At 70.8% G+C, this 225,058-nt stretch carries 204 protein-coding genes, 3 tRNA genes, 1 other RNA gene and 1 pseudogene (1 of these 209 running past the window's edge); 102 read left to right on the forward strand and 107 right to left on the reverse strand.

Features of this window, described 5'->3' with window-relative positions; all coding sequences use genetic code 11:
* From ACWEQG_RS19690 to ACWEQG_RS19700, 3 genes are all read right to left on the reverse strand, one after another.
* Nucleotides 1-104: the start of an AraC family transcriptional regulator gene (locus ACWEQG_RS19690; RefSeq protein WP_452286495.1), read on the reverse strand. 880 nt of this gene lie to the left of the window's left edge; 104 of the gene's 984 nt are visible here — the first part of the coding sequence; its start codon is at nucleotides 102-104; its stop codon lies beyond the left edge, outside the window.
* Nucleotides 105-231: 127 nt separating this feature from the next.
* A complete protein-coding gene (locus ACWEQG_RS19695) occupies nucleotides 232-1,248 on the reverse strand; it encodes a LacI family DNA-binding transcriptional regulator (RefSeq protein WP_363462401.1) in 1,017 nt (338 codons plus the stop codon).
* Entirely contained in the window at nucleotides 1,232-3,667 is a 2,436-nt protein-coding gene (locus tag ACWEQG_RS19700) for a beta-xylosidase/alpha-l-arabinosidase (protein ID WP_452286497.1), read from the reverse strand. The genes ACWEQG_RS19695 and ACWEQG_RS19700 overlap by 17 nt, the downstream gene beginning before the upstream one ends.
* A 338-nt stretch (nucleotides 3,668-4,005) precedes the next feature.
* Between ACWEQG_RS19700 and ACWEQG_RS19705 the strand changes: the two genes are divergently transcribed.
* From ACWEQG_RS19705 to ACWEQG_RS19725, 5 genes are all read left to right on the forward strand, one after another.
* On the forward strand, nucleotides 4,006-5,370 hold the full coding sequence (locus tag ACWEQG_RS19705) for an extracellular solute-binding protein (protein WP_452286499.1): 1,365 nt from the start codon (nucleotides 4,006-4,008) through the stop codon (nucleotides 5,368-5,370).
* A 2-nt stretch (nucleotides 5,371-5,372) separates the two neighbouring features.
* Nucleotides 5,373-6,287 (forward strand): carbohydrate ABC transporter permease, encoded by a 915-nt coding sequence (locus ACWEQG_RS19710; protein WP_452286501.1) that lies wholly within the window; start codon nucleotides 5,373-5,375, stop codon nucleotides 6,285-6,287.
* Nucleotides 6,288-6,289: 2 nt separating this feature from the next.
* Entirely contained in the window at nucleotides 6,290-7,192 is a 903-nt protein-coding gene (locus ACWEQG_RS19715) for a carbohydrate ABC transporter permease (protein ID WP_452286503.1), read from the forward strand.
* A 276-nt stretch (nucleotides 7,193-7,468) separates the two neighbouring features.
* Nucleotides 7,469-8,911 carry a chitinase gene (locus ACWEQG_RS19720; RefSeq protein ID WP_452286505.1) on the forward strand — a complete coding sequence of 481 codons (1,443 nt, stop codon included), beginning with the start codon at nucleotides 7,469-7,471 and terminating at the stop codon, nucleotides 8,909-8,911.
* A 302-nt stretch (nucleotides 8,912-9,213) separates the two neighbouring features.
* Nucleotides 9,214-10,434 carry an IS701 family transposase gene (locus ACWEQG_RS19725; RefSeq protein WP_452286507.1) on the forward strand — a complete coding sequence of 407 codons (1,221 nt, stop codon included), beginning with the start codon at nucleotides 9,214-9,216 and terminating at the stop codon, nucleotides 10,432-10,434.
* A gap of 17 nt (nucleotides 10,435-10,451) precedes the next feature.
* Here the strand turns inward: ACWEQG_RS19725 and ACWEQG_RS19730 are convergent, their stop codons facing one another.
* The gene (locus ACWEQG_RS19730) at nucleotides 10,452-12,344 is read right to left on the reverse strand and encodes a helix-turn-helix domain-containing protein (protein ID WP_452286509.1); all 1,893 of its coding nucleotides are present in this window, start codon (nucleotides 12,342-12,344) and stop codon (nucleotides 10,452-10,454) included.
* Between the two features lie 308 nt (nucleotides 12,345-12,652).
* Between ACWEQG_RS19730 and ACWEQG_RS19735 the strand changes: the two genes are divergently transcribed.
* The 11 genes from ACWEQG_RS19735 to ACWEQG_RS19785 all read left to right on the forward strand — a co-directional run bounded on the left by ACWEQG_RS19735 (nucleotide 12,653) and on the right by ACWEQG_RS19785 (nucleotide 24,492).
* Nucleotides 12,653-13,327: a methyltransferase gene (locus ACWEQG_RS19735; RefSeq protein WP_452286511.1), complete on the forward strand. Its 675-nt coding sequence runs from the start codon at nucleotides 12,653-12,655 to the stop codon at nucleotides 13,325-13,327.
* A 268-nt stretch (nucleotides 13,328-13,595) separates the two neighbouring features.
* Nucleotides 13,596-14,783, forward strand: coding sequence for a 3-deoxy-7-phosphoheptulonate synthase (locus ACWEQG_RS19740; RefSeq protein WP_452286513.1), 1,188 nt, complete (start codon nucleotides 13,596-13,598; stop codon nucleotides 14,781-14,783).
* A 67-nt stretch (nucleotides 14,784-14,850) separates the two neighbouring features.
* The gene (locus tag ACWEQG_RS19745; protein WP_452286515.1) at nucleotides 14,851-15,621 is read left to right on the forward strand and encodes a 2,3-dihydro-2,3-dihydroxybenzoate dehydrogenase; all 771 of its coding nucleotides are present in this window, start codon (nucleotides 14,851-14,853) and stop codon (nucleotides 15,619-15,621) included.
* Between the two features lie 14 nt (nucleotides 15,622-15,635).
* Entirely contained in the window at nucleotides 15,636-16,271 is a 636-nt protein-coding gene (locus ACWEQG_RS19750) for an isochorismatase family protein (protein ID WP_363462390.1), read from the forward strand.
* Nucleotides 16,271-18,175, forward strand: a complete 1,905-nt coding sequence (locus tag ACWEQG_RS19755) for an anthranilate synthase family protein (protein ID WP_452286517.1) — start codon at nucleotides 16,271-16,273, stop codon at nucleotides 18,173-18,175. The genes ACWEQG_RS19750 and ACWEQG_RS19755 overlap by 1 nt, the downstream gene beginning before the upstream one ends.
* A 4-nt stretch (nucleotides 18,176-18,179) precedes the next feature.
* On the forward strand, nucleotides 18,180-18,521 hold the full coding sequence (locus ACWEQG_RS19760; RefSeq protein WP_452286519.1) for a hypothetical protein: 342 nt from the start codon (nucleotides 18,180-18,182) through the stop codon (nucleotides 18,519-18,521).
* Nucleotides 18,522-18,663: 142 nt separating this feature from the next.
* The gene (locus ACWEQG_RS19765; protein WP_452286521.1) at nucleotides 18,664-19,179 is read left to right on the forward strand and encodes a cupin domain-containing protein; all 516 of its coding nucleotides are present in this window, start codon (nucleotides 18,664-18,666) and stop codon (nucleotides 19,177-19,179) included.
* A gap of 50 nt (nucleotides 19,180-19,229) precedes the next feature.
* Nucleotides 19,230-20,894 (forward strand): FAD-binding oxidoreductase, encoded by a 1,665-nt coding sequence (locus ACWEQG_RS19770; RefSeq protein WP_452286523.1) that lies wholly within the window; start codon nucleotides 19,230-19,232, stop codon nucleotides 20,892-20,894.
* A gap of 39 nt (nucleotides 20,895-20,933) precedes the next feature.
* The gene (locus ACWEQG_RS19775) at nucleotides 20,934-22,382 is read left to right on the forward strand and encodes an MFS transporter (RefSeq protein WP_452286525.1); all 1,449 of its coding nucleotides are present in this window, start codon (nucleotides 20,934-20,936) and stop codon (nucleotides 22,380-22,382) included.
* A gap of 103 nt (nucleotides 22,383-22,485) precedes the next feature.
* The gene (locus ACWEQG_RS19780; RefSeq protein ID WP_452286527.1) at nucleotides 22,486-23,247 is read left to right on the forward strand and encodes an SDR family NAD(P)-dependent oxidoreductase; all 762 of its coding nucleotides are present in this window, start codon (nucleotides 22,486-22,488) and stop codon (nucleotides 23,245-23,247) included.
* A 63-nt stretch (nucleotides 23,248-23,310) separates the two neighbouring features.
* Nucleotides 23,311-24,492, forward strand: coding sequence for a 3-hydroxybenzoate 6-monooxygenase (locus ACWEQG_RS19785; RefSeq protein WP_452286529.1), 1,182 nt, complete (start codon nucleotides 23,311-23,313; stop codon nucleotides 24,490-24,492).
* A 24-nt stretch (nucleotides 24,493-24,516) separates the two neighbouring features.
* On the opposite strand, the gene ACWEQG_RS19790 is transcribed toward ACWEQG_RS19785, so the two are convergent.
* From ACWEQG_RS19790 to ACWEQG_RS19820, 7 genes are read right to left on the reverse strand one after another with little or no spacing between them, the layout of a single operon-like run.
* On the reverse strand, nucleotides 24,517-25,446 hold the full coding sequence (locus ACWEQG_RS19790; protein ID WP_452286531.1) for a formylglycine-generating enzyme family protein: 930 nt from the start codon (nucleotides 25,444-25,446) through the stop codon (nucleotides 24,517-24,519).
* 2 nt (nucleotides 25,447-25,448) lie between these two features.
* Nucleotides 25,449-26,867 (reverse strand): sulfatase family protein, encoded by a 1,419-nt coding sequence (locus ACWEQG_RS19795; protein ID WP_452286534.1) that lies wholly within the window; start codon nucleotides 26,865-26,867, stop codon nucleotides 25,449-25,451.
* Nucleotides 26,864-28,333 (reverse strand): sulfatase-like hydrolase/transferase, encoded by a 1,470-nt coding sequence (locus tag ACWEQG_RS19800; protein ID WP_363470337.1) that lies wholly within the window; start codon nucleotides 28,331-28,333, stop codon nucleotides 26,864-26,866. The genes ACWEQG_RS19795 and ACWEQG_RS19800 overlap by 4 nt, the downstream gene beginning before the upstream one ends.
* An 8-nt stretch (nucleotides 28,334-28,341) precedes the next feature.
* Complete coding sequence (locus tag ACWEQG_RS19805) at nucleotides 28,342-29,340, reverse strand: aliphatic sulfonate ABC transporter substrate-binding protein (protein ID WP_452286536.1); 999 nt, start codon at nucleotides 29,338-29,340, stop codon at nucleotides 28,342-28,344.
* Nucleotides 29,337-30,122 carry an ABC transporter ATP-binding protein gene (locus tag ACWEQG_RS19810; RefSeq protein WP_363470343.1) on the reverse strand — a complete coding sequence of 262 codons (786 nt, stop codon included), beginning with the start codon at nucleotides 30,120-30,122 and terminating at the stop codon, nucleotides 29,337-29,339. The genes ACWEQG_RS19805 and ACWEQG_RS19810 overlap by 4 nt, the downstream gene beginning before the upstream one ends.
* A complete protein-coding gene (locus ACWEQG_RS19815) occupies nucleotides 30,119-30,919 on the reverse strand; it encodes an ABC transporter permease (RefSeq protein ID WP_363470346.1) in 801 nt (266 codons plus the stop codon). The genes ACWEQG_RS19810 and ACWEQG_RS19815 overlap by 4 nt, the downstream gene beginning before the upstream one ends.
* On the reverse strand, nucleotides 30,919-32,094 hold the full coding sequence (locus ACWEQG_RS19820) for an ROK family transcriptional regulator (protein ID WP_452286538.1): 1,176 nt from the start codon (nucleotides 32,092-32,094) through the stop codon (nucleotides 30,919-30,921). The genes ACWEQG_RS19815 and ACWEQG_RS19820 overlap by 1 nt, the downstream gene beginning before the upstream one ends.
* A 220-nt stretch (nucleotides 32,095-32,314) precedes the next feature.
* Between ACWEQG_RS19820 and ACWEQG_RS19825 the strand changes: the two genes are divergently transcribed.
* The 5 genes from ACWEQG_RS19825 (at nucleotide 32,315) to ACWEQG_RS19845 (ending at nucleotide 36,498) form a co-directional block, all read left to right on the forward strand.
* Nucleotides 32,315-34,603, forward strand: coding sequence for a family 43 glycosylhydrolase (locus tag ACWEQG_RS19825; RefSeq protein WP_452286540.1), 2,289 nt, complete (start codon nucleotides 32,315-32,317; stop codon nucleotides 34,601-34,603).
* Nucleotides 34,604-34,719: 116 nt separating this feature from the next.
* Nucleotides 34,720-35,094, forward strand: coding sequence for a hypothetical protein (locus ACWEQG_RS19830; protein WP_452286542.1), 375 nt, complete (start codon nucleotides 34,720-34,722; stop codon nucleotides 35,092-35,094).
* Nucleotides 35,094-35,483, forward strand: coding sequence for a hypothetical protein (locus tag ACWEQG_RS19835; RefSeq protein ID WP_452286544.1), 390 nt, complete (start codon nucleotides 35,094-35,096; stop codon nucleotides 35,481-35,483). The genes ACWEQG_RS19830 and ACWEQG_RS19835 overlap by 1 nt, the downstream gene beginning before the upstream one ends.
* A 181-nt stretch (nucleotides 35,484-35,664) precedes the next feature.
* Nucleotides 35,665-36,012: a hypothetical protein gene (locus ACWEQG_RS19840; protein ID WP_452286546.1), complete on the forward strand. Its 348-nt coding sequence runs from the start codon at nucleotides 35,665-35,667 to the stop codon at nucleotides 36,010-36,012.
* 150 nt (nucleotides 36,013-36,162) lie between these two features.
* Entirely contained in the window at nucleotides 36,163-36,498 is a 336-nt protein-coding gene (locus ACWEQG_RS19845) for a hypothetical protein (RefSeq protein ID WP_452286548.1), read from the forward strand.
* 4 nt (nucleotides 36,499-36,502) lie between these two features.
* Here ACWEQG_RS19845 and ACWEQG_RS19850 read toward each other — a convergent pair whose 3' ends face one another.
* Both ACWEQG_RS19850 and ACWEQG_RS19855 read right to left on the reverse strand, forming a co-directional pair.
* Nucleotides 36,503-36,862: an STAS domain-containing protein gene (locus ACWEQG_RS19850; RefSeq protein WP_363464192.1), complete on the reverse strand. Its 360-nt coding sequence runs from the start codon at nucleotides 36,860-36,862 to the stop codon at nucleotides 36,503-36,505.
* A complete protein-coding gene (locus ACWEQG_RS19855; RefSeq protein WP_452286550.1) occupies nucleotides 36,852-38,156 on the reverse strand; it encodes a PP2C family protein-serine/threonine phosphatase in 1,305 nt (434 codons plus the stop codon). The genes ACWEQG_RS19850 and ACWEQG_RS19855 overlap by 11 nt, the downstream gene beginning before the upstream one ends.
* Nucleotides 38,157-38,383: 227 nt before the next feature.
* Here ACWEQG_RS19855 and ACWEQG_RS19860 point away from each other — a divergent pair, with 227 nt between their 5' ends.
* Nucleotides 38,384-42,559 carry a SpoIIE family protein phosphatase gene (locus ACWEQG_RS19860; RefSeq protein WP_452286552.1) on the forward strand — a complete coding sequence of 1,392 codons (4,176 nt, stop codon included), beginning with the start codon at nucleotides 38,384-38,386 and terminating at the stop codon, nucleotides 42,557-42,559.
* Nucleotides 42,556-42,861, forward strand: coding sequence for an STAS domain-containing protein (locus tag ACWEQG_RS19865; protein WP_452286554.1), 306 nt, complete (start codon nucleotides 42,556-42,558; stop codon nucleotides 42,859-42,861). Before ACWEQG_RS19860 ends, ACWEQG_RS19865 begins: the two co-directional genes overlap by 4 nt.
* Before the next feature lie 158 nt (nucleotides 42,862-43,019).
* Here ACWEQG_RS19865 and ACWEQG_RS19870 read toward each other — a convergent pair whose 3' ends face one another.
* Entirely contained in the window at nucleotides 43,020-44,015 is a 996-nt protein-coding gene (locus tag ACWEQG_RS19870) for a small ribosomal subunit Rsm22 family protein (RefSeq protein WP_452286556.1), read from the reverse strand.
* 31 nt (nucleotides 44,016-44,046) lie between these two features.
* Nucleotides 44,047-46,338, reverse strand: a complete 2,292-nt coding sequence (locus tag ACWEQG_RS19875; RefSeq protein ID WP_452286558.1) for a polysaccharide lyase 8 family protein — start codon at nucleotides 46,336-46,338, stop codon at nucleotides 44,047-44,049.
* Nucleotides 46,339-46,453: 115 nt separating this feature from the next.
* On the opposite strand from ACWEQG_RS19875, the gene ACWEQG_RS19880 reads away from it, so the two are divergent.
* The gene (locus tag ACWEQG_RS19880) at nucleotides 46,454-47,260 is read left to right on the forward strand and encodes a hypothetical protein (RefSeq protein WP_452286560.1); all 807 of its coding nucleotides are present in this window, start codon (nucleotides 46,454-46,456) and stop codon (nucleotides 47,258-47,260) included.
* A gap of 4 nt (nucleotides 47,261-47,264) precedes the next feature.
* On the opposite strand, the gene ACWEQG_RS19885 is transcribed toward ACWEQG_RS19880, so the two are convergent.
* From ACWEQG_RS19885 to ACWEQG_RS19925, 9 genes are all read right to left on the reverse strand, one after another.
* Entirely contained in the window at nucleotides 47,265-48,269 is a 1,005-nt protein-coding gene (locus ACWEQG_RS19885; protein ID WP_452286562.1) for a glycosyltransferase family 2 protein, read from the reverse strand.
* Nucleotides 48,266-49,534 (reverse strand): glycosyltransferase family 4 protein, encoded by a 1,269-nt coding sequence (locus ACWEQG_RS19890; RefSeq protein ID WP_452286564.1) that lies wholly within the window; start codon nucleotides 49,532-49,534, stop codon nucleotides 48,266-48,268. Before ACWEQG_RS19890 ends, ACWEQG_RS19885 begins: the two co-directional genes overlap by 4 nt.
* Nucleotides 49,531-50,814, reverse strand: coding sequence for an oligosaccharide flippase family protein (locus tag ACWEQG_RS19895; protein WP_452286566.1), 1,284 nt, complete (start codon nucleotides 50,812-50,814; stop codon nucleotides 49,531-49,533). The genes ACWEQG_RS19890 and ACWEQG_RS19895 overlap by 4 nt, the downstream gene beginning before the upstream one ends.
* The gene (locus ACWEQG_RS19900; RefSeq protein WP_452286568.1) at nucleotides 50,802-51,557 is read right to left on the reverse strand and encodes an NTP transferase domain-containing protein; all 756 of its coding nucleotides are present in this window, start codon (nucleotides 51,555-51,557) and stop codon (nucleotides 50,802-50,804) included. The genes ACWEQG_RS19895 and ACWEQG_RS19900 overlap by 13 nt, the downstream gene beginning before the upstream one ends.
* Complete coding sequence (locus ACWEQG_RS19905; protein WP_452286571.1) at nucleotides 51,547-52,209, reverse strand: HAD family hydrolase; 663 nt, start codon at nucleotides 52,207-52,209, stop codon at nucleotides 51,547-51,549. The genes ACWEQG_RS19900 and ACWEQG_RS19905 overlap by 11 nt, the downstream gene beginning before the upstream one ends.
* A complete protein-coding gene (locus ACWEQG_RS19910; RefSeq protein WP_452286573.1) occupies nucleotides 52,206-53,414 on the reverse strand; it encodes a 2-phospho-L-lactate transferase CofD family protein in 1,209 nt (402 codons plus the stop codon). Before ACWEQG_RS19910 ends, ACWEQG_RS19905 begins: the two co-directional genes overlap by 4 nt.
* Nucleotides 53,411-54,205, reverse strand: coding sequence for a glycosyltransferase family 2 protein (locus tag ACWEQG_RS19915; protein WP_452286575.1), 795 nt, complete (start codon nucleotides 54,203-54,205; stop codon nucleotides 53,411-53,413). The genes ACWEQG_RS19910 and ACWEQG_RS19915 overlap by 4 nt, the downstream gene beginning before the upstream one ends.
* The gene (locus ACWEQG_RS19920; protein WP_452286577.1) at nucleotides 54,202-54,912 is read right to left on the reverse strand and encodes a hypothetical protein; all 711 of its coding nucleotides are present in this window, start codon (nucleotides 54,910-54,912) and stop codon (nucleotides 54,202-54,204) included. The genes ACWEQG_RS19915 and ACWEQG_RS19920 overlap by 4 nt, the downstream gene beginning before the upstream one ends.
* A gap of 326 nt (nucleotides 54,913-55,238) precedes the next feature.
* The gene (locus ACWEQG_RS19925) at nucleotides 55,239-55,730 is read right to left on the reverse strand and encodes an NUDIX hydrolase (protein ID WP_452286579.1); all 492 of its coding nucleotides are present in this window, start codon (nucleotides 55,728-55,730) and stop codon (nucleotides 55,239-55,241) included.
* Nucleotides 55,731-55,932: 202 nt separating this feature from the next.
* Here ACWEQG_RS19925 and ACWEQG_RS19930 point away from each other — a divergent pair, with 202 nt between their 5' ends.
* From ACWEQG_RS19930 to ACWEQG_RS19940, 3 genes are read left to right on the forward strand one after another with little or no spacing between them, the layout of a single operon-like run.
* Nucleotides 55,933-57,597, forward strand: a complete 1,665-nt coding sequence (locus ACWEQG_RS19930) for an extracellular solute-binding protein (RefSeq protein ID WP_452286580.1) — start codon at nucleotides 55,933-55,935, stop codon at nucleotides 57,595-57,597.
* Nucleotides 57,594-58,586, forward strand: a complete 993-nt coding sequence (locus ACWEQG_RS19935; protein ID WP_452286582.1) for an ABC transporter permease — start codon at nucleotides 57,594-57,596, stop codon at nucleotides 58,584-58,586. The genes ACWEQG_RS19930 and ACWEQG_RS19935 overlap by 4 nt, the downstream gene beginning before the upstream one ends.
* Nucleotides 58,583-59,494 carry a carbohydrate ABC transporter permease gene (locus ACWEQG_RS19940; RefSeq protein WP_452286584.1) on the forward strand — a complete coding sequence of 304 codons (912 nt, stop codon included), beginning with the start codon at nucleotides 58,583-58,585 and terminating at the stop codon, nucleotides 59,492-59,494. The genes ACWEQG_RS19935 and ACWEQG_RS19940 overlap by 4 nt, the downstream gene beginning before the upstream one ends.
* A 62-nt stretch (nucleotides 59,495-59,556) precedes the next feature.
* Here ACWEQG_RS19940 and ACWEQG_RS19945 read toward each other — a convergent pair whose 3' ends face one another.
* The gene (locus tag ACWEQG_RS19945; protein ID WP_452286586.1) at nucleotides 59,557-60,687 is read right to left on the reverse strand and encodes a LacI family DNA-binding transcriptional regulator; all 1,131 of its coding nucleotides are present in this window, start codon (nucleotides 60,685-60,687) and stop codon (nucleotides 59,557-59,559) included.
* A gap of 289 nt (nucleotides 60,688-60,976) precedes the next feature.
* On the opposite strand from ACWEQG_RS19945, the gene ACWEQG_RS19950 reads away from it, so the two are divergent.
* Nucleotides 60,977-63,127, forward strand: a complete 2,151-nt coding sequence (locus tag ACWEQG_RS19950; RefSeq protein WP_452286588.1) for a cellulase family glycosylhydrolase — start codon at nucleotides 60,977-60,979, stop codon at nucleotides 63,125-63,127.
* A gap of 50 nt (nucleotides 63,128-63,177) precedes the next feature.
* Here ACWEQG_RS19950 and ACWEQG_RS19955 read toward each other — a convergent pair whose 3' ends face one another.
* Nucleotides 63,178-65,334, reverse strand: coding sequence for a glycosyl hydrolase family 95 catalytic domain-containing protein (locus tag ACWEQG_RS19955; RefSeq protein ID WP_452286590.1), 2,157 nt, complete (start codon nucleotides 65,332-65,334; stop codon nucleotides 63,178-63,180).
* Between the two features lie 40 nt (nucleotides 65,335-65,374).
* On the opposite strand from ACWEQG_RS19955, the gene ACWEQG_RS19960 reads away from it, so the two are divergent.
* Nucleotides 65,375-67,282 carry a beta-galactosidase gene (locus ACWEQG_RS19960; protein ID WP_452286593.1) on the forward strand — a complete coding sequence of 636 codons (1,908 nt, stop codon included), beginning with the start codon at nucleotides 65,375-65,377 and terminating at the stop codon, nucleotides 67,280-67,282.
* A gap of 9 nt (nucleotides 67,283-67,291) precedes the next feature.
* On the opposite strand, the gene ACWEQG_RS19965 is transcribed toward ACWEQG_RS19960, so the two are convergent.
* The gene (locus ACWEQG_RS19965; protein ID WP_452286595.1) at nucleotides 67,292-67,636 is read right to left on the reverse strand and encodes a hypothetical protein; all 345 of its coding nucleotides are present in this window, start codon (nucleotides 67,634-67,636) and stop codon (nucleotides 67,292-67,294) included.
* A 520-nt stretch (nucleotides 67,637-68,156) separates the two neighbouring features.
* Between ACWEQG_RS19965 and ACWEQG_RS19970 the strand changes: the two genes are divergently transcribed.
* Nucleotides 68,157-68,537, forward strand: coding sequence for an STAS domain-containing protein (locus ACWEQG_RS19970; RefSeq protein ID WP_452286597.1), 381 nt, complete (start codon nucleotides 68,157-68,159; stop codon nucleotides 68,535-68,537).
* A gap of 137 nt (nucleotides 68,538-68,674) precedes the next feature.
* Nucleotides 68,675-70,123, forward strand: a complete 1,449-nt coding sequence (locus ACWEQG_RS19975) for an aminotransferase class I/II-fold pyridoxal phosphate-dependent enzyme (RefSeq protein WP_452286599.1) — start codon at nucleotides 68,675-68,677, stop codon at nucleotides 70,121-70,123.
* A 3-nt stretch (nucleotides 70,124-70,126) separates the two neighbouring features.
* Here ACWEQG_RS19975 and ACWEQG_RS19980 read toward each other — a convergent pair whose 3' ends face one another.
* Nucleotides 70,127-71,308, reverse strand: coding sequence for a carboxylate-amine ligase (locus ACWEQG_RS19980; RefSeq protein WP_452286601.1), 1,182 nt, complete (start codon nucleotides 71,306-71,308; stop codon nucleotides 70,127-70,129).
* Nucleotides 71,309-71,543: 235 nt separating this feature from the next.
* Here ACWEQG_RS19980 and ACWEQG_RS19985 point away from each other — a divergent pair, with 235 nt between their 5' ends.
* Together ACWEQG_RS19985 and ACWEQG_RS19990 are read left to right on the forward strand one after the other, a co-directional pair.
* Nucleotides 71,544-71,891 (forward strand): STAS domain-containing protein, encoded by a 348-nt coding sequence (locus ACWEQG_RS19985; RefSeq protein ID WP_452286603.1) that lies wholly within the window; start codon nucleotides 71,544-71,546, stop codon nucleotides 71,889-71,891.
* Nucleotides 71,892-71,973: 82 nt separating this feature from the next.
* Nucleotides 71,974-72,414 (forward strand): ATP-binding protein, encoded by a 441-nt coding sequence (locus ACWEQG_RS19990; protein ID WP_363464148.1) that lies wholly within the window; start codon nucleotides 71,974-71,976, stop codon nucleotides 72,412-72,414.
* Nucleotides 72,415-73,273: 859 nt separating this feature from the next.
* Here ACWEQG_RS19990 and ACWEQG_RS19995 read toward each other — a convergent pair.
* Both ACWEQG_RS19995 and ACWEQG_RS20000 read right to left on the reverse strand, forming a co-directional pair.
* Nucleotides 73,274-73,522: a hypothetical protein gene (locus tag ACWEQG_RS19995; RefSeq protein ID WP_452286605.1), complete on the reverse strand. Its 249-nt coding sequence runs from the start codon at nucleotides 73,520-73,522 to the stop codon at nucleotides 73,274-73,276.
* 23 nt (nucleotides 73,523-73,545) lie between these two features.
* Nucleotides 73,546-74,592, reverse strand: a complete 1,047-nt coding sequence (locus ACWEQG_RS20000; RefSeq protein WP_452286607.1) for an NAD-dependent epimerase/dehydratase family protein — start codon at nucleotides 74,590-74,592, stop codon at nucleotides 73,546-73,548.
* A gap of 199 nt (nucleotides 74,593-74,791) precedes the next feature.
* Between ACWEQG_RS20000 and mads6 the strand changes: the two genes are divergently transcribed.
* From mads6 to ACWEQG_RS20015, 3 genes are all read left to right on the forward strand, one after another.
* A complete protein-coding gene (gene mads6 / locus ACWEQG_RS20005; RefSeq protein WP_452286609.1) occupies nucleotides 74,792-76,204 on the forward strand; it encodes a methylation-associated defense system protein kinase MAD6 in 1,413 nt (470 codons plus the stop codon).
* Nucleotides 76,205-76,311: 107 nt separating this feature from the next.
* On the forward strand, nucleotides 76,312-76,719 hold the full coding sequence (locus tag ACWEQG_RS20010; RefSeq protein ID WP_452286611.1) for a pyridoxamine 5'-phosphate oxidase family protein: 408 nt from the start codon (nucleotides 76,312-76,314) through the stop codon (nucleotides 76,717-76,719).
* A gap of 55 nt (nucleotides 76,720-76,774) precedes the next feature.
* A complete protein-coding gene (locus ACWEQG_RS20015) occupies nucleotides 76,775-77,401 on the forward strand; it encodes a uridine kinase (protein ID WP_452286613.1) in 627 nt (208 codons plus the stop codon).
* A 13-nt stretch (nucleotides 77,402-77,414) separates the two neighbouring features.
* On the opposite strand, the gene ACWEQG_RS20020 is transcribed toward ACWEQG_RS20015, so the two are convergent.
* Genes ACWEQG_RS20020 through ACWEQG_RS20030 form a run of 3 tightly spaced genes read right to left on the reverse strand, consistent with a single transcriptional unit; the run spans nucleotide 77,415 to nucleotide 80,723 of the window.
* Nucleotides 77,415-78,827 (reverse strand): dihydrolipoyl dehydrogenase family protein, encoded by a 1,413-nt coding sequence (locus ACWEQG_RS20020; protein WP_452286615.1) that lies wholly within the window; start codon nucleotides 78,825-78,827, stop codon nucleotides 77,415-77,417.
* A gap of 13 nt (nucleotides 78,828-78,840) precedes the next feature.
* Nucleotides 78,841-79,521 (reverse strand): response regulator, encoded by a 681-nt coding sequence (locus ACWEQG_RS20025; protein ID WP_452286617.1) that lies wholly within the window; start codon nucleotides 79,519-79,521, stop codon nucleotides 78,841-78,843.
* A complete protein-coding gene (locus ACWEQG_RS20030; protein ID WP_452286619.1) occupies nucleotides 79,518-80,723 on the reverse strand; it encodes a sensor histidine kinase in 1,206 nt (401 codons plus the stop codon). Before ACWEQG_RS20030 ends, ACWEQG_RS20025 begins: the two co-directional genes overlap by 4 nt.
* 131 nt (nucleotides 80,724-80,854) lie before the next feature.
* Between ACWEQG_RS20030 and ACWEQG_RS20035 the strand changes: the two genes are divergently transcribed.
* The gene (locus tag ACWEQG_RS20035; protein ID WP_452286621.1) at nucleotides 80,855-81,751 is read left to right on the forward strand and encodes an ABC transporter ATP-binding protein; all 897 of its coding nucleotides are present in this window, start codon (nucleotides 80,855-80,857) and stop codon (nucleotides 81,749-81,751) included.
* Nucleotides 81,748-82,530: an ABC transporter permease gene (locus tag ACWEQG_RS20040; RefSeq protein ID WP_452286623.1), complete on the forward strand. Its 783-nt coding sequence runs from the start codon at nucleotides 81,748-81,750 to the stop codon at nucleotides 82,528-82,530. The genes ACWEQG_RS20035 and ACWEQG_RS20040 overlap by 4 nt, the downstream gene beginning before the upstream one ends.
* A 4-nt stretch (nucleotides 82,531-82,534) precedes the next feature.
* On the opposite strand, the gene ACWEQG_RS20045 is transcribed toward ACWEQG_RS20040, so the two are convergent.
* On the reverse strand, nucleotides 82,535-83,476 hold the full coding sequence (locus ACWEQG_RS20045) for a hypothetical protein (protein WP_452286625.1): 942 nt from the start codon (nucleotides 83,474-83,476) through the stop codon (nucleotides 82,535-82,537).
* 199 nt (nucleotides 83,477-83,675) lie between these two features.
* Between ACWEQG_RS20045 and ACWEQG_RS20050 the strand changes: the two genes are divergently transcribed.
* On the forward strand, nucleotides 83,676-84,392 hold the full coding sequence (locus ACWEQG_RS20050; RefSeq protein ID WP_452286628.1) for a maleylpyruvate isomerase family mycothiol-dependent enzyme: 717 nt from the start codon (nucleotides 83,676-83,678) through the stop codon (nucleotides 84,390-84,392).
* Between the two features lie 507 nt (nucleotides 84,393-84,899).
* Here ACWEQG_RS20050 and ACWEQG_RS20055 read toward each other — a convergent pair.
* The 9 genes from ACWEQG_RS20055 to ACWEQG_RS20095 all read right to left on the reverse strand — a co-directional run bounded on the left by ACWEQG_RS20055 (nucleotide 84,900) and on the right by ACWEQG_RS20095 (nucleotide 95,998).
* Nucleotides 84,900-85,685, reverse strand: coding sequence for a CPBP family intramembrane glutamic endopeptidase (locus ACWEQG_RS20055; RefSeq protein ID WP_452286630.1), 786 nt, complete (start codon nucleotides 85,683-85,685; stop codon nucleotides 84,900-84,902).
* A gap of 51 nt (nucleotides 85,686-85,736) precedes the next feature.
* Nucleotides 85,737-86,792: a polysaccharide deacetylase family protein gene (locus ACWEQG_RS20060; protein WP_363469570.1), complete on the reverse strand. Its 1,056-nt coding sequence runs from the start codon at nucleotides 86,790-86,792 to the stop codon at nucleotides 85,737-85,739.
* Between the two features lie 97 nt (nucleotides 86,793-86,889).
* The gene (manA, locus tag ACWEQG_RS20065; RefSeq protein ID WP_452286632.1) at nucleotides 86,890-88,011 is read right to left on the reverse strand and encodes a mannose-6-phosphate isomerase, class I; all 1,122 of its coding nucleotides are present in this window, start codon (nucleotides 88,009-88,011) and stop codon (nucleotides 86,890-86,892) included.
* A 35-nt stretch (nucleotides 88,012-88,046) separates the two neighbouring features.
* Complete coding sequence (locus ACWEQG_RS20070) at nucleotides 88,047-90,443, reverse strand: glycosyl hydrolase 2 galactose-binding domain-containing protein (protein WP_452286634.1); 2,397 nt, start codon at nucleotides 90,441-90,443, stop codon at nucleotides 88,047-88,049.
* Nucleotides 90,440-91,372 (reverse strand): ABC transporter ATP-binding protein, encoded by a 933-nt coding sequence (locus ACWEQG_RS20075; RefSeq protein ID WP_452286637.1) that lies wholly within the window; start codon nucleotides 91,370-91,372, stop codon nucleotides 90,440-90,442. The genes ACWEQG_RS20070 and ACWEQG_RS20075 overlap by 4 nt, the downstream gene beginning before the upstream one ends.
* A complete protein-coding gene (locus ACWEQG_RS20080; RefSeq protein WP_452286639.1) occupies nucleotides 91,373-92,317 on the reverse strand; it encodes an ABC transporter ATP-binding protein in 945 nt (314 codons plus the stop codon).
* Between the two features lies 1 nt (nucleotide 92,318).
* Nucleotides 92,319-93,173, reverse strand: coding sequence for an ABC transporter permease (locus ACWEQG_RS20085; protein ID WP_452286641.1), 855 nt, complete (start codon nucleotides 93,171-93,173; stop codon nucleotides 92,319-92,321).
* On the reverse strand, nucleotides 93,170-94,162 hold the full coding sequence (locus ACWEQG_RS20090; protein WP_452286643.1) for an ABC transporter permease: 993 nt from the start codon (nucleotides 94,160-94,162) through the stop codon (nucleotides 93,170-93,172). Before ACWEQG_RS20090 ends, ACWEQG_RS20085 begins: the two co-directional genes overlap by 4 nt.
* Before the next feature lie 69 nt (nucleotides 94,163-94,231).
* Entirely contained in the window at nucleotides 94,232-95,998 is a 1,767-nt protein-coding gene (locus tag ACWEQG_RS20095; RefSeq protein ID WP_452286645.1) for an ABC transporter substrate-binding protein, read from the reverse strand.
* 201 nt (nucleotides 95,999-96,199) lie between these two features.
* Here ACWEQG_RS20095 and ACWEQG_RS20100 point away from each other — a divergent pair, with 201 nt between their 5' ends.
* On the forward strand, nucleotides 96,200-97,213 hold the full coding sequence (locus ACWEQG_RS20100) for a LacI family DNA-binding transcriptional regulator (RefSeq protein WP_452286647.1): 1,014 nt from the start codon (nucleotides 96,200-96,202) through the stop codon (nucleotides 97,211-97,213).
* Between the two features lie 15 nt (nucleotides 97,214-97,228).
* Here ACWEQG_RS20100 and ACWEQG_RS20105 read toward each other — a convergent pair whose 3' ends face one another.
* A complete protein-coding gene (locus ACWEQG_RS20105) occupies nucleotides 97,229-97,729 on the reverse strand; it encodes a hypothetical protein (RefSeq protein ID WP_363469553.1) in 501 nt (166 codons plus the stop codon).
* Nucleotides 97,730-97,938: 209 nt separating this feature from the next.
* Here ACWEQG_RS20105 and ACWEQG_RS20110 point away from each other — a divergent pair, with 209 nt between their 5' ends.
* The gene (locus ACWEQG_RS20110) at nucleotides 97,939-99,363 is read left to right on the forward strand and encodes an LCP family protein (protein ID WP_452286649.1); all 1,425 of its coding nucleotides are present in this window, start codon (nucleotides 97,939-97,941) and stop codon (nucleotides 99,361-99,363) included.
* 7 nt (nucleotides 99,364-99,370) lie between these two features.
* Here ACWEQG_RS20110 and ACWEQG_RS20115 read toward each other — a convergent pair whose 3' ends face one another.
* Nucleotides 99,371-100,306, reverse strand: a complete 936-nt coding sequence (locus tag ACWEQG_RS20115; protein WP_452286651.1) for a hypothetical protein — start codon at nucleotides 100,304-100,306, stop codon at nucleotides 99,371-99,373.
* 226 nt (nucleotides 100,307-100,532) lie between these two features.
* Between ACWEQG_RS20115 and ACWEQG_RS20120 the strand changes: the two genes are divergently transcribed.
* The 8 genes from ACWEQG_RS20120 to ACWEQG_RS20155 all read left to right on the forward strand — a co-directional run bounded on the left by ACWEQG_RS20120 (nucleotide 100,533) and on the right by ACWEQG_RS20155 (nucleotide 107,511).
* On the forward strand, nucleotides 100,533-101,552 hold the full coding sequence (locus ACWEQG_RS20120) for a sulfate ABC transporter substrate-binding protein (RefSeq protein ID WP_452286653.1): 1,020 nt from the start codon (nucleotides 100,533-100,535) through the stop codon (nucleotides 101,550-101,552).
* Nucleotides 101,553-101,562: 10 nt separating this feature from the next.
* Nucleotides 101,563-102,357, forward strand: coding sequence for a sulfate ABC transporter permease subunit CysT (cysT, locus tag ACWEQG_RS20125; protein ID WP_452286655.1), 795 nt, complete (start codon nucleotides 101,563-101,565; stop codon nucleotides 102,355-102,357).
* Nucleotides 102,350-103,147 (forward strand): sulfate ABC transporter permease, encoded by a 798-nt coding sequence (locus ACWEQG_RS20130; protein ID WP_363473818.1) that lies wholly within the window; start codon nucleotides 102,350-102,352, stop codon nucleotides 103,145-103,147. The genes cysT and ACWEQG_RS20130 overlap by 8 nt, the downstream gene beginning before the upstream one ends.
* Entirely contained in the window at nucleotides 103,137-104,099 is a 963-nt protein-coding gene (locus tag ACWEQG_RS20135; protein WP_452286657.1) for a sulfate/molybdate ABC transporter ATP-binding protein, read from the forward strand. Before ACWEQG_RS20130 ends, ACWEQG_RS20135 begins: the two co-directional genes overlap by 11 nt.
* Nucleotides 104,100-104,116: 17 nt before the next feature.
* Nucleotides 104,117-104,509 carry an RrF2 family transcriptional regulator gene (locus tag ACWEQG_RS20140; protein ID WP_363473822.1) on the forward strand — a complete coding sequence of 131 codons (393 nt, stop codon included), beginning with the start codon at nucleotides 104,117-104,119 and terminating at the stop codon, nucleotides 104,507-104,509.
* Between the two features lie 24 nt (nucleotides 104,510-104,533).
* On the forward strand, nucleotides 104,534-106,000 hold the full coding sequence (locus tag ACWEQG_RS20145) for a serine/threonine-protein kinase (protein ID WP_452286659.1): 1,467 nt from the start codon (nucleotides 104,534-104,536) through the stop codon (nucleotides 105,998-106,000).
* 83 nt (nucleotides 106,001-106,083) lie between these two features.
* A complete protein-coding gene (locus tag ACWEQG_RS20150) occupies nucleotides 106,084-107,028 on the forward strand; it encodes an ATP-binding protein (RefSeq protein WP_452286661.1) in 945 nt (314 codons plus the stop codon).
* Nucleotides 107,029-107,124: 96 nt separating this feature from the next.
* Nucleotides 107,125-107,511: an SCO5389 family protein gene (locus tag ACWEQG_RS20155; RefSeq protein ID WP_363473636.1), complete on the forward strand. Its 387-nt coding sequence runs from the start codon at nucleotides 107,125-107,127 to the stop codon at nucleotides 107,509-107,511.
* A 62-nt stretch (nucleotides 107,512-107,573) separates the two neighbouring features.
* Here ACWEQG_RS20155 and ACWEQG_RS20160 read toward each other — a convergent pair whose 3' ends face one another.
* The 5 genes from ACWEQG_RS20160 to ACWEQG_RS20180 all read right to left on the reverse strand — a co-directional run bounded on the left by ACWEQG_RS20160 (nucleotide 107,574) and on the right by ACWEQG_RS20180 (nucleotide 112,813).
* Entirely contained in the window at nucleotides 107,574-108,575 is a 1,002-nt protein-coding gene (locus ACWEQG_RS20160; protein WP_452286663.1) for an LLM class flavin-dependent oxidoreductase, read from the reverse strand.
* A 16-nt stretch (nucleotides 108,576-108,591) separates the two neighbouring features.
* On the reverse strand, nucleotides 108,592-109,350 hold the full coding sequence (locus ACWEQG_RS20165; protein WP_452286789.1) for a glucose 1-dehydrogenase: 759 nt from the start codon (nucleotides 109,348-109,350) through the stop codon (nucleotides 108,592-108,594).
* Nucleotides 109,351-109,649: 299 nt separating this feature from the next.
* Nucleotides 109,650-110,081 (reverse strand): DUF222 domain-containing protein, encoded by a 432-nt coding sequence (locus ACWEQG_RS20170; RefSeq protein WP_452286665.1) that lies wholly within the window; start codon nucleotides 110,079-110,081, stop codon nucleotides 109,650-109,652.
* A gap of 439 nt (nucleotides 110,082-110,520) precedes the next feature.
* On the reverse strand, nucleotides 110,521-111,966 hold the full coding sequence (locus ACWEQG_RS20175; protein ID WP_452286667.1) for a DUF222 domain-containing protein: 1,446 nt from the start codon (nucleotides 111,964-111,966) through the stop codon (nucleotides 110,521-110,523).
* Between the two features lie 217 nt (nucleotides 111,967-112,183).
* Nucleotides 112,184-112,813, reverse strand: a complete 630-nt coding sequence (locus ACWEQG_RS20180; protein ID WP_452286669.1) for a TetR/AcrR family transcriptional regulator — start codon at nucleotides 112,811-112,813, stop codon at nucleotides 112,184-112,186.
* A gap of 72 nt (nucleotides 112,814-112,885) precedes the next feature.
* Here ACWEQG_RS20180 and ACWEQG_RS20185 point away from each other — a divergent pair, with 72 nt between their 5' ends.
* Entirely contained in the window at nucleotides 112,886-114,460 is a 1,575-nt protein-coding gene (locus ACWEQG_RS20185) for an FAD-dependent oxidoreductase (RefSeq protein ID WP_452286671.1), read from the forward strand.
* Nucleotides 114,461-114,596: 136 nt separating this feature from the next.
* The gene (locus tag ACWEQG_RS20190) at nucleotides 114,597-115,253 is read left to right on the forward strand and encodes a GNAT family N-acetyltransferase (protein WP_452286673.1); all 657 of its coding nucleotides are present in this window, start codon (nucleotides 114,597-114,599) and stop codon (nucleotides 115,251-115,253) included.
* Nucleotides 115,254-115,314: 61 nt separating this feature from the next.
* Here ACWEQG_RS20190 and ACWEQG_RS20195 read toward each other — a convergent pair whose 3' ends face one another.
* The gene (locus ACWEQG_RS20195; RefSeq protein ID WP_363460079.1) at nucleotides 115,315-115,857 is read right to left on the reverse strand and encodes a hypothetical protein; all 543 of its coding nucleotides are present in this window, start codon (nucleotides 115,855-115,857) and stop codon (nucleotides 115,315-115,317) included.
* Nucleotides 115,858-116,084: 227 nt separating this feature from the next.
* On the opposite strand from ACWEQG_RS20195, the gene ACWEQG_RS20200 reads away from it, so the two are divergent.
* The gene (locus ACWEQG_RS20200) at nucleotides 116,085-119,102 is read left to right on the forward strand and encodes an AfsR/SARP family transcriptional regulator (RefSeq protein ID WP_452286675.1); all 3,018 of its coding nucleotides are present in this window, start codon (nucleotides 116,085-116,087) and stop codon (nucleotides 119,100-119,102) included.
* A 260-nt stretch (nucleotides 119,103-119,362) separates the two neighbouring features.
* Here ACWEQG_RS20200 and ACWEQG_RS20205 read toward each other — a convergent pair whose 3' ends face one another.
* Genes ACWEQG_RS20205 through ACWEQG_RS20215 form a run of 3 tightly spaced genes read right to left on the reverse strand, consistent with a single transcriptional unit; the run spans nucleotide 119,363 to nucleotide 121,965 of the window.
* Nucleotides 119,363-120,841 carry a DUF7059 domain-containing protein gene (locus ACWEQG_RS20205; protein WP_452286791.1) on the reverse strand — a complete coding sequence of 493 codons (1,479 nt, stop codon included), beginning with the start codon at nucleotides 120,839-120,841 and terminating at the stop codon, nucleotides 119,363-119,365.
* Nucleotides 120,842-121,432 carry a TetR/AcrR family transcriptional regulator gene (locus tag ACWEQG_RS20210; protein ID WP_169983664.1) on the reverse strand — a complete coding sequence of 197 codons (591 nt, stop codon included), beginning with the start codon at nucleotides 121,430-121,432 and terminating at the stop codon, nucleotides 120,842-120,844. It lies immediately after the preceding gene.
* Nucleotides 121,429-121,965, reverse strand: coding sequence for a GNAT family N-acetyltransferase (locus tag ACWEQG_RS20215; RefSeq protein WP_452286677.1), 537 nt, complete (start codon nucleotides 121,963-121,965; stop codon nucleotides 121,429-121,431). The genes ACWEQG_RS20210 and ACWEQG_RS20215 overlap by 4 nt, the downstream gene beginning before the upstream one ends.
* Nucleotides 121,966-122,045: 80 nt before the next feature.
* Between ACWEQG_RS20215 and ACWEQG_RS20220 the strand changes: the two genes are divergently transcribed.
* From ACWEQG_RS20220 to ACWEQG_RS20230, 3 genes are all read left to right on the forward strand, one after another.
* Entirely contained in the window at nucleotides 122,046-122,513 is a 468-nt protein-coding gene (locus ACWEQG_RS20220) for a winged helix-turn-helix transcriptional regulator (RefSeq protein WP_452286679.1), read from the forward strand.
* 37 nt (nucleotides 122,514-122,550) lie between these two features.
* Nucleotides 122,551-123,336, forward strand: a complete 786-nt coding sequence (locus ACWEQG_RS20225) for an SURF1 family cytochrome oxidase biogenesis protein (RefSeq protein WP_452286682.1) — start codon at nucleotides 122,551-122,553, stop codon at nucleotides 123,334-123,336.
* 69 nt (nucleotides 123,337-123,405) lie between these two features.
* A complete protein-coding gene (locus ACWEQG_RS20230) occupies nucleotides 123,406-124,602 on the forward strand; it encodes an amidohydrolase family protein (protein WP_363460091.1) in 1,197 nt (398 codons plus the stop codon).
* Here the strand turns inward: ACWEQG_RS20230 and ACWEQG_RS20235 are convergent.
* The 3 genes from ACWEQG_RS20235 to ACWEQG_RS20245 all read right to left on the reverse strand — a co-directional run bounded on the left by ACWEQG_RS20235 (nucleotide 124,599) and on the right by ACWEQG_RS20245 (nucleotide 126,680).
* Nucleotides 124,599-124,949: a YkvA family protein gene (locus ACWEQG_RS20235; protein ID WP_452286684.1), complete on the reverse strand. Its 351-nt coding sequence runs from the start codon at nucleotides 124,947-124,949 to the stop codon at nucleotides 124,599-124,601. The two genes, ACWEQG_RS20230 and ACWEQG_RS20235, sit on opposite strands and share 4 nt — an antisense overlap.
* A 74-nt stretch (nucleotides 124,950-125,023) precedes the next feature.
* Complete coding sequence (locus ACWEQG_RS20240; RefSeq protein WP_452286686.1) at nucleotides 125,024-125,974, reverse strand: LLM class F420-dependent oxidoreductase; 951 nt, start codon at nucleotides 125,972-125,974, stop codon at nucleotides 125,024-125,026.
* 58 nt (nucleotides 125,975-126,032) lie between these two features.
* Complete coding sequence (locus ACWEQG_RS20245; protein ID WP_452286688.1) at nucleotides 126,033-126,680, reverse strand: TetR family transcriptional regulator; 648 nt, start codon at nucleotides 126,678-126,680, stop codon at nucleotides 126,033-126,035.
* A gap of 154 nt (nucleotides 126,681-126,834) precedes the next feature.
* Between ACWEQG_RS20245 and ACWEQG_RS20250 the strand changes: the two genes are divergently transcribed.
* Nucleotides 126,835-127,470, forward strand: a complete 636-nt coding sequence (locus ACWEQG_RS20250) for a hypothetical protein (protein WP_452286690.1) — start codon at nucleotides 126,835-126,837, stop codon at nucleotides 127,468-127,470.
* A gap of 4 nt (nucleotides 127,471-127,474) precedes the next feature.
* On the opposite strand, the gene ACWEQG_RS20255 is transcribed toward ACWEQG_RS20250, so the two are convergent.
* From ACWEQG_RS20255 to ffs, 7 genes are all read right to left on the reverse strand, one after another.
* Entirely contained in the window at nucleotides 127,475-128,542 is a 1,068-nt protein-coding gene (locus tag ACWEQG_RS20255) for an aspartate-semialdehyde dehydrogenase (protein ID WP_452286691.1), read from the reverse strand.
* Nucleotides 128,539-129,813, reverse strand: a complete 1,275-nt coding sequence (locus ACWEQG_RS20260) for an aspartate kinase (protein WP_363460103.1) — start codon at nucleotides 129,811-129,813, stop codon at nucleotides 128,539-128,541. The genes ACWEQG_RS20255 and ACWEQG_RS20260 overlap by 4 nt, the downstream gene beginning before the upstream one ends.
* A gap of 86 nt (nucleotides 129,814-129,899) precedes the next feature.
* Nucleotides 129,900-130,430 carry a DUF5063 domain-containing protein gene (locus ACWEQG_RS20265; RefSeq protein WP_346223673.1) on the reverse strand — a complete coding sequence of 177 codons (531 nt, stop codon included), beginning with the start codon at nucleotides 130,428-130,430 and terminating at the stop codon, nucleotides 129,900-129,902.
* Nucleotides 130,423-131,022: a recombination mediator RecR gene (gene recR, locus ACWEQG_RS20270; protein ID WP_169983653.1), complete on the reverse strand. Its 600-nt coding sequence runs from the start codon at nucleotides 131,020-131,022 to the stop codon at nucleotides 130,423-130,425. Before recR ends, ACWEQG_RS20265 begins: the two co-directional genes overlap by 8 nt.
* A 3-nt stretch (nucleotides 131,023-131,025) precedes the next feature.
* Nucleotides 131,026-131,376, reverse strand: coding sequence for a YbaB/EbfC family nucleoid-associated protein (locus ACWEQG_RS20275; RefSeq protein ID WP_079320096.1), 351 nt, complete (start codon nucleotides 131,374-131,376; stop codon nucleotides 131,026-131,028).
* 187 nt (nucleotides 131,377-131,563) lie between these two features.
* Nucleotides 131,564-133,744, reverse strand: a complete 2,181-nt coding sequence (locus tag ACWEQG_RS20280) for a DNA polymerase III subunit gamma and tau (protein WP_452286693.1) — start codon at nucleotides 133,742-133,744, stop codon at nucleotides 131,564-131,566.
* A 43-nt stretch (nucleotides 133,745-133,787) separates the two neighbouring features.
* Nucleotides 133,788-133,883, reverse strand: an RNA gene (gene ffs, locus ACWEQG_RS20285) — signal recognition particle sRNA small type.
* A gap of 84 nt (nucleotides 133,884-133,967) precedes the next feature.
* On the opposite strand from ffs, the gene ACWEQG_RS20290 reads away from it, so the two are divergent.
* Nucleotides 133,968-134,053 (forward strand) — tRNA-Ser (locus tag ACWEQG_RS20290).
* A 94-nt stretch (nucleotides 134,054-134,147) separates the two neighbouring features.
* Here ACWEQG_RS20290 and ACWEQG_RS20295 read toward each other — a convergent pair.
* The gene (locus ACWEQG_RS20295; RefSeq protein ID WP_452286695.1) at nucleotides 134,148-134,873 is read right to left on the reverse strand and encodes an SDR family oxidoreductase; all 726 of its coding nucleotides are present in this window, start codon (nucleotides 134,871-134,873) and stop codon (nucleotides 134,148-134,150) included.
* A 105-nt stretch (nucleotides 134,874-134,978) separates the two neighbouring features.
* Between ACWEQG_RS20295 and ACWEQG_RS20300 the strand changes: the two genes are divergently transcribed.
* The 3 genes from ACWEQG_RS20300 (at nucleotide 134,979) to ACWEQG_RS20310 (ending at nucleotide 137,937) form a co-directional block, all read left to right on the forward strand.
* A complete protein-coding gene (locus ACWEQG_RS20300) occupies nucleotides 134,979-135,827 on the forward strand; it encodes a LysR family transcriptional regulator (RefSeq protein ID WP_452286697.1) in 849 nt (282 codons plus the stop codon).
* 10 nt (nucleotides 135,828-135,837) lie between these two features.
* Nucleotides 135,838-136,668: an MBL fold metallo-hydrolase gene (locus ACWEQG_RS20305; protein ID WP_452286699.1), complete on the forward strand. Its 831-nt coding sequence runs from the start codon at nucleotides 135,838-135,840 to the stop codon at nucleotides 136,666-136,668.
* Between the two features lie 144 nt (nucleotides 136,669-136,812).
* Nucleotides 136,813-137,937, forward strand: coding sequence for an alpha/beta hydrolase family protein (locus tag ACWEQG_RS20310; protein WP_452286701.1), 1,125 nt, complete (start codon nucleotides 136,813-136,815; stop codon nucleotides 137,935-137,937).
* Here ACWEQG_RS20310 and ACWEQG_RS20315 read toward each other — a convergent pair.
* Nucleotides 137,934-139,433, reverse strand: coding sequence for a dolichyl-phosphate-mannose--protein mannosyltransferase (locus ACWEQG_RS20315; RefSeq protein ID WP_452286793.1), 1,500 nt, complete (start codon nucleotides 139,431-139,433; stop codon nucleotides 137,934-137,936). The two genes, ACWEQG_RS20310 and ACWEQG_RS20315, sit on opposite strands and share 4 nt — an antisense overlap.
* Before the next feature lie 303 nt (nucleotides 139,434-139,736).
* Here ACWEQG_RS20315 and ypfJ point away from each other — a divergent pair, with 303 nt between their 5' ends.
* The 4 genes from ypfJ (at nucleotide 139,737) to ACWEQG_RS20335 (ending at nucleotide 143,595) form a co-directional block, all read left to right on the forward strand.
* Nucleotides 139,737-140,597 carry a KPN_02809 family neutral zinc metallopeptidase gene (ypfJ, locus tag ACWEQG_RS20320; protein ID WP_452286703.1) on the forward strand — a complete coding sequence of 287 codons (861 nt, stop codon included), beginning with the start codon at nucleotides 139,737-139,739 and terminating at the stop codon, nucleotides 140,595-140,597.
* Between the two features lie 57 nt (nucleotides 140,598-140,654).
* A complete protein-coding gene (locus tag ACWEQG_RS20325; RefSeq protein WP_363460120.1) occupies nucleotides 140,655-140,951 on the forward strand; it encodes a type II toxin-antitoxin system VapB family antitoxin in 297 nt (98 codons plus the stop codon).
* 83 nt (nucleotides 140,952-141,034) lie between these two features.
* Nucleotides 141,035-142,393 carry an AAA family ATPase gene (locus tag ACWEQG_RS20330; protein WP_452286705.1) on the forward strand — a complete coding sequence of 453 codons (1,359 nt, stop codon included), beginning with the start codon at nucleotides 141,035-141,037 and terminating at the stop codon, nucleotides 142,391-142,393.
* Complete coding sequence (locus ACWEQG_RS20335; protein ID WP_452286707.1) at nucleotides 142,390-143,595, forward strand: tetratricopeptide repeat protein; 1,206 nt, start codon at nucleotides 142,390-142,392, stop codon at nucleotides 143,593-143,595. The genes ACWEQG_RS20330 and ACWEQG_RS20335 overlap by 4 nt, the downstream gene beginning before the upstream one ends.
* 53 nt (nucleotides 143,596-143,648) lie before the next feature.
* Here ACWEQG_RS20335 and ACWEQG_RS20340 read toward each other — a convergent pair.
* The 4 genes from ACWEQG_RS20340 to ACWEQG_RS20355 all read right to left on the reverse strand — a co-directional run bounded on the left by ACWEQG_RS20340 (nucleotide 143,649) and on the right by ACWEQG_RS20355 (nucleotide 145,272).
* Nucleotides 143,649-143,733: transfer RNA gene (locus tag ACWEQG_RS20340), tRNA-Ser, on the reverse strand.
* 61 nt (nucleotides 143,734-143,794) lie between these two features.
* The gene (gene tadA / locus ACWEQG_RS20345; protein ID WP_452286709.1) at nucleotides 143,795-144,289 is read right to left on the reverse strand and encodes a tRNA adenosine(34) deaminase TadA; all 495 of its coding nucleotides are present in this window, start codon (nucleotides 144,287-144,289) and stop codon (nucleotides 143,795-143,797) included.
* Nucleotides 144,286-144,768 (reverse strand): tRNA adenosine deaminase-associated protein, encoded by a 483-nt coding sequence (locus ACWEQG_RS20350; protein WP_363460128.1) that lies wholly within the window; start codon nucleotides 144,766-144,768, stop codon nucleotides 144,286-144,288. The genes tadA and ACWEQG_RS20350 overlap by 4 nt, the downstream gene beginning before the upstream one ends.
* A 15-nt stretch (nucleotides 144,769-144,783) precedes the next feature.
* Nucleotides 144,784-145,272, reverse strand: coding sequence for a tRNA adenosine deaminase-associated protein (locus tag ACWEQG_RS20355; protein ID WP_030508646.1), 489 nt, complete (start codon nucleotides 145,270-145,272; stop codon nucleotides 144,784-144,786).
* A 138-nt stretch (nucleotides 145,273-145,410) separates the two neighbouring features.
* Between ACWEQG_RS20355 and upp the strand changes: the two genes are divergently transcribed.
* From upp to ACWEQG_RS20385, 6 genes are all read left to right on the forward strand, one after another.
* Entirely contained in the window at nucleotides 145,411-146,049 is a 639-nt protein-coding gene (upp, locus tag ACWEQG_RS20360) for a uracil phosphoribosyltransferase (RefSeq protein WP_452286711.1), read from the forward strand.
* A 188-nt stretch (nucleotides 146,050-146,237) separates the two neighbouring features.
* Nucleotides 146,238-146,456, forward strand: a complete 219-nt coding sequence (locus ACWEQG_RS20365) for a hypothetical protein (RefSeq protein ID WP_079314255.1) — start codon at nucleotides 146,238-146,240, stop codon at nucleotides 146,454-146,456.
* 71 nt (nucleotides 146,457-146,527) lie between these two features.
* On the forward strand, nucleotides 146,528-146,704 hold the full coding sequence (locus ACWEQG_RS20370; RefSeq protein ID WP_169983590.1) for a hypothetical protein: 177 nt from the start codon (nucleotides 146,528-146,530) through the stop codon (nucleotides 146,702-146,704).
* Nucleotides 146,701-147,231, forward strand: a complete 531-nt coding sequence (locus ACWEQG_RS20375; protein WP_079314254.1) for a PH domain-containing protein — start codon at nucleotides 146,701-146,703, stop codon at nucleotides 147,229-147,231. The genes ACWEQG_RS20370 and ACWEQG_RS20375 overlap by 4 nt, the downstream gene beginning before the upstream one ends.
* A gap of 183 nt (nucleotides 147,232-147,414) precedes the next feature.
* Nucleotides 147,415-148,692, forward strand: a complete 1,278-nt coding sequence (locus tag ACWEQG_RS20380) for a helix-turn-helix domain-containing protein (protein WP_452286713.1) — start codon at nucleotides 147,415-147,417, stop codon at nucleotides 148,690-148,692.
* 259 nt (nucleotides 148,693-148,951) lie between these two features.
* A complete protein-coding gene (locus ACWEQG_RS20385) occupies nucleotides 148,952-149,641 on the forward strand; it encodes a FadR/GntR family transcriptional regulator (protein WP_363460133.1) in 690 nt (229 codons plus the stop codon).
* A 136-nt stretch (nucleotides 149,642-149,777) separates the two neighbouring features.
* On the opposite strand, the gene dnaN (ACWEQG_RS20390) is transcribed toward ACWEQG_RS20385, so the two are convergent.
* The 3 genes from dnaN (ACWEQG_RS20390) to ACWEQG_RS20400 all read right to left on the reverse strand — a co-directional run bounded on the left by dnaN (ACWEQG_RS20390) (nucleotide 149,778) and on the right by ACWEQG_RS20400 (nucleotide 153,072).
* Nucleotides 149,778-150,869, reverse strand: a complete 1,092-nt coding sequence (gene dnaN / locus ACWEQG_RS20390) for a DNA polymerase III subunit beta (RefSeq protein ID WP_452286715.1) — start codon at nucleotides 150,867-150,869, stop codon at nucleotides 149,778-149,780.
* 68 nt (nucleotides 150,870-150,937) lie between these two features.
* The gene (locus ACWEQG_RS20395) at nucleotides 150,938-151,585 is read right to left on the reverse strand and encodes a response regulator transcription factor (protein ID WP_452286717.1); all 648 of its coding nucleotides are present in this window, start codon (nucleotides 151,583-151,585) and stop codon (nucleotides 150,938-150,940) included.
* The gene (locus ACWEQG_RS20400; RefSeq protein WP_452286719.1) at nucleotides 151,576-153,072 is read right to left on the reverse strand and encodes a sensor histidine kinase; all 1,497 of its coding nucleotides are present in this window, start codon (nucleotides 153,070-153,072) and stop codon (nucleotides 151,576-151,578) included. The genes ACWEQG_RS20395 and ACWEQG_RS20400 overlap by 10 nt, the downstream gene beginning before the upstream one ends.
* A 134-nt stretch (nucleotides 153,073-153,206) precedes the next feature.
* Here ACWEQG_RS20400 and ACWEQG_RS20405 point away from each other — a divergent pair, with 134 nt between their 5' ends.
* The 5 genes from ACWEQG_RS20405 (at nucleotide 153,207) to ACWEQG_RS20425 (ending at nucleotide 157,114) form a co-directional block, all read left to right on the forward strand.
* Nucleotides 153,207-154,118, forward strand: coding sequence for an ABC transporter ATP-binding protein (locus tag ACWEQG_RS20405; protein ID WP_452286721.1), 912 nt, complete (start codon nucleotides 153,207-153,209; stop codon nucleotides 154,116-154,118).
* Nucleotides 154,115-154,864, forward strand: a complete 750-nt coding sequence (locus ACWEQG_RS20410; protein WP_363460143.1) for an ABC transporter permease — start codon at nucleotides 154,115-154,117, stop codon at nucleotides 154,862-154,864. Before ACWEQG_RS20405 ends, ACWEQG_RS20410 begins: the two co-directional genes overlap by 4 nt.
* A gap of 70 nt (nucleotides 154,865-154,934) precedes the next feature.
* On the forward strand, nucleotides 154,935-155,717 hold the full coding sequence (locus ACWEQG_RS20415; protein ID WP_363460145.1) for a helix-turn-helix domain-containing protein: 783 nt from the start codon (nucleotides 154,935-154,937) through the stop codon (nucleotides 155,715-155,717).
* Nucleotides 155,718-155,811: 94 nt separating this feature from the next.
* On the forward strand, nucleotides 155,812-156,276 hold the full coding sequence (locus tag ACWEQG_RS20420) for an SRPBCC family protein (RefSeq protein ID WP_452286723.1): 465 nt from the start codon (nucleotides 155,812-155,814) through the stop codon (nucleotides 156,274-156,276).
* Between the two features lie 103 nt (nucleotides 156,277-156,379).
* Complete coding sequence (locus tag ACWEQG_RS20425) at nucleotides 156,380-157,114, forward strand: metallophosphoesterase (RefSeq protein ID WP_452286725.1); 735 nt, start codon at nucleotides 156,380-156,382, stop codon at nucleotides 157,112-157,114.
* A 7-nt stretch (nucleotides 157,115-157,121) separates the two neighbouring features.
* Here the strand turns inward: ACWEQG_RS20425 and ACWEQG_RS20430 are convergent, their stop codons facing one another.
* On the reverse strand, nucleotides 157,122-158,426 hold the full coding sequence (locus tag ACWEQG_RS20430) for a carotenoid oxygenase family protein (protein ID WP_452286727.1): 1,305 nt from the start codon (nucleotides 158,424-158,426) through the stop codon (nucleotides 157,122-157,124).
* 15 nt (nucleotides 158,427-158,441) lie between these two features.
* Nucleotides 158,442-158,999, reverse strand: a complete 558-nt coding sequence (locus ACWEQG_RS20435) for a hypothetical protein (RefSeq protein WP_363460153.1) — start codon at nucleotides 158,997-158,999, stop codon at nucleotides 158,442-158,444.
* Between the two features lie 94 nt (nucleotides 159,000-159,093).
* On the opposite strand from ACWEQG_RS20435, the gene ACWEQG_RS20440 reads away from it, so the two are divergent.
* Complete coding sequence (locus ACWEQG_RS20440; RefSeq protein WP_452286729.1) at nucleotides 159,094-159,648, forward strand: PadR family transcriptional regulator; 555 nt, start codon at nucleotides 159,094-159,096, stop codon at nucleotides 159,646-159,648.
* A 52-nt stretch (nucleotides 159,649-159,700) separates the two neighbouring features.
* On the opposite strand, the gene dnaB is transcribed toward ACWEQG_RS20440, so the two are convergent.
* Nucleotides 159,701-161,023 carry a replicative DNA helicase gene (dnaB, locus tag ACWEQG_RS20445; RefSeq protein WP_169983814.1) on the reverse strand — a complete coding sequence of 441 codons (1,323 nt, stop codon included), beginning with the start codon at nucleotides 161,021-161,023 and terminating at the stop codon, nucleotides 159,701-159,703.
* Nucleotides 161,024-161,357: 334 nt separating this feature from the next.
* Between dnaB and ACWEQG_RS20450 the strand changes: the two genes are divergently transcribed.
* Complete coding sequence (locus ACWEQG_RS20450) at nucleotides 161,358-162,686, forward strand: MATE family efflux transporter (RefSeq protein WP_452286731.1); 1,329 nt, start codon at nucleotides 161,358-161,360, stop codon at nucleotides 162,684-162,686.
* A 2-nt stretch (nucleotides 162,687-162,688) separates the two neighbouring features.
* On the opposite strand, the gene ACWEQG_RS20455 is transcribed toward ACWEQG_RS20450, so the two are convergent.
* The 7 genes from ACWEQG_RS20455 to rpsF form a co-directional block, all read right to left on the reverse strand.
* Complete coding sequence (locus ACWEQG_RS20455; protein WP_363460159.1) at nucleotides 162,689-163,432, reverse strand: amino acid ABC transporter ATP-binding protein; 744 nt, start codon at nucleotides 163,430-163,432, stop codon at nucleotides 162,689-162,691.
* Nucleotides 163,429-164,304, reverse strand: coding sequence for an amino acid ABC transporter permease (locus ACWEQG_RS20460; protein ID WP_452286733.1), 876 nt, complete (start codon nucleotides 164,302-164,304; stop codon nucleotides 163,429-163,431). Before ACWEQG_RS20460 ends, ACWEQG_RS20455 begins: the two co-directional genes overlap by 4 nt.
* The gene (locus tag ACWEQG_RS20465; RefSeq protein ID WP_452286735.1) at nucleotides 164,301-165,182 is read right to left on the reverse strand and encodes an ABC transporter substrate-binding protein; all 882 of its coding nucleotides are present in this window, start codon (nucleotides 165,180-165,182) and stop codon (nucleotides 164,301-164,303) included. Before ACWEQG_RS20465 ends, ACWEQG_RS20460 begins: the two co-directional genes overlap by 4 nt.
* 741 nt (nucleotides 165,183-165,923) lie before the next feature.
* Entirely contained in the window at nucleotides 165,924-166,370 is a 447-nt protein-coding gene (gene rplI, locus ACWEQG_RS20470) for a 50S ribosomal protein L9 (protein WP_030508622.1), read from the reverse strand.
* 18 nt (nucleotides 166,371-166,388) lie between these two features.
* Nucleotides 166,389-166,625, reverse strand: a complete 237-nt coding sequence (rpsR, locus tag ACWEQG_RS20475; RefSeq protein ID WP_030508621.1) for a 30S ribosomal protein S18 — start codon at nucleotides 166,623-166,625, stop codon at nucleotides 166,389-166,391.
* An 84-nt stretch (nucleotides 166,626-166,709) separates the two neighbouring features.
* A complete protein-coding gene (locus tag ACWEQG_RS20480) occupies nucleotides 166,710-167,240 on the reverse strand; it encodes a single-stranded DNA-binding protein (RefSeq protein WP_452286737.1) in 531 nt (176 codons plus the stop codon).
* Nucleotides 167,241-167,342: 102 nt separating this feature from the next.
* The gene (gene rpsF / locus ACWEQG_RS20485; protein ID WP_142620127.1) at nucleotides 167,343-167,633 is read right to left on the reverse strand and encodes a 30S ribosomal protein S6; all 291 of its coding nucleotides are present in this window, start codon (nucleotides 167,631-167,633) and stop codon (nucleotides 167,343-167,345) included.
* 181 nt (nucleotides 167,634-167,814) lie between these two features.
* Between rpsF and ACWEQG_RS20490 the strand changes: the two genes are divergently transcribed.
* The gene (locus tag ACWEQG_RS20490) at nucleotides 167,815-168,147 is read left to right on the forward strand and encodes a hypothetical protein (protein ID WP_346223708.1); all 333 of its coding nucleotides are present in this window, start codon (nucleotides 167,815-167,817) and stop codon (nucleotides 168,145-168,147) included.
* An 11-nt stretch (nucleotides 168,148-168,158) separates the two neighbouring features.
* On the opposite strand, the gene ACWEQG_RS20495 is transcribed toward ACWEQG_RS20490, so the two are convergent.
* Nucleotides 168,159-168,335 carry a hypothetical protein gene (locus ACWEQG_RS20495; protein ID WP_193203926.1) on the reverse strand — a complete coding sequence of 59 codons (177 nt, stop codon included), beginning with the start codon at nucleotides 168,333-168,335 and terminating at the stop codon, nucleotides 168,159-168,161.
* Nucleotides 168,336-168,517: 182 nt separating this feature from the next.
* Here ACWEQG_RS20495 and ACWEQG_RS20500 point away from each other — a divergent pair, with 182 nt between their 5' ends.
* Entirely contained in the window at nucleotides 168,518-169,309 is a 792-nt protein-coding gene (locus ACWEQG_RS20500; RefSeq protein WP_452286739.1) for a deoxyribonuclease IV, read from the forward strand.
* 43 nt (nucleotides 169,310-169,352) lie between these two features.
* Here ACWEQG_RS20500 and ACWEQG_RS20505 read toward each other — a convergent pair whose 3' ends face one another.
* The 4 genes from ACWEQG_RS20505 to ACWEQG_RS20520 all read right to left on the reverse strand — a co-directional run bounded on the left by ACWEQG_RS20505 (nucleotide 169,353) and on the right by ACWEQG_RS20520 (nucleotide 176,508).
* Nucleotides 169,353-170,603, reverse strand: a complete 1,251-nt coding sequence (locus ACWEQG_RS20505; RefSeq protein ID WP_452286741.1) for a glycosyltransferase 87 family protein — start codon at nucleotides 170,601-170,603, stop codon at nucleotides 169,353-169,355.
* Nucleotides 170,604-170,716: 113 nt separating this feature from the next.
* Nucleotides 170,717-172,081, reverse strand: coding sequence for a glycosyltransferase family 87 protein (locus tag ACWEQG_RS20510; RefSeq protein WP_363460174.1), 1,365 nt, complete (start codon nucleotides 172,079-172,081; stop codon nucleotides 170,717-170,719).
* Between the two features lie 1,052 nt (nucleotides 172,082-173,133).
* Entirely contained in the window at nucleotides 173,134-175,602 is a 2,469-nt protein-coding gene (locus ACWEQG_RS20515) for a transglycosylase domain-containing protein (RefSeq protein ID WP_452286743.1), read from the reverse strand.
* 522 nt (nucleotides 175,603-176,124) lie between these two features.
* Entirely contained in the window at nucleotides 176,125-176,508 is a 384-nt protein-coding gene (locus ACWEQG_RS20520) for a DUF5318 family protein (RefSeq protein WP_363460178.1), read from the reverse strand.
* 125 nt (nucleotides 176,509-176,633) lie between these two features.
* Between ACWEQG_RS20520 and ACWEQG_RS20525 the strand changes: the two genes are divergently transcribed.
* Nucleotides 176,634-177,272, forward strand: a complete 639-nt coding sequence (locus tag ACWEQG_RS20525; protein WP_030508612.1) for a PadR family transcriptional regulator — start codon at nucleotides 176,634-176,636, stop codon at nucleotides 177,270-177,272.
* Between the two features lie 13 nt (nucleotides 177,273-177,285).
* Entirely contained in the window at nucleotides 177,286-178,365 is a 1,080-nt protein-coding gene (locus ACWEQG_RS20530) for an inositol-3-phosphate synthase (RefSeq protein WP_363460180.1), read from the forward strand.
* A 72-nt stretch (nucleotides 178,366-178,437) separates the two neighbouring features.
* On the opposite strand, the gene idi is transcribed toward ACWEQG_RS20530, so the two are convergent.
* Nucleotides 178,438-179,037 (reverse strand): isopentenyl-diphosphate Delta-isomerase, encoded by a 600-nt coding sequence (idi, locus tag ACWEQG_RS20535; protein ID WP_452286745.1) that lies wholly within the window; start codon nucleotides 179,035-179,037, stop codon nucleotides 178,438-178,440.
* Between the two features lie 101 nt (nucleotides 179,038-179,138).
* On the opposite strand from idi, the gene ACWEQG_RS20540 reads away from it, so the two are divergent.
* Nucleotides 179,139-180,437, forward strand: a complete 1,299-nt coding sequence (locus ACWEQG_RS20540) for an MFS transporter (RefSeq protein WP_363460184.1) — start codon at nucleotides 179,139-179,141, stop codon at nucleotides 180,435-180,437.
* A 4-nt stretch (nucleotides 180,438-180,441) separates the two neighbouring features.
* Here the strand turns inward: ACWEQG_RS20540 and ACWEQG_RS20545 are convergent, their stop codons facing one another.
* A complete protein-coding gene (locus tag ACWEQG_RS20545) occupies nucleotides 180,442-181,878 on the reverse strand; it encodes a CCA tRNA nucleotidyltransferase (protein WP_363460186.1) in 1,437 nt (478 codons plus the stop codon).
* A 142-nt stretch (nucleotides 181,879-182,020) separates the two neighbouring features.
* Here ACWEQG_RS20545 and ACWEQG_RS20550 point away from each other — a divergent pair, with 142 nt between their 5' ends.
* The 8 genes from ACWEQG_RS20550 (at nucleotide 182,021) to trxA (ending at nucleotide 191,294) form a co-directional block, all read left to right on the forward strand.
* A complete protein-coding gene (locus ACWEQG_RS20550; RefSeq protein ID WP_363460188.1) occupies nucleotides 182,021-182,557 on the forward strand; it encodes an aminoacyl-tRNA deacylase in 537 nt (178 codons plus the stop codon).
* A 46-nt stretch (nucleotides 182,558-182,603) separates the two neighbouring features.
* On the forward strand, nucleotides 182,604-184,838 hold the full coding sequence (locus tag ACWEQG_RS20555) for a hypothetical protein (RefSeq protein WP_452286747.1): 2,235 nt from the start codon (nucleotides 182,604-182,606) through the stop codon (nucleotides 184,836-184,838).
* Between the two features lie 35 nt (nucleotides 184,839-184,873).
* The gene (gene murJ, locus ACWEQG_RS20560) at nucleotides 184,874-186,472 is read left to right on the forward strand and encodes a murein biosynthesis integral membrane protein MurJ (protein WP_452286749.1); all 1,599 of its coding nucleotides are present in this window, start codon (nucleotides 184,874-184,876) and stop codon (nucleotides 186,470-186,472) included.
* 272 nt (nucleotides 186,473-186,744) lie between these two features.
* Nucleotides 186,745-188,247, forward strand: coding sequence for a protein kinase family protein (locus ACWEQG_RS20565; protein ID WP_452286751.1), 1,503 nt, complete (start codon nucleotides 186,745-186,747; stop codon nucleotides 188,245-188,247).
* A 60-nt stretch (nucleotides 188,248-188,307) separates the two neighbouring features.
* Complete coding sequence (gene sigM / locus ACWEQG_RS20570) at nucleotides 188,308-188,898, forward strand: RNA polymerase sigma factor SigM (protein WP_346223722.1); 591 nt, start codon at nucleotides 188,308-188,310, stop codon at nucleotides 188,896-188,898.
* Nucleotides 188,888-189,811 (forward strand): anti-sigma factor family protein, encoded by a 924-nt coding sequence (locus ACWEQG_RS20575; RefSeq protein ID WP_452286753.1) that lies wholly within the window; start codon nucleotides 188,888-188,890, stop codon nucleotides 189,809-189,811. The genes sigM and ACWEQG_RS20575 overlap by 11 nt, the downstream gene beginning before the upstream one ends.
* A gap of 151 nt (nucleotides 189,812-189,962) precedes the next feature.
* Nucleotides 189,963-190,892 (forward strand): thioredoxin-disulfide reductase, encoded by a 930-nt coding sequence (gene trxB, locus ACWEQG_RS20580; protein ID WP_452286755.1) that lies wholly within the window; start codon nucleotides 189,963-189,965, stop codon nucleotides 190,890-190,892.
* A gap of 78 nt (nucleotides 190,893-190,970) precedes the next feature.
* On the forward strand, nucleotides 190,971-191,294 hold the full coding sequence (gene trxA, locus ACWEQG_RS20585; RefSeq protein ID WP_310741774.1) for a thioredoxin: 324 nt from the start codon (nucleotides 190,971-190,973) through the stop codon (nucleotides 191,292-191,294).
* A 99-nt stretch (nucleotides 191,295-191,393) separates the two neighbouring features.
* Here the strand turns inward: trxA and ACWEQG_RS20590 are convergent, their stop codons facing one another.
* Complete coding sequence (locus ACWEQG_RS20590; protein ID WP_142573380.1) at nucleotides 191,394-192,014, reverse strand: GNAT family N-acetyltransferase; 621 nt, start codon at nucleotides 192,012-192,014, stop codon at nucleotides 191,394-191,396.
* A gap of 353 nt (nucleotides 192,015-192,367) precedes the next feature.
* On the opposite strand from ACWEQG_RS20590, the gene ACWEQG_RS20595 reads away from it, so the two are divergent.
* Together ACWEQG_RS20595 and ACWEQG_RS20600 are read left to right on the forward strand one after the other, a co-directional pair.
* Nucleotides 192,368-193,600, forward strand: coding sequence for an aminotransferase-like domain-containing protein (locus tag ACWEQG_RS20595; protein ID WP_452286795.1), 1,233 nt, complete (start codon nucleotides 192,368-192,370; stop codon nucleotides 193,598-193,600).
* A 299-nt stretch (nucleotides 193,601-193,899) separates the two neighbouring features.
* Nucleotides 193,900-194,850 carry a D-alanine--D-alanine ligase family protein gene (locus tag ACWEQG_RS20600; RefSeq protein WP_169983605.1) on the forward strand — a complete coding sequence of 317 codons (951 nt, stop codon included), beginning with the start codon at nucleotides 193,900-193,902 and terminating at the stop codon, nucleotides 194,848-194,850.
* Between the two features lie 536 nt (nucleotides 194,851-195,386).
* Here the strand turns inward: ACWEQG_RS20600 and ACWEQG_RS20605 are convergent.
* The 8 genes from ACWEQG_RS20605 to rpmH form a co-directional block, all read right to left on the reverse strand.
* A complete protein-coding gene (locus ACWEQG_RS20605; protein ID WP_452286757.1) occupies nucleotides 195,387-196,373 on the reverse strand; it encodes a ParB/RepB/Spo0J family partition protein in 987 nt (328 codons plus the stop codon).
* Between the two features lie 456 nt (nucleotides 196,374-196,829).
* Nucleotides 196,830-197,603: a ParA family protein gene (locus ACWEQG_RS20610; protein WP_363460204.1), complete on the reverse strand. Its 774-nt coding sequence runs from the start codon at nucleotides 197,601-197,603 to the stop codon at nucleotides 196,830-196,832.
* A gap of 319 nt (nucleotides 197,604-197,922) precedes the next feature.
* On the reverse strand, nucleotides 197,923-198,603 hold the full coding sequence (gene rsmG / locus ACWEQG_RS20615) for a 16S rRNA (guanine(527)-N(7))-methyltransferase RsmG (protein WP_452286759.1): 681 nt from the start codon (nucleotides 198,601-198,603) through the stop codon (nucleotides 197,923-197,925).
* A gap of 199 nt (nucleotides 198,604-198,802) precedes the next feature.
* Nucleotides 198,803-199,297 carry a Jag family protein gene (locus ACWEQG_RS20620; protein ID WP_346223729.1) on the reverse strand — a complete coding sequence of 165 codons (495 nt, stop codon included), beginning with the start codon at nucleotides 199,295-199,297 and terminating at the stop codon, nucleotides 198,803-198,805.
* A gap of 18 nt (nucleotides 199,298-199,315) precedes the next feature.
* Nucleotides 199,316-200,266, reverse strand: a complete 951-nt coding sequence (gene yidC, locus ACWEQG_RS20625; RefSeq protein WP_363460208.1) for a membrane protein insertase YidC — start codon at nucleotides 200,264-200,266, stop codon at nucleotides 199,316-199,318.
* A 4-nt stretch (nucleotides 200,267-200,270) separates the two neighbouring features.
* Nucleotides 200,271-200,585 (reverse strand): membrane protein insertion efficiency factor YidD, encoded by a 315-nt coding sequence (gene yidD, locus ACWEQG_RS20630; protein ID WP_169983599.1) that lies wholly within the window; start codon nucleotides 200,583-200,585, stop codon nucleotides 200,271-200,273.
* Nucleotides 200,582-200,959, reverse strand: coding sequence for a ribonuclease P protein component (gene rnpA, locus ACWEQG_RS20635; RefSeq protein WP_452286761.1), 378 nt, complete (start codon nucleotides 200,957-200,959; stop codon nucleotides 200,582-200,584). Before rnpA ends, yidD begins: the two co-directional genes overlap by 4 nt.
* A gap of 64 nt (nucleotides 200,960-201,023) precedes the next feature.
* Complete coding sequence (rpmH, locus tag ACWEQG_RS20640) at nucleotides 201,024-201,161, reverse strand: 50S ribosomal protein L34 (RefSeq protein WP_015772801.1); 138 nt, start codon at nucleotides 201,159-201,161, stop codon at nucleotides 201,024-201,026.
* A 434-nt stretch (nucleotides 201,162-201,595) separates the two neighbouring features.
* Between rpmH and dnaA the strand changes: the two genes are divergently transcribed.
* From dnaA to ACWEQG_RS20690, 10 genes are all read left to right on the forward strand, one after another.
* Nucleotides 201,596-203,251 (forward strand): chromosomal replication initiator protein DnaA, encoded by a 1,656-nt coding sequence (dnaA, locus tag ACWEQG_RS20645; protein WP_452286763.1) that lies wholly within the window; start codon nucleotides 201,596-201,598, stop codon nucleotides 203,249-203,251.
* Between the two features lie 524 nt (nucleotides 203,252-203,775).
* The gene (dnaN, locus tag ACWEQG_RS20650; protein WP_363460215.1) at nucleotides 203,776-204,915 is read left to right on the forward strand and encodes a DNA polymerase III subunit beta; all 1,140 of its coding nucleotides are present in this window, start codon (nucleotides 203,776-203,778) and stop codon (nucleotides 204,913-204,915) included.
* A gap of 116 nt (nucleotides 204,916-205,031) precedes the next feature.
* Complete coding sequence (gene gnd / locus ACWEQG_RS20655; protein WP_363460333.1) at nucleotides 205,032-205,976, forward strand: phosphogluconate dehydrogenase (NAD(+)-dependent, decarboxylating); 945 nt, start codon at nucleotides 205,032-205,034, stop codon at nucleotides 205,974-205,976.
* 113 nt (nucleotides 205,977-206,089) lie between these two features.
* Nucleotides 206,090-207,277: a DNA replication/repair protein RecF gene (gene recF, locus ACWEQG_RS20660; RefSeq protein WP_452286765.1), complete on the forward strand. Its 1,188-nt coding sequence runs from the start codon at nucleotides 206,090-206,092 to the stop codon at nucleotides 207,275-207,277.
* Nucleotides 207,267-207,800, forward strand: coding sequence for a DUF721 domain-containing protein (locus ACWEQG_RS20665; protein WP_363460219.1), 534 nt, complete (start codon nucleotides 207,267-207,269; stop codon nucleotides 207,798-207,800). Before recF ends, ACWEQG_RS20665 begins: the two co-directional genes overlap by 11 nt.
* Before the next feature lie 399 nt (nucleotides 207,801-208,199).
* Complete coding sequence (gyrB, locus tag ACWEQG_RS20670) at nucleotides 208,200-210,146, forward strand: DNA topoisomerase (ATP-hydrolyzing) subunit B (protein WP_452286767.1); 1,947 nt, start codon at nucleotides 208,200-208,202, stop codon at nucleotides 210,144-210,146.
* A gap of 28 nt (nucleotides 210,147-210,174) precedes the next feature.
* Nucleotides 210,175-212,676, forward strand: coding sequence for a DNA gyrase subunit A (gene gyrA, locus ACWEQG_RS20675; protein ID WP_452286769.1), 2,502 nt, complete (start codon nucleotides 210,175-210,177; stop codon nucleotides 212,674-212,676).
* Between the two features lie 196 nt (nucleotides 212,677-212,872).
* Nucleotides 212,873-213,595, forward strand: a complete 723-nt coding sequence (locus tag ACWEQG_RS20680; RefSeq protein WP_363460225.1) for a DUF3566 domain-containing protein — start codon at nucleotides 212,873-212,875, stop codon at nucleotides 213,593-213,595.
* Between the two features lie 169 nt (nucleotides 213,596-213,764).
* Nucleotides 213,765-213,841 (forward strand) — tRNA-Ile (locus ACWEQG_RS20685).
* Nucleotides 213,842-214,289: 448 nt separating this feature from the next.
* Nucleotides 214,290-215,225 carry a hypothetical protein gene (locus ACWEQG_RS20690; RefSeq protein ID WP_452286771.1) on the forward strand — a complete coding sequence of 312 codons (936 nt, stop codon included), beginning with the start codon at nucleotides 214,290-214,292 and terminating at the stop codon, nucleotides 215,223-215,225.
* A gap of 102 nt (nucleotides 215,226-215,327) precedes the next feature.
* Here ACWEQG_RS20690 and ACWEQG_RS20695 read toward each other — a convergent pair whose 3' ends face one another.
* The 8 genes and pseudogenes from ACWEQG_RS20695 to ACWEQG_RS20730 all read right to left on the reverse strand — a co-directional run.
* A complete protein-coding gene (locus ACWEQG_RS20695) occupies nucleotides 215,328-215,690 on the reverse strand; it encodes a nuclear transport factor 2 family protein (RefSeq protein WP_452286773.1) in 363 nt (120 codons plus the stop codon).
* 407 nt (nucleotides 215,691-216,097) lie between these two features.
* Complete coding sequence (locus ACWEQG_RS20700; RefSeq protein ID WP_452286775.1) at nucleotides 216,098-218,137, reverse strand: ThuA domain-containing protein; 2,040 nt, start codon at nucleotides 218,135-218,137, stop codon at nucleotides 216,098-216,100.
* A gap of 92 nt (nucleotides 218,138-218,229) precedes the next feature.
* Complete coding sequence (locus ACWEQG_RS20705) at nucleotides 218,230-221,988, reverse strand: ThuA domain-containing protein (RefSeq protein ID WP_452286777.1); 3,759 nt, start codon at nucleotides 221,986-221,988, stop codon at nucleotides 218,230-218,232.
* A gap of 316 nt (nucleotides 221,989-222,304) precedes the next feature.
* The gene (locus tag ACWEQG_RS20710) at nucleotides 222,305-222,613 is read right to left on the reverse strand and encodes an ROK family protein (protein WP_452286780.1); all 309 of its coding nucleotides are present in this window, start codon (nucleotides 222,611-222,613) and stop codon (nucleotides 222,305-222,307) included.
* Nucleotides 222,610-222,768, reverse strand: coding sequence for an alpha/beta fold hydrolase (locus ACWEQG_RS20715; protein ID WP_452286781.1), 159 nt, complete (start codon nucleotides 222,766-222,768; stop codon nucleotides 222,610-222,612). The genes ACWEQG_RS20710 and ACWEQG_RS20715 overlap by 4 nt, the downstream gene beginning before the upstream one ends.
* Before the next feature lie 19 nt (nucleotides 222,769-222,787).
* A complete protein-coding gene (locus ACWEQG_RS20720) occupies nucleotides 222,788-223,357 on the reverse strand; it encodes a DJ-1/PfpI family protein (RefSeq protein ID WP_139572575.1) in 570 nt (189 codons plus the stop codon).
* A gap of 90 nt (nucleotides 223,358-223,447) precedes the next feature.
* Nucleotides 223,448-223,576, reverse strand: a complete 129-nt coding sequence (locus tag ACWEQG_RS20725) for a hypothetical protein (protein ID WP_452286783.1) — start codon at nucleotides 223,574-223,576, stop codon at nucleotides 223,448-223,450.
* A gap of 218 nt (nucleotides 223,577-223,794) precedes the next feature.
* A pseudogene (locus tag ACWEQG_RS20730) lies at nucleotides 223,795-224,127 on the reverse strand (transposase); the annotation flags it as partial.
* Nucleotides 224,128-225,058 lie beyond the last annotated feature (931 nt).

The following is a 225,058-nucleotide window of genomic DNA, read 5'->3' on the forward strand; positions in this document are numbered from 1 at the left end:
AGCCCGTGGTCGCCGAGGTCGTTGCCGACCTTCGTACGGGCCTCGTCGACGTCGTGCGTGCGCACCCGCCGATGCGTGGCGAGTGGTAGCGGCTGTTCGGCCATATCGCCTCCCCGAGTGGGCAGGCCCCCCGTTCCCGCAGGTGGCGGGCGTGATACAAGCCTAAGCGCGCAGGCCACGCGGCGGAACGCGGCCACGGTGAGAACCTGGCCGGGTGATCGCCTCCTCGTCCTACCGCGCGGCAGGGGCGGTCGAGCCGCGCACCACGAGCTCCGTGGCGAGCTCGACGTGGTGGGACTCGATCCGTTCCCCGGCCGCCAGGCGCAGCGCCGTACGCACCGCGACGGCGCCCATCTCCCGCAGCGGCTGCCGCACGGTGGTCAGGGGCGGCGAGGCCATCCGGGCGATCTGGGTGTCGTCGAAACCGACGATGCTCAGGTCCTCCGGCACCCGCAGCCCCCGCTCCCTGGCCGCCTCCAGCACGCCGAGCGCGATGTCGTCACAGCCCGCGAAGACCGCCGTGGGCGCCTCGGGCAGGTCGAGCAGCGCCGCCCCGCCCGCCAGGCCGTCGTGGTAGTGGAAGTGTCCCGTCCGTACGTACCCGGGCAGGACGGGCGTGTCCCCGGCCTCCATGGCGGCCCGGTAGCCGTGCAGCCGGGCCTGGTTGCAGGTCGCGGTGGTCGGACCGCCCAGATAGGCGACACGCCGGTGGCCCAGCGCGAGCAGGTGCTGCGTCGCGGCCAGGCCACCGGCGAAGTTGGTCGAGCCGACGCTGATCACCCGGGTCCGCGGCAGGTTCAGCGGGTCGATCACGACCAGGGGCAGCCGCGCCCGGGCCAGCGCGGCGAGCTGCCCGGAGGTCAGCTCGCCGGTGACGGCGACCAGCGCACGCCGCCCGGCCGCGACCAGGTCGCGCGCCCACCCCGCGGTGCGGTCGGCGTTGCGCCGGATGCTCACCACGACCGCCACGTCGAGATCGGCCCCGGCCTGCACCGCGCCCTGGACGATCTCGGTGGAGTACGCGTTGAGGTCCGCGTCGAACTCCACCTCGATCGTGTCGGGCGCGGGCTCACCCCGGCGCTGCGGCGGCGCGACGTAGTCGTGCTGCTCCAGCAGCGACAGCACCAGGGAACGGGTCTCCGGCGCGACGTCGCTGCGGCCGTTCAGCACCTTCGACACGGTCGCGACCGACACCCCCGCGGAGGCCGCGACCGTGGCGAGAGTGGCCCGCCTACGACTGGGCGGCATCTGTTCCTCCCTGCTCGGGACCCGCCGCCGGGCGAACCTCCGCGGGGGTGACCAGCCGCCGGCCGCGGCCGACGTGGCGCAGCGGGCCGGTCAGCCGTACGCGGCCCCGGCACGGCAGGTCCGACGCGGAGGTGCCGACGAACACCTCGACGTCTCCGGGCTCGACGATCCGGCGCAGGTCGCGGCCGGTGAAGGCGGTCCTGTCCGCGTGCACCGCGAAGGTCGCCCGCGCGCTCTCGCCGGGCTCCAGGCGCACCCGGACGAACCCGGCGAGCTGCCGCACCGGCCGGGTCACCTGGGCGAGCACGTCGTGCAGGTAGAGCTGGACGACCTCCTCGCCCGCCCGGCCGCCGGTGTTGCGCACGCGCACCGACACGGTGAACTCCCCGTCGGTGGGCACCTCGTCGCCGCTGATCTCCAGGTCGTCGACCTCGAACGTCGTGTAGGACGTGCCGTGGCCGAACGGGAACAGCGGCGTCGGGTCGAGGTTGCTGATGCCGTGGCTGTCGGAGCCGAGCGGCGGCTGCAGGTAGGTGCCCGGCTGCCCGCCCGGGGTCCGCGGGATCTGCACCGGCAGCTTCCCGCTGGGCTGCACCCGGCCGGACAGGACGCCGGCGACGGCCGCCCCGCCCTCCTCGCCCGGCATGAACGCCTGGACGAGCGCGGCGGCCCGGTCGCGCACCCGCCCCAGCGCGTACGGCCGGCCCGACACGACGACCACCACGACCGGCGTCCCGGTGGCGGCCAGCTCGATCAGCAGATCCTCCTGCGCTCCGGGCAGCCGCAGGTCCTCGACGTCGCAGCCCTCGCCGGAGGTGCCGTTGCCGAAGAGCCCGGCAAGGTCGCCGACGACGGCCACGCACAGGTCGGCCTCGCGAGCCGCCCGGATCGCGGCGTCGAAGCCGGAGCGGTCCTCGTCACGCCAGTCGCAGCCCCGCTCGTGGACGATCTCGGCGTCCGGCAGCTCGGCCCGCAGCGCGTCGAGCAGGCTGGGGGCCTCCAGGCCGAGGCCGAGCCCGGGGTAGCGGGGCAGCACGTGGTTGGGGAAGGCGTAGCAGCCCATGAACGTGCGGGGGTCGTCGGCGCAGGGCCCGACCACCGCCAGCCGCCGCGGCCCGGTCCGCCCCTCGCCCAGCAGCGGCAGCGCGGTTCCGGCGTCGAGCAGCACGATCGACCGCTCGGCCAGCTCCCGGGCCAGCGCCCGGTTGTCCGGCGAGTCGAGGTCCACGGCGTCCGCCCCGGCCACCGACTTCTCCGGCGTCCAGTCCGGGTCGAGCAGCCCGAGTTCCACCTTCTGGGTGAGCAGCCGGCGCGCGGCCCGGTCGATCAGCGACTCCGGCAGCTCACCCCGCCGCACCCGCTCGGCCAGGTGCTGGCCGAAGCCGAGCGTGTCGGGCAGTTCGACGTCGAGGCCCGCGGTCAGCGCGAGCACCCCTGCATCCTCGTGGTCCGCGGCGACCTGGTGCATCTTCGCGAGGAACGCGATCGCCCAGTAGTCCGAGACGACCGTGCCGGTGAACCCCCACTCGTCGCGCAGCACCTCGGTCAGCAGCCACGGGTCGGCGGCGGCGGGGACGCCGTCCACGTCGGAGTAGGAGTTCATGACCGAACGGGCGCCGCCCTCGGCGATGGCGGTCTCGAACGTCGGCAGGATCATGTCCATCAGCTCGCGCCTGCCCATGGGCACCGGGCCGTGGTTGCGGGCCGCGCGGGAGGCGGAGTAGCCGGCGAAGTGCTTGAGCGTGGCGATGACCCCGGCGCGCTCCAGGCCGCGCACGTAGGCGGCGCCGAGCGTCGCGACGAGGTACGGATCCTCGCCGATCGTCTCCTCGACCCGGCCCCAGCGGTAGTCGCGCACCACGTCCAGCACCGGCGACAGGCCCTGGTGGACGCCCACGGCACGCATGTCCCGCCCGATGGCGGAGGCCATCCGCTCCACCAGCTCAGGGTCGAACGTCGCCCCCCAGGCGATCGCGGCCGGGTAGACGGTCGCTCCGTAGGTGGTGAAACCGGTCAGGCACTCCTCATGCACCAGCGCCGGGATGCCGAGGCGGGAGTGCTTCACCACCTCCTGCTGCAGCCGTACGACCTCCGCCGCGCCCTCCGCCGCGGTCACCGGAACGCTGCCGAAAACCCGCGTCAGGTGGCCGAGACCGTGGCGTGCCGCCTCCTCGATCGGCACCGTCCCGGAGGCGGCGAAAACGTCCTGCATCGGGGCGACGTTGTGCGCGCCGTCAGGCTCCACCTCCTGCTCGGGCTGCATGTCGTTCCCGATCCACCGGCTGCCGAGCTGGCCGATCTTCTCCTCAAGGGTCAGTTCCGAGAGGAGGGCCTCGACCCGGTCGGCCACGGGAAGTGCCGGGTCCTGCCATGCCCGGAGCGTCCCGTCCGCCGTTTGCGTCCGATCTGGGGCCGTCATCTGCTCTCCTCAAGAAGTTTCGAAACATTTCGGTGTCTGCGGCGAATTCGCGCTCAGTGTTTCATTCTGATCAAGATCACCCGGTAGACGCCTGTTCGCCGGTACTTTACACACGCCTCACGCTGAGCTGGAGAGGTCGTGAGAGCGCTCTTGACAGTGAGGTACCGCAAATCTAGATTGGCGTGCCACGCGGCTTGTGTCGAAATGTTTCGAAACGAGCTGAATTCAAGAAGGAGTGGACAGTGGCACCGGGGTGCCGATCCACATCGCCCCCCGCCGCGTCCGAGTCGTTTTCAAGAGCCGCGGCCAGCCTCGGCATTCGACGTACGGAGATCAGCGTGGAGTCCAGGACACCATCCCGCCGCAACTTCCTCAGCCTTTCGATGGGCCTCCCCCTCGGCGCCGCGTTAGCGGCCTGCGGCACGTCCGGCCCGGCTCCGTCCGGCGGAGGTGCCTCGGGCGGCGCCGCCGGCGGCAACGGCGGCGGCGGGGGCAAGGCCAGCTACTGGTTCCTCCAGGGCCCGCCCGGTGAGGCTCCCCGCACCGCGGCCGTCGAGCGGTTCAACAAGGCCAACCCCAACGGCCAGATCGCGATCACCACGATCCAGAACGACGCCTACAAGACGAAGATCAAGACCGCGATCGGCGCGAACCAGGCGCCGACCATCATCTGGGGCTGGGGCGGCGGCGGTCTGCGCAGCTACGTGCAGGCCGGCCAGGTCGAGGACCTCACCTCGTGGTTCGGCGAGAACGCCGCCGTCAAGGACCGGCTGTTCCCCGGCGCCTTCGGCGCCGCCACGATCGACGGCAAGATCTACGCGATGCCGTGCGAGACCGTGCAGCCGATCGTGCTGTTCTACAACAAGAGGGTCTTCGAGAAGGTCGGCGTCCAGCCGCCGCAGTCGTACGGCGACATTCTCGAGCTGGTGAAGAAGTTCAACGCGGCGGGGATCGCGCCGTTCTCGCTGGCCGGCCAGTCGCGCTGGACGAACATGATGTGGCTGGAGTTCCTCTTCGACCGCATCGGCGGTCCCGAGGTGTTCCAGGCCGTCTTCGACGGCGAGAAGGACGCCTGGAACAACCCCGCCTCCATCGAGGCCCTGACCAAGATGCAGGAGCTCATCAAGGCCAACGGCTTCATCAAGGGCTTCTCCTCCGTCACCGCCGACTCCAACGCCGACCAGGCGCTGCTGTACACCGGCAAGGCCGCGATGATGCTGCACGGCAGCTGGTCGTACGGCATCCAGCAGGAGCAGGGCGGCGACATCGTCTCGAGCGGCGGCCTCGGCTGGATGAACTTCCCGGGCGTCGACGGTGGCAAGGGCGACGCGAGCAACACCGTCGGCAACCCCGGTCAGTACCTGTCGATCTCCTCCAAGGCGACGCCCGAGGAGAAGGAGATCGCCAAGAAGTTCTTCGCCACCGGCGTGCTCGACGACGCAGAGCAGAAGCAGTGGGTCGAGACCGGTGGTGTGCCGATCGTCAAGGGCTCCGACAAGCTGTTCACCGGCTCCAAGGACGCCGAGTTCCTGAACTTCGTCTACGGCGTCGCCAGCAACGCCAAGGTCTTCGCCCAGTCGTGGGACCAGGCGCTCAGCCCGACCGCGGCCGAGGTGCTGCTGGACAACATCGCCAAGCTGTTCCAGCTGTCGATCTCGCCCCAGCAGTTCGCCACGAACATGAACGCGGTCATCGGTAAGTAAACATGTCGGCTATCTCCGCTCGAAGGACGTCGTCCGCCGCCGCCACGCGCGGCGGCGGCGTCCTGCCATGGCTGGCCCTGCCGGCCCTGGTGGCCTTCGCCGTTTTCGCGCTGATTCCGCTCATCGGGGTCCTGCTGCTCAGCTTCACGTCCTGGGACACGCTGGGCGAGATCCAGCTGACCGGGCTCGAGAGCTGGAAGTCCGTACTCACCGACCCCGGCCTGCCCCACGCGCTGTGGGTGACGTTCCTGATCATGCTGCTCTCCTGGGCCTTCCAGACCCCGGCCAGCATCCTGATCGGGGTGTTCCTGGCGGGCCGCCAGCGCTACCGCGAGCTGCTCGCGGTGCTGTACTTCATCCCGCTGCTGCTCAGCTCCGCGGCCATCGCGATCACCTTCAAGGCGCTGCTCGACCCGAACTTCGGGCTCGGCGCCGGGCTGGGCCTCGACTTCCTCACCCAGGACTGGCTCGGCGAGCCCGGCCTCGCCTTCGGCGTCGTGATCTTCGTGGTGTCGTGGCAGTACATCCCGTTCCATTCGCTGCTCTACCAGGGCGGCGTTCGGCAGATTCCGCGTTCGCTCTACGAGGCCGCGGAACTGGACGGGGCGGGGCGCGTCCGCATGTTCTTCAGCATCACACTGCCGCAGCTCAAGTACACGATCATCACGTCCTCGACGCTGATGCTCGTCGGCTCCCTGACCTTCTTCGACCTGATCTTCGTGCTGACCGAGGGCGGTCCCGGCGACGCAACCCGCGCGCTCGCCCTGGACATGTACAAGCGCGGCTTCCAGGCCAACCTCATGGGAGCGGCCTGTGTGATCGGTGTCATCCTCGTCCTCGTGGGCCTCGCTCTGGCGCTGCTGCTACGCCGTATCGGCGGCCGCGACCCCTACGCCAGTCAGTTGGAAGGGGCCTGACCGTGACCGCGACCCACACATCGAGGGCAGCCAAGCGCCCCGCCACGTCCGGGGCGCACGGACGCCATCCGGCGAAGAGCCGGCAGCGCCCGAACTGGCTGGGTGGGCTGGTGAGCTGGCTGTGGCTGGCCGTGGTGATCATCCCGATCTACTGGATCGTGGTCACCAGTCTGAAGACGCAGTCCAACTACTACTTGACCAACCCGTTCGCGCCGCCCGCCGATCCGACGCTGGACAACTACCGGCTCGTGATCGAGATGGACTTCCCGCTGTACTTCCTGAACAGCATCGTCGTCGCCATCGGCACGGTGATCCCGTCGGTGCTGTTCTCGTTCATGGCGGCGTACGCGATCGTCCGGAGCAGTGGCGCCAGCCGCTTCCTGCGCGGGGTCAACTCGCTGTTCCTCATGGGCCTGGCCATCCCCCTGCAGGCGACGGTCATCCCCGTCTACCTGCTGATCATCAAGATGCAGCTCTACGACTCGCTGACGGCGCTGATCCTGCCGTCGATCGCCTTCGCGATCCCGCTGTCGGTGCTGGTCCTGTCCAACTTCATCAGGGACGTGCCGAAGGAGCTGTTCGAGTCGATGCGGCTCGACGGCGCGACCGAGTGGAAGACGCTGTGGGGCCTGGCCTTCCCCCTCACGCGGCCCGCCGTGGTGACGGTGTCGATCTACAACGCGCTGCAGGTCTGGAACGGGTTCCTGCTGCCGCTGATCCTCACCCAGAGCCCCGACAAGCGCACGCTGCCGCTGGCGCTGGCGGCGTTCCAGGGGGGACCGTACGGCGTCAACGTGCCCGCCGTGCTCGCCTCCGTCGTGCTGACCATCCTGCCGATGCTGATCCTCTACACGGTCGGCCGCCGTCAGCTGCTCAGCGGTCTGACCGCCGGTTTCGGCAAGTAGGCCGGGACCAAGAAGGAACGGCCTCACGCTCCGCCGTACAGACGGCCCATGTCGACGAGTTCGACATCGGGCCGTCTTTCGGCGTACCGGACCAGTGCGTCCGGAAATCCGGGACGGGCCAGCAGAAGGGTCTTGAACGGGCGTCTTTCCGGGGCTACGCTCACGCCAAAACTATTAGGAAACTTTCCTAAGCGAAGGGAAGGCCACGCGACCGGCCGTCGTGTCACCCGACGCCTCCTCGCGGACGCCGATCGGCACCCCGGAAGGACGGCACTGATGAAGAAACGGCTCCTCGGCGCGTTGTTGCTCGCGCTGGGTCTCTGTCTGGCAGGGGTCGGGACCGGCCCCGTTCCCGCGTCGGCGCAGTCCACCGCGGTCCTCGCGTACGCGGCCTGGGCGCCGAACACCTGGTACGCCGTGGGCACGCGGGTGACCTACGACGGCGTCGACTACGAGTGCGTCCAGGCGCACACCTCTCTGACGGGATGGGAGCCGCCCATCGTCCCCGCGCTGTGGAAGGCGCTCGCGGGCGGGGGCGGCCCGGGCACCGGCACGCCCGGGCAGCCCGGCGCCCCCCGGGTGACCGGCAGCTCCGACACATCGATCTCGCTGTCGTGGACCGCCTCCGGCGGGACCGTGACGGGCTACCGCGTCTACGAGGGCACGACCCAGCGGGCCCAGGTCACCGGCACCACCGCGACGATCGGCTCGCTCGGCGTCTGCACCGCGCACACCTACACCGTCAGGGCGTACAACTCGGCGGGCGAGTCCGCGGCGAGCGCCGCCGTCACCGGCACGACCACCGGGTGCTCCTCGGGCGGGGCGCTGCCCCGGCACATCCTCACCGGCTACTGGCACAACTTCGTCAACCCGGCCGTCGAGCTCAAGCTGTCGCAGGTGCCGCGGGACTACGACGTGGTCGCGATCGCGTTCGGCGAGGCGACCAGCACGCCGGGCCAGGTGAGGTTCGCCCTCGACCCCGGCCTGTCCACCGCCGTCGGCGGCTACACTGAGGCCCAGTTCAAGGCCGACGTGCAGGCGCTCAGGCAGCGCGGCCAGAAGGTCATCCTCAGCGTCGGCGGCGAGGCGGGCCACGTGCAGGTGGCCGGTTCGGCGGCGGCCACGGCGTTCGCGAACTCGGTCTACTCGATCATGCAGACCTACGGGTTCGACGGCGTCGACATCGACCTGGAGAACGGCCTGAACGCCACCTACATGGCCCAGGCCCTGCGCGAACTGCGGGCCAAGGCGGGCTCCGGGCTGATCATCATGATGGCTCCGCAGACCATCGACATGCAGTCGACCGGCATGGAGTACTTCAAGCTCGCGCTGAGCATCAAGGACATCCTCACCGTCGTCAACATGCAGTACTACAACTCCGGCGCGATGCTCGGCTGTGACCAGAAGGTCTACAGCCAGGGGTCGGTGGACTTCATGACCGCGCTGGCCTGCATCCAGCTGGACAACGGCCTGCGCCCCGACCAGGTCGGCCTCGGCCTGCCCGCGGGCCCCGGCGCGGCGGGCGGCGGCGTCGTCTCGCCGGCCGCGGTCACCAACGCGCTGAACTGCCTGGCTCGGCGCACCGACTGCGGCTCGTTCGTCCCGTCGCGGACCTACCCGGACATCCGCGGCGCGATGACCTGGTCGATCAACTGGGACGCCTCGAACAACTGGAACTTCTCGAAGACGGTCAAGCCGTTCCTCGCCACCCTTCCCTGACGCCCTTCCGGAACACGTGGACGCCCCGCACCCGAGTGCGGGGCGTCCTGCACCCCCTACTAGGGCTGACCTCCCCCTACACGTTCTCGCGCGGCACGCGCGCGGCGTCGGTGCCGTGAGCACACCGGAGCCGACGCCGTACCGTGACGCTCGGATCAGCCGAACGTCCCCGATGGTGGACCGGGAACAGCCCGGCGTCACAGACGGGTGTCCCTGCCACCTGGAAACCCGCCGGGGCCAGCCCTCATCTTTACAGCGGCACAGGCGTCCGTAAGCGAGGTTTCGATCAGCAGGGGGTTCTCATGGAAGATCGCCCTAGATCTTCGCGTGCTCTGCCGCATGTCGGCGGGTTCGACGACGTCACCGGCGAGCTCTACGCACAGGTGTTCGCGTCGCTGCACCGCAGCGACCAGCGCCGGAGGGCACAGCAGTACGTCCAGGGACTGCTTTCGGTCCAGGGACGCAAGTCGATGCGCGGCATCGCGGCCGTCGTCGCCGGCGAGAGCGCCGAGCAGAACCTGCACCATTTCATCAGCTCGTCCACGTGGCGGTGGCAACCGGTCCGCCAGGCGCTCGCGCGCTACCTCGACCGGTCCGTCGCTCCCCTGGCCTGGGTCGTGCGATCCGTGGTGATCCCCAAGGCGGGCAGGCACTCGGTGGGGGTCCAGGAGCGGTACGTTCCCCACCTCGGCCGGGTGGTCAACTGCCAGCAGGCGCTGGGCGTGTGGCTCGCCTCCGAGGAGGCGGCCTGCCCGGTGGACTGGCGCCTGGTGCTCTCCGGCGACGGTGGCCGCGACACACCCTGGCCGCGTACGACGTCCGTGCGGGGCCGCACCGGCGTCTGGACGCCGGAGGCGTGCGCCCTCGACTCCGTCACCGGCATGGCGTCCACCTGGGGGATCACCCGCCGTCCCGTCGTCTTCGACGGCCGGGAGGTGGACGCCGCACGGCTCGCGGGACGGCTGGCCGCCGCCGGACTGTCCTTCCTGGCCCGGATCGACGGGACGACGCCGCTGGCCGCGGCGGACGCCGGCCCGGCCGGGGGCGGCGGCACACCTGTCCCGGCCCAGCGGCTCGTTCAGTCCGTCAAGAGGACGGGACGTCCCGTGGGATGGGTCGACCACTCAGGGGATCTCCATCGCGTCAACCTGGTCGCGACGATCCAGGTGACGCTCCCGGTCGCGGATCCGTCGGCCGGCGCGGCGGCGCTGCCGGCACCCCACCCGCGATCGCTCCTGCTGCTCGCCGAGTGGAACGACGCGCGGCGCTGGCCCACCCGTCTCTGGCTCACCGACATGGCCGGAGCCTCCCCCGGCGCGCTGTTGCGCCTGTCCCGGCTGATCCGGCGGGTGGACAAGGACTTCTCCGAGGTGTCCGACCACGTCGGGATGCGCGACTTCGAGGGCAGGTCCTACGAAGGGTGGAACCGCCACACCACCCTGGCGTCGATCGCGCACGCCGCCTCGATGCTCACCGCGGCCGACATCCGCTCCACTCCGTACGCGGAGGAGAAGTCGGCCTGATGACCTTCCCCCACCGATCACCTGGCCCGGCTGAGCACGTTCCTGGCCCGGTGGAGACGCAGGGCGAGCTGGATCTCCAGCGCCCGGGCCGGCTCCTGCCAGTCGGGTCCCAGCAGGTCGCCGATCCGTTCCAGGCGGCGGGAGACCGTGTTCGGGTGGACGTGGAGGACGGCGGCCGCCCGGGTCGGGCTGCCTGCGGCGTCGAAGTGCGCTTCGAGCGTGCGCAGGAGGCTGGTGCCGTTCTGCGTGTCGTACTCCAGCACCCGGCCCACCGCACGGTCGACGAACCCCGAGACGTCGGGGGTGTCGGCGAGGAGCACGCCGAGGAAGCCCAGGTCCTCCACGGACGCCACGGTCCCGCGCCCCCCGACCGCCGCCACCGCGTCGAGGCAGCGCACCGCCTCCTCGTACGCGCGGGAGATCTCGCCGAGGTTCGAGACGGGGCCGGCCGCGCCGATCGTCACCGGGGAGCCGAGGAGGGGCTCCAGCTCGGCGGAGACCGCCCGCGCGACCGCCCCGGCGTCCGACCCGGGAAGGAGCAGCGTGATCATGTCGCCGCGCCGGCTCTTCAGCCCGCCCACCCGGCTGGCGTACGAGGAGGCCCAGATGAACGCCCTGTTCTGCTGGCCGCGTTGCGGGGCTCCCACGACGATCACGTGCGGGCCGTCCAGGGTGAGACCGAGCCTGTGGGCCCGTTCCCCCGCCGCGCGGGAGGGACCGGGGGCGGCGAGCAGGTCGTCGAAGACGTCGTCCCGCACGCGGACCTCGGCGATGGAGGAGTTGCTGTGCATCAGTATCAGGACGGCGAAGGCCCGCGCGGCGAACCGCAGGCTCTGCACGCCGCTCTCGTCGAGCCGCTCGACCCCCAGCAGCACCGTGCCGAGGTTCTCGCTGCCGGCGGTGATCGCGTCCACCCAGACGCCGTCGAGTGCGACCGGCGCCCCCGTGGCGTACGCGTTCATCAGCGCGCCGAGCAGCTCGTCCTCGTCCGGCATCGGCACCTCCCCGGCGGCGGCGAGCGTCGTGCCGTCGGCGCCGAGCACCCGCAGCGAGCCTCCGGAGGTCTCGCTGACCAGGGCCGCCAGGGTCGCGACGTCGCCGCCGGAGAGCAGCACGTCGAGAATACGCAGGTGCGCGTCGTTCGCCTGGGAGACCGAGACGACGTCCGCCTTCAACTGGGACATGTCCCATTCGAGCTCGACGACGGCCGAGCGGGCCTCGGCGAGGAGCTGGACCTTCTCGATGGCCGAGGCGGCGAAGTCCCCGAACGCCCCCATCAGGGCCACCTCGTCCGGCGTGAAGTGGCGCACCTGCCGGTCGGCGGCGTACAGCACGCCGAGCGGGGCGCCGCCGTGCCGCAGCGGCACCGCCATCACGGCGTGCAGGCCCTCGGCGCGGATCACCTCGTCGATCACGTCCACGTGGCGGATGCGGTCGTCGGCCAGGTAGTCGGCGGTCCAGAACGGGGCGACGCTCTCGGCGGCGAGCCGGCCGAGGCCGCCGGAGCGGGGCACCCGGAACCCCACGGTGAAGCCCGTGACGTGCCCGTCGGCGGCGCGGACGTATGCGTCTCCGGCGACGGGGTCGAGGAAGCTGAGGTAGGCCATGTCGAGGTTCAGCAGGGTCCTCGCCCGCCGGACGATCATGGTGAGGAGCGGGTCCAGGTCGTGGATCGCGTGCAGGTCGCGTGCGGCCTCGACGAGCGCGCTGAGCCCCGCTTCGCGCTGCTGCCGCCTGCCGGTGATCGAGTGGACCCGCAGCGCGACGCCCCTGGCGTGGATCAGGGCCTTGAGCTCGGTGGGATCGGCGCCGCCGCGCAGGGCGACGCGGATCAGTTCGTCGAACGCGCTCGGCGGCGCCTCCTGGGCGAGCATCTCCAGTGCTTTGCAGACGTCCGAGGATTGCGGCACCGTCGTCTCGTCCGCCTGCTCGCCTCCGGGCCCCGCGCCTGTGCGCCGGCCGGAATGCGACTCCTGCGGCGGCCGGGGTTCGGTCTCCGAATGGGATGGGGGATATCCGGTGGTCGTCTCCGTACGTGTGATGGCGCCACCATTCACCCATCCACCATGTGTCATGAAATCACCTTATGCGATGAGAAGAAGGGTGGAAGAGTGTCCCGGAAGGACATCCGGCAGTGCCGTAAGACCGCCAGACGAAAGTTCGTCCACATCGCGTGAGGCAGGTAGCAATGTCCGAGGTCCGGGACTACCGACGATCGTTGGAGCGCAGCCACTCGGCGAGAACCCGACAGGATCGGCCGTCCCTATTCCAGATGTACGGTCGCGATTGGGAACTCCTTAATGAGGTATTCGCCCCGATCTATTCCCCTTCTACGGCAATCGCCCTCGATCTGCTCGGTTACACGGGAACGTCGTGGAACTCGCCGCCCGGCTCGATGCTCGAAATCGGCTGCGGAACCGGGCTCATCGCCGTGACGGCCGCGCTGCACGGCTGCGAGCGCGTGGTGGCCGTGGACGTCAATCCCCAGGCGGTGCGCAACGCCGCGCTCAACGCGGCCAGGCACGGCGTCGCCGGCACGGTCAGAGCGGTGGAGAGCGACCTTTTCGACGGGCTGGGCGACGAGCGGTTCGAACTGGTTTTCTGGAGCTCTAACTACGTTCTCGCCCCGGACGGCTACGAGTATCGCAACCTCCACGAACGGGCTTATGTCGATCCCGGGTACGCGGCCCACCGGCGATTTCTGCGGGAAGCGCCGTCGCGGCTGACCGCGGAAGGCCGCGTCTTGCTGCATTTCAGCAGCAGGGGGGACCAGGAGTTGCTGGAACGCATCGCGAAGGAGATCGACCGGGAGTTGCGCGTGGCCGGCCGCCGCGAGGTGCGCGAAGGCGACCACCTGGTCGAACACGTGCTCCTCGACGTCATCCCCATCTGATCCGGAAGTCCGATCCCGACCCCCCGAGGGGCAGGGGCCGTCTCAGAGACGGCCCCTGCCCCTTTTTCGTACATATCCGGCATTTGTGCCTGACAACCTAATCTGACCAAGTTTGGGCTATTTGACAGAGTATGTGATACGGCTTTGTCCCACCGGTCCCCGGCATCCCACCATTGACGAGGTGGAGATCTTCCACGTGCGTCGAGAGACGCTCACCTACAGACATCGGAGGACTCAGGTGACCATGGACCGGGGTGGACCGCAGCTCATGACGCGGCCTTCCCAGTCGGTCGAAGACGTGGCCGACCTCTGCGAAGCGCTCCCCGCTCTGCACCAGCCCGAGTGGGAGGACGTCTCTCACGTCGAACGGGTCAGGGACGAGCTGGAACGGCTGCCGGCCCTGGTGGAGCCCGGGGACGTCATCGCGCTCAAGGACCTCCTGGCGGAGGCCGCCGGGGGGAACGTGCAGGTCGTGCAGGCCGGCGACTGCGCCGAGGACCCCGCCGAGTGCACGCCGGTGTACGTCGCGCGCAAGGCGGCGCTGCTCGACGCGCTGGCCGGCGCGATGAAGATGAACTCACGCAAGCCGGTGGTGAGGGTCGGCCGGATAGCCGGCCAGTTCGCCAAGCCGCGCTCCCAGCCGACCGAACGCCACGGCGACGTCGACCTGCCCGTCTACCGGGGACACATGGTCAACGGCCCGGACCCCGACCCCGAGCTGCGCCGTCCCGACCCCGAGCGCCTGCTGACCTGCTACCGGGCGGCGAGTGACGCGATGGACATCCTGCGGCGCGTCCACGCCGCCGCGCGGGCCGAGGCGCCGGTATGGACGAGCCACGAGGCGCTGCTCCTGGATTACGAGATCCCTCTGCTGCGCTACGACGACGAGGGACGGCCGCTGCTCACGTCCACGCACTGGCCCTGGGTCGGCGAGCGCACCCGCCAGGTGGGCGGGGCGCACGTCGCGCTCCTGGCGGGAATCGTCAACCCCGTGGCCTGCAAGGTCGGGCCGGCCATGACTCCCGGCGAGCTGGTGGCACTGTGCGCACGGCTCGATCCGGAGCGGGAGCCCGGCCGGCTCACGCTCATCTCCCGAATGGGCGCCGACCGGGTCGGGGTCCTGCTTCCGCCTCTCGTGGCAGCCGTACGCGAGGCGGGCCATCCGGTGATCTGGCTGTGCGACCCCATGCACGGGAACACGATCAGGACGCCGGAGGGACTCAAGACCAGGCTGGTGGAGACCGTGATCCGGGAGACCCTGGGGTTCCAGGAGGCCGTCGCCGAAGGGGGAGGCGTCGCCGCGGGGCTCCACCTGGAGACCAGCCCCGAGGCCGTCACCGAGTGCGCGGACGACGAGGACGCGATCGGCGGCGTGGGTGACAAGTACACGAGCCTGTGCGACCCCCGGCTGAACCCGCGGCAGGCGATCACGGTCGCCTCCGCGTGGCGCGGATGAAACCCCGTTCCCCCGCGGATCAACCCGTCCCCCCACCAAGCCCTACAGCGACATGGAGGCCAGGCACATGGAGGGAAAGGTCGCCCTCGTCACCGGAGCGGCGGGAGGCATCGGCACCGCGATCGTCGAGGCGCTGGCGGAGCGCGGCGTCGCCGTGGCCGCGGTCGACCGGGACGACGACCGGCTGGACCTGCTCGTCAAGGACACGGCCGACCTGGACGGACACGTGGCGGCATTCGCCTGCGACGTCACGTCGAGGGCCGACGTGGAGCGCGTCGTGGACGACGCCGAACGAAATCTCGGGCCGGTGGACTACCTGGTCAACGCCGCGGGGATCCTGCGCCTCGCCGAGGCCGGGGCCCTCACCCGCGAGGACTGGGACATGACTCTCGCCGTCAACGCCACGGGCGTCTTCAACGTCTCCGGTGCGGTGGTCAACCGGATGATCCCGCGCCGCCGGGGCGCGATCGTGACGGTGGCGTCGAACGCCGCGGGCACGGCGCGCACCGGCATGGCGGCGTACGCGGCGTCCAAGGCCGCGGCGGCGATGTTCACCAAGTGCCTCGGCCTGGAGGTCGCCAAGCACGGCATCCGGTGCAACGTCGTCGCCCCCGGGTCGACCGACACGCCGATGCTCAGTTCGATGTGGCGGGACGGGAACGGCGCCAGGGCCTCGATCGAGGGGGTGCCCGAGTCGTTCCGCGTAGGCATCCCGCTCGGCCGGCTGGCCGTGCCCGCGGACGTCGCGAACGCCGTGCTGTTCCTGCTCTCCGAGCAGGCCGCGCACGTCACCCTGCACTCCCTCACCGTAGACGGCGGCGCCACACTCGGCGTCTAGAGAAGGGACGTTCGATGCCCGGCATCCCTACGATCTCGCCCTATCCCATGCCGACGGAAGGCGATCTTCCGGAGAACACGGCGCGGTGGACGGTGGACCCCGGCCGCGCCGTCCTGCTGATCCACGACATGCAGCACTACTTCCTGCGGCCGTTCCCGGCCGGCGAGGCCCCCGTCACCGACCTGCTGCGCAACGTCACCCTGCTGCGCGACGGCTGCGCCGAGGCGGGTGTCCCGGTGGCGTACACCGCGCAGCCCGGCGGGATGACCGACGAGCAGCGCGGCCTGCTGAAGGACTTCTGGGGGCCCGGCATGACCGTGTCCCCGGAGGACCGGCGGGTGGTCGACGCGCTCACGCCGGCCCCGGGCGACTGGGTCTTCACCAAGTGGCGCTACAGCGCCTTCTTCAAGACCGACCTGCTGCGGCTGATGCGCGAGTCCGGGCGCGACCAGCTCGTCGTGTGCGGCGTGTACGCGCACGTGGGCGTGCTGATGAGCGCGTGCGACGCGTTCACCTTCGACATCCGGCCGTTCCTGGTGGCCGACGCGGTGGCGGACTTCTCGCCGCGCTATCACCGGCTGGCGCTGGAGTACGCGGCGGAGCGCTGCGCGGTCGTCACCACCACCAAGAGCGTCCTGGCGGGTCTGTGATGAGCGCCATGGCGACCGGCGCCGATCTCCTGGAGCGGGTGCTCGCGCCGGAACCCCCTCCGTTCGCCGTGCTGCACCGCCCCGAGGCGGCCGGTCCCGGACGGGTCGACGTGCTCGTCGGCGAGGTGTCCACGGCGGGCAGGCTCGCCGGGATTCCGCTCCCCGACGCGTCGGCGACGCCGGGGACGGCCCGGCACGACGTGCTGGTGCTCGTCCCCTATCGCCAGATCGCCGAGCGCGGCTACGCCTGCCACGACGACGGCGAGCCCCTCATCATGCTGAACGTCCGCGAGCAGGCCGTGCTGCCGCTCGCCGAGGTGCTGCGCCGCCTGCCGGACGTCCCCACCGACCTGTACGGGGGCCACTTCGAGATCGACGACGAGACGTACGCGGAGACGGTGCGCGAGGTCGTCGCCGACGAGATCGGGCGGGGCGAGGGGGCCAACTTCGTCATCAAGAGGTCGTTCGTCGCCGACATCGGGAACTACACGACCGGCAGCGCGCTGGCGTTCTTCCGGCGGCTGCTGGAGCGCGAGCAGGGCACGTACTGGACGTTCATCGTGCACACCGGGTCGCGCACCTTCGTCGGCGCGACCCCCGAGCGACACGTCAGCCTGGCCGGTGGGACCGCCGTGATGAACCCGATCAGCGGGACCTACCGGTATCCGTCCTCGGGCCCGACCCTGCCGGAGGTCATCGCCTTCCTGTCCGACCGGAAGGAGGCCGACGAGCTCTACATGGTCGTCGACGAGGAGCTGAAGATGATGGCCCGGGTGTGCGACTCGGGCGCGCGGGTCGTCGGCCCCTACCTCAAGGAGATGGCCAGGCTCGCGCACACCGAGTACTTCATCGAGGGCCGTACCTCCCGCGACCCGGTCGAGATCCTCAAGGAGACGATGTTCGCGCCGACGGTGACGGGCAGCCCGCTGGAGAGCGCCTGCCGGGTCATCAGGAAGCACGAGCCGGGGGGCCGCGGATACTACAGCGGCGTCGTGGGCCTCATCGGCCGCGACGGACGGGGCGGGTACACCCTGGACTCGTCCATCCTGATCCGCACGGCGGACATCGACCACACCGGCCGGATGCGGATCGGCGTCGGGGCCACGCTCGTGCGCGAGTCCGACGCGGCCTCCGAGGCCGCCGAGACCAGGGCCAAGGCGGCGGGCCTGCTGACCGCGCTGGAGTCGCGGGCGGCCGGCGGGCTGCGCGGCGACCCGCGGGTCCGCGAGGTGCTGGAGCGGCGCAACGAGACGATCGCCGGCTTCTGGCTCGGCCGGGACGGCGGCCGCGACTACCGGGTGGCGGAGCTGGAGGGGCGCGACGTCCTGATCGTGGACGCCGAGGACACCTTCACCGCCATGATCGAGCAGCAGCTGCGAGCCCTCGGGCTGTCGGTGACGGTGCGCCGTTTCGACGAGCCGTACGACTTCGACGGGCACGACCTGGTGGTGATGGGCCCCGGGCCCGGCGATCCGCGGGACCTCGGCCACCCGAAGATCTCTCATCTGCGCGGCGCCGTACGGCGGCTGCTCGACGAGGAACGGCCCTTCCTCGCGGTCTGCCTGAGCCACCAGGTGCTCAGCATGCTGCTCGGCCTGCGGCTGGCCCGCAGGGAGAAGCCGAACCAGGGGGTGCAGAAGGAGATCGACCTGTTCGGCCGCCGGACGCGGGTGGGCTTCTACAACACCTACGCGGCGTACTGCGAGGACGACAAGCTGGAGCACCCGCATGCGCGTGGGGTGATCGAGGTGTGCCGGGACGCGGCGACCGGCGAGGTCCACGCCCTGCGCGGACCGGGGTTCCGGTCCCTGCAGTTCCACGCGGAGTCGGTGCTCACCGAGCACGGCCCGCGCATCCTGAGCGACATGCTCGCCTCGCTGCTCGGCGACGGACCGAAGGGGTGACGCCGTGCACGTGGTGGTGGTGTGGTGGGACCTGAAGGACTCCACGCAGACCGTCGAGTCGCTGCGGGCGTACCTGCGGGACGAGGCGACGAAGACGTTCTCGGCCATGCCGGGGCTGCGTCTCAAGCTGTGGATCTCCGACGAGGAGACCGGACGCTGGGGCGCGGTGCTGGTGTGGGAGTCGGCGGAGGCCGCGGCGGCGCCGCTGCCGGCCCGTGCCGCCGAGCTGATCGGTTACCCGCCCACGCAGCGTTCGAGTTTCACGGTCGAGGCGACCGTGGAAGGCCTGTACGACATCGCGGCCCTCGCGGGTCGCGGGGTGATTTACGAGAAGTATCACCGTTAAGGGAATTAACTCCTTTCAATCCCCGCATATCCGATTCTGCCGACATGACGAAGTAGTGACGCGCGCATTGCCGCTGTTCGTTTCCTCATGCGAGGGTCCTCGTGGCAGAAACGCGCGCAGTCGAACCGGAATGGAGTGGAGCGTGACGATTCGACCGCACGGCCAGGCCCCCGCTCTCCCCGGCGCCGAAGCCGGGCCGCTGCCGGCGATCCTCCGGGAGCACGACGGCCACGCACGCCTGTGGGGCCGGGGGTCCTTGGTGACCACCAAGCTGACCGCGGAGGACACCCGCGGCACCGTCGGAGTGACCCACTTCAGGGCGGTCCGGGGAGAACGCGCGCCTCGCCACATCCACACCTTCGAAGACGAGCTGTTCGTGATCACCGGCGGGACCCTGACGGTCTCCGCCGGTGACCGCAGCGAGGTCGTCGACGGAAGTGGCGTGCTCTTCCTGCCACGCGGTATTCCGCATTCATACCAGGTGGAAAGCGACAGCGCGCAGTTCTACGTGATCACTCTCCCCGGTGGATTCGAGCGGTTCTTCATGAACGCCGGATACCCCGTCGATGACACGGCGCTCGTCGGCGACCGCTGGTCCGTGGCCCGGACCCGGGAGATGTCGGAAAGCCTCGGGCTCGGTCTCGTCTGGTGCGAGTGACCGCGTAACGAATTCCCTTCTCCACACCCCCGAACCATGAGGGAAGACGCATGAGCGCGATCAATAGACGAAGTGTTCTCGCCGGCGCCGCGGCGCTGGCCGGCGCCGCCGCTCTGGACACGGCGGCCCCGGCCCGCGCCATCGCGGCCGGAGCGGCCGGCCGTGACGACACCTTCGGGCCCGTCACCGTCCTGCCCGGGGACCCCCGGTACGGCGACCTCGTCGTCGGCAACAACGCCCGGTGGGTGGGGCGTCCCGAGTCGGTGCGCATCGTCGGCACGACCGAACAGGTCGTGCGCGCCGTCCAGGAGGCGGTGAGCCGGGGCAAGCGCGTCTCCGTGCGCGGCGGCGGCCACTGCTACGCGGACTTCGTCTTCAACCCCGACGTCCAGGTCGTCATCGACATGAGCGCGATGAACGCCGTGTACTACGACGAGAGCCGCAGGGCCTTCGCGGTGGAGGCCGGCGCCGTCCTCCTCGAGACGTACGAGACCCTGTACAAGGGCTGGGGCGTGACCATCCCCGGCGGCATGTGCTACTCGGTGGGGGTCGGCGGCCACATCAGCGGCGGCGGGTACGGCATGCTCTCTCGCCGGCACGGCCTGACCGTCGACCACCTCTACGCCGTCGAGGTCGTGGTGGTCGACCGCAACGGCAGAGCCAGGAGCGTGGTCGCCACCCGCGAGCCCGGCGACCCGAACCGGGACCTGTGGTGGGCCCACACCGGCGGCGGAGGCGGCAACTTCGGCGTGATCACCCGGTACTGGTTCCGCTCCCCGGGCGCCACCGGCGGCGACCCCTCGGGCCTGCTGATCCGGCCGCCGAAGGAGGTCCTGGTGAGCGCGATCTCCCTGCCGTGGAGCGAGCTCGACCCGCAGGGGTTCACCGGCCTCGTCAAGGCGTTCGGCGGCTGGCACGAGCGCAACGGCGGAGCCGGGTCGCCGTACGCCGCCCTGTGCAGCTTCCTGATGATGAACCACCGGGCGAACGGCAGCGTCGGCCTGCTCACCCAGATCGACGCCACGGTGCCGAACGCGGCGAAGCTGCTGGACGACTACCTCCACGAGATCATTTCGGCCGTGGGCATCGAGGCGCGGCCGGTGACCGGCCCGGTCGGGGAGCACGGGCCCATGCCCGACTTCTTCACCCCCACTCGGCTGCCGTGGCTCACCTCGGTGCGGTTCCTCGGGACCAGCAACCCCACGCTGACCAACCCCACGTTGCGGGGCGCGCACAAGTCCGCCTACCTGCGCAAGAACTTCACCGACACGCAGATCGGCGCGATGTACCGCCACCTCACCCGCACCGACCACCAGAACCCGTCCTCGATGGTCGTGCTGCTCTCCTACGGCGGGAAGATCAACACCGTCGGTGCGGGGGACACCGCGGCCGCGCAGCGGAACTCCATCTTCAAGGGCCTGTTCCAGAGCTTCTGGTCGGACCCGGGCAAGGACGCGGAGAACATCGGCTGGACCCGCGACGTGTACGGCGAGGTCTTCGCGGCCACCGGCGGCTATCCGGTGCCGAACGAGGCGACCGACGGCTGCTACATCAACTACCCGGACGTCGACATCACCGATCCCGGGCAGAACAGGTCCGGCGTGCCGTGGCACACGCTCTACTACAAGGACAACTACCCTCGCCTCCAGCAGGTCAAGGCCGCGTACGACCCGCTGAACGTATTCCGTCACTCGCAGTCGATCAGGCTCCCGTAAACACCCCTCACCGAGGGGATCAGAAAGGGGAATCGACCCGTGCAGCCGGACGTCACGCCCGAGACGGCCGTCACCGAGGTCGCGGCGCGGGACACGCCGCCCTCCCGCCCCGCCGCGGCGTTCACCATCCTCGCCTCCGTCCAGTTCACCCTGATCCTGGCGATGAGCGTGCTGTCCGTCGCACTCCCCCAGCTCCAGCGCGAGTTCGGGCTGAGCCGCGGGGAGCTCGCGCTCGTGACCGCCGCGTACGGCATGTCCTTCAGCGGGCTGCTGCTCCTCGGCGGACGCCTGTCGGACATGTACGGCCGGCGTCGCGCCTTCGTCACCGGCACCGCGGTCTTCGGCGCCGGGTCGGCGGCCGCGGGGCTCGCGACGGGGATGTGGATGCTCCTCGCCGCGCGGTTCGTCCAGGGGGCCGGCGCCGCCCTCGCCGTGCCCGCGGCGATGGCGCTGGTCGGCTCCGTCTTCCCCGACCCCGTCCGGTATTCGCGGGCCCTCGCCCTGTGGGGCGGCCTGGCGGGGTTCGGCGGCACCACCGGCATCCTGCTGTCCGGAGTCGTGGCGTCCTGGGACTCCTGGCGCTGGGCGTTCGCGGCGCCGGTCGTGGTGGCGATCACGGCCGTCGTCGCGGCGCCCCGCGTGGTCCCTCCGGGACCCGCGCCGGAGAGGTCCCGCCTTGACGTCCTCGGCGCGGTCCTCGCGACGGCGGGGATCTCCGTGCTCGGCTACGGGCTCGTCGAGGCCCCGCAGCAGGGGTGGACGTCCCCGGTCACGTCGGCCTGCCTGGCCGCCGGGGTGCTCCTCCTGGTGCTGTTCGTCCGGACCGAGTCCCGTACGGCGCAGCCGCTCCTGCCGCTGTCGTTCGTGACCTCGCCGCGCACGGCGGTGGCGCTGGTGGCGGTGTTCCTCGGGGCCGCGGGGATCACCACCATCTTCTTCATGCTCTCGCTGTACTTCCAGCAGGTGAGCGGGATGTCCGCGATCGGCGCCTCGCTGGCGTTCCTCCCGTTCGGCGTCGTGCTGGTCGCCACGGGCCTGTCGGCGGGCAGGCTGGTGCAGCGCTTCGGGTCCCGGGCGGTGACGGCGGGCGGCCTGCTCGTCGCGGCGGCCGGCCTCGCGCTGCTCGGCCGGATGGGAGAGGACACCGGATACCTGGGCGTCGTGTCCGCCGGGCTGCTGCTGTTCCCCGCCGGGGTCGCCTGCGTCTTCGCCGGCGCGACCGTCTCGGCGACCGCCGGCGTGCCCGCGCGTCAGGCCGGACTGGCCGGGGCGGTGGTGAACACCGCGCTGGAGGCCGGGCCCACGCTGGGCCTCGCCGTGCTGGTCACGCTGGCGTCCGCGCGCACGTCCGCCCTCACGGCCGAGGGAACCGGGCAGACGGCGGCCCTGGCCGGCGGGTTCGGGTTCGGGCTGGCGGTCGCGGCGGCCCTGTTCGCGGTCGCGGCGCCGGTCGCCGCGCTGCTGCTCCGCCCCGGCCGGCCGTCGTGAGGACGTCCCCGCAGGACACCTCCGGAGAAGGTCCCGGGAGGACAGCCCGGGAAACGCAGGAGCATCATCCGCAACAGCACGAAAAGATCAAGGAGTTCGAGAGATGACCGCACGATTCGCCGGCAAGGTCGCCCTGGTGACCGGGGCCGGATCCGGCATCGGCCGGGCCAGCGCCATGGCCTTCGCCCGCGAGGGCGCCGTCGTGGTGGTCGCGGGACGCCGGCAGGAGGCGCTCGACGAGACGGTGCGCCTCATCGCCGACGAGGGCGGCAAGGCCAGCGCCGTGACCGCCGACGTCTCCCAGCCCGAGGACGTCGCCCGGATGGTCGAGACTGCCGTCGAGCGGCACGGCGGCCTGCACGTCGCGCACAACAACGCGGGGGTCTTCCCCAGGCCCGCGCCCGTCGCGGACATCGGCCTCGACGTGTGGAACCAGGCCGTCGCGGTCAACCTGACCGGGATCATGTTGTCGCTGCAGTACGAGATCCGTTACATGCGCGAGCACGGCGGCGGCGTCATCGTCAACACGGCCTCCAACATCGGCTACCACGGACGCCGGCCCGGCATGGCCGCGTACGCCGCCACGAAGGCCGCGGTGAGCACGCTGACCCGGGTCGCCGCGCTGGACCACATCAAGGACGGCGTGCGGATCAACGCCGTCAGCCCCGGCGCCACCGACACCTCGATGTCGCTGCGGCCGGGGGAGACCGAGGCGGACCGCGCCGCGCGGCTGGCCACCACCGTGCCGCTCGGCAGGGTCGGGAAGAAGGACGAGGTCGTCGCGGCCGTGCTGTGGCTGGCTTCGGACGAGTCCGGCTTCGTCGTCGGCCAGGACCTCGTGGCCGACGGCGGCGTCACCTCCTGACCTCGGCCCGCGGAAGGGCCGTACCGACAGGGCCACCAGCGTCGTGTGGGAGAGGGGAACGTCATGGCAACGGTACTTGTCACAGGCGGCGGCATCGGCGGCCTCGCCGCCGCCGTGAGCATCGCCCGCCGGGGACACCACGTCACGGTCCTCGAACGCCGGGACACCTTCACGGAACTGGGAGCAGGCATCCAGCTCGCGCCGAACGCGTTTCACGCTCTCGACCGCCTGGGTGTCGGCGAGGCGGTGCGCGCTCTCGCGGTGTACGTCGACGAGCTCCGCTTCATGGACGGGACTACCGGCGAGCGGGTCGCCGCCATGCCGTTGGGCGAGGCCTACCGCCGCCGCTTCGGCAACCCGTACGCGGTGGTCCACCGGGCCGACCTGTACCAGCCGCTGGTCGACGCCTGCCGCGCGCACGACCGCGTCGAACTGCGTCCCGGCAGCTCGGTGCGGTCGTACGAGCAGGACGCCGCCTCGGTGACCGCGATCCTGGACAGCGGGGAGCGGCTGCGCGGCGACGCGCTGATCGGCGCGGACGGCATCAGGTCGACAGTGCGGGGCAGGCTCGTCGGCGACGGGGAGCCCCGGGTCTCGGGGCACACCATCTACCGGTCGGTCGTCCCGATGGAGCGGGTCCCCGAGAATCTGCGCTGGCACGCGGTGACGCTGTGGGCCGGGCCGAAGTGGCACTTCGTCCACTATCCGATCGGCAGCGGGAGGTACCTCAACCTCGCCGCCACCAGGGACGACGGCGCCGCGGAGGCCGTCGCCGGCGTCCCGGTCGAGACCGGACGGGTGCGGACGGAGTTCTCCGGCCTGGCCCCCACCGCGAGGCGGCTTCTCGAGCTGGGCTCGGACTGGAAGTCGTGGGTCCTGTGCGATCGCGACCCCGTGGACCGCTGGGTCGACGGCAGGGTCGCCCTGCTGGGGGACGCGGCCCATCCGATGCTCCAATACGCCGCGCAGGGGGCGTGCATGGCGCTGGAGGACGCGGTGCTCCTCGGCGATCTGCTCGACTGCCCCGGCGACGACTTCCCGCAACGGCTGGAGAAGTACAACGCGGAGCGGCGCCAGCGTACGGCGAAGACGCAGTTCGTCTCCCGCGAGATGGGCACGCGGCTCTACCACCCCGCCGGCGCGCAGGCGCGGGCCAGGAACGCGATGCTGTCCTCCCTCTCGGTGGACGACCTGTACGACAAGGTGTCCTGGCTGCACGGCGCCACCCGGTTCGGCGCAGCGTGACGCACGCGGGCCTATCGCGCGGGCCTATAGGGCCACGGTGCGGAAGCCGGCGTTGGCCATGGAGGAGTCGGGGGTGTTCGACGAGCGCGCCGAGTTGCGGTAGCGGTTGCAGTAGGAGTCGTGGCACAGGAACGAGCCGCCGCGCAGCACCCGCGTGCTGCCGCGCGACGGGCCGCGCGGGTCTTGCGAGGGCGAGTAGACGTAGTAGTCGGGGGCGTACCAGTCCGCGCACCACTCCCAGACGTTGCCGACCGTCTGCCACAGCCCGTACGCGTTGGGCTCGTACGTCCGCACCGGGGCGGTCGTCAGATGACCGTCGTCCAGGGTGTTCTCCGTGGGGAACACGCCCTGCCAGATGTTGACCCGCCACTCGTCGCCGGAAACGTCACCGTGCAGGTCGTCTCCCCACGGGTAGCGGGCGCCGTCGAGGCCGCCCCGGGAGGCGTACTCCCACTCGGCCTCGGTCGGCAGCCGCCTGCCCGCCCAGGAGCAGTACGCCATCGCGTCGTTCCAGCTCACGTGGACCACCGGGTGGTCGGGCTCGGCCTGCGACAGCCGGCCGGCGGGGTGCCGCCAGTCGGCGCCGCGCACGCCTGCCCACCAGGGTGTGCCGGGCGCGGGGCCCATCACGTCGTCCGGGTGGGCGCGCATCGCCAGGTGGAAGACGGCGGAGAAGCCGTACTCCTCCGCCTCCGTGCGGTAGCCGGTCGCCTCCGCGAAGGCCGCGAAGTCCGCGACCGTCACGGTCGTGGCGTCGATCGAGAACGGCGCCACGGTGACCGCGTGCACGGGCCCCTCGCCGTCGCCGGGGTTGCCGTCGCCGGTCGCGTCCCCCATGCGGAACTCGCCGCCGGGCAGGCGCACCTGCTCGATCCCGTGGAGCCCGTGCGCCGTGAAGCGGACGGGCTCCAGCGGCTGTCCCGGCGTGGCGGGCGTGCAGCAGCTCCCCGACATGATCAGATTCCCTTCGGCACCGGCTGGCCGGGATGCGGCTCGTCGCCGACCGCCGCCTGGGCGTGCCACATGCGGACCTTCATCTCCTCGCGGATCTCGCGGTAGGCCGGGTCGTCGTAGACGTTGCGCAGTTCCTCCGGGTCCGTCTTCAGGTCGTACAGCTCCCATTCGCCGGGATAGGTGAACGCGCCCGTGCCGGGGATGCCCATGCCGTCGTTGTAGAAGTAAATGATCTTGTAGCGATCGGTCCGGTAGCCGTAGTGGGCCGGCGCCTTGTGGAAGACGTCGTCGTGCTCCCAGTAGCGGTAGTACATGCCCTCCGCCGGCGGCGGGCCGGGCTCGCCGGTCAGGTCGGCGAGGAAGCTGCGGCCCTGCATCCGGGGATGGTGCGCCACCCCGGCCGCGTCCAGCACGGTCTGCGCGAAGTCGACGTTGGTGACGATCCCGGTGTGCGCCTGGCCGGCCGGGATGCGCCGCGGGTAGCTCAGCACGAGCGGCATCCGCAGCGACTCCTCGTACATGAAGCGCTTGTCGAACCACCCGTGGTCGCCGAGGAAGAAGCCCTGGTCGGAGCAGTACATCAGCAGCGTGTCGTCGAAGTCTCCGCGCTCGCGCAGCCAGTCGACCACCCGGCCGACGTTGTCGTCGACCGACGCGACGACGGCCAGGTAGTCCTCCATGTAGCGCTGGTACTTCCACAGCGCCAGTTCCTCGTACGACAGCCCCTCGGGCGGGTCCTGCTTGAGGTCCTCGGCGTTCAGGTGCTCGGCGATCCGCATGGCCGCCCGCCGGGCCGACGACGAGCGCGTCGCGTAGTCGTCGCCGAAGGTTGCGGGCACAGGGATGGGGTCGGTGTACATCCCCGCATGCCTGTCGTCCGGCTCCCACGGGCGGTGCGGCGCCTTGTGGTAGATCAGCAGGCAGTACGGATCGTCGCCGTCGAGCGAGTCCGCCCAGCTCAGCGCCATGTCGGTGATGAGGTCGGTGGCGTAGCCGGGGACGGTCCGCAGGCCCTCCTCCGACAGGAACGAGGGGTCGAAGTACTCCCCCTGCTCGATCAGCACGTCCCAGTAGTCGAACCCCTGGGGGTTGTGCCCCGGGCCGTCCCCCATGTGCCACTTGCCGACGATCGCGGTGCGATACCCGGCGGCCTTCAGCTGGCTCACGAACGTCGGCTGGGACGCGTCGATCGGCGTGACCAGCGTCGACACGCCGTTGACGTGCGAATACGTGCCGGTCAGGATGCTGGCCCGGCTCGGGGAGCACAGCGCGTTCGTCGCGAAGCAGTTGTCGAACCGGACGCCGAGGTCCGCGATCTCGTCGATCCGCGGCGTCCGGTTGACGACCGAGCCGTACGCCCCGACCGCGTGCGACGCGTGGTCGTCGGTCAGGATCATGACGATGTTCGGGCGCCGGCTCATCGGTAGGTCGCCTCGTCCAGCCCGCTCAGGGTGGGGTCGTACGACACCTCGCCGACGTCGTACATCGAGGTCATCCAGTGGTAGAAGTTGTCGCCCCGGTCGCGCAGCACCTGGTAGAGCCGCCGCATGAGCCGCCCGCGCACCTCCGCCATCTCGGGATGGTTGTAGACGTTGAGCAGCTCGTCCGGGTCGGTGAACAGGTCGTACAGCTCGTTGGTCGAGTCGGGGTTGACGACCAGCTTGTAGCGGTCGGTCCGGATCATCCGCTGCGGGTACGGGAAGTGGTGCCCGTGGAACTCGCAGACGATGTCCTGCTCCCACGGCACCTCATGGGTGCTGGCGAGCGGCACCAGGCTGCGCGAGTCGACCGCCGGGGCGGACTCGATCCCGGCCAGGTCCAGGATCGTCGCCGTGCAGTCCAGCAGGCTGACGAACTCGGTGCGGACGACCCCGGGCTCCTGGCCCGGGATCCGCAGCAGGCCGGGCGTGCGGTAGATGTCCTCGTACATCGCCGGGCCCTTGTCGTGCAGCCGGTGGGCGCCGGTGAACTCGCCGTGGTCGCAGGTGAAGAACACCGCCGTGTCGTCGTTCAGGCCGAGGCGCCGCATGGCGTCCATGACCCGGCCGATCTCCATGTCGATGAGCGCGACGTAGCCCCAGTAGACCGCGATGAGCTTGCGCGTCACCTCCAGCGGCATGGTGTCGAACGTCCAGTGCGCGCTGTAGTTGGCCTGCACCGGCGGCTTGCCGGCGAAGGTCTCGGCGATCGACTTGGGCAGCTCGACCAGCTCGGGGTCGAACATGTCGAAGTACTCGTCCGGCACGATGTACGGCAGGTGCGGGCCGAAGAAGTTGAGCTGCAGGAAGAACGGCTTCGGGTCGGCGGCGTACCGCTCCAGCATCTCGATCGCCCGGGTGGCGAGGTAGTGCTCGAACGTCGCCTCGACCGGCTGGCGCAGCCGCGCGGCGAGCAGGTTGCCCGGCCCGCCGTTCGGCAGCGTCCCGCGGATGCGGTCGTGGATCTCGTACGGCGGCAGGTCGTTGGCCTTGAGATAGTCCAGGTAGTCGGGGTGGTCCACGGGGTTGTGCCACCCCGGCAGGTCCGGCCCGTCGAACCCGAAGTCGGCCGCCCGCCGGTGGTGGCCGACGTGCCACTTGCCGATGAGCCCGCAGTTGTACCCGGCGCCCCGCAGGGCCTCCGAGAACGACCACTGGCCGTCCGGCAGGTCCTCGATGTAGCCGACGTTCCTCTCGTGGTTGGCGAGCAGCTTGTGCCGGAACGGCGCCTGACCGGTGAGCAGGCTCGCCCGGGCCGGCGTGCAGATCGCGGTGGGGGTGTACCAGCGGTCGAACCTGGTCCCGGTCCGGGCCAGCTCGTCCAGCACCGGGGTGGCCGCGAGGCGGTTGCCGTACGCGCCCAGGGTGTCGGCCCGGTGCTGGTCGGTCATCAGGAACAGAATGTTCACCGGGCTCGTCATTGGGCCGCGCCCGTGAACAGGTCGCCGGTGTAGTACGTCTTCGGGTCGACGGCCGAGGGCAGCTTGCCCGCGCCGACGAAGTAGTCGCCCATCCCGCTCAGCCACTTCTCGATGGTGCCGTCCTTGCTGTAGCCGTCCAGGTCGGCGAGCGACAGCACCTTGGAGTTGGCGGCGTCGGCCTTGACCTGGTCGGCCGGGAGCTTCAGCATCTCGGCGGTCGCGGCCACGGTCTCGTCGAGGTGCTCGCTGCGGTACTGGATGGCGTCGCGCAGCACCCCGATGACCTTCTCGGTCTTGTCCTTCTCGCCTGCGACGACGTCGTTGCCGCCGACGAACGCGGTCGGGAACGACACGGTGTCGGCGAAGTCCTCGTTCTTGGCCAGCTCGACCAGGTCGGGGACGGTCTTCTTGATCGTCGAGATGGCCGGGTACCAGAAGCCGGCCGCGTCGATCTGCTTGGAGGTGAACGCCGACACGATCGTGGACGCGTCCATCGGGACGATCTTCACGTCGTCCTTGGTCAGCCCGGCCTTCTTCAGCGCGAGCGTGAGGATCATGTCGCCGGAGGTGCCCTCGGGCACGCCGATCGTCTTGCCCTTCAGGCCCTCCAGCGAGGTGATGCCGGCCTGGGCGATGACGCGGTCGGCGTTGCCGAGCGTGTTCAGCGCGATGACCTTGGCCTTGCCGGAGGCGGGCAGCCACATGGCGCCGGGGCCGATGTAGCCGAAGTCGAGGTCTCCGGTGCCCAGCGCCTGGATCTGCAGCGGGCCGTTGGTGAACACGCTGACCTTGGCGTCGAGGCCGTGCTTCTTCCACAGGCCCTGCTTGTCGGCGACGGCGAGCAGGCTCGCGCCGTTGAAGTCGGCGATGTAGCCGAAGTCCACGTGCGTCGTGCCGCCGCCCGAGGCGCTCGAGTCGCCGGAGTCGTCCGACCCGCAGGCGGCCGCCGACAGCGCCACGACGACCGCCGCGGCGGCCAGGATTGTCTTCTTCATTGCGCGGGCTCCTTGATCTGCCGCTGGTGGTACACCGCATGCCAGACGCGGTTGCGCAGCGCCCCGAACTCGGGGCTCAGCCGCATGTCCTCGTCCCGCGGATAGGGGAGGTCGACCTCGATGACCTCGGCGATCCGGCCAGGCCGGGCGGCCATGACGACCACCCGGTTGGCGAGGAACACCGCCTCGTCGACGTCATGGGTGATGAACATGACCGTCCGCCGCTCCTTGCTCCAGGTCTCCAGGAGCTGCTCCTGCAGACGCACCCGGGTCAGCGCGTCCAGGGCGCCGAAGGGCTCGTCCATGAGCAGGATCGACGGGTTCACCGCGTACGCCCGGGCGATCGCGCAGCGCTGCTTCATGCCGCCCGACAGCGTCTTGGGCAGCGCGTCGGCGAACTGCTCCAGCCCGACCAGGCGGATGAAGTGCTCGGCGCGCTCCCGCCGCTCCTGCTTGGGGACCTTCGCGGTGCGCATGCCGAACTCGACGTTCTCCCGGACGGTCAGCCACGGGAACAACGCGTACTGCTGGAAGATGACGCCGCGCTCGGGGCCGGGGCCGGTGACCGGCCTGCCGTCCACCAGCGCGGTGCCGCCGGTGGGCTGCTCCAGCCCGGCGAGGATGTTGAGCAGCGTGCTCTTGCCGCAGCCGGAGGGGCCGACGACGGTCACGAACTCGTTGTCGGCGATGTCCAGCGAGACGCCGCCGAGCGCGACGAACGGCTCCTTCCCGACGGGGAAGACCTTCTCGACGTCGCGTACGGAGATCTTGGGAGTGCTCATCGGTTCTCCTGCCAGGCCGTCAGCTTGTTGCCGGCGATCATGAGCAGCCGGTCCATGATCAGGCCGAGGACCCCGATCGCGATGATGCCGACGAAGATCGTCGGAAGGTCGTAGTAGAGCTGCGCGCTCTGCATGCGGTGACCGAGCCCGGCCTGCGCGGCCAGGAGCTCCGCGGCCACCAGCGTGCCCCAGGCCGAGCCGAGCCCGACCCGCATGCCCACGAGGATGAACGGCGTGGAGGCCGGCACCACGACGCGGCCGAAGATGGTCCCGTCGCCCGCGCCGAGCACCCGCGCGGCGTTGATCAGCGTCCTGTCCACGTTCACCACGCCCTGGTAGGTCGAGATGACGCAGGACAGGAACGCCGCCAGGAAGATGACGAAGATCTTCGGGCTCTCCCCGATGCCCATCAGGACGAGCACCAGGGGCAGCATGGCCAGCGGCGGGATCGTGCGGAAGAACTGGATCCACGGCTCGAACAGGCCGCGGGCCACGGTGTACCACCCCATGACGAACCCGACGATCACCGCCGCGATCGAGCCGAGGGCGAACCCGGCCAGCACGCGCCCGAGCGAGGCGCCCACGTCGGTGGCGAGCGTGCCGTCCCCGATCATCTTCCAGGCGGCCGAGACGACCTCGCCCGGAGTGGGGAACTGGAGTCCCGCCAGGGACAGCCCCCACCAGATCGCGATCCCGGCCACGATCGAGATGATGTTGAGGACCAGGAAGGTCCTGTTCTTGCGCGGCCGGGCGGGGGCGTTGCCGTCCCTCGTGGCGCCCGCGGTGGTCACGGCCACTATCGGCCTCCGTCCGTCGTGACGTTCGCTTCGTATCCGGCGAGCAGGGGGGACTCGTGGAACAGGGCCGCGATGGCCCCGCGCGCGCCGCCGTCGTCCGACAGCAGGGCGGGGCGGATCACGGGCGCCGCGTCGGTCCACCACGACAGCTCGTAGGTGACCGTGTCCGCGACCTGCCGCAGCAGGGCCGGAGCGATCTGGATGATCTCGCCGCCTAGCACGATCTCGTCCGGGTTGAGGGTCATGACCGCCGTGCCGAGCACCCGGCCGACCGCCGTGCCGGCCTCGCGGAGCACCTGGTCGACGACCGGGTGGGCGATGTCCACCGCGGCCTTCAGGTCGTCCAGCGTGTCCACGGGCACGCCGAGCTCCCGGCACCGCGCGAGGATCGCCGGCGCCGACGCGACGGTCTCCACGCAGCCGCGCTTGCCGCAGCGGCACTGCGCGCCGCCCGCCACGGCGGTCACGTGGCCGAGCTCGCCCGCGAAGCCCCGCGAGCCGCGCACCAGCTGGCCGCCCACCACCAGCCCGCCGCCGACCCCGTCGGACAGGCGCAGGTAGATGAGATCGCGTACGGAGTCGGACTGGGCGTGCAGCGCCTCGGCCAGCCCGGCGAAGCGCACGTTGTTGTCGACGGTCACCGCGGCGTGGAAGCGCTGGGCGAACACCTCCGCGACGCCGTCGGCCCGGGATCGGTCGCCCCACCCCGGCACGCCGATGCCGATCGCCTGCAGCGCGCCGTAGTGGACGCCGGTCTCCGCGCTCAGCCGGTCGATCAGGGCGAGCCCGGCGTCGAGGCGCTCGGGCCACTGCGCCGACTCCTCGTAACGCGCGGTCCCGGACGCGATGATCTCGTGCGCGGCGTCGGCCACCAGGACGTTCACCCGGCGATGACCGAAGTCGACGCCCATGTACTGCCCGGAGGCCGGGTCCAGCGCGAGCCGCTCGGCCGGCCGGCCGCTGCCCACGCGCTCCACGGCGTCGGTGTCGACGACGCGGATGGCGCCCCGGCCGAGCAGATCACTGGTGATCTCGCTGACCGTGGTGCGTGACAGACCGACCCGGGCCGCGATCTCGTTACGGCTCTGCGCGCCGTTCTGGCGGAGCACGCGCAGCACCCGCTCCTCATGGGAGCGGCGCACGAGTGCGTGCACGCCGTTGGGGGTCGTTGACACGCTGGCAACCTAAGGTTCGTCTGTTTTTTACGTCAACCATCCGGCAAAAAGAATCGGTAGATTCGTCCGGGATCCTGATGAAACCTCTGACCAGCATGGACACCCCCCTGACAAGCTCTCAGGCATCCTGTCGCATCCGCCGGCGCCTTCTGTGACAGCTGTGACACAAGATTTCGACGGCGTCTCGACGGAAGAATTTGGCCTGTCTACGGTGCTCGCCGTGAGACAACTGGTGATCGGAGCCTTACTCCTCGCGTCCACCGTGGTCACGTCGCCGCCCGCACACGCGGCAGCGGTGCCGGCGACCGGCCCCACCTCCTCCAACCCCGCCACCTACTCCAACCCGGTCAGCGGCGACGCCGTGCAGACCTTCCCCGACCCCGCGATGATCCGGGGCAAGGACGGCCTCTGGTACGCGTACGGCACCACGAACCCGATCGACGGGAAGAACGAGCACATCCTGCCGACGCTCAAGTCGGCCGACATGGTCCACTGGACGTATGCCGGGGACGTCTACACCGGGGAGAACCACCCCTCGTGGTGGCCGAACGGCACCCGTCCCTGGGCGCCGGACATCCGGTACGTCAACGGGACCTACCACCTGACGTACTCGCTCTCCACGAGCGGTGTAGGGCTCGCGACCAGCCCGCACCCGACCGGGCCGTGGACCGACCGCGGCCGGATCGTCCCGGCGGGCGGCAGCGGCTGCCCGACCAACAACATCGACCAGGCCGTCTACACCGACGTGACCGGCGACAACTACCTCTACTGGGGCAGCTACGACACGATCTGCGTCGCGACGATGAACGCCGACGCGACCGAGGTCACCGGCGAGGTCAAGCAGATCGCCCGCGGGCGCCGCATGGAGGGCGCCTTCGTCGTCCGCCGCGACGACTGGTACTACCTCTTCTACTCCGACGCCGGATGCTGCGACGGCGCGTTCAGCGGCTACACCGTCAAGGTCGGCCGCTCCGACAACCCGTTCGGGCCGTTCACCACCCCGACCGGCGTCGACCTCATGGAGCTGACCAGCAAGGACGGCATCGTCCTGGCGGCCAACGGCAACGGCTGGGTCGGCCCGGGCCACAACGCCATCCAGACCGACCTGAGCGGCCAGGACTGGCTCGTCTACCACGCGATCCCGTCGTCGGCCCCCGAGTTCGGGCCGGTCACGACGACCTGGGGCACGACGATCGGCAACCTGGCCCGCAGACCGCTGATGATCGACCGGCTCGACTGGATCGACGGCTGGCCGGTCGTACGGGCCGGGGCCGGGCCGTCCACGGGCGAGCAGCCGGCGCCGGTCACCACATGGAGTGTGGGCAGCACGTTCAACTCCGGCACGGACGGGTGGAAGGGGCCATGGAAGCCCGCCTCCGACCCCGACTCGCTCGGCCACCTCACCGGCAAGGGCTCGACCAGCGAGCTCAGCGACGAGGCCGTCCACGGCGACGTGCGGGTGGAGGCCGACCTGCGGCTGGGCGAGGGCGGCACCGCCGCCGGGCTCGTCGTGACCCGCGAGAACGGCGCGAGGAACATCACCGCGTGGCTCGACCGCGAGCAGGGCGCGCTCGTGGTGACGACCAAGGTGAACGGGAAGACGACGACGGCCTCCAGCCCGTTGCCGGCCTCGTTCGACTACGGCTCCTGGCACAACGTGTCCGCCGAGCGGCGCGGGAACGGGCTGGTCGTGACGGTGTCGGCCGACCGGCTCGGAGACCCGCTGGCGACGGTCGCCACGACGCTGCCCGACGGCGCGCCCACCTCCGGCGCCATCGGCGTGACCACGCGCGGTGCCGCCGACGCCGACAACGTGGGCGCGGCTCCGCTGTACACGCCGGTGACCGAGCGGGTGCCCGACCCCGTCCTGGGCAGCCGGCTCACGGCGTACTCCGACGAGTTCGACGGCACGGGCACGCCCACCGGCTGGGCGCGGGTCCGCAATCCGTCGGCCACCCTGTCGAACGGCTCCCTGGTCTGGCCGACCCAGAACGCCGAGCTGTTCCAGGGCAACAACACCGCGTCGATCCTGCTGCGCGACGCGCCGCAGGGTGACTTCGCCGTGGAGACGAAGCTCACCTTCGACGGCACACGCGGCAACCAGCAGGCCGGCCTGCTGCTGTACGAGAACGACGACCGGTGGCTCAAGCTGACGCACACGGTCCTGCCCCTCAACCAGGGCAACGGCGCGGTGCTGCACCAGACCGAGTTCGGCAAGGAGGGCCCGCGCCCGGGCACCACCCCGCCCACCGCGGTCGCCAACGGGCCGATGTTCGGCGGCCCGGCCGCGCGGACCACCTGGCTGCGGCTGCTCTACCACTACGACGAGGAGAACGGCGAGCACGACGTCCGGATGGCGTCGAGCACCGACGGCACCCACTGGATCTGGGGCGGCAGCTGGTCGCTCCCACGCACCGGGCCGGTGCGGATCGGCCTGGTCTCGATGAACACGGCGGGCGCCACGGCCACGTTCGACTACCTGCGGACGTACGAGGTAGCCAGCCGATGACCGGCGACCGGCCGCCCCTTCGCGCGAGGGACGGCCGGTCAAGTCGCGGGCAATGATCCGGCCCGATTTCCGCCGGGGCCGGGACGCGGGCCCGCGAGCGGGGTAGAGGCACGTCGATGCCGATCACGATGCCGATCATCCACGCCCTCACGCAATCCCCTGACCGCCTGCCGCGACGGCCCGCGCCGGTCGTGGTCGCGCTCGCCGCCGTACTGGCCCTCGCACCGGTGAACGCGCAGGCGGCGGTGGCCGGAGACGGCAACGGGAACCGCTCTGCCGTACGCGTGGGCAACGGCTCGGCCAACCGGACCATGGTGGCGATCGGCAGCACCCGGCTGCGCGGCCTCCTCCACCAGCTCTCGACGGGAGTGGGCGGAGTGAGCAGCGTGCAGGGCGGCCTGTGCAGGCAGCGCGCCCGCTCATGCGCGCTGTCGCAGCACATCCGCGCCCGAAGCGCCGACTCCGGGGGCCGCCGGGCGGCGGACCGCTGATGCGCGCCGGTCTCGCCCTGGCAGCGGTCACGATCGCGGCGGCGGGCCTCGTCGCGGTGCGGCCTCCCGCCGCCGGTCTCGCGGCGGGAGGCCGTACGGCCGGCGACCGCAACGGCGACAGCGCCATCGTCCGTATGGGCAACGGGATCCGCAATGTCAGTCAGCTGACGGTGGGCAGCGCGAGGAGCGGGACCGGCACCCAGCAGAGGACGGTCGGCGTCAGCGGCGTCGCGAACGCGCAGAGCATGATCTGCGGGCGGAGGTCCCGCTCCTGCGGTGTGACGCAGCGGATACGGGCGTCCGACCGGCAGATCGAGCTGCTGAGCCCTCCGGACGCGCGAATCCGGCGTGCCGCCAGAAGGGCCGCCATATCCCCACAGGCGGGTTGATCATCGATCACGGACCGTGACGGGCGCGCCTGCCCGGGGTAGATGCCCGGCAGGTCCGTACGGACGGATCCACAAGACGGACAACGGGGGAAGGCGCACGACCATGGCTCGTCACAGGGCTCGTCACAGTGCTCGTCACAGGGCTTCTCACAGGGGGCGGCACGCGCTCACCGGCCCGGCGGTGCGGCTGCTGGCGCTGGCCGCGCTGACCTTCGCGGGCGCCGGCCTCGCGCTCGCCCCCACGACGGCGGACGCGGCGACGGGCCGGGGGCACGGCGGCGGCGGCGACGGAAACGGCGCCAATTCCCGGTATGTGATCAACAACGGCCTGAACAACCTGAACTCGCTGCTCGTCGGCAGTCAGCGGAACACGACGGGCACCCAGCAGGTCATCACCGGGGTGGACGCGTCGGTGAACACACAGGCCGGCAACTGCGTGCACCGGCCCGGCTGCAGGGGCTCGCAGAACCTGCGGGGCCGCAACCAGAGCTCCCCCAGGACGAGCGGCACCGTGATCAACCGGCACTGAGGCGCACACGGACGGCCGGGAGACGTCACGGCAGACGTCACGGCAGACGTCACGGGACACGCGCGCCGATGACCACCGCCGGACCACCGCGGAGGCTACGGTGTGACCACGCGCGCCGACGGGCGGCGCATGGGTGAAAGGCGGTGGCGGATGCTCGTCTCACGCGGCGCGTCCCGGCTCGTCCCGTTGTCCGCCGCCGTTCTCGCCGCCGTTCTCGCCGCCGTCCTGTCCACCGTCCTGTCCACGGCGGCCGCCGCGAGCGCGCGACCCGTGCGGGAGGCGGGGGACGGCCCGGCCGCCATCGGGAACGGCACCCGCAACCGGAACATCGTCCAGTTGCACAGCCCGACGCGGAACCGGGGTCACCAGCACACCGCGGCCAGCACCGCGGGCGGTGCCACCAGCGTGGCGGACGGTTTCTGCCGCCGGGTCGAAAACTGCGACATCAGGCAGAACATCGCGGTCGCCGTCGCCGCGCCGCTGTAGGGGCTCACCCGCTCAGGGCGCGTACGGCCGCTTCCGGGCTGTCGTAGAAGGCCAGCAGCCGGTCCAGTCCCATGATCTGGAAGACGCGGGCGATGTCCGAGTCCAGACCGGCCAGGAGCAGGGCGGCGCCCGCGTCGTGGGCGCGCTGGTGGGCGGCGACCAGCGTGGCGATGCCGGTGGAGTCGCAGAAGGTCAGCCCCGACAGGTCGATCACCAGGCCGGTGCCCGGGCCGAACTCGATCTCCTCCAGAGCCGCCCGAAGGCGCGGAGTGGTGTGATGGTCCAGGTCCCCGGCCACGACCAGCAGGCGCGGACCGGAGGCGTGCGGCTGAAGGGTGACGGTCAGACCGTTGTCATGCGGCACCGAGACTCCCGGAGAACGGCGTTCGAGTGGCGGGCGGAACGGACAGGGCCAGGACCGCGGTGTCGTCCGACACCCCCGTGCCCAAGGCCGTGATCAGGTCGTGCACGGTGGTCAGGAGAGCGTCGGCGCTCGTGGGTCCCGCGGCGGCGAGGTACGCGGTCAGGCCGTCCTCGTCGAGCATCGAGCCGGTCGGCGTCCGCGCCTCGGTGAGACCGTCGGTGTACAGCAGCAGCGCGTCACCGGCGTTCAGTCGCGCGCTCACCTGGGCGAAGTGCGGATTGCGCAGGATGCCGATCAGCTGTCCCCCGGCCGGATGGATCGACTCGACGGTGCCGTCCGCCCGCACCGCCAGCGCCGGGGGATGCCCTCCGGTGGCGAGCGTGACGCCGAACCCGTCGCCGTCGGGCTGCAGGACGCCGAAGACCGCCGTGCAGTACGGCACGGGGGCCTCGCCGCCGGCGTGCTCCTGCTGCAGGACCGTGTCGAGGTTGGCCAGCACGGCGTGCGGGTCGGCGTCGTAGACGGCCGCGGCGCGCAGGGTGTAGCGGACCAGGGACGTCAGCGCGGCGGCGTCGGCGCCCTTGCCGCAGACGTCGCCGAGGAAGAACGCCCACCGGTCGCCGTCGAGCTGGAAGAGGTCGTAGAAGTCACCGCCGACCTCGTCGGCGGAGACCGGGTGGTAGGCGGCGGCCGCGCACAGTCCGGGCACCCGGGGCAGCGCCGGTGGAAGCAGGGTGCGCTGCAGGGTGCGGGCCAGCCGCTCGGCTCCCGCGCGCAGTTCCCTTTCGACCTCGACCGTACGGTGCGTCGTCAGCCGCACCTCCAGCTCGTCCATGACCAGCGCGGCCAGGTCCCGCAGGCAGGCCAGTTCCTCCTCGTCGGCCTGCCGGGGACGGGTGTCCATGACGTTGACGCTGCCCAGGGCCTCGCCGTCGGCCGTCGTGATCAGCGCGGCGGCATAGAAGCGGATGCCGGGCTCGCCGCGCACCGCCGGGTCGCCGGCCGCCCGCGGGTCCAGCAGCACGTCGTCGACGACGTAGGGGCCATCGTGCCGTACGGCCGCGGCGCACAGGCTCTCGATGATCGCCCGGCGCGGTGGCGGCCCGTGCGCGGCGATGACGCGGACCGTGTCGTCGCCGACGATCGTCACGGTGGCGAAAGGAGCGTGGAAGATCCGCGCGGCCAGGGCGGCCACCCGGTCGAAGGCCGCGCCGGAGGCGGTGTCCAGGGCCGCGTAGCGGCGCACGGCCGCGAGGCGGCGCGCCTCCGCGGCGGAGGCGAGCGGCATCGGCATGCCCGGCGCTTCGTCTACGGTGCTGACCTCTGGCTCCTTCCCGGCCCTCGGTCGCGGGCCGGGGCCCGCGTGGCCGGTCGATGATTTGCCCTATCCTACGAAACCGTTGAACTGTTCCTTCCCTGACCTGCCGGAGCCGAGCGGAGGCCCGGCACGCACGAGATCCGGCCCACGACGCACCGGCCGTTGAGGAGAAGGCGAAAGCGATGAGCGGGGCGGCGGAACCGATGTCTGTTCAGCACGGCCGGCCGATGGAGCTGCTGTTTCCGGGGAACAGCGAGATGGCGCGGCGGATGCGCGACCTTCCGTGGTCCGGCACCTCCATGGGAGACCCGGCGACCTGGCCGACGAGCCTGCGCACCGCGTGCCGGATCTGCCTCACCTCCCGGTTCCCCATGATCGTGTGGTGGGGAGAGGAGCTGCGGTTCCTCTACAACGACGCCTACCTGCCGTTGCTGGGGTCCAAGCATCCGGCGCTGGGCAAGCCGGGCGACCAGGTGTGGACGGAGATCTGGCACACCATCGGCCCGATGCTGAGGTCGGTGATGGCCTCCGGCGAGGCGACCTGGTCGGAGGACCTGCTGCTGCCGATGAACCGGCACGGCTACTGGGAGGAGACGTACTGGACGTACTCCTACAGCCCGTTGCACGACGACGACGGCGGCGTGCGGGGTGTGTTCACCGCGGTCAGCGACACCACCGAGCGGGTCATCGGCGAGCGGCGCCTGGCGGTGCTGCAGGACCTCGGCGCCCAGGCGGGCCGTGCCCGCAGCGTGGAGGAGGCGTGCGAGCTGGTCGCCGAGGTGCTGGAGCGGTCGGGCCCCGACGTGCCGTTCGCGGCCGTCTACCTGCGCCGCCCCGGCACGGACGAGCTGGTGCCGACCGCGACGAGCCCGCGCGGCGCGACCGTGTCCCCCCTGCCCGGCGGGCCCGGCGACTGGCCGGTGGAGCAGGTGCTGCGCGGCGAGACCCCCGTCGTGGTGACCGACGTGGCGGAGCGCTTCGGCGCGCTGCCCTCGGGGGGCTGGCAGACGCCGCCGACACAGGCCATGGTGCTGCCGCTGGCCGGTGAGACCGGCGGCCAGACCGTCGGGGTGATGGTGCTGGCGGCCAGCGCGGGCCGTGTGCTCGACGAGGCGTACGAGTCGTTCCTCGCCCTGGTGGCCCGGCAGACCGCGGCGCTGGTCAACGCGGCCGTGGCCTACCAGCTCCAGCAGCGCAGGGCCGAGGAGCTGGCCGAGCTCGACCGGGCCAAGACGGCCTTCTTCTCCAACATCAGCCACGAGTTCCGCACCCCGCTGACGTTGATCATGGGACCGGTGCAGGACCTGCGCACCGCGCTCGCCGACGCCGGCGAGCAGGTACGCGAGGACCTCGACGTGGTCCACCGCAACGGCCTGCGGCTGGGCAAGCTCGTCAACACGCTGCTGGACTTCTCCCGCATCGAGGCCGGCCGCATGCGGGCCACGTACGAACCGGTGGACCTGGCCGCCGTCACCGCCGAGCTGGCCGGCGTCTTCCGCTCCGCGATCGACAGGGCCGGGCTCGCCTTCGAGGTGGACTGCCCTCCCCTGGACGAACCGGTGTACGTCGACCGGGGCATGTGGGAGAAGGTGGTGCTCAACCTGCTGAGCAACGCCCTGAAGTTCACCTTCGACGGCTCCATACGGGTCGCGTCGCGCGCCGAGGACGGGCACGCCGTCGTCACGGTCGCCGACTCCGGCATCGGGATCCCGCGCCACGAGCTGCCGCGGCTGTTCGAGCGGTTCCACCGCATCGAGAGCGCCAGGTCGCGCTCGAACGAGGGCAGCGGCATCGGGCTGGCGCTGGTGAAGGAGCTGGTGGGCCTGCACGGCGGGACGATCACCGCCGAGAGCGCCGAGGGCGCGGGCACCACGTTCACCATCCGGCTGCCCTTCGGCTCGGCGCACCTGCCGTCCGACGGCGTCGCGCCGGCCCGCCCGGGGGACGTGGTGTCGGCCACCGCCGATCCGTTCGTCGAGGAGGCCCTGCGCTGGCTGCCCCCGAAAGAGGCGGCCGGCGTGGAGGAGACGGCGGCGGCGTCGACCGGGCCCCGGGGGGACGGTCCCCCGCCCCGGGTCCTGATCGCCGACGACAACGCCGACATGCGCGACTACCTCACGCGCCTGCTCCGGCCGTCCTACCGGGTCACCGTGGTGAACGACGGGCAGGCGGCCCTGGATGCCGTGCTCACCGACGCTCCCGACCTCGTCGTCAGCGACGTCATGATGCCGCGCCTGGACGGCCTGCAGCTGGTGGCCGCGCTGCGGGCCGACCCCCGCACCGCCGCGGTCCCGGTGCTGCTGTTGTCGGCCCGCGCGGGGCAGGAGGCCTCGATCGAGGGGTTGGAGGCGGGCGCGGACGACTACCTCGTCAAGCCGTTCTCCGCCGCCGAACTGCTGGCGCGGGTGCGGGCCAACGTGCAGCTGGCGCGCATGCGCGGGCGCCACATGCGGTGGCAGACCGCAATGATCGAGTCGCTGCAGGAGGCGTTCTTCGTCTGCGACGAGAACGGCTCGGTCATCGAGATCAACCAGGCGTTCACCGACATCCTCGGGTACGGCCCCGAGGGCCTGCCCTACACCGCCCTGCATCCCTGGTGGCCCCGCGAGGCCGACGACGCCGTGGCGCACCGGATGGTCGGCGAGGCGTTCGAGCAGCTCGTGAGCCAGGGCCGGGGCAGCTGCGTGATCCCCGTCTCCCACCGGGACGGACACCGGATCTGGGTGGCGGCCACCTTCACCGACGTCGCCGATCCCACCACCGGCGAGCGCAGGGTCGTCGGCACCCTGCGCGACGTCACCGCCGAGCACTACCTCGTGCAGCGTGAGACCGCCCTGGCCGCGCTCAGCGTGCGCGTCTCGGAGGCGAGCAGCGTGGAGGACGCGCTCAGCGGAGCGCTGCGGGAGCTGCGCGACGTCTGGCGCGCCCGGCAGGTGACCGCCGCGCTGTGGCATGGTGAGTCCGGGGGGCGCGGTGATCCCGTGAGGCCCGGCGAGGCGGCGGGGCACGGCGAGGCGGAGCCGGTGCTGTTCGGCACGGACTCCGGAGCCTCCTGGCGGACCCTGCCGGACGATCTGCGGGACAGGCTCGCCGAACTGCGCGGATTCCCGCCGCTGCGTCCGGTGGCGAGCGCCGCGGACGGGGCCGGCATCACCCTGGAGCACCCCGAGGGGATCGTGACCCTCTGGATCGACCTCGGCCAGAACCGGCCCTTCACCGCCGAGGACCAGACGCTGCTCGCGCTGCTGTCCGGCCATCTCGGCCAGGGCCTGCACCGGACCCACCAGCTCGACCAGCAGCGCGAGGCCGCGGTGGCGCTGCAGCGGGCCATCCTCGGGCCGTCCCACCTGCCCCAGGGCTTCGCCGTACGGTATGAGCCGGCCACCCGGCCCCTGGAGGTCGGCGGCGACTGGTACGACATCGTGCCGCTGCCCGACGACCGCATCGGCATCGTGGTCGGCGACTGCGTGGGACGCGGCCTGGAAGCCGCGGCCGTCATGGGCCAGCTCCGCAGCGCCTGCCGCGCCCTGCTGCTGCAGGAGGCCGGTCCCGCACAGGTGCTGAGCGCGCTGGACAAGTTCGCCGCACTGGTGCCGGGGGCCAAGTGCACCACCGTGTTCTGCGGCGTCCTCGACACCACGACCGGCCGCCTCGTCTACTCCAGCGCGGGGCACCCGCCCGGCATCCTGGCCCACTCCGACGGCGCCACGGAGCTGCTGGAGGGCGGCCGTTCGACCCCGCTCGCGGTACGGCCCGGCGAGCCCCGGCCCGAGAGCAGCTGCACGATGCCGCCCCGCTCCACGCTGCTGCTCTACACCGACGGGCTCGTCGAGCGCCGCCGCAGCCCGCTGACCGCCGGGATCGACCAGGCGAGCGCCGCCGTGCAGGACGGCCGCTCGGCCCCCATCGAGGACCTGGCGACGCAGGTCATGACGCGGATGGCGCCGGACACCGGCTACAACGACGACGTCGCCCTCCTGCTCTACCGCCAGCCCGCGCCGCTGGATGTGGCCTTCCCCGCCGAGTCGAGCCAGCTCGCCCCCGTCCGTACGGCCCTGCGGGACTGGCTGAATCGTTGTGACATCACCGCGTCGATGGTCCAGAACGTGCTGGTCGCGGCGGGCGAGGCCTGTGCCAACGCGATCGAGCACGGCCACCGCGACAGCCCGGGGCGTACCGTCCGCCTGCGGGCCGTCGCCACCGCGGCCGACCTGTACCTCACCGTCACCGACAGCGGCCGATGGAAACCTCCGCAGCCCGAGGCCAACACGCACCGCGGCCGGGGGGTCGCCCTCATGCGCGCCCTGATGCAGCACGTCACCATCCAGCCCGGCGTCGCCGGCACCACCGTCGACATGCACGCGAGGATCCCCCGATGACGACTCCCCTGACCCTGGCTCCGTCTCGCCGCTCCGACGGCACCCCGGTCCTCACCGTCAGCGGCGAGATCGACATGAGCAACGCCGGCGAGCTGGAGGCCGCCCTGACCGATGCCGCCGGCGGCGACGGCCACGCCCTCCTGGTCGACCTCAGCGCGGTCGAGTATCTCGACAGCGCCGGGCTGACGGTGTTGTTCGCGCATGCCCCGCGCATCGAGCTCGTCGCCAACGAGCTGCTCGCCCCCGTCCTGACCATCTCCGGGCTCGCGGACATGACCACCGTCCACAGCCTGGGCGGCTGACAGCCGGGGGTCATGCCTCACAGCCGCAGCGGCAGCACCCCCGGCCGCGTGGGCGCGTGCCGGTAGGTGCTGAAGTCGTGCACGATCCCCCGATTGCCGCTGCCTTCTCTTGACATACGTTCGCGAGCGGGGGCGTTGCGAGGCCCTGGACGTGACCGTCAGGCGAGCGGCGGCCAGGCGTCGCCCCAGACGACGTCGCGCGCCCCGCGGTAGGTCTCGCCCTGCCGCTTGGAGACCGCACGGTCGGCCAGCCCGTCCTCAGCCGTGCACAGGCGCAGCGTGACGAGTCCCTTGCGCTTGAGGGGATGGCGCAGGATCCGGCCCTCCGCGCGCGGCCACGGCCGGGCCGACACCGCGACGTAGGAGAACTTCTCGTCCTCGAAGCTCAGCGTGCCGTCCTTGACCCGCCGGTGCAGCGCGGTGCGGTTGAGGCGGACCGCGAAGTGACACCAGTCCCGGTCCGGGACGATGGGGCACTCGCCGTCGTGCGGGCAGGGCGCGACCACGTGCAGGCCCAGCCCGGCCAGCAGCCGCCGGGCCGCCGCGATCCGGGCGTACCCGCCGGGCGTGCCGGGCTCGACGATCACCAGCATGCCGGCGGTGCGGGCCGTTCCCGCTGCCAGGGATCCGACCACGTCCTCCTGGACGGCGGGCGACAGCTCGCCGAGCACGTAGGACATCGTGACCAGGTCGGCCGCGGGCGCGGGCACGCTCCGGTCGACGACCGCCTGCTGCCAGCGCGCCTCGCGTACGGCCGCCGCGGGCGCGCGACCGGCCAGCCGCCGGCCGAAGGCGATGGCGGAGGGGGACTGCTCCAGGACGGTCACCGTGCGCAGCGTCGGCCAGACCGCGCTCGCGGCCCACAGCGCGCTGCCCGTGCCGCCGCCCACGTCCACCTGGGTCTCCGGCGCGAACCCGGGAGCCAGCAGGGCGACCTGGCGCAGCGCGGCGCTCACGGCGCTGTAGGTCGCGGGCATGCGATAGCCGGCGTACGCGGCGACCGCGACCTCCGAGCTCAGCGCCGGCACGCTCCGGTCGAAGCCCTCCCGGTACTGCCGGATGAGCGTCTGCACGCTCCGCGTCAGCTCGGCCATCGGGAATCGTCCGAGCGACTCCTCCAGCGCGCCGTCCAGGTCATCAGGCAGGGTGGACACGGCGTTCATGATGACATGCCGCTCACGCCGCTCACGCCGCCGAAGCGGCCGTCCGTACGGTCACCGTGCAGGAGGCGCCCTCGCGAGCGGCCAGTGCGCCGAACGTGAGCGTCAGCCGGGAGCCGGTCTCCGCGTGGTCCAGGAGCGGGTGCCCGCGCGCGACCGCGGCCACCGGGCGGTCCCACGTCACGGTCAGCCCGTCGAGCTCGCGCCGGGGATCGGCCACGGTCACCGTGGCCGTGCCGTCGCCGAGGTCGCGCACGAGGACCGCGCACGGATCGGACGCCGTCAGTCCTCCGGCGCGTCCGCCCGTCCAGAAGTTCACCGCGGTGACGCCCAGCGACGGGACCTCGACCCCCTGCTGCGCGGAGGTGTTGGCGAGCACCCGGGCCCAGCCGGGATCGGCGGCGCGGGCGGCGGTCGCGGCCCGGCTCGCCCCGGGCAGGAGGTGGTAGACGTAACCGGCCGCGTCCGGGTCGGCGCCGTGGTCCAGCCACAACGTGACGTAGGCCCGGGTGGCCCCCGCGCCCGTGCGGTCCTCGCGCAGTGTGCGCAGGGACTGCCCGGCGGGCACGACGTAACCGCCATGGCCCTCAAGGTGCGCCCACCCCGTGCCGGGGGTGAGCCGGGCGCCGGTCCTGCGGTTGTCCACGACGGTCTCGACCGGCACGCCGTCCCGGCAGGTGATGCCCGCGCCGAGGCAGACCACGGCGTCGTCGAGGAAGAACCACGACTTGAACGCCTCCAGCGTGCTCTCCAGGCCGAACAGGTGCTGACCCACGGCGGCGTACACGCCGTCGGTCGCGCCGCCCACCCACGCGGCCGGCGGGCGGGTGTCGCCCCACTCGCCGCCGGCGCCGTCGGGCAGGCGCCGGGTCGAGACCGTCGTGCCCGGCAGCCGGTACGGGTCCACGGTGGGCCAGAAGGCGTCGGAGTAGTGGTCGCCGTGCCCGCGCGCCCACCAGTAGAGCATCCCGGAGCCGGTGTGCCACCCGCGCAGGTTCTCGCCGTTGCCGTACTCGTAGTGCGCGACGCGGGAGGAGGCCATGCTCAGCGCCGCGCACCACCCGGCGGCGCGGTGGACGGCGCGGGCGCTCATGGGGAACAGGCGGTGCCCGGCGGGCTCGGCGGCGGCCGGGACCGTCGCGTCGCGCAGCACCGCCGCGAGCCGCGCGTGGAACGCCAGGTCGCTCGCCTCGGCCGCCCCCTCGGCCGCCCGGAGCATGGGCTTGGCGGTGTCGCGCACGGCCCAGCCCTTGACCATGGCCCGCCAGCGGGCCCGCTCGGCCTCCGGGGCGGTCTCGGCCAGCAGCAGGACCGCCGCGGCGATCTCCCTGCCCCTCCCGTGGTCGCCGAACGGCCGCCTGTCGACGCCGCGCCCGCGGACGAGGTCCATGCACGCGCCGTCGTGGACGAAGGAGGCGAACGCCCGGTCCACGGCGTCGAGGACGGTGCGCGCCGCCGGGTCGGTGATCTCCCACGGCGTGCCGCGCAGCACCGCGAACAGCGTCGCGAGGCCGGTCAGCAGCACCGCGCCGTACCCGCCCTGATAGGGGACGAACCCGTGCTGCACGAACGAGCCGTCCCGATAGAAGCCGTCGCCCTCGGTGACGTAGGGGAACACCGGGGAGAGCGCGGCGGCCGCGAGCGCGGCACGGCCGGGGTCCGCGCCGGCGATCGCCCGCAGCAGCGTCACCGTGCACAGGTCGACCCGGTTCGCCCCGGTGCTGTTGCCCACGTAGTCGTCCAGGCGGCTCTCCGGGACGAATCCGTCCACCGCCTCGCACAGCGCCGCGCCCTGCGTGTCCGTGAGGTGCGGGGCGACGAGCACGGCGGCGTCGAGCAGCGCCCTGGGCGTCCCGATCTGCCAGTCCCACCAGTTGCCGGTCTGCTCGGCGTCCGCGGCGTACACGTGCCGCACGTAGTGCGCGATGCCCGCGCCGACCGCCGTGCCGAGGCCCGGCTCCGCGGTCAGCCCGGTGCCCGGCAGCGCGTACGCGCGGGCCATGAACCGCAGCCGCGCCGGGGTGGCGTCGAGGGAGGGGAAGGGGAGGTCCGGCCAGAGGGATCTCGCGGTGGGCGCCATGGCGTCGCGGTGCCGGCGCGCCTGCGCGCCCAGCCGCGCCAGCCGGGTCCGGTACGGCTCCCGCGCGGGATCGAACGCACCCGGGTGGCCGAGCGTGATCTCCCGCCAGCGGCGGCGCAGCAGGGCGAAGGCTCCGGCGTGGGTCTCCTCGCGGCTCTCCTTGGGGGGAGCGCACGCCGAGAGCAGCGCGGCGAGCCCGCTGAACTGGAGAAATAATCGCCGGGAAGGTCCTTTCACGCGTAGATTATCCGCGCGATCCGGCCCTTTCATCGATCTTCGGCACCCCTCTTATGGGAGCGCTCCCAATTGCCGTACCTTACGAGTGCCTTGTCACCGGGAAAAGGAGCGCGTCGTGCGACGACTGTTACCCGCGGCCTGTCTGGCCCTGCTGCTGCCGCTGACGGCGGCCCCGGCGGCCTCCGCGTCTCCCGGGCCGGATCGCGGGCCGGGTCACGGGCCGGGTCACGGCCCGGGGACCTGCGCGAAGGGCGGCACGCTTTTCTGCGAGGACTTCCAGTCGCTGCCGGTCGGCGGCGCGGCCAGCCTCGGGTGGGGCGTCGACACCAAGCACGGCACGCTCACCGTCGAGCACGCCGAACGCGGACAGAAGGTGCTGCACGTCCACACCGAGGGCAACGGGCGCGCGTTCCTCAAGGTGGACGACTTCGCCCCGCCCGGCAACGGCTTCTACGGCCGCGTCCGGCTGCGCGTCAAGGAGTTCCCCACCGCGCCCGACTGGGCCCACTACACGCTCATCGAGGCGACCGGCGCGGGCCCGGAGATCGTCCGGCCGCTCGGCGGCCAGTACGTCCCCACCCTGCGCAAGGACCTGTGGGGGGTCGGCGCGGACGGCGGCCCCACGGGCGACTGGACAAACTGGCGCGAGTCGGCCCCCTCCCGGGCCGGGGTGTGGCAGTGCGTCGAGTGGCGGATGGACCCCGCGGACAACAAGATCTCGGTCTGGTTCGACGGCGTGGCCCAGCCCGACCTCACCGTCTCCACCCGCAGCCACGGCGGCAACGACGTCGACTTCGTCTTCCCCCGCTTCGACACCGTCAAGATCGGCTGGCAGCTCTACCAGCCGAATCCCTCCCCGGCGGCGTACGACCTGTGGCTCGACGACATCGCCCTGAGCACCGGCCGCGTGGGCTGCGCCTGACGTCTCACGCGGTCTCGGCGCGGCTTCCCCGGGGGCCGGTGAGCAGGCGCAGCGAGCCGGCCACCAGGCCGGTGACGAGCACCACGTGGACGACCAGATGGACGGCCATGAAGTACGCCGCGAAGACCGGCCCCCGCTGCCGCCGTACGAACCCGACCAGCTCCGGATCGGCGAGGACGAACCCGGCGACGAACACGCCGGGGACGGCCGGCAGCAGGGGGTGGAACAGCCCGAACGGCAGGCTCAGCAGCACCAGCCCCAGGCTCGCCAGGGCCAGGGCGCAGGAGAGGATGCCTCCCGGGCTGTTGGCGTGCTCCGGCTTGGCCGCGCCACGCCGGGTGGTGGTCAGCGCGAGCGGGATCAGCGGCAGGGCCCGCCGCCACTGCTCGGTCAGGATCGGCAGCAGGCGGCTGCCGTCGTCGTGGCGGCCGACGACCGTGTCGGTCAGCACGATCCGGCTGCGTACGGCGAGCCTGCTGCTGTATTCGACGTCCTCGCAGTCGCGCAGCCGCTCGTCGAGCCTGCCGGTGGCGAGCACCACGTCGCGGCGGATGGCGGCGAGGGCGAACACGACGCTGTTGACCTCGCCGAGGTGGCGGCGGCGCCAGTGCACGGCGTGCAGGATGCGGTACCACTCGACCGGCCCGTCGTCGATGAGCGGCACGGTGTCGTAGACCCCGTGGACGCAGCCGACCTCGGGGTCGTGCTCCAGCAGCTCCGTCGCGTTCGCGACGGCGTCGGGCCGCAGCGCGACGTCGGAGTCGAGGAAGAAGATCACCTCACCCGAGGTGGCGTCGATCCCGGCGTTCCTGGCGGCCGACACGCCCCGGTTCTCCGGCAGGCGGACGACCCGGCAGCCCAGCCGCTCGGCGATCTCCGCCGAGCCGTCGGTGCTCGCGTCGTCGACCACGACGATCTCGTCGGGCACGCGCGTCTGCGCCAGCACCGACTCCAGGCACAGCCGCAGCGTCCTGGCGGCGTTGTAACAGGGCACGACGAGCGAGATCATCGCCTCGCCCCTTCGTCCGAGAGCACTTCCGCGTAGACGGCGAGCGTCTCCTCGGCGGCCCGGCTCCAGCTCAGCGTCTCCCGCACCAGCCGCTCGCCCCGCTCGGCGAGCGCCCGGCGCAGGTCCGCGTCCGTCATGACCTCGATCACCCCGCCGGCGATGTCGCCGGGGTCGGCCGCCCGCACGAACCGTACGGCGGGCTCCGCGGGGTCGCCGAGGAAGATCCGGGAGAAGCCGTCGCCCAGGATCACCGGCCGCGCCAGGGCCATCGCCTCGGTCGCCACCAGCCCGAACGGCTCGAAGAGCGAGGGGAAGACGCAGGCGTCGGCCATCGCGTAGTACTCCAGCAGCGCCTGTCCCGACACCCAGCCGCCGGAGGTCAGCACCCGGTCGCCGAGCCCCGCCTCGGCGGTGATCCGCGCGACGCCGGCCTCGTCGCCTTCGCCCACGATCACCAGGCGCAGGTCCGGCACCGCCGCGCGGATGCGGGGCATGGCCTCGAGCAGCTGGTAGATCCCCTTCTGCCGTTCGATCCGTCCGACGAACAGCAGCACCCGGTCCCCCTCGGGGATGCCGAGCCGGGCGCGCAGGTCCGCCGCGCCGAGGCGCAGCTTGCCGGGGTCGAACCCGGGGTCGGCGACCACCTGCTCGTACGTGCCGCCCAGGCGGACGACGTCGATCGGCGAGCGGTCCCAGCCCGCCGTCAGCAGTTGCTCGCGCACTTCCGGCGTGGCGACCACGACCCGCCGGGAGATCCGCGCGAGCCACCTCTCCAGCGCGGCGAACAGGTTGAGCGGGTCGGCGATGCTGCGCTGCGGGGCGACGCCGTACTCGGTGGTGTGGACGTGGAACACGACCGGAAGGCGCAGCAGGTAGTGGCAGAGCAGCCCGCACAGGAAGTTCGTCGAGTCGTGCACGGCGACGAGATCGGGCCGCCGGTCGGGGCGCAGCCGCCGAAGGAGCAGGAAGTAGCGCCAGTTGCTCACCACGACGGTCAGCGCGAGCAGGAGGAACTCCACGCCGCGGGTGCGGTTGAGCCGTCTGCGGCGGGCGATCGCCCCGAGCAGCCACCCGAGCAGCCGCCCGCGCGGGCGGTACACCGTGATGCCGCCGGTCCGTTCCCACACCGGCAGGCGGCCGTCGTTCACGGTGAGGACCGCCATCTCGTGGCGCCGGGACAACTGCGGAGCGATCAGCTCGGCGTACCGGCCGAGCCCCGCCGTGATGTTGGGCGGGAACTGGTTGATGACGTGGGCGATCCTCACCCGCGTACCTCCGATACGCCGGCCGGCCGGTAGAGCCGGGTGGAGACGGCCGTCACGACGGCCACCAGGACGAGATTGCTCAGGGCGAAGGCCACCAGTCCGCCGACCAGCCCCTGCCAGGCGATCAGCGCCGCCTGGCAGGCGAGCGCGAGCGGGGTCCCGGCCAGCAGGCAGCCGATGAGCACCCTGGCGCCCCGCACGCCGTCCATGGTCAGCGCCACCTGCTGGAGGTTGAAGACCGTGTGCGCGCCGATCCCGACCGCCGACAACGCCATCAGGCCAAGCGAGTACGGATACTCGCCCCCCACGAGCAGGAAGAACACCGTGCTCGCCGCGAACGCGAACACCGCGGTCGCCGCGAACACGGCCGGGGCGAGCCGGGCGATGCGCCGCATCACGGCCGGTTTGTCGGACGTCGCCAGCGTGGGCAGCAACACCAGGCCGACGCCGTCGGTGAACACCACGCCGAGCAGCCGTTTGGGGAAGCCGTTGTACACGGAGTAGACCCCGACGTCGGCCCGGGGCGCCCAGTGGTTGAGGAAGATGACGTCGACCCCGAACACCACCGCCGTGAGCGCGCCGATGACGGTGACGTAGGCGCCGTGCCGGTAGATCGAGCGGGCCAGCGCCCGCGACCAGGTCCGCGGCGCGACCTCGAACCCGGCGAAGGAGAGCAGGGCGAAGACCAGGTTGGTGCCGATCAGCGCGACCAGGTAGGGCTCGGCCTCCCGCAGGCCGAGGACCAGCAGGAAAAACGCGGCCCCGCCCAGGTAGGCGACCGCCACGGCGAGCTTGAGCCCGGCGACGAGGCGGAACCTCTTCAGCCCGCGCAGGAAGCTCTCGGTGAGCTGGTTGAGCGTCATCGACAACGCCAGCGCCAGCGCGAAGGCCAGCGTGCGGGTGTCCACGCCGAGCACGCCGGTCAGCAGCGGAGCGGCCAGCATCCCGGCGGCGAACACCGCCGCGCCCAGCACGAGCGTGCACAGCAGCGCCGTCGTCACCAGCTCCGTCCTCAGCCGGGCCGGCCGCGCGGCGGACTCGGCCCGCGGCAGCTCCTGGAACATGACGGAGTTGAGGCTCATCAGCATGGCGACCGTGACGATCAGCGCGATCGACAGGACGACGGTGAAGTGGCCGAACGCCGCGGCGCCGACGCCCCTGGCGATGACGAGCGTGGTGGCGGCGGCCGTGCCGCTGGCCACGGTGCTCACCAGCGTGGGCCCCGCGGCCCAGCGATGGGCGGCCAGGAGCCCGGCCGCCCGTTCCGTCAGCGCGCCCACCGCTGGTGTGCCCGCCGGGCGAACGCGAGGTCGTCGGCCGTGTTGACGCCGCGCGCCTCGTCGGGGTCGGTCACCGGCACCACCGTCAGCGGCCGGCCCCGCTCCCGCGACAGATAGGGCAGGAACGGCAGGAAGTTGACCTCACCGGTGCGGGCGCCCGGGGCCGCCTCGTCGAGGTAGCGCGTCCACGCCTCGTGGAGCCCTTCCGTGCTCAGGCAGAACACGCCCACGTCGCTGAGCCCGCCGGGGCGGCACTCGTCGCCCTCCCGCGACTGGCGCACCCGCAGCAGCGTCCCGTCGTCGTCGAGTTCGTACTCCACGTACGGGTCGGGCATCGGCACCAGCGGGATCGTGAGCCCTTTCTCGTGCGCCTCGACGACACGGGCGGCCGTCACCGGGGACAGGCCCGCCTGGTCACCCCACACGACGAGGATCGTGCCGTAGTCCTCCCAGTGCGGCGCCGCGCCGAAGATCGCGCCGCCCATGCCGGTTGGCCTTTCCTGGACGCTCACCGAGACCGAGCCGCTCGCGATCTGCCCGGCCGCCAGCGCGCGGAACGGCCCCTCCCCCTCGGGGGACATCACGACGTGGATGTGCTCGGCGAGCGGCCGCAGCCGCTGGTGGAGCACGTGCCACACGGTGACGCCGTCGGCGATCTCCACCATGATCTTGGGAATGCCGAGGCCCAGGCGGGTCCCCCGCCCGGCCGCCGGGATCACCGCGCACACGCCTTCAGCAGGCACCGCACACCTCCGGGTCCAGGAGAGACACGAGCTGTTCCAGGTCACGCACCGCGACCGCCCCGGGAGCGGGCTCGGCGACGTGGACGTGCAGGGTCGGCAGGCCCGCGCCGACCGCCGACGCCACTCCGTGCGAGGAGTCCTCCAGGACCACCGCCGCGCCGGGGTCGAGGCCCCAGTGGTCGCACGCGTACGCGTAGAACGCGGGGTCGGGCTTGCTCGCCGGCACGTCGTCGCTGGTGAGCACGCCCCGGAAGTACGCGTCCAGCGCGCACGCCGAGAGCACCCGTTCGACCGAGGCCCGGCTGCCGCTGGTGACGAGGTAGGCGTCGCGCCCGCCCGCGGCCAGGCGGCCGAGCAGCCGCCGCGCGCCGGGGAAAACGGCCACCGCGCCGGCCCGCTCGCGGTACAGCCGCTGCTTCAGCCCGGCCAGCCGGGCCGCCTCCCCGCTGTCGCCCAGCAGGCGCACCGCCACCTCGCGGGTGCTCGCGCCCGCGTGGTCGGCGTACCGGAAGGAGGCGAGGAGATCGGGCGCGACCTCGGCGATGGCCTGCCGGAAGGCCGCCTCGTGGGCGGGACAGGAGTCCACGAGCGTGCCGTCGAGGTCGAACAGCCAGACGCGCCGGGCGCACGCGTCCGTCAGGAGAGCCGTCATCGGACCCGCGCCAAGGCCGCCTCGTCCCTGATCGCGAGCAGGGCCTCGGCCGTGCGCTCCGCGTGGTGCACACCGGGACGCCCCGGGTGTTCCATGACGGCGGTCACCCAGCGGGCCCCCGCCCACTCGCCCCGGTCGAGGATCTCCTCCGGCACCGCGGGGGCGTCCGGGCCCGGCGTGCGATGGCTGAGCACATGGGTCACCAGCCGCCGCTCGTTGCGGGGGTCGCCGAGGTGGGCCAGCGTGCGGTCCACGAGGTCGGGCGCGGTCAGCCCCCGGATGTCGTGGTCCTCGCGGGTGTTGACGACGAACACCTTGGCCGCCGCCCGGCTCCGCGCGACGGCGTCCGCCACGCCCGGCGTGAGATAGCTCGGCAGGAGCGAGGAGTGCGGGGTGCCCGGGCCGTAGACGACGAGGTCGGCGTCGCGGATCGCCTCGAGCGCCCGCGGGTTCGGCGTCACCTCGGCGCGCTCGCGGCCCAGGATCCGCCTGGTCCACTCGGGCGGCAGCGCCTCCAGCTCGGCCCGCCGCCGCGCGCCGACCGGCTCGCGCAGCAGGAACAGGTCGGTGATCGTGCCCGGGTCCTGCGGCGCGACGATGTCGGCCTCGTCGGCCAGCAGTCCGCCGTCCTTCCTGAGCGCGGCCAGGAAGGCGTTCTCCCCGTTGGTCACGTTGAGCAGCCGTACGGGTGAGCCGAACGTGCGGACGCACGCGTCGACGGCGGCGTTGAAGTCCCGGCCGAGCCGCAGGTAGGCCCCGGCGAACACGAGGTTGCCGAGTGCGCAGTCGGCGAGGTCGAGCCCGTACGGCTGGGCCGCGAGCCGCCGGGCGAACACGCGCAGGTCCGCCGTGAGGGCCTCGCGGGCCGCCTCGGGCAGCGCGGCGAACGCGCCGCGCCGTCCGGCGATCGCATCCACGACCTCGGTGAGTTCCGCGGGCGTGGTCCCGGCCGGCAGGCGGTGGTCGAGTACGGTCGCCAGCGCGGCCTGCGCCGGGTCGGCGGGATCGAGGTGGAGCAGGAGGTTCTTGCGGAAGTCCGACGGCCCGAGCATCCCCGGCAGGTAGCGGCGCAGCGCGCCGGTGGACAGGCCGTTGTCGTAGCCGTTGACGACCAGTGACAGGCCGACGCCCGGGGTGCCCAGCATGCCCCTCGCGATGCTGGCCGCCCCGCGGCCGCCGCTGAACATCGCCACCGCGACGGTCATCGGGCCTCCTCGGCCACCGCCGCGACCGGCTCCGGCACCTGCGACACCTCGGGCACGGTCCGGCGCAGGACGCCCCGGCGCAGCAGCCAGTGGCGCAGGCCGAGGTAGGCGACGAACAGGGCCCGGTCGCGGGCGCCGCGCCAGTATCGCCAGCCGCGGCTGCCGCCGCCGCGTTCCCGGTGCTCGATGGGCACCTCCACCCATTCGTGCCCGAGCTCGGCGACCCGCGCGGTGATCTCGGTCGAGCAGTTCATCCCGCCGGACTCCAGCGGCAGCGCGCGGAAGAGCGGGCCGTACACCACCTTGAAGATCGAGTTGAAGTCGCGGTAGCGCGTCCCATGCAGCATGTTGCTGACCGCGCCGCTGGCCGCCGATCCCCAGCGGTACGCCAGGCCGTCGGCCTTCCTGATCCGGGCCCCGGAGAACGCGAGCGCCTCCCCGGCCCGGACGCGCGGCAGGACGCGGTCGAGATTGGCGATCGGGAACTGGCCGTCGGAGTCCAGCAGCACGACCCAGTCGAGCCGGGTGTGGGCGATCGCGGCGGCGATGGCCGCGCCCGCGCCCCGGTTGCGTTCGAACGTGACCACGACGAGCCGCGGGCACCGCGCCCGCAGCGCGGCCAGGATCTCTCCGGTCCCGTCACCGCTCCCGTCGTCGCAGACGACGATCTCCCAGTCGCCCACGGCCGGGTTGCCGTCCAGGTAGTCCTGCCACTCGTCCACCACCGCCGCGATGGTTTCCGCCTCGTTGTACGCGGGCGCGGCCACGGAGATGTTCACGGCACCGCTCACGGCTCACCTGCCCCCAGCAGGCGGCCGATCCAGCGGTCCAGGGGGAGCAGGTTGACCCCGACGATGATCGGGACGTGCGCGAGCGCGAACACGATCGTCGCGCCGAACGAGATCGGCCCCCCGGTGAACAGGTTGATGTGCGGCGCGTCGATGACCTCGGGGATCTCGACCGGATTGACGACGAACCACATGAGGTCGAGGAAGCCCGAGAACACGATGAGGATCCCGCTCGCCATGATCTTCAGGGAGCGGCCCGGGGTGCCTCCGCCGATGCGGTAGGCGGCGGCGACCGTGAGCACGATGCCCGGATAGAGCAGCAGGTAGAGGTGCGTGTAGAAGCTGTCGCCCTGGGCTCGCGCGCCGTCGCCGTAGTAGAACCAGCTGATCCGCGGGATGAGATAGCCGGTGAAGAAGACGAACGGGACGTAGAGCAGCCAGTTCAGCCGGGGCGACACCCAGGGAAAGACCGCGATCGCCACGCACAGGCAGGCGAACGCGACCAGCTTGGCCACCAGTTCCCAGGGCGAGCCGATCTCCCTGGCGTGCGGCGTGGCCAGCCACACGAAGGCGAAGCCGGCCGCCCCGACCGCCAGGGCCATCCACCACAGGTGGGGCGCCCAGGGGCGGGAGCCGGCGCGGACCACGTCCGCCGAAACATTTCCGTCGATCTGCGGCCCGGACGGAGGACTTTTGCCGAATGCCGTCATGAAGACGCGGCACCTTCCTTCCAACGTGCCCCTTGGGCAGGCGTGCCGGATGGCGCTGCGGAGATAGCAGCCGATGGCGCGGGAGCGCTCCCACGCATTATGTCATCTGCATCCGGAATTGCGTCCGCAATATCGGATATTGACCACCAGATGCCGATATTTACGCTATATGCGCTGGTCAGCGAGGGTCCGGAGCGGAGAGATGGTACTCATGAGTAATTGAATATCGCGCTATTTCCGGCGTTACGGTCGCTGTCAATCCTGTTTGCGGCCGAGTGTCAATTTTGGACCGGTCCTTTCGGGTTCCACCCGAATCGACCCGGCCATTAACCGGAAATGACCTCCCGGGCCAGCCGGCCCAGGAGGACGTCCAGCTTCTGGACCCGGCCCGTCATCGGGGTCATGCCGTCCCACCACCCGATCGCGGCGATCTCGGCGTTGGGCACGAACCCGCCGTGCGGTCCCGCGACGCGCAGGGCGTACACGGCGGCGTACTCCGCGCGCCGCTCGGGCCCCAGCACGAACCGCGCGTACCCCGCGAACGTGAGGTCCTCGGTCCGCAGCCCGGACTCCTCGCGCAGTTCCCGTACGGCCGCCTGCCGGGGCGTCTCGCCGGGATCGAGCAGGCCGCCCGGCAGCTCCCAGCACTGCCGGTAGCGGTTGAAGACGAGGAGCAGCCGGTCCAGGTGCGCGTGCCGGTGCCAGGCGGCGACCAGCGCGAGCGGCGTCGGGGCGTCGGAGAACATCGCCCGCTCCGCCACCCGGTGGAACGCGGTCAGCTCGTTTCCCGCCTCGTCCGCCGCCATCGCGTCGGTCACGGCCACTCCTCAGGTCCGGGGAGAGAGCGCCCTCAGCCGGAGAAGGCGGCCAGTCCTATTGTCTGCAGCATGGCCGAGACGCCCTCGACGGTCGAGCCCCTGAATGTTTCATGAAATCTTGTCGCCACCCCGTGAACCGGTTAATTTGTTTGGTCACCTGACGAACTAACTGCGTCGGAACTTTCCCGGAAGGATCGCACCAATGAGCCAACCCCCCGGCGGCCCCCTGACCAGCCGCCGCGGATTCCTCGGGATCGTCGGCGCGGGCGCGCTCGCCGCCGCCGGCCTCACCGGCTGCGCGGCCAAGAAGGAGCTGCCCAAGGGCACCGCCGTCGCCGCCGACAAGCTCAAGGGCCTCGTGCCCACCCGTGTGCCGTTCCAGGTGCCGGGCCTGTCGCCCGACCTGCCGGGCGCCGAATTCGTCGAACCCGGCTTCCTGTCCAGGCCGGGCACGATGGTCCAGGCCGTCACCGCCAAGCCGATCACCAGCGGCACGGAGGTGAAGGTGATGACCCCGCTGTGGGGCACCGTTCCCCCCGGCCTCGGCGAGAACTCCTACTTCGACGCCGTCAACGAGCGGCTCGGCGGGGTCGTCCGGTTCAACATCTCGGACGGCAACACCTACGTCGACAAGCTGAACACCCTCCTCGCCAGCGGCGACGTGCCCGACATGATCCAGATTCCGGGCTGGAACCTGATCACCATCGCCCATTTCACCGAGGCGGCCAACAAGCTCTTCGCCGACCTGTCGCCCTATCTGGCGGGCGACAAGGCCAAGGAGTTCCCGCTGCTGGCCAACTACGACACCGCCGCCTGGTCGTACGGCGTGTTCGGCGGCGTCCTGCAGGGCATCCCGTGGCAGAACGCGCCCTACCCGTTCGCCACGGTCGTCCGCCAGGACATCCTCGACGAATTCGGCCTGTCCCACCCCAAGAGCGCCGACGACCTGCTCACGCTGGGCAAGGAGCTGACCGACCCGAAGAAGAAGCGCTGGGCGTTCGGCGGCATGGACCAGGAGATCCAGCGGGCGTTCGGCGCCCCGCGCGAGTGGCGCAAGCAGCCCGACGGCACGCTGATCTACAAGTACGAGACGCCCGAGTGGCTGCAGTCCATCGAGTTCGTGACGAAGCTGTTCGAGGCCGGGTACGTCCACCCGGACGTGGTGGCCAACCAGTTCGCCGACCACAAGGAGCCCTTCGGCAGCGGGCAGCTCGTCATGTACAAGGACGGCATCGGCACGATCCATGAGCTGTTCGGCCGGTTCCTGCCCACCAACCCGAAGTTCGACGTGCGGGCGGTGGACCCCTACCCGGCCCACCCGGGCGGCAAGGTCATCGTGTGGCGCAACGAGCCCGCCAGCATGTTCTGCTTCATCAAGAAGGGCCTCGGCGACGCCCGCACCCGCGAGCTGATCGGCATCGCCGACTGGTGCTCCGCGCCGTACGGCACGCAAGAGTTCGACCTGGTCAACAACGGCGTCGAGGGCAAGCACTTCACCCTGAAGGACGGGCAGGTCCAGCAGACCGCGCTCGGCCGCAAGGAGTTCGCCCCGACGTACATGTTCCTGTCCGGACGACCCGGCGCGATCACCGAGAACCAGTACCCCGGCTACGTCGAGGCGTACCACGGCTGGCAGACCACGGCCTCGAAGTACCTGGAGAACGACCCGTTCGTCGGCATCCGGGTCGAGGTGCCTTCCAAGATGGCGGGTCTGGTCAAGCCGACCGAGGACAAGATGAACGAGATCTTCCGCGGCAAGCGGCCGGTCTCCGAGTGGGCCCAGATCCTCAAGGACTGGCAGGAGCAGGGCGGCAACGAGGCCCGCGAGTTCTACATGAAGGTCGCCAGGGAGAACGGCCGCCTGTGAGCGCCGACGCGGACACGAGGAGTGTGACGGAGGTCCGGCCCGGGGCGGCCCAGGCCGGGCCGGCCGTCGCACGGCGGGGCGCCTTCAGGGACCGGCTGCGCCGGGACTGGCCGCTGCTGGTCATGGCCACGCCGATGCTGGTGCTGGTCACCGGCTTCTGGTGGATCCCGGCGCTGGGGAACGTCATCGCCTTCCAGGACTACAACCCGTTCACCGGCGGCATCCTGGGCAGCCCGATCATCGGTTTCACCAACTTCGCCCAGCTGTTCGGCGACCCGCAGTTCATCCGTGCGGTGGTGAACACGCTGGGCATCACCGCGTTCCAGCTCGTCTTCTACTTCCCGGTGCCGATCGCGCTCGCGCTGCTGCTCAACAGCGTGGTCTCCGGGCGGCTGCGGGCCCTCATCCAGGGCATCGTCTACCTGCCCCACTTCTTCTCGTGGGTGCTGGTGGTCGCGATCTTCCAGCAGATGTTCGGCGGCGCCGGGCTGCTCGCGCAGATCCTGCGCGACCACGGGCACGCCGGGGTCGACTGGATGACGAACTCCGACACGTTCATCCTGCTGGTCACGGCGGAGACGGTCTGGAAGGACGCCGGCTGGGGCACGATCGTGTTCCTCGCCGCGCTCAGCACGATCGACCCCAACCTGTACGAGGCCGCCGCGGTCGACGGGGCCCGCCGGTGGCGCCGGATGTGGCACATCACGCTGCCGGGGCTGCGGCCGGTCATCGTGCTGCTGCTGATCCTGCGGCTCGGCGACGCGCTCAACGTCGGCTTCGAGCAGTTCATGCTGCAGCGCGGCGCGGTCGGCAGCAAGGCGTCGGAGGTCTTCGACACCTTCGTCTACTGGTCCGGCCTGCGCACGGGAGACCTGGGATACGGCGCGGCGGCCGGCCTGTTCAAGGGGCTGGTCGGGCTGGTGCTCATCCTGGCGGCCAACCGGGTGGCGCACGCCCTGGGCGAGCGGGGGGTGTATTCGCGATCATGAGCAGGAAGAAGGTGTCCGGGCTCGCGCCCTGGGAGGAACCGGGCTCGCTCGCGGGCCGGATCGGCAAGGGCGGCGCGCTGGCGCTCATCGTGCTCGCCGTGCTGCTGCCGCTCTACACGATCGTGCTGACCAGCCTGTCGTCGGCCGAGACGGTGAACCGGGTGGGCGGCCTGGTGCTGGTGCCGGACGGCATCACACTCGACGCGTACCGCCAGATCTTCTCCGACAGCGTCGTCAGCCGCGCGGTGCTGGTCAGCACCGGCGTCACCGTCGTGGGCACGGCGGTCAGCCTCGGCGTCAGCGTCCTCGGGGCGTACGCGCTGTCCCGGCCGGGGTCGCTGTTCCACCGGCCGATCCTGTTCTGCGTCCTGCTGATGTTCGTGTTCTTCCCCGGGCTGATCCCGACCTACCTGATGGTCGCCTCGCTCGGGCTGAAGGACACGTACTGGTCGCTGATCCTGCCGTCGGCGGTGTCGGCGTTCAACATCGTCGTGCTGCGCGCGTTCTTCATGAACATCCCGCACGAACTGCTCGACAGCGCCCGCATCGACGGCGCCGGGGAGTTCCGCATCCTGTGGCGGATCGTGCTGCCGCTGTCGAAGGCGGTCACGGCGGTCATCGGCCTGTTCTACGCGGTCGGCTACTGGAACGCGTGGTTCAACGCGACGCTGTTCATCGACGACACCCGCAAGTGGCCGCTCGCGCTGATCCTGCGGCAGTACGTCGTGGACTCCAACCCCCTGCCGACGGCCACCGTGGGCGTCAGCGGCTTCGGGCACGTCGCGCCCCCCACGCTGGCCATCAAGATGGCCATCGTCGCCATCGCCGTGCTGCCCGCCCTCCTCATCTACCCGTTCGTGCAGCGCCACTTCACCAAGGGCGTGATCATCGGCGCCATCAAGGGCTGAGCCCCTTCCTCCGACCGACGCCCCGCCGCGCCTCCCACCGGCGGGGCGTCGCCACGCTCCGGTCAGTGATCGGCCGGCCGGGCGGTGCTCTGCCGGACGGTGAGGGTGGTGGCCAGTTCGAGACCGACCTGCGGCGTCGGCTCGCCGCGCCCCAGGGCGAGCGCCAGTTCGGTGGCGGCCGCCGCCATCTCGGCGAGCGGCTGATGGACCGTGGTCAGCGGCGGATCGACCAGGGCGGCCACGGGCAGGTCGTCGAAGCCGACCACGCTCAGGTCCGCCGGAATCCGCAGTCCCAGCTCCCGCGCGGCCTCGTAGACGCCGAGCGCCTGCAGGTCGTTGCAGGCGAAGACCGCCGTGGGAGGGTCCGCGCGATCCAGCAGGGCGAGCGCGGCCGTCCGGCCGTCCTGCCTGGTGAGGTCGGCACGCACTACGAGGCCCGGGTCCATCGCGAGGCCGGCGGCCTCCAGGGCGGAGCGGTAGCCGTCCAGCCTGGCCCGGCAGCACAGGACCCCGTCCGGGCCGGAGATCATCGCGATGCGGCGGTGGCCCAGCCCGATCAGGTGCCGGGTGGCGGACCGGCCGCCCGCCCAGTTCGTCGCGCCGACGAAAGGGACGCCGTCCGGCAGTTCGGTCGTGGGGTCGAAGACCACGAAGGGGATGTCGTTGGCGCGTAGCCGGTCGCGCTGCTCCTCCGACAACTGGGCCACGGTCACGACGCAGGCGGGGCGACGGGCCAGCGTGTCGTCGATCGGGTGGTCCCCCGTGTCACGTCGCGGACCGAACTCCGTCAGCACGACCCCTACGCGATGATCGCGAGCCACCCGCTCGACCCCACGGATGATCTCGATCCCCCACAGGTCCTCCAGCTCGCCGAAGACGAGTTCCAGCAGGTTCCTGCGGTTGGTCCTGCGGTAGCCGTACTCGTGGATGAGCGCCTCGACGCGGGCGCGAGTGTCCGCCGACACGCCGGAACGGCCGTTGACGACCTTGGACACCGTGGGGATCGACACCCCGGCGGTCTCGGCTATGTAGGAGATGGTCACGGGCCGCGTGGGATCGCCTTTCGGGCGTTCCCGGTCGGCAACGGGTCCGTCCGGCCCGGCATACGACAACTCGGCCCCTCTCTCGTCGCCGGCCCGGCGCCGTGTCCTGCCGTGCCGTCCCGCCCCGTCGAACGTCGCGGGCCCGCTCACGGCGAAAGGATAACCCGTCGGGCCGCGCCGGACGCCCGTGTGTGCGCCCGCCGAGACAGTGAAAGTTTCAGCCTCATTTTCCGCATCTTTTCCACCAGATTATCGCCGTCATCGGGCATCTGCGTGCACGCCCGATCGAGACCGATGCGCGGGATAGTGGCCCTCGGCACATCGCACTGTTATGTTTCCGGCGAATTGCCGGAAAGATTTCTGGCGAATGAGCCGACTTGTTTCGTAGTCGAGATCGGCCGGCGCAGTCCACGGCAGACGCGCACAAGGGAGAGCAACGGTGAAGCTGCACAGGTTACGAAGAGCCCGGCTGCGAGCCGGCGCGGTCGCCGGCGCCGTGGTCGCGCTGCTGGTGGCGGGGATTCTGACGGCCGTGGGCGCCCAGGCGGCGGCCGGCTGCCGCGTGGCGTACACCGTCTCGTCCCAATGGCCGGGCGGATTCACCGCCGACGTCAACGTGACCAACCTCGGCGACCCGGTCAGCGGCTGGCGCCTGACCTGGGCGTTCCCGTCGGGCCAGCGCGTGACCCAGGCGTGGAACAGCACGATCACCTCGTCGGGCGCGCAGGTCACCGCCGTCAACGAAAGCTGGAACGCGGCCATCGCGACCAACGCGTCGGTCTCCTTCGGCTTCAACGGGTCGTGGTCGGGCGCCAACACCGCGCCGGACACGTTCGCGCTCAACGGCGTCACGTGCACCGGGAACGCCGGGCCCTCGCCGTCGGCCAGTCCGTCGCGATCCCCCAGCCCTTCGCCGTCGGCCAGTCCGTCGCGATCCCCCTCGCCGTCTCCCTCGCCCAGCCCGTCGCCGTCCCCCTCGCCGTCGGCGTCTCCGCAGCCGGGCGACGCGATGGCCAGGGTGGCCGCCATGCAGCCCGGCTGGAACCTGGGCAACACGTTCGACGCGATCCCCGACGAGACGGCGTGGGGCAACCCGCTGACGACCCGGGCAATGCTGCACTATGTGCGGTCGCAGGGGTACAACAGCATCCGGATCCCGGTGACCTGGAGCAACCACCACGGCCCGGCGCCGGACTACGCCATCGACTCCGCCTGGCTCGACCGCGTCCGCGAGGTGGTCGATTGGTCCCTGGCCGAGGGCTTCTACGTGATGATCAACCTGCACCACGACTCCTGGCAGTGGATCAACGGGTACCCCGGCGACCGCACGACCGTGATGAACCGATACACCGCGCTGTGGCGGCAGCTCGCCGGCACGTTCCGTGACCACTCCCAGAAGCTGGTATTCGAGAGCATCAACGAGCCGCAGTTCACCGGAACCTCGGATGACGCCGCGAGCGACCAGGTGCTGGGCGAGCTCAACACCGCGTTCGTCCGGCTTGTGCGCGCGTCCGGCGGCGGCAACGCCACCCGGCTGCTCGTGCTGCCCACCCTGCACACCAGCTCCGAGCAGGCCCGGCTGGACGCGCTGACGGGCACCTTCAACCAACTGCACGACCCCAACCTCGCCGCGACGGTGCACTTCTACGGCTGGTGGCCGTTCAGCGCCAACATCGCCGGCGGCACCCGCTACGACAGCAATGTCGAAAGTGACCTGGTCAGCGGCTTCGACCGGGTGTACGACACGTTCGTGTCCCGCGGCATCCCCGTGATCGTCGGAGAGTGGGCGCTGCTCGCTTACGACTACACCCGGCCCGGCATCATCGAACGCGGCGAGTTCCTGAAGTTCATCGAGGCCGTCGGCTACAACGCCCGCATCCGCAAGCTCACCACGATGCTCTGGGACGCGGGTTCGTTCCTGGAACGCAACGAGCTGCGATGGCGGGACCAGGGCATTTACGACGCGATGAAGGCCAGTTGGACCACGCGCTCCGGCACGGCCTCCTCCGATCAGGTGTATCTCCCACGCAGCGGCGCGATCACCGCCAGGACGCTCACGCTCAACCTCAACGGCACCTCGTTCCAGGGCCTGCGACAGGGCAGCACCAATCTCGCCAACGGCGCGGACTACACCGTGTCCGGCAACACGCTGACCCTCACCGCGGCGGCCCTCACCCGGCTGGCCGGCAACCGGGCCTACGGCGTGAACGCCACCATCGAGGCCCGCTTCTCCCAGGGCGCGCCCTGGCAGATCAGCGTCATCACCTCCGACCCGCCCACCCAGGCCGCCGCCACCGGCACGACCTCCTCGTTCTCCATCCCCACCCAGTTCCGCGGTGACCAGCTCGCCACGATGGAGGCCAAGTACGCCGACGGCAGCCCCGCGGGACCGGCCAACTGGACCTCGTACAAGGAGTTCTGGGCGTCCTTCCAGCCCGACTACACCGCGAACACCGTCATCCTGAAACCCGAGTTCTTCGCCGAGGTCAACGACGGCCGCGTCACCCTCACCTTCCACTTCTGGAGCGGAGCGAAGATCAACTACTACATCACCAAGTCCGGCACCACGGTGACCGGCAGCACCATCTGACGGGCGACGTACGGGTGTCGCGGCCGCACCGGCCGCGGCACCCGCCGCCGTCAGCGGCGGGTCTCGGGGGTGGTGACGGTGAGGCGGCGGGCGGCGGCGCCGGCCAGGACGGCTTCGACGCCCTCGGGGGACCAGGTCAGGCGCTCGACGACGACTCCGCGCCGGGCGCGCAGGCCGCGCACCTCGCCGGACGGCCAGGGGCAGGCCGGGAGCAGGTCGAGGCGGTCGCCCTCCGACCGGACGAGCATCGCGGCGACCAGCGCGGGGACCCCGCCGCACACGTCCACGTTGAAGATGGCGTCGCGGTTGTGGGTGGAGACCATGTTGGCCCGCCAGTAACGCGTGACCAGCAGGTCGAGGGCCTGCGAGGCCTCCGCCGCCATGCCGAGGTTCGCGGCGGCCAGGCCCAGCTGGACCAGCCCGAACGCCATCTCGTCCGAGTCCGCCCCGCGCCACCACTCCAGCCGCCGGCGTACGGCCTCGGCCCCCGCGGCGCGCAGGGCCGGGTCGGCGGCCTCGCCGGTGTCGTACCAGAACGGATAGAGGTGCGAGGCGTGCCGGTGGGCGTGGTTGTCCTCCAGCGTGAGACCGGGCGGCGGCGCCCATTCCGACAGCTCGCCCGTGGGCGCGATCCGGTACGCCGGCAGGCGGTCGCGCAGGGCCTGCCACCGGCGCGCGCCTGGCGACGACTCCCCGTGCGCCCGGACGAGGTTGCGCAGCAGGTCGCGTACGGCGGCGAGGTCCATCGTGGCGTTGACGCACGCCTGGGCGTCGCCGCCGGAAGGGGCGTTCTCCGGCGAGTAGGACGGCGCGAAGTTCCCCCGCTCGTCCAGGAAGTCCTCGTAGAACTCGGCCGCCTCTGTCATGAACGGCAGCGCCCGCTCCCGGAGGAAGCCGAGGTCGCCCGTGTGGTCGTAGTAGTCGTAGTAGAGCCGCGACAGCCAGGCCGCGCCCGCCGTCCAGAAGGTCAGGCACCACGTGGGATGGAAGTGGTTGTGCCTGCCGTGGGTCGACACGTGGGCCGGCACGAGGATCCCCCGGCAGCCGTACAGCCTGCGGGCGTTGTCCCGGAAGTCGGGCAGGAGGCCTTCGAGCAGGTCGAAGACCGGGAGCAGGAGCTCGGCCGTGCCGGTGGCGAGCAGCCCGGCGACCGCCGCCTGCAGATTGCCGTCGAGGGTGTAGCCGGACTGCCACGGCGGCCGGAACGTCCCGCTCCACACGCCCTGCAGGGTCGGCGGCAGCTCCCCCACGCTGGAGACGATCGCGTACCTGGCCGCCGCGAAGACGGCCTCGACCAGCTCGGGCCCGCCGCGCGCGAGCAGGACCTCGCTCCCGGGACGCGCGTCGCGACCGCCGAGGCGGAGCCGTACGCGGCCGGACAGGTCGCCGTGGATCGCGGCGTGGTCCCGCAGGAGCCGGGCGGCGTCGGGGACGATCCGGTCCAGCGGGTACGGCTCGGCCGGGGCGGGGTGGACGACGGTCCGGGCGAGGATCGTGACCTCCCGCGCGCCGCGCGCCTCCAGCACGCCGCCGCCCGCCCGCAGGCGGCCGCCCCGCGTGTGGACACGGCACTCGATGGTGTATCCCGTGACGGTTCCCTGTCCCCGAACACCCTGCCGGGAGAACTCGCCGGTCAACTCCAGCCGGTCGGGGGCGACCAGCGTCGCGTACGTGACCGGAGCCGGGGGCTCCCCGGCGACCGGCGCGAGCGCGAGGGTCCCCGAGACGTCGCCCAGGAGGCGGATCACCACGACGTCGCGGGCGCGGGAGACGAACACCTCCTGCCTGAGAACCCCGGGCCATTCCTGGGTCGCCAGGCCGGTCGTGAAGTCACAGCTCCGCGCGTAGCCCTCCGGCGCCGTCCCGTGCGTGTAGGTCAGGGTCCCCGCGCCGATCAGCGGGTCGACCAAGCGCAGGTCCGCGTAGCCGGGGTCCTGCTCGACGGCCACCTCCATCACCCGGCCGGCCGCCCGCCGGAACTCCCCCGCGTGGAGCAGCGCGCGCAGCTCCGGCAGGATCCGGGCGGTCTCCGGCGGGTCGATCGGCGGCAGCGTGGGCAGGAACAGCCGCTCGTGCGACAACGTGACCCGCATCTCGGGTCCCGCCCCGTAGACGAGGGCGCCCTGCCGGCCGTTCCCGCTGATCAGCGCGTGCTCCCAGTCGCCCGTACGGGTGTGCGAGACGAAGCCGTTGACTCCTTGATCCACCCGAATTAGTTTGGCCTCCAGCCTAAAAAAGGACAAATGCATGCCGCTCTGGTACGGCGGGGACTACAACCCGGAGCAGTGGCCCGAGGAGGTCTGGGCCGAGGACGTCGCGCTCATGCGCCGGGCCGGGGTCACCCTCGTGACCGTGGGCGTCTTCTCCTGGGCGCGGCTGGAGCCGTCCGCGGGCCGCTACGACTTCGGCTGGCTCGACCGGGTGCTCGGCCTGCTCGCCGACGGCGGGATCCGGGTGGACCTCGCTGTCCCGACCGCCTCTCCCCCGCCCTGGTTCTCCCTGGCGCACCCCGACGCCCTGACCGTCACCCGGGACGGCGTACGGCTCACGCACGGCAGCCGCGACACCTACTGCGTGAGCGCCCCGGCCTATCGCGAGGCGTCACTGCGGATCACCCGCGCACTCGCCGAGCGCTACCGCGACCACCCCGCTCTGGCACTGTGGCACGTGCACAACGAGTACGGCACGCCCTGCCACTGCGACCACGCCGCGGCGGCGTTCCGCGCCTGGCTGCGGGAGCGGTACGGCGACCTCGACGCGCTCAACGACGCGTGGACGACGCCGTTCTGGGGGCAGCACTACTCGGACTGGGCGCAGATCACCTCACCCCGGGCGACGCAGTATCTCCAGAACCCCGCGCAGGCGCTCGACTTCCGCAGGTTCGTCTCCGACGAGATGCTCGCCCACTTCCGCGAGCAGCGCGACCTGCTGCGCGGCCTGACCCCGGGGGTGCCCGTCACCACCAACTACACGCTGGCCGGCTGGGCCTCGGTCGACCACTGGAAGTGGTCGCGCGAGGTCGACCTCGTCGCCGTCGACCACTATCCCGCGGGCCAGGGCATGGCGGCGGCCGAGCAGAGCGCGTTCGCCGCGGATCTGGCCAGGTCGTGGGCGGGCGGGCGGCCCTGGCTGCTCATGGAGCAGGCCACGGGGTACGTGACGGGCCCCCGCATGGCGGCCAAGGAGCCCGGGGAGATCGCCAGGCACAGCCTGCAGCACGTCGCCCGCGGCTCGAAGGGCGCGCTGTTCTTCCAGTGGCGGGCCTCCCGCGGCGGCGCCGAGCAGTGGCACCCGGGCATGGTCCCGCACGCGGGCCCGGACTCACGCGTCTTCCGTGAGGTCTGCGCCCTGGGCGAGGCGCTGCGGCGGATCCCCGCGCCACCCGGCGGGCCCCTCGTCGAAGCGGAGGCCGCGATCCTGTGGGACGAGGAGGCGTGGTGGGCCGTCCAGGGACCCGGCCTGCCGTCCGCCGAGATCGACTACCTCGCGGCCGTCGAGCAGGCCCACCGGGTGCTGTGGCGGCAGGGCGTGACCGCCTGCTTCGCCCATCCGTCGCATGATCTGTCGGCGTACCGGGCCGTCCTCGTGCCGAGCCTCTACCTCGTCTCCGACGAGGCCGCCGGCAACCTCGCGGCGTACGTCGAGGACGGCGGCACGCTCGTCGTGTCGTACTTCAGCGGGATCGCCGACGAGCACACCCGGGTGCGGACGGGCGGCTACCCGGGGGCGTTGCGCGAAGTCCTGGGCGTCCGCGTGGAGGAGTTCCGCCCGCTCGCCGGGCCGGTGGAGCTGCCGGGACTCGGCCGCGCGACCGCCTGGAGCGAGGTCGTCCATTTGGCCGGGGCCGAGGCGGTCGCCCGCTACCCCGGCGGCGGGCCCGCGGTCACCCGCCACCGCTTCGGCGTCGGCACGGCCTGGTACGTCTCGACGCGGCTCGACGACTCCGGTTACGCCCGGCTGCTGACCGCCGCCGGTCTGGCGGGGAACGGCGTCCCCGGCGTCGAGATCGTGCGGCGGCGCGACCAGGTCTTCGCCCTCAACCACACGGGGGACGAGCAGCCCGTGCCGGTCCACGGCACCGATCTGATCACCGGCGGGCCCGTCGCCGGCGTCCTGCGCCCCGGACAGTGCGTCGTGGTGCGGAGCGCGCGGTAGGCCGGGCCGTCAGCGGGTCACCGGAATCCGGGGCGCCGGCGCCTCGGCAGCCGGGCGGCGGTGCCGGGCGGCCTCCGCCGTCTCCTGCCGCGCCCCCTCCGCCTGCCCGGGCCGCGCTTCGTCCTGCGCCTGTTCCCGCGCCTGCTCCCGAGCCGGGCGGCCCTCGACCTGCCGGATCTCCTTCTCCAGGTCGTCCGCCGTCGGCGCCTCCAGCATGCGCGGCACCATGACCGTCGTCACCCGGGGGACGGCCCAGTAGCTTCCGGTGCGCTCGCCGTACCAGACCATCCAGCCGGGAGTCCTGGCCGCCAGCGCCCGCGCGGCGTTCCTGCCCTCGGTGATCTCGTCCGCCATGCCGATCCTCCCGCTCGCCGTACTTCCGGGAACGCGCCCTCTACCCACACACGGGCGGCCCAAGCACCGGCGGCCCGAGCACCGGGGGACGACGGGATAGGCATGGCCGGTAATGCGTTCACCAAGAGGGGCCAGGAAAGGTAAGCATTTTCGGAGAAATCCTGGATACGTGTCATTTGTCTGGCTGGCTGGTATGTTTGAAGCAGTCCAGTCTCCGCCCCCGGAAGACCGGGCGGCCCACACCGGCGTCGCACCCGGGTGCCCGCCTCCGGCGATCACCCGCAGGCCGGAACCCCTTGAGAGACAGGGGTTTCCCGCGAACCGGGACCGTTCGGGACACCTCTCCAGAGATCGCCACGAAGCCCTACATCTTTACCTATTTGCCACAATCTGGCGTACAAGTGGGATTGCCGGACGGACTCGCATACCATCGACCGTCGCGCATTACCGGGACCTGACACTCCGCCGGGTAGCGTCGTTCAAGACAGTACGCCCGAAAAATATGGATGAAGGCGCGTATATGACAACGCAGCAGCTCGAGATTACTGTGAGCGATCACCAGCCGGCCGTCGTGGTCGCGCTGCGCGGTGAACTCGACATCGCCAGCGGGGACACGTTCCGGAGGGCGATCGGGAATCTTGTCCGCCAGGGTCGCGTGAAGATCGTGGTGGACGCGTCCGGTCTGCGGTTCTGCGACTCCAGTGGCCTGGAGGCGCTGCTGGACGCCCGGGACGACATCCAGAAGGCCGCTGGTTCGATGCGGCTCACCGGAGTTCACGGCATCTTGAAGATCGTCCTCGAGGCGACCCGGCTGCGCGACACGTTCGTCATCGACGGCACGCCCGTCGAGGCGGTCGCCGCCATGGTGGTGACGGCCTCGCGCGACGTGTCCATGGTCTGACCATTTGACCGCCGGCCCCCGCCCCGCATCGGGGCGGGGGCCTCTGACCGCCCCGATGCGGTCGTTTGTGCCGGTCAGGTCCGGGTACCCGCGTCCGGGGGAACGCCCCCACGTCGTTCAGGGGGAGGAACACGGACATGGATCAGTCCCGCGTACCCGTGCTGGAGGCGCTCGCCGCCTATCGCCGGCGAGGAGACCTCAACTTCACGCCTCCCGGCCACAAGCAGGGGCGGGGGGTGGACCCACGGGTCCTGGAAGTCCTGGGCGAGGACCTCTTCCGGGACGACGTCATGGTCATGAACGGCCTGGACGACCGGCTGCAGAGCAACGGCGTGCTCGAAGAGGCGCAGCAGCTCATGGCGGAGGCCGTCGGCGCCGAGAAGGCGTTCTTTTCCACCTGCGGCAGCTCCCTGTCCGTCAAGAGCGCCATGCTCTCCGTGGCCGGACCAGGGGAGAAACTGCTGGTCGCCCGCAACTCCCACAAGTCGGTCATCTCGGCGCTGATCCTGAGCGGGGTCGAGCCCGTCTGGGTGCACGGTGACTGGGACGGCGACCTCCACATGTCGTATCCGCCCACGCCGCAGGCGGTGGAGGAGGCGTTCAAGGCCGCCCCCGACGCCAAGGGCGTCATCGTCGCCAGCCCGGTGGACTACGGCACCTGCGGCGATCTCGCGGGCATCAAGGAGGTGTGCCACAGGTACGACCGGACGTTCATCGTGGACGAGGCGTGGGGCGCCCACCTGCCGTTCCACGAGAACCTGCCCACGTGGGGCATGGACGCCGGGGCGGACCTGTGCGTGACGAGCGTCCACAAGATGGGCAACGGCCTGGAGCAGAGCTCGGTGTTCCACCTCCAGGGCAACCGGGTGGACCCGGCCGTGCTCAAGGCGCGTGAGGACCTGCTCGGCACGACCAGCCCCTCGACGCTGATCTACGCGGCCCTCGACGGCTGGCGCAGGCAGATGGTGGAGCGCGGCAAGGACCTGCTCGACCGTGCGCTGGAGCTCGCGGAGTCGGCCCGCGGGGAGATCGACAAGATGTCCGGCCTGTGGGTGCTGAGCAAGGAGAACACCGGGGCCTTCGACGTCGATCCGCTCAAGATCGTGATCGACGTGTCGGAGCTCGGCGTCGACGGCTACCACGCCTCCGACTGGCTGCGCGAGCGCTGCCACGTCAACTTCTCGCTGAGCGACCACCGCCGGATCAGCGCCGAGATCACCGTCGCCGACAGCGAGCAGACGGTCGGCGTGCTGCTCGACGCGCTGCGCGCCCTGTCGTCGGCCTCCGATCTGCCGCCGGCGGCCAGGATCGACGTGCCCGAGCCGGGCGAGCTGGAGCTGGACGTCGCCATGCTGCCCAGGGACGCGTTCTTCGGGCAGGTCGAGATCGTGCCCACCGGTCAGGCGGTGGGCCGGATCGTGGCCGAGATGGTCACGCCGTACCCGCCCGGCGCGCCCGCCCTGTGCCCGGGCGAGCGCATCACCAAGCCGGTGCTGAGCTACCTGACCAGCGGGCTCGAAGGCGGCATGAGCATCCCGGACGTGAGCGACCCCAGCCTGAAGACGCTGCGCGTCGTCGCGGAGTGAGGGTCAGGCCCAGCAGGAGGCGGTCGTCTGCGTCATGAGCAGCTCGGTCACCTCGCGCAGGCGACCGTGCCGCGCGTACGCCGCCCGCTGACGAGCCGCCCCCGATCCGCTGTGCCGTACGCGGTCGAGCTGGAGGGTCAGCGGCGCCCAGTCGCCGTTCTCCTCCAGCACCGGCCGCACGTGCTCCAGCAGGCGGTCCACCAGGCGCCAGGCCGGCACGCGGGTTCCGGCGAGCAGGTCGAGGGCGTGGCCGTCCACGCCGTCGCGGGCGGCCCGCCAGTAGGCCGCGTGCAGCAGGGTGTCCTCGACGTCGGGGGCTGGCACGCCGGCCCGCACGTCACGCAGCGCCGTCTCGGCCAGCCCCCGTACGAGCCCGGCGAGCAGCACGGCCTCGCCGGCGGTCGGGCACACGTCGGCCGCGCGGATCTCCAGCGTCGGCACGTGGTCGGACAGGCGGACGAGCCAGTAGATCATCCCCCGGTCCATGATCGAGCCCCCGGCCAACATGCCGTCGACGAGGCTCTCGTAGTGGCGGAGCGACCGGAAGAACGGCGGCGGCTGCGCGCTCGGCCATCGGCCCATCATCAGCGCCCGCCAGCTCGCGTAGCCGGTGTCGCGGCCGTCCGCGATCGGCGAGTTGGCCGTGAGCGCCTGCACGACCGGGAGCCAGGGCCGCAGGTGGTTGCTGACCCGTAACGCCTCCTCGCGGTCGCCGATGCCCACGTGGATGTGGCAGCCGCACACCCCCTGGCCCCGCATGACGGCCCCGAACTCGCGGTGCATGGCGTGGTAGCGGGGGCACGACGACAGGGGCGGCACTCCCGCGTTGCCGTCCAGGGGCGTGCCGCAGGCGAGGAGCCCGAGCCCCGCGCTCGCGGCGGCCCCGGCGGCGGCGCGCCGCATCTCGAGCAGGTCGCCGTGCAGGTCCGCCAGGGTGACGTGCACCGCGCTGTTGCTCTCCAGTTGGAACTGTGTCAGTTCGAACACCAGCCGGTCCGCCCCCGCCCCGGCCGCCCGCTCGCGGATCTCCCGCGCCGCCGGGACGACCCGTCCGGTTCGCGGGTCGACGAGCAGGAACTCCTCCTCGACCCCGAGCGTGAGCGTCGCCGAACTCACGGTTGACTGCGCGACGAGGGAGGGTCCGTGCACGGTGTCGAACTGGACCTCCCTTGTCACGTCCGGCATGAGCGATCTTCTTTGGAGGAGGGTCCAGTCGGTCAATCCCCCATTCCCCCGGACCATGAGGCGAAAAACCACAAATGGCGTTTCTTGACCCTCCATCCGTACGCCCCTGCCCCGCGGCGTCCCTGCCCTAGACTGGCACCGTCTCCCCCCGCCCCCGCAGTCCCCGTTCGCAGCGTCCCCCGTTCTCAGCGTCCGCCGAGGTGTGTTCGTGACCGCCGCCGTCCTATTGACCCCCGTGTCCGCCCCTGTCGCCGACCACGTGCTGGTCGTCGCGCTCGACGGCGCCCTGGACTACACGAACGCAGAGCGGCTGCGCCAGGACATCGAGGCGGCCCTGGGCGAGGAGCGGCGCGAGCTGATCCTCGACCTGAGCCCGCTGAACTTCTGCGACTCCACGGGCATCCGCATCCTGCTGTCGGTGCGGAAGCTGCTGCAGGAGCGGAAGGGCACCGTGACGCTGGCGGGCCTGAACCCGCGGCTCGCGAGGATCTTCAGGACCACCGGGCTGATCAACGCCTTCGCCGTCGCGCCGGACCTCGCGGAGGCCGTCGAGATGGTCGGCGCGCGGTCGACCCCCAGGTGAAGGCATCGGACGAGTAACGAGACGGTAGCCTCGGAGATACCGGGCGGCAGACCCAGCCGGAAGGCAGCGGCGAGGAGGACAGGTGGTGGATCACCGCCGGCAGTGGCCGATTACGGATGATCTCGCGACACTGCGCGAGAACATCCAGCGGTACGCCGTGCAGGCGGGCCTCACCGGCCCCCGGCTGGACGACCTCGTCATCGCCGCCAACGAGGCCGCCATCAACGTGCTGGAGCACGGTGGCGGAGCCGGCACGCTGGCTATCTCGTGCGACGGCGGCGTGCTCGCCGTCGACGTCGCCGACCACGTCGGCGTCCTGCCGCCGGGCGCGGTGCCGGGCGAGCGGCCCGGCGGTCGCGCCGACCGCGGCTTCGGCCTGTGGCTCATGGGCGAGCTGTGCGACTCGGTGACCATCGACCAGATCCCCGGTCAGTCGACCGTCCGGCTGTCCATGCGGGTGAACGAGGGCGATCCGGCCACCGGCGGGAGCGCCGCCTCCCTGCGCGGCGCTCACTCCGCCTGAGCGGGCGACGGCCCGTCGCGGACCCAGGAAAGCATCCCGGCCGGCCCTGGTTCGGCTCCGGTTGCGCCCCGGTTGGCCCAGGGCATCGTCCCGATCCCGTAAACCTGGTCTTCAGGGCTCTCCGGCCGCCTTAACCTGGGTCCGCGACCACCTCCTCATGGCTGCTGGACGGCTACCTGAGGAATGCCCATGACGCGGCGGCAACCGCGATCAGGGCGCAGAGGCGGATGGTCCGGGGTGTGCTGTCGACCACGTCCCGGACCGCTCTGGCCACCTCGCCGATCCACGAGCCGAACTCCGGGTCGTGAATCCGCCCTTCGATACGGCGTCCCGCGCTCCCGCGGGGCCTGATAGCAGTCATCGGGGCCCCCTCCCCATATGCGCTGTCCGAGAGCGATGTCCCGGACAATCGATCGGCCCGATCAGGAATCCGTTCCCGGCCGGTCCGAAGCGCGCCATGGGCGGAATCCCCGCCGCAGTCGCGCCGCCGACCCGGTAGGAGGGATTCCGGACCATTTCCCCGATGTTCACAGGTGACCCAGGGTGCACGCAACGAAAACGAGCGGCATTCGAGGATCCGTACGAAGAGTGACGATCAGATCACAGCTTGCGATAGCTTTTGATCCTGATTTGTCCGGCGACACGTAGTTGCGTGTCCGTTTTGTCCGCGGCCCTTTCCGGAATTTTGGGTCAGCGCGCGACACGCCGTCATTTGTCTCTGAGGACGGCATCGGACGGCATATCCGGGCACCCCGCGACGCCCTGGAAAGGGCGCACGGAACCGCATGCGGATGGGGATGCCGGAGACGATGTTACCGAACGTGACGCCTCCGTCACGCACTCTGCGTAGGTGGCGCGGTCAGGCGCCGAGGTCGCGTACGGCGTTCTCCAGGCAGCGGGTGAGCGTCTCGACCCGCTCCTCGGTCACCGGCTCGTCGCTGTGGGCCTCGGGCAGGTCCGCGCGGCGCACCACCACGAGCTTGCGGTGCCTCTCGTCGATCTCGTCGATCGGCAGCACGAGGCACTCGCCCCGCACGAAGACCAGCGCGACGTCCGGGTCGGCCGACTCCAGCAGCCGGCGGACGCAGTCGGGGTCGAGCAGCGCCATCGCGCCTCCCTCTCGGCCGGCGTTCACGGACGCGTGCCCACGCCCGTCGTGACCTCCTTGACCCGCTCCCGGCCCGAGTCGGGCGCGAGCGGCGGGGTCTGCATGCCCGCACCACGCCGCATGCCCTCGATCACCGCGCGCAGGGCGTCCACCGCGCTGTGCCGCGGCTGCCAGCCCAGTTCCTCACGGGCACGAGTGGTGTCCATGATCGGGATCTGCAGGACCATCTCCACCATGCCGGGCGAGGCCGGGATCAGCCGCAGGTGCCAGCCCGCCGACACGGCCGTACGCACCACCGTGGCCGGGAGGGGCACCCGCCGGGCGCCGAGCAGGTCCGCCAGCACGGCGGGGTCGATCAACGGGTCGGCGGCCAGGTTGAACGCCCCCCGCACATCGCGGGTGAGCGCCAGCCGGAACGCCTCGCCGGCGTCCCGCGAGTGCAGCGCCTGGAACCGCAGGCGCGGCATGTCCGGCACGAACGGGATCAACTCCGGCCGCACCAGCCGCTGCGGCAGGAACGGCCCGGCGAACAGCCGTCGCTGCTCGGTCGCGGACTCCTCCTTGAAGATGAACCCCGGCCGCATCCGCACCACGCGGATGTCCGGGTGGTCGCGCTCGAAGATGTCGAGCACGCGCTCGACGTAGGCCTTCTCCCGGCCGTACGCGGCGTTCGGCCAGCCGTGGGTCGGCCAGGACTCGTCGACGGGCGGGTCCTTGGGCCCGGGCGAGTACGCCCCCACGGACGAGGAGTGGACGAGGACCGAGACCCCGGCCCGGGCGGCGGCGTCGAAGACGCGCGTGCTCCCGAGCACGTTGGACCTCCACGTGGTGACCGGGTCGTGGGTGGGCTGGAACAGCCAGGCCAGGTGCACGACCGCGTCGGCGCCGGCGAAGATCGGGTCGAGGTCGTCCCGGAAGACGTCGGCCGTACGCCATTCGGTCTTCGCCGGGCGCCAGTCGGGCATCCGCCGGGCCACCCCGACGATCGAGGTCACGCTGGTCTCGGACTCGAGGGCGGTGAGCACGCTCGTGCCGACGTTCCCGCTCGCACCAATCACGACAACTCGCATGAAATACTCCGTTTCCGGACACGTGCCGGTGCAAACCGGTCACCGGCCGCCGTACTGGCCCACTCCCCGACACGGCGGCGACCATGCGGGAGCTCCAGATTTCCCCTGGGACAATGCGGGGGAATCAGTGGTGGCGCGGGAATACCGCTACCTAGGAGGATTAAGTTCTCAATCTGGTCAGAGAGGCGGAGTGGCGGAGATGGCTCAGATCGTCGGTGGCGGACGCCCCGTCAATGACGCCGAGCGAAGGGTCATCGCGCACCTGCGGGACAACGCCCCTGACGACTGGCTGCTGCTGCACAACATCGAGGTGCCGCGCGGCGCCGACCTGTTCGAGGTGGACGTGGTCGTGCTCACCGGCCACTCCCTCGTGGTGATCGACGTGAAGGGGGCCAGGGGCCGGTTCGAGGTGTCGGGCACCCGGTGGTTCCCCCAGCACCGGGAGGCGTTCGGCTCCCCGGTGGCCAAGCTGCGCGGCACCGCGCGGGCACTGAAGGGCCTGCTGATCGAGGAGCACCGCGAGCTGGAGCGGTTGTACGTCGACAACGTGGTGGTGCTGACCGCCCCCGGAGCCGTCCTCGTCGACCCCGGCGGCCGCGACGCCCGCCACGTCACCACCATCGCCGGGCTCATCCCCATGCTCAGCGACGTGTCCCGGGTCAGGCACGGATGCAGCCGGGACGCCGCGCCGTACCGGACCGCGATCATCGAGGCGCTGAACGGCACCGTGCGCCGCTCGACCGCGCCGCCGCGCTTCGGCAACTGGGAGGTGGAGGAGCAGCTGGGCGGCGACAGCCGGGTCACGGAGTATCGCGCCGTCAACGCGACCGCCCCGACCAGCGGGACCGTGCTGCTGCGGGTCTACCGCGCCGACCCGCTGGCCGAGCAGCGGCGGCGGGTGGCCGAGCAGCGCCGGATCGCCAACGCCTACCAGTCGCTCGCCAAGATCCCGCCGCATCCCTGCGTCGTACGCTCACGGGACTTCTTCGCCATCGACGACGAGAGCCGGTTCGTGCTCGTGCTCGACGACGTGCACGGGCAGGCCCTGCACCTGCACCTGACCGGGCGGAAGCTGGGCATCGACGCCAAGCTCGGCGTGATGGAGGACATGCTGGACGGCCTCGCCCACGTCCACGCCAACAACGTCATCCACCGGGCGCTGACCCCCGCCTGCGTGCTCGTCACCGACGACGGCAACGCGATGCTGACCGGTTTCGACTACGCCAAGCCCGGCCCGCGCAAGCACACGGTGGCCAACGAGCTGCCGAACATCCTCGACGTCCACTACGTCGCCCCCGAGTGCCGGGCCCGCCCCGACCGGATGACCCCCGCCGCGGACGTGTACTCGGCAGGCGTGATCGCCTTCCAGCTCCTGACCGGCGAGCTGCCCATGCCCGGCGTGGACGCCGAGCCGGACGCCGGCGGCGTCGCCCCCGAGGTCATGGACCTCGTGCGGCGGATGCGCGACGCCACGGCGGCCAAGCGCCCGGACGCGGTCACGGCCCTCGCCGAGCTGCGGGTGGCCCGCGACGCCCAGCCCCGGCGGCGCGCGCCGTTCGGCGGCAGGCTCAGGAACGCCCTGCGCCGCCTGTCCCGCCCCGCGCACCGATGATCCGGGGGGTTGTCCCGGCTTCCCGGCCCGGCCGGGAGGCCGATCGACGTCGATGACGGGACCTTCGTCCCTAACCCGCCCGCCGGTCGATCCCGCAGGCTTGCAGCATGAAGCTCGACTCGGCCGGCCTGGAGATCCTCAGCGGAGGAGAATGCCTGGATCTGCTGGCCTCCGCCCCCATCGGCAGGATCGTCTTCACCGATCGCGCCCTCCCCGCCGTCCAGCCGGTCAACTTCTGCCTGCTCGACGGGAACATCGTCATCCGCACCGCCGCCGGGTCCAAGCTCGCCGCCGCGGCACGCAACGCCATCGTCGCCTTCGAGGCCGACGACTTCGACGTCTCGTGCCGTACGGGATGGTCGGTGACCGCGGTGGGTCCGGCCCGCGCGGTCTCGGAGCCGGAGGAGATCGCCCGCCTGTCGGCGCTGCCGCTCACGCCGTGGGTGCCCGGGAACCGCGACCACTTCATCATCATGGCCCCCGAGCAGATCTCCGGCCGCCGGCTCAACAGGTAGCGCCGGGGCGGACCTTGGTCACGATCCTGCCGGGACCGTCGGCGATGATTGAGGGGTGCGTGCCCGTCCCGTCTCCCCGTCCCTGCTCGTGGAGGAACTCGCCGATCTGATCGCCGCCAGGCCGCGCGACGCGTGGGTGCGCGTCGCCGTCGACGGCGCTCCCCCCGCCGAGCCGGGACGGCTCGCCGGCGATCTGGTGGAACCGCTGCGCCTGCGCGGCCGGGACGTCCTGCGGGTGCCCGCGGCCGGGTTCCTGCGCCCGGCCTCGCTGCGGCTGGAGTTCGGCCGGACCGACCCCGATGTGTTCCACGACGAGTGGCTGGACGTGAACGGCCTCCGCCGTGAGGTGCTCGGGCCGCTCGAGCCGGGCCGTACGGGCCGGGTGCTGCCCTCACTGTGGGACAGCGTGCGCGACCGGGCCACCCGCGCGGACTACGTGACGCTGAAGCCGGGCGGGGTGGTGCTGGTCGACGGCGCGCTGCTGCTCGGGCGCGGCCTGCCGTTCGACCTGACCGTCCACCTGTCCATGTCGGCCGCCGCGCTGGCCCGCCGCACGCCGCCCGGGGAGCGCTGGACGCTGCCCGCCTACGAACGGTACGAACGCGAGGCGGACCCGGCGCGGGCCGCGGACGTGGCCGTCCGCGTCGAGGACCCACGCCACCCCGCCATGCTCACGGTGTGAAGGTGAGCACGGTCTAGAGCCCGTACGCCTCCAGCAGGCGCAGCCACACCTCGCTGACGGTCGGGTAGGCCGGGACGGCGTGCCACAGGTCGTCGAGGGTCACTTCGGCGGTGACCGCGATCGTCGCGGCGTGCAGCAGCTCGGCCGCCCCGGGGGCCACGAACGTCACGCCGAGCAGCACCCGGCGGCGCTCGTCGACCACCGCCTTGGCCCTGCCCCGATAGCCGTCGCCGAGCAGGTAGCCGCCGGCCACCTGCTCCATGTCGTACTCCACCACCCGCACGTCGAAGCCCTCCGCGCGGGCCTGCGCCTCGGTGCGGCCCACCGCGCACACCTGCGGATCGGTGAAGACCACCTGCGGCGCACCGGCGCGGTCCGCGCGGTCGCGCATCCCGGGCCGGTCGTCCGCCTCGCCGCGGGCCCGGGCGGCGACCACGTCCGCGGCCACCCGCGCCTGGTACTTGCCCATGTGCGTGAGGAGCGCGAGGCCGTTCACGTCCCCGATCGCGTAGAGCCAGCCGTCCGCCACGCCGGTGGCCCGCATGCTCTGGTCCACCTCTATCGGGCCGGACTCCGGCAGCCCCACCGAGGCCAGGCCGAGGCCGTCCGTGGCGGCCCGGCGGCCGGCCGCGACCAGGATCTCGTCGGCCGTGACCGTCCCGCCGCTCGCGAGGCGCACCGTGACCTCGCCGCCCGGCTCCGGCCGCTCGACCTTCTCCGCGCTCTCGTGCATGCGGACGTCGATCCCCTGGGCGGCCAGCGACCGCGCGACCATCTCCCCGGCGAAGGGCTCCGTACGTCCGAGCAGCTCGCCGCCCCGGACGAGCATCGTGACCTCCTTGGCCCCGAGCCCCCGCATGGCCTGGGCCATCTCGCACGCGACCACGCCGCCGCCGATCACCACGAGCCGGTCCGGCACGGAACGCACACCGGTGACCTCACGGTTCGTCCACGGCCCCGCCGCGGCGAGACCGGCCACGGGCGGGATCACCGGGCGGCTCCCGGCGGCCAGCATGACGGCGTGGTTCGCCACGAGCGTGCGGGTGCCGCCGTCGGCCGTCGCGACCTCGACCCGCCGGGGACCGGCGAGCCGTCCGGTGCCGCGTACGAGCGTCACGCCCGCCGAGTCGAGCCAGCGCGCCTGCCCCGCGTCGTCGTAGTGCGACACCACGTCGTCGCGCCGGGCCAGCACCGCGGCGGCGTCGATCGGGCCGCCGAGCCGCAGCCCCGTGACCCGGCCCACCTCACCCGCGAGGTCCACCGGCCGCAGGAGTGCCTTGCTCGGCATGCAGGCCCAGTAGGAACACTCCCCTCCCGCCAGCTCGCTCTCCACGATGACGGTGCTCAGGCCGGACGCGGCCACCCGTCCCGCGGCGACCTCACCCGTCGAACCCGCACCCACCACGATCACATCGAAGACGTCCACGGGCTCCACCCTGTCATCCCCGCGGTCGTGAGGTGGAGACGAGCCCCCCTTCATAGGCGGCGATGACCAGCTGGGCCCGGTCGCGCGCGCCGAGCTTGGCGAGCAGATGGCCGATGTGGGTCTTCACGGTGGCCGTGCTGACATGGAGGTTCGCGGCGATCTCCAGGTTGGACAGGCCGCGTGCGACGAGCGTCAGCACCTCACGCTCCCTGATGGTGAGGCCGTCGAGCAGGGGTCCGGATCGAGGCCGGTCGGCGGCGGTCCGGGCAAACTGGGCGATCAGCCGCCTCGTCACGCTCGGCGCCAGCAGCCCCTCCCCCGCGGCGATGACGCGGATCGCGGCCAGCAGGTCGGCGGGCGGGGTGTTCTTCAGCAGGAAGCCGCTCGCCCCGGCCCGCAGCCCCGCGTAGACGTACTCGTCGAGGTCGAACGTGGTGAGGATCAGCACTCTGGTGCCGAGGCGCTCGGCGCAGATGCGCCGGGTCGCCTCGATGCCGTCCATGCCGGGCATGCGCACGTCCATCAGCACGACGTCGGGGCGTTCCGTGCGGGCCAGTTCGACGGCCCGTGCCCCGGTGCCCGCCTCGCCGACCGCCACCAGCCCCGGCGTGCTGTCGACCAGCAGGCGCAGGCTGCCGCGCAGCAGTTCCTGGTCGTCGGCGAGCAGCACCCGGATCGGACCCGGCTCGTTCATCTCCCCTCCTCCCGCAGCGGCAAGCGGGCACGCACGCGGAAACCGCCGCCGGGCAGCGGGCCTGCCGTGAAGTCCCCGCCGTACGCCGTGACGCGCTCGCGCATGCCGATCACGCCGTGCCCGACAACCCCATGCCCGACAGCACCGTGCCCGACAACACCGTGCCCGGGCGGGCCGGGGGGCAGGACCCGGCGGCCCGGCCCGTCGTCGGTCACCTCGACGCTCAGCCGTCCCCCCTCGTCGTCCACCCGCACCCGGCATCGGGCCGGGGCGGCGTGCCTGACCACGTTGGTGACGGCCTCCTGGACGATCCGGTGGACCGCGAGCTCCAGCGCCTCGGGCAGGCCGCCCGTCACCCGGACGTCCAGGTCCACCTGTACGCCCGCGGCCGCCGCACGCTCGGCGACGTCCGGCAGCGCCGCGAGCCCGGGCGCGGGAGACAGACCATCGGAGGCAGCGCCGGGAGCGGTGCGCAGGACGCCGAGCATGTGCCGCATCTCGGTCAGCGCCTGCCTGCTCGTGCTCTCGATGACCCGCAGCGCCTCCAGCGCCTCCTCCGGCCGCCGATCGGCCACATGCGCCGCGACCCCGGCCTTGACCCCGATGAGGCTGAGTGTGTGGGAGACCACGTCGTGCATCTCCCTGGCGATGCGCAACCGCTCCTCCGTGACGGCCTGCTCGGCGGCCTGCTCGGCCCGGTGGGCGGCGTACGCCCGGCGCTCCCGTACCGCCCGGCCGATCGTCCAGGCGCCGCCCAGGGCGAGCGCGGCCAGCACGGCGGTCTCCACGATCCGCCTGGCCTCCGGCCCGGCCGACACCCCGCCGAACGCCGCGAGCAGCAGCGCTCCGGCGGTCAGCACGCCGATCGCCGCCGTCGGTTCCCACCGGCGCCGCCGTGTCGTGAGCGCGACCGGATAGAGCGCGTACGCCGCGGCGGCCAGTGGTTCCCGCACGACGCCGAGCGCCATGGCCGCCACCGACGCGGCCGCGACGACGCAGAAGACCGGCAGCGGCCACCGCCGCCTCGCCGCGAGCGGCAGCGTCATCGCGGCGATCAGGGCCCAGACCGCCGGGTGGTGCACACGTGGAGGGCTGACGACCAGCACGAACGCGTACCCCAGCCCGGCCAGCACGTCGAGCGCGACCAGCTCACGGGCGCGCAGCGGCCGGGGGAACAACGGCCGCACGTCCGGATCGTCCACGCGCCCACGCTAGCCCTACGTGCGCACGTTCGCCTCCTGCCCCGGTCTGTCATGCCACGGTCTGAGGCACGCCCCCCGGATCGCACGTCGCTCCGACGCGGAGGGCGGGGGCTTCGCGAGACCGTCGGGACATGATCGAAGTCAGAGAGCTGACCAAGCGCTTCGGGCGCACGGTCGCCGTGGACGGTCTGACGTTCCACGTGAAACCAGGCCGGGTCACCGGGTTCCTCGGACCGAACGGCGCGGGCAAGTCCACGACCATGCGGATGGTCCTCGGCCTGGACCGCCCGGCGAGCGGCGAGGCGCTGGTGGGCGGCCGCCGCTACGACCGCCTCCGTCATCCGATGCGGGAGGTGGGCGCGCTCCTGGACGCCGGCGCCGTGCAGGGCGGCCGCACGCCCCTGGGGCACCTGAGCTGGATGGCCCGCGCCAACCGCGTCGGCCGGGACCGGGTCGTGTCCGTCATCGAGCAGGTGGGCCTGGCCGGCGTGGCACGCAAGCGGATCGGGGGCTTCTCCCTCGGCATGCGACAGCGCCTCGGGATCGCCGCCGCGCTCCTCGGCGACCCCGGAGTGCTGCTGCTGGACGAGCCCGTCAACGGCCTCGACCCCGACGGCGTGCGCTGGATCCGCGAACTGCTCCGCGGCCTCGCCGCGGAGGGGCGGACCGTGCTCCTGTCCAGCCATCTGATGAGCGAGATGGAGCTCACTGCCGACCACTTGGTCGTCATCGGACGCGGGCGTCTCATCACGGACACCTCGATGCGAGAGCTGACCGCCGTACGGGACGTGTTCGTCCGCAGCAGCCGCGCCGCGGACCTCGCCACGGCGCTGTCGGCCGCGGGCGGGACGGTCGCGGCGGAGGGCGGCGGGGGCCTGTCGGTGCGCGGCCTCGACCCGGTGGAGATCGGCGACCTCGCCGCCCGGCACGCGATCCCGCTCCATGAGGTCACCCCGCGCGGCGCCTCCCTCGAGGAGACCTACATGCGGCTCACGGCTGAGGTCACGGCGGAGGAGGCGAACCGGTGATCGACGCTCTCGCCGCCGAATGGCTCAAGCTCCGCACTCTCCGGTCCACCTCCGTGGTCCTCGGCGTGGTCGCCGTCGTCGTCGGTCTCATGGCCCTGCTGGCTTGGTACGCCGCCCACCTGTGGGACGGCCTGCCGCCGGACCAGCGCGACCACCTCGCCGTGTCGTCGCTGCCCGAGGTGACGCACATGCTCGCCTCGCTGTGCCTGGCCGTGCTGGGCGTCCTCGCCTTCTCCGGCGAGTACGGCACCGGCATGATCCGCACGACGCTCACCGTGCTGCCCGCGCGTGGACGGGTACTCGCCGCGAAGGCGGGCGTCGTCGCGGTCGTCGCCGTCTGCACGGGTCTCACGGCCGTGCTCGCGACGCACGCCGCCGGACGGCTCATCATCGGCGACCGGGCCATCCAGGGGCAGTCGTCCGAGCCGCTGAGCAGGCAACTCCCGCACTTCCTCGCGATGAGCCTGTCCATCGCGATGTTCGCGCTTCTCGGCCTGTGCCTGGCCGCGATCACGCGGTCCGCCCTCGCCGCCATCGCCATCCTCGTGGCGGTCTGGTACGTGCTCCCGATCGTCGGCTACAACCTGCCGGCGCCCTGGGGCGAGCGCGTCGGCTCGATCCTGCCCGGCGCCCTGGCGGGCCAGCTGGCCGGCACGGGCAACCCCGACTCGGTCGCCGGCGCGCTGCTGTCGCCGCTCGCCGCACTCGCGGTCATGGCCGCCTACGTGGCCGTGCCGTACGGGGTGGCCGCGGTCCTGCTGGCCCGCAGGGACGCCTGACGGCTCAGGACGCGGTCTGCGGCAGGCAGGCGGCGCCCGTGGTCGCGGCCTCCGGCTTCGCGTCGAGGGACACCGCGGCCGTGAGCGAGAGGGTCAGTGGCAGGGTGAGAGTGGGCGTACAGGCGGGAGTGCACGCCACGGGCTTGACCACCGGCTTCTCCACCGGCTTCTCCACCGGCTTCTCGACCGGCTTCGCCACGGGCTTGACGATCGGCTTCTCGATCGGCTTCTCGACCGGCTTCGCCACGGGCTTGACGACCGGCTTCTCGATCGGCTTCTCGATCGGCTTCTCTACCGGCTTCGCCACGGGCTTGACGACCGGCTTCTCGACCGGCTTCGCCACGGGCTTGGGCGCGGCGGCGGGTGTCGGGGCGGCGGCGGGCGGCGTGACGGGCTTCACCTGCGGCCGGGGCGACGGAGTGCCCGGCTTGCCGGCTGTCTCGCCGCCCGCCTTGCCCTTCGCGTCGACGGACCGATCCACCTCGACCTCCTGCTTCTTCACGTCCGGGGAGACCGTCGTCTTGCTGTTGTGCTCCTCGCCGTCGAGGTTGATCTCGACCGCCTCGGGCACGTTCTCCTGCGTGGACAGCCGGTCCTGATCGGCGTACTGCTGCGCGACGGTGCTGTCGTTCTGCCAGTTGTACGGCAGCGCCAGCGCTTCCGTCGTCTCCTTCTGGTAGGGGACGAGGACCAGCGTGAGGTCACGCATCAGGAACTGGTGCTGGCGCTGCTGCTCCCGTAGCCGCTGGTTGTGCCGGTGCCCGTTCTTCTGGCGGTTGCGCTGCCCCCGCGCGTGCGGATGGCCGAACCGGACGAAAGCGTGCTGGGCGGACATCGTGGCGGCCCCCGCCGGTGTGGCGACGAGAGGAGCCCCCGCGATCGCGGCGCCCCCGGCGATGACGGCGCCGATCGCGAGGATCCCGGCGACGCTCGTGCTTTTTGCCATTTTGTTCTCCCCCTGAAAAACACCGCGCTTACCGATCTCGGGGTTTCCGCGTCGATCATCGGACAAACGGACCAAGAGCCGGTTTTTCCCTTCCCCTACGCTTTGTTGAGGCCGCTGCTTGTTTGAATGTCCGCTTTCTGCGGGAAATGTCCCGACACCGCCCACGTGAGGGCCGAACCCCTCCGGGTACGGCTCAGGCATGACCTCAGCACGGGACGAACTGGCGGGGCTCGACCCCTTCGACATCTTCGACACCGAGGCGGCACGGCTGGAGCGCTTCTTCTCCTCCCTCGACGACGACGGGTGGAATCGCCCCTCCCGGTGTGACGGCTGGACGGTGCGCGACGTGCTCGCGCACCTGGCCGGCGAGGAGTTGTACAACCACGCGTGCCTGGACGACGACATCGACGGGTTCTTCGAGCTGCTCGACCACGAGGGCGTGCGCGGCGGCTTCGACGGCTTCAACGAGTGGTGCGTGCGCAAGCGGCGCGCCCTGCCGGTGGAGCAGGTGCTCGACGAGTGGCGGACCAGGAACAGGGAGACCCGCGCGCGCATGCGCGCCCTCGGCCGGGACGGCACGCTGCACACGTCGGCCGGACCCTACCCGGCGGCTCTGCAGACCTTCCACTACGACTCGGAATACGCCACGCACGCCGACGACGTCGGGGCGCCGACGACGCAGGACGAGGCCGGCGACCGCCTCGACTGGCGGGTCCGCGTCGGCGTGTTCGTGCTGGAGGAACAGGGGCCCAAGGCTCGGGTCGAACGCGCCTGCGGCCGGGTGCAGGTGCAGGTGGACAACGGCCTGACCGCCGATCTCTCCCCCGAGGAGTTCGTCGAGGCGACCGTCGGCCGTCTGCCCGCCGGGCATCCTCTCGACGCCCGCGTCCGCGGCGCGCTGCGCTGCCTCGCCTGAGCGACGAAAAGACGCCGGGCGCCCCACGGGCGCCCGGCGTGCGGAACATAAGGGATCGGACCGTGCCCTCGGCACCGGCGGTAATAAGCCGCTCGTCTCCCGCCTCGGCGGGACCGCCGCCGACGACCGGGTGCGCCCGGGAGCGGGCCGTACGGGCGGGATCGTGCGGACGGTCACGGCGACCGCGCCGGCCGGTACGGCGGAGCCGTGGATGCCCGCCCCGCCGCCCACGCGGCGTCGGTACGGCGGGCTGACCGGACGTCTACGGCCGGGCGGCCTGCTGGGCCCCCCGGGCCGGCGGTCGACGGCGGCGCGCCGGCGGGCCGGATATGGAATGCGTGTCGATAAACGCCTCATGCGAATTCCCCGAATGAAAATGCGGCCAGGACAGGCCGGTTTGCCCGGGGGGATCCAGACGTGCGGCGGCCCGTCAACGATGCACCGGGATCGGGCCCAAATCAATCAGGCGCGCCGGAGAGAACGCTTTCCGCCCGATAAGACAGGAGATCAGGGCAGCCAGGAGACACGGCCGCGCAGCAGGCCGTACCCGACGAAGGCGACGACGTCGATCAGCGTGTGCGCGGCGATCAGCGGCATCGTCCGGCCCCAGCGCTGGTAGAGCCGGCCGAAGACCACGCCCATCGCGATGTTGCCGACGAAGCCGCCGAAGCCCTGGTAGAGGTGGTAGGACCCGCGCAGGACGGCCGACGCCCCGACCGCGCGCCACGGCGACCAGCCGAGCTGCCCCAGCCGGTGCAGCAGATACCCGGCGACCAGTACCTCCTCCAGCACGCCGTTCTGGGCGGCCTCGGCGACGAGGACCGGGATCCGCCACCAGTAGTCCGGCAGGCTGTCGGGCACGACGTTCAGGTTGATCCCGGAGCGGAAGGCGAACAGGTAGAACACCAGGCCGGTGCCACCGATCGCCGCCGCCAGCGCGGCGCCGCGCAGCGTGTCGCGGCCGGGCTCGCGCCAGTCGGCCCCGATCGTGCGCATGGACTCGCCCGATCGGGCCAGCAGGTAGGCGACGAGCCCCACCGGCGCCACGTTCACCGCGATCCCCGCGAGGTGCAGCGTGAGATCCAGCCACGGGCGGCCCGGGGCCAGCGAGCCGACGAGCACGGCGTGCTGGTCGCCCAGGTCCTTCGGCGCGGTCAGTGCGCCGACGAGGCGGATGAGCGACAGCAGGGCGCTGGCGCCGAGCGAGACCGCGAAGACCGCGATGATCTCCGGGCCGATCAGCCGCGGCGTGAGACCGCGCAGGGCGGTGGCGTCGGCGGTGGCGTCGTCCATGCTGGCAGGGTAGCCGCCCCCGCACGCTCATCCGTCCCGTCAGTCGTCCCGTCAGTAAGGCAGCGCACGGGACGTGAACGACGGTGCGACGAACGCCGCCTTGAACTTCGGGAAGGCCACCGTGTTGGGGTTGCCGTCCGAGGTGTAGCGGTCGGTCGGGTTGGCCTTGAGCCAGTCGAGCCACGCCATCGAGCAGAACTGCTTGCAGTCGCCGACCTTCTCCTTCGACCGGATCCGCGGGATGCCCACGGGGTCGAAGTCCTTGGTGAACGGCGACGGCGACGGGGTGTAGCCCGCCAGGAACACACCCTTGTAGTCGTAGCGGGTGCCGCCGGACGCGCCGCGCAGCGCCCACTTCTTCTCGTGCGGCTGGTTGCCGTACGGCAGGGCGAGCGTGACCGGAGCCGTCTTGACCAGCGAGGTGATCAGCGCCTGGCCGGCCGCGATCTGCTTCTCCACGTCGTCCTTCGGCTTGCCGAGCAGGTTGAGGTGGTCGCGGGTGTGGTTGCCGATGTCGAAGTTGTGGTCCTTGAGCCACTGCAGGACCTGTATCTGCTCTTCCTGGCGGGCCTTGCCGAACAGGTCCTTGATCACGTACATGGTCGCCACCGGCCGGAAGCCGGGATGCTTCTTCGCGACGTCCATCAGGATGCCGACCGCGCAGTCCGGCGCCGGATTGCCCATGCCGTCGAGGGTGAGCTGGGAGGGCGAGGAGTCGTCGAAGGTCAGCACCACCGGGTGCTTGCCCGCCGGTATGTCGATCTTCCCGGTGACGTACTCGGCCGCCGTGACCGGCACGTAGTCCTCCGCCGCCAGCCGCTCCAGCTCGGCGCGGAAGTCCTTCGGGCTGCGGTCGTCGCCCGGCGGCGGGTTGTTGACGATCCGGTGATACATGAGCACCGGAATCTGCCCCAGCTCGTTGGCCTTCGCCTGGGCGGCGGCGGCCGTCTCTGACTTGCGAAGCGTCGCATCGGCGGCCGCCCTGTTCTGCTGGTGGCCGGCCGGGCTCGCCTGTGTGGCGTGCTTGCCCCCGCCGGCCGCGCAGGCGGACAGCGCCACCGCCCCCAACGACACCGCGGCGATGCCGGCTACCCTGAAGCGCCCCATGGATCCCCCTCGTCGGGCCGCGCTTGACGATGAGGGGCTCCTACCCGCGCGACGCGTTCACGTCACGCTGAGTAGGACAAACATCACGCTAAGTGCGTCACATCCGGGGCTCGGCGCAGAAGGCGACGCCGTCGCCGCCGATCTCGGCCGGGCCCTCGGACGCGGCGGCGAACACCGACTCGCCGGACCGCAGCTTCGTCTCCGAGCCGGAGGCCGTACGCACGTTGACGACGCCTTCGGTGCACAGCACGATCCGGGGCAGACCTCCCGCAAGCGTCTCCCCCGTGCCGGGCCCGACCCGGCGGAGCAGGAACTCCGGGACGGGCGGGACGTACGCGCCGCCGACCGGCTCCACCGCCAGGGGCTGCGCCGCGGCGTCGGTGATCCGCAGCAGCTCCTCCACGTCGATGTGCTTGCCGGTCAGGCCCGCCCGCAGCACGTTGTCGGAGCAGGCCATGATCTCCACGGCGAGGCCGTCCAGGTAGCAGTGCAGCACCCCGGCCCCGAGGAACATCGCCTCGCCGGGGGCCAGCGTGTGGCGGCGCATCAGCAGCGGCGCCAGCACGGCCGGGTCCTCCGGGTAACGCCGCGCCAGCCGTACCACGAGCGCGTAGTCGGGCGTGTGGCAGGCGGAGGCCGCCCACACCACCGACTCGACCAGCTCCCGCCGGGACATGCCCCCGGATCGGGGCCACTCGAGCAGCGCCCGCAGCGCGGCGAGCACGTCGCCGTCGCGCAGCGCCGCGACCACCGGCTGCAGCGCGTTCACGTGCAGCCGCTCGACGAGCATCGCCGCCTGCCCGGGCGGCCGGAACCCGGCCAGCCCGGTGAACGGCGTGAGCGCGCAGACCAGCTCCGGCTTGTGCCAGGGGTCGGTGTAGTTCGCGTCGCCCCGTGCGTGGCCCGCCGCGGCCTGGCCGGCGTCGGGGTGGACCTGCAGCGACAGCGGCGCGTCCACCGCGATCAGCTTCATCAGGTACGGCAGCCGCTGCCCGAAGCGCCCGGCGACCGCCTCGCCGAGGGTCCCCACCGGGTCCGCGGCGACCGCGTCGGCGAGCGTGATCTCGGCCTCGTCCCTGGTCAGCCGGGAGGACGCGGCGGGGTGGGCGCCCAGCCACATCTCGGCCTCCGGCCCCGCGGCGGGCCGCCCGGTCAGCTCGGCGATGGCCGTGCGGGAGCCCCAGGGGTAGTCCTTTATGGGGTTGATGAGCAGGTCCACGTGCGTCCTTCGGGCGTCAAGGGGGGATTCCGAGACTAACGGGATTCGTTGACGCATCGGAGCACCGGGTGACGTACGAGCGCGCCGGGGTCGGGGCTGCCGCCGACGACGTGGAAGACCGCGGTCTCCCCCGGCAGCAGCGTGACGAGCTGGTCGTCCACGGTAGCGCGGGGGTCGAGCCGGTCGGGGAAGAGCGCCAGCTCGCGCACGATCGTCCGCGCGGTCACGCGCACCCGCAGCCCGCCCTCGAACTCCTCGACCACTGTGTCCATTTCCGCGGGCGGGTAGTCCATGGCCGGGTCCTCGCCGGGGAACCGCAGCGCCCGGGCGTCGCCGAGGGTCGCGACCAGCACCTCGCCCGCCGGGTTCCCGGCCCGCGCCACCCCCTCCGGCAGCTCCACGGACGCCGTGCCGCGCGCCGGGACCACGACGTCGAAGCGCTCCTTGGCCAGGATGTCCCCCGCCAGGCTGAGCCGTTCGACGGCGAGCTCGCCCGACCACGGCTCGTCGGTGTCGTTGACGACCGCCAGCGCGTCACCCTGGAAGGTCAGCATCCTGTCGGCGTACGCCCGGCGCAGCGCGTACCACAGCGGCTTGCGCCGCCCGCCGCCGTCCACCGCCGCCCAGGAGGTGACCGGCCAGCAGTCGTTGAGCTGCCACACGATCGTGCCCATGCAGTACGGCGCGAGCGCCCGGAACCGCTCGATGCCGAACGCCATCGCCCTGGCCTGGTTGACCTGCGTGTAGTAGTGCCAGTCGTCGAACCCGTCCGGCCGCGGCAGATGCTCGCCGAGACCCCGCAGCAGCTTGAGGTTGCCGTCGATCGCCTTCTGATGGTGGGTCACACCCGGGGAGACCGGCGTCAGCGGGTCGTCGGAGACCGCGGCGCGCAGCGTGGCGTACGTCGGCGGGCCCTGGAAGCCGAACTCGGCCACGAACCTCGGCGTGTAGGTCCCGTAGTGCGTGTAGTCGTGGGTGTTCCAGACGGTCCAGATGTGGACGGTGCCCTTGGACGGGTCGTTCGGCGGCAGGTCGGGCGCCCCGGAGTACGGGCTGCCCGGCCAGTAGGGCCGGGTCGGGTCGAGCTCGGCGACGACCCGGGGCAGCACGTCGTAGTAGAAGCCGGCGCCCCAGCTGCGGCCCTCCAGCGTCTCCTGCCAGCCCCAGTCGGCGTGACCCTCGATGTTCTCGTTGTTGCCGCACCACAGGACGAGACTGGCGTGGCGGGTCAGGCGGGCGACGTGCTCGCGGGCCTCGGCCTCGACCTCCGCCGCGAAGCCGCCCTCCTCCGGGTAGGCCGCGCAGGCGAACGGGAAGTCCTGCCAGACGAGCAGGCCCATCTCGTCGGCGAGGTCGTAGAAGTCCTCGCTCTCGTACATGCCGCCGCCCCACACCCGCAGGCAGTTGGCGCCCGCGGCGGCCGCCTGGGCGAACCGCTCGGCGAGGCGCTCCCGGGTGATGCGGCTGGGGAAGCAGTCGTCGGGGATCCAGTTGAAGCCCTTGACGAAGACCGGCTTCCCGTTGATCACGAACGTGAACGCGTCGTCCGTGCGGTCGAGCTCGACCGACCGGAATCCGATCCGCCCGGTCCATTCCTGGTCCTCCAGGCGTACGACCAAGTCGTACAACGGCTGCTCGCCGTACCCGCGCGGCCACCACAGCTCCGGGTCGGGCACGGTCAGCGTGACGACGGCCCGGCGCTGCCCGGCGCCGACGGTGACGGTCTCGGTCACGCCCGCACCCCTGCCGGCCACCGAGGCGGTGAGCGTGAGCGGCCGCTCGGCGGCGCGCTCGACCGTCACGTGCACTTCGACCCTGCCGTCCCCGTGGACGAGCGGGCGCACCTCGGCCAAGCGGGCGGTGCTCCAGGTCTCGATGCCGATGGGCCGCCAGATCCCGGCCGTGACCAGCGTCGGTCCCCAGTCCCAGCCGAAGTTGCAGGCCATCTTCCTGATGAACTGGTACGGCTCGGCGTACGCGCCGGGGCGGTCGCCGAGGGCCGCCTGCTGCGCCTCCGCGTACGCGTACGGCGGGTCGAACAGGATCTTCAGCGTGTTCTCGCCCGCATGCAGCAGGTGCCGTACGGAGAAGCGGTACGACCGGTGCATGTCGGCCGTCGTGCCGATCTCGATGCCGTTGAGCACGAGCGTGGCGACCGTGTCGAGTCCCGCGCAGACGAGGTCCGCCCGGTCGTCGTCGGTACCGTCCCACACGAAGGTGGTCTCGTACGACCACGCCGTGCGCCCGATCCAGGCCAGCCGGTCCTCGTTGTCGTCCAGGTACGGATCCTCGATCAGCCCGGCGGCCAGGAGATCGGTGTGGACGCAACCGGGCACGATCGCGGGCAGGCCCGCGACCACCGGCCGGAGCTGCCCGGTCGACGACACGGCGGTGACGGTCCACCCGTCGTGCAGGGGACGGTACGAGCTCACGCTTTCTCCTTAATCTTCTTCTCCTCGATCGCGGCTCGCACGCAGCCGGAGCACGCCACGAAGTGGCCGTCTTCCACCTCGGCCAGCCCCGGGCGGGTGCGGCTCTCCTCCGGCGCCTCGTGATAGGCACACGGCACGTCCTCGACGACCTCGTCCGTCCACTTGGCGTGCAGTCGCGGGACCGAGGCCAGCAGCGAGCGGGTGTAGGGGTGCGCCGGAGCGCCGAATACGAGGTCCGTCCGGCCCATCTCCACGATCTTCCCGTTCCGGAGCACGACAGTCCGGTCGCTGACGTAGTTGCCGAGCGACAGGTCGTGCGTGACGAACAGGATGCCGAGGCCGCGCGCCCGCAGGTCGGCAAGCAGGTTCAGCACGTCGATGCGGGTCGACGCGTCGAGCATGCTGATGATCTCGTCGGCGACCAGCAGCCGGATGTCGAGGAGCACCGCGCGGGCGATCAGCATCCGCTGGAGCTGCCCGCCGCTGAGCTGGTGGGGGTATTTCCCGAGCACGTTGCCGGGGTCGAGCCGCACGCTCTCCAGCGCGGCCTCCACGCGTTCGCGCCACTCGGCCGCGCCGGCCCGCGGGAAGTACTGCTCTTTGATCATGGTGAAGACGCGGTCGGCCCGGAAGACGGGGTTGTAGCAGCTGAAGGGGTCCTGGAAGACGCCCTGCACCTGCCGGTAGTACTCCTTGCGGTCCCTGATCGAGGAGATGTCCCTGCCGTCCAGCGTGATCGCGCCGGAGCTGACCGAGGCGAGGCGCAGGATCATCCGGCCGAGCGTGCTCTTGCCGCTGCCGCTCTCGCCGATGAGCGAGACCACCTCCCCCTCGCCGACCTCGAAGCTGACGTCGGAGACGGCCTTCATCTCGCCCCCGCCGAAGGCGCCGACGCGGAAGACCTTGGAGACGCTATCGAGTTTCAGCATTCACTCGGCCTTCCAGCAGGCGACGAAGTGGCCGGGGGCCACCTCGGCGAACGGCGGCTGCTCGGCGCACTGGTCGAACGCGAGCGGGCAGCGGTCGCGGAACCGGCATCCGCCCGGCGGTTTCAGCAGGGACGGCGGGTTTCCGGGGATGCCCGTCAGCCGGCGGTCCTCGTACCGCACCCCCACCTCGGGCAGCGCGGAGATGAGCTGCTGGGTGTACGGATGCCTCGGCGCGGTGACGAGCACGTCGGCCGGGGCCTTCTCGGCCAGCCGCCCGGCGTACATCACCATGATCGTGTCGGCGATCTGGTAGACGAGCGAGATGTCGTGGGTGACCACCATCATGCTCGTGACCAGGCCGCGGTCGCGGAACCCGAGCAGCGTCGTGGCCACGGCCTTCTGGCTGGACACGTCGAGTGCGCTGGTGACCTCGTCGGCGATGAGCAGCGAGGGGTTCAGCAGCGTGGAGATCACCATGACCACCCGCTGCTTCATGCCGCCCGACAGCTCGATCGGATAGCGGTCGAGCACGTCCTTCGACAGGCCCACCAGTTCGAGCCGCCGCTCCAGCTCGGCCCTCTCCGGCCGCTCGCCGCGCGACTCCAGCAGCTCGCCGACCATCTTGCCGATCTTCCTGGTCGGGTTGAGCGCGCTCATCGAGTACTGCGGGATGAGCGAGACCTTGCGGAAGCGGAACTCGTCCATCGCGCCGTCGTCCGACAGCGGCATCGCGGCGCCGTCCAGCTCGACGGTGCCGCCGGCGTGCCGCATCCGGCCGTCCAGGCGGATCAGGCTCTTGGCGAGCGTCGACTTGCCCGACCCGGACTCCCCCGCCAGGCCCATGATCTCGCCGTCCGCCACGGAGAACGTGACGCCGTCGAGCGCCTTCACCTCGCCGCGCAGCGTCCGGTAGTAGACCCGGAGGTCGGTGACATTCAGCGCCACGTCACATCTCCCTCAGCTTCGGGTTGAACACCTCGTCCAGCCCGACGTTCATGACGTAGAGCGCGCCGACGATCGCCGTGATGCCCGCGCCCGGCGGGATGAACCACCACCACAGGCCGAGCTGGAGCGCGCTCCACCGCGCGGCGTTGTTGAGCATCAGCCCGAGGGAGACCCCCTCGGTCGGGCCGAGGCCGATGAAGTCGAGCGAGGCGGCGACCAGGATCGCGCTGCCGAACAGCAGGATGAACGTCAAGAACAGGTACGAGCTCATGTTCGGCGCGATCTCCCGGAGGATGATCTTCGGGGTGCGCACTCCGCTGAGCCGGGCGAGGTCGACGAAGTCGCGCGAGCGCAGCGAGAACGTCTGCGCCCTGATCGCCCGCGCGGCCCACGGCCACGAGGTCAGCCCGATGAACAGCGCCTGCACGCCGATGCTGCGCACGCCCAGGTACGCGTTGATGATCAGCAGCACCACCAGCGCGGGCAGCACGAGCACGATGTTGGTGAGCATGTTGAGCAGTTCGTCGACCCATCCGCCGCGGTAGCCCGCGACGAACCCCACGACCATGCCGACGGCCGCCGCCAGCACGCCGCCGAGCACGCCCACGAGGAACGTCGCACGCAGGCCGTACACGAACTGGGCGAAGACGTCCTGGCCGAACGTCGTGGTGCCGAACCAGAACTCCCCGGACGGCGGCGCCATGGCCGGCCCGACGTAGTCGTTCGGCCCGTGGTCGAACATCAGCGGTCCGGCCAGGCCGGCCACGAGGAACACGGCGATGACGACCGTCCCGACGACCAGCTTGCGGTTGCGCAGCGCGAAGTGCAGCGCCTCGTTTCTCACACCGCCGCTCACGCCGCTCCTCCCATCCCGGTCCGGGTCCGCGGGTCCACCAGGACGTACGCGATGTCGATGACGAAGTTGGCGATCAGCACACCGATGACGATGAACAGGAAGGTGCCCTGCAGCAGGAAGAAGTCCTGGTTCTGGATCGCCTGGAGGATCAGGTGCCCGAGCCCGGGATAACTGAAGACGATTTCGGTGACGAGCGCGCCGGCCACGAGCACGCCGAGTTGCAGGGCCAGGCCGGTCACCTGGGGCAGGATCGCGTTCCTGAAGGCGTAGCGCCGCACCAGCCGCGTCGGCGCGCCGAGCGCCCGCAGGTAGTTGACGTAGTCCGCTTCCAGCTCGTAGATGATCATGTTGCGCATGCCGATGGCCCAGCCGCCGAACGCGACCAGGAACAGTGACGCGAACGGGAGGAACCAGTGCTGCGCGAGGCTGCCGAGGAAGGTCCACGACCAGGACGCCTGCAGGTCGAAGCCGTAGGCCCCGGCGACCGGGAAGATCCCCGCGACGATGCCGAGCGCCCAGGCCAGCAGGATCGCCAGCCACATGTACGGCGTCGCGGTGAGCACGTAGCCGATCGGGAGCACGCTGTTGTCGAGCCACTTGCGCCGCGCGGCGAACGCGCCGAACCGGTTGCCCGCGAACCAGCTCAGCAGGATGGACGGGATCAGCAGGCCCAGCGTGTACGGGACCGCCCGGATGATCACATCGGAGACCGGCGTCGGAAACAGCCAGATGCTGATGCCGAGGTCACCCTTGAGCAGCGAGCCCCAGAAGTTCAGGTACTGCTGCCACAGCGGCAGGTCGAAGCCGAACATCGCGGTGTAGTGCGCGCGCATGGCCTCGACGGCCGCCGGCTGTGCGACGTTGGCCCGCGACAGCATGCTCGACACGGGGTCGCCCGGCATGAACCGCGGGATCATCCAGTTGATGGTCACGGCCACGAAGAACGTCAGGCCGTAGATGAGTAGCTTTCTGCCGAAATAGCGGCGCAAGATCGACCTCCCGGTCGCGGAACGGCGCCCCCCTCCCCGTACGCAGGATGGAAGGGGGGCGCGACAAGATCAGCCTCCGGAGGCCGGCTGGAGTTCTGTGAGCATGAGCGTGCCGCCCATCTCCAGCCAGTTGCGCCACACGGTCGGCGGGTACTTGGGCGTGTTCGGCGCGCTGCTGGGCCAGTTCTTCCAGACCGAGTTGGTGGTCTGGGACCACAGGCCGTTGTACCAGAGCGGGACGACCGGCATGTCCTCGAGCTGGATCTTCTGCAGCTCCGAGGTGATCTTCTTCATGCCCTCGATGTCCTCGGGCTTGACCTGGTCGAGCTGCTGCGTGAGCTCCCACGCCCGCTTGTTCTCGTACCGGCCGTAGTTCGTCGTGCTCTGCAGCTTCTGCACCGGCAGGCGGAACAGGTAGTCGTAGTACAGCCAGGGGGTGTTCGCGAGCTGCTTGTCGTTGTTGAGGACGAGGTCGAACTTGCCCTGGTTGCGCACGTCGACGAGCGCGTTGTAGTCGGGGAAGTCCGCCTCGATGTCGATGCCGGCGGCCTTGGCGCTGGAGCTGATGACCCGGGCGGCCTCCATCCAGTCGGTCCACCCGGCGGGCACGATCAGCTTCAGCGAGATCTTGGCGCCGCTCGGCGACTCCACCAGCCCGTCGCCGTTGCGGTCCTTGTAGCCGGCGTCGGCGAGCAACTGCTTGGCCTTGTCCGGGTTGTAGGAGAAGCCGAGCGTGGAGGTGACGTTCTTGTCGACGTACTTGTCCCACTGCGGCAGCAGGCCGGTCGGGTCGGACGCCTTGACCAGGTTGCCGTAGACGCCCTCGACGATCTTCTTGGTGTCGATGGCGTAGGCGACCGCCTTGCGGAACTCCTTGTCGTCCATCGGCTTCTTCGCCGTGTTGAACCACATCCAGGTGGTGTTCGCGGACAGCATGTACGGCGGCTGGTCGTAGAAGGTCTCGATGCCGAAGCTGCCCTTCACCAGGTTGGCGATGCCCGGCAGGAAGTTGTTGCTGAGGTCGAGGCCCTTCTGCAGCAGCAGGCCCATCGCGACCTCGTTGCTGGAGTTGACGATGTCGACGATGTACTTGGGCTTGACGTCCTTGTTCAGCGCCTTCGTCGCCCACCAGCCGTCGCGCTTGACCCAGACCATGCGGTCCTGGTCGTGGGACTGGTAGGCGTACGGGCCGGTGCCGACGGGCTTCTCGTTGACCCCGTTCATCACCTCGTCCTCGGACCGCCCCTCCCACAGGTGCTTGGGGACGATGGCCCGGCTGTAGAGGTGGTTGGCCCACTCCTGGTGGTTCGCCGTGGCGAAGGTGAACTTGATCGTGTGGTCGTCGACCTTCTCGGCGCTCTTCATCCAGTCCCACAGCGGGTGGTAGGGGACCGTCTCCATCTTGCCGAGCTCGAACGTGAAGATCACGTCGTCGGCCGTGAACGGCTTGCCGTCCGACCACGTGACGCCCTGGCGCAGCTTGAGGGTGTACTCCAGGTCACCGGTCCAGTCGCCGCTCTCGGCCAGCCACGGCGAGAACTTGTCGGTGTTGGGGTCGTACATGAACAGCGTCTCGTAGGCCAGGCCCTTGGTCCCCGTGGCGAAGTCCCACTCGCGCAGGGGGTTCCAGTTCGCGGGCGGGCCCCACTGCGTGCCGCTGGTGTAGAGGGTCTCGTTGCGGGGGAACGCCCCGCCACCCGCCGGGGCGGCGGCGCCGCCTCCCGCCGCACCTCCCGCGGGGGCGGTCGGCGTGGACGACCCGCTGCCTCCGGAGCAGGCCGCGCTCAACAGGCCGGCCGCCAGCACCGGTATAAGAAACCGCGATCGGTTTCGCATGGTGACTCTCCTTCCCCCACGCGACACCGCGCGGGGTCCGCACTACCGCCAGGCCCCGATGATGTTCGGCTCGCTATTGCTGAACCGGATAAGTACCGAGACCGTAAAATCACCATGTATCCGGTGTCAATAGGAAGAAGATGGAGGCAAAGTAACGGTAGTAAGGTGAGGGTCACTGGACCGGTTCAGCCGAGGGGACACGTGAGAAGACCGACCATCGCGGACATCGCACGGCAGGCGGGGGTCTCCAAGGGCGCGGTCTCGTACGCCCTGAACGGCCAGCCCGGAGTGTCCGAAGCGACCAGGGCCCGCATCCTGGCGATCGCGAACGAGATCGGCTGGCGCCCGAACATCGCGGCCCGGGCGCTGAACGGCGCCCGCGCGCACGCCGTGGGCCTCGCCCTGTGCCGGCCCGCCCGTTTCCTCGGCGTGGAGCCGTTCTTCATGGAGCTGATCAGCGGCATCGAGGCGGAGCTGTCCGCCCGTTCGTACGCCCTGCTGCTCCAGGTGGTCGGCGACCACGAGGCCGAGATGGGCGTCTACCGCCGATGGTGGGGAGAGGGCCGGGTGGACGGCGCGATCCTCGTCGACCTCCACCTCGACGACCCCCGCGTGCCGCAGGTGGAGGAGATGGGCATGCCCGTCGTCGTCCTCGGGCACCCCTCGGCCGCCGGGTCGCTCGTGCCGGTCTGGGCCGACGACAGCGCGGCCGTACGCGAGATGGTGGAGTATCTCGTCGCGCTCGGGCACCGGCGGATCGCCCGCGTCGCCGGGCTGCCCCAGCTGTCGCACACGGCGATCCGCGACCGCGCGTTCGGCGACGTCTGCGCCGGCCTCGGCCTGGACGGCTGCCCGATCGTGCACACCGACTACACCGGCGAGGAGGGCGCCCGGGCCACCAGGCGGCTGCTCAGCTCACCCGAGCGGCCCACGGCGATCGTCTTCGACAACGACATCATGGCCGTGGCCGGCCTGTCGGTCGCCCAGGAGATGCGACTCGACGTGCCGGCCGAACTGTCCGTCGTCGCCTGGGACGACTCCCCGCTCTGTCAGGTCGTCCGCCCGCCGCTGACCGTGCTCACCCGGGACATCCCGGCGTACGGCGCGCACGCGGCGCAGCGGCTGCTCGCGCTGATCGACGGCGTGGAGGCGAGGCCGCTGGAGGACCAGGCCCCACGCCTGACCACCCGCGGCAGCACCGCGCCTCCCGCCTAGTTTCAGGCCGCGGTTTCAGGCCGCCGCGGGGAGCGCCGACCAGTCGATCACCAGGCGCTGCGGGTCCGCGGGGTCGGTCCACACCTGGACCGTCCGGCCCGGCAGCACGGCGCCCATCAGCAGCCGGGGCAGGATCTGCCGGTGCGCGACCACGTACGGCGCGCCGGAGGCGGGCTGCACCCGCAGGTCGAAGGCGACGACCAGCTGGTCGTTCACCATCGTGCCCGTGTCCCGCATGCTCGCGACCAGGGCGGTCGCCGGCAGGCCGGTGCCGACGAGCTCCTGGTTGCCGGTGCCCAGGAAGCTCTTCATCTGGCCGAAGACGCCGGTGGCGGGGCCGCCGCCACCCACCAGCTTGGTGGCCAGGATGACGAGGTCGCCGATCACCAGGAACATGCCGACGATGAAGGCGGGCATGCCCCACGACATGGTGTCGATCGAGCCGATCCCATAGATGCCGGCGAGCAGCATGGCGAGGCCGGTGCCGGCCCCGATGATAAGGACAGTACGCGACATTGTTCTCAACCCTTCCGCTTTCTCGTACGTCCTAGAGATAGGCGGACTGGCTTGATCCACGCTTGCACCGTGCTTACCGCTGCTGGCGCAGTGGTTACCCCGTTTGAAAGGTGACGTTCAGGGGAGATCGCTACACTTGGCCCCGTTTGCCGCTACTGGCTTGCGACCTGGCGAGAAACGCCTGGTCCGACCCCCTCAGGAGCACGACAGTGGGTCACGTCGACGTCCGTCCCGCGCCCCCGGCGGAGGAGGACCTCCCGGCGCCGCCGCCGCCCCGGACGCCCCCCAGGTGGCGGGCATGGCTGTGGGTCACGTTGTCGGGAGCGCTGGGCGTGCTCACGGGCGCCGCCACATTCGCCGTCGGCGGGTACGTCAAGCTGACCGGCAACGTCAAGCACGAGACGGTGACACAGAAGGATCTCGGGGGCGACGAGGCGCGTCCACAGAAGATCAGTAAGGCGCTCAACGTGCTGATCGTGGGCTCGGACCAGCGCAACGGCGCGAACGCCAAATACGGCCGGTTCCCCGGCGAGCGCACCGACACGATCATTTTGGCGCACATCTCGCCCAACCGGGACGGCGCGGTGCTGATCAGCTTCCCGCGCGACTCGCTCGTCGCCCTCCCCGCCTGCCCGGCCAAGGGAACCCTGCCGGGCCAGCGGCCACACGTCGGGATGATCAACGAGTCGTTCAACTCCGGCGGCATCGGCTGCACCTGGAAGACGATCGAGGGCCTCACGGACATCCACATCGACCACTTCGTGAAGGTCGACTTCACCGGCTTCAAGGCGATGGTGAACGCGCTGGACGGCGTGCAGGTCTGCCTGCCGCAGGCCGTCCACGACAAGAAGGCCCTGCTCGACCTGCCCGCCGGCAAGCAGGTGCTCAGGGGCGAGCAGGCGCTCGGATACGTCCGCGCGCGCTACAGCCTCGGCGACGGCTCAGACATCGGCCGGATCCAGCGCCAGCAGATGTTCCTCGCCTCGATGGCCAAGAAGGCCATGAGCGGTGAGACGCTGACCAACCCCGCCACGCTGTTCGGCTTCCTCGACGCCGTGACCAAGTCGATCACCACCGATCCCGACCTCACGATCGGCGTGATGAAGGACCTCGCGACGAGCGCGCAGGGCCTGACCGCCGGGCAGATCCGCTTCGTCACCACGCCCTGGCGCTACTCCATCACCAATCCCGGGCGGGTCGAGTGGGTGCAGCCGCAGGCCCAGCGGCTGTTCAGGATGGTCGCCGCCGACCAGATCGCCAAGAACGTCAAGAGCGGCGAGCAGAAGATCCCCAAGTCGCAGATCCACATCCTGGTCCGCAACGGCAGCGGGCAGCAGGGGCTCGGCACCCAGGTGGCCGCGGAGCTGGAGCAGCGCGGCTATCACATCGTCAAGGTCGAGCAGGCGCCCCAGCCGTACGCCAAGACCGTCGTGGCGTACTCGAAGAACGGCGAGAGCCGGGCGTCCCGGCTGTACCGCGAGCTCAAGAAGTCGCGCTCCCGCTTGGTGCCCACGGCCACCACGCAGACCCTCGTGCTGGGGATCGGGGCCGACTGGAACGGGATGAAGCCCCCCAGGACGCTCGACGACGTGGAGGGCTTCGACGCCACTCAGGACAGCTGCACGGCCTCCTGAAACTGACCTAGAAGAGCCAGTCCAGCAGTCCGCCGCCCTGGCGCGGCTCCTCCTTGGTGGGGGCGGGCGCACTGGTCGGCTGCTCGGTGGCCCCCCCGGCGGTGGGGGCCGTGGCCGCCTGCTCCTCGGCCGGGTCCGCGTCCGTCCCCCCGGCCTGCTCGCCGGTCTGGGCGTCGATCGACACGCGCGACGGGCGCGGGGAGGCGGTCCCCCGGGAGCCGGAGTCCTGCGTACGGGGCCGATCGGCGCGCGAGGGCGCGGGCGACGCGGTCGGCGCCGAGGTCTCGGACGTCGGGGGCCGGGACCGTTCGGGCCGGGCCCTGGGAGTCTCGCTGGGCGCCTGGCTCGGCACGTCGTCGGGCACCTCGCTCACCTCGTCGGCGGGCGCGTCCGTGGGCGCGTCGCCGTCGGCGGCCGGAGAGACCGGCGCGGTCGCGGCCGGGCCGGCGCCGGCGGCGCAGGACGCCCCGTCCGCGCAGTCCACTCCGGACGGCTGCCCGACCCACAGCGCCAGCGCCCAGATCGCGCCCAGGACCCCGGCGGCGATCAGACCGGTCCGCAGCAGCAGCCCGCCACGCCTCGACCCCTCGGCCTCGTCCTCCTCAGAATCCGGGGCGTTGCGCCAGCCCGAGCCGAGGAAGCCGCGCGGATCGGTGTCGCCGTCGCTCACCGGATCCTCCGACTGGAATTGCGCGGTGCGTCCGGCGGCGTAGTAGTCATCGTGGTCGGCGTGGTCGGCGGGGGTCAGCGCGGGCTGGTCCGGCCGCCAGTCCTCCGACAGCACGTCGCCCTGGTCGCCCGGCGCGGCGCCGAGAGCCTGCTCGTCGTGCTCCTCGGACCAGAACCGGTCTCCCTCCCCGCCGTGCCGGCCTTCGCCGGTGATGTACGGCCGGCTGAGCGTGCCGTCCTGCTCGTAGGCGTCCTCGGTGGCCGGGTCGCGCATGAAGGTCCTTCCTCGGTGGGCTTTTGGGTCATGTCCCAATAGCGTCCGTTCCTAGCACTTGTCGACACGTCCTGTCTGGAAATTTCACAACAATCGCTGGAAGCCGGCTTGTCATCGGGGCAACAACCCCGCAAACCCATCGGACTTGACGGGATTCCTGGAACGGTCTTTAATATCGACTAAACCGACTGACTTGGTAGGATTCTCTCGGAATAGAGGACACGGCATGAGAGTGCGCAGGCTCGGGGCCATCGCAGCCGCCGTCATGGCGACGACCACCCTGGTCACCGCCTGCGGGGGAGACAGCAACGCCGGCGGGGGCGACGGCGGCGGCGACAAGGTCCGGTTGGCGCTGGTCGCCTACTCCACCCCCCAGGCGGCGTTCGAGGACATCATCAAGGCGTTCCAGAAGACGCCCGAGGGCAAGAACATCACCTTCACCCAGTCGTTCGGCGCGTCCGGCGACCAGAGCCGAGCCGTGGCGAACGGCCTCAAGGCGGACATCGTCGAGTTCTCCCTGGAGACCGACATCACCCGGCTCGTCAAGGCCGGCATCGTCGCGGAGGACTGGAACTCCGGTCCCACCGCGGGGATCCTCACGAAGTCCGTCGTCGTCATCGGCACCCGCAAGGGCAACCCCAAGGGCCTCAAGACCTGGGACGACCTCGTCAAGCCCGGGGTCGAGGTCATCACGCCCAACCCGTTCACCTCCGGCGCCGCCCGCTGGAACCTCCTCGCGGGTTACGGCTACAAGTCGAACAAGGGCGCCGACCAGGCGGCCGGGCTCACGTACCTCGACTCGCTGCTCAAGAACGTGCCGGTCCAGGACGACAGCGGCCGCAAGGCGCTGCAGACCTTCACCGGCGGCAAGGGCGACGCGCTCCTCACGTACGAGAACGAGGCCATCTTCGCCCAGCAGAACGGCCAGGAGCTGGACTACGTCATTCCGGACTCCACGCTCCTGATCGAGAACCCGGTGGCCGTGACCAAGAACAGCGCCCACCCCGCGGAGGCCGCGGCCTTCCTCAAGTACCTCTACTCGGTCGAGGCTCAGACGATCTTCGCCAAGAACGGCTACCGCCCGGTCGTCGACGGCGTGACCGGTTTCAACTGGCCCGCCCCGCCGCAGCTGTTCACGATCCGGGACCTCGGCGGCTGGGACAAGATCACGACTGAGTTCTTCGACTCGAAGACCGGCAAGGTCGCGGAGATCGAACGCAAGCTCGGCGTGGCGACGGAGAAGTGACGACCGAGAAATGAGACGGTCACGCGTGGCCGGCGGCACCGCCGCCGGCCTCGGCATCGCGGTCCTGTATCTGAGCCTTATCGTGCTGATCCCGCTGGCCGCCGTGGTCTGGCGCTCGACGGACGAGGGACTCGGGTACTTCTGGCGCTCGGTCACCACCCCCGACGCCTGGGCCGCACTCACCCTGACCATCGGCGCCTCGGCGCTCGTCGCCCTGGTCAACCTGGTCATGGGCACGGTCATCGCCTGGGTGCTGGTCCGCGACCGATTCCCCGGCCGGGCCGTGCTCGACACGATCATCGACCTGCCGTTCGCCCTGCCGACCATCGTCGCCGGTCTCGTCCTGCTCGCGTTGTACGGCCCGCAGTCCCCACTCGGGATCAACCTGGCCTACAGCAGGGCCGGGGTCGTGCTGGCGCTGATGTTCGTCACGCTGCCGTTCGTCGTCCGTACGGTGCAGCCGGTGCTGCTGGAGCTCGACACGGAGATGGAACAGGCGGCGGCCTCGCTCGGCGCCAAGCCGTTCCAGACCTTCCGCCGGATCATCCTGCCGAACCTGATTCCCGCCATGCTGTCGGGCACCGCCCTCGCCTTCACCCGGGCGATCGCCGAATTCGGCTCGACCGTGCTCATCTCGGGCAACCTGCCGTTCAAGACGCAGGTCGCGGCGGTGAACATCTTCAGCCAGATCGAGGGCGACAACACCACGGGCGCGGCCGCGATCTCGACGGTGCTGCTCGTGGTGGCCCTCGTGGCGCTGATCACGCTCGACGTCCTGCAACGCTGGGGGAGCCGCCGTGGCTAAGCACGTCCTGCGCCTGGTCGCGGTCGCCTACGTCCTGTTCCTGTTGGTCCTGCCCGTGGGACTGATCGTCTGGCGGACCTTCGGCGACGGTCTCGGGCCGTTCGCCGAGGCGCTGACCTCCCCGTCGGCCCTGCACGCGTTCAAGGTGACGCTCACGGTCGCCGGCTGGTCCGTCGTGGCCAACACGGTCTTCGGGGTCGGCGCCGCGCTGCTGCTCGTCCGGCACGAGTTCCCCGGCAAGCGGCTGCTGGGGGCGTTCATCGACCTGCCGATGGCCGTCTCGCCGGTCGTCGTCGGGCTCGCGCTCATCCTTGTGTACGGCCGTTTCGCCCCCGTCGGCGGCCTGCTGGAGAGCTGGGGAATCCAGGTGATCTTCTCCACCCCCGGCATGGTGCTGGCCACGGTCTTCGTGGCGCTGCCGCTCGTCGTACGGGCCGTCGTACCGGTCCTGGAGGAGCTCGGCGACGAGCAGGAGCAGGCCGCGCACACGCTGGGCGCCGGCCGCCTCCAGGTGTTCACCCGCATCACGCTGCCCGGCATCCGCTGGGCCCTCGGCTACGGGGTGGTGCTCTGCCTGGCCCGTTCGCTCGGCGAGTACGGCGCGGTCGCGGTGGTCTCCGGCCGCCTCGTGGACCAGACCCAGACGCTGACCCTGTTCGTCGAGGAGCGGTTCCAGAACTTCGACCAGCCGGCCGCGTTCGCCGCCGCCACGGCCCTCGCCCTGATCGCCGTGGTCACCCTGCTGCTCACCAAGCTCCTGCGCCCGAAGGATCGGTCTCATGGCAATTGAGGTACGCGATGTGAACAAGTCGTTCGGGGCCACACCGGTCCTGCACGACGTGTCGCTGGACGTCGCCGCGGGGTCGCTCACCGCGCTGCTCGGCCCGAGCGGCGGGGGCAAGTCGACGCTGCTGCGGGTGATCGCCGGCCTGGAACGGCCCGACACCGGCACGGTCCGGATCTCCGGCGTCGACGCCACCCGGCTGTCCCCGCAGCGGCGCAACGTCGGATTCGTGTTCCAGCACTACGCCGCCTTCAAGCACCTCACGGTCTTCCGCAACGTGGCCTTCGGGCTGGAGATCCGCAAGCGGCCCAAGGACGAGATCCGCAAGCGTGTCATGGAGCTGCTCGAACTGGTCCACCTGGAGAAACTGGCCGACCGCTACCCCTCCCAGCTGTCGGGTGGCCAGCGCCAGCGCATGGCCCTGGCCCGGGCGCTCGCGGTGGAGCCCGAGGTGCTGCTGCTGGACGAGCCGTTCGGCGCCCTGGACGCTCAGGTGCGCAAGGAGTTGCGGGCGTGGCTGCGCCGGCTGCACGACGAGGTCCACGTCACCACCGTGTTCGTCACCCACGACCAGGAGGAGGCCATCGAGGTCGCCGACACGATCGTGGTGCTGGCCGGGGGCGAGGTCGTGCAGGCCGGCAGCCCCGGCGAGGTGTACGACAACCCGGCCAACCCGTTCGTCATGCGCTTCCTGGGCCCGGTCACCGAGCTCGGCGGCAGCCTGGTCCGCCCGCACGACATCGAGATCAGCCAGGACCCCGTCGAGGGCGGCTCGCCCGCCGTGGTCTCCCGCGTCGTACGGCTCGGCTTCGAGGTGCGCGTGGAGGTGGAGATCGGCGGGCAGGACGCGTGGGTCCAGGTGACGCGGGAGCAGGCCGACCGGCTCGGTCTCGGGCCGGGCGACATCGTGCATCTGCGGCCCGCGCCCGGCGCCCGGTCCCTGGCCCTCGCGCTGTGACGGACGCTGTGTGAGACATGCGGCTTTCCGTACGGACCCAGTACGCCCTGCGCGCCGCCGCCGAACTGGCCGCGGCGGCGCCGGGGCCAGTCCCGGCCGAGCGGATCGCGGCCGCGCAGCGCATTCCGCGGCGGTTCCTCGACAACATCCTGCTGCAGATGCGGCGGGCCGGTCTCATCAACAGCCAGCGCGGGCCTGACGGCGGCTACTGGCTCGCGCGGCCCGCCGAGCAGATCACGCTCGCCGACGTCGTCGTCATCATGGAGGGGGCGCCGCAGGACAGCGAGGGTTTCCACGGCGTCGCCGCACCGCTGGGCTACGTCTGGACGGCGCTGCGCGACCACGAGCAGGCGACGCTCACCGAGGTCACACTCGCCCACATCGCGACAGGAGCACTGCCACCTCTTTGATCCCGGTTTGTGCAAGACTCCGCTATGGGTACTGCTGGGCAGCTCATCGTCGGGCGATACCGGCTGGTCCGCGCCCTCGGCCACGGCCGCGCCGGGCTGGTGTGGGAGGGCCGCGACACGCTGCTCGACCGGCCCGTCGCGATCCGCGAGGTCCTGCTGCCCCCCGACCTGGGCGAGACCGCGCGGCTGCGGCTCGTCCAGCGGATCTCCCGCGAGGTCCGCCAGGCCGAACGGCTGCGCCACCCCCACATCGCCGCCGTCCACGACGTGGCCGAAGAGGACGACACGCCGTACGTCGTGACGGAACTGGTTCCCTCGCGCTCGCTCGACGGGGTGGTCTCCGGCGACGGACCCCTGCCCCCCGCCGAGGCCGCGCGCATCGCCCGCGCGGTGCTGTCCGCGCTCACGCACGCCCACGCGGACGGCTTACGGCACGGCGACGTACGGCCCGCCAACGTGCTCCTCGCGCACGACGGGCGGGTGCTGCTCGCCGACTTCGGCGTGGCGATCCCGGCCACCGACCCGGCGTTCGCCCGCGCTCCGGAGACCGGTGAGCGCGGGCCCCGGACGTACCTCGCCCCGGAACGGGCCGCCGGCGGCCCGCGCACGGTCGCCGCCGACCTGTGGTCGCTGGGCGCCACCCTCCACCTGGCCGTCACCGGCCGGCCGCCGTCCGTCCCGCCGGGACCGCTGGAGGAGACGCCCGAGGAGCTCCGCGCGGTGCTGACCGGGCTGCTGGCCCGGGAGCCCCGGCGGCGGATCGACGCGGAGACCGCCGACCGCCTGCTCGCCGAGGTCGGACCGCCCGCCCCGGCCCGGCCCGTACGCCGGGGCTCCGGCCGTACCCGGCTCCTCACCGGGCTGGCGGCGGGCGCCCTGGTCGCGTGCGCGGTAGGCGGGTGGGCGGTGCTGCGGCCCGGCGGCGTCGAAAGCCGGGCCGGCGCCGGGGCGGTCGCCTCTCCGGCCTCCCTCGCCTCCCCGCCGGCGGCCGTCTCGCCGTCTGCGGCCGTCTCCCCGCCGGCGTCCGGCCGGCGGCTGAAGCTGAAGTGGCACACGTCCGACGCGGGGTGGCGGGCCGGCGTGCCCCGCGGCTGGACCCGCGAGGAGGGGCCGTACTCGACCTCGTGGCGCTCGCGGGACGGCGCGGCGGCGTTCACCGTGGAGGTGACCGCGCAGCGCGGCACCGACCCTCTCGCGGCGCTCGGCGAGGCAGAGGAGATCCTCCGCCCGGCAGCCAAGACCTATCGGCGGCTCCGGCTCGAGGCCGTGAGCGACGAGCACGGTCCCGCCGCCGACTGGGAGTTCACCTGGACCCCGCGCAAGGCGTCCGCCCGGGACCATCTGGCCAAGGGAGTGGAGTATCACCAGTACCGCCGGGTGATCTCCACGGGCACGACGACGAGCGTGCTCACCTGGACCACCCCCGCCGCCGAATGGGACGCCCTGCGGCCCACGCTCGTCAGGGTGCTTTCGCTCTTCCGACCGGCCTGAAATCCGCCCGCGCCGTCCCCTGCTGTGTCATGATGACGCACGAGTGAAAGTGACAACGGTTTTCATTTCATCTTGGGGGCCTCATGCGAGTGGCGTTCGTCGGCAAGGGCGGAAGCGGCAAGACCACGCTGTCGTCGCTGTTCGCGAGGTACGCGACGCGGAGGGGGCCGGTCGTCGCCATCGACGCCGACATCAACCAGCACCTCGGCCTGGCCCTGGGCCTGCCGGTGGACGCGGCCGAGCCACCGCCTCCGCTGGGCGGGATGCTGACCGAGATCAAGGACTACCTGCGCGGCGACAACCCGCTGATCCGCGACACGGCGTCGATGGTCAAGACGACCCCGCCGGGGCGCGGCTCCCGGCTGATCCGGCTGGACGACCCGTTCTTCCCGTCCCGCCGCGTCGAGGGCGTCTCGCTCATGGTCACCGGTCCGTTCGAGGAGGACGACCTCGGCGTCGCCTGCTACCACTCCAAGCTCGGGGCGGTCGAGCTCTACCTCAACCACCTGGTCGACGGCCCCGGCGAGTACGTCGTGGTGGACATGACCGCCGGGGCGGACTCCTTCGCCTCCGGGCTGTTCACCCGCTTCGACCTCACGATCCTGGTCGCCGAGCCGACCCGGCAGGGCGTGAGCGTCTACCGGCAGTATCGCGACCACGCTGCCGGGTTCGACGTCGAGATCGCCGTCGTGGGCAACAAGGTCCACTCGCCGGAGGACGTCGGCTTCCTCCGCGAGCACGTCGGCGACGACCTGCTGACCTGGTTCGGCCACTCCCCCGCCATCCGGGGCATGGAGCAGGGCCGGCCGTTCACGCTCGACGACCTGGAGCCCACCGCCCACCAGGCCCTCGCCACCCTGCTCGACCGGCTCGACGCGCAGCCCAAGGACTGGCCGAAGTTCGGCAGGCAGGCGGCCGAGTTCCACATCAGGAACGCCCGCGCGTGGGCGAACCGGGCCACCGGACAGGACCTGGTCGCACAAATCGACCCCGGCTTCGTGTACGGCCCCGCCGTCGCCACCCCATGAACGTGTCGCCTCCGCGCCACATGGAGACCCGCCGCGTTCGATCTACCGTCAACTGCGTCCCCGCTCTCTGAGCAGACGCCGAGAGGAGAACAGCCCATGTCGCTGTCCGTGCCCAACGACCTGCTCGACCAGGCCCGCGCCGGTGAGGTGGACGACGCGGCCTTCGTCGCCTGCGTCCGCGACTCGCTGCCGTACGCCTGGGCGACGATCACCGCCCTCATCGAGCGGCGGGACCGGTCCGGCGCCGACTTCGCCGACAACCAGGTGCCGCCGCCCGACGAGGCCGCCCGTGGTCAGTTGCTGCGCTGCCTGGCCAGCGACGCGATGCGCGGCGCCCTCGAAAGGCACTTCGGCGTACGACTGGCCTTCCAGAACTGCCACCGCGTCGCCGTGTTCCGGCCGGAGGCCACCGAGGCCTACCGCGAGTTCGTCACGCCCCGAGCGCAGATCCTGAACCAGAGCCCGGAACTGGTCGACTGCTGACCTGATGCTGCTGACCTGATGTCCGGCCGGGGGCGGCGCTCCGGTTCACGCCGCCCCCGGGTTCAAGGACTGCCGGGTTTCAAGGACTGTCGCACCGCCGGGAGCACCTCGGCGCCGAGGCGGGCGATGTTCTCCAACGTCCGCCGCCGGTCCCCGGCGCCCTCGACCATCAGGATGAGGTGCCGCAGCCCGGTCCGCCCCGCGGTCGTGGTGATCTTCTCGACACAGTGCTCCGCGGATCCCACGGGGTGGATCCGGCACAGCAGGTCCACGTACTCCGGAATGTCGCGCCGTGGCGGCGGCCGGCCGTCCACGGGGACGTATCCGGCCAGTCCCGGCCCGAGCCAGCGCGGCAGCGACTCCCGCATCTCTCGTACGGCCTGCTCGGTCGTGTCCGCGACATAGCCCAGCGCGGCTCCCACATGGGCCGCCGAGGGCGCGCCGCAGGCGTCGTAGGCGCTGATCATCTCCGCCCGCTCCTCGTCGCCGATGTGCAAGCCGAGCAGCATGGGCAACCGTCGTTCGGCGGCGAGGCGGACCGTGCCTTCCGAGGTGCAGGCGACGACCGGCGACATCCGGGCCTGCGGGACCATCGCGACCTCCCTGAACCGGAAGAACTCGCCGTCCGCCGCCACCGGGCCGCCGTTCAGAGCCGCGCACAGCAGGTCGAGCGCTTCGGGGAAACCCCGCTCGAACCTCGCCGTGCCGGTGCCGAAGACTTCCAACTCCAGCCACGGGCCCCCACGCCCGACACCGAGCCGGAACCTGCCGTCCGACACGTGGTGAAGGATCGCCGCCTGCTCCGCCAGCGCGACCGGATGCTGAGCCGACAGCACGCTGACCGCCGTCCCCACCGTGATCCGCGAAGTCCGGCCCAGCGCCACGGCCGCCAGCGTCACCGCCGACGGGCACACGCCGTACGACATGAAGTGGTGCTCGGCGATCCAGGCGTCGTCGAACCCGGCCTTTTCGGCGGCCTCGATCGCCTCCACCGTGCCGCGCAGCACGTCCCCGGGCGCCCTGCCCGGAAACCCGGCCGCGACGAGGAAGACCCCGATCCTCATGCCTACGGCCACGCCGCTACCGCGGGCCGCCGTTGACGTACAACGTCTGGCCCGTGACGTACGACGCGTCGTCCGAGGCGAAGAACGCCACCACCGACGCGATCTCGGTCGGCTGAGCGACCCGCCGCAACGGCACCGCCTGCGCCATCGTGGCCTGGTGCTCCTCCGGTGTCACCCCGAGTCGCACGGCCGTCGCCTCGGTCATCGGCGTCGCGACATACCCGGGCGCGACCGCGTTCACCCGCACGCCGAACGGGCCCAACTCGATCGCCATGGTCGCGGTCAGCCCCTGGATGCCCGCCTTGGCCGCCGAATAGTTGGCCTGCCCCCGGTTCCCCAGCGCCGACCGGCTCGACAGGTTGACGATCGCTCCCGACCGCTGCTCCACCATGTGCTTCTGAACCGCCCGGCTCACGAGGAAGACGCCCTTGAGGTTCACGTCGACGACCTTGTCCCAGTCATCCTCCGACATACGGAACAGCAGGTTGTCGCGGGTCAGCCCGGCGTTGTTCACCAGCACGTCGATCCGCCCGAACTCGCCCATCACCCCCGGCACCAGCGCCTCGACCTGAGCACCGTCGGAGACGTCACATCCGAACGCGACCGCCTTGCCTCCGGTCACGGTGATCTCGTCCACGATCGAGGCGCATCGGTCCGCCGTGAGGTCCACGCACGCCACGGCCGCACCCTCCGCCGCCAGCCGACGTGCGATCGCCGCACCGATCCCCCGTGCCGCACCCGTGACCACCGCGAACTTCCCGACGAACCGTGACATCGACATCACAAGCCTCCTCACCAGGATCCGATCACAGCAACTTACTCCGAGTCATGCTCCTAGCTCCGGTCATGCTCCCTGCCACGATGCTTTGGCAGTGACGGCCGCGCCGCTTGGCCCGGCGGGTGATTGTCACGCTGCTTGGCCCGGCCGGTCACTGTCACGCTGCTTGGCCAAGTCGGTCACTGCGCCGCAAGGAACCTCCGGTCCTCGCGAAGCCCGCTCCGCTGGGCCTTCGCTGCGGTCCTCGCTCCCTTCCGCTCCGCTCCCTCCAGCCCGGTCAACAGGTGCGCACAGCACTAGACCCGCAGCGGCCGCGCTCCCGCCAGGCGGTGGTAGGTGAAGGCCCAGCGGTCTTCGCCCATCTTGCGGCGGGTGTAGCGGTCGGGGTGCTGGTAGCGGTCGCGGTTGTGGAACTGGCAGGCCGGGCCCAGCAGCTTGAGGTCGGTCAGGCCGCCGGTGCTCCAGTTGTCGGCGTGGTCGATCTGGCACTTGGTGGCGGGCAGGGGACAGCCGTCGATCCAGCAGGTGGCGTAGCGGGCGAAGATCGCCCGCCGCTGGGCCGGGGTGGCCAACCTGACCTTGCGGCCCATGTCGAGCACCTGTCCGTCGGCGTCCATGACCAGGCGCATGAGGGTGGAGGTGCGGGCCAGGCGGTGCACGCCGGCGATGGGCAGCACCTGCCCGGTCGCCAGCAACAACCCCGGCGCCGTCCCCAGCAGTGGACCCAACACCGTCCCCCACACCGCGCCCAGCCCCGCCCCCGACAGCCCTCCGGACTCCGCTCCCGGTGGCCCTTCCGGCTCTGCCCCCGGTGACGCCACCGGCTCTGCTCCCAGCGCACCGGACCGCGACGCCGGTGCTTCTCGCGGCGCTGTCTGCGCCGACGTCCCCGGCTCTGGCCTGGACATGCCGGACGGCGTCTCGGTTCCTCGCGGTCCTCCCGGTGGCGTTTGCGGTGCGGTTGCCGATGTGGTGCCGGACCTGCCGCCCGGCTGGTGCCGCGCCATGCCGGAGTGGGCACATCCGCACGCGTCCTGGCCGTGCCAGGGGTGCTCGTGGCCGTCGTCCTCACGCGTGGTCTGCCCATGCCGGACCTCCCCCGCAGGCCGCGGTCCGGCGTGGGCGTGACGGGAAGAGGCGTCGCCAGGAGGATCAGACGAGAGCCGCTCACCCCACCGTGACTCCCACGAGTGCGACTCCTGTCGCTGCGGCCCCCCCTTGCTCCGGCGTGCTCTGCTGTGGCGTGCGCCCCTGCGACTCCCTCTGCTGCGGCCCTCTCTGCTTCAGCATGCCGCTCTGCTGTGGCTCCTGCTGCGACTCGCTCCGCTGCCTGTTCTTCGCCTGTGCGCATCCGGCCGCGTAAGCGCCGGACTGCACGTCACGGCGGCCGGTGGCCAGGTCGGCGCTGTTGACGGCGCTGTCGATGGTGCTTCCGCCGCCGCCTTCGGCGGCGGCCCCTGCGGATACATCGGCACCGGCGCCTACTGCGGAACCGGCTGCCTCGGCCTCCTCGGCGGAGGCACTGATGTCCTCGCTGTCCCGGCCGGCCTGGCTGTCCTGGCCGGCCTGGCTGTCCCGGCTGTCCTCGGGGCGGTCGGCGCTTGCGGGGCGGTCGGCACTTCCGGCGTGCTCGGGGGCGTGCTCGGGGGTGGGGTCGGTGGGGAGGGATTCGGCGTTGACCAGGACCAGGAGCTCGGCGGCGATCTTCTCCTCCAGCAGCGCCATGAACGCATCGGCTTGGCGCACCCGCAGCGGCCGGTCATCGCCCTCGGCTTTGGGTCTGGCGTAGGCGTCCAGCAGCGCCTGCAGTCGGGCGGCGTGCTCACGGGGGAGGTAGAACTCCCCTTCCAGGCCGCCGTCCTTGCTCGGGCGGACCCGCAGGAAGCGCCGCCCGTAGTCGGCCCGCTCGTCGCGGTCTTCGCCATCGGGGTCCAGCACCGCCCGCAGATAACGGCCCGCCTTGGCCACCTCCGCCGCCCCCGCCCTGCCCGCCAGCTCCACCAGGATCGGCTCGGCCAAGCCGGCCTGCTCATCCGACAGACCGGAGATCGCCGCGCAGATGGCCTCGGCCACTCCCGCCGCCAATCCTCCGGCGGCGAACATCTCCCGCACCCGGGGCAGGCGGGCCAACTCGATGCCCAGGGTGAGCAGCCGGCTTGTACCCGCCACGCTCATCCCGCCTGTGGTGCGCAGCCAGCTGCGGGTGGAGGCATGCCCATGCTGCTTGGCCTGCCCAGCCCGATGCACCCGCCCGACTCGATCCGCCATCGCCGAGGTGATGCGATCCCGGGCGTACAACAGGTCCTCGGCCTCGGCCAGGCAGATGTCCACATCGTCCGGGACCGGCGCCAGCGCCAACGCCTGCGCCGACTCACGCACTGATGCCACCAGCACCCACGACGACCGGCCCCTACCATCGGCGGCCCGGCCATCGGTGGTCCTGCTGTCGGTGGGCGCGTCGTTTTCCACATTGTCGTCGCGGGCTGCCTCGTCGCGGGCTGCCGAGCCGTCGGACGACCACAAAGGAGACTCGGCAGTCAGCCGATCCCACCAGTCGCCATCGGCATTATTCGAACAACGAGAGCGGTCGGGATCGAATTCGAACAGATCCATCACGCCCTCCTCAATAGATTCGAAAATCTGTATGAATTCTTTCATCTCGCTTGATCTCGAGCAACCGCGAGAAGCGAATAGTTGGAGTTACAGATTGAGCGAAAAAAGGGGCACCAATACCGACCAAATCGGCGCCCGTCCCAATCAACCGATCGGTATCGAGCCGGAGGGCCTGGGGTCGATACGAACACCGGGAGCCGGCCTCGCACGCACGGCTTCAGAAACCGGCGATGGCGCGTTCGACGGCTCCCATGGCGCGGTCGAGCAGGGCGATGTGGTCGGCGAGCACATCCTCCGCGGGATCGCCGGCACGGATCCTGCCGACGCTGGTGACGTACACGGTGCGGTAGGCGGCGACGACCAGGGCGGCCGCGAGCCTCTGGGCGGGTTGTGCGGGGTCGGTTCCGGCCGCTTCGGCGAACAGGTCGGCGAGCACGTCCTCGAACTCCTCGACCAGTTCTCTCACCCGGGCCCTGAGCGCGGGCGAGTCGAGGACCACCTGCCAGAACACCCGATATCCCGATTTGATGCCGCCGATGGGGTGGCCATCTTCGAGCATGCGGAGGAACAGCCGGCGCAGCGCGGAGAGCGGGCTCTCCCCCTCGGCGCGCTCCCGTACGGCACGGGTGACCAGCTCGACCGCCTCGGGGAAGCGGTCGAGGAACAGGTCCTCCTTGCGGGGGAAGTAGTTGAAGACGGTCTTGGTCGAGACTCCGGCCGCCTCGGCGACCTCGGCGACCGTCACGTTGTCGAACCCGCGCTGGATGAACAGGCCTGAGGCCACATCCGAGATGAGCGAGCGAGTCTGGCGCTTCTTCCGCTCCCGCAGCCCCAACGTCTCCGCCACCTGCCCAACTCTAGTTGCTAAAGACTTTTATTGACAGTAACTTTTTAGCGACGGTAACTACGGGGAGGACGAATGTCGTACGACGTGGTGGTGGCCGGCGGGGGGCCGGTCGGCCTGATGCTGGCCTGCGAGCTGCGGCTGGGCGACGCGTCGGTCGTGGTGCTCGAACGGCTGACCGAGATCGACCAGACGATCAAAGCGGGCGCCCTCAACACGCCCAGCGTGGAGGCGCTCTACCGGCGCGGCCTGCTGCCGGCGCTCAAGGACGCCCACGACCGGACACTGGAGCTGATGGCCGCCTTCATGCGCGGGCGCGGCCCGACGGAAGGACCACGTCGCGTCCCGCCCAGGTTCGCCGGTCACTTCGCCGGGATCATGCTGAGCGCGGAGCGCCTGGACGCCGACGACCCGGACCTGTCCGGCCAGGGACCGGCCGCCGGGATCGGCCTGGTGTCCCAGCAGCAGCTCGAGCACATCCTCGCCGTACGCGCGGCCGAGCTGGGGGTCGAGGTACGGCGCGGTACGGAGGTGACCGGCTTCACCGACGACGGTGAGCAGGTCACGGTCACCACGACCGGCGGCCCGGTGCACGGCCACTGGCTGGTGGGCTGCGACGGCGGCAGGAGCACGGTACGCAGGCTGGCCGGATTCCCGTTCCCCGGCACGGACCCGGAGATCACCGCCTACCAGGCCGTGGCGGAGATGGAGGGGGCCGAAGGCCTGGGCGTTGGATGGCACGCCACCCCCACCGGCGTCTACTCCCACGGACCGGTTCCGGGCCGCGTGCTCGTCGCGCGCTTCGACGGCGCCCCGCCCGGCAGGGACAGCAGGACCGCCCCGGTGACGATTCAGGAGCTGCAGGACGCCGTGAGGCACGTGACGGGCGCCGAGGTGGTCGTCACGGAGATCAAGACGGCCACCCGGTTCACGGACAACGCCCGGCAGGCGGCGTCCTACCGGCTCGGCCGGGTGCTGCTGGCCGGCGACGCCGCGCACGTCCACTCGCCCTTCGGCGGCCAGGGGCTGAACCTGGGGCTGGGGGACGCCGTGAACCTCGGCTGGAAGCTCGCCTCCGTCGTACGAGGGCGGGTGCCGGAGGCGCTCCTCGACTCCTACACCCGGGAGCGGCACCCGATCGGCGCCTGGGTGCTCGAATGGACGCGCGCCCAGATCGCCCTCATGCGTCCCGACGCCCACGCCCGGGCGGCCCGGGCGGTGGTCGCCGACCTGATCGAGACGGTCACCGGCACGACCTACTTCGTGAAGAAGATCTCGGGCGTCTGGCAGCGCTACGACATGCCCGGCGCCGAAGAGCACCCGCTGGTGGGGCGCAGCGTGCCCGACTACGAGTTCGAGGACGGCTCACGCGTCGCCGACCACCTCCACGAGGGCCGGGGCCTGCTCGTCGGCCAGGACGAAACCGGACCCGACGGCTACGACGACCGGGTGACCACCATCGCGATGGCCGTGCGCGACCCGCACGCTCCCGGCGCGTTTCTCGTACGCCCGGACGGGTTCGTCGCATGGGCGCGGGACCCGCGGGGAGCCGGCGGCGAGGGGCTCGAGAACGCCCTGAAGACCTGGTTCGGGCCGCCGCCGAACCCGCCCGCGGCGGGTCGTGGATCTTTGGCCAAATCTTTACCCTGAGCGCCGACCCCAGGGCTCCCGCTTCACCCCTCTGACCTGCGATTTCTTGGGCGGTCACCCCCCTTAACCGGACCCCCGCCAAGATGTCTCGTGTCATTTGGTATCGGCTGTGTTCAGCAGCCCCCATCATGTGCTCATGCCCGCTTTTGTCACCCTGTCCGGGCGCTCCGTGCGCCTGGAACCGCTCAGCCTCGCGGTGCTCGACGACCTCGTCGCCGCGGCGAGTGAAGACCGTTCGACATACGCCTTCACTCGGGTTCCCGCTGGCCGGGATGAGATGGCCTCCTACGTGGAGGCCGCCATGGCTGAGCAGGCGGAGGGCCGCACGATGCCCTTCGCCATCCGGTGGCTGCACACCGACCGCGTGGTCGGTGCCACCCGTCTGATGAACCTGGAGTACTGGCAGGGCCCGATGCCCTGGCCGCCGGGGTCCAAGGGCGCGGTGGGCGAGGTCCCGTCCGTCGCGGACATCGGGTACACCTGGCTCGCCGCGTCGGCCCAGGGCACCGGTGTCAACCGGGAGAGCAAGTATCTGCTGCTCTCCCTGGCCTTCGAGACCTGGCAGGTTCACCGGATCACCCTCAAGGCAGACGTACGCAACACCCGATCCCGGGTCGCCATCGAGGCCCTCGGAGCACACCTCGATGGTGTGCGACGAGCGGACAGCCGAGGCGCCGACGACACGGTCCGAGATACCGCGTACTACTCGATCCTGAGTCCCGAGTGGCCGGCCGTACGCGAACGTCTTCGCGCGAAGCTGGGCATTCTGGAAACGGCGTCGGAAGCAGCGTGATCGTCCTGTAAAGAAGAAGCGGCCCGTCCCGGAAGGGACGGGCCGCGTCGTGCGGGGACGGTCAGGCCTCGTAGCCGTACTCGTCCTCGTAGGCGTTGTAGATGTCGCGCCAGTAGCCGCACTTGACGGGCTGGCTGCTGTGCAGGCCGATCTGACAGACCTTCGCCTGCACCTGGGCGACGTCGTAGCGCCAGAAGTTGATGTTCTTGTAGCCGCCGGCGCCGCAGTACTTGTACGACTTGTAGCTGGAGGACCAGTCGTCCTCGCTGTCGTCCCAGGACGACACCCGGAACTTGATGTACGCGCACTTGCCGCCCTGCCCGTAGGTGCGGTGGTCGTTGTCGTACAGCTTGCCGGTGATGTGGACCCGGTTCGACTCCTCGTCGTTGTAGTTCACGTCGACGTAGCCCCTGGCCTTGGCGAGGTGGTTGGACGACCAGTAGGTGCCCCACCAGCCGTCGTAGTCCCAGTCGTCGTGGTGCGGGGAGGCGGCGGAGGAGGAGGCGGAGGCGGGGGCGGCGTTGGCGGCCGTCGCGAGGGCCGGCAGCCCGAGGGCGGCGACGGTGGTGGCGGCGGCGAGACCGAGGGTGATGGAGCGTCGCATTTCGGTTCTCCTGTTCGAGGACGATCCCCCGATCGCGGGGTGCTGTCGGGGTTGCACCTCAGTGATAGGCCCGCCCGCCTGCAACTTGCTTTCAGCGCTCACACCGTGGTTTGCAGGTTGCTTTCAAGCACCTGAACGCAGACTGAACCAGCGCGTTCGGTTCTACTGCCGTCGCGCTACACGATCTATCATTTGGTCGGAAATCTTGCCATTGGGAGACAGGTCACATGCCTGATCACGCCGCCGCGGACGGCCTGCGCTTCGCCGTGCTGGGACCCGTCCTGGCCTGGCGCGACGGCGACGAACTCGACCTCGGCACGCCATTGCAACGCTCCATCCTCGCCATGCTCCTGCTGCGGGAGGGGCACCCGGTCACGCCCGACGAGATGATCGACGGCGTGTGGGGCGAGGACGCGCCCCCACGCGCGCTCGGCGCGTTGCGCACCTACGTCTCCCGCCTGCGCACCGTCCTGGAGCCGGACCGTTCCCCGAGGACGCCGCCGCGGCTGCTGACCTCGGTGGGCCGGGGATACGCGCTGCGGCTCGACTCCGCCCACTCCGGCCCTGCCCGCTTCGACCTCGCCGTCTTCGAGCGTGAGTGCGCCGCCGCCGAGTCCGACCGCCGTACGGGCAAGGCGGGAGAGGCCGCCCAGCGGCTGCGCGGGGCCCTGAGCCTGTGGTCGGGCGAGCCGCTGACCGGCGCGGTCGGCCCGTACGCCGAGCACCAGCGCGACCGGCTGGCCGAGCGCCGGATGAGCGCGGTCGAGACGCTCATGGAGCTCGACCTGGAGCTGGGCCGCCACGCGGAGATCGTCTCCGAGCTGGTGGCGCTCGCCGCCGAACACCCGCTGCGCGAGCGGTTACGCGCCCAGCTCATGCTCGCCTACTACCGCTGCGGCAGGCAGGCCGAGGCGCTGTCGGTCTTCACCGAGACCCGGCAGGCGCTCGTGGAGGAACTCGGCATCGAGCCCGGGGCCGAGCTGACCGGCCTGCACCGGCGCATCCTCGCCGCCGATCCCGCCCTCGCCCACACACCCCCTCCCGTACGGCTCTCGCATCCGGACGGCCACGATGACGCCGCGACGGCCGGGACCGCCCCCGCGATCGAGATGCCGAGGCCGGCGCAGCTCCCGGCGGCCGTCTCCGACTTCACCGGGCGCACCGGCCTCGTGCACCGGCTGCTCGCGCTGCTCCGCGGAGAAGGAGCGGGTGAGGGCGTGCCGATCGCGGCGATGTCGGGCATCGGCGGCGTGGGCAAGACGACCCTGGCCGTCCACGTGGCCCATCTCGCCGGGGACCTGTTCCCCGACGGCCAGCTCTACGCCGACCTGCGCGGATACGGCGCCGAGCCCACCGCGCCCGAGACGGCGCTGGTCGCGTTCCTGCGCGCCCTCGGCATCCCGATGGACGTGATCCCCGACGGCCTGGCCGAGCGCTCCGCGCTGTTCCGTTCGCTGCTCGCCGACCGCAGGATGCTGGTGCTGCTCGACAACGCCCGCGACGCCGAGCAGGTCGAGCATCTGCTGCCCGGCGCGCCCGGCTGCGCCGCGATCATCACCAGCCGGGGCAAGCTCGCCGACCTGCCCGCGGCCCGGCTCGTCGACCTCGACGTGATGGAGCCCGAGGAGGCGCTGTCGCTGCTCGCCGCGGTCGCGGGCCCCGAGAGGGTGGCGGCGGAGCGGGCCGCGGCCATGGACGTGGTCGCCGCCTGCGGTTTCCTTCCGCTGGCCGTGCGCATCGTCGCCGCCAGGCTCGCCTCCCGCCCGTCGTGGACGGTGGCCTCGCTCGTTCCCAGGCTCGCCGACGAGCGCCGCCGCCTGGACGAGATGAAGATCGGCAACCTGGCGGTCTCGGCCACGTTCGCCCTCGGGTACGGCCAGCTCGACGCCCGGCAGGCGCGCGCGTTCCGGCTGCTGTCACTGCCGGCGGGCTCGGGCATCTCGGCCTTGGCGGCGGCGGCCGTGCTCGGCCTCACCCCGGCCGAGGCCGAGGACCTGATCGAGTCGCTGGTCGACGCCAGCCTCCTGGAGGCGCCCGCGCCGGGCCGCTACCGATTCCACGACCTGCTCAAGCTGTTCGCCCGGCGGCAGGCGGAGGACGCGGAGGAGCCCGAGGCCCGGGCGCTCGCCCTGCGGCGGCTGCTCGGCTTCTACCTGGCGTCGGCGGGCGCGGCCCACCGGCTGGCTTACGAGGGCAGCGCGATCGCCGACAACCTCACCGACCTGGGTGTGCTCGGCCATGCCTTCTCCTCCGCAGACGAGGCCGTGGCCTGGTTGTCGGCCGAGGCGGAGGACATGTTCGGGGCCGTGGCCCAGGCGGCCCAGGCGGCCCAGGCGGACGAGCCGGGCGGGGACCTGCTCGCGGCGGCCGACCTGCTGCTGGCGCTGGAGCCGCTGCTGGAGTCGGGCACCAGCCAGCGCGACTTCGAGCAGCGCACCTCGGCCCTGCTGACGGCGACCCGCCGGACCGGCGAGCGGCGCGGCGAGATGCGCTGCCGCTACGTCCTCGGCCGGGTGCTGTTCGGCGCGAACCGGCTGGCCGAGGCCGAGGCCCACTTCCTCGCCGCACGGACGCTCGGTGAGGAGACCGGCGACCACATCGTGCTGGGCGAGACGTGCAACGCGCTGGCGGTGGTCGCGGGCCGGCGGCGGCGCCACACCGAGGCGCTCGAATGGTTCGACCGGGCGACGGCGGTCTACCGGGAGGTGGGCAACCCGGCGGGCGAGGCGCTGGCGTCGTGCTACTCGGCCCGCGACCACCTGGGCCTCGGGCGGCCCGGCGACGCCATCGCCGCGGCCGAGCGCGGGCTCGCGGTCTTCAGCGAGATCGGCAGCGGCGCGGGGGTGGCACGGGCCCGCTACCACCTCGGCAACGTGCTGTCGCACGTCGGGCGGCTCAACGAGGCCGTTGTCCACCACGCCGAGTGCCTGGCCTTCTTCCGGGCGAGCAACCAGCGGGTCTGGGAGCAGCGGGTCTGCTATCGGCTGGCCGCCACCTTCATCGCCGCCGGGCGGTTCGCCGAGGCCGCCCGGCACGCCGAGCAGGCCCTGACCGTGAGCCGCGAGATCACTCACCCGTACGGCGAAGCGCAGTCACTGGCCGCCCTCGGCAAGGCCCTCGCGAGTCTCGGGGAGACCGGCCGAGGCAGGCAGGCCCTGGTCAAGGCCCTCGACATCTTCACCCGGCTCGGCTCGCCCGAGGCCGACGACATCCGCGCGCTCCTGCGCGAACAGGTCGAGACGTGAGTCGAGTCGCAGGTCGTCGTCGAGCCGGCTCATCCGGACGTGGTTGATCACATCGATCACCGATTCTCAATCGTGGGGGCGTGAACCGCCCGGCCGGTCGCCCGTCGTCACTGGGACGCGCAGGGGGCCCGGATCCTTACCGGTGCGCCCCGTGACGACTCGCCGCCTCACGTCGGCGACCGGCCGGGCTTTCTCCGCGGGCTCCGAACCCCCCCGAAGCCCGCTCAGGACCACTGTCGGCCCGGCCGTTCAAACTCCGATCAACGTGGGCTTGCAACGCGGAGGAAGCCCTCGGCGATCAGGGAGCGCAGCGCGGCGGGAGCCCGCCCGAGCACGGCGCCGGGGTCCTCGCCGGTCAGTTCGGCGATCGCGGCGAGCAGCGGCCGCGTGGGCAGGTCGCCGTCGCACACCCCGGCCAGGGCCGCCTCCACCGTCCCCACGGTGACCGTACGGCGCGCGCCCAGGGTCTGCCGCAGGACGATCCGGGAGGGGTCGTCGGCGCCGGGCGGGCCGACGCGCTCCTCCACCACCCCCTCGGCCGGCTTCAGGCGCGCGTCGAGCAGGTCCTCGTCGGACAGCTCGTGGGCGGTGCGCGCCGCGCGCAGGACCTCCTCGACCAGCGCGCCGGACGGAGGCTCGACCGGCTGCGTCATCTCCTCCACCCGCACGAGCGGGCTCAGCGACCCGGAGTCGTGCAGGGCGATCCAGCCGAAGCCGACGCCGGTGACGTCCATCGACTCGAACCAGCCGAGCCACTCGTCGTAGCGCTCTCGGTAGGCCGAGGTGCCGTGCTCCGCGGAGTCCCGCAGCCACAGCTCGACGTACTCGGCCGGGTCCTGCACGTCGCGCTGCACGGCCCAGCCGTCGCAGCCGGTCTCCGCGAGCCAGCCGCCCACCCTGTCCTGCCAGTCCTCGCCCTTGACGTGCAGCCAGTTGGCGAGGAAGCGCGCCCGGCCGCCCTGGGCGAGGTGCCGGGGCGTGCGCCGTACGAGGTCGCGGCAGAACTCGTCGCCCCGCCGGCCCGTCTCGCGGTAGGTGTACCTGGCCTCGGGCGCGATGACGAACGGGGGGTTGGACACCACGAGGTCGAACCGCTCGCCGTCCACGGGGTCGTACATCGAGCCCTCGCGCGCCTCGACGCCGGTCACGCCGGACAGGCCCCAGCTGAGGCGGGCCAGCCGCAGCGCCCTGCGGTTCACGTCGGTCGCGACGACGTCCTCCGCCCGGGGCGCCAGGTGCAGCACCTGCACGCCGCAGCCGGTGCCGAGGTCGAGCGCCCGCCCGACCGGCGCGGTCCAGCCGAGCTGGGCGAGGTTGGCCGAGGCGCCGCCCGCTCCCACCACGTGGTCGGGCCGCAGCGAGGGGTCGCCGGGCCGCACCTTGCGGTCGGACACCACGTACGCCGGGTCGCCCGTGCCGGTGTCCCAGGGTTGGAGGTGCACGGTGGCCTGCACGGAGTCGCCCAGGCGCACCAGCAGCCCCGCCTCGATGAGGTCCTGCAGCGGGAGGTCGGCGGCGGCCATGCTGACCGGGACGCCCAGCCACCACAGGCGGATCAGCGCGGCGAGGGGGTCGGCGTCCCTGGTGGCCCGCAGTGCGGGCACGACCTCCTCGCGGGCCAGGGCGGAGGCGGCCATGTCGCCCAGCCGCTCACGCACGCCGTCGATCGTGTATCCGGTTTCCACGAACCTGTCGCGAAGCCGCCGGACCAGGTCAGAAGGGGCGTCCACAGATCGAATCTACGGCATCTTCAGGCTGTTCCAGGCGGCCTCGCCCAGCTCGCGGATCTCCTCCTGCGTGGGCTGGTGGGCGCCGCTGAACCACAGGCGGCACATCTCCTGCGCCGGGCCGAGCCACAGCACGTAGCACATGGTGGCGGGGACGGGACGGAGCACGCCGTCCTTCATGTGCGGCCGCCACCAGTCGGCGACCTGCCGGAAGAACTCGCGCCGCGACTCCGCGACCTCCGGGCCGCCGGGCTCGTTGCGCCGGGGCGGACGCTCGCTGATCAGCAGGCGGGCGCGCTCGGGGTGCTCGCCGCACCACGCCATGTGCATCGCGACGATCGCCTCGATGCCGGCGCGGGCGTCCTCGTGGCGGACGAGCTCGCCGACGAAGGCGTCCTGGTACATGTCGAGGATCTCGGCGTAGAGCACGCCGAAGACGTGTTCCTTGCTCGTGAAGTGGTGGTAGAAGCTGCCGACGCTGACGCCGCTCTCCTGCCGGAGGCTGGCCAGGGTGGTGGCCGACACCCCGCTCTGGCTGAACCTGCGCAGGGCGCCCTCGATGATCCTGGCTCTGCCGTCCCGCGCGCTCTTCGCGTTCTTCACATAGTCAATGGTGAACCAACAGAACCTTGTTCTGCAAATGCGAGGCGCGCTTTGATCTCGACGTATGGGCCGTCTGTGACGATTGTGGCAGAGGGCCACGTCCTGCGCACCATCGCCAGCACCCGCCGGTTCTCGGTCATGACGTCCATGCCGACGGCGACCGCGCCGCGTACGGACGCCCGGCGCAGGAGGGTGCGCACGAGCCGCGAACCCACACCGAGGTTCTGCCACCGGTCGTCCACCACGACCGCGATCTCGGCCTCGGCTCCACCGCCGTCACCGCCATCGGACAGGTGGCTCATGGCGTGCCCGATGACGGCGTCGCCGTGCAGCGCGAGCAGCGCGTCCCGCCTGTCGTCCCGCGCGACCATGGCGCGGACCAGGCTCGCGCTCGGCCGGCCCGGGCCGACGAAGAAGCGGCTGGTCAGCGTGGCGCGCGACAGGCCTCGCAGGAAGAGCCGCACCCGCTCCTCGTCGTCGTCCGGGCACGCCGCACGGATGTCCACGGCGGGCCTCACCTGAGTTCCCAGCATGGACTCAGCCTCCCTCGAAACATCTGAGTCTGTCAACTAGACTTAGATGTCGGAAGGAGGTTGTGGCTACGATGCGCGACATGCGGCGTTATCGGGTGGACAACTGCTCCATCGAGCGAACCCTCGCCGTGCTGGGCGAGAAGTGGACCTTCCTCGTCCTCCGGGAGGCGTTCAACGGCATCCGGCGGTTCGCCGACCTGCAGACGCGCACCGGTGCCCCCCGGCAGGTGCTGAGCGCGCGACTGTCGCGGCTCGTCGACGAGGGCCTGCTGCGCAAGGTGCCCTACCAGGAGCCCGGCCAGCGCCAGCGCGACGAGTACCGGCTCACCCAGAAGGGCCTCGACCTCTATCCGATCATGATCGCTCTCATGCACTGGGGCGACCGCTACCTGGCCGATCCCGAGGGAGCACCGGTCGTGGTCACCCACCGCGACTGCGGCGCGCCCGTCGCCCTGCACCTGACGTGCGAGGAGGGCCACGAGGTCGACGGTCCGCGCGAGGTGACCCCCCGCCCCGGCCCGGGCGCCCGGCTGAGCACCTCAGCCTGAAATCCATACCACCCCGGTGGCTGCCTAGGCTGGTGGCGTGTACCGGTTCCTCCTCACACGCCGCTGGGTCGGGCTGCACCTGCTCGTGCTCGCGCTGATCCCCGCCTTCTTCTTCCTGGGGAAGTGGCAGTGGGGGCGGTTCGAGGAGCGGTCGGCCACCAGCGCCAGGATCACCGCCAACCTCGCCGCCGCTCCCGTGCCGATCGACCGGCTGGACCGGCCCGGCGCGACCGTGCCGGAGCGGGACAGGTACCGGCTCGTCACCGCCACCGGCCGGTACGACCCCGCTCACGAGCTCGTGGTGCGCCGGCGCACCCTCAACACCCGGGTCGGGTTCTACGTGGTCACCCCGCTCGTCACGCCGCAGGGCGCCGTGCTGGTGAACCGGGGCTGGGTCCCGGCCGGGGCGACCGCGGACGCCCCGCCGCGGGTGCCCGCGCCGCCCACCGGAGAGGTGACGGTCACCGGACGGCTCCGCCCTGCCGAGACCCGGGAGAACACCGGCATCAGGAACCGGTCCGGGCTGCCCGCCGGCCAGATCCTGCTGATCGACACGCCCGCCCTCGCCAAGGGCCTGCCGTACGGGGTCTTCGGAGGGTTCGTCGAGCTGACCGCGCAGACTCCCATGGCGGCCGAGACGCCGGAGCTCCTGCCCCCGCCGGACGTCGGCGGCGGAGGCGGGCTCAACCTGGCGTACGCCGTGCAGTGGTGGCTGTTCATCGGCATCGCGGTGGGTGGCTGGGCGCTGCTGGTACGCCGTGAGGCCCGCGATCTCCGGACGGAGCGGGAGTCACAGGGCGTAACCGTACGCGCCGCAAGGTGAGCGAACGGATACCAACCGGAGACCTCGCAGCTTGTACCGTGTTATCCCTTGGCCCTACCGTTTACTACCGTGACGACGCCGCTGCATACCGACCCAGAGCCGAGGCGGCGGGACTTCGTGATCATCTCGGTCGATGATCACCTGATCGAGCCGGCCGATCTCTTCGAGGACCGCCTTCCGGAGAAGTACAAGGACCTCGCGCCCAAGGTCGTGGAGACCGACTCGGGCCACCAGGTGTGGCGGTACGGTGGCGCCACCTATCCCTGCGCGGGGCTGGACGTGGGCGCGGGCCTGCCCAAGGAGCAGTGGACGCTCGATCCCGTCCGGTTCGAGGACATGCGCCCGGGCTGCTACGACATCGAGGCCCGGATCGGCGACATGGACCGGGCCGGGATCTGGGCGGCCCTGTGCTTCCCCGGCATGCTCGCGAGCCAGGCCGGAGTGGCGTTCGGCCGCACCCGCGACCAGGACCTCGGGCTCGCGCTCGTACAGGCCTGGAACGACTGGCACGTCGACGTGTGGGCCGGCACCTACCCCGAGCGCATGATCGCGCTCCAGCTTCCCTGGCTCCCCGACCCCGAGATCGCGGCGAAGGAGATCAGGGCCAACGCCGCACGCGGGTTCAAGGCCGTCGTGTTCCCCGAGTTCCCCACCCGGCTGCGGCTGCCGTCGATCCACAGCCGCCACTGGGACCCGTTCTTCGCCGCCTGCGAGGAGACGGGGACGGTCGTGTGCCTGCACACCGGCGCGTCCTCCTGGGCGCCGGTGCCGTCGCCCGACACGCCGGTCGAGGCGATCACCACGCTGATCCCGGCCAGCGCGATGTTCGCGTGCGCCGACTGGCTCTGGTCGGGGGTGGCGCTGCGCTTCCCCAAGCTGCGCATCCTCATCGTGGAGGGCGGCGTCGGGTGGCTGCCGATGCTGGCCGAGCGGGCCGACTACGCGCTCGATCACCCGGTCGCGGGCGAGCCGAGCTGGGAGGGCGGGCTGAAGCCCAGCGAGGTGCTGCGGCGCAACTTCTTCTTCGGCACGCTCGACGACAGCGCGCTGAGCTCCGTGCGGCTCGCCGTCGGCATGGAGCGGGTGATGCTGGAGACCGGCTACCCGCGCGCGGAGTCCACCTGGCCGGACACCCAGCGCGCGGTGGCCCGCAACCTCGGCAGCCTGCCCCCCGCCGACATCGCCAGGGTCTCGTACGGCAACGCCGCACGCCTGTTCGGCCACCCGCTGCCCTCGCGGGCCTGGCTGCGGCAGGAGCAGCTCTAACGCCGGACCTTGCCGGTGTGTGTGGGCCGGCTGCCGTGCTCCCAGTCGACGAACTGGCCGCTCTCGCCGAGCAGCGCGGTCGCCAGCCAGAGGAACACGCCGAAGTCGTCGACGACGCCGATGCCCAGGAGGAAGTCGGGGACGACGTCGATCGGCGACACGATGTACGCCACGGCCATGCCGAGCATGGCGAGCTTGCCCTTGGTCATGCCGGGGTAGTCGCCCTTGATCGCGGCGCGGAGCATCCGGGGCACGGCCCGGATGCGGGCCCCGAGCCCCGGCGATCCGGGCTTGGAGACCTCGCGGTAGGCGCGCCAGGTGGCCGCCGCACGTCCTGCCTTCACCATGAGGACACCTCCAGGTAGATTCCTCTGCCCGCTTCGCCTCCCCGATAACGTCCGGCGGCGCTCCCCCGGTTCCGTCAGGCGCCCGGCGCGAGGTCCCGTACGGTCTGGGCCAGGTCGCCGAAAGGCAGGGGGGCGAGCACGGGCGTGTCGAGCCCGGCGGCGACGTACTCCCGGACGCGGGCACGGCAGGCCGCCGCGTCGCCGTGCACGATCAGGTCGTCCACGACCTCGTCGGGGATCGCCTTCAGTGCGGCCTTGCGGTCTCCGGCCGCCCAGGCCTCCTGCATGGGCCGCAGCGCCTCACCCCGGCCGAGCCATTCGTGGAAGGCCGCGTACACCGGCACGGTGAGGTAGGAGGCCAGCAGCCGGCGGCCGATCTCCCGTGCCTTGGCGGCGTCCTCGGTCACCACGACGAACAGCCGCGCGGTCAGCTCGGTCTCCGGCCCCAGCTCGGCCCGGACCTTCCGTACGTCCTGAGGCGACAGCCAGTTGGTGATCGCGCCGTCGGCCTCGCGGGCGGCCAGGCGGAGCATGCCGGGGCGCAGCGCGGCGAGCACGATCTTCGGCGGCGTCGCGGGGGCCTTCTCCAGCCGGAAGCCCTTCACGGCGAAGGTCTCGTAGCTCTCGGTGACCTTCTCCCCCGCCAGCGCCGCGCGCAGGAAGCGCAGGGTGTCGCGGACCCGCGCGTACGGCTTGTCGAACTCGCCGGCGTTCCAGTTGCCCACGATCACCGGCGACGACGCGCCGATGCCCAGCACGAACCTGCCCGGGGCGACGTCGGCCAGCGTGGCCGCCGACATGGCCAGCAGGGCCGGGCCGCGGGTGTAGACGGGGACGATCGCGGTGCCCAGGCGCAGGGACGGCGCCCACTCGGCCGTCAGGGCCAGCGGCACGAACCCGTCCGTGCCGCCCACCTCCGCCGACCACGCGTCGGTGTAGCCCAGTGCGGGCAACTCGGCGATGAGCTCCTTCGACTCGACCGGCGTCTGCCCGAAGAACGGAATCGTCATGCCCCAGCGGTCCACGGCCACCCCTTCCAAGGTCTCGACCCGACCATACCAACCGGACGGTATGGCGTCGCGGTCACGCCCGGAGTTCGTGGACCACCTCGATGACCTCCCTGGCCACACCCTTGATGCCGGGCAGATGCGACAAACCGACCAGACGGTCGACGAGTGGGACAACCCGGTCGATCAGCCGGTAGGTGCGCGCGCACCCCGGCGAGTTGTCGTGGACCCAGAACAGCACGACCCCCATCCACAGCAGCCACAGCAGCTCGGGAAGCTCCTCGCGCAGTTCGTCGTCCATCCGCCCGGCCGATCCTTCGACCACCTCCCGATAGAGCGCGACGGCCGACTCGCGCGCGGGGGCGGACTCGGCGCTGAACGGGCTCAGGGGGTTGCTGGGCTCGGCCGCGTGCTTGAAGAACTTCACCGCGAACTCGTGGTACGGCTCGGAGATCCGCACCCACTCCCGCAGCACGCCCCCGAGCCGCCCGGCGAACGACCGCTCGGCGGCGAACACCTCGCGGCACGCCGCCTCGTGCGTCGTCTGCGCCCGGTCGTAGTACGCCTGGATCAGCTGCTCTTTGGACCTGAAGTAGTAGTAGGCGTTGCCCACCGACACGCCCGCCTCCGCGGCGATGGCGCGCATCGTGGTCGCCTCGTACCCCCGCTCCCTGAACAACCGGAGGGCCGTCTCGACGATCAGCTCCCGTGTCTTCTCGGCCACGCTCGTCACTGTACGGGTCGGGCCCGCATCCGGTCATGAACCGACAAGATGATCCACGCGTGGCGGCAAACCGCCTCGTGGCAACGGGCGGACCGGTCGCCGGATGTGGCATTAGAGACCACAGCCCCCGCCGTCGACCGAGGAAACGAGGCTCTTGGACGTCCGCCCGTCATGGCGGGGGCTGGCCGGCATCGGCACCGCCGTCCTGATCTCCCTGCCCATGCAGAACGACAGGGACCCCGTCCCGCCGCCGTCCCCGGCGCCCGCCGCGACCGTCGAGGCCGTCGAGGTCGTCGAGGTCGCGCGGCAGGAGGTGACCCTCCCGCCGCTGCTGGCCGGCACGTTCGTCGCCACCGTGAGAGTCCGGGACGCTTTGGACGCGGACGCACGGCTCCCGCACGAGGAGGCGGTGGGCCTGCTGCTGGACGCCGGGGTGCGCCGGAAGTCGAGTGGCGACTGCGCCGACCGCCGCCGGCGGTACTGCACGTCACTCCAGGCGATCAGGTACGGCACGCTGATGCGCGTCGTCGACCTGAGGCGGGCCAGCGGCTGCCCGGTGACGGTCACCGGCGGCACCGAGACCGGTCACGCCGGCGGCCGCTACAGCCACGGCAACGGCTACAAGGTGGACCTCGCCCACAACGCGTGCCTCGACGCGTACGTCACCCGGACCTGCCGCTACTGGCGCACGCGCGCGGACGGCGCGGCGCTGTACCGCGCCGCGCCGTCGAACGTGAGGACGGACGTGTGGGCGGACGAGCCGACCCACTGGGACGTGCTGTTCCGGTGACGACCTACGCGAACTCGGTGGCGACCAGCGCCGCGATCTCGGCGGTGTTGAGCGCGGCGCCCTTGCGGAGGTTGTCCCCGCACAGGAACAGGTCGAGCGTGTTCGGGAAGTCGAGCGCCTGGCGGATCCGGCCGACGTAGGTCGGGTCGGTGCCCACGACGTCCGCCGGGGTGGGGAACACGCCGTTCGCGGGGTCGTCGAGCACCACCACGGTCGGCGCGGCGTCCAGGAGCGCCCGGGCGCCCTCGACCGTGACCTCCCGCTCGAACGTCGCGTGGACGGCCAGCGAGTGGGTGGTCACCACCGGGACGCGGACGCAGGTCGCCGAGACCTTCAGGTCCGGGATGCCGAGGATCTTGCGCGACTCGTTGCGGACCTTGAGCTCCTCGGAGGTCCAGCCGCCGTCCTTGAGCGAGCCCGCCAGCGGCACCACGTTGAGCACCAGCGGAGCGGGGAACGGCGAGTCCGACAGGTCGGGCACGGCCTTGCGCACGTCGCCCGCCACGGTGCCCATCGTCCGGTCGCCGGCGACGGCCTCGATCTCGGCATAGAGCCGCTCGGGCCCGGCCACCCCGGCCCCGGACACCGCCTGGTAGGAGGCCACGACCAGCTCGCGCAGGCCGTACTCGCGGTGCAGGGCGCCCATGGCGGCCATCATCGACAGCGTCGTGCAGTTGGGGTTCGAGATGATCCCCTTGGGCCGGTTGCGGGCCTGCTCGGGGTTGCACTCGGGCACCACGAGCGGCACGTCCGGGTCCATCCGGAAGGCGCCGGAGTTGTCCACGGCCACCGCGCCGCGCGAGGCCGCGACCGGCGCCCACTCGGCGGAGACCTCGTCCGGCACGTCGAACATCGCGATGTCGACGCCGTCGAACGCCTCCGGCGACAGCGCCCGGACGACGACGTCCTCGCCGCGCACGCTCAGCACCTTGCCCGCCGAGCGCGGCGAGGCGATCAGCCGGATCTCGCCGTACGCGTCGGACAGGTCGCGGCGGCTGGTCAGGATGTCGAGCATGACGGTGCCGACGGCACCGGTCGCGCCGACGACGGCGAGGGTGGGCTTGCGGCTCATCGTCCGGTACCTCCGTACACAACTGCCTCGACCTGGTCGGCGTCGAGGTCGAACGCGCGGTGGGCGGCGGCGACCGCGGTGTCCACCTCGTTCTGTCCCACGACGACGGAGATGCGGATCTCCGAGGTCGAGATCATCTCGATGTTCACCCCGGCGTCGGCCAGCGCGCCGAAGAACTTGGCGGTGACACCCGGGTGCGAGCGCATGCCCGCGCCGATCAGGGAGACCTTGCCGATCTGGTCGTCGTACAGCAGCGACTCGAAGGCGACCTGGTTCTGGATCTTCTTCAGCGCCGTGAGAGCCGTCTGGCTGTCGTTGGCCGGCAGCGTGAAGGAGATGTCCGTGCGCCCGGTCGCCGCGGCCGACACGTTCTGCACGATCATGTCGATGTTGATCTCGGCGTCGGCCAGCGTGCGGAAGATGGCGGCCGCCTCTCCGACCTTGTCGGGCACCCCGACCACAGTGATCTTGGCCTCGCTCCGGTCGTGCGCGACCCCGGAGATGATGGGCTGCTCCACTTCGGTTCCTTCGCTGTAGGGGTCGGAGACGACCCAGGTGCCTTCCCTCGTGCTGAACGAGCTTCTGACGTGAATCGGCAGGCCGAACCTGCGGGCGTACTCCACGCAGCGCAGGTGCAGGATCTTGGCCCCGCACGCCGCCATCTCCATGGCCTCGTCGTAGGAGATCCGCGGGATCTGCCGCGCCGTACGGACGATGCGGGGATCGGCGGTGTAGATGCCGTCCACGTCGGTGTAGATCTCACAGACGTCCGCGCCGAGCGCCGCCGCGAGGGCGACGGCCGTGGTGTCGGACCCGCCCCGGCCCAGCGTCGTGATGTCCTTGCTGTCCTGGGAGACGCCCTGGAACCCGGCCACGATCGCGATCTGACCGGCGTCGACGGCCTCCTGGATACGGCTGGGCGTCACGTCGATGATGCGCGCCTTGCCGTGCGTCGAGTCGGTGATCACACCGGCCTGCGATCCGGTGAAGCTGCGCGCCTCGTGACCCAGGTTGGCGATCGCCATCGCGAGCAGCGCCATGGAGATCCGCTCACCCGAGGTGAGCAGCATGTCGAGCTCGCGGCCGGGCGGCAGCGGCGACACCTGCTGGGCCAGGTCGAGCAGCTCGTCGGTGGTGTCGCCCATCGCGGACACCACGACGACGACGTCGTTGCCCGCTTTTTTCGTCGCGACGATCCGCTGGGCGACCCGCTTGATGCAGGACGCGTCGGCTACGGAGGAACCACCGTACTTTTGCACAACGAGCGCCACTGGAATCTCCAACGAATCAGGACGTGGAGCTCACAGTGTACTTGGACGTCCCAAACCGAGACCGGCCACGACCAGCATGTGGACGGTCAGACCGCGGTGCCCTCTTCGACCACGTCGAGCCGGGTGTGCGCGACCAGCGCCTGCAGGGCCCGCAGCGCCGCGCCGGCGTGGTTGCCCCAGGTGTTGAAGTAGGAGTACTGCCACCACCACAGCGCCTCCAGCGGACGGCCCGCCCGGTAGTGCCGCAGCCCGTGGATGAGGTCGGCCGCCACCGCCGTGAGGTCGTCCGACAGCCGGTACGGCGTGACGACGGTGTCCTTGTAGGGGTCGAACACCTCGGCGTAGTCGTCCACCGGGCCGAGCCGGGCGGCGAGAGCCGTACGGAGGGGGTCGATGTCGGGGTCGTCGCTCAGCGCGGGTTCGACGTTGCCCTGCAGGATCACGTCCTGGGCGGCCCCGAGCTGGGTGCCCGCGAGACTGACCTGGGCCACCTCCACCAGGAGCAGCGGCAGCGTCGCGTCGCCGCCCTCACCGCCGGCCAGGCGGGTGAGGCCGTCGATGAAATTCTGCGCGTGTCCGGCGACGCGTGCGGCCAGGTCGTTCCACTCGTCAGACATCCAGCAGCCTCCGTCCTTCGAAAGCGCGGCCCAAAGTGACCTCGTCGGCGTACTCGAGATCACCGCCCACAGGCAGGCCGCTGGCCAGTCGGGTCACTTTCAATCCCAGGGGCTTGACGAGCCTGGCCAGGTAGGTGGCCGTCGCCTCGCCCTCGAGGTTCGGGTCGGTCGCGAGGATCAGCTCGGTCACCTGGCCGTCGGCCAGCCGGGTCATCAGCTCGCGAATCTTCAGGTCGTCCGGGCCGATGCCGTCGATGGGGCTGATCGCCCCGCCGAGCACGTGGTAGCGACCGCGGAACTCACGGGTCCGCTCGATCGCCACCACGTCCTTCGACTCCTCGACCACGCAGATCACGTGCGGATCGCGCCGCTGGTCCCGGCAGATCCGGCACTCCTGCTCCTCGGCCACGTTTCCGCACACCCGGCAGAAGCGCACCTTCTCCTTCACTTCGAGCAGGGCGTGCGCGAGCCGCTTGACGTCGGCCGGGTCGGCCGCGAGGAGGTGGAACGCGATCCGCTGCGCGCTCTTGGGACCGACGCCGGGCAGCAGCCCGAGCTCGTCGATCAGGTTCTGGACGACCCCTTCGTACATGCTCTAGAACCCCGGCAGCTGACCGCCGAGGCCGCCCCCCAGTCCCTGCGCGAGCGGGCCCAGCTTCTCCTGCTGCAGCTCCCCCGCGGCGCGTACGGCGTCCCGCACGGCGGCGAGCACGAGGTCCGCGATCGTCTGCGCGGTCTCCTCCGGGTCGCTCGCGTCGATGGCCAGCGGGCTGATCTCGAGCTCGAGAAGCTCGCCGCTGCCGTTCACGGTGGCGACGACCAGGCCGCCCCCGGCACTGCCCTCCACTTCGGCGTCGCTGAGCTCCTGCTGCGCGGTGACGAGCTGCTGCTGCATCAGCTGAGCCTGCTCCAGCAACTGCTGGAGGTTGACATCCCCTGGATTCACGATGGTTGCGCTCCTCAGCGTCCAGCGACATGTTCGTCGCGACCGAGCCTACGGTGTCGCCCCGGTTTCCGCACCGGCGCGGCGTGCGTGTTCCACGCGGGTCGCCGGCCTGTCGCGGGCGGACGGACACCGGTTACCCAACCAGTCTCCGTCCATGCGGCGGCCGTCCCTCCGGCGGGGAAGGCGCTCAGGAGTGATCGATCTCCTCGATGACGCGGCCGCCCAGCTCACGCTGGATCAGCGCCATGCCGGACAGCTCGCTCACGTCGGCGTCGTCGTCGTTGAGCGGGTCCACGTCGTCGTCCGGGCGCGCGGTCCCGCCCGTACGGCCCGGCACCGTCTCCGGCCAGGCCTGCCGGGGGCCCGTCTGGGCGGCGGCCCTGGCCGCCGAGCGGGCCGCGGCCAGGCCGGGACTCGGCGCGGACCGCGAGGCGGGGGAAGGCGAGGCCGGGGAAGGCGCGTCGTAGTCGTCGGACGGCGCGTCCGGCCACGACTCGTCGGTCGCCGCGGGCGCCGCGGCCTTCCGCTCCGGAGCCGGGGCGGGCGTGGCGCCCGTGGGCGGCATGGCCGCCGGAACCGGCGCGGGCTGCGCGGCCGGTGCGGAGGGCTGAGCCGGGGGAGCCGCGGGAGCAGGGGGAGGCGGCGCCGGCGTCTGCGGCGTCTGGGGCGCCGGCGGGCCGGACGGCCCGCGTGGTGCGGGGCCGGCCGGGCCGGGACCCGAGCCGCCGACCACCACGTCGACGCGCCAGGTGCCGCCGAGCACGTCGCCGAGCGCGGCGGCCACCACCTCGTCGCGCTTGCCCTTGAGGAAGCCTTGCACGTCGCCCGGCTTCTCGAAGCCGACGGTCACGACGTTGCCCTCGACGCCGAGCAGCCTGCCCTGGGCGTTGAGGATCATCCAGGCCACCCGCTGACGGTTCTTGATCGCTTCGAGCACCTGCGGCCAGGCCTGCTGCACCGGCCCTCCGCCCGCAGCGGGCGCCTGGGCCTGCGGTGCCTGCGAAGGCGGTGCGGCAGCCGACCCGGAGCCGGGCCGTACGGGGGTGGGCCAGTCGTCGGCGCTCCGGGCGGCCGCCTGAACCCGCGGTGCGGAAGCCGGGGCGGGGGCCGGAGCGGAAGCCGGAGCCGGGGCAGCGGCGGGGGCCGCGGGAGCGGCCGCGGCGGGGGCCGGGGGCGCCGCCGGTGCGGGTGCGGCGGTGTGGACACCGGCCGCGACGCCGCGCTCCAGCCGCTCGAGCCGTGTCAGCAGCGCCGCCTCGCCCTGGTCGGCCCCGGGCAGCAGCACGCGGGCGCACATCAGTTCCAGCAGCAGGCGGGGTGAGGTCGCACCGCGCATCTCGGTCAGCCCGGCGTTGAACACCTCGGCCGCCCGGGTCAGCTCGGCGGGGCCCATGGACGCCGCCTGTGCCTGGAGGCGCTCCAGTTCGTCGTCCGGCCGGTCGAGCAGGCCGCTGCCCGCCGCCTCGGGGACGTTGGACAGGATCACCAGGTCGCGGAAGCGTTCGAGCAGGTCCGTGGCGAAGCGGCGGGGGTCGTGACCACCCTCGATCACCCGGTGCACGGCGTGGAAGACGGCCGCGCCGTCCCGCTTGGCGAACGCGTCGACGACCTCGTCGAGCAGGTCGCCGTCGGTGTAGCCGAGCAGGGACACCGCTCGCTGGTAGGTGATGCCGGAGTCGTCGGCGCCCGCGAGCAGCTGGTCGAGGATCGACAGCGTGTCCCGGGCCGAGCCCGCACCCGCCCGTACGACCAGCGGTAACGCGGCCGGCTCGTACGGCACCGACTCGGATTCGAGGATCTCCTCCATGAGCCGCTTCAGAGTCGCGGGCGGCATCAGGCGGAAGGGGTAGTGGTGGGTGCGCGACTTGATCGTCCCGATGACCTTCTCGGGCTCGGTGGTCGCGAAGACGAACTTGAGGTGCGGCGGCGGCTCCTCCACCAGCTTCAGCAGCGCGTTGAAGCCCTCACGGGTGACCATGTGGGCCTCGTCGATGATGTAGATCTTGTAGCGCGCCGAGACGGGGGCGAAGAAGGCCCGCTCACGCAGGTCGCGGGCGTCGTCCACGCCGCCGTGGGACGCCGCGTCGATCTCGATCACATCGAGGTGGCCCGGCCCGGTGGGAGCCAGCGCGACGCAGGACTCGCACTCGCCGCAGGGGTCGGGCGTCGGGCCCTTCTCGCAGTTCAGGGAGCGGGCGAGGATGCGGGCGCTGGAGGTCTTGCCGCAACCGCGCGGGCCGCTGAAGAGATAGGCGTGGTGGATCCGGCCGCTGCGCAACGCCTGGCGCAACGGATCGGTGACGTGCTCCTGCCCCTTGACCTCGGCGAACGTCCCGGGTCTGTACTTGCGGTACAGCGCAAGACTCATGCCGCCTCCTCGGGGGGTCGACCCGGCCGGCGTACCCGCTAACTGAAGAGACCCCTCGCACACCCGCCAGAGCCCGCTTATCCTTGCTGCCTTCCGGCCCTGGGGAGGTTCACAGGATGACGCCGCGCGAGGGGTCCTAGGACAGTCTAGCCACTCGACGGGTGTGCGCGGGCCGTGTCGCAACACGTCGAAACCACACGGGAAGTGAGCTAAGCTGTCCGACGGAGGATTCGCCTAGTTGGCCTAGGGCGCACGCTTGGAAAGCGTGTTGGGGGCAACCCCTCAGGAGTTCGAATCTCCTATCCTCCGCGCTTGGTTGAGCAGCAAGAACGCGAAAGGCCCGGTCCATCCAACCGGGCCTTTCGCGCGTTCGGACCTCAGCCGTGTGTCACCAGGGCACGCGTCACCAGGGGATCGGGCCGTCGTCGTCGAAGAACCCGCCCGTCGGGCCGTCGTCGGGCAGGGTCGCGAGCCTGATCGCGATCGCCGCGCCCTGCTCGGGGGTACGGACGCCGCGGAAGCCGTTGAGATCGGTCGCGCAGTAACCGGGGCAGGCGGCGTTGATCAGGATGTTCGTGTCGCGCAGTTCCTTGGCGTACTGGACCGTGACGGCGTTGAGGAACGTCTTCGACGGCGCGTAGGCGACGGCGATCGGGCCCGTCTCGGCGTCGGGTGTGGTCTGCCGGGTGAGTGAGCCGACGGTGCTGGACATGTTCACGATCCGCGGTGACGCCGAGCGGCGCAGCAGCGGCAGCATCGCGTTGGTGACGCGGATGACGCCGATCACGTTGGTCTCCACGGCCGTCCGCACCTCGGCGAGGTCGGCCGTGGTGGGCATCTGTGCCGCGCCGCCGGTTATCCCGGCGTTGTTGACGAGCACGTCGAGACGTCCCGCGCGCCCCTCGATCAGTCCGGCCGCCGCGGCCACGCTCGCGTCGTCGGTCACGTCGAGCGGCACGCCGAACGCGTCGACACCGGCCGCGCGCAGTTTCTCCACCGCGGATTCCCGGCGCTCGTCGTCCCGGGCGCCGACGCCGACACTCCAGCCGAGGGCGCCGAGGCCGGCCGCGATCTCGTATCCGATCCCCTTGTTCGCGCCGGTGACCAGCGCGATCGTCTGTTCGCTCATGCGTCTCATCCTGTCCGCGACCAGGCTGGAACCTCCAACACCGATCGGGTGGCCGGCGATACCTCCCGGGTATCGATCGAGGCGGCCGGGAGATAACGTGGCGGCATGGAGACGCGAGAGCTGCGCTACTTCGTCGCCATCGCCGAGGAGCTGCACTTCGGACGGGCCGCGCAGCGGCTGGGAATCGCGCAGCCGCCGCTGTCGCGGGCGATCAGTCAGCTCGAACGGCGGCTCGGGGTGGCACTGCTGGAGCGCACCAGCCGCTCCGTCACGCTGACCGACGCCGGGTCGGTGCTGCTGACCGAGGGCCGGGCGGCTCTCGAGGCGGTCGAGGCCGCCGAGCGCCGTGCCCGCCGCGCCGCACTCGCCGCTGCCGGCAGCCCCGGCCTGGTCCTCGTCACCAAGGCCGGAGCGGCCGGCGAGCTGCTGCCGAAGCTGCTCGACGCGTACGCCGCGGAGCCCGGCGCGGTCGCCGTCGACGTGCTCCTGTGCGGCATCGGCGAGCAGGAGCGGCTGCTGCGCGACGGGCGGGCCGACGTGGCGCTGCTGCACCGGCCGTTCGACTCGACGGCCGGGTTCGACGTGGAGGAGCTGTGCACGGAGGGGCAGGTCGTGGTCCTGCCGGCCGGGCATCCCCTCACCACCCGGGCTCATCTGCGGATGGCCGACGTCACCGCGCTGCCCGGACTGCCGATGCCACGCTGGCCCAACCTCGACGGCACGTACCCGGACGGTCCCGGTCCGCAGGTCCGGGACCACGCGCAGCTTCTCCAGCTGATCGCGCTCGGCCGGGCCACGGCGGTACTGCCGGAGTCCTGCCGGACTCATCTGCGCGGCGACCTCGCCGCCGTGCCGGTGCTGGACGCCCCGGCGGTGACGACGGTGATCGCCTGGCCGCCGCACAGCCGCTCCCGGGCCCTCGCCGGGCTGGTCCGGGCCGCCACCCGCCTCTAGCGTGGGCCGAATGGAGCAGATCGACTTCCCTCGCTGGATTCACGGCTCCGAGTCGGCCAAGCACAACACCGATCCGGACATTCAGGTGCACCGGTACGACGAGCACACCTTCGTCCTGCGCCAGAACAAGGCGATCAACTACGAGGCGCCCTTCATGTTCCTGCTGTTCGGGGGCGCCCGGGCCCTCCTGCTGGACACCGGCGCGACCTCGTCCGCCCGGTTCTTCCCGCTGCGCCGGACCGTGGACGCCATCGTGCGGGGCTGGCTGGAAGAGCATCCCCGCGAGGGATACGGGCTTCTCGTCGCCCATACCCACGGCCACGGCGACCACATCGCCGGTGACGCCCAGTTCTCCGGCCGTCCGGAGACGGTGATCGTGGATCCCGCGCCGGAACGCGTACGCGAGTTCTTCGGCCTCGGCGACGACCTGGACGTGCCCGTCCCTCTCGATCTCGGCGGCCGCGTCCTGGACGTGCTGTCGAGCCCCGGGCACCACAGGTCGGCGGTGACCTTCTACGACCGGTCCACCGGGCTGCTGCTGACGGGTGACACGGTCTACCGCGGCCGGCTGTACGTCGAGGACTGGCCGGCGTTCGAGCGGACCATCGACCGCCTGGTGAAGTTCGCCGCGGACCGGCCGGTCACCCACGTGCTCGGCTGCCACATCGAGATGACGAACGTGCCCGGCGTGGACTACCCGATCCGCACCACCTATCAGCCCGACGAGCCGCCGCTGCAGATGACGGCCGGCCACCTGCGGGAGATCCGCGACGCGGTGAAGGAGATCGGCGGGCGCCCCGGCGTGCACGTCTATCCCGATTTCATCGTCTACGCCGGCTGATCCGCGAAAGTTTCAGCTCCGGCGGCCCGTCGTCGCACGCCCGTCAGGGCGGCGGGCGCCTGCGGTTGACCAGCGGTTCACGGCTGGGACACTCCGGTCCTGCGGCCCGGACAGGCCCGGCCGCCGGACCCTGGAGACACACCCATGACGATCTCCCGTAAGGCCGCGGCGCTCGCCGCCGCGTTCGCGCTCGTCCTGCCGGCTCCCGCGTCCGCGTCGGCACCGCCGAAGGCGCCGATCAAGGCACCGGGGACGCCGGTACGGACCGAGCCGCTGGCCGAGAGCCTGCGGCTGGCGGGGGCGGGGACGTCGCTGGCGATCTGGTACCGGTCCACCGGCCACGACGGGCGGCCCACGGTGGTGAGCGGCACGCTGGCGCTGCCGGCCGGGCGCCCACCGGCGGGTGGGTGGCCGGTCGTGAGCTTCGGCCACGGGTTCGGCGGGATCGCCGACGCCTGCGCCCCCTCCCGTACGGGCCCGAGTCCCTGGGAGCGCGCCGTGCAGGAGACGCTGCTCGCGGCGGGATACGCCGTGGCGGTGAGCGACTACGAGGGGCTCGGCACACCCGGCGACAGCCCCGGCATCGACGGGCGGTCCGAGGCGTACGACCTCGTGGACATCGTCCGCGCCGCCCGCCGCGTCGCGCCCGTGAGCCGGAACTGGGCGTCCGTCGGCTATTCGATGGGCGGGCACGCGGCCCTGTTCGCGGGCGCCCTCGCCGCCGCGTACGCCCCCTCGCTGCGGCACATGGGCACGATCGCGATGGCCCCGATCACGCAGTGGGGAGTGCAGACGGCCGACCCGGCGTTCCGGGACCCGGCGAAGCCGATCAACCACACGATCCCCTACAACGGCCGCACGATGCCGCTGACGACCCCGGGCTTCCGGGCGGCGGACTGGTTCACCCCGAAGGGACTCGAACTCGTCGATCTCGCCGGGCGGGCCTGCATCGGCGAGATGATCGAGGCGGTCGCCGGCCTCACCAACGGCGACGTGCTCAAGGACCCGGCGGCGGCCACCGACGCGTTCGCCCGGGCGCTGGCCGACGACGAGATCCCGGTGGCGCGCTATCCACGGCCGGTGTACGTGGTCCACGGCACCGAGGACGTCATCCCGATCGCGCTCAGCCGGATGACGGCCGGGCAGCTGCGCGCGGCGGGCACCGACGTCACGTTCGTCCCGGTGGAGGGCGCCGACCACATCACGCTGCTGCCGGCGATCGCCACGCGGGTGCGCGAGTGGACCGACCGGCTCTTCCGCCGCCGCTAAATCCAGCTCCGCAGCAGCATGCGGCTCAGCCAGGCGTCGTACGGCACGGGCACGGCGGTGAACACGGGCGACAGCCACCAGAAGTTCACCAGCGCGAGCAGCGTGAACGCGCCCACCAGCGCCGCGCCCGTGGACCGCCGGGAGTTCGAGGCGCCCGGCGGCCCGAGGACGAGCCCGCACGCCAGCACGATCGCGAGGATCATGAAGGGCACCGCCGGGAGCAGGTAGAACAGGTACATCGTGCGGTCGTCCGCCAGCGCGAAGTAGAACCACGGCAGCCACCCCGCGGCGTAGGCGAGCAGGACGGCCCCCGCCCGCCAGTCGCGGGTCGCCGTGTACCGGACCACCATCGCGAGCAGCGCGAGCAGCGCGGCGGACCAGATCACCGGGGTGCCGGTCCCGAGGATCGCCTGCGAGCAGGACGCCGCGCCGCACGTGCGGGGCGACTGGTAGAAGAACAGCGTCGGCCGCAGCAGCAGCGGCCATCCCCAGGGTTCCGACTGGTAGTCGTGGTGCGCGCTCAGCCCCTGGTGGAAGCCGAGCACCTGGCTCTGGTAGTCCACGAGCGAGCGCAGCGAGTCGAAGACGAAATAGGCCCAGCCGTTCGAGGTGGCGCGGTCCCAGTTGCGGCCCCACCCGCCGGCCGAGGCGAACCATCCGGCGAACGACGCGACGTAGACGGCGAGCGGCACGGCCCCGAGCCAGGCGAGGCCCAGCGGCCAGTCGTGGCGGACCGCCTGCCGGTACGGCCGGCGCAGGCCGACGGCGCGTCTGGCCCCGCAGTCCCAGACGAGAGTCATGATCGCGAATGCCAGGGCGAACAGCAGACCGGTCCACTTGGTCGCCGCCGCCGCGCCCAGGCACAGACCGGCCGCCAGCCGCCAGGGCCGCGGGCCGAGCCGGGGGGCGGGCCCGGTCAGGGCGGAGGTGCGGTACCACTCCGTCAGGCGGGTGCGGGCCGCGTCCCGGTCGGCGACCAGGCAGGCGAAGCCCGCCAGCACCCAGAACGTGAGGAAGACGTCGAGCAGCGCCGAGCGCGACAGCACGAGGTGCAGGCCGTCCAGCGCCAGCAGCAGGCCGGCGAGGCAGCCGAGGAGGGTCGAGCGGGTCATCCGGCGCGCGGTCAGCGCCAGGACCAGCACGCTGAGCGTGCCCGCGAGCGCGGCCGCGCACCGCCACCCGAAGGGCGTCAGGCCGAACAGCCACTCCCCCGCGCCGATCAGCCACTTGCCGAGCGGGGGGTGGGCGACGTAGGTGCCGCATTCCTCGAACGTCCCGCACGTCTTGAAGACGTCCGTGCCGCCGCGCAGGATCGCCGGGTCGACGTCGTCGGCGAACTGCCGCTCGACGCCGAACCTGATCAGCGAGTAGGCGTCCTTGGCGTAGTAGGTCTCGTCGAAGACGAACGCGTGCGGGACTCTGAGCCGATCGAACCGGAGGAACCCCCCGAAAGCGGCCACAACCAGCGGGCCGAGCCACCCCCGCCCGCCCGGCATCGGCGGCACCAGCCGGGGGAAGGCGCTCCGAGGCACGCGGTGATCCTAACCCGGCGAATCACGATGATCGGGGCAAGACGGATCCGGCATGGCGCGGCCGCTGGCATGATCACCCCTATCCGGGGCAGTAGGCCCGGCGAGCGAAGCGGGAACACCGAGCGAGCCGGAGGGGCGCGCCGCCGGTCTGGACTGAGGAACGCGCGGGAGCGAAGCGACCAAGCGTGACAAAGGAAGACGGCGGAAGTGAGCGCCCCGACGGTGAAGCGGGAAACACGGACGGGAACCCTACCGGGAGCGTCGCAGATGGATTTCGATGACCGAGCGCAGCTCGACACCTCACAAGTCGAGGACGTCGGCGGTGGAGGCGGCTTTCGCGGCGGAGGTCTGGCCATCGGCGGCGGAGCCGCCGGCATCATCGCCCTCATCGCGGCACTGATCTTCGGCATCAACCCCGGCAACATCACGGGCGGCGGGGGCGAGCCCGCCGGCATGCAGCCGACCAGTGATCTCAGCGAGCAGTGCAAGACCGGCGCCGACGCCGACCAGTCGGAGAAGTGCCGGGTCGTGGGCGTCGTCAACAGCATCCAGAAATACTGGGGCGAGCAGATCCAGGGGTACACCGGCGCGAAGACCACCTTGTTCTCCGGTGGGGTGCAGACCGGTTGCGGCGCGGCGGACTCCTCCGTCGGCCCCTTCTACTGCCCTCGCGATCAGCACGTCTACCTGGACCTGTCGTTCTTCGACGAGTTGCAGTCGCGGTTCGGGGCCAAGGGCGGCCCGTTCGCGCAGGCGTACGTGATCGCCCACGAGTACGGCCACCACGCGCAGGACCTGCTCGGCACGATGAACCGGGTCGGCCAGGACCAGGGCGCGGAGAGCGGCTCGGTGCGGCTGGAGCTGCAGGCCGACTGCTACGCGGGCGTGTGGGCCAAGAACGCGGTGGACACCGGTTTCTACGCCGAGCCGTTCTCCGACGCCGACATCAAGGAGGCGCTCAGCGCCGCCGCGGCGGTCGGCGACGACCACATCCAGGAGCAGGCCCAGGGCAGGGTCAACCCGGACGCGTTCACGCACGGCACCTCGGCCCAGCGGACCAAGTGGTTCACGAACGGCTACTCGTCGGGTGACCCGGCGCGCTGCGACACCTTCTCGGGAAGCATCTGAGCCCCCCCGGAGGAGCCTCGGACACGAGTCTTTGCGTCGTCTTCTAAACTACGTACCGTGATCTTTAAGTTGGTCGGCGACGGACGGCCCTATCCCGAGCACGGACTGTCGTCCCGGGAGTGGGCGCAGATCCCGCCCAGGCAGGTCCGGCTCGACACGCTGATCACCACGAAGGCAGTGCTGGATCTGCACTCGTTGCTGGCCGCCGACTCGACCTTCTACGGCGACCTGTTCCCCCACGTGGTGCAGTGGCAGGGCGAGCTGTACCTGGAGGACGGCCTGCACCGGGCCCTGCGCGCCGCGCTGCACCAGCGTTCGGTGCTGCACGCCCGCGTGCTGGAGTTGCAGGGCTGACGGCGCAAGATCGGACTGTCTGACCGCCTCGGTAACCTTACGGTCATTTCAGTGATCTGATCCCGACAGAAGGGAGCCGGGCGGTGCTCGACGACGCCGGACTCCACGCCCTCCGCGAGGCGGCTCGGCTGTCTCCCGACAACCTTCCCCTGCGGCGCCACCTCGCCGAGCAGCTTCTGGCCAAGGGCTACCTCGCCGAGGCCGAGGCCGAGTTCCGCGCCGCTCTCGTGCTGTCGCCCCAGGATCCGGAGGTCGTCGCCGGTCTCGCGGAGGCGTTCGTACGGCAGAGCGCCCACGGCCCGGCGCTGTCGGTGCTGGAACCACTCCTGGCGGATCCCGGCCACGCGCCGCGCCTCGGGGTCATCGCCGCCAGGGCGCTGCTGGGCGAGGGCGACGTGGCCGGCGCGGCACGCCGGTACCACGACGCGGTCTCCCGCGACCCCTCGCTGTCCGACCCCGATCTGGCCGCCCGGCTCACGCCGCAGCCCGTCCCGTCCCCTCCGCCGCAGTCCGCCCCGTCCGGCGCGCCGTACCCGGCCGGGGGCGCCGACGCGGAGGTCGAGCGCTCCCGCGTCAGCTTCGCCGACGTGGCCGGCATGGAGGCGGTCAAGGACGCGCTGCGGATGAAGCTCCTGCTCCCCGTCCAGCAGCCCGAGCTGTTCGCCGCGTTCGGCAAGCGGGCGGGCGGCGGCGTGCTGCTGTACGGCCCTCCGGGCGCGGGCAAGACCCACCTGGCCAGGGCGGCGGCGGGCGAGCTCGGCGCGGCGTTCATCGACGTCGGGCTGGCCGACATCCTGGACATGTACATCGGCTCCAGCGAGCGCAACCTGCGGGCCACGTTCGAGATGGCCCGCCGCAACCGGCCGTGCGTGCTCTTCTTCGACGAGGTCGACGCGCTCGCCGCGCGCCGGTCGGACATGCGGCAGGCGCACCATCGCCAGCTGGTCAACCAATTCCTCGCCGAGCTCGACGGCGTGGACGAGCACGCCAACGAGGGCGTCCTGGTGCTGGCGGCCACCAACGCGCCCTGGTACATCGACGTGGCGTTCCGGCGTCCCGGGCGGTTCGACCAGCTGGTGTTCGTACCTCCGCCCGACCCCGCGGCCCGCGCCGCCATCCTGCGCATCCTGTGCCGCGACAAACCGCTGGCCGAGATGGACTTCGACGCGGTGGCGAAGGTGACGGACGGGTTCGTGGGCGCGGACCTCAAGGGCGTGGTCGACCGGGCGGTGGAGACCAAGCTCCACCAGTCGATCGCCGCGGGCCGTCCCCTCCCGCTGACGACGCACGACCTGCTCGCGGTGGCCCGGGCGACGAGGCCGACGGCCGTGAAGGAGTGGCTCGGGACGGCGCGCAACTACGTCCTGCACGCCAACGACTCCGGCGCCTGGGACGAGCTGATGCCCTGGATCGACGGCAAGCGCGGCAACGCCAAGTGGTGACCACCGCGGCCTCGCTCGAGCGGGCGCGGACGCTGCTGGGGCTGAACCGCCCGGCCGAGGCCGAGCGGGAGCTGCGCGGCCTGCTCGCCCGGGAGCCGGAGAACGTCGACGGGCACGCTTTCCTCTCCGTGGCGCTGACCCGGCAGGGCAGGGCGGCGGAGGCGATCGGCGAGGCCGCGGAGGCCGTACGGCTCGCCCCGGACCACTGGTTCCCGCACTACGTGAGCGGGCACGCGTACCACCGGGCGGGATATCCGCACGAGGCCGTCGCCGCCGCGCGGACGTGCCTGGCGCTCCACCCCGAGCACGCGCCCACGTGGGAACTGCTGGCCCGGGCGCACGTCAGTGCCGAGCAGTGGCCGCCGGCGGCCGACGCGGCGCGCCGCGGGCTGGCCGTCGAGCCCGAGAACGCCGACCTGGCCGCCCTGCTCGCGGTGGCCCTGACCCAGCACGGCGACGCCGCCGGGGCGGAGGAGGCCGCCGGGCGGGCCCTGGGACTCGATCCCGAGAGCGCCCTGGCCCACCTCGCGTACGGGCGCGCGCAGCTCGCCTTCGGCTCGCCCGGCGAGGCCGCCCACGCGTTCCGCGAAGTGCTCCGCCTGTCCCCGGGCTTCGACCAGGCCAGGGATCTCCTGGTGGTGGCGCTCAAGCGGCGCAATCCGGTCTACCGCCTGCTCGCGCGGCTGCGCGGCAGGTTCTCCGGCGGATGGCGGATGCTGTTCCTGCTGCCCGCCGTGCCTCCGGTCATCGCCCTGTTCGTCCTCATCGCGCTCCTGCACTGGGCGGCCTGGGTCGCCGAAGCGGTCACCACCCTGCGCCTGGCCCGCGCCAGGGCCACCCGGCTGCTCTTCGACGGCGCGCAGGCGCGCACGGCCCTCGTGTGCTGCTGCCTGCCGGCCGCCGGAGCCGCGCTGCTCGTCACGGGTGTGGCGACCGCCCAGGAGGCGGTGGGAGTGGCAGGCGCGGCGGTCATGGCGCTGGTCACCCCCGTTCAGGAGGCGGCGCACACGAGCGCGCCCCGCGCCCGCGCCGTCCTGTACGGCTACGCGATCCTCCTGGGACTGGCCGCCGCCCTGGCGGCGCTCCTGTCCTCCGCCACCGCCGCGCTGCTCGCCGCCTACGCCGGGCTGGCCGGGATCTGGGTGGCCGCGGGCGTACGGCGACTGGCCCGGACCCGGGCCCCTGGGCTTGACGGGCCCTGAACGCGGAAGAGCCGCCGGCCCCTGTGATCGGGATCGGCGGCTCTTGCGTCGAGCGGTGGAGGTGGGATTTGAACCCACGGTAGGTTGCCCTACACACGCTTTCGAGGCGTGCGCCCTCGGCCACTAGGCGACTCCACCGCGCAGCAGCTTACCGGACGAACACCACTGCGCGCGCATCCGTTTCCGTCCGCCCGCCCGGTCAGGCGCGGCGGCCCGAGAAGAAGTCGCTCAGCACGGCCGCGCACTCGCCGGCCAGCACGCCCATGACCACCTCGGGCCGGTGGTTGAGCCTGCGGTCCCGCAGGACGTCCCACAGCGATCCCGCGGCCCCGGCCTTCTCGTCCACCGCGCCGTACACCACGCGGTCCACCCGGGCGAGGACCGCGGCGCCGGCGCACATCGTGCAGGGTTCGAGCGTCACGACGAGGGTGCAGCCCGTCAGCCGCCAGTCGCCGGTGGCCGCCGCCGCCGCGCGCAGGGCGAGCACCTCGGCGTGGGCCGTGGGGTCGGCGCTCGCCTCGCGGTCGTTGCCCGCCGCGGCCAGCACCTCCTGCGGCACCGCCGAGCCGGGCCGCGGCGGGCCGAGCACCACGGCGCCCACCGGCACCTCGCCGCGCCCGCCCGCCCGCACGGCCTCCGCCAGCGCCAGCCGCATGGCGGCCTCGTACGCCTCCGGCCGCGGCGAGCCGGTCACCGCAGGCGGTCGAGCTCGTCGGCGAAGCCGAGCCGTTCGGCGATGAGGGAGAGGATGTCGGCGGGCAGCACGCCCTCCTCCATGCTGAGCTCCACGAGCTCCTCCGCGCTCAGCGAGAAGTCGCCGAGCAGCTCGATGTCGCCCACCGGGCGGATGCCGAGGTCGGGCGCGTCCTTGTCCACGACGGCGCCGGCGAGCTCGGCGAAGATCTCCCCGAGCGGGTCGTTCTGCACGGCGTGCGCGTCGGAGATGAACACGCGAGGGTCGAGGTCGTCCTCATAGCGGACGATCGCGAACCACTCGTCCTCGACCTCGACGCAGAGCAGGGCGAGCTCGTCGCCGCTCAGCCCGAGCGCCTCCTGCAGGGCGTCGCTCAGGTCGTCGGCGATCTCGGCCTCGCCGAGATCGACCTCGGCGCCGGTCCAGCGGCCGTCGATGCGGGCGAAGCCGGCGGAGAAGAGGTTGGATCTGGAGGGCATTGCCGTCTCCCCAGGTCAGCCGATGGCGGCGTCGACGGCGCGTTCGAACGGCTGGGAGAAGCCCAGCCGCGCGGCGATGCTGGACAGGACCTCGTCGGGCAGCAGGTCGAGGTCGCCGGACAGCGCGCCCAGTTCCATCTCGTCGAGCCCGAGGTCGGCGAAGATGGACAGGTCCCCGGCGGGCAGCACGCTGTCGAGCTCCTCCTCCTCGGGCACGGGCACGTCGAGGTACTCGAGGACCTGCTGCGCCAGCGGCCACTCCCAGGCGGCCGTGATGTCCGAGAGGAAGACGTCCACCTGCTCGCCGAAGACCCGTAACGCCACGAAGAAGTCATCCCCTACGGCGACCATGCCAATCGTGGTGCCCATGCTGGGGGTCTGGCGGAGGGCGTGAATGAGGCCGTCCAGGTCGGAGGTCAGCGCCACCGGGAGCATCTCCGCCTCCCAGCGGTCCTCCTCGCGATAGACGACGATGGCGAAGTCAAGAGTGTCCACGTCTGTCATCGTCTTCCCCACCGCGCGCTCTTCACGCAGGCAATCGTCGCAGAATCGGAGTCCCACCGTACGGCGCTCACTCCAAATCGTGATCAAAGACTCAGGCGGCGTCGAGGGTCCGCCCAGGAGAGGGTAACTTTTGTCCCCATGGAGACCCTCGTCGTCGACCACCCGCTCGTCGCCCACAAGCTCACCACCCTCCGCGACGTGCGGACCGACTCGCCGACGTTCCGCCGCCTGGCCGACGAGCTGGTCACCCTGCTCGCCTACGAGGCCACCAGGGACGTGCGGGTCACCGACGTCACGGTCGACACGCCGATCACCCCCACCCGCGGCGTACGGCTGGCGCGGCCCGTGCCGCTCGTGGTCCCGATCCTGCGCGCCGGGCTGGGGATGCTCGACGGGATGACCCGGCTCCTGCCGACCGCCGAGGTGGGTTTCCTCGGGATGATCCGCGACGAGTCCACGCTGCAGGCCCAGACGTACGCGACCCGGCTGCCGGAGGACCTGTCCGGCCGGCAGTGCTACGTGCTCGACCCGATGCTCGCGACGGGCGGCACCCTCGCCGCGGCGATCAACTTCCTGTTCGACCGCGGGGCCCGGGACGTCACCGCGATCTGCCTGCTGGCCGCACCCGAGGGCCTCGCGTACCTGGACGAGGCGTTCCGCGGCGGCGACCGGCCGATCCGGGTGGTGACGGCCGCCCTCGACGAGCGGCTGAACGAGAACGGCTACATCGTGCCCGGGCTCGGCGACGCCGGCGACCGCCTGTACGGCGTCGTCTGAATCCCGCGCCCCAATCCCGCGCCCCCGCATCCCCCTCGCTCTGATTTCCCCGCGGTTTGATTTCCCTTTCCTTTCCGCGCGGTCCGTCCACATCTCACCCATGGTTACACTGCGCGCCCAGTAGGGTACTCAGTGTGATGACGACGTCACCTCGCGCTCTAGCGAGCGGCGCGCCACCAGGGAGAGCGATGATCCAGCATCCGGCCGGCGAGCACTACGAACAGCTCGAGGCCCTGCTCAGGGACGAGTTCGCGGGGGTTCATCCTCCCGCGACGGTGACCCGGTGCGTTCAGGCCGCCCACCACGGCGCCATCGAGGTCACCGGACACGCGCATCCCGCACTGGTCGAGCGCATCGCCCGCAAGCACCTGCGGGTCCTGGCGACCGCCGCTGCGGAGCGGGGATGACGCCGTCAGTCTCTCAACCCGTTCGCGGTTAGCCGCTTTACCAAACGGGGTGTCTGGGTAATGTATTGGTCATGGGAGTGGTGACGGCGGTGCAGGCGAAGAAAGTCATCAAGTGGACGCTCATCGTGTCGGCAGGGTTCTACCTGCTCACGAGACCGACTGACGCGGCCCAAACGGTCCACGGAGCCTTCAACGGAATCGTCAGCGCGGCCGACTCGATGGCGCAGTTCTTCGCCACCCTGACATGAGACTTGTGACCCACGGGGACTCCGCCCCGTCGTCGGTCAACCGTTACCTCCTCCCCCACGAACACCAAGTCATCATGGTTCGGCGTCACCCCGCCGTGCTCCTGCGCCCGGTCGCTGAGATCTTCGGTGGGCTCATCCTCGCCGGAGTCCTCAGCAAGTTCCTGAGCGACAACGGGGCGAGCCAGGCCCTCGCCCTCGTCTGGTGGGCCTGGCTCCTCCTGCTGGTCCGTTTCGTATGGAAGGTCGCGGAGTGGTCGGTCGACTACTTCGTCGTCACCTCCCAGCGCATGCTTCTCACCACCGGCCTCATCACGCGCAAGGTCGCGATGATGCCCCTGAGCAAGGTCACCGACATGAGCTTCCAGCGCTCGCTCCTCGGCCGCATGCTCGGCTATGGCGAGTTCGTGATGGAGTCGGCCGGCCAGGATCAGGCCCTGCGCACCGTCCCCCACATCCCCTATCCCGAGACCTTGTACCTCGAGGTCTGTCAGATGATCTTCCCCAGCAAGGATGGGGACGACGACTGACGGCGGTCCGACCGTCCGGTATCTCGTCACCGTGATCGAACCTTCACCGTCGTGATTCTTGACGGAGGGTTACACGATTCGGTCGCTTCGTGCCATTATGGCGACACTATTGACCCTTCCCCCGCCCTGTGAGATCAGATGCCGAGTCAGGGAACCATCGGTGACCGCGTCCGCGGATTGCGGTTGAGCAGGCGCATGTCGCAGGCCCAGTTGGCCGGACCCGACCTATCCGACAGTTACGTCTCACTCATCGAGTCCGGAAAGCGGACGCCAACGCCGGTCGTCGCCCGGCTGCTTGCCGAGCGGCTCGGTTGCACCACCGAGTTCCTGCTCCACGGGATAGAACCCCGGCAGCGCATCGACACCGAGCTCGGCCTCCGACATGCCGAGCTCGAGCTGTATCACGGCGATCCCGCCGTGGCGACCGACCGCTTCGGCGAGATCGTCAAGGCGGCGGGTGAGGACAACGCGATGCTCGCCGCCCACGCGCGGCTCGGTGTGGCGCGGGCGCTGGAGGCGCAGGGCCGCGTCGGCCGGGCCGTCGAGGCGTACGAGCGGCTGCGCCGCGAGGCCTCCGCGCACCCCGAGCGCCTCGCCGACCTGCCCCTGACCATCGCGTTGTGCCGTTGCTACCAGCGGGCCGGCGATCGGCTTCGGGCGCGGGACCTCGGCGCGCACGCGCTCGGCCAGGTCGACCGGCTCGGCGTGATCGAGGGCGAGCTGGCCGTGGAGCTGGCGCTGGCGCTCGTGGAGGCCGAGACCGGCCTGCCGTACGTCGAGCGGGTGCTGTCGACGTCGGGCCCGGAGCGCGCCGGCGACCGCAGCACGGAGATCCTCGCGCTGTGGCAGGCCAGCGTGACGGCGGCCGAAGGCGAGGACTCGGCGCTGGCCGTGCAGCTCGCCGAGGACGCCCTCGCCGCCGGCCGCCCGGCCCGGATCGCCGTCCGCCGCGCCCGCATCGCGATGCACTGGGCTCGCCTCACCGCGACGCATCCCGAAGGCGCGGATTTGGACCGAGCCAACGCGCTCGCCCGCTCCGCGGCCGAGGTCTTCGCGGAGTTCCCGGCGGAGCGGCAGGAGCACGCTCGGAGCCTTGTGGTGCTGAGTTCCGTACGGTTCCGGATCGGAGACACGGAATCCGCAGCCGAACTCGCCGATCGGGCACTGCATCTGTTGGACGGCGCCAAGGGGACCACCTCGGCCACCGCGAACATGGTTCTGGCCGAGATCGCGTTGGCACGGTCCGAAGATGCGGCTCCCCTGTTGGACCGGGCACACGACCTGCTGGACGGCGTGACGCCCGACCGGGAGACCGCCCGGGCCTGGCGCATGCTCGGCGACCTCTGGGGCCAGGCCGGTGCCCTCGACCGGCAGTCAGGGGCATATCGTAGAGCCCTGGAAGCGGTCGGGATCCGGGTGAACATACCGGGCGCCATGACCACGACGGTGCTCGCTCGATAGTGCCGCGACCGACAAGATTTGCCCGGACGGAGCGGTGGCCAGAGCGGTGCATCGCAAGGCGGAGGAGGAGCTCGTAGCGGAGCTACGAGCGACGACGACAACGCAGCGAGGTGCCGCTCTGGACGACGCGACGGGGCAAAGATTGGCGGGAGGGGCACCAGCCTCCCGGGGCCTCCGGACTTGTTCTGGAGGCTCTGGAATAATAAGGGTCTACCACTCATTCCATCATCGGATGATTGGCAACCCAGAGGAGGCTGACGTGAGCCTGCGGACGGCGCAGCGGGCGTCTCTCGTGGACCAGGTGATCGACCAGCTCAAGGAGCAGATCACCTCCGGCTCCTGGCAGATGCATGCCAAGATTCCCACCGAGACGGTGCTCGCCGAGCACCTCGGAGTCGGCAGGAACACGGTTCGTGAGGCGGTCCGCGCGCTGACCCACGCCGGGCTGCTCGAGTGCCGCCAGGGCGACGGGACCTATGTACGGGCAACCAGCGAGCTGTCCGGCGCGATGGCCAGGCGGCTGCGGGCGGCCGAGCAGCTGGAGATCCTCGAGGTCCGCCGGGCCCTGGAGGTCGAGGCGGCCCGGCTCGCGGCGACGCGGCGGACCGACGGCGATGTCGCGTCGATCGAGGCCGCGCTGGCCGCGCGGGAGAAGGCGTGGGCGGACGGCGACCCCGAGGCGTTCGTCGAGTCCGACCTCGCCTTCCACGTGGCGGTCGTGGAGGCCACGCACAACAGGGTGCTGATCGACCTGTATGTCGACTTCTCGGCGGCGCTGCGAGCGAGCATCGCGGCGGCCGGCGGCTCCTTGGAGCAGAACTACATCCCCCACGACGCGATCGTGCGCGCGATCGTCGCCGGCGACGCCACCGCGGCCGAGCGGGCCGGTCACGCGTGCATGGAGCACATCCTCATCGCCCTCACCGACTCCGCCACCCTCTCCTCCTGAGCGTCGCCTCCCAGCCCCCGCCTCCCTCCTGACTCCCCGCCCGGCGGGTCCGTTCCCCACGGCACCCGCGGGGCCCGATCAGGCGAGCCCCGATCGGGTGAGCACGGTTCAGGCGGGCATCGTCAGGTGAGCAGGGTCAGCCGAGCCGCAGCGACATGACGAGGTAGCGGAACCCGGGGTCCTCACCCTCGTCGGTGATCAGCGCGGGACGGGTCGGGGATTCCATGTGGATCCGCGCCCGCTCGGTCCCGACGCCTTCGAGCCCGTCGAGCAGGAAGTGGGGCTGGAAGGCGATCTCGATGTCCGGCCCCTCGAGCTCGGCGTCCACGATCTCCGAGCCCCTGCCGATGTCGCCGCCCCCGGCCCTGATCTGCACCTGCCCCTGCGAGAACGACAGCCGGACCGCGGTGTTGCGCTCGGCGACCAGCACGACCCGCTTGACGGCCTCCACGAACGGCGCCACCGCCACGTCGGCGTGGATGCCCCACTCGCCGGTCAGCCGCGACCGGTAGTCGATGAACTGGTCGTCGAGCAGGCGCACGGTGGTCGTGCGGCCCTGGCTCTCGAAGCCGGCCACGTTGTCGCCGAGCCCGATCGCCACCTCGCCGCCGCGCAGCGGCCGGGCCACCTCGACCAGGACCCGCGCCGGCACGACCACGCCGTGCCGCACGTCCTCCTGCTCGGGGTGCCACAGGAACTCGCTCGCGGCGATGCGGTAGCGGTCGGTGGCGGCCATCGCGACCCGCACGCCCTCGATGTCCACGCGGACGCCCGTCAGCATGGGCAGCGTGTCGTCGCGGCTGGCGGCGGCCGCGACCTGGCGGATCGCGTCGGCGAACACGCCGCCGCCCACGGCGCCGACCTTCGGCGGCATCGGCGGCATCGCGGGGAAGTCCTCGTCGGGCATGGTGAGCAGGTTGAACTCCACGCTGCCGCAGGCGAGCACCGCCTCGGACCCGCTCGTGGCGATCTCGACGGGCCGGGCGGGCAGGCTCCGGGTGATCTCGGCCAGGACCTTGCCGGGGATCAGCACCCGCCCCGGCTCGGCGACGTCGGCCTCGACGTCGGCACGGGCCGACACGTCGTAGTCGAAGGCGGACACCCGCAGGTCGTCTCCCGCCTCCAGGAGCAGGCCCGCGAGAACGGGAACCGCGGGCCGGCCGGGCAGCACCCTGGCCGCCCACGCCACCGCGTCGGCCAGAACGTCGCGGTTCACCTGGAATTTCATGCCGACCTCCTGCCTGCGCCACGACTCGCTCTCCAAAGTAGCGGGCAGCACCGACAATCCCAGTGGCGCTACTTGCTGTTGAGGAAGGCGAGCACCGCGAGGACCCTGCGGTTGTCGTCGTCGGAGGGCGCCAGTCCGAGCTTGGCGAAGATGCTCGCCGTGTGCTTGCCCACCGCGCTGTCGCTGAGGAACAGCCGCTGCCCGATCGCGGCGTTGGACCTGCCCTCCGCCATCAGTTCCAGCACCTCGCGCTCCCTCGGGGTGAGCCGGCCGAGCGGTTCGCTGCGCGCGTTGCTCGCCAGAAGCCGGGCGATCACCTCGGGGTCCATCGCCGTCCCCCCGCCCGCGACCCGGCGTACGGCGTCGACGAACTGCTCGCCGTTGAACACCCGGTCCTTCAGCAGGTAGCCGACGCCGCCGGACCCGTCGGCCAGCAACTCCCTGGCGTACAGCTGCTCGACGTGCTGGGACAGCACGAGGACCGGCAACCCCGGCACCTGCCGCCGCGCGGCCAGGGCGGCCTGCAGCCCCTCATCGGTGAAGGTCGGCGGGAGCCGTACGTCCACGACGGCCACGTCGGGACGCTCACCGACCAGCGCGGCGAGCAGCTCCGGGCCGGACTCGACCGCCGCCACCACCTCGAAGCCGTGGGCGCGCAGCAGGGCGACCAGGCCCTCCCTCAGCAGGTGCAGGTCCTCCGCAAGCACTACCCGCACCCGCCGGCCTCCGTTTCCCTGCTCCGCATCGTCGTCGCCAGTGCGACGGCCAGCAGGCCGCCGCCGAGCGCAATCATGCCGACGATGACCGGCCACTGGAAGGGCTCGGGCACGTGCAGGCCGAGGAACCAGGACTTCACCGGCGATCCCACCAGCTTGAACACCATCGCGATCAGGCCCTGCGGGAACAGCGCGATCGGCCACAGCGCCCAGCAGATCCGGCCGACGTAACGCCACGGCGACCTCGGCACCGGCCGCACCCGGAACGCCCGGGGCAGCTCGATGACGGCCGTGGTCGGACCACCTACAGGGCTGTTCACCGCGAGGACGCCGTCGAAGGCCCCGAGCCTGCGCTCGATGCCGCGCAGGCCGGTGCCGCGCTCGGGGTCCGCGCCGCCGTGGCCGTCGTCGGTCACCGTCACGCGCAGCGCCGGGCCCTGCGCGCTCACGTCCACCCACGCCTCGGTCGCGTCACCGTGGCGAGCGGTGTTGGCCAGCAGCTCGCTGACCGCGAAATACGCCGCCGACTCCAGCGGGGCGGAGGCGCGCTCCGGCAGGTCGACCGTGACGTGGACGCGCAGCGGACTGTCCAGGGCGAGGGCGCGTACGGCGTCACCGAGACCACGCTCGGCCAGCACCGGGGGATGGATGCCGCGCACCAGCCGCCGGAGCTCCTGCAGCGCGGTCGCCGAGGCCTCACTCGCCTTGCCGAGCAGCGCCCTGGCGGCCTTCGGGTCGCTTTCGAGCAGTTGCTCGGCAGCGCCGATCGTCATGCCGATCGCGACGAGGCGGGCCTGGGCGCCGTCGTGCAGGTCGCGCTCGATCCGGCGCAGTTCGGCGGCCTGCGAGTCGACGACCTCGGTGCGCGCCGCGTCCAGGCGGCTGACCTGCTGGGCCAGCCTGGCCTTCTCGGTGGGCCCGAGCAGCGCGGCGGCGATCCTGCCGTGCGCGCGCACGGCCCACGGGGCGTACCAGTACGCGGTGCTCACCGCCAGCAGGATCCAGGCCGCGCCCGAAAGGTCGCCCGTGGCCAGGCGGACGGCGCCGTACGCGGTCGCGAGCAGCGGTGCGGCGACGAGCAGGCCGCCCATCCACAGATCCCCGATGAGGAAGGCGAAGTCGCGCCAGGTGGCCGGATCCTTGGTCATCCAGTTCCACCGCGCGTTGAAGGCCGGGATCGTGGGCTTCTTGTACAGGGTGCGACCGTCCCGGTACCAGCCGTCGGCCTGCGGGACCGGCGGGGGCGGCGCGGGCAGATAGGGCTCGTCGATCGATATGCCCGACCATCGCGCGGCCAGCCCCCGTTGCGCGCGGGTCACGACCCGCCCGAGCCGTACGGCCGGCGGGAAGACGACCACCAGGCCGACCAGGAAGGTGAGCAGCATGGCGAGCAGCACCACCAGGCCCGCGACCTGACCCAGCAGAGCGAGACCGGCGAGGGCGGCGCCTCTGCCGAGGGCGACGAGGGTCGGACGCGCTGAGGTCATGCACTCCAGTCTGCGGGCTTCCGCCGCGCCGGCACAGTGGCCCGAGCCACCCCGTGGGGGTGGGGGAAAGTGCACCCCCGCCGGGTCCGCAGACGCATTACGGGGCCGCCCTCCCGCTTTCTAGCGTCGTCGGCATGGCAATCATCACCGTGGACCACCTCCGCAAGACGTACGGCACACGGGTGGCGGTCGAGGACGTGTCGTTCTCCGTGCAGGAGGGCGAGGTCTTCGGCATCGTGGGCCGCAACGGGGCGGGGAAGACGACGACGGTCGAGTGCGTCGCCGGGCTGCGCACCCCCACCGCGGGCACGGTCACCGTGGACGCGGACCTGAAGGAACAGGTCGGCGTGCAACTCCAGGAGTGCTCGCTGCCCGACAAGATCCGGGTCGGGGAGGCGCTGGCGCTCTACGCCTCGTTCTACTCCCGCCCGGCCGATTGGCGGGCCCTGGCCGAGGAGGCCGGGCTCGACCTCCGCGCGCCCTTCGCGAAGCTGTCGGGCGGGCAGCGCCAGCGGCTGTCGGTCGCGCTCGCGCTGGTCGGAAACCCGCGCGTCGCGATACTCGACGAGCTCACGACCGGCCTCGACCCGCGGGCCCGCCGCGAAACGTGGGATCTGGTCACCCGGATCAGGGACCGCGGCGTGACGGTCCTGCTCGTGACGCACTTCATGGAAGAGGTGGAGCGCCTGTGCGACCGGGTCGCGGTCATCTCCAGGGGGCGCGTGCGGGCGGTGGACACCCCCGCGGGGCTGGTCGCCCGCGCGGGCGGCGAGCAGCGCCTGGTCTTCCACACCGGCGAGCCCGTCGACGCCCTTCGGGCGCTGCCCGAGGTGGCGTCCGTCACGGTGACCGGTGACGGGGACGGCACGGAGACCGGCGCGAAGGTCGGCGCGGAGGCCGGCGCGAAGGTCACGGTCACCGGCACCGGCGACCTGCTGAGCGCCGTCACCGCCGTGCTGCCCCCCGCCCGAATGCGGGACCTGCGCATGGAGCGCACCACCCTCGACGACGCGTTTCTCGTTCTCACCGGCCAGGAGGAGTCATGACCAAGGCATTCGGAAAGCTCGCGGCGGTGGAGGCCCGGCTGTTCCTCCGCGAGCCCGCAGCCGTGTTCTTCGTGGTCGTGCTGCCGGTGGCGCTGCTGCTCGCGCTCGGCAGCACGATTCCCGGCTTCCGGGACGCCGACCCGTCGCTGGGCGGGCAGCGCTTCGTGGACGCGCCGTTCACGGGGATGATGATCCTGCTGTCGATCGTGACGCTCGCGCTCAGCGCGCTGCCGTCGGCCCTGGTGCTCTACCGGGAGCGCGGCGTGCTGCGGCGGATGTCCACCACGCCGGTACGGCCGGGGTCGCTGCTGTCCGCCCAGTTGCTCGTCAACGTGGCGGCGTCGGTGGTGGCGACCGCGCTGACGCTGGCCGTGGGCCACCTGGTCCTCGGAGTGCCGCTCCCCAAGGCGCCCGTGGCGTTCGCGATGGTCTTCGTCCTGGGCTCGGTCGCCATGCTCGCCCTCGGGCTGCTGCTCGCGGCCGTGGCGCCGAACTCCCGGGTCGTCCAGGGCGCGGGGGCGGCCCTCATGTTCCCTCTGCTCTTCCTCGCGGGGATGTGGCTGCCCCGGGCGCTCATGCCCGAGGTCCTGCGCCGGATCAGCGACTTCACCCCCACCGGCGCCTTCGGCCAGGGCCTCGTGGACGCCCTGGGCGGGCACGCCCCTCAGCCGCTCCACCTCGCCGTACTCGCGGGCTGGGCACTGGCCGCCGGCCTCGCCGCGGCCCGCCTGTTCCGCTGGCAGTGATCGCCCGCGGCCCCGCGGCTACCTCACGGGTAATCGCCGGGCCGATCGGCGAGCGGCTAGCGTCGGGGTCGTGACCGTCGCCACTCTTCATCAGCGGCCGTTCGGCGAGCTCCTGCGTCAGTGGCGCGAGCACCGGCGGCTGAGCCAGCTCGACCTGTCCAACCAGGCCGAAATCTCCACGCGGCACATCAGCTTCCTGGAGACCGGCCGGGCCACCCCCAGCCGCGACATGGTGCTCCACCTCGCCGAGCATCTCGATCTTCCGCTCCGCGAGCGCAACCACCTGCTGCTGGCCGCCGGGTACGCCCCCGTCTACAGCGAGTCGCCGCTCGACTCGCCGGGCATGGCCGCGGTGTACGACGCGGTCCGGCGGCTGCTGTCGGCCCACGACCCCTACCCGGCCGTGGTGGTGGACCGCGCCTGGGACCTCGTCGACGCCAACGAGGGCATCTCCCTGCTCGCCGAGGGGATCGACCCCGACCTGCTGAGCAACGTGCTGCGGGCGAGCCTGCACCCGGAAGGGCTCGCCCCGCACATCCTCAACCTCGGCGAGTGGCGGGCGCACCTGCTCGGGCGGCTGCGCCGGCAGATCACGCTCACCGCCGATCCCCGGCTCTCCGAGCTGTACGCCGAGCTGCGCGACTACCCCTGCGACCAGCCCGAGCCCGAAGTGGAGCTGCCCGGCCCCGGGGACATCCTCGTGCCGCTGCGGGTGCGGCGGGGCGGGCGGGAGCTGTCGTTCTTCAGCATCGTGGCGACCTTCGGCACCCCGCTCGACATCACGGTCTCCGAGCTGGCCATCGAGTCGTTCTATCCGGCCGACGCCGCGACGGCCGCCGTCCTCCTTTCGTGATCAACCGGCGTCCGCTCGGCGATCCGGCCCTGCCACAATTCCCCCATCGAGCCGAGCCCGAATCAGGGGGAGGCCGGGGTGGGGGGAGAGCAGGGTGCCCACACGGGTGCTGACCAACACGTTCCACGTGGACGCCGCGCCGGAGGATGTCTTCGAGCACCTCACGACGCCCGAGAGCTACATAGGCCTGTCACCGCTCGTGGTGGCCGTGCGGGACGTCGACCGGTCCGATCCGGGGGTCGTGCGGTACACCTCCGTCGAACGGTTCCGCTTCCTCGGCCTGTCGTACGACAACCCGATCGCCGTCACGCTGCTGACCGAGCGCACGGCCGGGAACCTGTCCGTACGCGGGCAGGTGCGCAGCCCCGGCGGCGTACAGCTGGGATACCGGTTCGACCTGTCCCCGCAGGACGGCGGCACCCGGGTGGACGACCGGCTGGACGTGAGCGCGTCCCGGCTGCTGCTGGGCTTCGCGGCGGGCCAGGCGCGTAAGGTCCAGCTCGCCCGGGCCCGGATCCTCGCCGAACGGCTCGCCGGGAGGTCTGCGAACGGCTCCTGAGCGGCATCACCGGCTCCGAGTGCCCGTCGCGCCGTTTCGCCACCCTGACCGCTGCCCTCTCGCGTGAGAAGCTGGAGTCCCCACCATCGCCCGGAGGTAGCACATGCTCGTGCTGGCGCACGTCAGCGACATCCACATCGACGGAAGCGAGCGGAACACCTCGCGCGCCGCACGCGCGCTCACCTACGCCCGTTCGCTGCGGCCCGACGCCATCGTGCTCACCGGCGATCTGGCGGATCACGGCGCGATGGAGGAGTACGAGATCGTCCGTGAGCTGATCTCCGGCGACGACGTGCCGCTCGTGCTGTGCCCCGGCAACCACGACGCGCGCGGCCACCTCCGCAAGGTCCTGCTGGAGCAGGACGGCGACCACCCGGTCAACCAGGCGCTCAACCTCGACCACGCGACGATCGCGCTGTGCGACTCCAGCATCCCCGGCCGGCCCGAGGGCGCGCTGGACGACGACACCCTGGCCTGGCTCGACTCCGTGCTCGCCGCCACGCCCGGCGTGCCGGCCTTCGTCGGCATGCACCACCCCGCCGTCCCGCTCGGCATCCCGTACGTGGACGGGATCCGGCTCGCGCGGCCGGAAGGGCTGGCCGAGGTCCTGGGCCGCCATCCGCACGCCATCGCGGTGCTGGCCGGGCACGCCCACACGGCGGCGGCCACGACGTTCGCCGGGCTGCCGCTGCTGGTCGCGCCGGGAGTGGTCAGCACCGCGCTGCTGCCGTCCGAGACCCCGGCACACCCGCCGGTCGACTACGACCTGCCACCGGCCATCGCCCTGCACGTGCTCGACGACGGCCGGATCACCACCCACTACCGGCCCGTGCCCTGACCACCCCTCAGGCGTCCGGGATCCACGAGCCGTGGAACCCGGCGGGCACCCGGCGCGGCAGCCGTACGGACGCCACCTGGGCCAGGTCCGACGCGTCGAGCACCAGCAGCTCCGCGCCGTGCTCGGTGCCGGCGATCGACAGCAGCCAGCCCTCGTCCTCGGCCTTCGCGTCCGAGGCGGGGACGAACACGGCCTCGCCGGGCGAGCGCTCGCCGGTCTCGTGCGCCCGGCTCGCACCGGTCGCTGTGTCGTACTTCAGGATCGCGCCCTTGCTGACGGCGTAGATGTAACGGCTGGTCAGGCCGGTGCGCGCCTCGTTGATCGTGGGGAACTCGACGGCCAGGTCGTCGAGCTGCTCGTCCTTGGCGACGCCGGTGGCGGGGTCGAGGATCCAGCGATGCAGGGCCGCGCCTCCCGTGTGGGCGGCGGGGTTGGCCGTGCCCCCGATGGTCGGCCAGAAGCCGCAGAACGCCCCCGGCGAGTAGCGCACGGCGTCGACGAGGACGCGCCCGTGCTCGTCCTCGCTCGCGTTGCCCACGTGGAAGACGTAGCAGGGGTCGATCTCGAACCACCGCACGTCGCCGGTCCTGCGGCTCATCACGCCCAGCCGCGCGCCGTAGGAGTCGTCCCACCGGTACGGCATGCCCCGGCCCACCAGATCGAAGTCGAAGACGACCGGCAGGTCGAGCCACACCACGTGGTTCTCGGTGATCGCGAAGTCGTGGGCCATGGTCGGCCCGGGCACGTCCACCGGCCGGCTCTCCACCAGTTCGCCGGCCGCGGACAGCCGGTGATAGGTGAGGTAGGGCTCGGCCCAGCCGTACCCGAAGAAGTGCAGTTCCCCGGTGACGGGGTCCTCCTTCGGGTGCGCGGTCATCGCCGTGGCGAGCCGCCCGCCGAAGTCGCACGGGCCGACCGTGTCGAGCTCCGGCGTCATCACGTACGGCAGGCCGTTCTCCACGAGCGCGAGGATCTTGTCGGCGTGCCGGATGACGTGCGTGTTGGCGGGGACTGCGGCGAGGTCCACGCCGCGGTCGTGCACGTAGGACGCGCCGTCGAAGCGGGTGGTGCGCACCCAGCGGTTGCGGTACCACTCGGCCCGCCCGTCGCGCAGCCGGATGCCGTGGATCATGCCGTGGCCGACGAACCAGTGCCCCGGGTCCTCTCCGGGACGGGGGTTGGGGCCGTTGCGGAAGTAGCGGCCGGTGAGCTCGGGCGGCAGGGTCCCCTCGACGGGCAGGTCGAGGGCGTCGATCTCGTCGGGGACCGGGGCGAGGCGGCCGGTCAGGTAGGAGGCGGTCGGCTCTGTCATGTCGGGGGACTCCCTTCAGGCGGCGTAGCGGGCGCGGACGATCTGGGGATAGCGGATGGTGAACAGCGCCGGCAGGGCGAAGCCGCAGACCTTCACCGCGATGATCGCGGCGGTGGCGTGCGGGGCCAGGGCGAACAGCAGGGCGAGGCCGGCCGCGTTCAGCGTGAACCCGGCGGCCCACACTGCGGTGATGACGGCGTTGACCCGGTGGAACAGCGGCGTCGCGTGCACCTCGGCCGGGGTGGTCCGGCGGGCGATGCCCAGCGTGAACGGCTTGCCGATGGCCAGCGACCCCCAGGCGGTGAGGGCCAGCCAGGCCACCGACACGGCCGGGCCGTACTCGCCGAAGGGCGCCGGCGAGACCGTGAACGCGGTGAGCGTGAGACCGGCGAAGAAGACCCCCGAGCTGAGCTCGATGACCATCTCGTCCCATCCGCGCCCCGCCCGGCGGTCGGCCGCGAGCAGCACCACGGAGACCAGGAGCGCGGCCGCAGCCCCGACCCTGGCCTCACCGTTCGTGCTGAGGACGGCGAAGGCGATCCAGGGGAGGAAGGTGAGGACGTAACGGAGCACCGGGGGTTCCTTAGATTCGACGTTCCACTAGTGACATGTCAAAAGTAGAACCTCCACTGGCGACATGTCAACACAGGAATGTACGATCGGACCCATGAGCCTTCGTCACGCCATGCTCGGCCTGCTCTCGGCCGGGCCCGCCAGCGGGTACGACCTGCTGAAGACCTTCGAGATCTCCCTGGCCAGCGTCTGGCCCGCCACCCAGAGCCAGCTCTACGCCGAGCTCGGCCGGCTGTCCAAGGAGGGTCTGGTGCGAGTCGTCGCGGAGGGCCCGCGCGGGCGCAAGGAGTACGAGATCACCGAGGAGGGCCACGCGGAGCTGCGCCACTGGCTCGTCGAGGTGTCGCCCAACCAGACCCGGCGCAGCGACATGCTGCTGCGGGTCTTCTTCCTCGACCAGGTCGACTCCGAGGCCGCTCGCGGCTACCTGGAGCGGCTGGCCGAGCGGGCCGTCCACGAGCACGACCAGCTCCGCGGCATCCGCGAGTTCGTCATCAGCGAGGGCGACGACGCACTGCGCCTGTACGGCGACATCGCGCTGGAGTGGGGCCTGCGCCTGACCGCCGCGCAGCGCGACTGGGCCGAGTGGGCGGCCGCCCGGGTGGCGGCGCTGGAGCAGCAGAAAGCCGGGCACACCGCGGCCGACTGACGAACTTCCACGCGGGTGCGCCGCGTCCTGACGCCGGCGGGACGGCCGTTCGTCAGTGCGTGGCCATGTCCACGAAGCGGCTGTAGTGGCCCTGGAAGGCCACCGTGACCGTGGCCGTCGGACCGTTACGGTGCTTGGCCACGATCAGGTCCGCCTCGCCCGCACGCGGCGACTCCCGCTCGTACGCGTCCTCCCGGTGCAGCAGGATGACCATGTCGGCGTCCTGCTCGATGGAGCCCGACTCACGCAGGTCCGACACCTGCGGGCGCTTGTCCGTACGCTGCTCGGGACCACGGTTGAGCTGGGAGATCGCGATGACCGGCACCTCCAGCTCCTTGGCCAGCAGCTTCAGGGCCCGGGACAGCTCGGAGACCTCCTGCTGGCGGCTCTCGGTCTTCTTCGGCGAGCTCATGAGCTGGAGGTAGTCGACGATCACGAAGCGCAGGTCGTGACGCTGCTTCAGACGGCGGCACTTCGCCCGGATCTCCATCATCGACATGTTCGGGGAGTCGTCGATGAACAGCGGCGCCTCGGCGACCTCGCCCATCCGGCGGGCCATCCGCGTCCAGTCGTCGTCGCTCATCATGCCCGAGCGCATGGTGTGCAGCGCCACCCGCGCCTCGGCCGACAGCAGACGCATGGTGATCTCGTTGCGCGACATTTCCAGCGAGAAGACGACCGTGGTCATCCCATGCTTGATCGCCGCAGATCGGGCGAAATCCAGACCTAGTGTGCTTTTTCCGATCGCAGGCCGGGCGGCCACGACGATCATCTGGCCGGGGTGGAGGCCGTTGGTCAGGGCGTCGAGGTCCTGGAAGCCGGTCGGGACGCCGACCATCTGGCCGCCGCGGCTGCCGATGGCCTCGATCTCGTCCAGCGCCGACGGCATGATCTCCGCCAGCGGGAGGTAGTCCTCGGAGGTGCGGCGCTCGGTGACCTTGTAGATCTCGGCCTGTGCGCGGTCGACCAGGTCGTCGACCTCCTCGCCCTGGCCGCCGTACCCGTAGGAGACGATGCGGGTACCGGCCTCGATGAGGCGGCGCAGGACGGCCTGCTCCCGGACGATCTTCGCGTAGTAGCCGGCGTTCGCGGCGGTGGGCACGATCGCGGTCAGCGTGTGCAGGTAGGCGCCGCCGCCGACGCGGGCGACCTCGCCGCGCTTTTGCAGCTCGTCGAAGACGGTCACCGAGTCGGCGGGCTCGCCCCGGCCGTACAGGTCGGTGATCACTTCGAAGACGATCTGGTGGGCGGGCCGGTAGAAGTCGTCGGCGCGCAGCACCTCGATCACGTCGGCGATGGCGTCCTTGGACAGCAGCATGCCGCCCAGGACCGACTGCTCGGCCTCGATGTTGTGCGGCGGCGTCCGCTCGAACATCGAGTCGGAGCCTCCCGGTCCACCCGGGAAGTCGAGCACGCTCACCTCACACCCCCTGCCCGGTGGTCACAGCATCACCAGCCCGGTGCGCAAGTCTCCCCAAGCGCAGGGGTGAGCGGCAACTCGACCGGTGGACAACCCTGTGGACAACGTGTGCAGTGCGTGCGTACGACATGTGAAAACCCTGGGGACGATCCTGTGGACAGAGATGTGGCCGCACTGCCGAAGTCCGCTCCCACCTGGGATTTCGATATCCACGGCCTGTGGAAGGAAGAAACTCACCGAAGTTTTTGATACCGATCGAGCATGGCTCCGTAAGCCGCAAAATAGGCTTATGCCACTTACCTCCGGAACGGGACACGGCCGTGCCCACGACAGGGAGATCCTCAGGCTCGCGATCCCGGCGTTCGGGGCACTGGTAGCCGAGCCGCTCTTCCTGCTCACCGACTCCGTCATCGTCGGCCACCTCCCCGATCCTGCACTCGGCGCTCTCGGCGTTGCCAGCGCGGCCCTGTCCGCTCTCGTCGGGCTGTGCGTGTTCCTCGCGTACGCCACCACGGCCGCGGTCGCACGGCGGCTGGGGGCGGGGGACGTCAGGCAGGCGATGCGCCAGGGGATGGACGGCCTGTGGCTGGCCGCGATCATCGGTCTGGCCGTCAGCGTGGCGTGCTGGCCTCTTGCTCCGTTTATCGTACACCTGTTCGGAGCGACGGGCGAGCTCGCCGCGCAGGCCGTCACCTATCTGCGCATCAGCCTCCTGGGCACCCCCGGCATGCTGCTGATCCTCGCCGGCACCGGCGTCCTGCGCGGGCTGCAGGACACCCGTACGCCGCTGGCCGTGTCCGTCGCGTCGTTCGCACTCAACGGCCTGCTCAACATCTGGTTCGTGCTCGGCCTGGGCTGGGGGATCGCCGGGTCGGCCTGGGGCACGGTCGTCGCCCAGTCCCTGGCCGCCGCGACCTACCTCGTGCTGGTCGTGCGGACCGCCCGCGCGCACGGCGCCTCGCTGCTGCCCGACCTCGCCGGGGTGCGGGCCGCGGGCGCCGCCGGGTTCGCCCTGGTCGTCCGTACGGCATGCCTGCAGGCCGTGCTGCTCGTCGCCACCTCGCTCGCCACCCGGATGGGCGACGACCAGATCGGCGCGCACACGATCGCCGCCCGGATCTGGACGTTCCTCGCCTTCGCCCTCGACGCCATCGCCATCGCGGGACAGGCCATCACGGGCCGGGCACTCGGCGCGGGCGACACCGAGCGCACCCGCGCGGCCACCCGGCGCATGGTCGTATGGGGTGTCGCGTGCGGCGTCGTCTTCTGCGCCGCCGTCCTGCTGGCGCGCCCGCTGGTCCCGGCCCTGTTCGACGCGCAGGGCGAGGCGGCCGCCGAGCTGCTCGCCGTGCTGTGGCCGGTCGCGCTCCTGCAGCCGGTCGCGGGCGTCGTGTTCGTCCTGGACGGGGTCCTCATCGGGGCGGGCGACCAGCGCTACCTGGCCTGGGCGGGGCTGTGGACGACGCTGGCCTACCTGCCGTTCGCCGCCGTCGCCGGCAGCCTGGTCGGCCTGTGGCTCGCGCTCGGCGCCTGGATGGCCGCCCGGCTCGTCACGCTCGCCCTCCGCGCGTACGGCACCGCCTGGATGGTCACCGGTGCCTCGCGGACCGCCGCCTGACGTCACATCCGGCGGGCCTCCAGGACGCGCTGGAGGAACGCCCGGGTGCGGGGGTGCTCCGGCGCGCTGAAGATCTGCTCGGGGGGACCGCTCTCCAGCAGCACGCCGCCTTCGAGGAAGCACACGGTGTCGGCGATGTCGCGGGCGAAGCCCATCTCGTGGGTGGCCAGGATCATCGTCATCCCGGTTTCCTTCAGCTCGCGGATCACACCGAGCACCTCGGTGACCAGCGTGGGATCGAGCGCGGAGGTGACCTCGTCGAGCAGGAGCAGGCGGGGGTCGGTCGCGACCGCGCGGATGACGGCCACCCGCTGCTGCTGACCGCCGGACAGGCGGTCGGGATACTCCCCCGCCTTGTCGGCCAGCCCGAACCGGTCGAGCAGCTCCCGTGCCCTGGCCTCGGCCTCCTCGGGGCGCACGCCGTGCACCTTGCGCGGCGCGAGCGTGATGTTGTCGAGCACGGTCATGTGCGGGAACAGGTTGTAGGCCTGGAACACCATCCCGATGCGGCGGCGGACGTCGTCCGCGTCGGCCCGGACGTCGGTGATCTCCGTGCCGTCGAGGTAGACGGCGCCGTCGTCGATCGTCTCCAGCAGGTTGACGCAGCGCAGCAGCGTCGACTTGCCCGAGCCGGAGGCCCCGATCAGGCAGACGACCTCGTGCGGCGCGACCTCCAGGTCGATGCCGCGCAGCACGCTCAGCCCGTGATAGTGCTTCCAGACGCCCTCGACCTTGAGCAGGCTCATGCCGTGCCGCCTCCCGTCTGACGCCGGGCCACCCGCGCCGCGAGATGGTCGGTGAACCGCGCCATCGGCACCGTCAGCAGGATGAACAGCAACGCGGCCGCCAGGTAGGGCGTGTAGTTGAAGTCGTATTGAGCATGGATCGAGGCCTGCCGCAGCGCCTCCAGCGGGCCGATCACGGAGACCAGCGCGGTGTCCTTCTGCAGCGAGACGAAATCGTTGAGCAGCGGCGGGATCACCCGCCGCACCGCCTGCGGCAGCACCACGTAACGCATCGTCTGGCCGTGGCTCAGCGCCAGCGACCGCGCCGCCGCCCGCTGGCTCGGGTGCACCGACTCGATCCCCGCCCGGAACACCTCCGCGACGTACGCCCCGTAGGACAGGACGAGCGCGATGATGCCGAGCGTGACCGGGTCGCGCGGCGTGCCCTGCAGTTCGAGTGCCGGGATGCCGAACCCGACCAGGTAGATGAGCAGGATGGTCGGGATGCCGCGGAAGACATCGGTGTAGAGCACGGCCAGCGCGCGCAGCGGGAAGAACACCGGCGCGCGCAGCCCCCGCACCAGCGCGACGAGGAGCCCCAGCACCAGGATGAACACCTCGGCGACGAGGAACATCTTGATGTTGAGCAGGAACCCGCGCAGCACGTCGGGCAGCGCCTTCGCGAAGGCCTCGGGACTGAGGAAGGTCTCCTGCACCCGCGGCCAGCCGGGCGACGCGGTGACCACGACGACCAGGGCGACCACCACGACGATCGTGGACGCGGTCGCGATCGAGACCGACCGCCGCGCGCGGCCGCGCAGCTCCGCCTCCCGGCGAAGCTGCCGCTCGCTCTTCACCCACACGCGGGCCCCGGAGGTCTCCCCGTCGGTCACTTCAGCTCCGGCGCGCCCGCGGCGGCGGTCAGCCACTGGCTCTCGATCTTCGCCAGCTCACCGGACGACTTCAGCTCGCCGATCGCCTTGTCCACGCAGCTCACCAGCGGGCTGCCCTTCTGGAACAGCAGACCGAACTCCTCGGGCTCGCCGCTGTTCGCGGCGAACTGGCCGACGATCTTCGAGCCCTCCACCTGGGCGGCGGTGACGTAGAAGGCGGTCGGCAGGTCGACGACGATCGCGTCGATCTGCTTGTTCTTCAGCGCGTTGACCGCGTCCACCTGCTGGTTGAAGACGCTCGGGTCCTTGGCGGGCTGGATGACCGACCGCACCGCCTCCAGGGCGGTGGTGCCGGCCTGCACGCCGATCTTGGCGTCCATGAGCTCGGCGAGGCTCGTGGCGGAGGCGAACTTCGTGCCGCCGAGGGCCACGACGCCCTGTTTGACGCTGTAGTAGCCCTGGCTGAAGTCGACGGCCTTGGCCCGGGCGGGTGTGATGGAGACCTGGTTGACGTCGAAGTCGAACTGCTTGGGCCCGGGAGCGAACGACGAGTCGAACGGCACGACCGTCCAGGCGACCTCGTCCTTGCTGAAGCCCATCTTCTCGGCCACCGCGTAGGCGACGGCGCTCTCGAAGCCCTGCCCGTTGGCGGGGTCGTCATCCTTGAACCACGGCTCGTACGCCGGCTTGTCGGTGCCGATCGTGAGCTTGCCCGGGGTGGTGAGCTTCAGGCCCTCCTTCGCGCACGCGTTCGCGGCCGCGGAACCGGCCGGGCTGGCGGCGCCGCTCGCGGTGGTGGAGGTGTCGTTCGCCGGTGCGCAGGCGGCGGCCGCCAGCACAAGGGCGCCGGACGCCAGCAGGAGAGTAGGACGGCGCATCACAGCCTCCATCGGGGGGACTTACCACGAAATCCGCTGAATCGGACGGCAAGATACTAGCGTTCCGTATAACCCTTGTTTACCTGAGGGGAATCGCCTCGTCGCCCGCCACGGACCGGCCAGTGGCGCTGACCTTCAACCGCTGTACGAGAGCCCGCACAACGTCCGCTCCTGGTGATGCGAGTGGGCAGACCCATCGCCATACTGCGGAAAACGTCAGCACGCTTAGCTACGCTGACGGAGCATGCAGGGGCTCCGACCTCGTGTCAAGGAAAGCCGGAGCCCCGCACTGCGAGAGCGGGCCTGGGTCAGGTAGGCGCCTACCTGGGCCCGCCGCCGTTCAGCCACCAGTCCACGGCGATCAGCACCGCTCGGATCGCGAGCGGGACCCAGTCACCGGAACGCAGCGACCTTCTCCTTCGCCTTCTGGCACCCATCGAGATGTTCTCCTTCGGCCCCATTCCTTGGGGATGGACCGGGGGCCTGACGGTCGATCCCTATAGGCGACCAACCGCTGACGGGTGTGAATGCGACAGGAGAAGCGTATGGCCCCCACCCGACAAACCGCCGGGCTTCGCGGTCCGCGTCCCGCCCCAGACGCCCGCTCGTCGGGCGCGAGTGGAGCGCGACGCGGGGGAAAGGGTGCTCTGCGCATAAGGCCTACGGGGACATGGTTGGCGAGACGACGAAGGGCCCCTCTCCGACGTGCGGAGAAGGGCCCTCGACGGACTACTGCGGGTGTCAGCCCGCGACCACCTCGACATCGAGGGTGGCGGCGACCTCCGGGTGCAGCCGAACGCTCACCTTGTGGGTGCCGACGCTCTTGATCGCGTTACCGATCTCGATGCGACGGCGGTCGAGCTGCGGACCGCCGGCGGCCTTGACGGCATCGGCGATGTCACCGGTCGTGATCGAGCCGAACAGCCGGCCCGACTCGCCCGCGCGGGTCTTGAGCCGCACCTTGAGGGCGCCGAGCTGGCCGGCGACCTCCTTGGCGGAGCCCAGGTCACGGATCTCGCGGGCGGCACGCGCCTTCTTCAGCGAGGCGACCTGCGACTCGGCGCCGCGGGTCCACCGGATGGCGAAGCCACGGGGAATGAGGTAGTTGCGGCCGTAGCCGTCCTTGACCTCGACGATGTCGCCGGGGGCACCGAGGCCGGAGACCTCAGTGGTGAGGATGAGCTTCATTGTCCTGAGTCTCCTTTCTCAGCGCGCGGTGCTCGTGTACGGCAGCAGGGCCATCTCACGGGCGTTCTTGATAGCGGTCGCCACGTCGCGCTGGTGCTGGGTGCAGTTGCCCGTCACCCGGCGGGCACGGATCTTGCCGCGGTCGGAGATGAACTTCCGCAGCAGCCCCGTGTCCTTGTAGTCGACGTAGGAGATCTTGTCGTGGCAGAAAAGGCAAACCTTCTTCTTGGGCTTGCGAATCGCCGGCTTCGCCATCGTGGTGCTCCTCTCAGAGCCCCGCATGAAGCGGGAATGGTCGCTCGGTTGTGTTTACAGTGGGTGGGACCGGAAGGGCCCGACCTAGAAGGGCGGCTCGTCGCTGAAGTCGCCGCCGAAGCCGCCACCGCCCTGCGGGCCGCCGCCGAAACCGCCGCCGCCGAAGCCCCCCTGGGGAGCGGGCGCCGCGGTCGCCCACGGGTCGTTCGCCGGGCCGCCGAAGCCACCGCCGCCGCCACCGCCCTGACGCGTGGTCTTGTTGACCTTCGCCGTGGCGTTGCGCAGCGAGGGGCCGACCTCGTCGACCTCGACCTCGTAGACCGTGCGCTTCTCGCCTTCCTTGGTCTCGTACGACCGTTGGCGCAGCCGTCCCTGCACGATCACCCGCATGCCGCGCTGGAGGCTCTCGGCGACGTTCTCCGCCGCCTGCCGCCAGACGTTGCAGGTGAGGAACAGGCCCTCGCCGTCCTTCCACTCGTTGGTCTGCCTGTCGAGGAACCGCGGAGTGGACGCGATGCGGAACCGGGCCACGGCCTGCCCCGTCGGGGTGAAGCGCAGCTCCGGGTCGTCGACAAGGTTGCCGACGATGGTGATCTGGGTGTCGCCTGCTGCCATCGGTCGCTTTCGCCTTCCTATCCCGTCAGCTGAGCTGTCAAGGGCTCAGAGTACGGCCCGGGCCCGACAAACCGCCGGGCTTCGGGGTTGTGCCAGTTGAGCTCAGTGAAGCTCGGGGCGGATGACCTTGGTGCGGAGGATGCCCTCGTTCAGGTTGAGCTGGCGGTCCAGCTCCTTCACGGTGGCGGGCTCGGCGGTCAGGTCGACCACGGCGTAGATGCCCTCGGACTTCTTGGCGATGTCGTAGGACAGGCGGCGACGGCCCCAGACGTCGACCTTCTCCACGGTGCCGCCGTCGTTGCGGACGACACTGAGGAACTGGTCGAGCGACGGCTGCACGGTGCGCTCGTCGAGGGACGGGTCGAGAATGACCATCATCTCGTAGCGACGCATGAGTGATCCAACCTCCTCTGGACTCTTGCGGTCACGACGCCTTGCCGTGACAGGAGGACCCTGCGCTTCGGCCGGCCAGCGATGCCCCCGGCCCTTATCAGACGCAGTCGAATAAGGCTACCAGCCCCTTGGCCTTACCCGTTCCGAAGAGCGAAACTGGAGGTCGGAGAGGGGGTAGGCGATGCCAGACGCCGTCGGCCGGAAAAGAGGGCACCCCGTCCACCTCACGTTGAACACGGACGGCAGGCCGCACCCGGCGGAGAACGCGATGACGATCGCGACGCTGGTGTGCGGCCTGGTGGCGTTCGTCACGGGCTTCATCGTGACGGCCCATATGATCGCGTCATGGGTGGGCGCGATCGGGTTCTGGGGCGGCCTGTACGCCCAGTTCGTCTCGTCGACCACGAGACAGCGCGCGCTGATCATCGTGGGGGTCGTGGGATCGTTCGTCGGCGCCGCGCTGGGGATAGCGCACGGCGGCTTCTTCCCCCGCGGGTTCTCACTGCGCGGCTGAGAAGCGGCCGCTCAGCCGCCGATGTGCAGGTCGACGCCGAGCAGCACGAGGAACCACAGGAAGACCGCGATCAGGGCCTGGGCGACCTGCTTGAGGAGCGTGGGGGTGATGTAGTCGTGGAGCCAGGCCACGTAGAGCCCGACGAGGATGTAGATGAGAAGGATGAAGCTGCCTAAGCGATATCTCATGCTCGTCTCCTTGTGGACGAAGTAGTATCGCGCGCGGGTTCTGGGGGCGCGTGACACGCGACTGCCCTGATTCGCGCCTCTGAAACAGCGCGCCCTCTTGAAACGCTCTTGGAGAGCGCCTAGAGTTCGCCCTTCGCGTCGGCGGCCCCCTTCTCATCCAGGCAAGCAGTTGGAGGAACGGCATGGACAGCCACATCGGCGCCCGCCCGCGGATCGGAGCCCACGTCGACCAGGACGACCCGCTCGCGCACGCGGCGGCCCGCGACGCCGACGTGGTGCAGTTCTTCCTCGGCGACCCCCAGGGGTGGAAGAGCCCGGTGACGCCCGCCACCGCCGACGCCCTGCGCGCGTCGGACGTGGACGTCTACGTGCACGCGCCGTACGTCATCAACGTGGCCACGGCGAACAACCGCATCCGCATTCCGAGCCGCAAGCTGCTCGACGCGCACCTCAAGGCGGCGGCGGCCATCGGCGCCAAGGGCCTGATCGTCCACGGCGGCCATGTCAACGCCGGCGACGACCCCCAGGCCGGCTTCGACAACTGGCGCAAGGTCTTCGAGCGCACCGAGTGCCCGATCCCGGTGCTGATCGAGAACACGGCCGGCGGCGGCAACGCGATGGCGCGCAAGCTGGATCGCATCGCCCGGCTGTGGGACGCCGTGACGGCCGGCGCCCCCGACCCTTCGGTCGTCGGATTCTGCCTGGACACCTGCCACTTCCACGCGGGCGGCGAGGAGCTCGCCGGGCTCGTGGAGCGGGTGAAGGCGATCACCGGCCGCATCGACCTCATCCACTGCAACGACTCGCGGGACGCCTTCGACTCCGGTGCCGACCGGCACGCCAATCTGGGCAGCGGGCAGATCGACCCCGAGCTGATCCTGGAGGTCTGCCGGACGGCCGGGGCGCCGATCGTGGTCGAGACGCCGTTCGACGGCCAGGCCGACGACATCGCGTACCTGCGCAAGCACCTGTAGACGACCGTCCACACCCTGTGGATAAATCTGCGGATTGAGAACCTCAGGCAGTGGGTACCGCTGCCTGAAGGCTCCACTCGCCCCGCACCCGGCCGGGCCCGCGCGTGGCGCGCCACAGCTGCACGTACGACGTGACCGCGGCGGCCAGGACGACGAGGTTGCGCACGACCAGCACGAGCGTCCCCGGCAGGGTGCCCGTCCAGCTGTAGTCCAGCTCCATCCAGGGGTACATGATCCCCGTCAGCAGGGCGGCGACCAGGACGAGCAGGGCGGCCGGCCGCTGCGTCGGGCCGGGCCGGTCGCGCCGCACCGACAGGATGACGGCGGCGACGCCGACCACCCACACGAGATACTGCGGCGACAGCACCCGGCTGGTGGCGACCAGGAAGAGCACGGTGGTGAGCGCGGCGTCGTGATACGACCGCGGGCTAGGGGCCGCCCGCAGCCACCACACACCGATCAGCGCCAGCGCCACCGGGGTGGCGGCCAGGCTCAGCAGCGCCGCGGCGTGCGCGCCGGGGCCCACGACCTCCATCGCGCCGTGCTGGTAGGTGGTGTGGCCGTCCCACCAGCCGAGGGCCCGGGCGAGCGCGAACGGCGTGGCGGCCAGCGACTCGATCTGCAGGCCCCGCTCCTCCTGCGCGGTCAGGAAGTCCAGCGTGTGCGGCACGACCAGGGCGGTCACACCGCATCCCGCCACGGCGACGGCGAGCGTGAACCCGGACGCGGTCAGCAGCTCGCGCCAGCGCCGCAGGCCGGCGAGCAGCGCGACCGGCCACGCCTTCACCAGGAGCCCGATGCCGATGAGCGACCCGCGCACCGCCGGGCTCGCCGACGTCGTCAGCGCCAGCACCGCCACGAGCGTGACCATGAGGTCGTACCGCGCGAGGAGCACCGGGCCGAGCAGGGCCGCGCCGACGGTCCACGCCCACGGGCCCGTACGGCCGCCGCCGCGGCGCGGGCCCAAGGACCGCGAGACGGAGAACCGCCACAGCAGGAGCAGGATCGCGAGGTCGCACAGAAGCGCCAGCAGGGAGAAGGCGAAGTGGTAGTCCAGCGGCAGCAGGCGGGGGGCGAGCAGCGGCAGCGCCGCGAACGGCGGGTACTGCCACTTCTCGTCACCCGCCGGGAACTCCCCCTCGGCCAGGATGTCGGACCAGTCGCGGTAGAGCGTGACGTCGTTGGTGAAGGCCTCGCCGTGCCCTGTCGGGATGGTCTGGGTCGAGACGAGGAGGAGCGCCCCCCGGGTCGCCGCCCAGACCAGCAGCAGGAGCCATGGCGGCCTCCGGCGCATCGCCGTCTCCCCCGTTCGTCGCCCACACTCTCACGCGACGTTACGCGATGCCTCGGCTCGGACCGCTCCCGTCCGCCGCGACGGGCGCGAAATCCGATGTAAGTTTCAGGCCCTCACACCGTCTCCGGCTGCTGCCGCGTGCCTCGGGCGAGGAGCGAACGGCGCAGTACGAGGCGATCCTCGGCGCCGTCGAAGACCCCGCCCGACGGGTCGTCGGCGTCCGCCTGGCGTACGACGTCGTGCTCGGGCCGCAGGATGTCGCGGACGACGAGCGCCATGAGGATGACGATGGTCAGCGCCCGGGCCCAGACCGACAGGAAGTACGGGTCGTCGCCGATGCCGAGGGCGGGTTCGCCGGTCTGGGTGACCAGGTAGAGCCAGATCGAGAAGAAGTACCAGCACTCGGCGACCTGCCAGGCGGCCAGCGCGCCCCACCTGGGCCTGGCCAGCACCGCGAACGGCACCAGCCACAGGACGTACTGCGGCGACCACACCTTGTTTGTGATCATGAAGGCGGCCAGGGCGAGGAAGCACAGCTGCATCAGGCGCGGCCGCCGCGGCGCGGCGAGCGCGAGCACGGCGACACCGAGCAGCAGCACCGCCAACGCGGCCATGGCCATGGTGTTCAGCTTCTCCGGGTCGCCGAGAAAGGCCAGGAAGCCGGGCCTTTCCATGCCGAACCACTGGGTCTTCTGGAAGAAGAACCACAGCCCGCCCCAGTCGGCGCCGCGCTCGCTGCTGAAGGCGTAGAACCGCTTCCAGCCTTCGAAGTTGACCAGCATGATCGGCACGTTCACCAGTAACCACGTGAACGCCGCCGCGGCCGCCGTCTTCAGGAACGGCACCCACTTGGCCGTACGCGCCGTGAGCAGGAACAACGCGCCGAAGAACATGAGCGGGTAGAACTTCGTGGCCACGGCGAGGGCCAGCAGCACGCCCGCGAGCCACGGCCGGTCCTTGGCCCAGGCCAGCAGGCCGCCGAGCGCCAGCGCCCCCGCGGCCAGGTCCCAGTTGATGTACGCGCAGAGGATGACGGCCGGGCCGATGGCGTACCAGAGGGCGTCCCAGCGGCGGGCCGGGCCGGCCAGTGCGGCCGTCAGCAGCACGCCCGCGACCAGCGAGATTCCCATGAGGATCACGGTGACGTCGTAGAACACGATCCCGTCGCCGCCCGCGAGCCGGCGGGCGAACTCCATGATCCCGCCGATGCCGACCGGGTATTCGACGGGATAGTCGACGTAGGGGACCTTGCCCTCGTTGAGCTTCTCCGCCCAGAACAGCGGATAGATGTCGGTGTAGCAGAAGTTGGTGAACTGCCCGACACCGCCGTTCCAGGCACCGTCGAACCGGCAGGCGTGCTTCCACAGGTATGCGAGAACGGCGCCGAGCCCCGCGAGAAGCCCGAGAGGCAGGTACGGCACCGCCCGCGCGGCGACCCCGGGCAGCGGGGCGGAGTCGTTCGTGGTCCGGGTCGTCATGCTCGGTATTGCACCACTCATCCTGCGTGCTTGGCGACTCCCCAAGACGTCGAGTCCCGCGCATGAGGCATGAACGAGCTAGATCGAGCCGTACCGTGAGATGCCTTCTCACGGTACGGCCCGACAGCAGACGGACTCCTGGCTTCGGCCGCCCATGGTGGTCCACCGCCGCACCCGTGTTGAGCACGACCAGGCAGTGACCTGCAGTTAGAGGTTGCAACTCAAAATGCGAATTGCAGGGGTGGCCGGGGACGGTACACCGCCGAGCGACCCCGACATCGACTGACGGCCTGATGGCATCCGTTAACAGGGGACGTGGCTACCCCCATTCTCCAGATGCGGGCTATAAACCCAGCCTCTCCAGCCGAATTCGTCCTCTGCATAAGTCCAGGGATTCCCCGACTCGTTGTATATGAAGCAGAAGTAGTTGTAGAGGTAGCCCGCGCCATTATATGAAGCGACGCTACAGTTGGCGTGCGGACCGTAACGCATCGGTACCGTTTCCGACACGCTCTCGCCGATAGCGCTGTCCCGATCGCGGGGATTCGGATGCGACGAACAAGTCCGGGCGGCACTGGCGTTTGCCGGGACGGGTAGGTTGACGATCGAGCAAATGGCTACTGCAGTCGCGATGCCGACTAAACTCCTGCGAATCGCCATCAAAGCCCCCTTTGCTGGACAGTTCACCTTCTATCTGTAGATCATTACAGTGGAATCGACAAAGAGTCAAGAGTTCGGTGCTGTATCCACACGACGAGCACCTCCAGCACAGCGGTGAGGCCACCGCCCGAATCGGCAGGCGATATCGGCGAGACATGAAAAGTGATATGAGCGGAAGAAGAACTGCCCGAGTCCTCCATTCCTGACCAGCTGCGGTGAGCCCTCCGCAGGTGCAAGAGAACGGCGCTGGGCCCTGCCGGGAAGCCGGTGAGCAGAACGCCACTGCACGCTCGCTGATCCCGCGGACGGTGGAGCTCGGATTGGCGACTCCGTCAACCGGAAGGGCCCGCGGCGGAGGTCGCCACGGGCCCTTCGGAGTGCCTGATCGAGGCTCAGGCGCCGCTGCCGTCCTTGCCGGTGCCGGATCCCGAGGACATCGCCGCGGGAATGTTCAGCGGGACGTCGTTGCCGGCGCCGGGGCCGCCGTCCTGGCCGCCCTGGCCCGGATCGTCGCCGAAGCCCCGGCCGCCGCCGTCGCCGTTGTCACACCCCGGGCCGCCGTCGTAGCAGCCGTCGTCGTCGAGGAAGTCGTTCGGGATGTCGTTGGGGAACCCGCCGTCGTCCGGTTCCGGGCTCGGCGACGGCGTCGGGCTCGGCACCAGGTTCTCGGGGGTGCCCACGCCGGCCTTGGGCGGGAACTGCTCGACCGGCTTGCCCGCGAGCGCCTCCATCATGAACGTCCGCCAGATCGTGGTCGGCGGGCCGGCGCCCTCGAAGCCCAGCGACACCTCTTTGACGTGGGTGTACGGGTTGTTGGGGCCGTACTTCTTGCTCGGCTTTCCACCCGGGGTGGTCGGGCAGTTGGAGTACAGCGGCTGCACGATCTTGCCGCTCTTGGTCTCGCACTGCTCGCGGTACATGCCCACTGCGACCGACAACTGAGGGGTGAAGCCGACGAACCAGGCTTCCTTCTCGTCGTTGTTGGTGCCGGTCTTGCCCGCGGCCGGGCGGCCGATGCCCTTGCCCGCCGCCGTGCCCGACTTGAGGACCTCCTCCATGGCCACCACGGAGTCGGCCGCCGCCTCGGGCGTGATCACCTGCTTGACGTCCCGCCGCTCGGCGAAGACGACCTCCTTGTCCTTCCGGACCTCCTTGACCACGTGGTAGTCGACGTGCTTGCCCTCGTTGGCGAAGATCGAGTAGCCGGCGGCCTGCTCGACCGGGGTCACCCCGGCGCTGCCGATGGAGAACTGGTACTTGTGGTCCGCGATGTCCTTGTCCAGGCTCTCCTTGCTGAGCCCCGCCTCCTCGGCGATCTGCTTCACCGCGCTGAGTTGACCGACCGTGCCGTTCGCCTCGTCGAGCTTGTACGCCATGGAGGCGAAGGCCGTGTTGATCGAGTGGGAGGTCGCATAGATCGCGTTGATGGCACTCGGCACCGAGTGGCCGTTGGTGATGCCCTTCTCGAAGCCCGGCAGCTTCTCCGGCACGGTCTGGTTTCCGGGCAGGAAGCTGTTCAGGCTGTATCCGGCGTCCAGCCAGGCGGCCAGCACGTACGGCTTGAACGCCGACGCGGCCTGCTTTCTGGACTGGAACGGCTCGTTCCAGGGGTCCTTGAGATAGTCGTTGCCGCCGTAGAAGGCGACCACCCGTCCCGTCTCGGGATCCACGGCGGCCAGACCGGCGTGGAACTCCTTCGACATAGAGGACATGGTGGCGGTCACCGCCTTCTTGGCGGCCTGCATGAGCTTCTTGTCGAAGGTCGAGATGATCTTGTAGCCGCCGCTCCTGACCTGGTCCGCGGACAGGTGCATGCGCGACTCCAGCTCGTTCATGACCTGGGTGACCATGTAGCCCTTGAGACCGCCCAGGTCGTTGCTGTTGCGCGCGGGGGCGGTCTTGGGGAACTTGGCCGTGCTCGGCAGCTTTCCGTACTTGCCCGGGTCGAGGGCCGCCATGGCGTTGACGACGTCCTTGAACCGGCCCTGCAGCTGCGGGGAGTCGGCGTCAAGCGCCGGCGTCTGGATGCGCGCGGCGAGATAGGCGCCCTGCTCCTGAGTGAGCTGGTCGACGTGCTTCTTGAAGTACGCCATCGCGGCGGCCTCGATGCCGTACGCGCGCCCGAAGTTCACCGTGTTGAGGTACTGCAGCAGGATCTGGTCCTTGGTCATCTCCTGGTCGAGCTTGACCGCGACGAAGATCTCCTTGAACTTTCTCTTGATCGACACTTCCTGGCTGAGGCCGTCGTAGTAGTTGCGGGCCATCTGCTGGGTGATCGTCGAGGCGCCCTGGAGCTGCTGCCCGGTCGCCGTCATATAGACCGACCGAATCATGCCGGAGATGGAGATGCCGGAGTCGTCGCGGAAGGTCTTGTTCTCGATCGCGATGACGGCGTCCTGGACGTGCCGCGGCACCTTCTTGATGTCGTTCACGATGACGCGCGGGGTGCCGACCTTGGCGATCAGCGTCTTGCCGTCGTTGTAGTAGATGGCGCTGCCTTCGGAGATCGCGTCCGCCTGGGTCGCGGTCGGCGTCGGGGTGTTGGCGTACGCCACCGCGATCATGCCGAAGGTGCCGACGGCCAGCACGGTGAAGGCCGCCACGAGGATCTTCCAGCTCGGCAGGAAGCGCTTCCAGCCCGTACGGCGCGGCTTCTCGTCGTCCTCGTCGAAGTCGTCGAAGTCTCGCGGATCCCGGGGGCCACGCCCGCCGGGCCCTTCGGGGCCTCCTGGGCCTCCCGGTCCAGCCGGGCCGCCGGGACCGCGGCCGCCCCGGCCCGGGGGCCTGCGGCGGCGGCCGCCGGTCTGGATCGCCTCGGTGCTCTGCCCGTCGGCATCCCCGCGGCGGCCACCGCCCGGCATGCCCATCGCCTGGGTGCGCTCGTCGCCCCCGGAAACGCCGGGACGGCCGGGCCGGCCGGGTCCACCAGGTCCACCGGGACCGGCGGCGTAACGCGGGTCCCGGCCCACCGGTCCGCGGGGTCCCTGCTGCGGCCCCGGCTGCGGTCTCTGCGGCGGTCCCTGTGCGGGTCGCTGCGGCGGGCCCGGGGGCACCGCGTTCATGGCCGCCGTGTCCTCGAAGGCCGCCGCCTCCCGCCGGCGCTGCTCCGGTCCTGCGGCCCGGGCGTCGCGCGGCGGCTGTGGAGCCGGGCCCCTGCCGGGCTGTCGCGGCGGAGCGGGCTCGCCGTACTCGTCGGATTCCCGGGCCGAGCGACGACGGCGCCCAGGGCGGGATGATCCACCGGAGCCCGAGGCGTCCTCGGGACGGCCGGTCGGCTCCGGTCCATAGCTGCTGTTAGTCACGCGTCCTCGTCAGGTGTTTCGGGGAATGATTCGACGTCGGCCGACAGGCCGGCGGGCGGTCCTCCTGATGGTGGAGGTCGCCTACGAAGAAGGGCCCGGGGGATCGGCTGTTCCGAGGACGAACGACACCGCCAGGTGGTTCCAGGAACAACCTTGGCAGACCTCCACCACGTAGACCCGGAATTCGCGGTATTCCCGGGCCATCGCCGTGAGCTCGGCCGGAGCTTTCGCCTGGCCGGCCGCTCGTCCTAGTTCCTCCCCATATACGTATGTGACGTTGGTCACGTTCATTCGTTCACATATGGGGCAGATGCGGCTCGTGGGCTCTCCGTGGAACCGAGCCGCGCGCAGCAGATAAGGGTGGGCGTCGCACACGTCCCGCGCCCGCATGCGGCCGGCGCGGACGGACTGCACGGCCGCCCGCTTCGCGAGGCCGTAGTCCACGACCGACCGCTGTGACCACATACGGCCAGATTACGGCCCTTTGCCAAATCTTGCCCAACCGTTGACCCGTTGCCATCTATGACGCCCCGACGTATCCTGCGGATGTATCGAGTCGATACATCGGTCGGACACAGGAGGTGGTTCCAGTGACGGGCTCTCGTGGCGGTGTGCTGGAGCTCGCCGTCCTGGGATCGCTGCACGAAACCCCGCTGCACGGCTACGAGCTGCGCAAACGGCTCAACACGCTGCTCGGCATGTTCCGTGCGTTCTCCTATGGCTCGCTGTATCCCTGCCTCAGGGGCTTGCTGAACGAGGGCCTCATCGCCGAAGAGGAGCCTCCTGAGGACACGGTCCTCGGCCGCAGGTCGAAGATCGTGTACAAGATCACAGCGGAGGGGAAGGAGCGGTTGCAGGAGCTGCTCAGCCAGTCGGGCCCGTCCTCCTGGGAGGACGAGAGCTTCGGCATCCACTTCGCCTTCTTCCGCCATACGGAGGCGGAGGTGCGCCTGCGCATCCTGGAGGGCCGCCGCAGCCGACTGGAGGAACGACTCGACCGTGTCCGCGAGGCTCTCGCCCGTACGAGAGAGCGACTGGACAGCTACACGCTTGAGCTCCAGCGCCACGGGCTGGAGTCGGTCGAGCGCGAGGTCCGCTGGCTCAACGAGCTCATCGACTCGGAACGACGGAGCCGATCGGCTCCCGGCGAGGGGGATCACCCCCCGGATCCCGCGCAAGCCGTACAGGAAGAGACCCAGAGGGCGGACACGCCCGAGGCAGATAGGTAAAGGAGCGAGTGCTATGGGTTCGGTGCGCGTAGCCATCGTCGGTGTGGGCAACTGCGCCTCATCGCTGGTGCAGGGCGTCCACTACTACAAGGACGCGGATCCGGGCAGCCGTGTGCCGGGCCTCATGCACGTGCGGTTCGGCGACTACCACGTCGGCGACGTGGAGTTCGTCGCGGCCTTCGACGTGGACGCCAAGAAGGTCGGCCGCGACCTGTCGGAGGCCATCGTCGCCTCCGAGAACAACACGATCAAGATCTGCGACGTGCCGCCGCTCGGCGTGACCGTGCAGCGTGGCCCGACGTTCGACGGGCTGGGCACGTACTACCGCGAGATCATCGAGGAGTCGGACGAGCAGCCGGTCGACGTCGTCCAGGCGCTCAAGGACGCCCGGGTCGACGTCCTGGTGTCCTACCTCCCGGTGGGCTCGGAGGAGGCCGACCGCTTCTACGCGCAGTGCGCGATCGACGCCAAGGTGGCCTTCGTCAACGCGCTGCCGGTCTTCATCGCCTCCGACCCCGAGTGGGCCGCCAAGTTCACCGAGGCCGGCGTCCCGATCGTGGGCGACGACATCAAGTCGCAGGTCGGCGCCACGATCACGCACCGCGTGCTGGCCAAGCTGTTCGAGGACCGCGGAGTCGAGCTGCTGCGCACCTACCAGCTCAACTTCGGCGGCAACATGGACTTCATGAACATGCTGGAGCGCACCCGCCTCCAGTCCAAGAAGATCTCCAAGACCCAGTCGGTCACGTCGCAGATCCCGCACGAGATGGCCAAGGCCGACGTCCACATCGGCCCGTCCGACCACGTGCCGTGGCTGGACGACCGCAAGTGGGCCTACGTTCGCCTCGAGGGCAGGTCGTTCGGCGACACCCCGCTCAACCTCGAGTACAAGCTCGAGGTCTGGGACTCGCCCAACTCGGCCGGCATCATCATCGACGCGGTCCGCGCGGCCAAGATCGCCCTCGACCGGGGCATCGGCGGCCCGCTGCTGTCGCCCTCGTCCTACTTCATGAAGTCGCCGCCGGAGCAGTACTCCGACGACGCCGCCCGCGATGCCGTGGAGGAGTTCATCCGCGGCACGATCGAGCGCTGACGTCCGTCGTCCACGGGTGTCCCGCCCCGGTTCCGTCACTCGGACCGGGGCGGTCCCATGTCCCGGCCGATATCAGGGGTTCGTGCTGAGCGGGCGCGCGGCCGGCGGCAGGGCCGCGGGGTCGGCGACCGGCCAGGCCAGCGGGTCCGGCCCGAGCGCGACGAGCTGGGGCACCTGCTTGCGGGCCCAGGGTGAGATGTCCAGCTCTCCGCTCATCACCTCGGCGGCGAAGCGCGTCCAGGGCTCCCACCGGACCTCGCCCACCTCCTCGGCGTTGGGCGCGGCCTCCTCCGAGACCACGGCGCGGTAGACCGGGCACAGCTCGTTCTCCACCATGCCGTTGTCCATCACCGCCCGGTAGGAGAAGCCCGGCAGGATCAGGTCGACGGACTCGACGGCCAGGCCCAGCTCGAACCGGAGGCGGCGGATCACCGCCGACGACAGCGGCTCGCCCGGCAACGGGTGCCCGCAGCAGCTGTTGGTCCACGCGTCGGGCCAGGTCAACTTCGTGCCCGCCCGCCGGGACAACAGCACGCGGCCGCGCCGGTCGAAGACGTAGCTGGAGAACGCCAGATGCAGCGGAGTGTCAGCGGTGTGGACGGAGGACTTGGGAGCGGTGCCGATCGGGTTGCCCTCGCCGTCGACCAGCACGACATGTTCCTGTGAGGTCACTCTGCGAGAGTACGTGATCACCTCGATGCCGGTGTGACGTAGGGGCTTTATCAGGGTTGATCCTGATGCTCGGTCCTGATCGCCCGCGTAGGCTGTGCGCCGTGTCCTACGTCTCCGATCTGCGGGTGGTCCTGCGGGGGTCGAACTTCCGGCGGCTTTTCGCCACTCGGCTCGTCTCGCAGTTCTCGGACGGGATCTTCCAGCTCGCCGTGGGCGGCTACGCGTTCTTCAGCCCGGACCGGCAGGCCAGTGCGACCGCGATCGCCGCGGGTCTCGCCGTGCTGCTCCTGCCGTACAGCGTCCTCGGGCCCTTCGTCGGGGTGTTCATCGACCGCTGGTCGAGGCGGCAGATCCTCGTCATCGCGCCGATCGTACGCGGGACCCTGCTGGTGCTGGCCGCGGTCCTCGTCGCGGCGGGGGCCTCCGACGGCGTCTTCTACGCGGCGGCGCTCGGCGTCCTCGCGGTCAACCGGTTCTTCCTGGCGGCCCTCGGCGCGTCGCTGCCGCACGTCGTGCCGAACGAGCACCTGATGATGGGCAACGCGGTGACGCCCACGTCGGGCACGGTGGCGACGTTCATCGGGATGGGCGCCGGCGTCCTGCTGCGCGCGGTCGCCGGATCCGGCGACGGGGGCGTGGCGGTGCTGCTGGTCTGCTCCGGCCTCGTCTTCGGACTGAGCGCGCTGATCGCGCGGACGATGGAGCGCTCCCTGCTCGGCCCCGCGTACGACCCGGACCTCCCGCAGGCCCGCGAGGCCGTGCGGAACGTGCTGACCGGCCTGGTGGACGGCGCCCGGCACCTCGCGCACCGGCGTTCGGCGGCGGCGGCCCTCACCGGCATGGCGAGTCACCGCCTCATGTTCGGCATCTCGACCGCGGCGGTGGTGATGCTCTACCGCTACAGCTTCACCACGAACCCCGACGACGCGTTGAAGGGCATCACGCTCGTGCTCGGCGCCGTCGGCGTGGGCAGCTTCGCCGCGGTGCTGGTCACACCATGGGCCACCGAGCGGTTCCGGATCGAGACCTGGGTCCCGATGATGCTGGTGACCTGCGGCGTCCTGGAGTTCGCGCTGTGCGCGACGTTCCACGAGTGGGCGTTCGTGGCCGCCGGGCTCGTGATCGGCGTCGCCGGGCAGAGCGTGAAGATCTGCGCGGACACCGTCGTGCAGCGCGACGTCGAGGACGCCTATCTCGGCCGCGCGTTCTCCGTGTACGACATGCTGTTCAACGGCATGACGGTCCTCGGCGCGGTGCTGGCGGCGGCGCTGCTGCCGCCCGACGGCAGGTCCTATGTCGCGCTCGCCGTGATCGGCGTCGGCTACCTGCTCGGCGCGGTGCTGTACCGGATGGTGCTGCCCACCGCCACGCGGAGGCCGCCGGTCCCCGCCGCCGACTGATCGCCTACGACAGGATCCCGGTGTCGCGGGCCCAGGCGAGCAGGGCGTCCTTCGCGGCCTCCTTGCCGATCATGCCCTGGTCCATGCGGATCTCCAGCATGTGCTTGTAGGCCCTGCCGACGACCGGGCCCGGCGGCACGCCGAGGATCTCCTGGATCTCGTTGCCGTCCAGCTCGGGCCGGATCTTGGCCAGTTCCTCCTCCTCGGCCAGCCGGGAGATGCGCTCCTCCAGCTGGTCGTAGGTCCGCGACAGGGCCTGGGCCTTGCGCTTGTTGCGGGTGGTGCAGTCGGCCCTGGTCAGCTTGTGCAGGCGTTCGAGGAGATGTCCCGCGTCGCGGACGTAGCGGCGCACGGCGCTGTCGGTCCACTCCCCCGTCCCATAGCCGTGGAAGCGCAGGTGCAGCTCCACGAGCTTGGACACGTCGGACACCACGTCCTTGGGGAACTTCAGCTCGGTGAGCCGCTTCTTGGCCATCTGCGCGCCGACCACCTCGTGGTGGTGGAACGACACCCGGCCGCCGGGCTCGTTGCGCCGGGTCTTCGGCTTGCCGATGTCGTGCAGCAGGGCGGCCCACCGCAGCACCCGGTCGGGGCCGGCCGCCTCCAGCCCGATCGCCTGCTCCAGCACGATCAGCGTGTGCTCGTAGACGTCCTTGTGCCGGTGGTGCTCGTCGATCTCCAGCCGCAGCTTGGGCAGCTCCGGCAGGACGTGGGCGGCGAGCCCGGTCTCCACCAGCAGCGCCAGCCCGGCCCTCGGGTACGCGCCGAGGATCAGCTTGTCGAGCTCGTCGCGGATGCGCTCGGCCGAGACGATCTCGATGCGGCCGGACATCGCGGTCATGGCCTCGACGACCTCGGGCGCGACCGTGAAGCCGAGCTGACCGGCGAACCTCGCCGCGCGCAGCATCCGCAGCGGGTCGTCGTCGAACGACTGCTCGGGCCTGCCCGGTGTCCGCAGCGTCTTCGCGGCGAGGTCGGGCAGCCCGCCGTAGGGGTCGGCGAACTCGTGCTGCGGCAGGCGCACGGCCATCGCGTTGACCGCGAAGTCGCGCCGGGCGAGGTCGCCGTCGAGCGAGTCGCCGTACATCACCTCGGGCTTGCGCGAGGCGGGGTCGTACGACTCGCTGCGGTAGGTCGTGATCTCCAGTAGCCACCCGCCCTTGCGCACGCCGACGGTGCCGAAGTCGATCCCGATCGTCCAGACGGCGTCCGCCCAGTCCTTGACGATCTCCAGCACGCGCTCGGGACGGGCGTCCGTGGTCAGGTCGAGATCCTTGCTCGCGCGGCCGAGGAGGACGTCGCGGACGGAACCGCCGACCAGGGCCAGCTCGTGCCCCCGGGCCGAGAACAGTTCACCGAGCTCGTCGGCGACAGGGGCGATCCGGCGGAACAGTTCGTTCACGGCGCGCTGCTGGCTGTCGCTCAGATTTGAAACGGACAAGGCTGGGTAGGTCCTTCGGTCACGGAACAGAAACTCTCCCCCGATGGCCCAGGTGTTCGGGTGTCACCCAGGGGAGACACACTTAGCGATCACCAGGCCACGGACGGTTCGGGGGCGCTGGACGACGCAAGGAGCACACGAGATGAAAGACGCTCTCGCGATTCACCGCTGGCTCCTCGCCCACCAGATCCACCATGAGATCGTACGTCTTCCGCGCCCGTTGACATGCTCGGACGAGCTTCCCGAGGTGCTGGGGGTCACTCCCGAGACCTGCCTGTGCGTGTCGCTGTTCGAGGTGTCGGCGCGCGGACGGGCACACGCGGTGGCCGTGGTGAGCGCGGTGAACTCCTGTCCCGGGCCGGCGGAGGTGGGCGCCGTCCTGCGCGCCCACAGGGTAACCCCCGCGTCCGCCTTCACCGTGAACTCCGCGACCGACTACGCGCACGGCCTGGTCTGCCCGCTGTTGCTGCCCGACGATCTGACCGTTCTCGTGGACCAGCGGCTGATGGAGCGCATCGATCCCGACGAGGTCGTCCACACCGCGACCGGCGAGCGCCGGACCGCGTTGCGGTTGCGTGCCATCCATCTGTTCGACCTGGTGGCGGCCAAGCCCGTCGACCTGAGCACGGCCCAAAGGAGGGGTCTCGCGAGCCTGGTGAGTCCTATGCGGACGGCATAGGCCATAGCATTCTGGGCGTGCGCCGTACCTCACCGCCGGCCGGCACATGATCCGTAAGGCCGCGCTGCTGACATTGCTGACCGCCCTGCTCGCATCCCCCGCGGGCATGGCCGGTACGGCTGTCGCGGCGCCTCCGGGTCGTGTCGCGGCGGCTCCGGCCGATCCGCTCCTCGTGAGCGAGATCACGCCGGAGGTCGTACGCACCGCCGCCGCACCCGTGACGGTCGCGGGAACCGTGTCCGGCACGCCGGGGTCCTCCGTGCGGGTCGCCGTCCGCTACTCCCGGGGCCGGCCGTTCGCCTCCCGGACGGAGATGGCGGCCTACCTGGCCGAGCAGGGGTACGGGACCACCAACTGGAGCACCAGGATCCAGGCCACGCCGCTCGACCAGTCGGGGAAGCTCCCCTTCCGGTTCACCGTGACCCCGCAGGAGCTGGGCCTGCCCCGGCCGGGGGTCTACCCCTTCGAGGTCGAGGTCACCGACGCGGCGACCGGACAGCGGCTCGGGATCGAGCGCACCTTCCTGACGTACGCCCCCAAGGGCGAGCAGATCCCCACGGTCAAGCTGGCCGTCGCCCTGCCGCTCGTGGACCGGCCCCACCGCGCCGACGACGCGACGTTCATGGACGACGACCTGTCCGGTTCGCTCGCGTCCGGCCGCCTGGCGTCGCTGCTCCAGACCGCGCAGGACACGGGCGACGGGGTGACCTGGTTCGTGGACCCCGCCCTGCTCGACGACGTCCGCGTCCTGTCCTCCGGCCCCCGGAGCGTGAAGGGCACGCGCAAGGACGCCGACCCCGCCGCCGGCCAGTGGCTGAACGGGCTGCGCAGCGCGCTGACGGACAAGACCGTCGTCGCCACGCCGTACGCCGATCCGGACGTGGCCGCGCTCGTGCACCACGGTCTCGACAAGCAGGCCGCGGCGTCCGTGCAGCGTGGGGCCGCGCTCGCGACCGAACTGCTCGGCCGGGAGATCCGCGGCACCACCGCGTGGCCGGCCGGCGGCAAGATCGACCGTGACGCGGTGGACGAGCTGGCGATGTCGGGCGTCACGTCCGTGCTGCTGTCGGGGGACGCGCTGCCGCCGCGGGCCGTCACGCAGGACGGGCAGCCCGCCCTCCCCCCGGAGCCGACCACTCCCGACGCCGCGGCCAGGCTCGACACCGTCGCGGAGAACCCGGTCACCGCGCTGCTCGCCGACCCCACGCTCGGCAAGCTCCTCGGCGGGGACGTGTCCGCACCCGGGGCCGCGATGCTCGCGCGGCAGCGGTTCCTCGCCGAGACCGCGATGATCGCCTTCGAGCAGCAGAGCCAGCGGACCGGTCCGTTCGGCCAGCCCGGCCAGGCGGGCCAGGCCGGGCAGGACGCGACGGCGAAGACGACCTCCCGCACGGTGATCGCGGCGCCCGAGACACACCTGTGGACCCCCGACCCGGCGTTCGTCTCCGGCCTCCTGCAGGCCGTCTCCGGCGCGCCCTGGCTGCGCATGACCTCGCTCGACTCGGTCAAGCCCGGCCGGGCCGGGACGCCGCGCGGCGACCTGACCTACACCGACCGCGACCGCCAGGCCGAGCTGAGCCGCTCCTATCTGGCCACCGTACGCAAGCTGGAGCGCAAGGCCGACGCCGTGGCCACCGTCACGGAGGAGCACACGGACGTCTTCCACACGGCCATACTCCGGCTGGCCTCCGCCTCCTGGCGAGGCGACGGCAAGCGGGCGGTCTCCTTCGCCGGCCAGGTGCAGAAGGCGATCGACGACCGCATCGGCCACGTGTCCGTGCTCGACACCCCGCGCGCGGTCGCGGGCAGCAACGGCCAGGTCCCCGTCAGCGTGGCCAACAACCTGGACAAGGACATCCAGATCAAGATCCGGGTCACCTCGGGCAACAAGTCACGGCTCGCGATCGACGAGCGTGAGGCCCCCGGAGGGGTCTACGTGACCCCCACCACGAGGATCCTCGCGGGACGCAGCCAGCTCGTGAACGTGCCGGTGATCGTCCGCAACGGCGGCGGCGACGCGAGCATCTCCGTGCAGCTGCTGACCGACGAGGGCGAGAGGTACGGCAGCGCGGTGCGCGTCGTCGTGCGCGCGACCGGCTACACCGGCATCGCCCTCGTCATCGTGGGTGCGGCCGTGGTCATCATGCTGGCCGCCGTGGTGATGCGCGTCCTGCGCCGCAGGTCGCGCAAGGCGTTCCCGTTCGACGGGCCGGCGGACGAGGATGGCCCGCCCGGGGACCGGCCGGGAGCCGTCCCGGCCGAGCGCACCCAGTCACCGTAATCGGGACCATCCGGAGGAAGGCGGCCAGGAACACCATGAGCAGGATGCTGCGGGCCAGCGCGATCATGGCGGCCGGGACGATGGTCTCGCGGCTCACCGGCTTCGTCCGTACGGCGATGCTCGCCGCCGCCATCGGGACCTTCGCCCTGGGTGACGCGTACAACGCGGCCTACATGATCCCGTACATCCTGCTGGACCTGCTGCTGCAGGGCGTGCTGAGCAGCGTGATCGTGCCGGTGATCGTCCGGGCGCAGAAGCGGGACCCCGACGGGGGCCAGGCGTTCGAACAGCGGCTGATGACGCTGGCGGTGATCGTGCTGACGGCCGTCGCACTGGTCGGCGTGCTGCTGGCCCGGCCGATCATGGATCTCTACACCGCCTCGAACTGGTCCGAGGACAAGGTCGAGGTCGCCGCCACGCTGGCCAGGTACATGCTCCCCCAGATCGCGTTCTTCGGGATCGGCTCGCTGGCCGGCGCGATCCTCAACACCCGGGACAGGTTCGCCGCCCCGATGTGGGCGCCGGTGCTCAACAACATCGTCGTCATGGGCGTCCTGGCCGCCTATTACGCCGTCGGGACGTCCGACATCGAGAAGGTGAGCGAACGCGACCTCACGCTGCTCGGTCTCGGCACGACCGGCGGCATCGTGGCCCAGGCCCTCGTGCTGATCATCGCGCTGCACCGGGCGGGCTTCCGGTTCCGTCCCCGTCTCGGGCTGCGCGGCTCCGGCTTGGGAGAGGCGGCCAGGGCCGCCGTGTGGACCTTCGCCTACACCGGCATCACCCAGGTCGGTTTCTGGGTCACCACCAAGCTCGCGACCGGTGCGGGCGCACGGGCCCCCGGCGCCGGCAACAGCGCGTGGGCGTACGCCTTCCAGCTCTTCCAGCTCCCGTACGGGATCATCGCGGTGTCGGTGATCACGGCGATGCTGCCGAGGATGAGCAGGCATGTCGCCGACGGCGAGCTGGACTCGGTGCGCACGGACTTCGCCTCGGCGGTGCGGCTGGTCTCGTCCGTCATCGTCCCGGCGGGACTGCTGCTGATGGTGCTCGGGCCGTCGGTCACCACGCTGATCTTCTCGTGGGGCCGCATGACCACGACTGACGCGATCTACATCGGCCACGTGCTGCAGGTGTTCGGCGTCGCGCTCGTGCCGTTCTCGATCTTCCAGCTCCTGCTGCGGGTCTTCTACAGCTTCGGCGACACCCGCACCCCGGCGATCATGGCCGGGGTGAACGTGGCGATCAACGCGACGCTCAGCCTGGTCGCCTACTTCACGCTTCCCGACCGGTACGTCATCATCGGGCTGGCGTTCTCCTACCTGATCACGTACATCGTGCTCTGCGTCGTCGCGTGGGTGCTGGCGAGCCGGAAGGTCGGCGGGCTCGGCGGCCGTGAGGTCACCGCCGGACTCGGCCGGATGTACGCGGCGGCGATCCCGGCCGCCGCGCTGGCGCTGGCGGTCCTGTGGCTGGCCAGGGAGTTCACCTCGATCACCGCGGTGAGCTCGGCCGTGGTGCTCGCGGTGGGCGGCGGCGCGGGGCTGCTGCTGTACATGGTGGCCGCGCACCGGCTGCGGGTGCCCGAGGTCCGCTCCATCATTGGACTTGTCGCAAGCCGGGTAGGACGGTAAGAGTCCTCAAGAGCGACCGGCAACTGGAAGGTAACCCAGAAGTCCGATTCGGACGTTTTCCATCGGGAAGGCGGGCACAAGCGGCACGGCACTAGCATGGTGCGCCAGGGAGTGCGTCCCGCAGATCTTGTCCGACCGGTGGAGGCGGCAGGCAGGAGGTCTCAGGGACGCGATCTGGAGTATCGGACCGGCGAGCGGAAGCGGGAAGGCGTGGGCGGAACCACCCGGCATCGGCTGAGGCATGCCGACGGGCCGCGGAGCGGGGCGGCCGTATGAGCATGTCCACGGTCGAACCGGGGACCCGGCTGGCGGATCGGTTCCGCCTCGAGGACCGGGTGCACGAGTCCGCCGGTGCGACCCTGTGGAAGGCCCTGGACGAGATCCTCGCCCGGCCGGTCGCGGTCCACACGTTCGCGCCCGACTTCCCCCGGGTCCAGGAGGTGGTCACCGCCGCCCGCCTGGCGAGCCGCCTGACCGACCCCCGTCTCACCCAGGTCTTCGACGCGGCCGACGAGGACGGCACCGCGTACGTCGTGAGCGAGTGGGTGAGCGGAGACTCGCTCCTCGACCTGCTGGAGAGCGGGCCGATCGAGCCCGAGCGCGGCGCGGCCCTGGTCGCCGAGGCGGCCGAGGCCCTGGCGCACGCGCACGCGGCCGGCCTCACCCACCTGCACCTCACCCCCGGCCGCCTGGTCTGGACGAGTGGCGGCACGGTCAAGCTCCTCGGGCTCGCCGTCGACGCCGCGATCCTCGACCTGAGCAGCGAGGAGCCCGCCCGGGAGGACGCCGAAGGGCTGGGCCGTCTGCTCTACGCGGCGCTGACCGGCCACTGGCCCGGCGACTCCGACTGCGGGCTGCCCACCGCACCGCTGGACGACGGCAAGGTCTGCACTCCGCGGCAGGTCACCGCGGGAGTCCCCGGCTATCTGGACGCCATCACCTGCCGCGCGCTGCTGCAGGAGTCCCGGCGAGGGCAGCCGCCGCTGGCCACCCCGGCCGACGTGGCAGAGGCCCTCGCCCAGGTGCCCCGTCCCGCGCCGGCCCCCGTCACCACCGCGCCGCCCGCGCTGAACCTGCGCAGCGAGGCGCCGGACGGGCCGGGCATGTCGACCATGCCGCCGCGCATGCCGTCCCAGATGACGATGGTCCCTCCGCCGCGCCCGCAGACGGGTACCGCGAGCAAGATCCTGCTGACCGTTATCGTCCTGCTCGTCATGGCCGCCGTCGGCGTGGGCGCCTGGACCGTGGGCAAGAACCTCGGCAACACCCCGAGGGGGGTGGCCCAGTCGGACGCCGCGCGGTCCCCGTCCCCCTCGCTCAAGCCGGTGACGGTCAAGGCGGTGAGCGCGGCGGGGTTCGACCCCCTCGGTTCCGACCGCGCCGAGAAGCCGGAGATCGCCCCGCTCGCCATCGACGGCAAGCCGTCCACCGACTGGCACACCGACAGCTACAGCAGTGCCGACCTGGGACGGCTCAAGGACGGCGTCGGGCTCATCCTCGACATGGGCAAGCCGGTCCCCATCGCCGACGTGGTCGTCTCCCTGGGCGCCGGAGGCGGCGCGACGGTGCAGCTCAAGGTAGGCGACGCGGCGGAGCTGTCCTCGTTGAAAACCGTGGCGGAGAAGAAGGGCGCGTCGGGTTCGGTGACGCTCACTCCGGAAAAGGCCACCACTGGCCAGTACGTTTTGATCTGGTTCACCCGACTTCCCCCCTACAACGGGCAGTATCGTGGCACTATCTACGACGTAACGGTGCATTCCCCCGGATCGGCATAGCAGGGACTTGTGAACTCCCCACCAGACAATCCCCCGACGGCTGAGCACGCGCGCCGCGCGATGTCCGATGCCGATCTGCTGACCCGCCACCTCGGCGGTGACCCTCACGCGTTCAGTGAGATCGTCAGGCGACACCGCGACCGCATGTGGGCGGTCGCCCTGCGTACGCTCGGCGATCCCGACGAGGCGGCCGACGCGGTCCAGGACGCTTTCGTCTCGGCGTACCGCAAGGCGGACAGCTTCCGCGGCGAGGCGGCGGTCACGACGTGGCTCCACCGCATCGTGGTCAACGCCTGTCTCGACCGCATGCGCCGCAAGTCGGTGCGCCCGGTCGCCGACGACGAGCTCATCGAGGCCGCGGAGCGCGACGCCCCGGCCACCGACCACGCGGGCGAGCGCGAGGTCTCCCTGGAGGTCACGGCGGCGCTCAAGCTGCTGCCGCCCGACCAGAGGGCGGCTCTCGTGCTGGTCGACATGATGGGGTACGCGGTGGACGACGCGGCGGCGGTGCTGGGGGTCCCCCCGGGCACCGTGAAGAGCCGCTGTGCGCGGGGCCGCGCGAAACTCGCCCCGATTCTTTCGCATCTGCGGAACCGATCTGACCTCACTCGCGTCTCATCCGGGAAGGGAGCAGAACTTCGTGACGGGTGACACGCACTACGACCTGGAGGTTCTCGCCGAGCTGGCGGAGGGTCTCCTCGACGACACGACGGCCCGGCGGGTCCGCGAGCATCTCGCGGTCTGCGACCCCTGCGGGGAGAGCCTTGCCGACCTGGCCGCGGTCCGCGAGGTCCTGGCGGCGGTGCCGGTGCCGGCGATGCCTTTGGGCGTCGCCAAGCGCATAGACCGGGCCCTGGCCGCCGAGGCTCCGGACTGGGACCGCATCATGCGGGACGCCCCCTGGGACAGCGCTCCACTGGAGAGCGTCCCGTGGGAGACGGTCGAGCCTCCGGTCGAAACCACGGTGGCCGATTCCGCGGAGCCGGAGCGCGAGCTCGCGCCGGTCGCTCCACTGGGAGTCGTCGCCGACGACGGCACGATCCGGCCGGCCAGGCGCCGCTCCGGGACGCGTACGACGGGCGGGAAGGCGTCCAGACGGCGCGCGTGGGCCATGCCCGCCGCGGTCGCCGCGGCCGCGGCCGTGGTGATCGGGAGCGGCGGTCTCGCCACCGGGCTGCTCTCGTTCGGCGACTCGCCGTCGCAGCAGGTGGTGAGCCAGGGCGAGCCCGGCCAGAGCCCGGCCAAGGTCCAGGCGATGACCTACTCGACCTACGCCAGCGGCCACAACTACACCAGCCGGGAGCTGCGCGGGCCGCTGCTGGGGTACTTCGGCGTGGCGCCCGGCTCCGGCACCAACGACGACGAGGACCTCGACACCTGCGTCAAGCGGTTCTCGAACGAGCTCGACCGCACGCCGATCGGCGTCGACAAGGCTCTCTACAACGGCAACGAGGCCACCATCATGGCGTTCTGGGAGGACAAGAGCATGAACGCCGTCAGGGTGGTCGTGGTGGACTCCGGGTGCCGCAAGCTGCGCCCCGAGGGTCTGGCCTCCTGGAAGTGACCGCGCGGCGATAGCCGTACCATCAGCAGTGACGAAGCCCCCCGCGACCTCCGGGGGGCTTCGTCATGACAGGGGTCGGCCCGGGAATGACCGGGGCCTAGGATCTGTTGACGGCACTGCACATCCACCGGGATCGAAGAAGGCGGGTCCGTTGAGCGACGTTCGAAACGTGATCATCATCGGGTCGGGGCCGGCCGGCTACACGGCGGCCGTCTACACCGCGCGCGCGGACCTCAAGCCGCTCGTCTTCGAGGGTTCGGTCACCGCGGGTGGCGCCCTGATGAACACCACCGACGTGGAGAACTTCCCCGGGTTCCCGGACGGCATCATGGGCCCGGACCTGATGGACAACTTCCGCAAGCAGGCCGAGCGGTTCGGCGCCGAGCTGGTCGCCGACGACGTCGTCGAGGTGGACCTGCGGGCCGACCCGAAGGTCGTCAAGACCTACACCGACACCTACTACGCCAAGGCGGTCATCCTGGCCACCGGTTCGAGCTACCGCGAGCTGGGGCTGGACAACGAGAAGCGGCTGTCCGGCCGGGGCGTCTCCTGGTGTGCCACGTGTGACGGGTTCTTCTTCCGCGACCAGGACATCGTGGTGGTCGGCGGCGGTGACACGGCGATGGAGGAGGCGATCTTCCTGACCCGGTTCGCGAAGTCGGTGACGGTGATCCACCGCCGCGACTCGCTGCGCGCCAGCAAGATCATGCAGGATCGGGCGTTCGCGAACGAGAAGATCCGCTTCGTCTGGGACAGCGAGGTCGCCGACGTGCTCGGCGAGGAGCGGGTGTCCGGGGTGCGGGTGCGCAACGTCAAGACCGGCGAGGAGACCGACCTCCCCGTGGGGGGCGTGTTCATCGCGATCGGGCACGAGCCCCGCACCGACGTCGTCAAGGGTCAGGTCGATCTCGACGAGGAGGGGTACATCGTGGTCGATTCCCCGTCGACGCGCACGAACATCGACGGAGTGTTCGCGGCCGGGGACGTCGTCGACCACACCTATCGTCAGGCGATCACGGCGGCCGGGACCGGATGCGCGGCGGCGCTCGACGCCGAGCGCTGGCTGACGCTGAACGCCTGAGTCCCGGCATCGGGAATGCGGGGACGGTCCCCGCGGTTGTCTGCACCGCCACACCACTCACGCAAGGGGAGAAATACCGTGGGCGCGATCAAGAGCGTGACGGACGCGAGCTTCGAGGCCGAGGTCCTCAAGAGCGACAAGCCGGTTCTGGTCGACTTCTGGGCCGAGTGGTGCGGTCCGTGCCGTCAGGTCGGGCCGATCCTCGAGGAGATCGCCACCGAGCACGCCGACAAGCTGACGATCGTCAAGCTGAACATCGACGAGAACCCCGTCACGCCGCGGGACTACGGCGTGCTCCAGATCCCGACAATGAACGTCTACAAGGGTGGCGAGGTCGTCAAGCAGATCATCGGCGCCAAGCCGAAGGCCATGCTGCTGCGCGAACTCGACGGCGTCATCTGACGCCGGAAGCAGAGCCCTCCGCTACGAAGCAGAGCCCTCCGCGCACTCGCGCGGGGGGCTCCTGTGTCGTCAGCGGCCACACGTACCGCTGAGATCCCCTCAGACGGGCCGCAGAGCCCTCTCCGGGGACATCGAGCCCAGCAGCCGCTCCAGCGCCACCTCGACGTCCTCGCGCCACGACACGGCCGTCTTGAGCTCCAGCCGGAGCCGGGGGAAGCGCAGATGCGGGCGGACGGTCTTGAACCCGACCGACAGCAGGTAGTCGGCGGGCAGCACGCAGCCGCCCGGCTGCTCCCACTTCAGGTCGCCGAACGCCTCGATCGCCCGCACGCCGCGGCGGGTCAGGTCCTTGGCGACGCCCTGCACGAGCATCCGGCCCAGGCCTCCGCCGGTGAACTCCGGCACGATGTGCGCGGTCATCAGCAGCACCGCGTCGGAGCTGACCGGAGACGTGGGGAACGCCACCGAGCGTGGGACGTAGAGCGGCGGAGCGTAGAGCACGAACCCGGCCGCGACCCCGTCGACATAGGCGATCTTGCCGCAGCTCCCCCATTCGAGCAGGGTCGCGGAGATCCACGCCTCTTTCTCCAGCCCCGGGTCGCCCGCCTCCACCGCGCGCTCGCCGCTGACGGGATCGAGCTCCCAGAACACACACCGCCGGCACCGGCGCGGCAGGTCATCGAGATTGTCGAGGGTGACGTTGACCAGCCGACGCGACACGTGATGCCCCAATCCCCGTCAGGAGTCCTGCCAGAAAAGCGCGCGAAAACGGCGTCTCCAGGTCGCATCGTAACTCAGCGGAAGGGCAGGAGCGGGTGCGCCACGAACAGCCGCCGACGAGCATTAAAGGGGTTGGCCGGGCCGAAACCAGTGGGACAGGAATGCAAGAAAAGGGGCCATTGATGGTCAATACCCAGTTGTGATGGGCGTGGCGCGTTACCGTACTCTGGATTTCCTGGCTACGTGATCGGAGGTGGACCGTGGCACAAGAGCTTGATCACGGTCGGACTAACGCGGCCCACGGGTCGCGCATTGACGCCTACGTCGACCGGTACGCCGCCCGCGCCGCCGGGATGGTCGCCTCCGAGATCCGAGCTCTCTTCGCCGTCGCGTCGAGGCCCGAGGTGGTCTCGCTCGCCGGCGGCATGCCGTACGTCAACGCGCTCCCCCTCGACCTGGTCAGCGAGCTCGTCGCCGACCTGGTCAGCACGCGCGGCTCGGTGGCCCTGCAGTACGGCTCCGGGCAGGGCGACCCCGCCCTGCGCGAGCAGATCTGCGAGGTCATGCGCATGGAGGGCATCGAGGCGAACGCCGACGACGTGGTCGTCACGGTGGGCTCGCAGCAGGCGCTCGATTTGATCACCCGGATCTTCATCGACCCCGGCGACGTCGTGCTCGCCGAAGGGCCCTCGTACGTCGGAGCGCTCGGGACGTTCAGCGCCTACCAGGCCAAGGTCGTGCACATCGCCATGGACGACCAGGGCCTCATCCCCGAAGCCCTCGCCCAGACCATCTACGCGCTCCATGCGGCCGGCAACCGGATCAAGTTCCTCTACACGATCCCCAACTTCCAGAACCCGGCCGGTGTGACGCTGAACGAGGTGCGCCGCCGCCAGGTGCTGGAGATCTGCCACAGGGCCGGGGTTCTCGTGGTGGAGGACAACCCGTACGGCCTGCTCGGCTTCGACGGGGAACCGATGCGGGCGCTGCGCGCCGACGACCCCGAGGGCGTGGTCTACCTCGGCTCGTTCTCCAAGACCCTCGCCCCCGGCTTCCGCGTCGGCTGGGCGCTCGCCCCGCACGCCGTACGCGACAAGCTGGTCCTGGCCATGGAGTCGGCGGTGCTGTCGCACTCGTCCTTCACCCAGCTCGCCGTCGGCCAGTATCTCGCCACCCAGCCGTGGCGCGAGCAGATCAAGTCGTTCCGTGAGCTGTACCGCGAGCGGCGTGACGCGCTCCTGGGCGCGCTCGACGTGCTCATGCCGCCCGGTTGCACATGGACCCGCCCCGCTGGCGGGTTCTTCGTCTGGATGACGCTGCCCGAGGGACTCAACTCCAAGGCGATCCTCCCCCGTGCGGTCGCCGAGCGGGTCGCGTTCGTGCCCGGCACCGGCTTCTACTCCGACGGCGGCGGCGCGCGGAACATGCGCCTGTCGTTCTGCTATCCCGAGCCGGACCGCATCAAGGAGGGCGTGCGCCGCCTGGCGGGCGTGATCGAGCAGGAGCTCAGGCTGCGGGACACGTTCGGCACCGGCTCCGCGCCGGGACACGCCGGCGTCGACACCCCCAGCCCGGATCTCGCCTAGAGCGCGTACGGCCACCGCCCCCTGCGACCTAGGAGCCGCCCATGGGACCTCATGGGCGGCTCCTACGCTATGGATGGAAGTGCGCCACACCCGCGTGGGATGGCTTGGCGTACCGGGGGACGCACCGGCGCGGGCGGGGCACTAGCCTGTTCAGGCTGGCCGTACTGACTTCTCGAGGCGAGAAAGGCCCTCTTCGTGAGCGAGCGAACGATGACCCAAGGATCGCCCCCCGTGCGTCCGTGGAGGGGGGCGCGGACCGGAACCGGCGCCGCCGCCGTCCGCATGGGCGGTGAGGCGTCATGAGCGATCTGGGCCACGTGCTCGTCCTCGCGGGAGGGCTCTCCTACGAGCGTGAGGTCTCCATCCGGTCCGGACGCCGCGTCGCGGAGGTGCTGCGGGCGGTCGGTGTGGACGTGGAGACGCGCGACGCGGACGCCACCTTCGTGCCCGCCGTGCTGGCGGACCCGCCGGACGCGGTGTTCGTCACCCTGCACGGCGGCGCCGGGGAGGACGGCGCCATCCGGTCGGTGCTGGAACTGCTCGACGTGCCGTACGTGGGGGCGACGCCGGACGCCTGCCGGGTCTCCTTCGACAAGCCCACGGCGAAGGCCGTCGTCCGCTCCTGGGGGCTCAACACGCCCGACTCCGTGGCGCTGCCCAAGGAGACGTTCCACGATCTCGGCGCCACGGCCGTGCTCGCCCGCATCATCGATCGGCTCGGCCTGCCGCTCTTCGTCAAGCCTTCCCGCGGCGGTTCCGCGCTGGGCGCGTCCATCGTCCGCACGGCAGAGGAACTGCCCGCCGCGATGGTCGGCTGCTTCGCCTATGGCGACACCGCGCTCATAGAGCGGTACGTCCAGGGCGTGGAAGTCGCGGTCTCCGTGGTGGATCTCGGCGACGGGCCGGTCGCTCTGACGCCGGTGGAAATCGTGCCCGATCGGGGTGTGTACGATTACGCGGCCCGTTATACGGCCGGCCAAACAGAGTTCTTCGCACCGGCCCGGCTCTCCCCCGAGGTCGCCGAGGCGTGCGCCGGAATGGCGGTCGCCGCGCACACCGCCCTCGGCCTGCGCGACCTCTCCCGCACCGACCTCATCGTCGACGGCTCCGGCAAACCGTACTTCCTTGAGGTCAACGTGGCACCCGGCATGACGGAGACGTCCCTGCTGCCGATGGCCGCGGAGGCTGCGGGCCGAGACCTCGGCACCCTGTGCAAGGGACTCCTCGAGTTGGCCGCCACCCGAGCCTGACCCCACCTCCGTTTCACGTGAAACACCCCTCCAGACTGTGATCGCGCCTGGAGGGGTGTGAAGGCAAACCGCCCTCGGCCGGGCCGTCCGTCACTCCGACGGTGAGAGCCTGCGGACGTTCACGATTTGCGCAGCGCGGATCACTGCCACCACCCTTGGCCGAGTGCGCCGAGAGCTGGGTCCACCGCGTGTTTCACGTGAAACCCATGCTCTCGGGGTGCCGACGAGCTCTGGGCGGGTTTGGTCACTGCGCTGGAAGGAACCTCCGGTCCTCGCTTCCTTCCGCTCCGCTCCCCGCCTCATGGAGTCTGGTGAGCACGAGGGTGGGGCGGTGCCGACAACCGAGCTCGATCACGCCCTCTCAGGCCCGTGTTTCACGTGAAACCCTGAGGCTGTGTCGATGACCTCCCGGCGGGGGTGGTCACTGCGCTGGAAGGAACCTCCGGTCCTCGCGAAGTCCGCTTCGCTGGACCTTCGCTGCGGTCCTCGCTTCCTTCCGCTCCGCTCCCCCACACGGCAAGTGGATGGACAGCGCACTAGTCGGTCGCGATGCCCCTACTGCGCATCGCGTTGGCGGCCTCCGGTGCCATCGTGTCGATGATCCGCTCCAGGTCGTCGATCGTGGAGAACTCGACGACGATGCGGCCCTTCCGGCTGCCGAGGTCGACCTTCACCCTTGTCTCGAAGTGGTCAGAGAGCCGGTCCGCCAGGTCGCGGAGCGCCGGGGCGGTCGGCTTCTTCGCCCGAGGCTTACGCGGAGCCGGTCCCGCCGTCGCCTCGCCCAGGGCCACGATCTCCTCGACGGTCCGTACGGACAGCCCTTCCGCCACGATCCGGCTCGCCAGTCGCTCCTGGGCGGCGGGATCGTTGAGCGCGAGCAGCGCCCGCGCGTGCCCGGCGCTGATGACTCCGGCCGCCAGCCGGCGCTGCACCTCGGGCGGGAGATTCAGCAGGCGCAGGGTGTTGCTGATGTGCGAGCGGGACCGCCCCACCTTTCTGGCCAGCACCTCGTGGGTGGCACCGAAGTCGTCCAGAAGCTGCTGGTAGGCCGCCGCCTCCTCCAGCGCGTTGAGCTGCTCCCGCTGGAGGTTCTCGATGAGCGCCTCACGGAGCATCTCGTCGTCCTGGGTGCTCCGGACGATCGCGGGAATGCGGTCCAGCCCCGCGATCTGCGAGGCGCGCCACCTCCGCTCCCCCATAATCAGCTCGAAGCGACCGCCCTCCACCGCACGGACGACGACCGGCTGCAGCAGGCCGACCTCCTTGATGGATGCCGCGAGTTCGTCGAGACGGTCCTCGTCGAACACCTCACGCGGCTGCCGCGGGTTCGGGGAGATGGAGTCGACCTCGATCTCCTGGAAGTAGGCGCCCTCCACCGGACGTAGGCCAGCCACGTCCACTCCCGGCACAGCCGTCGGTGGGCCGGCAGGCGAAACGCTCGCCATGGACGCCGGTTCGACGATCGGTCCTGTGGGGATCAGAGCCCCAAGACCCTTGCCCAGTCCCCGACGCTGCTGGCTCACCGCTGCTCCCTCATACCCGCACAGAAGGCGGTGCCCAGCGACTCGGGGTCACTGGGCACCGGCACGCACACACCAGGAGAGAGTACCGCTGTGACGGCGTCCCCATGAGTCTCGCGCATCGAGCTGTGTACAAACCCGCCCAACGCCCCGCATCACCAGGGAGGAGCGGAGCGGGCGGGAGGGAGGACCGCAGCGAAGGCCCAGCGGAGCGGGCTTCGCGAGGACCGGAGCTTCCGGCCGGCGCAGTGACGTCTCAAGTATGCGCCGCCCAACCCACGGCACCGCGGAGTACCGGATGGGCTGGGCGAGGGCCGAACCTTCCGGCCGGCGCGGTGACGACTGAGCTCGGCATTATTCCTCCCCCAATGCGCTGCATGCTCCGGGAGACCTAAACGGTGCTGTCCCGTCCGGGCGAGCCCCGTCGTCGACGCGTCGTTCGCGCTACGCGCGGCTCTGTCAGGCGCCGGCGAGGGCCGCCGCGCGGTAGGCGATCTCGCGCGCGGCGCCCATGTACGCCAGCGCTCCGCTCGAGCCCGGGTCGTACGTCATGACCGACTGCCCGTAGCTGGGCGCCTCGGAGACACGGACACTCCTGGGGATGACGGCGTCGAGCACGGTGTCGCCGAAGTGGGATCGCACCTCCTCGGCCACCTGAGAAGCGAGGCGGGTCCGGCCGTCGTACATCGTGAGCAGGATGGTCGTGACCGCCAACGTCTGGTTGAGATGCGCGCGCACCAGCTCGACGTTCTGCAGGAGCTGGGTGAGCCCCTCAAGGGCGTAATACTCGCACTGGATGGGGATCAGCACTTCCTGTGCCGCCGCCATGGCGTTCACGGTCAGCAGTCCCAGCGACGGCGGACAGTCGATGAGGATGTAGTCGAACTCCATCGCGTCGAACGACGCCAGCGCCCGGCGCAGGCGAGTCTCCCGGCCGACCATCGGAACCAGCTCGATCTCCGCGCCCGCGAGGTCGAGGGTGGCGGGAGCACAGAACAGGTTCGGCATTTCGGGGACCGGCTTCACGATCTGCGACAGCGGCATGTCGTCCACGAGGACCTGGTACACCGACGGCATCCCCGACCGGTGTTCCGTCGCCAACGCGGTGGACGCGTTGCCCTGTGGGTCGAGATCGACCACGAGGACGCGCTGATCGTGCATGGACAGCGCGGCCGCCAGGTTGACGGCTGTGGTGGTCTTGCCCACGCCGCCCTTCTGGTTGGCCACCGTCATCACGCGGCACCTAGAAGGCCGGGGCCAGGCCCCCTCGTCGCGCGTCGAGTAACCGACGGAAGGCGCAGCCGCCTGCGGGGGTGCGGCTGTTTCACGTGAAACCACAGAACTCAGTGCCTCTCGTACCAGCGGCGAATCGCCAGGGCTAAGGGGGGTCTGGGACACGGTCGTCGTCCTTTCGACCGGCGAAGCAGAGGGACGAGGCCAGCCCACCCCGGAGGACCGGCCTGCTGTCGCGATCTCCCAGCGTAGGGGGAGCCGGGTCTCCGGCCAACCCAGGCCCGCTGTCACACCGCCTGATCCGGCGTCCGCCACCGGCTCACCTCTTTCGTCGCCTCCGCGTGTCCGTTCGCGGTGACCGTCCGGCGACGACGCGAACGAGGGTCGCGGGCGGCTCGACCTTACCGTGCCCCACTGTGATCAACTCGACGTGCCTCACCCCAAACGCCTCCAACTGGGGACGGGCGGCGTCCAGTTCCTCCTGCGCCCGCTCGCCCTTCATCGCGAGCAGTTCCCCACCCTCGTGCAGCAGCGGCATCGACCACGCCAGCAGACGGTCGAGCGGCGCGACCGCACGGGCAGTCGCCACGTCGAAGACGCGCTTTCGGGCGAGTTCCTCCGCCCGCCCGCGCAGCACCTCCACGTTGTCGAGTTTGAGCGCCTCCACGCACTCGGACAGGAACACGGTCCGGCGCAGCAGCGGCTCCAGCAGGGTCACCGTCACATCGGGGCGGACGATCGCGAGCACGAGCCCGGGCAGGCCCGCGCCCGAGCCGATGTCGACGAGGGTCGAGTCCGGCGGGACCGCCTCCTCCACGACCGCGCAATTCAGCAGGTGCCGGTCCCAGATGCGGGACACCTCACGCGGCCCCAGGAGTCCCCGCACCACGCCCGGCCCGGCGAGCAACTCGGCGAACAGCCGGGCCCGCTCCAACGCCTCGCCGGTGAAGATCTTTCGCGCCACCGGGGGCGCCTCGGGCAGCTCGTTGCTCTCCGTCATCACTCACTCATTCATGAACGCTCTGGGCCAAGGGTAACCGTCCTTCCCCCCTCGGCGACGGCCAGCCGTACATCCGGCGTCCGCCGGCCGCCCTGGTCCGGCTGGGAGGGGAAGGGACAGAGGCACGTACAGGACGGAAAAGCCGCCGGTCCCGGATGTGGGACCGGCGGCTTCCCCGCGTCAGAACTGTGAAAAGCGGTCAGGCGGGCAGGACCACCACGAAGCGGCGGGGCTCTTCGCCCTCGGACTCGCTGCGCAGGCCCGCCGCCGCGACGGCGTCGTGCACGATCTTGCGCTCGAAAGGCGTCATCGGCTTGAGCGCCTTCGGCTCGCCGGTGCGCTTGACGTCGTCGGCCGCCGCGGCACCCACCTTGGTGAGCTCGGCCCGGCGCCGCTCCCGATAGCCGCCCACGTCGAGCATGAGCCGCGAACGCTCCCCCGTCTGGCGGTGCACGGCCAGGCGCGTCAGCTCCTGCAGCGCCTCAAGCACCTCTCCGCCGGGACCCACGAGCTCGTCACCCTTGATGCCCACGATCGAGACGACGGCACGGTCCCCCTCGACGTCCATGTCGATATCGCCGTCCAGGTCGGCGATGTCGAGCAGGCCCTCAAGGTAGTCCGCCGCGATCTCGCCCTCCTGTTCGAGGGCATCGATGTCGGGAGCAGGCTTGAGGGTCTCCTCAGCTTCGGTCACGTCCGGACTCTCCTTCTCCTACGACTTCTTGCTGCCGGTGCGCTTGCTGCGAGGCTGGCGCGCCGGCTGCTGACGGACGATCTTGGGGGCGGGTGCCGGCTCAGGCTGCTCCGCCGCCTTGGGCTTCCCCACCAGCCTGGTGAAGATCCCGTTCGTCGGCTCGGGAGTGGTGACGTTGCCCTTCTCGTCCACCACCGGCATCGGGTGGCGGCTGTAGAACCAGTGCTGCTGGCCGAGGGTCCACAGGTTGGTGGTCACCCAGTAGAGGATCAAACCGAGCTGGAAGTTCAGGCTGAAGACGGCGAACAGCGGCGAGATGTACATGAGGATCTTCTGCTGCTGCGCCATGGGGTTGTCCGGCATCTGCGCCATCGAGCGCGTCACGCTCTGCCGGACGGTGAGGAACGTGGTGAGCGAGCTGACGGCGACGAAGAGCGCCAGCACGATCTTCGTGACCACCGGATCGGCGCTGAACTTCTCGATGTCCGCCGCGCTCGTGAAGAAGGTCGCCGGCAGCGGGGCACCGAAGACGTGCGCGTGCCGGGCGCTCTCCACGAGCTCCTTGGACATCCCGAAGACGGCCCGGTCCTCGGCGATGGCCCGCAGCACGGTGAACATCGAGATGAAGATCGGGAACTGCGCGACGATCGGAAGGCAGCCCCCCAGCGGGTTGGCGCCGCCCTCCTGGTACAGCCGCATGACCTCCTGGTTCATGCGCTGCTTGTCGTTCTTGTACTTCTTGCGCAGCTCTTGGACCTTGGGCGCGAGCTCCTGCATCTTGCGCGACGAGCGCATCTGCTTCATGAAGAGCGGGAAGATCAACAGACGCATCAGCACGGTCAGCGTGATGATGGTCAGCGCCCAGTTGAGACCGCTGCTGGCGGGGATGAATGTGCTGTAGCCGGCGTGGATGTGGGTGATCACCCAGGCCACAGCCGTATACAGCCAGTTCAGGAATGGCAGCTCCACCGAGCTAGCTCCCTTGCGTTTCGTCGTGAGACCGGACTCGGCGTGGGGGCACCGGGTCGAAACCTCCGGGGTGGAACGGGTGACACCGTCCGATGCGCCTGACGGTCAGCCATACCCCGCGCGCCGCTCCGTGAACGGCGACGGCTTCTAACCCGTAGGCGCTGCAGGACGGTTCGAACCGGCACCTCGGCCCCAGCATCGGGCTGATGAAGGCGCGGTAGAACTTGATGAGCGCGAGCAGCACGCGAGCGACCGGCCCGGTCGCGGGCCGGTCGGCCTCCCCGGGCACCACTGCCGGGGTCGGTTGCTGCGCTGTCATGACCGTCCATCCGTCGGGGCCCGGAAATCGGACCCGCGCCGCCGGAGTAAACGACTCAGCGCGACGTCGAGTTCGGCGGCCAGGTGCTCGCTGCGCGCGGACGCAGCCGGTGGATTGGCGCGTACCACCAGAAGGCTACCTCTCGGCAGCATCGGCAGGCGGTTCCGCACGAGGTGTCTCAACCTGCGCCTGACCTGGTTCCGCACCACGGCGCCGCCGACCGCCTTGCTCACGACGAAGCCGACCAGCGGTGGCTCGTCGGCGTCGCGCAGGTTCAGGTGTGCGACCAGGGTGGGACGCCCGGCGCGCCGCCCACGGCGAATCGCGTCGGCGAACTCGTCACCCCGCCGCATGCGGGACGCGGACGGCAGCACCGGGCTTCCTCGATCGACGTACGGCCGCCCGCTCCGCTCGACACGGGCGGGCGGCGTCTGATTGTCAGACCGTCAGCTCAGCGCGGCCCTTGCGGCGGCGCGCGGCCAGGATGGCGCGGCCGGCCCGGGTGCGCATGCGCAGCCGGAAGCCGTGGGTCTTCGCGCGGCGACGGTTGTTCGGCTGGTAAGTACGCTTGCTCACGGGTGGGCTCCAGGCGTCAAGTACGTCCGCGGCGTTCCGCGGGCGCGGTACATTCCATGGTCACGGCTCGTCAGATGCGCGGGCATGCGAAATAGCCGTCGCGTGATTAGCCGACCGGGACACGTTACGGGTCCACCGTACGTCAGGTCAAACCGGCACCCGTGCCGCCAAGCGAGTACGGCGAGCGACCATGGCCCATTAGGCTGTGGACAACGCCTTGAACGCAGGTTGCGCACACCGCTACTGTCGGCCGTCCGGCCCTTCCCCCCATCAGCGTGAATCGTGCCCGGGGAGGACGCGCGGGCTGTGCACATCATGTGGATCATATGTGGATGGCATCCGGACGAGGGCCGGTGCCGCGGGGCGTACGAAACTGACACGACACGGATCGCGGCGGGCGAGCGGGGCCGCGCAACGGGAGGAGGGGCCGAGCCATGGAAGGCGTCGATCTCAACGCTGTATGGGCTCGGGCGCTCAGGACCCTGCTCGACGAGGGCGTCTCGGGGCAGCAGCGGGCGTTCCTGCAGATGACGCAGCCCTCCGGTCTCATCAACGACACGATTCTCCTGGCGGCCCCCAACGACTTCGCCAAGGAGGTCATCGAGGTACGCCTGCGCCCGCTGATCGTGCACGCGTTGTCGCAGGAGCTCGGGCGGCCCGTGCGGATCGCCGTGATGGTGGATCCCGGCGCCGGCATGACCGCCCCGTCCGACCCCGCCTCCGCCCCGGCGGCCGACCATCGTCCACAGTCGCCGTCCACAAGTTATCCACAGGCCGGTTCCCAGGCCCCCCGCTTCCCCTTAGGCGAGGACGGCCCGATCCGGCGCGACGCCGAGCCGCACGGGCAGCACTATCCACAGGCCCAGCAGTATCCACAGCCTCCACAGCACATGTCCTCGCCCGACCTCCCGCAGCGGCCCGGCGGCTACTCCCCCGAACCGCCCGCCGCCCCCAAGCCGGAGCCGGTTCCCGGGCCGGGCCCCGTGTCCGGGCCGGTGCCAGGCGCCGGGCAGAACCGCTGGGACACCCGGGGCGGCCGCACCTCCGGCGAGCCGGCCCGGCTGAACGCCAAGTACACCTTCGAGACCTTCGTCATCGGCGCCAGCAACCGCTTCGCGCACGCCGCCGCCGTCGCGGTCGCCGAGGCCCCCGCCAAGGCGTACAACCCGCTGTTCATCTACGGCGACTCCGGGCTGGGCAAGACCCACCTGCTGCACGCGATCGGCCACTACGCGCAGAGTCTGTACGACGGCGCCCGGGTGCGGTACGTGAGCTCCGAGGAGTTCACCAACGACTTCATCAACTCCATCCGCGACCACAAGGCCGACGGATTCCGCTCCCGTTTCCGCGCTGTGGACATCCTCCTCGTCGACGACATCCAGTTCCTCGAGGGCAAGGAGCAGACGCAGGAGGAGTTCTTCCACACCTTCAACACCCTGCACAACGCCAGCAAGCAGATCGTCATCTCCAGTGACCGGGCGCCCAAGCAGCTCGTGACGCTGGAGGACCGGCTGCGCAACCGGTTCGAGTGGGGTCTCATCACCGACGTCCAGCCGCCCGAGCTGGAGACCCGCATCGCGATCCTGCGCAAGAAGGCGATCCAGGAGGGCCTGGCCGCGCCTCCCGACGTGCTGGAGTACATCGCCAGCCGCATCGCGACGAACATCCGCGAGCTGGAGGGCGCGCTCATCCGGGTCACCGCGTTCGCCAGCCTCAACCGGCAGTCTGTGGACATCCAGCTCGCCGAGATCGTCCTCAAGGACCTCATCAGCGAGGACGCGAGCCCGGAGATCACCATCTCCCTCATCATGTCCACAACCGCCGAGTACTTCGGGGTCTCGCTCGACGACCTGTGTGGAAGCTCACGCTCCCGCGCCCTCGTCACGGCCCGGCAGATCGCCATGTACCTGGCCCGTGAGCTGACCGACCTGTCCCTGCCGAAGATCGGCCAGCAGTTCGGCGGGCGCGACCACACCACCGTGATGCACGCGGAGCGTAAGATCCGGTCGCTCATGGCCGAGCGGCGCTCGATGTACAACCAGGTCAACGAGTTGACGACACGGATCAAGCAGCGCGCACGCAACGCTTAGTGCACAGCTGTGGATAACTCTGTGGATCAAAAATTTCGGCCCTCGATGGCCGCCGCGTCGATACCCACACCCTCTCCGGCTCTCCAACACGCCGTCCCCACTTGGGGACAACTTTGGGGAAAAGCTGGGGACTACTTGGGGAACACCCGTGGACGAGCTGGGGACGCCCTGTGCGTACTCGTCACAGCCACCTCGGCTGTCCCTTTTACCCCGTGGACAACCGGTGGAAACATGGTGGATTACTCGTGGACAGAGGGCCCTCCGCCTGGGGAACGGGTGTGGGGACAGCGCGGCCGCCCACAATCCACAGGGGGTCCGTCCACCTCTCCCCCACACCGGCAGTGGATGAAGCAGCTCCCGTGAGCTGCGAAAATGCTCGACATCCACATATCCACACTGCCTAATAAGGCGACTTGTATCTCTCCCTCTAAAGAACTCAAGAACCATAGAAGGGGTTCTGGAGGCACACAGGTGCGGGAGAGTGAAGACTTGACGAAGCAGCGACACCCAGGAGGCTGATCCACGTGATGTTCCGGATCGATCGCGACGTGCTCGCCGAGGCCGTGGCGTGGACGGCACGGAGCCTTCCGGCCCGTCCCTCGGTGCCGGTGCTCGCCGGCATGCGGCTCGAGGTGACCGACGACCAGAGGTTGAAGCTGTCCGGCTTCGACTACGAGGTCTCCGCCGAGGTGACCCTCGACGTGCAGACCGGGGAGCCGGGAGTGGTCCTCGTCTCCGGCAAGCTCCTCGCCGAGATCACTCGCGCGCTTCCCGCACAGCCGGTCGAGCTGGTTGTGGACGGAGCCAAGGCCGTGGTCACCTGTGGCAGCGCACGGTTCACACTTCTCACCATGCCTGTGGAGGACTATCCCTCCCTGCCGGCCATGCCCCCGGCCGCCGGACGGGTCGGCAGCGACGTGTTCGCCTCCGCCGTCGGTCAGGTCGCCGTCGCCGCCGGCAAGGACGACACGCTCCCGATGCTCACCGGCGTGCGGATGGAGATCGAGGGCGACACCGTGACCCTCGCCGCCACCGACCGCTACCGCCTCGCCGTACGCGAGCTGAAGTGGCAGCCCGAGCAGCCCGGCTTCCAGGCCGTGGCGATGATCCCCGGCCGTACGCTGGCGGACACCGCCAAGGCGCTGGGCGGCAGCGGTGCCGAGGTCGAGATCGCGCTCAGCTCGGCCGGCGGCACCGGCGAGGGCATGATCGGGTTCTCCAGCTCCGGACGGCGGACGACGACCCGGCTGCTCGACCCCGAATTCCCCAAGTACCGCTCGCTGCTGCCCACCGAGTTCTCCGCGCGCGCGGATCTGTCCACAGCCTCGTTCGTCGAGGCCGTCAAGCGCGTCGCTCTGGTCGCCGAGCGCAACACCCCCGTACGGCTGGCTTTCCGCGGCGGAGAGGTCGTCCTGGAGGCCGGCAGCGGCGACGAGGCGCAGGCCGTGGAGGCGCTGCCGGTCGAGTTCGACGGCGACGAGATCAACATCGCGTTCAACCACCAGTTCCTGCTGGAGGGCCTGGGGGCGATCGACTCCGACGTCGCGCGGCTCCAGTTCACCACGCCGACCAAGCCCGCCATCCTCACCGGGGGCAAGCCTGTGGACGACGGCGGAAGCGAGGACTACCGCTACCTCATCATGCCCATCCGGTTGTCCAGCTGACCCGGCCCTGACACCCCGGGCGTACGATCTCCTGCGGGCATGGACCCCCGATGCATGGGTACGCGTGCCTCGGTGGACGACGCTGTGGACGACGCAGAGGTTGAGGGGTGGCTCAGATGCAGATCGGCATGATCGGGCTCGGCAAAATGGGCGGCAACATGGCCGAGCGGCTGCGGCGCGGCGGCCACGAGGTCGTGGGCTACGACCGCGATCCCTCGGTCAGCGACGTCGGCAGCCTGAAGGACCTCGTGGAGAGGCTTCAGGCGCCGCGCGCGGTCTGGGTCATGGTCCCCGCCGGGGCGCCCACGCGGAGCACGATCGAGCAGCTGCGCGACCTGCTGTCGGAGGGCGACGTCGTCATCGACGGCGGCAACTCGCACTATCTGGACGACCAGCGGCACGCGGCCGACCTCGGCGCCCACGGCATCGGCTTCGTCGACGTGGGCGTCAGCGGCGGCGTCTGGGGCCTGGAGTACGGCTACGCGCTGATGACCGGTGGCGACGAGGAGCACGTCCGCCGGCTCATGCCGATCTTCGACACGCTCAAGCCCGAGGGTGCGGACGGCTTCGTCCACGCCGGCGGCGTGGGCGCCGGCCACTTCGCGAAGATGGTCCACAACGGCATCGAGTACGGCATGATGCAGGCCTTCGCCGAGGGCTGGGAACTGCTCGAGGCGAGCGACGCCGTGACCAACGTCCCCGAGACGTTCAAGAGCTGGCGGCACGGCACCGTCATCCGGTCGTGGCTGCTCGACCTGATGGTGCGGGCGCTGGAGGAGGACCCCGACCTCACCGAGCTCAAGGGCTACGCGGAGGACTCCGGGGAGGGCCGCTGGACGGTCCAGGCCGCCGTTGACCACGCCGTGCCCCTGCCGGCCATCACGGCCGCGCTGTATGCCCGTTTCGCCTCACGTCAGGCCGACTCCCCCGCGATGAAGATGGTCGCGGCGCTGCGCAACCAGTTCGGCGGGCATGCGGTCGCCTCCACCGAGGGTCAGACCGGCAAGGGCGCCGACGCCCCCGGCGCCGACGTCACCCCGCCGGTGGAAACCGAGCGCTGACGCTCGGCGTCGATTCTCCACAGGCTGTGGATCACCGGCTCATACCCGCCCGATCGTCCACAGCGCTCCGCGGCCGGGACACGAAGGCCGGGCACCGGCACTAGCCTGGCGGGGTGCACGTGGCGAGCCTGTCCCTCACCGACTTCCGGTCGTACTCGGAGGTCGAACTCGTGCTGGAACCGGGGGCGACGGCGTTCGTCGGCCCGAACGGGCAGGGCAAGACCAACCTGGTCGAGGCGCTGGGCTACCTCGCGACCCATTCGAGCCACCGCGTGGCCACCGACGCGCCGCTCGTACGCCACGGCGCGCAGCGGGCGATCGTGCGCGGGGCGGTGGTCAGGGACGACCGGCGCGCGCTGATCGAGGTGGAGATCAACCCGGGCCGGGCCAACCGTGCCAGGGTGAACCGCTCGCCCGTCCCCCGGCCGCGCGACGCCCTCGGACTGCTGCGGACCGTGCTGTTCGCCCCGGAGGACCTCGCGCTGGTGAAGGGCGACCCGTCGGAGCGCCGTCGTTTCATGGACGACCTGCTCGTGGCCCGCGTCCCCAGGTTCGCCGGCGTGCGGGCCGACTACGAGCGCGTGCTCAAGCAGCGCAACGCCCTCCTCCGTACGGCCGCGGCGACGCGGGCGGGACGGCGGCGCGGCGGCCGCAGGCAGGAGGACGACGTGGCCTTCGCCGCGGCGGGCGCGGGAGACGTCATGAGCACGCTCGAGGTCTGGGACTCCCACCTCGTGCGTCACGGCGCGGAACTGCTGGCGGCGCGGCTACGCCTGGTGGACGCGCTGCGCCCCCTCGTGGCGAAGGCGTACGCCACCCTCGCCCCGTCGTCGGGACTCGCCGATCTCGAATACCGGCCATCGGGGTTATCCACAGATATCCCCACCTTGGGGACAAACCGGGAACTGCTGGCCGAGCACCTGCGGGCGGGCCTCGCGGAGGCTCGCCAGTCGGAGCTGGAACGCGGCGTGACCCTCGTCGGCCCGCACCGCGACGACCTGCTGCTGCGGCTGGGCGAGCTGCCGGCCCGCGGCTACGCGAGTCACGGCGAGTCGTGGTCGTTCGCGCTCGCGCTGCGGCTGGCCGCCTACGACCTGCTGAGAGCCGACGGCGGCGACCCCGTGCTGATCCTGGACGACGTCTTCGCCGAGCTGGACGGCCAGCGGCGCAGGCGGCTCACCGAGATCGTCGCCCCGGCCGAGCAGGTGCTCATCACGGCGGCGGTGCCGGACGACGTGCCCCCCGAGCTGACCGGTGCCCGGTTCGACGTGTTGGAAGGGAGCGTGTCCCGTGTCCGATGAGATATCCACAGCCGGTGGACAGTCGCCGCAGGGCTCGGTCGCGCGGGGTGCCGCGCTCGCGCGGGAGAAGCTGGCCCAGGCGAAGGCGGACGCGCTGAAGCGGGGACAGCTTCCGCGGACCGAGCCGCGCCGCCGGTCCGGGGCGGGCGCCCCGCGGCGGGACTCCGGGGACCCGCTGCCGTTCGGGCGGGCGATCCGCGACCTGCTCGCCGCCCGGGGATGGGAACAGCCGGTCGCGGTCGGCGGCGTGTTCGGCCGCTGGGCGGAGATCGTCGGCCCGGAACTGGCCGCCCACACCAGGCCGGAGACCTTCGAGGACGGAGAGGTGCTGGTCGCCGCCGACTCCACCGCCTGGGCGACGCAGGTGCGGTTGCTCGCGTCCACCCTGGTCAGGCGGCTGAACGAGGAGCTCGGCGACGGCACCGTGACCCGGGTCAAGGTGCACGGCCCGGGCTCCGGGCACCGCCCGGAGGGCGGCCTGCGCGTACGCGGAAGCCGCGGGCCCGGCGACACCTACGGCTGAGCGCGGGTGGCGGTGCGCGCCTCGCGAGCCCCGCGTCGAGCGCCGAATCGCCCGGGATGCGCGCCGAACCGGCCGTGACAAGCGTCGAACCGACCCGTGGAGAGCCCGAACCGGCCCAAAATCGCGTGTGAGGCTCCGACCCCCGTTCCGTGTGGGGGGTGCTCGGAAACATGATCGTCAAGCGACAGGGCATCACAGCCCCCGTGAATGCCACCTGTTGTCGGTCGGACCGGTAGAATGTAAACGGACTCAAGGACACGTCCGGTTTGCGTCACCCCGGCCCCATGGGCCGATTTCCCTGGGTGCCGCATCGGGGCACTCACGACGGTGACGGGCACGGCAGGGGCAGCCAATCCACGGTGCCGCCCGCCGCGTGTCCGCGGCAGGAGGATTTCGCACTTGTCCTACGACGCTAGCTCTATCACCGTTCTCGAAGGACTGGAAGCGGTCCGCAAGCGCCCCGGCATGTACATCGGCTCCACCGGCGAGCGCGGACTGCACCACCTGGTCTACGAGATCGTCGACAACGCGGTCGACGAGGCGCTGGCCGGTTACAACGACCTGATCGAGGTCACCCTGCTCGCCGACGGCGGCGTGCGCGTGATGGACCACGGACGCGGCATTCCCGTGGGCATCGTCGCCGCCGAGGGCAGGCCGGCCGTCGAGGTCGTCTTCACCGTGCTGCACGCCGGCGGCAAGTTCGACAGCAAGTCGTACGCCGTCTCGGGCGGTCTGCACGGCGTGGGCGCCTCGGTCGTCAACGCGCTGTCGACGCGCCTGGAGGTCGAGGTCCGCACCGACGGCCACGTGTGGCGGCAGAAGTACGTGACGGCCAAGCCCACGGCGCCGCTCGAGAAGGGCGAGCCGACTGACGAGCACGGCACGACCATCAGCTTCTGGCCCGACCCGGACATCTTCGAGACGACCGCCTGGAACTTCGAGACGCTCGCGCGCCGGTTCCAGGAGATGGCCTTCCTGAACAAGGGTCTCAAGATCACGCTGACCGACGAGCGGCCCGATCACATCATCGACGACGAGCCCAAGGTGCTCACGTACCACTACGAGGGCGGCCTGTCCGACTTCGTGAAGCACCTCAACTCGAAGAAGGACGCGATCCACAACTCGGTGATCGACTTCGAGGAGCACGGCGACGGCATCTCGGTCGAGATCGCGATGCAGTGGAACGCCACCTACAGCGAGTCGGTCTACACGTTCGCCAACACGATCAACACGGCCGAGGGCGGCACCCACGAGGAGGGCTTCCGCGCCGCGCTGACGACCATCGTCAACCGGTACGCGCGCGAGCAGAAGTTCCTCAAGGAAGGCAAGGACGACAACCTCAGCGGTGACGACGTCCGCGAAGGCCTGGCCGCGATCATCTCGGTGAAGCTGGCCGACCCGCAGTTCGAGGGTCAGACCAAGACCAAGCTGGGCAACACCGAGGCGAAGTCCTTCGTCCAGAAGGCCTGCAACGACCACCTGCGCGACTGGTTCGAGCGCAACCCGGGCGAGGCCAAGGAGATCATCAACAAGTCGCTCCAGGCGGCCCGCGCCCGCATCGCGGCACGGCAGGCCCGCGACCTCACCCGGCGCAAGTCCCTGCTGGAGAGCGGCAGCGGCCTGCCGGGCAAGCTGGCCGACTGCCAGTGGTCGGAGCCGGAGAAGTGCGAGCTGTTCATCGTCGAGGGCGACTCGGCCGGCGGCTCGGCCAAGGGCGGGCGCGACCCGAAGTTCCAGGCGATCCTCCCGCTCCGCGGCAAGATCCTGAACGTCGAGAAGGCCCGGATCGACAAGGTCCTCAAGAACAACGAGGTCCAGGCGCTCATCACGGCCCTCGGCACCGGCGTGCACGACGAGTTCGACATCTCGAAGCTGCGCTACCACAAGCTGATCCTGATGGCGGACGCCGACGTGGACGGCCAGCACATCACCACGCTGCTGCTGACGCTGCTGTTCCGGTTCATGCGCCCGCTGATCGAGGCCGGGCACGTCTACCTGTCCCAGCCGCCGCTGTACAAGATCAAGTGGGACCGCAAGGGTGAGGACGCCTCGTACGCGTACTCCGACCGGGAGCGGGACGCGATCATCGAGGACGGCGTCGCCCGCGGCCGGCGCGACCCCCGGCTCCACGACGGTGTGCAGCGGTTCAAGGGTCTGGGCGAGATGAACGCCTCCCAGCTGTGGGACACCACGATGAACCCCGACACCCGCGTGCTGCGCCAGGTCACCCTCGACGACGCCGCCCAGGCCGACGACCTGTTCAGCGTGCTGATGGGCGAGGACGTCGAGGCCCGCAGGAACTTCATCATCACCAACGCACGCGACGTCCGCTTCCTCGACGTCTGAGCAGCGTGGCCGACCAGAAGGACTTTTCGTGACGGAAGTGAACACGCCGCCTGGGCCTCCCGCCGATCGCATCGAGCCGGTCGACATCCAGGCCGAGATGCAGCGCAGCTACATGGACTACGCGATGTCCGTCATCGTGTCCCGCGCGCTGCCCGACGTCCGCGACGGCCTCAAGCCCGTGCATCGCCGCGTGCTGTACGCGATGTTCGACGGCGGCTACCGGCCCGACCGCGGCTACTTCAAGTGCTCCCGCGTCGTCGGCGACGTCATGGGCTCCTACCACCCCCACGGCGACACGTCGATCTACGACACCGTCGTACGGCTCGCGCAGCCGTGGTCGCTGCGCTACCCGCTGGTCGACGGCCAGGGCAACTTCGGCTCGCCGGGCAACGACCCGGCCGCCGCGATGCGGTACACCGAGTGCCGCCTCGCGCCGATCGCCATGGAGATGCTCCGGGACATCGACAAGGAGACCGTCGACTTCCAGCCCAACTACGACGGGCGGTCGCAGGAGCCGGTCGTCCTCCCGTCGCGGTTCCCGAACCTGCTGGTGAACGGCTCGGCCGGCATCGCGGTCGGCATGGCGACGAACATCCCGCCGCACAACCTCCGCGAGGTCGGCGAGGGCGTCAAGTGGGCGCTCGACAACCCCGAGGCCAGTGACGAGGAGCTGCTCGACGGGCTGCTCGCGCGGGTCAAGGGCCCCGACTTCCCGACCGGCGCGCTGATCGTCGGCCGCCGCGGCATCGAGGACGCCTACCGCACGGGCCGCGGCTCGATCATCATGCGAGCCATCGTCGAGGTCGAGGAGGACCCCAAGGGACGGCAGTGCCTGGTCGTCACGGCCCTGCCGTACCAGGTGAACCCGGACAACCTCGCGCTCACGATCGCCGAGCTGGTCAGGGACGGCAAGGTCACCGGGATCGCGGACGTCCGCGACGAGACGTCGTCGCGCACCGGCCAGCGGCTGGTGATCGTGCTCAAGCGCGACGCGGTCGCCAAGGTCGTGCTGAACAACCTCTACAAGCACACCCAGCTCCAGACCACGTTCGGCGCGAACATGATCGCGCTGGTGGACGGTGTGCCGCGGACGCTGCGGCTCGACCAGTTCGTCCGTCACTACATCACGCACCAGATCGAGGTCGTGGTCCGGCGGACCCGGTTCCTGCTGCGCAAGGCGGAGGAGCGGGCGCACATCCTGCGCGGTCTGCTCAAGGCGCTCGACCGGCTCGACGACGTCATCGCCCTGATCCGGCGGTCGCCGTCGGCGGCCGAGGCGCAGGGCGGCCTGATGACGCTGCTGGACATCGACCAGGTCCAGGCGCAGGCCATCCTCGACATGCAGCTGCGCAAGCTGGCCGCGCTGGAGCGGCAGCAGATCCAGGACGAGTACGACGGCCTGATGACGCAGATCGCCGACTACCAGGACATCCTGGCCTCCGAGCCGCGGCAGCGGCGGCTCGTGTCGGACGAGCTCGGGGAGATCGTCGCCAGGTACGGCGACGAGCGGAAGACCGAGATCACCGCGTACGAGGGCGACATGTCCATCGAGGACCTGATCGCCGAGGAGGACGTGGTCGTCACGATCACGCGCGGTGGCTACGCCAAGCGGACGAGCACCGACCTCTACCGCGCGCAGCGGCGCGGCGGCAAGGGGGTCAGGGGAGCACAGCTCCGCCAGGACGACATCGTGGAGCACTTCTTCGTCACCACGACGCACCACTGGCTGCTGGCATTCACCAACAAGGGCCGGGTCTACCGCTTCAAGGCGTACGAGCTGCCGGACTCGGGCCGGGACGCTCGCGGCCAGCACCTGGCCAACCTGCTCGCCATGCAGCCCGACGAGCACGTGATGGAGATCCTCGACCTGCGGGACTACAACGTCGCGCCGTACCTGGTGCTGGCGACCCGCAGCGGCCTGGTCAAGAAAACGCGGCTGTCCGAATACGATTCGCCGCGATCCGGTGGCCTGATCGCGATCAACCTGCGCGAAGATGACGAGGTGATCGCCGCCCGTCTCGTCTCCGAGGGTGATGACCTGCTGCTCGTGTCGAAGAACGCGCAGTCGATCAGGTTCACCGCCTCCGACGACGCGCTGCGCCCGATGGGCCGGGCCACCAGCGGTGTGATCGGCATGCGGTTCGTGGACGGTGACGAACTGCTCGCGATGAACGTCATGAGCGACGGCGACGACGTGTTGATCGCGACCGAGGGTGGGTATGCGAAGCGGACACCCGCCGACCAGTACCCGGTGCAGGGCCGGGGCGGCAAGGGCGTCCTGACGGCGAAGATCGTCAGTGCTCGTGGCAAGCTGGTCGGAGCCGTCATGGTGCGTCCCGAGGACGAGGTCTTCGCGATCACCTCTGCCGGCGGGGTGATCCGTACCAGCGCCGGCGAGATCAAGCAGTCGGGCCGCCAGACCATGGGCGTCCGCCTGATGAACCTGGCCGAGGGTGACAGCGTTGTGGCCCTCGCTCGCAACGCCGAGTCGTTGGAGACCGAGGAGAACGGGGCAGGAGGCGAGGCATGAGCGAGCGTAGCGAGCGACTCGACCAGCACAGTGCGGCGTCTGACGAGGGTGTGGCATGAGTGACACCGGCGGGCCCCGGACACCCGGCGGCAAGCAGAGACCGACGGGCGCCCGCCCGGCGTCGTCCCCGAACGGGGTTACCGCGCGGGCGCACGATGGCGGTAGCGTCGCCAAGGTGGCTTCCGAAGGAGATGACGTGACCGCCGCCGACAAGGCGAAGGCCGACGACACCATGCGCATCCGGACCTCGGCCGCCGACCAGCCCTGGAAGCGGCAGGCGGCCACGGACGGAGCGTCCGAGAACGGCAGGTCCGACGTCGGCGGGGCGACCGCGCAGTATCCCCGCCCCGCGGGCCTCGGTGCGTCCACACCCTCTGTGGACAACGGGCGCCCGTCTGTGGACAACGCCCGGCCCTCGGTGGACGGCGGTTCCGTACGCGGGCTGAGCTTCGGCCCCGCCGGGGATCGCACCGAGTCCTCCAAGGATTCCAAGGAATCGAAGGGTTCCAAGGACAAGAAGTCCGGGCTGCGCCCGCCGCGCAAGGCCCACCTGGTCCTGCGCAGGATCGAGCCGTGGTCGGCGATGAAGTTCAGCTTCGTCGTGTCGCTGGTGTGCTTCGTCGTGCTGTTCGTGGCCGTCGCCGTGCTGTACGGCGTGCTGTCGGCGCTCGGCGTCTTCTCCTCGATCACCGAGACCGTGACGCAGCTCACCACGAGCGGCGGCGCCGCCGGCAACGGGGCCGGGACCATCGACATCGGCAGCTGGTTCGAGCCGGTCCGCATCCTCGGGTACGCGGCACTGCTGGGCGCGTTGAACGTCGTGCTCATCACCGCGCTCTCCACCCTCGGCGCGGTGATCTACAACATCTCCGCGGACCTCGTGGGCGGTGTCGAGGTCACCTTCAGCGAAGCCGAGTGACCCCGGCCGCAGCAGGCACGGTACGGCTGGCCGCCCCACCCGAGCGGCCCGCCGTACGAAGGTGCACTCGGTGGCACGACCAGGGGCCCGGACACGGTAAGCTTTTCCTCGTTCGAAGCGACGGATTCGCCACCGGAAACGGGATGCGGTAACGTTCGTTGCGCAGTGCGGGGCTATAGCTCAGTCGGTTAGAGCGCTTCCCTGATAAGGAAGAGGTCCCAGGTTCAAGTCCTGGTAGCCCCACCACGAAGTACCAGCTCAGAGGCCAGTTCCCAAGATCCGGGATCTGGCCTTTTGATCGTTTGCCATCGATTTGCCATTACGGGTGTCCGGCACCAGGTAGCAGACATCGATCTACATCGGCAGGTCCTGGCAGCTGATCTACGCCGCGAGCGGATGAGATTGAACGCCTGTGAGGTCATGAACGGCATCACTGGCAATGTCGTAGCCAGCCTGTACCGTCCGTGATGTGAGCCTTACACAGGGGTTGGATTCGCCGAGGACTCCCTTGCGACGCTTCCTGGATCGAGAGATCACCGCCGGAGCGAGGCCGGTTCGGTCCACGTACCTTGCGCAGCTGCCTCCGAAACCGCTTCTCCTGCCCGGAGAGGGAGTCGGCTACGAGGCGGGGACCGTCGGGACTGCTCTCGATCAGCGCTTGCGCCTGTGCTTCACCTGCAATTCGCCTGTCGACATGGCGACCCTGCAGGGCATCGACAACTGCCGAATCCAGGCGAGGAGCACCCTCGCAGGCGAAACCTGGAGCCGGCTCGCAGAGCTCGGTCGGTCCCTGTCAGATGAACTGCCCCGGCTCGTCCAGTCCCTGGATCTTGCTTCGCGGACGCTCCCGATGCTTCGAAGCGACGAGGAGGAGGAACGTCTCGCCCGTGTGTTGCTGTGCGCCGCATGGTTCGCCCTGAACTACCGCAATCCGTTCGCATTTCCCGACACGCCTCTTTTCAAAGCTATCCACGGAGACGCGGAGTCCTTCGACTTCGAGCGGATGCTTCAGATCGCAACTCCCGCGCTAGTGAACGACCTCTTGGCGCAACTACACGCCGCGGAAGACAGCCCGCTTGATCAGCTTCGCGCGCAGTGCGCTGAGGACACATGCCTCTCCGGGCCTGTCTTCGAAGGAAGCGCGTTGATCTCCGCAGACGCTGACCTCATTGCCGATGGCATATTGATCGACTTCAAGAGCACCCGGAACGTGCACATCTTTAGCCAGGCGACCATCCAGCAGTTGCTCGGCCATGTGCTACTCGACCTGAACGATCAGTACAGCATCGACTCCGTGGGCGTGTATCTCACCCGTGCGGCAGCACTGATCACCTGGCCTGTGGACAGGTACCTCGCCCTCTTGGGCACTCGCAGGCGAGAGTTGAAGGTCCTGCGGACCGCCTTCTTCCGTCTCATCGCCTACGAGCATTGCCGACCGGATGATGATCCGCTGCCGGATCAGTTGCCAGGAGTCGAGCGCCTTCTGGCCGAACTCGTGGCGCCGGTACCGTCAGGGGCTTGTTTGGTCTGCGCGCAGCCTATGCCTCCGTTCTCCGTGCGTCGTCTCTACTGCTCGGCGTTCTGCGGCAAACGCGCCGTGTCGCTTCGTACGAGAGGGTGGATCGGATGAGGAGCGCCGCTCGGCGTCCCTAGCGCTGTGACTGGAAACTACCGGCGGCCTGCCGTTCTCATGCCACCTCAACCGCGAAGATGGCGAAGTGTCACTGGAGTACTAGACCGCATAGACGGGGGCGAGATCGACGAAGATGCGGTAGTCCGAGATCAGACCGTCGTCGCGGGTGCGCCAGATCGATACGGCTACGGCGCTTGCATCCTTGCCGTCGAGCCTCCGGTAGGTCACCTCGGTCTCGGCGATGGTGTCGGCATCCACCCGCCAGTTCCGGACGATCCGGTGCTGCAGACCGCCGATGGTGGAGTAGAAGTCCCGGAGGCCGGTGACGATCGCCTCACGTCCCGCAAGCGGTTCGGCATTGCCGAATATCAGCGTGGCATCCTCGGCCAGCAGTCGCCCAAACTCTTCAGGATCGAACGAGTCGACTGATCGGAAAACCCGTCGCACCGCATCATCGGACATGCCGGTCCCTTCTCACGCAGACGGGATCACTGATGGGGACGATACGGGGCGAAGGATGGCGTACAACTAGCGCAAGGGTGGGGATTTCCTCGCCGTGTCCGGGTCGGAGATCTGTCTCAGGTCGCCAGGGCGGTAGGCGTATACCGCCGCCTGGACTGGTCGCGGAGGTCGAGCTTGGTGAGGATGCGCGACACCTAGGGCTTGACGTCTCCTGGCTGAACACCAGGCTGGCGGCGATCTCGCTGTTGAGGCCATCCGCGATGAGGCGCAGCACCTCAAGCTCGCACGGCACCTACCGATGTTTCGTCGCTGATCAGGAGAAGGTCGTGCGTAAATCCGCGATAGTGGTGCGCTCCAGCGTCAGCGCGGCGGGAGCGGCGATCTACCGCCCCCGCCGCGTCAACGGGTCAGCGGCGGTTGAGGTTCTGCATCCACTCCCGCAGCTCGCGCGCCTGCCGCGCGAGCTCGGAACGCGCCGCAGCGTCGCCGGAGGCCTTGTCGTTCGCCAGGTCGACGATCGAGTTCAGCGCCGGGATGGCGGTGGTGTAGTTGGTTGCCAGGTAGCTGTCCCGCGCGATGTCCAGGGCGGCATCGGCGGCGTCCGCGGCGTCCGCGGTCAGTAGCCCGGCCGCTCGGTCGGCCTCGATCAGCAGGCTGGTCTCGCGGTAGGACGAGCAGTTGGCGGCCGTCCGGCCGGCGGTCGTCTCGATCCCGCCGAGGATGATCCGCATGAACGAGTCGTCGTAGTAATGCGTCCGGAAGTGGCCGAGGATGTTCGAGAACGCCTTACCACCGCCCCAGTTCTGGCACCACGCGATCGGGTGGTCGCCGTTCATCAGCCGCAGCGGGTTGGTGGCCGCGTTGCCGCTGTTGAGGCTGCGCTGGTAGCTGTCCTCGTTGAGGCTCAGCAGTGTGTGCACGTCGGCCCGCATGTTGCGGTCGAAGTTGTAGAGCTCGTCGACCGTCATCCACTTGGCAGGGAGATGCGCGGTCGCCGGGTGCGTGTTGTCCTCGGTCACCACCTCGGCGTGGATGCAGCTGCCGCACTGGCCGAACCCGTTCTGGCCGTTCGGGTGGTTGGTGAAGAACCCACCTACGAGGTTGCCGTACCACGGCCAGGTGCGGAGCTCGAACGAGTCGGCGGCGCCGTGGATGCCGACATAGCCGCCGCCCTGGTTCATGTAGGCCTCGAAGTTCGGCTGCTCGGTGATCGCATTAAGCGGGCCCGGGTGCCCGACGTTGGACTCGAAGACGATCGTGTCGTACTTCTTGAGCTCGTCGAGGCTCAGGAACGGGCTCGTGGGCAGCGTGACGGTCGGGAGTTGCGGGTCGTAGACGTCGACGTTGAAGTTCTGCTCGATGCCGAGCTTCTGGATCGCGGCCACGGTGTGCGGGATGTGGTCGTGCCGGAAGCCCGTCGTCTTGGAGAAGACCAGGACGTTGTAGTCGGCGTCCGGGTTGTGCGGGAGCGGGGCGAGCACCGGGTCCGGGATGAACTTCGGGCCCTCCGCGGGCTCAGACTCGAGGCCCGTCGCGGGCTCCGGCGCGAGCCGGCCCTTGAGCTGGTCGATCAGGTAACGCGCATCGCCCACGAGCGTGCTGCGGGCCGAGCCGGGCCTGATCTGGCTGTTGGCGATCGAGACGAACTCGTTCATGACCTGGCTCGCCTGCTTGGCCGAACCGGCGTCGGCGAGCGCCTTCGCCTGGTCGAGCTTGGCTTGGAGCGCCGCGCCGACCTCCGCCGGGACGCTGCCGGCGGTCACGAACCGGCCGATCAGCGTGCCGACGTCCGCGAACGATGTCGTCACGATGAACGTCTGCGTGTACTTCGCGCTGTTGGAAGCAGCGTCAGAGAGATGCACCGCGAGCGTGTGCACGCCGAGCGACAGGTCGGAGGTCTGCACCGGCAACGGCGGGACCAGCTTGCCGTCGAGGTACATGTTCAGCACAGCCACTCCGCCCGAGCCGGGGGCGGGGTCCGTGCGCGTCGGGATAAGTGTGGCGACGTGACCGACGTGACCGTCGGTGATCGCCGGGTACGATGCAGCCGGCGCGCGCGTGTCGATCCGGACCGAGATCGAGCGGAACGCCGCGACGTTTCCGGCCGTGTCGACCGCGCGGTACCGGACGCTGGTGTTGCCCTCCTGCGTGATCACCGCCGACGCCGTGGCCGACGCCGGCGCCCCCTCGACGGGCACGTCGATGTAGGCGGCGCCGCCGTTGAGCGAGTACTGGAACTTGGCGATGCCGACGTCGTCGGTCGCCGACACGTTCAGCGTCACCGGGCCGGTGTACCAGTTGTTCTGGCCGGTCGGCGCAGAGGGCGACAGCGTCGCCACGTTGATCGTCGGCGGTGTCGTTTCCTGTGCCCACGACGGTGCCGCGGGGATGAGTGCGGCCGCCGTCAGGAAGGCGGCCACTGCCGATGCGCGAAATCTTCTCCGCATGATTGTCTTCTCTCTTGCCGCTATACGGGCGGGTTCGCTGGGAGCCGATGCCCGTGCCGACGAACTCGGGTTCGTCGGCACGGGCGGGTTCGCTAGGTGCCGATGCCCGTGCCGACGAACTCGGCCCAGTTGAGGTTGAACAGGTTGCCGCCCGTGGCGCCACCCGTGACCGAGCGGAACACCAGGAACAGCTCATGCGTCCCGGACATCGAGACCGGGAACGTCTGGCTCGTCCAGGTTCCCGTCCCGCCGGTGGACACGAGGTTGGCCGTCGTCAGGATCGGCCCGGTGATCGAGTCCTGACGGACCTCGATTGCCGCCAGCGGCGACCCGGGCGTGCGGCCGGTCGCCGCGTCCGCCACGCGGAACGTGATCGAATCGATGTTGGTCAGGTTGAATGGGCCGTTGAGCTGGAGCCAGTCGCCCGAGCCCAGGCTGCCGCGGTGCACGCCGGCGCCGCCGTCGGTGTTGTTCGCCGTGTTGGTGCCGGACTGGTTGACGACGAACTCCACCTCCTGGTGCTTCTGGCGGATCTGGTGCTGGCCGGTCGTGGTCAGCTGTGGGACCCCGCCCGGACCGCCGTGGTCGGTGTAGCGCGCCTGGATCACGCCGGAGACGTTGCCGCCGTGTGAGACGTCGTCGGCGATCGTGTGGAGCACGCCCGAGCAGCCGTTCACGGACTCCTCGGCGTGGCCGTGCGAGTCGTGGCCGAGCACGAACGTCACCTCCACCTCGGAGCAATTCACCGTCCCGTCCTCGGGGTCGGTGACCGTGACCGAGAACGGGATGTCGTCGCCGAACGTGAACGTCCCGCCCTCCACCGGCGTATTGACGACCACCTTCGGGCTCGTATTGCCCACAGTGATCACAGTGCTGGTCGAGGTTCGCTTGCCGGACGAGTCGAGCACGGTCAGCACGGCCGTGTAGCGGCCGGACCGCGTGTAGGTGTGCGCCGGGTTCGGGTCGGTCGCGATCGCCGAGCCGTCGCCGAAGTTCCACTCGTAGCGGATCGAGTCGCCGGGATCCTCATCCAGCGAGCCGTCGCTGGAGAAGTTCACGGTCAGCGGCGTTGGGCCATCGGTGCGGTCGGTGGTGAGCACGGCCTTCGGCGCGCGCTTGCCCTTGACGTACTCCCACTTGTACATGCCCGCGTCGGGGCTGATGACGTTGAACCCGTTGCCGTAGGTCAGCAGGTAGAACGCGCCGTCAGAACCGAACTGCAAGTCCATCGGGTTGTCGCACTCGAACCGGAACCTGCCTGCCCCGGCGTTCGCACGGCTGCCGCAATCCAGGAAGTTGTTGATCTTCTGCACGTGGTTGTTCTGCTTGTCGAGCTTGACCTCGCGCAGCGTGTCCTGCGTCCACTCGCTGATGATCACCGAGTCGTCGTAGTACGGCGGGAACTTGTGGGGGTTCGGGTTCTCCGGGTCGTAGTGGTACTTCGTGACCCCGTGCGGACCGACGCCGCCGGTGTAGAGCTCGGGGAACAGCCGCGGGCATTCGGTCGTCGAGCCGGGCGCGATCGGGCCCGGGGTCGGCGCGTAGTAGGCCTCGCACGGGGTGCCGAGCGGCGCGCTCGTGTTGTTGTCGCGGTAGGAGTACCAGATGTCCGGGTCGGTGACCGGCGGGACGTCCCTCAGGCCCGGCTCGACCGTCGGACCGCCCTCGATGTTCCACAGCGAGTCGTTGCGCTGCGTCGGCCCGTCGCACTCGAACTTCCGAGGCGGGTTGTGCAGTGGCGTGCCCGCGGTGGTGGTGCCGGGCGCGAACTCGTGGAAGTTCCACTCGTAGTGCGCGAGGTCGCTCTTGTAGCACGTCGGCCAGCCGTAGTTGGACGGCTTGCGCACAATCTCGTAGCGGCCGGTGCCCGGGGCGCCGTGCGAGCGCTGCGGTGTCTGGGCGTCGGGCGAGTAGTCGCCGACGTAGGCCACGTCGTTCTCGTCGACCTGGATCCGGAACGGGTTGCGGAAACCCATCGCGTAGACTTCCGGCCGCGTCTTGTCCTGCGGCGCTCCCCCGACCAGCGGGAACAGGTTGCCCGACGGGATCGAGTAGGCGCCCGTGCCGGAGCCGAAGTCGACCTTGTTGGCGGCGGCGGCGGAGATGTCGCCGTCCTTGACCTTGATCCGCAGCACCTTGCCGCGCAGGTCGTTGGTGTTCAGCGAGGTGCGGCGCGAGTCACCGGTGAGCCGCTGATACCAGCCGCCCTCCTGCGCCGTGTTGGTGGCGATCGCCGGCGTGGCGGTGCCGGTCAGGCCGGCGCCGTCGGCGGTGATCTGCGGCTGGTCGGACTGCTGCTTGCCGCGGCGGAAGAACACGTTGACGTTCGACGTGTTGACCGGGCCGCCGCTGGTCTGGATCTCATCCGCCTCGATGTTCGGGAGCGCCTCGAGCGCCGCGTCGATCGCATCGCGATCCGCGTTCCACGCGATCGGCGCCGTCGTCTGGCCCTCGAAGGTCAGCGTGAACGTGCCGCCCGTCGCGTTGGTGACGCGCACGGTCTGCTGCTCGTCGGTCTTCTGCGAGTTGTACGGTCCGTAGCCGCCGGCGTTGATGCCGCCCGCGGGCGTGTCATCGCCGGTGACCAGCCAGAGGTTGCCGTGCTTGTCGAAGTCGATGTCGCCCCCGACGTGGCAGCACTCCTGGCGGTTGACCGGCACACGCATGATCTGCTGCTCGGAGCCCATGTCGAGGTGCGCCGGCGTGCTGTCGGTGGCGTCGACGAACTTGAAGCGGCTGAGCTGGAAATAGCCCACGTACGGATCCCACGCGGTCTTGGACGCGGCCACGTTCGGCGGATTGGTGTTCGGCGTGGTCTGGGTGACGACCGATCCGTCGCTCAGCTTGACGTCGGTGACCTGCTTCGGCGAGTAGTAGAGGTAGACCCACTTGTTGGTCGCGAAGTCGGCGTCGACCGCCGGGCCATAGAGCCCGTCCTCGCCCGCGGAGTAGATCTGCTGCGTCATCGGCAGGCTCGGGTCGGCGAAGTTGGCGACGACCGTGGTGACGCCCGTGGTCGAGTCGTGCATGCGCAGCGAGCCGAGGCGGTCCGTCTGCAGGATGCGGCCGTCCGGCAGCTGGTCGAAGCCGATCGGCTCCTGCAGGTTCGGCGGCGAGCCGATCTTCGTCTGCTGGTAGTTGGCCAGCACGGTCGCGCCGCAGTCGCTGTAGACCGGGTCGGCCTGGCCCGCGGCCCAGCCGATCGCGCCCTTGAGGTGCTTGGTGAGGCCGGCGTCGAAGCTCGCGGCCGTGTTGCCCAGGCCGGTGTAGAACGAGCGGCCGCCCTGGAAGTCCTTACACCACGAGACCGGGTGATCGGCACCCATCGTGCCCCCGGCGATCCCGTCGAGGTCGGCGCCCTGCGGCTGCGGCCCGAACGGGTCCTCGACGACGGTGGCGAGGACGTGTGACACACCGCGGACGTTCTTCGTGAAGTTGTACCAGTTGTCGGTCCGCGACCAGAACTGCGGCAGATCCTTGCTCGCGTCGTGGACGCGGTCGGCGACCTTCACGTCACCCGATTGCACGTCGGTCCTGCCGGACGCACGCGTTCCCAGGAGGTCGGTCAGGAACGACCAGGACTCGTCGGTCTCGACCGCCGAGCCGACGCCGACGAAGCCGCCGCCGTCGCGGAAGTAGCTCTCGAAGTTCGCGCGTTGCGTGTCCGTGAGCGGGCTCGCGCGACCCGTGTCCAAGAACACGACCGCGCGGTACTGCTTCAGCTTCTTCTCCGTGAAATGGTCGCCCACGTCAGCGGGCCCGGGCGCCACGACCGTGAATTCACCGGGTCTGGCCGCATCCCGGATCGCGGCCAGGCCGGCCGAAGACACCGCGTCCTGGGTGCTGCGCACCACGAGTACCTTGAAAGCGGGCTTAGCCGCCGTGGGGGCCTCGGCGCTCACCGGCGTCGCGAGGAGCGTGATGAAAGGGGCGATGAGGGCTAAGGCCATCGTGGTCGCGGCGCGACGTCTGGGGCGTCGTCCGTTTTCTGGCAGGGCTGCGTCGAGCAGCCTGGCCCACGTTCGATGACGTGGTGACATGGGAAACCCTTCCTGACCGGGGGGACGTCAGGCAAGGCGCGCGCCGCCGCGCTTGTTGCCGCTTGTTGGCGTTGGTTGCGGATACGGGGGTTGCTGGAGAGGTGCCGCCTCCAGGTTTGTGGGGCCGTCAGTAGGCTGTCGGCCGGGGTAGTGAATCCATGATCGTGGTCGGGTCGTCGATGATCCGGTTGACCACCATGCTCGCGGCGCCGCGGGAAGCGGCGCCGAAGCCGAGCGTGGAGGCGACGAATCGGCACTGGGCGGCGGGGGCGGCCACCACGAGCCGCTGCACCTGATCCTGCGTGTGGGGCAGCAGCCACTCGGCCAGTGAGGCGAAGTAGCCCCCGATGACGATCAGTCGCGGGTTGAACAAGTTGGCCACGATCGAGCTGCCGAGCCCGAGCCATTGGCCGACCTGCGCCACCACCTGCATCATGCGCCGGTCGCCAGCACCTGTGCGGTCGTCGCCCAGGCTCCGGATCCGGTCGTACCGGGTCCGGAGCGGTGCAGCATCAGCACCGCGGGCCCGGTGCCGCTCTCGAGGACGTGGACGGGGGAGCCGCCGACTGTGACGGTCCGAAGTGCCGTCACCGGAACAGGCCAGGTGTGCTCATGCCGATGCGGAGTTGACGGACTTCGAGAAGACCTCCATCATCACCCGGCCGAACTGCGGCATGTCGGGCCAGCCGCGGCAGGAGACAAGGTTGCCGTCCACGACGTCGGGAGCGTCGATGACCGTCGCGCCCGCGTTCTCCATGTCACCGGTGATAGGGGGGAAGCACGCCGTCTTCCGGCCCTTCAGCAGCCCGTAGACAGCCGGCACCTGCGCGCCGTGGCACACCAGCGCGATCGGGAGGTTGCGCGCGAAGAAGTGCTCGGTGATGCGCCTGACGTCGGCGTCGACCCGGATCCACTCGGGGGCACGTCCACCAGGGATGATGAGGGCGTCATAGCGCTCGACATCGACCTCGGCCCAGGGCACGTCGACCGGCAACTTCCGGCCGTTCTTCTCCACGTAGGCGTCGGAGTTGGGGTCGAACTCGTGGATGACCAGCTGAACGTCACGCATCGTCCGTGACGAGACGTCGACGTCCCAGCCGCCCTCCTGCACGCGATAGTAGGGATACATGGTGTCGAGCTCCTCGGCGGCATCGCCGGTAAGGAGCAGCGCTCTAGGCACCTACTTCTCCTCGCAACTGGGGCGGATGAGGTGAATCCAATATGATCCGGTTGCGTTAGCATTCCTCGGCCCAGCCCGCCCGTCAAGCCTTTACCGCGATTCGTCCGAGCCCTTGACCTCGTCGAACAACCGCCGGAACCGCTCGCCGGACAGCAGGATGTGCCGGCGCATGGCGTAGACGGCGGCGTCGGAGCAGCGTGTCGTACACCTCGTCGGCAAGCCGGCCGCGAGATCTTCCCGGTGGTGTTCCGCCCGTCCTGGCCTCACGGCCCCGCGCGATCGTCGCTTCGTCGTCCACCGTGACGTGAGGTCTCTTCTAGCGTCTTCGCGAACCTGTTGACATCGGTCGCAACGCTGCTGCATGCTGACAACCACTCGGATCGTATAGGAAAGGTGATGGATGCTAGCCATCCTGCACCATCGCGGAACCGCCCGGGGATCACTCGCAGGCGGGCTTTGGCGAGGATGTCCGGGCCGATGTAGCGGCGGGCTTCGGTCCATTCGTCGGTCTGCTCGGCCAGTACGGCGCCGACGAGCCGGATGATGGCGCCTCGACTCGGGAAGATGCCCACGACGTCGGTGCGGCGGCGGATCTCCTTGTTCAGCCGTTCTTGGGGGTTGTTGGACCAGATCTGCTTCCAGATTTCCCGGGGGAACTGGGCGAAGGCCAGCAGGTCCTCCCGTGCGTGGTCGAGGTGGTCGGCGGCGGCCGGGTACTTGGCCGCAAGGGCGTCGATGACCCAGGCGTGCTGGGCGCGTACCTGGGATGAATACCCACACCTGCGGTACGGCGAGCACCCACGCGTGCCGTCTTGGACGGCTCGGGCGGTGAGGCGTTCGTGGCAAGTCGCTAGATCGGTCCGGTAGCCGGGCAGGAGGCGCCGCTCGATCCTCTTGGCGATGGACGCGGCACCACGGGCGGCGGTCACGGTGATCTCGTGTCGCTTCTGGTCCGGCAGGACGCTTCTGCTTCCGTCGGGGTAGACACCGAGCACCCGAATGCGACCCCTCTGGCTCCACAGCGGGTGGACGACGAGCTGGGCACCGGCCGGGCCTATCATACGAACGCGAGGACCTGCTGACCTGTAAGTCACGCGTCACTTCTGGCGGTGCGTTCGCTCCCAGACAGGGCCGCGTCAGCGATACGTTCCTGCTGCGCGATCTCGGCGTGTAGTTGCCCAAAGTTGTCGGCATCCACGGTCCGAAAGGCACCTGCCATCTCGGCTGCGCGGGGGAAGGGGCGCTCGCGGGTCGCCCACAACCGCCCGGCGTCGCTCCGCAGGATCCGCCAACCATCGTGCGACCGGGGTTCGGGGAGCGTGTTCACGTGCGTAAACGCTATCTGGTCATGATCACTGTGAGATGTGAGGGGTGTGTTTTTATCCTCTCGGACGGCCGGGAGGGAGGCGGTGGGAGAGAAATCCACACCGAGTAGAAGATCTTTGTACCGGGGTTCACGGGAATGGCAGATGCGTAGCCGTCAGCAACCGGTTGGTGCACTTGAAAGGGCATGACCGTCGTTCATCCGGGACAGCGCCCCCTGAAGCAGAAGGGCCTCCGGACGTGTTGCCGGAGGCCCTTCACCTAGCCGTTCTAACGGAAGCGGCGCAGGCGGAGGCTGTTGCTGACGACGAAGATGCTGGAGAAGGCCATCGCCGCTCCGGCGATCATGGGGTTGAGCAGCCCGGCGGCGGCCAGCGG

The sequence above is a fragment of the Microbispora sp. NPDC004025 genome (genome assembly GCF_053604425.1).

What these genes read in the sequence shown, in the direction of transcription:
- ACWEQG_RS19695 (WP_363462401.1), bottom strand. Translation starts at nt 1,248, where the DNA reads ATGCCGCCCAGTCGTAGGCGGGCCACTCTCGCCACGGTCGCGGCCTCC.
- ACWEQG_RS19700 (WP_452286497.1), bottom strand. Translation starts at nt 3,667, where the DNA reads ATGACGGCCCCAGATCGGACGCAAACGGCGGACGGGACGCTCCGGGCA.
- ACWEQG_RS19710 (WP_452286501.1), top strand. Translation starts at nt 5,373, where the DNA reads ATGTCGGCTATCTCCGCTCGAAGGACGTCGTCCGCCGCCGCCACGCGC.
- ACWEQG_RS19720 (WP_452286505.1), top strand. Translation starts at nt 7,469, where the DNA reads ATGAAGAAACGGCTCCTCGGCGCGTTGTTGCTCGCGCTGGGTCTCTGT.
- ACWEQG_RS19725 (WP_452286507.1), top strand. Translation starts at nt 9,214, where the DNA reads ATGGAAGATCGCCCTAGATCTTCGCGTGCTCTGCCGCATGTCGGCGGG.
- ACWEQG_RS19740 (WP_452286513.1), top strand. Translation starts at nt 13,596, where the DNA reads ATGACGCGGCCTTCCCAGTCGGTCGAAGACGTGGCCGACCTCTGCGAA.
- ACWEQG_RS19745 (WP_452286515.1), top strand. Translation starts at nt 14,851, where the DNA reads ATGGAGGGAAAGGTCGCCCTCGTCACCGGAGCGGCGGGAGGCATCGGC.
- ACWEQG_RS19750 (WP_363462390.1), top strand. Translation starts at nt 15,636, where the DNA reads ATGCCCGGCATCCCTACGATCTCGCCCTATCCCATGCCGACGGAAGGC.
- ACWEQG_RS19755 (WP_452286517.1), top strand. Translation starts at nt 16,271, where the DNA reads ATGAGCGCCATGGCGACCGGCGCCGATCTCCTGGAGCGGGTGCTCGCG.
- ACWEQG_RS19770 (WP_452286523.1), top strand. Translation starts at nt 19,230, where the DNA reads ATGAGCGCGATCAATAGACGAAGTGTTCTCGCCGGCGCCGCGGCGCTG.
- ACWEQG_RS19780 (WP_452286527.1), top strand. Translation starts at nt 22,486, where the DNA reads ATGACCGCACGATTCGCCGGCAAGGTCGCCCTGGTGACCGGGGCCGGA.
- ACWEQG_RS19785 (WP_452286529.1), top strand. Translation starts at nt 23,311, where the DNA reads ATGGCAACGGTACTTGTCACAGGCGGCGGCATCGGCGGCCTCGCCGCC.
- ACWEQG_RS19790 (WP_452286531.1), bottom strand. Translation starts at nt 25,446, where the DNA reads ATGTCGGGGAGCTGCTGCACGCCCGCCACGCCGGGACAGCCGCTGGAG.
- ACWEQG_RS19795 (WP_452286534.1), bottom strand. Translation starts at nt 26,867, where the DNA reads ATGAGCCGGCGCCCGAACATCGTCATGATCCTGACCGACGACCACGCG.
- ACWEQG_RS19805 (WP_452286536.1), bottom strand. Translation starts at nt 29,340, where the DNA reads ATGAAGAAGACAATCCTGGCCGCCGCGGCGGTCGTCGTGGCGCTGTCG.
- ACWEQG_RS19810 (WP_363470343.1), bottom strand. Translation starts at nt 30,122, where the DNA reads ATGAGCACTCCCAAGATCTCCGTACGCGACGTCGAGAAGGTCTTCCCC.
- ACWEQG_RS19830 (WP_452286542.1), top strand. Translation starts at nt 34,720, where the DNA reads ATGCCGATCACGATGCCGATCATCCACGCCCTCACGCAATCCCCTGAC.
- ACWEQG_RS19835 (WP_452286544.1), top strand. Translation starts at nt 35,094, where the DNA reads ATGCGCGCCGGTCTCGCCCTGGCAGCGGTCACGATCGCGGCGGCGGGC.
- ACWEQG_RS19845 (WP_452286548.1), top strand. Translation starts at nt 36,163, where the DNA reads ATGCTCGTCTCACGCGGCGCGTCCCGGCTCGTCCCGTTGTCCGCCGCC.
- ACWEQG_RS19855 (WP_452286550.1), bottom strand. Translation starts at nt 38,156, where the DNA reads ATGCCGATGCCGCTCGCCTCCGCCGCGGAGGCGCGCCGCCTCGCGGCC.
- ACWEQG_RS19860 (WP_452286552.1), top strand. Translation starts at nt 38,384, where the DNA reads ATGTCTGTTCAGCACGGCCGGCCGATGGAGCTGCTGTTTCCGGGGAAC.
- ACWEQG_RS19865 (WP_452286554.1), top strand. Translation starts at nt 42,556, where the DNA reads ATGACGACTCCCCTGACCCTGGCTCCGTCTCGCCGCTCCGACGGCACC.
- ACWEQG_RS19885 (WP_452286562.1), bottom strand. Translation starts at nt 48,269, where the DNA reads ATGATCTCGCTCGTCGTGCCCTGTTACAACGCCGCCAGGACGCTGCGG.
- ACWEQG_RS19905 (WP_452286571.1), bottom strand. Translation starts at nt 52,209, where the DNA reads ATGACGGCTCTCCTGACGGACGCGTGCGCCCGGCGCGTCTGGCTGTTC.
- ACWEQG_RS19910 (WP_452286573.1), bottom strand. Translation starts at nt 53,414, where the DNA reads ATGACCGTCGCGGTGGCGATGTTCAGCGGCGGCCGCGGGGCGGCCAGC.
- ACWEQG_RS19920 (WP_452286577.1), bottom strand. Translation starts at nt 54,912, where the DNA reads ATGACGGCATTCGGCAAAAGTCCTCCGTCCGGGCCGCAGATCGACGGA.
- ACWEQG_RS19930 (WP_452286580.1), top strand. Translation starts at nt 55,933, where the DNA reads ATGAGCCAACCCCCCGGCGGCCCCCTGACCAGCCGCCGCGGATTCCTC.
- ACWEQG_RS19940 (WP_452286584.1), top strand. Translation starts at nt 58,583, where the DNA reads ATGAGCAGGAAGAAGGTGTCCGGGCTCGCGCCCTGGGAGGAACCGGGC.
- ACWEQG_RS19960 (WP_452286593.1), top strand. Translation starts at nt 65,375, where the DNA reads ATGCCGCTCTGGTACGGCGGGGACTACAACCCGGAGCAGTGGCCCGAG.
- ACWEQG_RS19965 (WP_452286595.1), bottom strand. Translation starts at nt 67,636, where the DNA reads ATGGCGGACGAGATCACCGAGGGCAGGAACGCCGCGCGGGCGCTGGCG.
- ACWEQG_RS19970 (WP_452286597.1), top strand. Translation starts at nt 68,157, where the DNA reads ATGACAACGCAGCAGCTCGAGATTACTGTGAGCGATCACCAGCCGGCC.
- ACWEQG_RS19975 (WP_452286599.1), top strand. Translation starts at nt 68,675, where the DNA reads ATGGATCAGTCCCGCGTACCCGTGCTGGAGGCGCTCGCCGCCTATCGC.
- ACWEQG_RS19980 (WP_452286601.1), bottom strand. Translation starts at nt 71,308, where the DNA reads ATGCCGGACGTGACAAGGGAGGTCCAGTTCGACACCGTGCACGGACCC.
- ACWEQG_RS19995 (WP_452286605.1), bottom strand. Translation starts at nt 73,522, where the DNA reads ATGGCGCTGCTCGACCCCGACTGCGTCCGCCGGCTGCTGGAGTCGGCC.
- ACWEQG_RS20000 (WP_452286607.1), bottom strand. Translation starts at nt 74,592, where the DNA reads ATGCGAGTTGTCGTGATTGGTGCGAGCGGGAACGTCGGCACGAGCGTG.
- mads6 (WP_452286609.1), top strand. Translation starts at nt 74,792, where the DNA reads ATGGCTCAGATCGTCGGTGGCGGACGCCCCGTCAATGACGCCGAGCGA.
- ACWEQG_RS20010 (WP_452286611.1), top strand. Translation starts at nt 76,312, where the DNA reads ATGAAGCTCGACTCGGCCGGCCTGGAGATCCTCAGCGGAGGAGAATGC.
- ACWEQG_RS20025 (WP_452286617.1), bottom strand. Translation starts at nt 79,521, where the DNA reads ATGAACGAGCCGGGTCCGATCCGGGTGCTGCTCGCCGACGACCAGGAA.
- ACWEQG_RS20035 (WP_452286621.1), top strand. Translation starts at nt 80,855, where the DNA reads ATGATCGAAGTCAGAGAGCTGACCAAGCGCTTCGGGCGCACGGTCGCC.
- ACWEQG_RS20045 (WP_452286625.1), bottom strand. Translation starts at nt 83,476, where the DNA reads ATGGCAAAAAGCACGAGCGTCGCCGGGATCCTCGCGATCGGCGCCGTC.
- ACWEQG_RS20050 (WP_452286628.1), top strand. Translation starts at nt 83,676, where the DNA reads ATGACCTCAGCACGGGACGAACTGGCGGGGCTCGACCCCTTCGACATC.
- ACWEQG_RS20055 (WP_452286630.1), bottom strand. Translation starts at nt 85,685, where the DNA reads ATGGACGACGCCACCGCCGACGCCACCGCCCTGCGCGGTCTCACGCCG.
- ACWEQG_RS20060 (WP_363469570.1), bottom strand. Translation starts at nt 86,792, where the DNA reads ATGGGGCGCTTCAGGGTAGCCGGCATCGCCGCGGTGTCGTTGGGGGCG.
- ACWEQG_RS20075 (WP_452286637.1), bottom strand. Translation starts at nt 91,372, where the DNA reads ATGCTGAAACTCGATAGCGTCTCCAAGGTCTTCCGCGTCGGCGCCTTC.
- ACWEQG_RS20095 (WP_452286645.1), bottom strand. Translation starts at nt 95,998, where the DNA reads ATGCGAAACCGATCGCGGTTTCTTATACCGGTGCTGGCGGCCGGCCTG.
- ACWEQG_RS20105 (WP_363469553.1), bottom strand. Translation starts at nt 97,729, where the DNA reads ATGTCGCGTACTGTCCTTATCATCGGGGCCGGCACCGGCCTCGCCATG.
- ACWEQG_RS20115 (WP_452286651.1), bottom strand. Translation starts at nt 100,306, where the DNA reads ATGCGCGACCCGGCCACCGAGGACGCCTACGAGCAGGACGGCACGCTC.
- ACWEQG_RS20120 (WP_452286653.1), top strand. Translation starts at nt 100,533, where the DNA reads ATGAGAGTGCGCAGGCTCGGGGCCATCGCAGCCGCCGTCATGGCGACG.
- cysT (WP_452286655.1), top strand. Translation starts at nt 101,563, where the DNA reads ATGAGACGGTCACGCGTGGCCGGCGGCACCGCCGCCGGCCTCGGCATC.
- ACWEQG_RS20135 (WP_452286657.1), top strand. Translation starts at nt 103,137, where the DNA reads ATGGCAATTGAGGTACGCGATGTGAACAAGTCGTTCGGGGCCACACCG.
- ACWEQG_RS20140 (WP_363473822.1), top strand. Translation starts at nt 104,117, where the DNA reads ATGCGGCTTTCCGTACGGACCCAGTACGCCCTGCGCGCCGCCGCCGAA.
- ACWEQG_RS20145 (WP_452286659.1), top strand. Translation starts at nt 104,534, where the DNA reads ATGGGTACTGCTGGGCAGCTCATCGTCGGGCGATACCGGCTGGTCCGC.
- ACWEQG_RS20150 (WP_452286661.1), top strand. Translation starts at nt 106,084, where the DNA reads ATGCGAGTGGCGTTCGTCGGCAAGGGCGGAAGCGGCAAGACCACGCTG.
- ACWEQG_RS20155 (WP_363473636.1), top strand. Translation starts at nt 107,125, where the DNA reads ATGTCGCTGTCCGTGCCCAACGACCTGCTCGACCAGGCCCGCGCCGGT.
- ACWEQG_RS20160 (WP_452286663.1), bottom strand. Translation starts at nt 108,575, where the DNA reads ATGAGGATCGGGGTCTTCCTCGTCGCGGCCGGGTTTCCGGGCAGGGCG.
- ACWEQG_RS20165 (WP_452286789.1), bottom strand. Translation starts at nt 109,350, where the DNA reads ATGTCACGGTTCGTCGGGAAGTTCGCGGTGGTCACGGGTGCGGCACGG.
- ACWEQG_RS20175 (WP_452286667.1), bottom strand. Translation starts at nt 111,966, where the DNA reads ATGGATCTGTTCGAATTCGATCCCGACCGCTCTCGTTGTTCGAATAAT.
- ACWEQG_RS20185 (WP_452286671.1), top strand. Translation starts at nt 112,886, where the DNA reads ATGTCGTACGACGTGGTGGTGGCCGGCGGGGGGCCGGTCGGCCTGATG.
- ACWEQG_RS20190 (WP_452286673.1), top strand. Translation starts at nt 114,597, where the DNA reads ATGCCCGCTTTTGTCACCCTGTCCGGGCGCTCCGTGCGCCTGGAACCG.
- ACWEQG_RS20195 (WP_363460079.1), bottom strand. Translation starts at nt 115,857, where the DNA reads ATGCGACGCTCCATCACCCTCGGTCTCGCCGCCGCCACCACCGTCGCC.
- ACWEQG_RS20200 (WP_452286675.1), top strand. Translation starts at nt 116,085, where the DNA reads ATGCCTGATCACGCCGCCGCGGACGGCCTGCGCTTCGCCGTGCTGGGA.
- ACWEQG_RS20215 (WP_452286677.1), bottom strand. Translation starts at nt 121,965, where the DNA reads ATGCTGGGAACTCAGGTGAGGCCCGCCGTGGACATCCGTGCGGCGTGC.
- ACWEQG_RS20220 (WP_452286679.1), top strand. Translation starts at nt 122,046, where the DNA reads ATGCGGCGTTATCGGGTGGACAACTGCTCCATCGAGCGAACCCTCGCC.
- ACWEQG_RS20235 (WP_452286684.1), bottom strand. Translation starts at nt 124,949, where the DNA reads ATGGTGAAGGCAGGACGTGCGGCGGCCACCTGGCGCGCCTACCGCGAG.
- ACWEQG_RS20255 (WP_452286691.1), bottom strand. Translation starts at nt 128,542, where the DNA reads ATGAGCCGCAAGCCCACCCTCGCCGTCGTCGGCGCGACCGGTGCCGTC.
- ACWEQG_RS20265 (WP_346223673.1), bottom strand. Translation starts at nt 130,430, where the DNA reads ATGTCTGACGAGTGGAACGACCTGGCCGCACGCGTCGCCGGACACGCG.
- recR (WP_169983653.1), bottom strand. Translation starts at nt 131,022, where the DNA reads ATGTACGAAGGGGTCGTCCAGAACCTGATCGACGAGCTCGGGCTGCTG.
- ACWEQG_RS20280 (WP_452286693.1), bottom strand. Translation starts at nt 133,744, where the DNA reads ATGAGTCTTGCGCTGTACCGCAAGTACAGACCCGGGACGTTCGCCGAG.
- ACWEQG_RS20295 (WP_452286695.1), bottom strand. Translation starts at nt 134,873, where the DNA reads ATGAGCGAACAGACGATCGCGCTGGTCACCGGCGCGAACAAGGGGATC.
- ACWEQG_RS20300 (WP_452286697.1), top strand. Translation starts at nt 134,979, where the DNA reads ATGGAGACGCGAGAGCTGCGCTACTTCGTCGCCATCGCCGAGGAGCTG.
- ACWEQG_RS20305 (WP_452286699.1), top strand. Translation starts at nt 135,838, where the DNA reads ATGGAGCAGATCGACTTCCCTCGCTGGATTCACGGCTCCGAGTCGGCC.
- ACWEQG_RS20310 (WP_452286701.1), top strand. Translation starts at nt 136,813, where the DNA reads ATGACGATCTCCCGTAAGGCCGCGGCGCTCGCCGCCGCGTTCGCGCTC.
- ACWEQG_RS20315 (WP_452286793.1), bottom strand. Translation starts at nt 139,433, where the DNA reads ATGCCGGGCGGGCGGGGGTGGCTCGGCCCGCTGGTTGTGGCCGCTTTC.
- ypfJ (WP_452286703.1), top strand. Translation starts at nt 139,737, where the DNA reads ATGGATTTCGATGACCGAGCGCAGCTCGACACCTCACAAGTCGAGGAC.
- ACWEQG_RS20350 (WP_363460128.1), bottom strand. Translation starts at nt 144,768, where the DNA reads ATGCCCTCCAGATCCAACCTCTTCTCCGCCGGCTTCGCCCGCATCGAC.
- ACWEQG_RS20355 (WP_030508646.1), bottom strand. Translation starts at nt 145,272, where the DNA reads ATGACAGACGTGGACACTCTTGACTTCGCCATCGTCGTCTATCGCGAG.
- upp (WP_452286711.1), top strand. Translation starts at nt 145,411, where the DNA reads ATGGAGACCCTCGTCGTCGACCACCCGCTCGTCGCCCACAAGCTCACC.
- ACWEQG_RS20365 (WP_079314255.1), top strand. Translation starts at nt 146,238, where the DNA reads ATGATCCAGCATCCGGCCGGCGAGCACTACGAACAGCTCGAGGCCCTG.
- ACWEQG_RS20370 (WP_169983590.1), top strand. Translation starts at nt 146,528, where the DNA reads ATGGGAGTGGTGACGGCGGTGCAGGCGAAGAAAGTCATCAAGTGGACG.
- ACWEQG_RS20375 (WP_079314254.1), top strand. Translation starts at nt 146,701, where the DNA reads ATGAGACTTGTGACCCACGGGGACTCCGCCCCGTCGTCGGTCAACCGT.
- dnaN (WP_452286715.1), bottom strand. Translation starts at nt 150,869, where the DNA reads ATGAAATTCCAGGTGAACCGCGACGTTCTGGCCGACGCGGTGGCGTGG.
- ACWEQG_RS20400 (WP_452286719.1), bottom strand. Translation starts at nt 153,072, where the DNA reads ATGACCTCAGCGCGTCCGACCCTCGTCGCCCTCGGCAGAGGCGCCGCC.
- ACWEQG_RS20405 (WP_452286721.1), top strand. Translation starts at nt 153,207, where the DNA reads ATGGCAATCATCACCGTGGACCACCTCCGCAAGACGTACGGCACACGG.
- ACWEQG_RS20410 (WP_363460143.1), top strand. Translation starts at nt 154,115, where the DNA reads ATGACCAAGGCATTCGGAAAGCTCGCGGCGGTGGAGGCCCGGCTGTTC.
- ACWEQG_RS20425 (WP_452286725.1), top strand. Translation starts at nt 156,380, where the DNA reads ATGCTCGTGCTGGCGCACGTCAGCGACATCCACATCGACGGAAGCGAG.
- ACWEQG_RS20430 (WP_452286727.1), bottom strand. Translation starts at nt 158,426, where the DNA reads ATGACAGAGCCGACCGCCTCCTACCTGACCGGCCGCCTCGCCCCGGTC.
- ACWEQG_RS20440 (WP_452286729.1), top strand. Translation starts at nt 159,094, where the DNA reads ATGAGCCTTCGTCACGCCATGCTCGGCCTGCTCTCGGCCGGGCCCGCC.
- dnaB (WP_169983814.1), bottom strand. Translation starts at nt 161,023, where the DNA reads ATGTTCGAGCGGACGCCGCCGCACAACATCGAGGCCGAGCAGTCGGTC.
- ACWEQG_RS20450 (WP_452286731.1), top strand. Translation starts at nt 161,358, where the DNA reads ATGCCACTTACCTCCGGAACGGGACACGGCCGTGCCCACGACAGGGAG.
- ACWEQG_RS20455 (WP_363460159.1), bottom strand. Translation starts at nt 163,432, where the DNA reads ATGAGCCTGCTCAAGGTCGAGGGCGTCTGGAAGCACTATCACGGGCTG.
- ACWEQG_RS20465 (WP_452286735.1), bottom strand. Translation starts at nt 165,182, where the DNA reads ATGCGCCGTCCTACTCTCCTGCTGGCGTCCGGCGCCCTTGTGCTGGCG.
- rplI (WP_030508622.1), bottom strand. Translation starts at nt 166,370, where the DNA reads ATGAAGCTCATCCTCACCACTGAGGTCTCCGGCCTCGGTGCCCCCGGC.
- rpsR (WP_030508621.1), bottom strand. Translation starts at nt 166,625, where the DNA reads ATGGCGAAGCCGGCGATTCGCAAGCCCAAGAAGAAGGTTTGCCTTTTC.
- ACWEQG_RS20480 (WP_452286737.1), bottom strand. Translation starts at nt 167,240, where the DNA reads ATGGCAGCAGGCGACACCCAGATCACCATCGTCGGCAACCTTGTCGAC.
- rpsF (WP_142620127.1), bottom strand. Translation starts at nt 167,633, where the DNA reads ATGCGTCGCTACGAGATGATGGTCATTCTCGACCCGTCCCTCGACGAG.
- ACWEQG_RS20490 (WP_346223708.1), top strand. Translation starts at nt 167,815, where the DNA reads ATGCCAGACGCCGTCGGCCGGAAAAGAGGGCACCCCGTCCACCTCACG.
- ACWEQG_RS20495 (WP_193203926.1), bottom strand. Translation starts at nt 168,335, where the DNA reads ATGAGATATCGCTTAGGCAGCTTCATCCTTCTCATCTACATCCTCGTC.
- ACWEQG_RS20500 (WP_452286739.1), top strand. Translation starts at nt 168,518, where the DNA reads ATGGACAGCCACATCGGCGCCCGCCCGCGGATCGGAGCCCACGTCGAC.
- ACWEQG_RS20505 (WP_452286741.1), bottom strand. Translation starts at nt 170,603, where the DNA reads ATGCGCCGGAGGCCGCCATGGCTCCTGCTGCTGGTCTGGGCGGCGACC.
- ACWEQG_RS20510 (WP_363460174.1), bottom strand. Translation starts at nt 172,081, where the DNA reads ATGACGACCCGGACCACGAACGACTCCGCCCCGCTGCCCGGGGTCGCC.
- ACWEQG_RS20515 (WP_452286743.1), bottom strand. Translation starts at nt 175,602, where the DNA reads ATGCCGGGCGGTGGCCGCCGCGGGGATGCCGACGGGCAGAGCACCGAG.
- ACWEQG_RS20520 (WP_363460178.1), bottom strand. Translation starts at nt 176,508, where the DNA reads ATGTGGTCACAGCGGTCGGTCGTGGACTACGGCCTCGCGAAGCGGGCG.
- ACWEQG_RS20530 (WP_363460180.1), top strand. Translation starts at nt 177,286, where the DNA reads ATGGGTTCGGTGCGCGTAGCCATCGTCGGTGTGGGCAACTGCGCCTCA.
- ACWEQG_RS20550 (WP_363460188.1), top strand. Translation starts at nt 182,021, where the DNA reads ATGAAAGACGCTCTCGCGATTCACCGCTGGCTCCTCGCCCACCAGATC.
- ACWEQG_RS20555 (WP_452286747.1), top strand. Translation starts at nt 182,604, where the DNA reads ATGATCCGTAAGGCCGCGCTGCTGACATTGCTGACCGCCCTGCTCGCA.
- murJ (WP_452286749.1), top strand. Translation starts at nt 184,874, where the DNA reads ATGAGCAGGATGCTGCGGGCCAGCGCGATCATGGCGGCCGGGACGATG.
- ACWEQG_RS20565 (WP_452286751.1), top strand. Translation starts at nt 186,745, where the DNA reads ATGAGCATGTCCACGGTCGAACCGGGGACCCGGCTGGCGGATCGGTTC.
- sigM (WP_346223722.1), top strand. Translation starts at nt 188,308, where the DNA reads ATGTCCGATGCCGATCTGCTGACCCGCCACCTCGGCGGTGACCCTCAC.
- ACWEQG_RS20595 (WP_452286795.1), top strand. Translation starts at nt 192,368, where the DNA reads ATGGTCGCCTCCGAGATCCGAGCTCTCTTCGCCGTCGCGTCGAGGCCC.
- ACWEQG_RS20600 (WP_169983605.1), top strand. Translation starts at nt 193,900, where the DNA reads ATGAGCGATCTGGGCCACGTGCTCGTCCTCGCGGGAGGGCTCTCCTAC.
- ACWEQG_RS20610 (WP_363460204.1), bottom strand. Translation starts at nt 197,603, where the DNA reads ATGACGGTGGCCAACCAGAAGGGCGGCGTGGGCAAGACCACCACAGCC.
- rsmG (WP_452286759.1), bottom strand. Translation starts at nt 198,603, where the DNA reads ATGACGGAGAGCAACGAGCTGCCCGAGGCGCCCCCGGTGGCGCGAAAG.
- yidD (WP_169983599.1), bottom strand. Translation starts at nt 200,585, where the DNA reads ATGACAGCGCAGCAACCGACCCCGGCAGTGGTGCCCGGGGAGGCCGAC.
- dnaA (WP_452286763.1), top strand. Translation starts at nt 201,596, where the DNA reads ATGGAAGGCGTCGATCTCAACGCTGTATGGGCTCGGGCGCTCAGGACC.
- gnd (WP_363460333.1), top strand. Translation starts at nt 205,032, where the DNA reads ATGCAGATCGGCATGATCGGGCTCGGCAAAATGGGCGGCAACATGGCC.
- ACWEQG_RS20690 (WP_452286771.1), top strand. Translation starts at nt 214,290, where the DNA reads ATGGCGACCCTGCAGGGCATCGACAACTGCCGAATCCAGGCGAGGAGC.
- ACWEQG_RS20695 (WP_452286773.1), bottom strand. Translation starts at nt 215,690, where the DNA reads ATGTCCGATGATGCGGTGCGACGGGTTTTCCGATCAGTCGACTCGTTC.
- ACWEQG_RS20700 (WP_452286775.1), bottom strand. Translation starts at nt 218,137, where the DNA reads ATGCGGAGAAGATTTCGCGCATCGGCAGTGGCCGCCTTCCTGACGGCG.
- ACWEQG_RS20710 (WP_452286780.1), bottom strand. Translation starts at nt 222,613, where the DNA reads ATGATGCAGGTGGTGGCGCAGGTCGGCCAATGGCTCGGGCTCGGCAGC.